Here is a 187,718-nt window from a genome sequence, read left to right as displayed (position 1 = left end):
TTGTTGTTGCTGACCGATGTGGACGCGGTCTACCGCGGTTTCGGCAGCGCGAACGCCGAGCCGATTGCCCAAATGTCCCCGGACGAGGCCCGCGCCTTTGGCGCGCCCGCAGGGTCAATGGGCCCGAAGATCGTCGCTGCCGGTGATTTCGCCGACACCGGCGGCTTCACCGGAATTGGCCGGCTGGAGGATGCCATCGCCATCCTGGACGGTCGCGCCGGCACGCGGATCGACAAGGCCATAGGGGTCAAATTGATTCCACCACTCAGGAGCTCGGTAGGCTCGAGACGGTATGCGCGGGCGAGGCGGCCCTTGACGTTGTCGGCCGAGCAGATCAGCGGCGCCTAACCCATCTTATCGGCTCTGTGACAAAGTACATTCGGCTTTGATCCAAAGTCCCGGAGCGCGAGGTCCAAACTGATAACGGCGTTAGCCGAGCAACGTTTCGCACCTCCTGCGCTTTCATAGAAGAGATTTACGGCCCGCGTGAGTTCCGGTAGATCCTCAGCAAGGACGAACGATGCCGCAGTCGTTACGATCCTGTGACCGTTTCTCTCACACCAATGTTGCGAAACTCCCCCTAGCTTACGACCGTCGATTTGAATATCGAAGCGGCCGGGACAGAAAGCCTCGGCCACTTCGCCGATCGTCGCCACGAGGCCGATCGAAGCCAACGCGTCGCCAATCATCGTCGAGAATTCGCGATAGGCAGCATCGATGGCGAAATCAGCTCCCGCAGTGCGGGCAAGGGCAATCTGAAACGTACCTGGCGAAACGGGACAAGCGGCTCCGCCGCTGCGACGGACAACGACAGGCCAGTTTTCCGCCGCCAGTCGTTGCGTTGCTGCAGCGAAGGTAGGCAGGTGCGTGTCCGAGCGTCCGACAGTGAGAGCCTGCGGCACTTGCCAAAGGAGGGTGCGCAAACGGCAACCGTCATCGATCTCGTCGGAAAGCCGTTCCTGCCTTTCAAGTCCCTCCGCCGCCGTCGTGAAACCTTCCACGCACGGATCGATGGTGAGACCGTGAACCCTGGCAGCGGCGGCAATGGCCGCCGCCAGGGGCCGGGCGAGACGATCAGGCCGCATCAATGGTGCCGATCACCGTTCCCGGCTTCACAGCGCCGTCCTTAGGGACGGCGATGTGCAGGATGCCAGCCGATGGCGCCGCAATGTCGAAGGTGGTTTTTTCCACCATCAACTCTGCGATGGTTGCGCGCGCAGCGACGGTGCTGCCATCCGCATAGAACCAGTTTGCGATGATGCCTTCCGGATTGACGTTGGCATCCCACAGGTCGGGTGCGATCCTGATGTCAGCCAAATCAAGCCCCCTTCTTCATCGTCGTCAGCACGGCCGCGACGATCTTGTCAGCGGATGGCAGGACGTATTGTTCCATCGGCCTGCTATAGGGGATCGGCACATCGGGAACAGCCAGACGCTGGGGTGCCGCCTTTAAAAGCGTGGGATCCTCCTCGGCGACGGTGGCGATAATTTCGCCTGTGAGGCCGAAACTCTTGTAGTCTTCATCGACAACGACAAGCCGGCCGGTCTTGCGAACCGATTCGATCACCTTCTCGCGGTCGAGCGGCACTATGGTGCGAAGGTCGATTACCTCCGCCTCTATGCCCTGCGTCGCCAGTTCCGCCGCAGCATCGAGTGACCTGTGCACCATCATGCTAAGGCTGACGATCGTGACATCCTTGCCCGGCCGCACCACCTTGGCTTCGCCGAACGGAATGGCATAGGCCTCCTCCGGCAGTTCGGAAGCAGCCCCTTCGGGGGAGGCCATCCAGGCCAGCCCCTGTAGCCCCTTATGGAACATGAACATCACAGGGCTGTCATCGCGGATGGCCGAGATCATCAGCCCCTTGGCGTCGTAGGCGTTGGACGGCGCGACCACTTTCAGGCCAGGCAAGTGGGCGAAGGTCGCGTGCAGGGTTTGCGAATGCTGGCCAGCATCGGAATATCCGCCGCCCGTGGCGGTCATGATGACCATAGGCACTTTGCAATTGCCGCCGGAGAAATAGATGTTCTTGGCGGCAAGATTGTATATCGCGTCCATGCAGACGCCGAAGAAATCGACGAACATCAGTTCGACGATCGGTCGCATGCCCGCCATGGCGGCGCCGACGCCAGCGCCGATGAAGCCGGTTTCCGAAATCGGCGTGTCGCGGACGCGCTCCTTGCCAAACTCGGCCAGAAGGCCAGTCGTGGCGCCGAAAATGCCGCCATAGGTGCCAATATCCTCACCCATAATGAAGACGCTGGGATCGGCGCGCATTTCTTGCGCGATCGCTTCGGAGATCGCCCGAGAAACAGTCATGATGCGATTGCTAGACATAGTTTCCTCCTTGGCAGGGAAAGATCAGTCAGGCGAAGACCTGGGTCAGGGCGTCGCTCGGAGCGGGATAGGCTGCCGCCCGGGCAAAGGCGAAGGCCTCATCGACTTCCCTTCTTGCCTTGCTCACTGCCTCGTTGGCTTCCTCCTCAGTCACACCCTGTCCGATGATCTGCCGGCGAAGCCGCGCAATCGGATCCTTGGCTTTCAGCTCCGCCACCTCGCCCTTCGGGCGATAGAGTTCGGGATCGCCCTGGAAGTGGCCGTAATAGCGATAGGTCTCCACTTCGATCAGCGTCGGACCATCGCCCCTCCTGGCGCGATTGACGGCCTGCTCCGCAACGTCGAACAGCATCAGCGTATCGTTGTCGGCGACATGCGAACCCGGAATGCCGTAGGACCCGGCCCTCACGCTGTTGTCCGCAACGGCAGTCGAGGCGGATTTTGGAACAGAGATTCCCCAGCCATTGTCCTCGATTATGAAAATGACCGGCAGTTTCCATAGGGCGGCAAGATTGAGCGATTCATGAACCCCGCCTTGGTTGGCGGCTCCTTCACCAAGATACGATACCGCGATGGCGTCGCTTCCCTTCAGCTTGGCGGCCAGCGCTGCGCCAACTGCTGGCCCCGCTCCTTCGCCGATGATGCCACTGCAGACGAAGTTGACAGCGGGAGCTAGAAGATGCATGTGGCCGCCGCGACCGCCGCCAAGCCCGGCTGCCTTACCGAAAATCTCAGCCGTCATTTTCTTGAGATCGACGCCCTTGGCAATGGCGGCGTGGTGGGGCCGATGGGTTGCCGTCACAGTATCGTCGCTACGCAAATGGACACAAACAGCAGCCGCGCACGGCTCCTGACCAGCAGCGAGATGCATTTCACCAGGCAACGGACCCGCACCTATGTCGAATTTCGGGGATTTCCCTTCCATGTAGGCGGCGGCCATAGTGTCTTCATAGTACCGCGCCTTTTCCATGACCTCGTACATCCATAGAAGCTGGGATTTCGTCGGCATTTCAGACCTCCCTCGATTTGTTGATCTGATGGACAGCCCTTTACCCGGATGAGCCCTCGAGCTTGCCTCTCCCGCCGGCTCGGGGGCAACCAGTCGATTCCATTAAGAGCCGCTAATTTTAATTAATGTACGGTTCTGTTTTCCGAGCATTGATCTGCCTCAAAGGGTGTGCAAAAAAGCGTGCAGAAAGACGGAAGGAGCCATCTTTGGCTTAAAGTGCTAGAACTTGTAGCCGAGCAGAATCCCGCCGCGGGGTGTCGGACTGGCAGGCGGTCAGCGCGAGCGCACCGGAAAGGCTCAGCACGACGAGGACAGGGCGCACGAGCGGGGTTCCAGGCACTTGGTGCGGATGATCTTCGCCAGTTCGCCGCGCGTCACCGGCTGAGCCTAGGTCTTTAGTCCCGGCATTTGATGGTGCGGATTGAGTGTAAACCGTTCTGGCTCTGTTGCCCAGATTTTGCAGATGTATTCGTAGGGTGTCAGGCCCACGCAGCGTCTTCCGTCGGCGACCGTAATTGTAGGCGTCGGCGAAGTCATGGAGGTGGGCGGCTAGCTGGGTATGGCTGTCGTAATGGTAAAGTTTCACAGTCGCTTCTTTGATAGTTCGGTTCATTCGTTCGATCTGACCATTGGTCCAGGGGTGAGATATCCATTAGCTTTCCACACCTGACCAATTGTGCTCCCTGCGATCGGCCGCCGCGGGAAATCCCGGTACGAATCTGGGTCATGTTCAGGATGATACGCATCTTCCCGCGGCCGTATTGGCCGACGATCTCCTGCGTCCTCCATCGACTTCCGGAGCCTAAAATTGCCCTCAACACCATCCCTACGCTTTAGTTGCCCCTCACCTCCACGCTGCGGCTTTGGTTGTCAGCACCTTGGGCGGGATTGGAAATACGACTGGCCTTCCTCCGGGTCGCGGAGGAGTTGAGCGACGGCAACCCCCGAAGAAGCGCCCGAAGGCCGAAACTTCCTGCTCTCACCAGAATGCCAAACACTGACGTTACTCGATTTCGCCAAGATGCGGGATACGACTGCCTACAACTGATTTAAGCGCTTGCGCTGACCCGAGACAGAGGACGACGCTTCCTGCACAAATTGCGGAATGCTTCGGTGCCACACGATCAACCTTATCAATAATTCGTTGCCGTCCGACCATGCCTCGGTCTCCTCTCCTCGCAGGAAACTGTCTGCGATCTTCCCTTCCTCAGTCTGGGCTGGATTCCAGTCCTCCCGGTATCGCCCGAATGCAGCATATAGACCTACTTAGAGACGCCGCGTTCGATACCGCCACGACAGTAGGCATTCCCAGGCCTCCAACCTCTTGAAAGATCTCTCCTCTCCGATTAGATAGTAACTACTCACTATCTTTTGGAGTCCTACGATGATCCCACGGTCAACCCATCTTTCAGCGGAGGAGCGCCGTGAAGTGGCGACGGAAACCGCGCTCGACCTCGCTGCGGAACAAAATCCCACCGACATCAAAGCCCGGGCAATTGGCGCCTGCGTGAGCATGATCCAAAGTGTGATCATGCGCTCTCACCTTGTCGACGACGCGACGCGTATTCGCGGAAGCGAAGCGGAAGTGGCACTGTTTTGCAGACGCAATACTGCGGTGGCGAAATGATTCATCGCTCGCCCCCCAACCCGTCTCCGATGCAATCCCTCGAGGCAATGTTTATGGCTGATATCGCCTATGTCGCGGGGCATCCGCACATCCCGCGCACCCTACTCGGTACGCTCGCAACCAAGGAGCGGTCACCGCTTAAGCTGATGGTCGAAGTCTTTGTTCGACGATACGAAGGGCGCATTTCGGGTCTGATCGAAGAGGCGCAACGATACGGCGAAGTTCGAAATACAGTGGACAAGGAGAGTGCCGCCCGCCTGTTCATCGCAACGATCCAGCATTTGGTCTTCAGGGCGTTAGTCGCAGATGAAATAGCCAATATCCGTGAGGCAGCCCCGGCAGCTTTCACATCCTATCGTCGATGCGTGGAGGCGGCACGATGAGGCTCCCGTCTGTTCAACGCCGCAGCCTGATGCTTCTCGCCGTTGCAGTTCCGATTGTCGCCCTGTTCGGCTATGTCGTCCTTCGATCCGGCCCCCTGGCGCCCGTTTCGGTGAGGACTGCCGTCGTCGAGAACCGATCGATCTCGCCTGCTCTTTTCGGCATCGGCACGGTCGAAGCTCGTTTTTCCTACAAGATCGGCCCGACCATCGCTGCACGTGTCGGCGCGGTACATGTTGACGTCGGCGATACAGTAAGCGCCGGCCAGGCTCTCGCCGAGATGGATCCGGTGGATCTCAACGATCGGATTGCGTCGCTGGATGCGGCAATCAGCCGAGCCGAGGCATCAATAAAGGCTGCGGAAGCGCAGGTCGAAGATGCTCTTGCGCGCAAAGAATATGCGGACATGCAGGCGAAGCGCTATGACGCGCTCTGGGAGAGCCAGACCGTCAGCAAGGCCGCTGTGGAAACCAAGCAGCAGGACAGCCAGGTCGCTCTTGCCGCCCTCTCGGCCGCCCAGTCGAATCTCGCGGCCGCACAGCAGGACTTGCGACGCAACCGCGCCGATCGAGACGGCCTCGTCAAGCAACGCGACACTCTGGTTCTGCTCGCCCCGGTCGACGGCGTGGTCGTCGCCCGCAATTCCGAGTCGGGAACGACCGTGGTCGCCGGCCAGGCAGTCATCGAAATGATCGACCCGAAGAACCTCTGGATCAATGCCCGGTTCGACCAGATCGCGGCCATGGGTCTTCGCAAGGCACTGCCCGCGCAGATTGCTCTTCGCTCCCACGGTGGAACGGCCATCGCCGGACGAGTGTCTCGCGTCGAAGTGCTCGCGGACTCGGTCACCGAGGAAAACCTGGCCAAGGTCGAGTTCGACACGCTTCCCGATCCGATTCCGCCGATCGGCGAGCTGGCCGAGGTGACGATTGCCCTGCCCGAGCTCCCCTCCGGCCCGGCCATCCCCAATGCCGCTCTCCAGAATGTCGACGACAAGACCGGCGTCTGGACGGTAGCGGATGGAAAAATCCGTTTCACGCCCGTCCGGATTGGCGCGATGGATCTCGACGGCACGGTCCAGATCGCAGAAGGCCTTCAGGCGGGTGACGAGATCGTCGTCCACAGCGCTTCGCGACTGACGAGCACGAGCCGCATCCAGATTGCAAACGAGCCGGCGGAGCTTCTCAAATGATCAGTCTTGCAGGCCGTGACATTCTTCATTCGTGGGGCAAGTTCGTCTTCACCGGGATCGGGCTCGGTCTCCTCATCGGCGTGACGTTTACGATGGCCGGCGTCTACCGGGGCATGGTTGAAGACGGCAAAGTGCTGCTCGACAACAGCGGCGCCGACATGTGGGTCGTACAGCAGAACACGCTGGGTCCCTACGCCGAATCCTCGAGCATCAATGACGATATCTATCGGATGATCCTGGCGACGCCCGGCGTCGAACAGGTTGCCAACATCACCTACCTGACGATGCAGGTCCGAAAGGGAAGTACGGACGTTCGCGCGATGGTGGTTGGCATTGCGCCGGGTAATGTCGCGACGCCCGGCTGGCCACCGTTTCTCGTTGCCGGGCGCCAGATCACAAGGGGTCACTATGAAGCGGTGGCGGATGCTGCGAGCGGTTTCACCCTCGGCGATACCATTGTCATCCGGCGAAATCATTACAAGATCGTGGGCCTGACCCGGCGTGCGGTTTCATCCAGCGGTGACCCGATGATCTTCATCCCGCTGAAGGACGCGCAGGAAGCACAATTCGTCAAAGACAACGACTCCATCGTCCGCCAGCGCCGACGCACGAGCGAGAACCCCGAATTCAACAGACCGGGTGTGCCGGGCCTGCTGGATGCCGTCATTGCATCGCAAAACAGCAACCCGTACGTGAACGCCGTTCTGGTGCGCATCAAGCCGGGATACGACGCGGACCAGATCGCTGCAGACATTGCGAGGTGGAAGCGGCTGACGGTCTACACGCGTGCGCAGATGGAAGAGATCCTGATCGGCAAACTGATCGCCACCTCGGCCAAACAGATCGGCATGTTTCTCGCGATCCTGGCCGTTGTCAGCGCGGCCATCGTCGCCTTCATCATCTACACATTGACGATGGACAAGATACGCGAGATCGCCGTCCTAAAACTAATCGGCACGCGCAACCGGACGATCGCCTCGATGATCCTGCAGCAGGCAGTCGTGCTGGGCCTGATTGGCTTCGTCGTCGGCAAGATCACGGCGACCTTCGCGGCACCCTTGTTTCCGAAGTTCGTCCTGCTTCTGTCCAAGGACACGGCGACAGGGCTCGTCGCCGTCGTCGTCATCTGCGCACTCGCCAGTATCGTTGCCATCAGAATGGCCCTGAAGATCGATCCGGCCGAAGCGATAGGAGGCTGAGATGGCAGATGGCGGAATTCTGATCGAAGGACTCCGGAAGCGCTACGGCAGCGGCGACACGGCAGTCGACGCCCTTAAGGACGTCAACATGAAGGTCGCGCCCGGCGAAGTCGTCGGCCTTGTCGGCCCGTCCGGATCGGGCAAGAGCACGCTCCTCAAGGCCCTCGGCGCGGTGATCGACCCGAGCGGCGGGCGCATGACCCTCGGCGAGACGGTGATCTATGACGATGGCTGGAAAATCAGCGACCTGCGCGCGTTGAGACGAGACAAGATCGGCTTCGTCTTTCAGGCGCCATACCTCATCCCGTTTCTCGACGTGACCGACAACGTCGCGCTGCTGCCGATGCTGGCGGGTGTCCCCAACGGCGAGTCACGCCGACGGGCGCGCGAGCTCCTGAAGGCCCTGGACGTAGACCATCGCGCCGCCGCGATGCCGTCCCAGCTTTCGGGCGGGGAGCAGCAACGCGTTGCGATCGCGCGGGGGCTGATCAATCGCCCGCCCATCATTCTTGCCGACGAACCGACCGCGCCGCTCGACAGCGTACGCGCCCTGAGCGTCATACGCATCCTGAACGACATGGCCGTCAGGTTCGGCACCGCCATTATCGTCGTCACCCATGACGAGAAGATCATTCCAACCTTCAAGCGCATCTATCACATCAGGGATGGTGTGACCCATGAAGAAGCCGGTGAGGGACGCGGCTTCGACTGACGCCAGGTCTGCCACCGTCATAAAGACGCGTCGCAGCTTATTGCACAGAGTAGCCAAAGGAGAGACGAATGCAGACGCGAGAACCAACATGCCGCACGGGCACGACCGACGCACAGTCACGATGGCGGGTAGGCCTCCTTGCACTCTTCGTGACATCGTCTGCCTTGATCACGCAAGGCCGGGCGGAGGAGCCGTCTCCTGCCTATAAGATTACGGATGGACGCCCCTGGACGATGACCACCGATAGCCGCGTCGGGAAACTCGTGCTCTATCGCAACGGGACGGGCAAGATGACCGGCGGCCCCCTGGATCTGTCTCCGACCTGGCGGGCGACGCCAGAAGGGATTTGTCTGAAGCCCGGCGGCCTCCTTCCAGAACAGTGCGTGCAACTGGTTCGGACAGAACAGGGTTATGCCGGGCTAGCAGCCGGACGGACGAAATTCACCCTGCAAAGGTGAGCGACAATTGTGATATTGATGAGGAGCGAATGTCATGCCATCTGCACGTATCTCCACCTTCTTTAATCCCACGATCGGCGTATTCGCAGTGTTGTTCGGTGTCGCGACACTCATCTCGGGCGGGAACAATATACTCTTGCTCCAAAGTGACGCAGAGCCGACTGAGCGGATCGTTCCGTTCGTGCTCTATTTCAACTTTGCAGCAGGATTCGCTTACGTGGCCGCGGGGGCGGCATTCATCCTACACCGCCGGTGGGCGTCGACACTCGCAATTGCGATCGCGACGGCAACCCTGCTGGTATTCACAGGACTGGGTGTCTGGATCCTCATGGGTTACCCCTACGAGCTGAAGACAGTTATTGCGATGACCATTCGTACGGTATTCTGGTGGTTTACCGCGATTGCCAATCAGCTCCTGAATAATGCCCGTCCGGCTCCACCTCGCAGCTTGAAGCAATGAGGGCTGACATCGACGAGGTCTGAGTGATTTTTCTCCACCTCAGCTGAAATCAGATGCGCCCGGACACCGGAGATCATGGCCTCAAACCACAATCACCTATTGCAGCGGCTGGCGCTCGTTTGGCTCCTTCTTAGTGTGGCTGCATGTGCATCTCGACCAGGCGACAGCGTTCTGGCGCCGCGGACGGACGCCCCGGCGCGGTATCCAAGCGTCACGATCGTCACGGCAACAGACAGGCAGAAGGATGCCGCCAGCCCCGGCTATTCTTCAAAACGATCGCCGAAGCTGCGGTTCGAACGATTCACCGTCGCCATGGTCGCAGACCGGAACGAATCGCATGGCCAGAGCCAATCGGCCACCTTCACCGCCGGTGAAGAATACCTTGTGAAAGAACGCAAGGGCTTATCCGACATAGATGCCCTCCAGCACCGCAAAACAGTCGTCTACGTGCACGGATACAATTACACATTCCAGGAGTCACTTTTCCAAATCTCAAAAGTTGCAATAGAAGGCAAGCTTCAAGAGACACCCGTTCTTTTCAGCTGGCCGTCCGAAGGGACGGTCACCGGCTATATTGCCGACAAGGACGCCGCACTATACGCCCGCGACGATCTTACGGATCTTCTCGCCCGCCTTGGCAAGAACGGCAACAAGGGCAGTATTACGCTGTTCGGGCATAGCACCGGAGCGTGGCTTGTCGTCGAAGCGCTGCGGCAACTTAAGCTCACGAACAGAGATGATGTACTTGGCCGAATAGGCCAGGTGGTGTTGGCGGCGCCAGATATAGAGATCGATCTCTTCGGACGACAGGTCCGGACGATCGGGCGCCTCGCACAACCGATAATCCTACTCAACGCAAAGGATGATCGTGCGCTGGCTCTATCGAGCCGTCTTGCCGGATCCCTTCCGCGGATCGGCGCCGTCGACAGGCAGAACGCGACGGTGAAAGAGCTGGCGGCAGAAGGGATGATTGAAGTGATCGATCTGTCCAGGTTGCCGGCTCCAGACCAGGCAAGGCATCGTCGGTTTGTGCGGCTCGCGCAGGCGCTGTCGATGCCAGGAGAGCGCACCGATCTTCTGCTCCAAGCAGGGCTTCGACTGACACCGACACCGCCCTGAGCGGAACGACTGGTGCAAGAGCGCCGCCCCTCCGGGGCCACCAAACGACGGCATCTCAGCACCCTTGTCGACCATCTGCGCGTTGCCCGGCCACCCTTCCTTGGGGGCTCGAGGCTACAACGCGGCGCTGGCGCGGACTTACCCTTCCAACGAGGTATGAGAAGGGATCCAGCCGATCAAGCCTCCAGACGTGCCCGGCAGAAAAGCCGGGACGAAGCTCCGCTTCTCTGCCGGAACACGCTTCTCTCCTGCCGCTTTCAGGCCTTGACTCCTTGCGCTGGAAACGAGAATGCTATGATGTCAGACCAATTTGAAGCCGACAACGATGACGACGCCTCGTACCAAGCCGCTGATAGCTCCCCTTCCTCCGATGGACCGCGCCCGACAGGTGACGGAATCGCTCGCCCGCTACATCGATCAGGCGCGCCTTGCCGCCGGTGACCGCCTTCCGGCGGAGCGCGAGCTCATGGCCGCCCTCGGTGTCGGCCGTTCGACGATCCGTGAGGTGATCCGCCATTTCCAGGCGCTCGGCGTCATGGAGACGCGCAAAGGCAGCGGCACCTATCTTCTGAAACCGATCACATCCGCCACCATCCACATGCCGCTCTCCGTCGAAACGGCAAGCGTGCGTGACGCACTCCTGCAGACACTCGAAGTGCGACGCGGCATCGAATGCGAGGCCTGCATGGTGGCGGCCCGGCGCCGCACGGCAGACGATCTTGTCAACATGGAAGCCAAGCTCGATGAAATGGAACGAGTCCATCTCCTGAAGGGAACCGCCGGCGAGGAGGACCTCGCCTTCCATCTCGCGATCTACGACGCCACCCACAATCCGCTGTTCCGCCAGCTGCTCGAACAGATGCGCGAAGCCTTCGAGCGCTTCTGGGAGAAGCCTTTCGACCGTCCGGACTTCGCCCGGAGATCCTTTCCCTATCATCGCACATTGTTCAACGCGATCGTCGCCCAGGACACCGAGGCCGCACGGCGCGAAACACTGAAGATCCTCGACGTCGTCGAGGAAGACATCAAGGAAATGTCCAAATGATCAACGGTCCGGATCCATTCGAGCACGCCTCCCTGGTCGTCGCCCACGACGACGGCAATGCCTTCGAGGCCGTCGTGCCGCCGATCGTCCAGACCTCGCTCTTCACTTTCGAGAGCGTCGACGAGATGGTCGCGACGTATCGCGGCGAAAAGAACCGCCCGGTCTATTCGCGCGGGCTCAATCCGACGGTGCGCCACTTCGAGGAAATGCTGGCGAAGCTCGAAGGCGGCGAGGATGCGCTGGGCTTCGGAAGCGGCATGGCGGCGATCTCCTCCACTGTGCTTACCTTCGTGGAGCCGGGCGACCGCATCGTCGCGGTGAAGCATCTTTACCCGGACGCCTTCCGCCTCTTCGGAACGCTCCTGAAGCGCATGAAGATCGAGGTGACCTATGTCGACGGCACCGACGAGGAAGCCGTCGAAAAGGCACTGCCGGGGGCGAAGCTCTTCTACATGGAGAGCCCGACCAGCTGGATCATGGAGACCCACGACGTCGCCGCGCTCGCGGCGATCGCCAGGAAGCATGGCGTCCTGACTGTCATCGACAACAGCTGGGCGAGCCCGGTCTTCCAGCGCCCGCTCTCGCTCGGCGTCGATCTCGTGCTGCACTCGGCCTCCAAATATCTGGGCGGCCACAGCGACGTCGTCGCCGGCGTCGTCACCGGTCCGAAGGCGCTCGTCGACCGTATCCGCGGCGAGAGCCTCCCCTATCTCGGCGGCAAGATGTCGCCCTTCGACGCGTGGCTGCTGATCCGCGGGCTCCGGACGCTGCCGATCCGCATGAAGGCGCACGAAGCGGCCGGCCTCGAGATCGCACGGCGGTTGCAGGCCCTTCCCGAGGTAGAGCACGTCAATCATCCGGGCCTTGCCAATCAACTGCCGCCGGGGCTCTCCGGCACCTCGGGCCTCTTCTCCTTCGTCTTCCGTGAAGGTGTCGACATCCGCGCCTTCGCCGACAAGCTCGAACTCTTCAAGCTCGGCGTCAGCTGGGGCGGACACGAAAGCCTGATCGTCCCCGGCGAGGTTGTGCTGCAGCAGAAGGCCCAACCGAATTCCGCCCATGCCTTCGGCATGAACCCGCGGTCCGTGCGTCTCCATGTCGGCCTCGAAGGAATGGATGCCCTGTGGAGTGACCTGGAGACGGCGATCAACGCCGCCAAGAGCTGAACTTGCCTATCAACCCAAGAACAAGAGGGGGAATGACCATGAAAACACTTCTGACAGCAGCCCTGATGAGCGCCCTGATGGCAGGTACGGCCCTTGCCGACACCACGCTGAAGCTCGTGGAGGTCATCACCAGTCCGGAACGCACCGAGACCCTGAAATCCGTCGTTTCGAAGTTCGAAGCCGCCAATCCCGGCACCAAGGTGGAAATCATTTCGCTACCCTGGGGCGAATCCTTCCAGAAGTTCGCCACCATGGTTTCGGCCGGCGAAATCCCGGATGTCATGGAAATGCCGGACACCTGGCTGTCACTTTACGCCAACAACGGCATGGTCGAAAGCCTCGAGCCCTATCTGAAGGAATGGGACCAGACCGCCGACCTCTCCGATCGCGCTCTCGAGCTCGGCCGTGATGTCAAGGACACCGCCTACATGCTGCCTTACGGCTTCTATCTGCGTGCTATGTTCTACAACAAGAAGCTGCTCGCAGAGGCCGGCGTGTCTGAGCCGCCGAAGACCATGGACGAGTTCGCCGAAGCCGCGAAGAAGGTCTCTGCCCTTCCAGGCAAATACGGCTACTGCCTTCGCGGCGGACCGGGCGGCCTCAACGGCTGGGTGATGTTCGGCGCGTCCATGGCCGGCGACAACGCGTTCTTCACCGAGGACGGCACCTCCACGTTCAACTCCGAAGGCTGGGTCAAGGGCCTCACCTGGCTCATCGACCTCTACAAGAACGGCTACGCACCGAAGGACAGCGTCAACTGGGGCTTCAACGAGATCGTCGCCGGCTTCTACAGCGGCACCTGCGCCTTCCTCGATCAGGATCCGGACGCCCTCATCGCGATCGGCCAGCACATGAATGCCGACGACTACGGCATCATGACGATGCCGAAGGGACCGGACGGCAAGACCTTCCCGACCATCGGCTATGCCGGCTGGTCGATGATGTCGGCGAGCGAGAACAAGGATCTTGCCTGGAAGCTGATCGCGACGCTCGAAGGCAAGGAAGGCAATGTCGAGTGGAACAAGCGAACCGGCGCGCTGCCGGCGCTCAAGTCCGCCGAGAACGACCCCTTCTACTCGAGCCCGCAGTTCAAGGGATGGTTTGAGGAGCTTTCCGACAAGGACGCAGTCCCGACTGTCATGCCGACACATCTGGAAGAGTTCGCCTTCTTCAAGGACTCGCTGGTGATCAAGACCTCGCAACAGGCGCTTCTCGGCGACATCACCCCGCAGGAACTGGCGGACCAGTGGGCCGACTACCTGACAAAGGCGCAGCAGAAGTATCTCGCCAAGCAGTAACGCAGCATCCTCCGGGCGGAGACCAGTTCTCCGCCCGGAACTGAAGCAAGTTCGTCCAACGGAACGCCGCCGATGACCTCGCCTGCCCGCGCCGATGACCGGAGATCGCTGACCAAGCGAATGGCCGATGCGTCGGAACCCTATCTCTACAGCGCGCCGGCGCTCGTCCTGATCGTCGCCGTCATGCTGGTGCCGCTGGTGCTCGGCATTTCCTACGCCTTCCGCGACATCCAGCTGCTCAACCCCTTTTCGGGCGGCTTCATCGGCCTTGATCATTTCCGCGCGCTCGGCCGCGACCAGGACTTCTACCGGGCACTAAAGAACACACTCTGGTGGACGGGCGCCTCGGTCGCCCTGCAATTCGTATTCGGCCTGATCCTCGCCCTGCTCCTCGACAAACCGTTCTACGGACGCGGGTTGGCGCAGGCGCTGGTTTTCCTGCCATGGGCCGTGCCGAGCTTTCTCGCCGGCCTCAACTGGGCCTGGCTGTTCAACCCCGTGATCGGACCGCTGCCGCACTGGCTTCACGCGCTCGGTCTTCTTGCCGAGCCCAACAACATCCTCGCCGATCCGCAGCTTGCGATGTGGGGACCGATCGCAGCCAATGTATGGTGGGGCATCCCCTTCTTCGCCATCACGCTTCTCGCTGCTCTCCAGGCGATTCCACGCGACCTCTACGAGGCCGCCGCCATCGACGGCGCCGGGCCCGTCCAGCGCTTCCTGTCGATCACCTTGCCGTTCCTCGCGCCGACCATCGCCATCACGGTCCTGCTGCGGACCGTCTGGGTCTCGAACTTCGCTGACCTCATCATCGTCATGACCAATGGCGGCCCGGCCGACCGGACCCAGATCGTCGCCTCCTACATCTTCACGCAGGCCTTCAAGCGGCTCGATTTCGGCTATGCCTCGGCGATTGCCCTGGTGCTGCTGGTCCTGCTGCTCGCCTATTCCATGCTGATCGTGCTGCTTCGCCAGTCACTCCTGAACAAGGGCTGAGACCATGAGGCCATCCCGCATACTCCTCACCGTCTCCCATCGTCTTGCGATCCTCGCCTATGTCGCCGTCGCGCTCTTCCCGCTGTTCTGGCTTCTGAAAGTGTCGGTCACGCCGAACAGGCTGCTCTACAGCGAGGGCGTGCGCATGTGGCCGTCCGAGATGACCCTCGAACATTTCACCTTTGTCATCGCCCACAGCGCCTTTCCGACCTTCTTCAAGAACAGCCTCATCGTCTCCGGCGCCACAGCGGCCGTCGTCACCGTGCTCGCCTCCCTCTCCGGCTACGCGCTTTCGCGTTTCTCCTTCCGGGCGAAGTACTGGATCGTCGCGCTGATGCTGCTCACCCAGATGTTCCCATTGGTCATGCTGGTCGCGCCGATCTTCAAGATGCTCTCGCCGCTCGGGCTAACCAACAGCCTTACCGGTCTCGTCATCGTCTACTCCGCCTTCAACGTCCCCTTCGCGACCTTCCTCATGCAGTCCTTCTTCGACGGCATCCCGAAGGATCTGGAGGAAGCCGCGATGATCGACGGCGCCACCCAGTTCGTCGCTTTCCGGCAGATCATCCTGCCGCTGACGCTGCCCGGTATCGCGGCGACGCTCGGCTTCGTCTTCACAGCCGCCTGGAGTGAACTCCTCTTCGCGCTGATGCTGATCTCCGGCAACGACGCGGCGACGTTCCCGGTCGGCCTCCTGTCCTTCGTTTCCAAGTTTTCCGTCGACTTCGGGCAGATGATGGCGGCGGGCGTGCTGGCCCTCATCCCCGCCTGCCTCTTTTTCCTCCTCATCCAGCGCTACCTCGTGCAGGGCCTGACGGCCGGCGCGGTCAAAGGCTGAAAGGACCACCCATGGCTTCCATCGATATATCCGGCGTCCAGAAGAGCTACGGCCACTTTCCCGTCCTGCACGGCGTGGACCTCTCAATCCGGAATGGCGAGTTCATCGTGCTGGTCGGTCCCTCCGGCTGCGGAAAGTCCACGCTTCTACGGATGATCGCCGGTCTCGAAGAGGTGACCGCAGGCGAAATCCGCATCGCGGAGAAGCGCGTGAACGAACTGGCGCCGAAGGACCGCGACATCGCCATGGTGTTCCAGTCCTATGCGCTCTATCCCCACATGTCGGTGGCCGAGAACATGAGCTACAGCCTGAGGCTACGGAAGACGGCGAAGGAAAAAATTGCACAGGTCGTCGCGGACGCGGCCGCCAAGCTCGGCCTCGATCCTCTGCTCGCACGCCGCCCGAAGGCACTTTCGGGCGGCCAGCGCCAGCGCGTCGCCATGGGCCGGGCGATCGTCCGCCAGCCGAAGGCATTTCTCTTCGATGAGCCGCTCTCCAATCTCGACGCGCGTCTGCGCGAACAGATGCGTGCCGAGATCAAGAAGCTGCACGGAGAACTCGGCGCCACCTCGATCTACGTGACCCACGACCAGATCGAGGCTATGACGCTAGCCGACCGCATCGTCGCCATGCATGGCGGGGTCGTTCAGCAGGTCGGCTCCCCCCTCGATCTCTACGACCGCCCGGCCAATCTTTTCGTTGCAGGGTTCATCGGTTCCCCGGGAATGAACTTCATGAAAGGCCGCTACATGAGCGGCGACAACACCGCCGCCGTGCAGCTTCCCGACGGTTCTCCTGTTGCGGTCGAGCCGAGAGCCGGGCTCGAAACCGGAAGCGAAGTAACCCTCGGCATTCGTCCGGAACACGTCGTCATCTCCACGACAGGTGCCATCGAGGCCGATCTCGACCTCGTGGAGCCGACGGGCTTCGGCATCATCATGCACCTTTCGCTGCATGGCCTGCCCTTCAAGATCTTCACGACCGACCGCTCGGTTCTCGGCAGCGGTTCGAAGGTCCGCGCCGACTTCCCGAAAGACCGCCTGCATATCTTCGACGCCGACGGCAATCGGGTGGATTAGCCGTCATCCTCGGCGCAACCTGATGGAGCGAGAGCAAGGCAGCCGCAACAACTCCGCCTTCGCCTGCATCCGAAGTCCCGAAACCGATCTCCCCGGCCGCTCGAGCGGCCGGGGAGACAGGAATCATGCATTGAGCGTCCTGGCAAAGGGCATGAGACGGATCCGCTTGCCGAGCGCCTTGTAGACGGCATTGGCGACCGCCGGACCGATCGGCGGAACACCCGGCTCGCCGATCCCGGACGGAGGGTTGGCGGAGGCGAGAATATGGACCTCCACCACCGGCATCGCGTCGATCCTGAGCGGCGTATAGACGTCGAAGTTGCCCTGGTCGACCTTGCCGGACGTCAGAGTGATCTCCTCGCCGAGAATGGCGCCCAGACCGAACCCTATCCCGCCCTCGACCTGGGCGCGGACCACATCCGGATTGACCGCAAGACCGCAGTCGACCGCGGCGACGACGCGTTCGACCTTGATGTTGCCGTTGCGGTCGGTGGAGACTTCCGCGATCTGTGCAACGACGGATCCGAAGCTCTCCGCCACTGCGACACCGCGGAAGCGGCCTTCCGCGAGTGGCTTGCTCCACTCGGCCTTTTCCGCCGCGAGCCTGAGGACGACCGCATGACGCGACTGCGGATCGAGCATCGAGAGGCGATACTCGACCGGATCGCGGCCCGCCGCTTCGGCGACTTCATCGAGGAAGGCTTCCGCCGCAAACGCGGTGTGGGTCGAGCCCACGGAACGCCACCAGAGAACCGGCACGCCGACCTCTGTCGTCGTCAGGCCGACCGTCTGGCTGGGAATGGCATAGGGCAGGTTGCTCGCCCCTTCGACCGAGGTCGGATCGACCCCGTTTTGAACCATACCCTCGAACGCGGTCTTGGCCATGATCGATTGTCCGACCACGTGATCGCTCCAGGCGACGAGCTTGCCGTCACCGTCGATCCCGGCCTTCAGCTTGTGCACATAGGCAGGGCGATAACGGCCGGCGCGCATGTCGTCCTCTCGGGTCCACTGGACCTTGACGGGAGCCCGGAAGCCGATCGCCTTGGCGACGTAAACGGACTCGACGACCACGTCGCCGTCGAAGACCGCGCGCCGGCCAAAACTGCCGCCGCTCTTCATCACGTGCAGCTTCACCTTGTCCGGTGTCGTACCGACGATCTGGCTGGCAAGCATCTGATAGACATCGGGGAACTGGTGCCCGCCCCATATCTCCAGCGTTCCGTCCTCGTTCCGGCGCGCCACCGCGTTGAGCGGCTCCATCGCGGCGTGTGCCAGATAGGGAAACTCGAAGGTCGCCTCGATGACCTTGGCCGCACCGGCGAAGCCCGCCTCCGCGTCACCGTCCTTGCGCGCCACGGCCACCGGCGCCTTGTCCGCGAGATCCCTGTACATCGCCATGATGTCGGAGCTGCTGCGCTTTTCGGCCGCCGTGTCGTCCCAGACCACCTTGACGGCTTCCCGGCCCTTTATCGCCGCCCACATGTGTTCGCCGACGACGGCCACACCACGTGGCGTCTCGACGACATCCACGACGCCCTTCACGGAACGCGCTGCGGCAGCATCAAAGGACTTCACCTTGGCCCCGAACATCGGCGGATGGATCATGACGGCCGTCAGCATGCCCGGTAGCTTGACGTCGATCGTATACTGCTCGGTTCCGTTCGCTTTGCGAGCACTGTCGAAGCGCTTCAGCTTGGCATTGCCGATCAGCTTCCAGTCACCCGGCGGCTTGAGCTTGACGTCGGTCGGTATCGGCATGGTTGCCGCCTTGGCGGCAAAGGCGCCGAAGCCGGCGGACTTGCCGGCGGGATGCGCCAGCAAGCCATTTTCGACCGTGATCTCCTCGGGCGGAACACCCCATTCGGACGCTGCGGCCGCCAACAGCATGGCACGCGCCGTCGCGCCTGCCTTCCGGTAGCGTTCCCACGAGGTGACCATGGATGTGGAACCCCCCGTTCCCTGGACCGTGCCGCCGAAGGCGATGTTGCCATAGGCCTTCACATTGCCGGCCACGCCACGAACGTCGATCGACGACCAGTCTGCGTCGAGTTCCTCGGCAACGAGCGTCGCAAGCCCGTTATACGAGCCCTGCCCCATCTCGAACTGGGACGAGAGCACGACGACCTTGCCGTCGCCGTCAATCGTCAGATACGGGGTGAAGGCGGCCGCACCTCCGTCATCCGCGGCAGGCTCGCCGGCAATGGCGGGCGAAGCTGCGACGAACCGATAGCCGACGGCGAGACCGCCGCCCGCTGCCAGCGCACCCAGCATGAACTGCCGGCGCGATGCCTGCATCTTTGCGACGGGAAGAGTGAGCGATTGCATGAGTTTCGGGATCATCGTTCAGGCCTCCAGACGCTTGGCGGCTTCGTGAATGCCGGCACGGATTCGGTGATAGGTGGCGCAGCGACAGAGATTGCCAGTCATGGCAGCGTCGATGTCGTCATCGGTGGGCTTCGGATTGTTGGTCAGAAGATCGGTCGCCGACATGATCTGGCCCGACTGGCAGTAGCCGCATTGCGGGACATCGAGATCGGCCCAGACGGCCTGCACCGTCGTCGCCACCTTGCCCGAGAGCCCTTCGATCGTCGTTATCTTCGCGCTGCCGACATCGCCGATCGGTGTCTGGCAGGAACGCACGGGCGCGCCGTCCATGAGCACCGTGCAGGCGCCGCATTGCGCCATGCCGCAGCCGAATTTTGTTCCCGTCAGTCCGACGAGGTCGCGGATCGCCCACAGAAGCGGCATGTCCGGTTCGGCATCGACATCATGCTCGTTGCCGTTGATCGTCAAAGTCACCATGGTGTTCTCCTCGCGTTCTGACACGGACGCGGAACGCCGGCCACGGCTCGCCGCGCGGACGCTCCTTGACGTTTGTTATCTCTGCAAGCCTATAATGCGATGCTGAACTTCGGTAGGCAGGATCCTGTCCGATTATTGCCTGATCCTGTCGCTGACGCGTGACCATCGCCACGCACCCGCAAAAACCGTACCGCGAACCGCCATAGGCGACATTCCGCCAGAGTTGTACTATCCGACCACACCCCGCCGGGTGGCGCCATCGGAATTGAGGATTGCCTTGACGTCACGCAAGGGAGGATGCCCGAACATGCGGCGATACTCCCGGCTGAACTGCGTCGGGCTCTCGTACCCGACCTTGAGTGCCGCACTCGCCGCGTCGAGCGAACCGGACAGCATGAGTTCGCGCGCATGGTGCAGCCGCAAATGCTTCTGGAACTGCAGCGGACTCATGGCGGTCACCGCGCGGAAATGATGATGCAGCGTGGAAACGCCCATGTTCGCCATCTCCGCCAGCGCCTCGACGCGGAGCGGCATGGCATAATTCTCCTTCAGCCAGGCCACCGCCTTTGCCACGCGGTTGCTGTTCGTTCCCGCCAACGCAAAGCGCCGGAGCCGTCCTCCATGCTCTCCGGTGAGGAGGCGATAGAAAATCTCATTCTGAATATGGTTTGCCATGAACGGTATGTCGTTCGGAGAGTCGACCAGCGAAATCAGTCTCCAGAATGCATCGAAAAGTTCCGGCGTGGCCCTGCCCACCACGATCCCGCGGTCGCGGTCGGAGGTGTTCGTCGGATAGAGGTCGTGGTTGGTGATCAGACGCCGGAGCGCCTCGAGGTCCAGACGCAGCTTGGCGGCGACGTAGGGCTCGGTCTTGCTCACCTCGCAGATCTGGCCGGTCATCGGCAGGCCGATCGTGGTGAGAAAAAAGCATGACTCATCGTATACGAGCCTCTCATCGCCGACGCTGAGGCGTTTGCTCCCCTTGATGATCAGCGAGAGGCTGGGTTCATAGACCGTCGAGAAGGGCCCGGTGGTTTCGACGATCCGATAGAGTGAAAGCCCCGGTATCTCATGCTGGAAGCTCACACCGTCCCACGGCAACCGTGCCAGGACGTCGAGTATCCGCAGGCGCGTTTCAGCCGTCCCGGCCTGAATGGTCTCGCTCTCCAGCAAAATCCCCTCCATCGAACCGCCATTGCCGGCTACCGGCTATATCAAATGGATCGCCTGCATTGTTGGATTAATGCGTTTCCCGGAGTATCAGGCAAGAATTCGGCAGAAACGAGCAACGGAGAGGACGAACCGTCCGCCCCCGGCGGCTGACGCAGGCGAACCTTCATAGACAAGCGCATTCGATCCGAGCGAACAGGGATCGTCCCGACGCGAGCGCGGCCTCCGTCGAAGAGATCAGGCCGCCGTCGCGCGCGTGGGCATCGTGCAATGCGTTCGGAACAGGGGTCTCACCGTCCCCGCCGGCCCACCCGATCGGTGCGGCATCAACACGAATCGTGATAGACGCACCGCAACGGGTTCCGTCCAGCCACGACCTCGCCACAGAGCGCGGGGCATCAAACGGGCGACAACAAGCCGGATGGACAAGCAACACGCCATGCACGCATCGAACCAACGTTCAGCCACGACGACCTTTTTTGACGCCGTCCAGGCTGAAAATCCTGTCGATGTCCTTCGCCGGGTCTGGGGTTATCAAGCGTTTCGTGGGAAGCAGGCGGATGTCATCCGCCATGTCATTGCAGGGAATGACGCACTCGTGCTCTTCCCGACCGGCAAGGGCAAGTCGCTCTGTTTCCAGCTTCCCGGCGTTTGCCTGCCGGGCGTAACCGTCGTCATCTCGCCGCTGGTCGCGTTGATGAGAGATCAGGTCGAAGAATTGAAGGCACTTGGGATCGCAGCCGAGTGCCTCTGGTCTCAGCAGTCCGAAGAGGAATCGCGCGCCGTCAGGGCGAGGCTCCGCGCCGGGCAGATCAAGCTGATCTATGTTACCCCGGAGCGTGTGGTCCTCCCCGGCTTCGCCGGCCTCTTCGGAGACGTCCCGATCTCGCTGATTGCGATCGACGAATGCCACTGCGTCAGCAGCTGGGGCCACAACTTCCGCAAGGACTATCTCGGGCTCGGGAAACTCAAGGAACTCTATCCCGGTGTTCCGCGCATTGCCCTCACGGCCACGGCCGACCCACACACGCGTGACGACATCATCCGCCAACTCCAGCTCGACGACGCCGCGGTCTTCGGTGACAGCTTCGACCGGCCCAACATTACCTATCACATTGCCGAGCGGGACAACGCGAGATCGCAACTCATTCGTTTCCTGCAGCGCCACGAAGGCTCCAGCGGCATCGTCTATTGCCTTTCGCGGCGCAAAGTCGAGGAAACCGCCGCCTGGCTCAACGACCATGGTATCAAGGCGAGGCCGTACCATGCGGGCATGGACCCGGCCGTCAAGGCAGAGAACCAGGACGCCTTCCGGATGGAAGAAGACCTTTGCCTTGTCGCAACCGTCGCATTCGGGATGGGCATCAACAAGCCGAACGTCCGGTACGTCGCCCACCTGGACCTGCCGTCGTCCGTCGAGGGCTATTACCAGGAAACCGGACGCGCTGGTCGTGACGGCCTCCCCTCGGAGGCCTTCATGATCTATGGGATGCAGGACATCGTCCAACGTCAGCGGATGATCGACGAGGGCGACGCGACAGACGAGATAAAGCGCATCGAACGGGCAAAACTGAGCGCGCTCCTCGGAATCTGCGAGACCGCCGGGTGCCGCCGGAAAGCGATCCTTTCTCATTTTGGTGAAGCGGCCCCTGACCGGTGCGGCAACTGCGACACATGTAACAATCCCGTCGAGACCTGGGATGGCAGCGAATCGTCAATCAAGGCGCTGGCGGCCGTCTATCGCACGGGAGAACGCTTCGGGACCGCGCACGTGATCGACGTCCTCCTTGGAAAGGACACGGAGCGGACGAGGAAATTCAGGCATGACCAGCTGGCCGTCTTCGGCGTTGGCAAAGAGCTTCCTGCCCCCGCATGGCAATCGATTTTCAGACAACTCCTCGCTCTCGGCTACATCCGGGTTGCCCACGACGAATATGGCGCACTGAAGCTGGAGGCCGCTGCTCATCGCGTTTTCAAAAAGGAAGTGGCAGTGATCCTTCGCCGGGACGCCATTGACACCGTCCGCAAGAGGGAACGAGGCAAACCCGTCGTTACGGCAACCAGGGCCCGATTGACTGACGAGGACGAAAAGCTGTTCCAGGCGTTGCGCGCCGAGCGGCTGGCGATCTCAAAGTCCCTGGGTGTCGCTCCTTATGTCGTGTTTCCCGATACGACGCTTATTTCCTTCGCGACCGTCCGTCCGAAAACGGAGCAAGAGATGCTCTCGATCTCGGGTGTCGGAGCGACGAAATTCGCTCGGTACGGCGAAAAGTTCATGGCCATCATCGCGAAAGGCTGAGATGGACACCCGAACATGGTGGCGGGCTGGACAGGCCCGCCGCCCGTTTGATCACGCAGCAAGCCGCGCGCCGCACGGGCGCAGTCATCTCGGTGGGTCACGCTTCTTCAGCTCTTGGATGAATTCATCGACCAGTTGAGAGCTCTTTTCGATAAAGTCGTCACTCGCATCCTGTTCTTGCACGGAATAAGTTCGCATCATGGCATCCGTGCGCTCACCGAGCGTACGAAAAAGGGCCCTCTATTTCCGACAGGCGGCCAGGCTCGACCACAACAACAGCAACGCCAATCGAATAGCGGAAGAACCAGTCACCAATCCTCGCCCCTTATCTGAACCAAATCCCGGTCATCCTCGTTCTAATTCTTTGTCAGCGTCGAGGAAGAAAGGGCGAACAATGGATCAGCGAGATCACACAAAGGGGATGGGGTGGGGCCGGTTTGCGGCAATGATCGCGGCTTCGACGATCATCATGTTCTTCCTGATGTACCAGCTCGTCTACAGCTATGACCACGCCCTGTTCAGCCTGAACCGCCTGCTCGCGTCGCTGCTCATGGGCTGCATGATGGTTGTCATCATGCTGGGCTTCATGTGGTCGATGTACAGCGGTAGAGGCGTGAAGCTCGCCATTGTCGTGATCGCGACCATGGCCGCCGTCGTCCTCTTCTATATCAACCGCAACCAGAGCCTGGTGGGTGACACGACCTTCATGAAGGCGATGATCCCCCACCACTCGATCGCAATCAACAATGCGAGCAAGGCGACGATCAGCGATCCCCGGGTACGCCGGCTTGCCGACCAGATCATCGCCTCCCAGATCCAGGAGATCGAGGAAATGAGGCTTCTGATCGACGACATCGAAAGGAACGGAAGCCGCGGTGACAAACCCCTTCCTGCGCGCGCGGCCACGATCACCCCCGACATGGAACCGAAGATTCGCGAAGCGGTCGAATAGGCCTGATGCGTGGCGGGCCGTTCCAGCCCGCCCGCATCATTCGGTACTCGGTCAGGCAGCAAGGCGCGCCGCGTCGAGCGGGATTTCCACCTCGATTTCGAGAATGGAAACGTGCTCGTCGCGGTCCATCTTGACCTGGACCTTGTCGCCGTCCACCTGAACGTGCTTGGCGATCACGGCAAGGATTTCCTCGCGGAGAACGGCGACCAGATCCGACCCCACCGAGGCGCGTTCATGGGCGAGCAGTACCTGCAGTCGCTCGCGCGCCATCGGCGCCGACTTCTGCTTGCGGAACAGACTGAAAATGCTCATGCAGCCCTCCGTGCGAAAATCTTGCCGAGGAGCCCGCGCTTTTCGCCGGGGATTTCGACCGGCAGCGCCTCGCCGGCCAACCGACGGGCCGCGCCGAAATAGGCCTGCGCCGCGCCGCTGCGGGTGTCGGCCAAGGTGACCGGCGCGCCGATGTTGGAAGCCCGCAGCACGTCCATGCTCTCCGGAATGATGCCAAGAAGCGGGATCGACAGGATCTCCAGCACGTCCTCGACCTTCAGCATGTCGCCGCGCTGGGCGCGTGCGCCGTCATAGCGGGTGAGCAAAAGATGCTTTTCGATCCGCTCGCCCCGTTCGGCCTTCGCAGTCTTGGAGTCGAGAAGACCGATGATGCGATCGGAATCGCGCACGGAGGAGACTTCCGGATTTGTTACGACCACCGCCATATCGGCGTGGCGCATGGCAAGCGTCGCGCCGCGCTCGATGCCAGCCGGGCTGTCGCAGATGACCCAGTCGAAATAGCGCTTGAGCTCTCCGATCACCTGTTCCACGCCTTCGGCCGTCAGGTTGTCCTTGTCGCGGGTCTGGGAAGCCGGCAGCAGGTAAAGCGTCTCCAGCCGCTTGTCACGGATGAGGGCCTGCGGCAGCTTGGCGTCGCCCTGGATGACGTTGATGAGATCATAGACGACGCGGCGTTCGGCGCCCATGACGAGATCGAGATTGCGAAGGCCGACGTCGAAATCGACGACCACGACCTTTTCGTTGCGCTGCGCGAGAGCAGCCCCCAGCGCGGCCGTCGAGGTGGTCTTGCCGACCCCGCCCTTGCCTGATGTGACGACGACTACCTTCCCCATCTTGCTCTCCTGTTTTCGGCCGGTTACGGCTCAGCTAAGTTTCTCTGCCATGATCGTGTCGCCTTCCAGCCACCACTGGACGGGTTGTCCGCGGAGGTTGGCCGGCATGTCTTCCGCCATCTTGTAGACGCCGTCGATCGCCACCAGCTCCGCTTCGAGCTTGCGGCAGAAGATGCGGGCGGATGCATTGCCGACGGAGCCCGCGAGCGCTCGTCCGCGCAAGGCGCCGTAGATGTGGATCGAACCGCCGGCGATCACCTCCGCGCCGGAAGCGACCGAACCGATGACCGTCACGTCGCCCTCGGCGAAGATCACCGACTGACCGGAACGCACGGGCTCGCGAATGATGAGCGACTGCAGCGCCTGACGGGTCGCGGCGGGCTCAGACGGCGGGGTTTCCCCGCGCTTCTCCGTCGCCGTCTCACTGACTGCCACCTCGAAATCGGAAGCCGGCCGGCCACCCTTCAGGATCGGCGGCATGCCCGGCTCGACGAGCGAAGGGCGCCCGCCCTCGATGCCCATGATGCTGACATTTCGGTGCCCGAGCTCGGAAAGGAGTTCCTTCAGCTCCGCGCGATTGATGGCAAGCTCGGTGACGTCCAGCACGACCGGTCGCCCGAGGAAGAAGCCCGCCGAGCGCGCGGCGAGGTCGTCCAATCTTTTCAGCCAGTCGTCGAGCGGCAGATCGGGCGAAAGCACGACCGCCAGGAAGGAGCGGCCCTTGATGCGGATCGAGCGGGCGTCTGTTAGCACTTTGGTCATCTGCGTTAATGATTGGTTATCCCTGCCTAGCCTCCGCATGGTTAACAAAGCGTTAATCGCAGAAGGCAATGATCGGCAGGCCGGCAGCGCTGCTGCCAGAGACGGAATGATCCACTCGCCAGAGCAATCGCGGCCCTTCGCCACGCTCTGCCCGCAATCATGGTTAACGATCGGTCAACATTTCGCCGGTTACGATGAAACCGGAATCACTGCTTCGCCGTTTCCGGCGTGACAAACGGGAGGATCGATCATGCTTGCGATTCTGAATGCCATTCGGGAACACCTGGCGGACGCGCCCGAAACCCGGGCCTCTCTTCCCGAGAGCTGCACCCCCGACACCGGTACCTATGCCGACGGCGCCCTGCCCCTGCAGGTTCTCGACCCGAAGGGCAACCGCGGCGAGACCGCCCGCTCCGCCTTCCTCCGCGACTATGGTCAGGGCCGGACCGTCAGGCCGGAGGGCGCCGGCTACGCCTGAGCAGCGACAGACCGGAAAACGCCAACCCGCGATCGCGTGCGGGTTGCCGTTGACGTCCATCAGGTCTCAGATCGCTGCCCGGATATGGGCTATGCTCTCTTTCACGGCCGAGACGGGATCAGCGAGATCGTGGATCTCCGCGGCGAAGGGCTCGAAGCTGTAAGCGCCACTGTACCCGCCGGCGTTCAGCGCCCTGATTTGCGCGATATTCTGCAGACGGTCGGCACCGTCGACCAGGACACGGTGCGCGTCGAGCATGTCGGAGACGGCAACGGCTGGCTCGACCACGCCGGAAATGTGCACAAGCCCGGTCCTGTCAGCGAAGAACTCGGTCTCACCGGCGAGGTGATGGTGGAAGGTGTCATGGACGAGCTTGTAGACGTCTCCACCATCCGCCGTTTCGATCGCGCGCAGAGCCTCCTTTTTCGTGCGCAGCGACGAGACAGGGAAGCCGAGAGGCTCCACGAGACCGGTCAGGTTCCGCTCCGCGAGAATGGGCTTCATTGCCTTCAGCGCCGCCACCAGATCGTCGAAGGCGACCTCAGTGCCATCATTGAGCGGGCACATGACGAGCGCCTTCGCGCCTGAGGCCGCGGCATAATCGGCAAGCGCCACTGCCCGCTTCGGCAGATCGCCGGACCAGACGTTGAAGGGATAGAGCGCGTTGATCGAGATGATCGCAACGCCGGCCTTTTCCGCCGCCGCCTTCACGTCCTCGGGCTGCATGGTGCCGACGACGTCGGGCAGGTCGTTGCGGATCTCGACCTCGGTGAGGCCGAGCGAGCGGGCGGCGGAGAAGAACTGTTCGAGCGACAGCTTCGGCGCGGTGATGTGGTTGATGGCAAAACGCATGGAAAACCTCAGTTGTAGAGCGCCGGACGCGCAGGCAGATTGATCGGTACGATTTCGCCTTCCTTTTCCTGCGCGGCGACGCAGGCATCGGATGTGATCGCTGCGACATAGCCGTCCCAGGAATTCGGGCCGGCGGCCGTGCCCCTGGCTGCAGCATGGATGAAGTCCTGGAGCTCGACATCGTAACTCTCGATGAAGCGGTCTTTCCAGTCGGTCAGGATTCTGCTCTGCAGCCTGGCGTCGAGGCGCATCTGGACGGCCATCGGTTCCGGCAGGCTGGCAGCACCGTCCTCACCGACAACCTCGCACCGGATGTCGTAACCGTAGTGGCAGTTCACGAAGATTTCGACGTCGATGACCGTGCCCTTTGCCGTTTCGAGAATGACGATCTGCGGGTCGCGAAGTTTTGCATGGCTGCGGGCAGCCGAGCGGGGAAAGATGACCCTGGCCGAGACGTAGTCGTCGTCGAGCAACCATCGCAGCACGTCGATTTCGTGAATCATCGTGTCGTGGATCGCCATCGGGGTGACGTACTGTTCCGGGACCGACGGGTTGCGATGGGCCGCATGCACCATGATCGGCGCGCCGACGGAGGCCTCGACGGCCTTCTTCAGCGAAACATAGCCCGCATCGTAGCGCCGCATGAAGCCGACCTGCACGAGGCGCTTGCCGTGGGCCACCTCGGCCTCGACGATCCGCCTTGCTCGCTCCGCCGTCGTGGCGAGCGGCTTCTCGCAGAAACACGGTTTGCCGGCGGCGATTGCCGCCAGCACGTACTGCTCGTGGGTGGCGCCCCAGGAGGTCACGAGGACGGCATCCACGTCGGGCGAGGCGATCAATGCTTCGCCGGTCTCGAAGATCGTCGCTTCTGGAGCGATATCCTTCTTCACGGCTTCCGCCGACGCCTTGTTGACGTCGCTGAGCGCGACGATCTTTGCGCCGCCCAGCACCTGATTGATCCGGCGGGCATGGTCGCGACCGATGGCGCCGGTACCGATGACACCAATTCTGACTGTCATGAAGAAAGCCTCACTTCTTGTATTTGGCGATGTAGTTGTTCATTTCGGTGCACATGAAGCGGCCGGATTCGTCGGCCCTGTCCTCCCAGGCGAAGACGCAGGAGGTCATGATGCCGTCGAAGCCGATCTCGGCGAGCGTGCCGAAGAAGTCGTCCCACGGCACCTCGCCCTGGCCGATGTTCAGGTGCTGGTGCACGCGGGCCTGCGTGCCGGGCGGATTGAGAATGTAGCGCAGCCCGGAACTGGCCTTGTGGTTGAAGGTGTCGCCAACATGGACATGGGCCAGCACGTCCTTCGCCTCGCGCAGCATCGCCTTCGTATCGTCACCGAAATAGAAGGTGTGGGGGGCGCAATAGAGGAACTTCACGTTCTTCGAATTGACCGTGCGGATGATGTCGAGCGCCGGCTGCAGCGTTTCGCACCAGTCTTCCGGATGCGGCTCGACATGCAGGTTGATGCCCTCGCGTTCGAAGATCGGGACGAGTTCTTCCATCGAACGCCACCAGGCATCCTCGCAGGCCTCGATCATGGAGCCGGTATGGCAGCAGTAGCACGAACCCTTGTCGGGGTGCGGACCGCGGCCGAACTCCGAGTTCATCGTATCCACTTCCATCTCGACGGCGATCTCGATCGCTCGCTTCCAGTGCTTCACCGCCGCCTTGCGCTCGGTCTCGTCGTTCGAGGCCCAGCGATACATCGGCAGCAGGGAGGCAATCTTCACGTTCTCGGCGGCAAGCGCCTTCTTGAACGAACGGATGCGCTCCGGAAACACCCGCGGCGCCTTGAACCATTCGAGGAAATCTGCCCGTGGGCTGAGTTCGATCCACTCGTAGCCGAGCTCCCGGACCTTCGCCGGAAGCGCCTCGAGACTGAGATGTCGATGCATGAATGGGTCGAGCGCGATGCGCATGAATGCCTCCTTGTCCTCAGTCCACGTTTCAGGAAGGCGCGCGTATCCGCCGGCGGAGGTCCAAGCCCCCCGTGGCCGACGATCTCAGAATGTCGTTTATCCCGGCAGGACGCCTTCCCGTCTCCACCACCGGAGGGGACAATTTCCCAGTCGCACCCGCCCGTCAACGCGGCAGGGCGGCGGGAATCCATCAACTGTGATAGAAAGAAATCACATCGGAATGATCGATTCTATCATTCCATCAAAGACTCTCAGGAACCCAGAGATGGGCGGGCAGAAAACGTTGCCCCGGCGTCTCCGCCATCCCGTGTTCGATCGTGTGAACCATCGTCGCGATGAGATCGGCGCACAGTTCCGGCAGCGGTGTCTGGAGGACGCCGGAGATGCGCCGCTCCAGAAGCGCCTGCCGCGATTCCGGCGTCAGTTCATTCACCAGGCAGACGATCTTCTCGCTTCTGTTCCCCTCCCGCAATGCTTCGATCACGCCTTCCATGCCGCCGCCGATGCAGTAGATGCCCACGAGATCCTGATGCTTCGAAATGGTATCCATCACCAACTCATAGGTGAGGCGCCTCGTTTCGAGCGTAATCAGGGCGTCCATGACCTCGAAGTCCGGCGCGTACTCCCGCATATAGGCGCGAAAGCCGGTTTCGCGCAGCGAGTGACCGTGGAAGCGGTGTCCTCCGAGAAGCAGCAGCACCTTGCCGGGGGTGTGCGAAAGCCTGGAGATCATCCAGGCCGCGGTGCGGCCGACCTTCATGTTGTTGGCGCCGAGATAGGCTTCCCTCACCCCCTGGGCGAAATCGGAAAGCAGGGAGAAGGTTGGAATTCCGCTTGATCGCAGGAGACTGACGGCCGACGTAACGTCGTGGTGGTCAGGGCCCGTCGCGCCGATGGCATGGACCTTTCCCTTCATGCCGAGCAGCAATTCGGCAAGCTCGGCAGGTTCCCCCGATCTTGCGTACTGTACCTGAACGTTAAGCCGCCGGTCCTTCATGGCAAGGGCCGCGGCCTCCAGCTTTTCCGCGAAGACCTGGTAAAAGGCGTGCCGCTCCTTCCTGAGGATGAAGCCGAGATTATAGATGGGAAGATCCGCCAACATGCGCTGGCGGATGATGTTCGTGGCGTGAAAGCCGATCTTTTCGGCAGCGGCGAAGACACGCCGCGCCGTCTCTTCCCGGACCGGCAGGCGCGCATTGAGGACGCGGTCGACCGTCGCGACGCTCACTCCCGCCGTCTGCGCGACATCCGTGATCGTCGGTCGCTTCATCCATAGCCCTCCGGGAAAGACAGATTTTTATCAGAACCTTGCATAATCCGTCACCAATGACGAGAGAAACCATCGACTAAGGCCGCCCTCCGGAGCCCGGTCCGATGGAAAGCTCGTCTCATGACGGAAGAAGCAGTTCTCCCTCTGCTGTGGCCCCATTGCCCTATCGCGCGAACTGGTCCGTCTGCTAGACGAATGCAGGCATCCCCGGCCTCGCAGCGAGGTTCTCCAGGGGATCGTCGTCCGCCCGGCAGCCGGGACCTTCCCAGGATTCGAAGAAAAGAGGCGCATCACATGGCAGATCTTTCCAGCTTCCCCATCACGCGCAAATGGCCACCCGCCAACCCGGACATCATCCAGCTTTATTCGGTGGCGACTCCGAACGGCGTGAAAATCTCGATTGCTCTCGAAGAGCTCGGCCTCCCTTACGAGGCGCACAAGGTGAGCTTCGCCGCAAATGATCAGAAGAGCCCGGAATTTACGTCACTGAACCCGAACGGGCGCATTCCGGCGATCATCGACCCCAACGGACCGGACGGAAAGCCGATCGGCCTCTTCGAGTCGGGTGCCATCCTCATCTATCTCGCCGAGAAGATGGGCCGGCTCATACCGGCGACGGCGCGCGAGCGCTATGAGACGCTCTGCTGGGTGATGTTCCAGATGGGCGGCGTCGGCCCGATGTTCGGCCAGTTCGGGCATTTCCACAAATTCGCCGCCGACAAGGTCACCAACAACTCATACCCCGTCGAGCGCTATCGCGATGAGAGCAAACGGCTGCTCGGCGTGCTGGAGGGACGCCTTAAGGACCGGCCATATCTGATGGGCGACGATTACACGATCGCCGACATCACCACGTTCCCGTGGATCTGGTGTGCCGATTTCTACTACGGCGGACGTGAGGTGTTGGAGTACGACCGCTTCCCTGCGGTGATGGCGTGGTTCGAGCGCTGCATGGCCAAACCCGCAAGCCAGAAGGGCCTCACCATCCCCGCCTGAAAGAGCGATACCGGAGCGTTCCGCCCGAGGGTATGCGTTGCATGTCCTCGGGCTTTCCCGTTTCAGGGCAGGATCAGGATCGCCCGGAAATCGTTCACATTGGTCAGCGTCGGCCCGGTCACCACCTGGCGGCCGATCGCCCCGAAGAAGCTGTGAGCGTCGTTCTCCGCCAGCGCCTTTTCAGGATCGACACCGAGTGACTGCGCGCGCGCAAGCGTATCGGGACCGATGACGGCGCCCGCCACCTCCGCCGCGCCGTCGACACCATCGGTATCGCAGGCGATCGCGTGGATGTCCTCGGCGCCTTTAAGCGCCAGTGCCAGCGCCAGGCAGAATTCGGCATTCGGGCCGCCGACGCCCTTGCCTCGCCGGGTTACGGTGAGTTCGCCGCCAGAGAGCAGCAAGGCCGGAGGATCGCCGGGCTTCATTCCCGCCTTTATCGCAAGGGCCTGTTCAGCCTGGGCGGCCGCCACCTCGCGCGCCTCGCCTTCGAGGCTATCACCCAGCATATGGACCGCGCATCCGGCCTGTCCGGCAAGCCCCGCCGCCGCATTCAGCGACTGCCGGGGGGCCGCGTAGATGATGTTTTCCACCCTGGAAAGCCTCGGGTCTCCCGGCGGTACGATCCCGCTCGGCCGGTGAAGAGCCTCCCGCACGCTCACCGGAACGTCGATCTTCCATTGCCGCAGAATGTCGAGGGCCTCCTCACGGGTCGAGCGTTCGCCGACCGTCGGCCCCGAGCCGATGAACGCCGGGTCGTCACCGGGGACATCGGAGATCATCAGCGCCAGCATTCGCGCCGGATAGGCGGCGACGGCAAGCTGGCCGCCTTTTACCCGGCTCAAGTGCTTGCGCACGGTGTTCATCCGGTCGATCGGCGCGCCGGAGGCAAGAAGGGCCGCATTGACCGCCTGCTTGTCGGCAAGCGAGACACCCTCGACGGGCTGCACCAGAAGTGCCGACGCGCCGCCGGAAATCAGCGCCAGAACGAATTCGCCCTCCTTTGCCGTCGCAAGCAAGTCCAGCATGCGGCGGGTCGCTACGAGCCCCGCTTCGTCCGGGACGGGATGGGCGGCCTCGACGATTTCGATGCCCCGGCAGGGCCGTGCATAACCGTAGCGCGTGATGACGAGACCCTCGCACGGACCCCACTCCGCCTCGACCGCCTCCGCCATTCGCGCGCTCGCCTTGCCGGCACCGACGACGATCACGCGCCCTTCGGGTTTCGGCGGCAGGAAAGCCTTGAGGGAACGCATCGGGTCTGCGACCTCGACCGCTCGGTCAAAAAGCTGCCGCAGGAAGCGGTCCGGATCATCGATCATGCAGTCAGTCCCCACCCGTTTCTTCGATTCCGTATTAAGCGGCTGAATTTCTCCATCAAAATAAGCATGCGTACAAGTGCTATCGGCCCGCAAGCGAACGGAAATCACAGTTGCAGCGTGCCGAAATCCTGGCGCATCCGTGTCAACGCCATCGAGAGGGAAGCCGAGTGTGAAGAAAGCGGCCCGGCGACCTGCGACCAATCCCCGATGCCGCGCATTCGCCGCCAGTTCTATCGTCCACGAACACCGCCGGCAGAGGTTCTGTTCCGGCGCGTGCCGAAGCGCGATGGCGGTTGGCAGGAATCCGGCGCCTTCTGTCATTTGCGGCTGGCGTCGCCCCCGATACCCTTCTTCGAACCGTTGGGAAGCAGCGAGTTGGATGATGAAGGTTCTGATCGCAGGCGGCGGCATCGGCGGTCTGACAACCGCCCTTTTCCTCCACAAAGCGGGCATCGAGGTCGAAATATTCGAGCGCGCGGAAAACATCCGCGAACTCGGGGTCGGCATCAATATGCTGCCACATGCCGTCAGCGAACTGGCAGGCCTCGACCTTCTGCCGGACCTCGATGCGCAAGGCATCCGCACGCACGAACTGATCTATGCGAACCGCTTCGGCCAGGTCGTATGGCGTGAACTGCGCGGGATCGAGGCAGGTCACGACTATCCTCAGATCAGCATCCATCGCGGAAAGCTGCTGGGCTTGATCTACAAGGCTGTCGTCGAGCGGCTCGGAAAAGAGGCGGTTCACACAGCCTGCCGGGTAACCGGCTTCGCGCAGTCGGGCGGAGGGGTAACCGTCGAGATCTGCGGCCACGACGGTGCTCTTTCGACCGTTTCGGGGGACGTCCTGGTGGGCGCCGACGGCCTTCATTCAGCCGTGCGATCCCAGCTCTACCCGGAGGAGGGCTCGCCGATCTGGAGCGGCATCATGCTCTGGCGCGGCTGCACCTTGTGGCCGGCCTGGGGTGACGGCCAGACCATGGCGATCGCCGGCGGCAACGTCGCCAAGTTCGTCTTCTATCCGATCGCGACGGCTTCCGGCCGGGATCACACGCGCCTGACCAACTGGGCGGTGATGGCCAAGACCGGCGACAGCGGGACTTTGCCGCCGCGGGTCGAGGACTGGAGCCGGCCCGGCGTTCTCACCGAAGTGCTTCCGTTTGTTCGCGACCGGTTTCACCTCGATTTCGTCGATCCGGCAGCGATCATCGCGGCGACCGGCGGTTTCTACGAATACCCGAACTGCGATCGCGAACCGCTGCCGCGGTGGTCGTTCGGACGCGTTACCCTGCTGGGAGACGCCGCCCATCCGATGTATCCGGTGGGTTCGAACGGTGCCAGCCAGGCGATCCTCGACGCACGTAGCTTCTCGGATCGCCTCTCCTCGGCGGCTTCGATAGAAGAGGCTCTCGCGGATTATGATGCGGAACGCAGGCCGAAGACGTCCGAGATCGTTCTTGCCAACCGCAGGGGTGGCCCGGAAGGTGTCATCGACATGGTCGAAGCGCGTGCGCCCGAGGGGTTCGAGAATCTCGACGATATCGCTTCATTCGATGAACGAGAGGCTGTTGTGCGGGGATATGCAAGTCTCGCAGGCTTCGCCAAAACCAGGCGAGGACACGACCAGTGCGGCCGTCCGTGAGCAGTCGAAAAGCAACGCCCCGCCATGCACCGCCGGGCAGAATCTCGCGAATCGTCGATCAGAACTCCTCATGCATGTCGCGGAAAAGTCTCGGCGCGATGCCGAAACGTCGCTCGAAAGCCTCCGTCAGCCGCGCAGGTGGAAACAGACCGACCTGCGCCGCTACCGATTTCAGGGAAAGGCCGCGGGACAGAAGCATGCGCGCCGCGTCGAGCCGCGCAGTCTCGACGAAGCGAGCGGGCGTCTCGCTGGTCGCGGCCACGAACTTGCGATGGAAGGTGCGCTCCGTGAGGCCGGCGCGCGCGGCAAGCGAAGCGACGTCCAGCGGCTCGGCGAGATTTGCCTGAATCCATCCGATCAGGTCGGCGAACGGACTGTCGCCCTTGACCTGCGCCTGCAGCACCGGGCTGAACTGGGACTGGTAGCCGGGCCGGCGAGCGTAGAGAACCAGCCGTTTTGCCACCTCCCCGGCAATCCTCGCATCGAGGTCGCGCGCGATCATCGCCAGCGCCATGTCAATGCCGGTGGTGACCCCAGCCGAGGTCCAGAGGCAGCCATCGACGACATAAAGCGCATCCGCATCAACGACCACATCGGGAAAGACTTCGGCAAACGGCTTGCAGGAGTCCCAATGGGTCGCAACCCTGCGACCGTCGAGAAGACCGAGGGCTGCCAGCACGAAGCCCCCGGTGCAAACCGAACCGAAGCGTTCGGTCCTTTCGACAAGATCGGGAATGGCCGCTCTCAGAACGGGATCTCTCATCGCCTCGAGAAGCGGGTCGCGCTCCGCGCCCGCGATGAGAACCGTCCGGACATCCCCGGGCTGAAGCCTCCCGATCGCGACGGTTTCCATAGCAATACCGCTGCTGCTTTCGACCGGGCCACCCAGAGCCGAGACCAGCACGACCTTGTAGAAGGCCGGTCTGCCCTGCTGCCCAAGAGCGCGATTGGCGCTGTTCAGGGCCGAAGTCGGTCCGGAGACGTCGAGCAGCTCAAAGCCCGGATACACGATGAAAGCCACGTGATGCATTGGCGGAAATTAGCATGATTTTGTCATTTCTGCCACAGCTACACCTCGGTATCGTCAGGAGGTCCGCGAAGCGTCGCGCTTGCCGACGAGGTCGACGCAGTGCATTCTGGTGTTGGAGCAGACCGCCATGTCTAGGACCCTCTTGCTTTGGGGTGGTGTTATTCTTGTCGTTCTGGTCGCGGCGGGTTTCGCAGGATGGATGTTCAGCCTTCCCTCTGCGACAGCGGCGAAGGCTCCCCCTGTGCCGCAGGCGGAAACCGGCGCCGTGGTCGCATCGCTGAGGCCAACCGGGCGCGAGCGCCCGGTCATCGCGGTGATCGGCATCAACGACGCCACCGAAACCACCGACTATCTCATGCCGGCGGGCATATTGCGGCGGGCCGACGTGGCCGACGTCGTCTTGCTGGCGACGGGCCCCGGTCCGGTGCAGCTCTACCCCGCACTCAAGGTCGAACCGGACGCGACCGTCGTCGAATTCGATGCAGCGCATCCCGATGGGGCCGACTACGTCATCGTGCCGGCGATGAGCCGCGACGACGATCCCACGGCAATGAGGTGGATCAGGAGTCAGTCAGAGAAGGGCGCCAAAATCATCGGCGTCTGCGCCGGCGCCAAAGTGGTCGCAGCCGCCGGATTGCTCGACGGCAAGCGGGCCACGACACACTGGTATTACCTGCGCGAAATGCTGAGACGCAGCCCGACGACAGAATACGTTGCGAACCGTCGCGTGGTCACGGATGGAAATGTCGCGACGACAACCGGGATCAGTGCCTCGATGCCGATGACACTGACGCTGATCGAAGCGATCGCCGGACGGCCCAAGGCAGACGCGGTCGCCCGGGATCTTGGGCTGGATCGGTGGGACCTGCGACACGCAAGCGGCGCGTTCAAGGTTACACGTCCCTTCGCGAAAACGGTGCTGACGAACCGGATGGCCTTCTGGAAGAACGAAGAGCTCGGAATCCAACTCAGGCCCGGCATGGACGAGGTTTCGCTTGCGCTCGTAGCAGATGCCTGGTCCCGGACCTATCGGTCGACGGTCGCCACCTTCGCGGCCTCGGCGCAGGCGGCGGTGACGACCAACGGCATTCGCATCGTGCCGGACCGCGTGATGACCAATTGGCCGGACGGGCGTCTCGTCACGACCGTCCCCGACCAGCGGCCTGCCGTCGTGCTGGACCGGACGCTCGAGGCCATCGCTACACGCTACGACGAACCCACCACCGACGTGGTGGCGATGCAGCTCGAATATCCACGACCCCAATGACCTCCACCAGTATTCCCGCAACCAACAAAGGGATCCGATGAGATGACAAAGACAATCGCAATTCTCGTCGCTCGCCTGCTCTTCGGCGGCACCTTCCTGCTCGCAGCCTTCATGAAGTTCGCCGACATGGGCGCGACAGCGGGCTATATCGCCTCGATCAGTTTTCCGCTACCGCTCTTCTTCGCGTGGGTGGCTGCATTCTTCGAACTGGCGCTCGCCCTGGCCTTATTCACCGGCGCTTTCTATTCCGAAGCCGCCACGCTGGCGGTGATCTACGTCCTGTTCCTGACGTTTGCCTTTCATGGGCCGTCGCGCTGGGAGGGCAATCCGATGGAGTTCGGCTTCTTCGTCAACCACTTCACGTTCATCGCCGGCCTGCTGGTTGCCGCCGTTCACGGCCCCGGGACAAGGCTCGTTCTGGGCTGGCGTCTCGACGGCAAGAGTCTTCGCCTCCGGCATTCCTGATCGGCGGGCTTTGCGGTCCGCGATTGTCGCCGGACATGTATCGAGACGCCCCTGCGTACTCGCCCTCAAGCAACCGGGCGAAAAACAAGGGAGAGAAGTCCATGAGAAAACTGAGAATCCTCGAACAGATTTCGATCGACGGGGTCGTTCAGGCCCCCGGCGGACCCGACGAAGACCGGGACGGCGATTTCGAGCATGGCGGTTGGGCGATGCTCTATTCCTCTCCGGAAGTCAGGGAAACCATTTCCGCCCTCCACGACCGGCCCTTCGATCTGCTTCTCGGGCGCCGGACCTATGACATCTGGGCCCCCTTCTGGCCGAAGCAGACAGGACCTTTGGCAGACGGCCTGAACGCTGCGACCAAGTACGTCGCGACCCACAGGCCGGACAGCCTCACATGGGGACCGGTCGAGGATCTCGGAGCGGATATCGCGGAAGGCGTTCGGCGGGCCAAGTCGAAGGCCGGCCCTGACCTGATCCTCTGGGGGAGCTCGACGCTGCCGTCCGTGATGCTGGAGAACGACCTGGTTGACGAGGTCCTGTTGTTCGTCTTTCCGATCCTGCTCGGCCGCGGCAAGCGCATCGTCCCCGACGGAGCGAACCCGCGCTCGCTTGCGCTCATCAGCTCGAAACCCGCTTCCTCAGGCGTGCTCATCAACACCTATCGCCCGGTCGGCGCGCTGCGAGCCTGAGGCGCCCCAAGTGCACTCGCTCGCCGGCCGCGCGCTCGCGAGCCCCGAACCGTCTCCATCCGTTTGACCAGAAAGGAAACGATCATGCCTGCTACCATCAATCTGCACCGAGTCCTCACTGCCCCGCCAAAGAAGGTCTTCAGGGCCTTCGTCGAGCCCGATGCGGTAGCAAGCTGGCTCCCGCCAAACGGATACACCTGCACCGTCCACGAACTCGACGCGAGGGAAGGCGGCAAGCACCGAATGTCGTTCCGTAATTTCACGACCGGCGGCAGCCATTCCTTCGGCGGCACCTACAAGGAGGTCGTGCCCGGCGAACGTCTCGTCTATACGGACAGCTTCGACGATCCCAACCTGCCGGGCGAGATGACCACCACCATCGTCTTCAGGGGCGTTTCCGTCGGAACGGAAATGCGTATCGAGCAACGGGGCATTCCGGATCTGATCCCGCCCGAAGCCTGCTATCTCGGCTGGCAGGAATGCCTGCGCAAGCTCGCCAAACTCGTCGAACCCGAAATCAACCAGTAGCCCGACAGGGCGTCATTCCCTTCCGCTGGTTTCGCGTATGACGAGCTCGACCGCTGTCAGGCGCTCGGGCTGAGGGGGCTGGTCCTCCTCCAGCCAAGCGAGAACCGTTTCGGCGATCTGCCGGCCGAAATCGGCGATGCCGCATCGGACGGTCGACAACGTCGGGTAAACCTGGCTGGATTCCTCGATATCGTCGAAGCCGACGATACGAAACGAACGCCCGACATCCCTGCCGATCTGGGCAAAACCCGACAACATGCCAAGCGCGACGAGGTCGTTGAAGCAGATCGCCGCGTCGACTTCCGGGTGGTCACGCGTCAGCGTGCCGGCGGCTTCGCGCCCGAAGGCACGGCTCGGGCGTCCCGAGACGATGAAGGGTTCCATGCCGGCTTCGTCGAGCGCCTGCAGATAGCCCGCCATGCGCTCCTGTGTCACCGCCCGGTCCGACAGACCGCCGACGAAGGCAATTCGGTGCGAGGCGAAACCGAGCAGATGCCGTGTCGCAAGCAGGCTTCCGTTCCGGTAGTCCGGTGCCGCGAACGGAAAGCGGTCGACCTGCGGATTGACCTTGCGCAGGACCTGCATGGTCGGAACGCCCGCCCGCGCGATCGCCTCGAAGGTCGAAGCGTCATCGTCGTAGGCCGGCGAAACGACGAGGGCCGAGACACCGTGTTCGATCATTGCCGCGACCACCTGCGCCTGGATGCGCGGGTCCTCGTCGGTGTTGGCGAGCACAGTCGCGTAGCCCCGGGCCGACAGCGCCATCTGCAGCGAGGTCGCAAACTCGGTGAAGAACGGGTTGCGGAGATCATTGATGACGAGCCCGATCAGGCCGACATTCGAGGTGCGCAGGTTGGCAGCGGCGCGATTATAGACATAGCCGATCCGGTCCATGGCCTCACGCACCGCGCGGCGCGTCTCCTCCTTGACCAACGGGCTGCTCTGCAGCACGAGGCTGACGGTCGACTTCGACACGCCCGCGACGCGCGCCACATCCACGATTGTCGGCCTACGCTCCATTGCCGCTCATTCGACTCCGTTGATCTCCAGCAGGAGACGCATCCTTCTCACGGCAAGCTCGGGATCGGCAAGCAGGTTTGCCTGATCGGCAAGGCGAAAGACCGCGCTGTAGTGGACAATGTCACGGCTCGACTGGAAGCCGGCCGGCATGATGAAGTGCTTCTGGTAGCCGTTGAGCCAGGCGAGGAACGCGATGCCAGCCTTGTAGAAGCGCGTCGGCGCGCGAAAGATTTCGCGGCTGAGCGGCACCGTCGGCGCCAGCAGGCGGTGGTAGGTTTGAAGATCGCCACCGGCCAGTGCATCGAGGGCCTGCGAAGCCGCCGGCGCGATCGCCGCGAAAATGCCGAGCAGCGCGTGGGAGTAGTGCTTGCCGTCGCCGGCAATCAGATCGGCATAGTTGAAGTCATCGCCGGTATAAAGCCGCACGCCCTCGGGCAGACGGGCGCGGAAGTTCTCCTCGTGGGCCTGGTCGAGTAGGGAGATCTTGATGCCGTCGACCTTGGCGGGGTTCTCGGCGATCAGCGCCAGGACGAAGTCGCTCGCAACCGCGATATCCTCGCTGCCCCAGTATCCCTTAAGTGCCGGGTCGAACATATCGCCCAGCCAATGCAGGATGACCGGTGCGGCCGCCCCGTCGATCAGCTGGCGATAGACCGAGCGGTAGACCTCCGGTCCGGCGCCCATGGCCGGGAAGGCGCGCGACGCCATCAGGATCAGCTGTCCGCCGGCGACCTCGATCGCCTCCGCCTGGTGTTCGTAGGCGGCGAGGATCGCGCCCGCGTCGCGCAGATCCTGTGGCGCCGCGTGATCGGTACCAGCGCCGCAGGCGACCCGCGGCTTCATCGGATGCGACCGCGCCGAGGCCATGGTGCGCTCGATCAGTTCGCGCGCCGTCTGCCAGTCGACACCCATGCCGCGCTGCGCGGTGTCCATCGCCTCGGCAAGCCCGAGCCCCTGGTTCCACAGCCCCTGACGGAAAGCGAGCGTCGCCTCCCAGTCGACCGCAGGCCGCGTGTCCCATGGATTGCGCTCGCGAAGCGGGTCCGAGACGACATGCGCCGCGGCGAAGGCGGTGCGTGTCAACGGGCGGGAGGGCGCGCGTGGCGTGAGCGGCGTACCGGTGAGCGTATAGTCCTCTATCCGGCAATCCTCGGTGGGCAAACTTATCATGGCGATATCCTTCAGTTTTGAACCGGCAGGTCGAAGACGAGGATCCCGTCGAGGCCGCCCTCTGCATGGGCAACCAGCCGGGCGCCGAAGCGCTGGTGATCGGGATGGGTCTGATAGACTTCGAGCGCCGGCCAGTCGGCGAAATCGGCGACGAAGCCGTGCATGTAGCCCCGCTCGATCTTTTCCGGGCTTTCGCTGCGCCCGGAGGTGATGGAGAGCAGGCCGTCGATTTTGCCTTCGATGGCGTGAAGCTCCTCGAAGAGGGCGCGGATCGTCGATTCATCGACATCCGCACGGAACCGGACGAGCACGATATGGCGGATCATCTCACACTCCATGGTCGGCGCGGATCATGTCAGCCGCCTTTTCGGCAATCATGATCGTCGGCGCGTTGGTGTTCGAGGAGACGACCGTCGGCATGATCGAGGCGTCGACGACGCGCAGGCCTCCGATGCCGTTGAACTTGAGGCGCGGATCGACGACGGCGGCCGGATCGGAGCCCATGCGGCAGGTGCCGGCGGGGTGATGGTCGGTCTTGGCGTGGGCACAGGCGTAGTTGAAATAGTCCTCGTCGGTCGAGACATCCGGGCCCGGCAGCCGCTCCGCCTTGACGAACGGCTTCAGGGCATCCTGCCGCATGATCTCGCGCGCGAGCTTCAGGCCACGGATCGACATCTCGCGGTCGTAAGGGTCTTGCCAATAGTTCGGGTCGATAAGCGGCGCGGCGAGCGGATCGGCCGAGGCGAGCCGCACCGTGCCGCGGGAACGCGGCCGCAGATAGGCTGAGTTCAGCGTCACCCCGCCGTTTTCCATTGCCGCGACGCCGGCCTCGATGCCGGAGCCGAGGCCGAGATGGAACTGGATGTCCGGCGAACTTGCCTCCGGGTCGGCATACCAGAAGCCGCCGGTTTCGAAGAGGCTTGAGGCCACCGGCCCGGTCTTCGAGAGGATATACTGAAGCCCGGCCAGCACCGAGAGGTGCGGCTTGGCATAGCGGTCGTAGGTGTGGGGGCCCGTGCATTCGGCAATGACGAAGAGGTCGAGGTGGTCCTGGAGGTTGGACCCGACGCCGGGCTGGTCGAAGACCACAGCTACGCCCGCGGATTTCAGGTGATCGGCGGGCCCGATACCGGACAGCATCAGCAGCCGGGGACTGCCGATCGCACCGGAGGAGAGGATGACCTCGCGCTCCGCGCGAACGACGCCCTCGCCCGCGAGTTCGACGCCGACGGCACGCCCCTTCTCGACGACAATCTTCAGAACCTGCGCGCCCGTCCGGATTGTCAGGTTCTTGCGGCCGCGCGCCGGATTGAGGTAGGCGATCGATGCGGACGATCGGCGGACGTTTCGCTGGGTGAGCTGATAGTAGCCGACGCCATCCTGCTTTTCGCCGGTCATGTCTGGGTTGAAGGGAATGCCGAGTTCGCCGGCCGCCCTGAAATAGGCCTCGCAGATCGGCAACGGCGCTGCCGGTTTACTCACGCCTAAGGGCCCGCCCTTGCCGTGATAGCGGTTGTCGTAGGTGTCATTGTCCTCGGCCTTGCGGAAATAGGGAAGCACGTCCTCGTAGGCCCAGCCCTCGCAGCCCGCCTGCCGCCAGCCGTCATAGTCGAGCGCATTACCGCGGGTGTAGATCTGGGCGTTGATGGTCGAGCCGCCGCCGAGCACCTTCGCCTGAGTATAACGGATCACCATGTCCTTCATGTGCCGTTGCGGCACCGTCTGCCAGCCCCAACTGCCGATACCCTTGGTCATTTTGGCAAAGCCCGCCGGCAGGTGATAGAAGGGATGCCAGTCGCGCCCACCGGCCTCGAGCAAGAGGACGCGCGTATCCGGGTTCTCCGAGAGCCGCGCGGCAAGCACCGAACCGGCCGAGCCTCCCCCGACGACGATGAAATCATAGGACGTCTGCATGCGATGCTCCTAAAGACGCGGGATCGAAAGGCCGCCGTCGACCGGAACGACGGCGCCGCTGGCGAAGGCGAGGTTCCCCTCGGCCATCGGAACCACCACCCGGCCGATGTCTTCCGGCTGTCCCCAGCGCTGCGCGGGCACAAGGCCGCCTTCGATCCGGGCGGTGTATTTGTCCTTCACGCCGGCGGTCATCTCCGTTGCAATGATCCCGGGCCGGAGCTCAAACACGCCGATGCCGTGCGGCGCGAGGCGAACGGCGAAGAGTTCCGCCATCATCGCCGCACCGGCCTTCGAGATGCAGTATTCGGCCCGCTCGATCGACGCCATGGTGGCACTGACCGAGGTGACGAAAATCAGCGAACGGTAGACGGCAGCGGGCCTGCCGACCATGCGGCGGGCCACTTCCTGAGCGAAGAAGAAGGCGCCGCGCAGATTGACGCCAAGCACGAAATCGAAGCTTTCCGGGGAAAGATCGAACATGTCGCCGCGCACCTTCGCCGGCACCCCGGCATTCGAGACAAGTGTCGTCACCGGCCCCATCTCGCTTTCGACCAAGTCGAGCACCGCGCCTACCCTGTCGATTTCCTGCAGGTCGTGGCGGAAATAGCGTGCCTTGTCCCCGAGCCTTTCGAGGGCGGCAGCGACCTGGGGCGCGTCCGTCTCTGCGCGCGATACCAGCGCCACGCGGTAGCCGGCACCGACCAGGGCTTCCGCGATGCCGAGGCCGATACCCTGCTGCCCGCCGGTAATGAGTGCGACCCGTGTCACTGTTGGAACTCCGTTTCGGTGATGTGCCGTGCAGCCCTGAGCGCAAGGGCGGCGATCGTCAGTGCCGGATTCACGGCCGCCGAGGTCGGCAGGACCGATGCGTCGACGACGAAGAGGTTGCCGTGATCGTGGCTGCGGCCGTAGCTGTCGACGACGCTTGTCCGCGGATCGGCTCCCATGCGCGCCGTGCCGCACTGATGGGACGGCGTGCGCCGGTCGAAGGCACGCGACAGCACCACTGGATAGCCGGCCTTGCGCAAGAGCGCCTTGAGACGCGCGACGAGCGCCAGATGCGCCTCCCAGTTGGAGCGCTTCCAGTCGAGCACGATCTGTCCATCCCTCAGCGTCACCCGGCTTTCGGGATTGGGCAGGTCCTCCGACATCGCATAGAGATCGATCGACCGGGCGGCGATCCAGTGCGCGAGCGGCCGCGGCAATGACGAACTGGCCGCAAGAATCGGACCGGTGATCTTGCCGAGCAACTGGATATTGCCGAGCGGCTCGCCCCGCGGTCCGCCCGTCAGATAGAAATCGTTGACCAGCAGGGTCTTCTGGTAGACCGACGGGTTGCGACGGAGCGGATTGAGCGCCAGCACCGCCGAGCAATTGTGGTTCATGAAATTGCGGCCGACCTGATCGGAAGAGTTCGCAAGCCCGTTCGTATGGCGGTCGTCGGCCGATGCCAGGAGAAGAGCCGCCGAGCGGACCGCGCCCGCCGCAAGCACCACGAGCGGTGCCGTGATCGCCCTGTGTTCACCACCCGTCTCGACCTCAATGCCCGTGATGCGGCCATCCGCGGCTGCAAGCAGACGCTTTGCCTCACAGCCCGTCAGCAGCGTGACGTTCGGGTAGGCGAGCGCCTTCGACAGGCAAGCGGTCTCGGCGTCCATCTTGCCGCCGCAGGTGTCCGGGAAGGCGTCCCAGGTCGTGCGGCCGCCGGCGAGCCAGCGCTCGATGTCGACTCCAAGCGGCAGCGAGGCCGGATGCAGGCCGACCCGGCCGAGCCGCCGGCGAAGGTCGGCAATCGCCGGTTCGTCGGGAATCGGCGGATAGGCGTAGTGGCCGGAATGGGTGGGCTCCGTCGGGTCCTCACCGAGCGTGCCCCGCACCTGAAAGAGCGTCTCCGCCTGCTGGTAGAAGGGTTCGAGTTCGTCGTAGCCGATCGGCCAGCCCGGCGTCGTTCCGCCCATGTGGCGTAGCGGCGTGAAATCCTCCCGGCGATAGCGGATGAGGACGGCGCCGTAGAACTTGGAATTACCGCCGACATAGTAATAATTTCCCGGATTGAACGGACGCCCCTCCCCGTCCAGCCATTCTTCCTTCGGCCGGAACCTCGCCTTCCCGAAAATTTCCTGAGGGTCCCGGTCGGCCGCAGACGGTGTCAGTCGTTCCCCCTTCTCGACGATGAGGATCCGCCGGCCGCTCGGCGCCAACGCGGCCGCAAGTGTCGCGCCGCCCATGCCGGAGCCGACGATGACGATATCCGGGGCGATGTCGGGGATGGTGCGGCGAGCGTTCATGGCCGGATGCGTTCTTCGGTCTTCGGGTCGAAGGCGACGGCCTTTTCCATGTTGACGGCGAAGTCGAAGACCTGGCCGGCATGGACGTCGGTATCGGCGCGCATGCGCCCAATCACGTCCTTGGCCCCGAGCGTCATGGTGACGAAGGTGTCGGAGCCGGCCGGCTCGGTGACCACGACCCGGTTCTTCAGGCCGACGATGTTCTTCGACTTGCGGTCTGCCCCATCCGGATCGGTGATTGCTTCCGGCCGGATGCCGAGAAGGATTTCCCTGCCATCCCAAGAGACGAGGTTCTGCTGGCTGAAACGCAAGAACTGCTCGCCGCCCTCGCCGTCCATCACAGCCGCGTGGGGCACGCCGTCACGGACGGTGACGCGGGCCGGAAGCACGTTCATCGCCGGGCTGCCCATGAAGGTCGCGACGAAGACGTTCGCCGGCGTGTCGTAGATCTCCTTCGGCGTTCCGAGCTGCTGGATATAGCCCTTGTTCATCACCGCGATCCGGGTCGAGAGCGTCATCGCTTCGATCTGATCGTGGGTGACGTAGACGATCGTCGTCTTCAGCTTCTCGTGCAGCTTCTTGATCTCGGTGCGCATGTCGACGCGCAGCTTGGCGTCGAGATTGGAAAGCGGCTCGTCGAAAAGGAAGACATCGGGGTCGCGCACCAGCGCACGCCCCATGGCGACGCGCTGCCGCTGACCGCCGGAGAGCTGGCCCGGTTTGCGGTCGACGAGATGGTCGATCTGCAGAAGCTTGGCGACCTCGGCGAGCGCCTTCTCCCGCTCGGGCTTCGGCACGCCGTGCATCTCCAGCCCGAAGGTGATGTTCTGCCCGACCGTCATGTTGGGATAGAGCGCGTAGGACTGGAACACCATCGCGATGTTGCGCTTCGAGGGATGCACGCCGTTGACCACCCGGCCTTTGATCGCGATCTCGCCTGAGGAGATGTTTTCGAGGCCGGCGATCATGCCGAGAAGCGTGGACTTGCCGCAACCGGACGGTCCGACCAGCACGAGAAATTCGCCCTCCTCGACCGAGATGTCGACGCGATGGAGCACCTCGAACTGCCCGTAGGACTTGGTGACGTTGTTGATGTCGAGAAAGCCCATTTTCTTATCCTTTGACTGAGCCCGCCATCAGCCCGCGCACGAAATAGCGGCCGGCGACGATGTAGACGAAGAGGGTGGGAAGAGCGGCGATGATCGCACCGGCGAAGTGGACGTTGTATTCCTTCACCCCGGTCGACGACTGCACCAGGTTGTTGAGGGCTGCCGTCATCGGCTGGCTCGTCCCGCCGAAGGAAACGCCGAACAGGAAGTCGTTCCAGATATTGGTGAACTGCCAGATCACGGAAACGACGGTGATGGGACCGGAAACCGGCAACAGGATGCGCCAGAAGATGCGGAAGAAGCCCGCCCCGTCGATCTGCGCTGCCTTGACGAGTTCCGTCGGGAAGGCGGCGTAGTAGTTTCGGTAGTAGAGCGTCGTGAACCCGATACCGTAGACCACGTGGACGAGGATGAGACCTGGTACAGAGCCGGCGAGCCCCAGCTTGCCGAGAACGAGCGCCATCGGGATCAACACGATCTGAAACGGGATGAAGCAGGAAAACAGCATCAGTCCGAAGACGATCGTGTCGTATCTGAAGCGCCATTTCGTCAGCACGTAGCCGTTTAGCGCACCGACGATGGTGGAGATCGCAACCGCCGGAACAACCATCAGGATGGAGTTCAGGAAATAGGGCCGGAGGCCGGTCGGCGACACCCCGATCTGGGCGGTCGACCAGGCGGATTTCCATGCCTCCAGCGTCCAGGTCTGAGGCAGCGCCATCATGTTGCCGCCGGTGATTTCCGCGAGCGGCTTCAGCGAGTTGATGCCCATGACGTAGAGCGGCAACAGGTAGAAGAGCGCAAAAAGAAGCAGCACGAGGTAGATGAAGGTGCGGGCGACGCGGCCGGTTCTGACCGCAGTGTCCTGGCTGACGGCAGACATCAGTGCTTCTCCTTCAGCTCGGCATAGAGATAGGGAACCATGATCGCGGCGATCGTCATCAGCATGATGACTGCGGAGGCCGCACCGACGCCCATCTGGTTGCGGGTGAACGTGTAGGAATACATGAAGGTCGCGGGCATTTCGGTCGCCCGGCCGGGGCCGCCGCCGGTCAGCGCGATCACGAGGTCGTAGGACTTGATCGCCAGATGGCTCAAAATGACGAAGGCCGAAAGGAAGGCGGGCCTCAGGAGCGGGATGACGATGCGGCGATAGAGCTGCAGGCTGGAAGCGCCGTCGATCTGGGCAGCCTTCAGGATCTCGTTGTCGATTCCGCGAAGCCCGGCGAGAAACATGGCCATGACGAAGCCGCTGGTCTGCCAGACCGCCGCGATCACGATCGTGTAGATCGCCATGTCATTGTCCTTGATCCAGGTGAAGGTGAAGCTCTCCCAGCCCCAGAGCCGCATGATCCGCTCCAGCCCAATGCCGGGATCGAGGAACCATTTCCATGCCGTGCCGGTGACAATGAAGGAGAGCGCCATCGGGTAGAGGTAGATGGGACGCAGGAATCCCTCGCCACGGATCTTCTGGTCGAGGAAGATTGCAAGGCCGAGGCCAAGCGCCGTGCAGATGACGATATAGAGGCTTGCGAAGATCGCGATGTTGACGATCGCAATGTGCCAGTTTTCAAGCGCCCAGAGCCGCGTGTAGTTGCTGAGGCCCACGAAGCTATAGAGTGGCAGCATCTTCGATCCGGTGAAGGAGAGGAAGATGGTGAACAGGATGAAGCCGTAGACGAAGACCAGCGTCACCGCGAAGGAGGGTGCGAGCACGACCTTCGGGAGCCAGTCTTGTAGGCGCGTGCGCATATCGGCCCGCGTTGAGCTTGTCATGGGTCTCCTCCCTGTCCTTGTCGATCATGCCGGGTGCGGTCTGTCTGCCTCGCCGGCGTATGACCGGGCGGCGGTGGTCGCCGCCCGGCATCTGCAGTTACTTGGTCGCCGCAACGGCCTCGGCGAGCGCCTTTGCCGCCTCGGCTCCGTCCTTGAAGCCGCCGTTGAAGGCCTTGGTGACCACGTCGTAGACGGCGTTCTTGACCGCTGCCGGCGCGGCGTGGCCGTGGGCCATCGAGCCGAACAGCGTTCCGCCGGAGCTCGCCTCCGCCAGATCCTTTATGCCCTTCTTGCCGCAATCGTCGAAATCGGTGTCCGGCACGTCGGTACGGGCCGGTACCGACCCCTTGACGACGTTGAAGGCGGACTGGAATTTCGGACTCTCGATCGAGGAGGCCATCGCCATCTGCGCCTTGATCTTGTCGTCACCCGAGACATTGAACATCGCGAACTGGTCGGAATTGAAGGTGACCGCTCCCTGCGTCCCGGGGAAGCGGATGCAGACGAAATCCGCGCCTGGCTTCTTGCCGGCCTTTAGGAATTCGCCCTTTGCCCAGTCGCCCATCATCTGCATGCCGGCCTTGCCGTCGATCACCATGGCGGAGGCGAGGTTCCAGTCGCGGCCGGAGAAGTTGTCGTCGACATAGGTCCGGAGCTTCATCAGCCGGTCGAAGGCGTCCGCCATGTCGGCGCCGCCGAGTGTGCCCTCATCGAGATCGACGAAGGCCTTCTTGTAGAAGTCCGTGCCCTTCGAGAGCACGACGCCGTCGAAGATCGTCGCATCCTGCCAGGGCTGCCCGCCATGGGCGAGCGGGGTGATGCCGTTCGCCTTCATCTTGTCGAGCACGGCGAGCAGCTCGTCCCAGCTTTCCGGAGCCTTGCCGCCGGCAGCGTCGAGTGCTGCCTTGTTGATCCAGACCCAGTTGGTCGAATGGACGTTGACCGGGGCGGCGATCCAGTGCCCGTCATACTTCGAGAATTTCTGCAGCGCTTCCGGGACGACCTTGTCCCAGCCTTCCGCGCTCGCCACTTCGTCGAGATTGCCGAGCGCACCCTGTTCGGCCCAGTCGAGAATGTCGAAGCCGAGCATCTGGACGGCCGTCGGCGGATCGCCGGCGGTAACGCGGGCGCGAAGGGCGGTCATCGCCGCCTCACCGCCGCCGCCGGCCACCGGCATGTCGACCCAGCCGATGCCCTTCGAGCTCAGATCTTCCTTCAGGACGTTGAGAGCGGCCGCTTCGCCACCCGAAGTCCACCAGTGCAGCACCTCGACATCGGTGGCGCGAGCGACACCGGTCATCATCGTCAATGCAATTGCGGTCGTCGTCAGAAACTTGCTCATTCGATCCTCCTCTTTGGCAAGTTGGCGGGTCTCCCTCCCGCACTCCCGGCCCCGTCGAGTCTTGCTCGTGATGCCGGGGTATTCTGGCACCAATCGGTGCGTAGCAATTTGAAACGTTACAAATTCGACGGAGTCAAGAACCCATTCATGTCGTCATCTCAGCTCCTCAAAGCTTTCTTCGCAGAAGCAGCCGCGTGGTGTTCTACAGGGCCGAAGTCCACAGGCAAAAATGCAATCGTTTTAAATTTCGCTCGCGAATTCTTGCCGACGAGGCTTCCGGAGGTTACCCTCGCGCGTCTTTCCTCGTGCGAAGAACTGTCAGAGTGCCCAAAATCAAGACTGAGATCGTCAAAAGCCAGACCCGCAAAACCACGGCCGGCAAAGCCACGCTGAAGACGATCGCCGAAGCGGCGAGCCTTGCGGTCACCACCGTGTCGCGGGCGCTCGCCGACGATCCGCTGATCAGCAGCACGACGCGCGAGCGGGTGCGCGAGATCGCCGACCGCCTGGGCTATATGCCGGACCGCGCCGCGCAGCGACTGAAGACCGGCAAGACCAACGTGATCGGCGTGCTCCTCGACCAGCACGAGGAAATCCTCGGCTTCGGAACGTCCCTGCTCTACGGCGTAACCAAGGCGCTGAAGGGCACGCCCTACCACCTGATCGTGATGCCCAACTTTCTCGAAACCTCGAATGTCGAAGCCGTCGAGAATATCGTGCGCAACAATCTCGCCGACGGCATCATCTTCACCCGGACCGAGGTTCTCGATCCCCGTGTCAGGTTCCTGATCGAGAAGGACTTCCCCTTCGTCAGCCACGGCAGGACGGAATTCAGCACCCCGCATCCGTTCGTCGATTACGACAACTACGCCTTCGCCTACGAGGCCGCCCGCCGCCTGATCGCCAAGGGCCGCCACAAACTGACGATCATCCTGCCGCCGAAGCATCTCACCTTCAGCCAGCACATGTTGCACGGCTTCATGACGGCGGTGCGCGAGGCGGGCATCGCCTTCGAGCTCGCCGAGGGCGTCACGCTCGATTCCACCGCCGGCATGGTTCGGGACTATTTCCGGACGCGGCTGCAGCGGCCCGATCCCCCCGACGCACTGATCTGCCCCGGCGAGGTCTCCGCCATGGCGGCGATCACCGGGCTTTCCGACGGCGGCTGGGCGCTCGGACGTGAATACGACATCGTCGCCAAGCAGACCTCGCGGCTCCTCTCGGACATCCAGCCCGGCGTCGAGGCGATCTACGAGGACCTCACCGCCGCGGGCGAGTATCTCGGGCGCCTGCTTCTGAAGCGCATCGACGGCACGGATGTCGAGAAGCTGCAGGTAATCCTCACCTGACGGCGGGGCTCCGGTTCGAGGGCGATGGCGGGCGATGGGTTCGACGGTCATAGGAGTGTCCTCACATCCTCACCCAGTTCGCCCGGGTGCGACCGACCCGCATGACGACCGATTTGATCTCGAGGAACTCCTCAAGCCCGTAGCGTCCGTTCTCCCGGCCCTGGCCGCTCTGCTTGTACCCGCCGAAGGTAACTTCCGGGAAACCGTCCATCCAGGTATTGGTCCAGACCGTGCCCGCCTCGGCGCGACGCGCGAAGGCAAGGCAGGTGTGGACATTCTCGCTCCACACCCCGGCTGACAGTCCGTAGGATGCATCGTTCACGAGTGCGATCGCCTCCTCCAGCGTGCGGAAGGTGAGTACCGAGAGCACCGGCCCGAAGACTTCCTCGCGCGCGATCGCCATGTCGGCGGTCACGCCGGTGACCACGGTCGGCGCGAAGAAACGGCCCGGCAGACCGGGATGCGAAACGGGCGCGCCCCCGAGTTTGACGCTTGCTCCGGCCGCCAGGGCGTCCGCAACATAGCCGGCAATCTTCTCCTGGTGGGCCTGCGAGATGATCGCGCCAACCTGCGTTTCGGGATTGAGCGGATCACCGAAGGCCACCTTCTTCGAAAGCGCCACGACCTTCTCGACCAGTGTCTCGGCAATATCCTCGTGGACGATGATGCGGCTGCCGGAATTGCAACATTCACCGGCGTTGAAATAGACGCCGAAGGTGATCGCATCGGCGGCGCTTTCGAGGTCGGCATCCGGAAACACGACCTGCGGGTTCTTGCCGCCGAGCTCCAGCGCGACCTTCTTGAGTGTCGCAGAGGCGGCCCCCGCAATCGCCTTGCCGACCGCGGTCGAGCCGGTGAAACTTACCATGTCGACGTCCGGATGCTCCGCCATCAGCGCGCCGACCGGCTGGCCGAAGCCGAGAACGATATTGACGACACCCGCCGGCAGCCCGGCTTGAAGCAGGATTTCGCCGAGGATGACCGTTGTCGACGGCGTCATCTCCGACGGCTTGATGACGCAGGTGCAGCCGGCGGCGAGCGCAAAGGGCAGCTTCTGGCTCAGGATCCAGAAGGGGAAGTTCCACGGCGTGATGATCGAAACGACCCCGATCGGCTCCTTCAGCACGATAGCAAGCATCTCATCGCCGAGCGAATTATGACTGTCGCCGTGCATCGTGCGGGCAAGCGACGCCGCATAGCGCCAGAGATCGGCCGCGCCGGCAATCTCGCCGCGCGCCTGGCTGATCGGCTTTCCACTTTCGAGCGTCTCGAGCAGAGCCATCCGCTCGACATTGGCTTCAATCAGGTCGGCGACTTTCAGGAGGAGCGTCGCGCGCTCCTTGCCGGTAATGCGGCTCCAGCGTCCGTCGTCGAAGGCCTTGCGCGCCGCACCGATCGCGGCTTCCGTCTCCGTCCGACCGGCACGGGCGGAGCGGCTGACGAGAATGCCGTGCGAGGGCGAGGTCCGCTCGAAAGTCTCGCCGTCGAGACTTCCTTTCCAGACGCCGTCGATCAGGTGCCGGCCCTCGAAGGGGGCTTTCGGCAGGACTGCCTCGACGGCGGAGGTCATGGTCATGTCGCTCATGGTCACTCTCCCGAAAAAACCGGTTTACGCTTGTCACGGAAGGCCGCGACACCTTCGTTGCGGTCGGCGCTGGCAGCGATCGCGGCGCTGCCGAGCGCCTCGACCATTGCTGCCTGATCCTCACCGCATCCGGCATGGATCATGAACTTGGCGACCTCGACGGCCCGTGGCGACAGGTCAGTGACCCTTGCAGCAATCTCGATGGCCGCCTGGCGAGGATCATCCGCGATCTCCGCGACGAAACCGAGCTGCAGCGCGCGTTCGGCGCTGATGCGGCGTCCGAAGAGCGCCATCTCCTTGATGACAGGTTCCGGCAGCAGACGGGCAAGCCGCTGCGTGCCCGACCAGCCCGGGACGATGCCGACATGGGCCTCGGGAAGGGCAAGCGTCGCCTTCGGTGCCATGACCCGGATGTCGCAGGCTGCGGCAAGTTCCAGCCCGCCGCCGAAGGCGTGGCCGGATATCACGCCGATCACGGGTTTCGAGAACCGCGCGAGCCGGTCGAAGATGCGGTGGCCGTCGCGAACCCAGTGGCGGGCGAATTCCGCCGGCGAAAGGCCTCCCCAGGCGTTGATGTCCGCCCCGGCGCAAAAGGCACGCTCCCCTTCTGCCGTCACCATCAGGCAGGCGACATCAGTCCGGTGCTCGACGATGTCGAGATGACCGGCGAATTCCTGCAGCATCGCGACAGTGAAGGCGTTGAGCTTGGCGGGATTGTCGAGCCGGATCTCCGCGAGCCGGCCGTGGATCTCGAGATGAACTGTGCTCATGGCGTCCACCCCATCGGCGCCTCGGACAGAAGCCTGCGATCGATGGTTGCCGCGTCCGGCGCGACCTTGACCCTCCCTTGAGAGGCCATGAGGATGTCCCGCTCCGGCTCGATACCGGGCATGATCTCGGTGGCGACGAGCCCATCGTCGGTGAGCCGCATGACGCAGCGCTCCGTGACGTAGAGGACGTCCTGGCCCTCGGTGCGCGCCCGCCGGCCGGAGAAGGTCACGTGCTCGACCTTCTCCACCATCTTGGTGAACTTGCCCGGCTTGGTCACGCGGATGCCCTCCCCAGTCAGTTGCACCTCCGCACCCGCCTCGAACCAGCCGGAGAAGACGATCTTGCGCGCCTGTGCGGTGATATCGACGAAACCGCCGCAACCGGCCGTGAGATAGGGCTTCTTGCCGAGCTTGGAGACGTTGACGTTGCCCTCGACGTCGACCTCGAGGAAGGAGAGGAAGGAGACATCGAAGCCGCCGCCCTGGAAATAGATGAACTGCTGCGGCGAAGGCACGAAACCGTCGGCATTGGAGGCGCAGCCGAAGGCGAAGTCGGTAAGCGGCATTCCGCCGACGGCGCCCTGCTCGATCGCCCAGGTCACCGCATCGGGATGGCCTTCCTCAAGCAGGATACGCGGCACCTGCGCGCTGATGCCGAAGCCGAGATTGGCCGTCATGCCACGTTTCAGCTCGAGTGCGGCCCGGCGCGCGATCACCTTCTCGACACCGTGCTCGGCGAGCTTAAAGCTCGACCACGGCCGCATGATCTGGCCCGATATCGCCGGATCGTAAGGCGTCTCGCAGGTTTGCTTCTGGTCGGGATCGATGACCACGAGGTCGACGAGGTGACCCGGCACCCGCACGTCGTGCGGCCTGAGGCTGCCGGCAGCCGTCATGCGCTGCACCTGCGCGATCACCAGACCGCCATGGTTGCGCACGGCGATTGCCTGTTCCAGGCCGCCGAGATAGGCTCCCTCATGTTCATAGGTGAGGTTGCCACGCTCGTCGGCGGTCGTGGCCCGAAGGATGCAGACGTCCGGTACGATGTTCGGAAAATGCAGCCAGGTCTCGCCGGCGAACTCCACCCGCGTGACGATTGGTCGGGCGGCGGCCTTTGCATTCATGGCGCAACCTTCGCGCCGCGGATCGACGAAGGTGTCGAGACCGATGCGGGTGAGGACACCCGGCCTGCGGGCGGCTGCCTCGCGGTGCATGTCGAACATGATGCCGGAGGGTACGTTATAGGCCTCGATGCGATCTTCGACGATCATCTTCCAGATCTCGGGCATCGGCAGGCTCGACGGGCCGGACGGATAGGAGCCGGCGAGAACGCGGCTGATGAGACCGTCCTTGGCGATGTGGTCGATGCCCTTGACGCCGTACATGTCGCCGGCGGCGATCGGGTGGAGCATGGTCAGGCCGACGGGATGGCCTTCGTCGTCGAAGCGCTTGCCCAGCGCCTCCAGGACAAGGTCGGGACAACCGAGGGCGGAGGAGGATGAGACCGTGACCACCGCACCGTCGGGGATGCGCGCTACGGCTACCGCCGGCGAAACAAGCTTGCTCACTTGGCACCTCCATAGTCGACGTCGACAGCGGCGCCCGTCAGCGCGGCCTCGCGGACGGCAAGCGCGACGGCAAGCGACTTGACACCGTCCCAGCCGGTCGCTGCCGGCTCGCCTTGGCCGGCGGCAGCCGCGTGGAAGCGCCGTACCGCCTCGCCGTAAAGATCGTGGGGATCGTAAGCGACCGGCTCGCGGCCGGCCGCGGTGACGAGTTCGATATCGCCGACCGGGTTCTGCGTCATCACGCCCTTGGCGAAGACGGAGCCTTCAGTGCCATGCACCTCCAAGCCGGTCCCCGCGAAGGGATGGGTGAAGCTCTCATGGCTCATCACCATCACGCCCGACGGCATCGACCACACTGACATGACTGAATCCTCGACCCCCTGCCCGAGCCCCGATGCGGCCATCTGCGCGACCACGGTCTTCGGATCCTCACCCGTGAGAAAGCGGACGACGTCTGCATCATGCACGGTGATGTCGGGGATCACCCCGCCGCCGGCCGCGGGAGAATTGATGCGCCAGCCCTGCAGATTCTCCGGCAGGTGAACGGCGTGATGGAGCCGTAGCGACAGCACCCGGCCGATCCGTCCGTCGCGGATCAGGGCCTGCACGGTGCGATGGCTGCCCGCGCAACGGAGATGATGGTTGGTGGCGAAGACGAGGCCCTGGTCTTCCGCCGCGCTGACCATCGAGACGGCGTCGGCAAGCGACATCGCCAGTGGCTTTTCGCAAAGGACGTGCTTGCCGGCCGCGATCGCCGAGAGCGCCTGCGGCAGATGTTTCTCGTTGGTGGTGGAGATGTAGACGGCATCGACGCCGGGATCGGCGATCGCCTCCTCGACGCTGGTGCCGGAGAGGGGAATCGCATGGGTCGCGGCAAAGGCGGCGCCGCGCTCGGTCGAGGAACTCACGACCCGCACGAGCTCGCCGCCCTCGGCCCGCAAAGCCCGGATCATATACTGCGCGGCGATAGTGCTCGCCCCGATCAACGCCCAGCGCATGGCCGTCCTCTCTGCTAGATTTGGATCGTTCCAACGAACATATGGAACGTTCCAATCTTTGTCAAGCGCGTACGGAGGCGTCTCCAACCTCTCCCATCCCGGGTTGGCCTCGATCCGACGACGGCATATGCAGCGAAAGACCAGACTACAACGACACCGTCGCCGACTGCGTCATCCGTTCCTGAAACGTCTCGTGAAGGTGAGCAATGAAAGCACGCACCGACGGACTGGTCCTGCGGCTTTCGGGCCAAAGGACGGTGATGTTGTCCCGCTCGACCGCGAACTCCGCCAGCACCGGCACGAGTTCTCCGCGCCTCACATACGGCTCCGCCGCGAATGTTGCGGCCATGCCGATACCGCCACCCGCGACCAGCGTTGCGATTAGCGCATCGCTGGCATCGACGACGACGCGCGGTGCGGGCAGGCGCTCGATCGTCAATTCACCGATCCGGAAGGGCCATCGGAACATCTGTCCTGTGCTCTGATAGCGGAGGCTGACCGTCTCGTGACGCTCCAGTTCATCTGGATGTGTCGGGGCGCCGTGAGCGGCGATATAGGCGGGCGACGCGAACGCGCAGAGGCGGTGGGGCGCAAGCCTCCGCGACACCAGGCGTGAATCCGCCAGTTCGCCGATCCGCACCGCAACGTCGATACCTTGTTCTACAATATCGACACGTTCATCGCTGAGCCGCAGATCGATGGACACTTTCGGGTAAAGGCTGCGGAACCCTGGGAGCGCGGGTGCGACCACATGGATGCCGATCGGCAGCGACGCGGCGATCCGCAGAGGCCCCGAGGGCTCGGATTGCGCCGCCAATGCGACCTGCTCGATCGCTTCCGCATCATGGAGCAGTCTGAGTGCGTGCGCGTGCAACTCACGCCCCTCTGGTGTCAGCGTGAGCGAGCGCGTCGTACGGGTGAAGAGCGACACGCCCAGACGCTGCTCGAGCCTCTGTACGCTTTTGCTGACGGCAGAGGGCGATATCCCCAGCGAACGCGCCGCAGCTGTATAGCTTCCCATTGCTCCGGCGCGCGCGAACGCGATCAGGCCCGTCAGCCGTTCCAGTGCCATTTGTTCCTTCATGGCACAATAGAAACGGATCGCAGCCGGATTATCAATGCCTTGTGCAGGTCATATCTCCTCCTTGAACAGACGATGGAGGTTTCAATGGACCAGTTTATGAAGGCAATCCGGTTTCATGAGTTCGGGGGGCCCGAAGTGCTTCGGTACGACGATGCGCCGAAACCTGCGCCGAAAGCCGGCGAAGTTCTTGTTCGCATCCACGCCGTCGGCCTCAACCCGCCCGACTGGTATCTTCGGGAAGGATACAGGATGCTCCCTCTCGAGTGGCAGCCGGAGATCTCGCTTCCTGCCATTCCGGGGACGGACATCTCCGGCGTGGTCGAGGCGGTGGCCAGCGACGTTGAGGGCTTTTCCGTGGGAGACGAGGTCTACTCGATGGTGCGTTTCCCCAGCGGGCTCGCGGGTCAAAGCAGCGCCTATGCGCAGTATGTGAGCGTGCCGGCGCCGGAGCTTGCGCACAAGCCATCGGAGGTCGACCACGTTACTGCCGCCGCGGCTCCGATGTCGTTGCTGACCGCCTGGCAGTTCATGATTGCGCTTGGCCACGACGAGCCAAATCCGCTCCAGCCTCACCAGCATGAACCGAGGCCGCTCGACGGCAAGACCGTCCTCGTGAACGGCGCCGCGGGAGGCGTCGGCCACTTGGCCGTGCAGCTGGGCAAATGGAAGGGCGCAAAGGTTATTGCTGCCGCCTCCGCCAGAAACGAGGCGCTTCTTCACGACCTCGGCGCAGACCAGTTCATCGACTACGCGACAAATGCGCCTGAGGACGTGATCCGTGACGTCGACCTTGTGGTCGACACGGTTGGCGGACCAAAGACGGACCGTTTTCTTCGCACCCTGAAGCACGGAGGTGCGCTCTTCCCGGTCTTCCCGCTTGGCTTCTCCGGCGCCCGAGAGGCAGAAGAGCGTGGCGTGACTGTCTCGACGACCCAGGTCCGCTCGAACGGCCCGCAACTGGAGCAGATTGGCCGCCTGCTTGTCGATGGAACGATCCGGATCCTCATCGACAGTACCTATCCCCTATCTCTGGCCCGTCACGCCCACGAACGTGCGGCGAAGGGCCATTTGCAGGGCAAGATCGTCCTGATTGTCGATTGATACGCAAGGCTTGAGGGCGAGCACCGCGCGACACAGCCGAAAGACGTGGTGCTTTCAACGAAACACGGAGCGGCCGGGAATGAATATGAAAATGAGACAGGGTACCACCGCGTGGTTCGAAATGGCGGAGCAGATGATGCTGGATGCGGCTGCGAACGCCGGTCTCGCGACAGACCTCAATTTCACGCTGATAGAGCGCTATACCGATGGGACGATGACAGCCGACGGCCTCCTGCCAGGTATTCGCTTCGACATCGTCAATGGCCGGTCCTCGTTCAGGACCGGCGTGCATCCAGACGAACGCGGTGACGTTCCAATCGAGATCACGTCCGCGGCCGCCAGAACACTCAACCTGCTGCGCAGCGCCGATCCGGAATACCAAAGAGCGCTCCAGCATATGAGAGGCTCCGGCGAGATGCGGGTGGATGGTGATAGCACGCGCCTCGGACATTGGCTGGAGGCGGTCCACGATCCCATCGTCGATCGGACGGAATAGTTCGCGGCGCGTGCGGCAGTTGAAGCCGGCATACGATCCGGCTTCAACGCGACGATCCGTGTCGAACGGGGTAGAGAGGCGCCTCAGTCCCTCGCCCGATAGGCATCCGGGATGACGAAGACTTCATCTGCTCGCGCATAGCCTCCGTCCAGCACCTCTTCGATCAGAACCATCGTGTGCGGCCGGGCAGCCTCGCTGAAATAGTCGACGAGCATGTTCGTCGTACGATGGACGATTTCTTCCTTCTGAGCTTTCGTCAAGGCGCCTTGGGGAATCTTGAAGTTTGCGAATGGCATGTTCGTGTCCTTTCTCGGGCCACTCAGGAAGCGGCAGCTGAATGACGTGACCGAGTTGCACACGGTCCCTTCACCAGGTCCGCAAAGGGGACGGTCACGGGGCACAACGCTCGCGGATTTGCATTGCTCTGCCCGCTCTCGTGGTTCCCAATCGCAGGTTAACTGTTTGGAACGCTGGCTGTAGCCGCCGCCAAACAACATCAATGTTTCGCTCACACGAACAATCGGCTATACCGCAGCCCATGGACCGTCTCGATGTCATGCGCCTGTTCGTCAGGATCGTGGAGCGCAAGAGCTTCGCTCAGGCATCGCGAGACCTTCGGATTCCAAGGCCGACGGCAACGCATGCGATCCAGCGCCTGGAAGCGGAGCTCGGCGTCCGCCTCCTTGAAAGAACAACGCGCAGTGTAAGACCGACGCCCGACGGTACGCTCTACTACGAACGCTCCGTCCGTCTTCTCGCCGATCTGGAAGAAGTGGAGAACGTCTTCCGCGACGCCGAGCCGAAGGGCCCTCTCCGGATAGACATGCAGGGTACGATTGCGCGCTTCTTTGTGCTGCCCGCCCTGCCCGATTTCATGAGGCGCTACCCGGCGATTTCTCTGAACCTCAGCGAGGCCGACCGTATGGTCGACCTCGTGACGGAAGGCGTCGACTGCGTCATACGGGCAGGAGACCTCGCCGACTCATCACTGACCGGTCGGCGGGTCGCCTCGTTTCCGCAGATCACCGTCGCAAGCCCTGGCTACCTCGACCGGTTCGGAATCCCAGCGACGCCGGACGACCTGGATGGACATCGCATGGTGGCATACGTCGCGTCAGGAACCGGGCAACCCTATCCGCTTGAGTTCGGAAAGAACGGACGGGACTGGTCGGTCCCACTGCCCTTTGACATCGCTGTTCGAGGAGCGGAGATCTACACTGCCTCCGCTGTCGCAGGTCTGGGACTGATCCAGGTCCCACGCTATCGGGTCGAGCAACAGATCGCCTCCGGGCAACTGGTCGCCGTCATGCGGGACTACCCACCACCGCCGATGGACGTGCACCTGCTTTATCCGCAGAGCCGCCACCTCTCCTCGCGCGTCAGGGCGTTCGTCGATTGGGCCACCGAACTGTTCCGCAAGGCTCAGTCGGATGCCTGAGGGGATCACCCCCTCTTCAGACAACCCCGCCATTTGCGCGTACAACCTGTCCGTTGATCCAGCCGCCGTCGGGACCGACGAGCATCGAGACCACGCCTGCAATCTCATCAACCTCGCCAAGTCGCCCGAGCGGGATCATCTTCCTGATGCGGTCGACCGTCGTCTCATCCTTGCCGTTGAGGAAAAGCTCCGTAGCGACCGGCCCTGGTGCCACGGCGTTCACTGTTATGCCGCGGGGCCCGAGTTCTTTGGCCAGGATGTGAGTCAAGGCTTCCACTGCAGCCTTGCTGGCTGCGTAAGCGCCGTAGTTTGGCTGATAGAGGCCAACCACGCTGCTCGAGAAGCTCACGATCCGACCCCCGTCGCGCAAGCGTTTCGCGGCCTCGCGGAGACCATTGAACGTTCCCTTGAGATTGACCGCGATGGTGTCGTCGAAGCTGGCCTCCTCAGTCTCGCCGACGGGTGAGAGCTTCATGACGCCCGCGTTGTTGACGAGAACGTCGACTCCGCCGAATGCGTCTTCGGCCACATCGAACATCCGCTTGACTGCGCGCGGATCGCTGACGTCAGCCTGAACAGCGATGGCCACTCCGCCGGCTCCTTCGATATCGCTCGCGAGCCTGGCGGCGGCATCGGCGGCAGCGCCGTAATTGATCACCACCTGGAACCCGTCCGTTGCCAGGCGTCGTGCTATCCCGGCCCCGATGCCGCGGGAGGAACCTGTTATGATAGCCACGTTTCGCGTTGAGTCCGTCATTTGACTGTCTCCGTGTAAGTTGAGAGTCTGTCGAGTTTGGTTCGATCCTGCGAGCGCAGCGATCGCCCGTCGCTGCCGGCGGTGCATGAAACGGGCGACGAGGCAGAAGGTAACTGTTCTGAAAGCTTGCTGTAGATGCCGGCCGCCAACTTCACTGTTTCCCGGCGAACAACAATCCACCGGAGATGGCGCGTTCCGGTCGCAGCGAGAATGCGGAGCCGGCTGAAGATCGCGGCGAGGATTCAGCCCAACGTGATCCCCTTGGCCGCATCAGGCACCCCGGACAGGATCCGGCAAGTCTATCCGAACGTCTGCGTCCGAATGTAATCGACCAACGCCTTGAGCTTGAGCGGCTGTCTGTGTCTGCGCGGATAGTAAAGGTAGAAGCCCTGGAATGGCGGACAGTACTCTTCCAGCAGGGGGAATAGCTCGCCTTGTTCGACGTCGTGCTCGAAGGTTTCGAAGACGCCGAAAGTGATCCCGACGCCAGCGCGTGCAAGGCGGAGCATGACGCGCATGTCGTTTGTCGTCACGGCTGGGTCGACTGCGACATCAAAATCGCGGCCGTCCTCGGAAAATTCCCACCGGTATGGCGCAAGGTCGGTTCGCGGGCGCCAGCCGATGCAGACGTGGTTCACCAAGTCACGCGGATGAATGGGGGCGCCGTGCCGTTCGAGATAGCTTGCGGCTGCAACTGCACACTGCCTCTGGCGGCCGGACACGGGGACGGCAATCATGTCCTGCTCGATCACCTCTCCCAGGCGCACACCCGCATCCAATCCCGCTTCGACGATGTCGAACTCTTCATCCGTGACTGTGATGTCCAGCGTGATCCCGGGATGCGCCGCGATAAAGCCGCCGAGAAAGCGGCCAGAGAGGAAGCGTTCGGCGATTGACGAAACCGCTATCCGAAGCAGCCCACGCGGCTTTGCCTGCACGTCACGGACCGCCTCGATTGCCTCCCTCACATCGCGCACCGACGGACTTATCGCATCAAAAAGCAGCTGCCCGGCTTCGGTCAGGTGCATGCTGCGCGTCGTACGTTGCACGAGGGTGGCACCTATCCTGTCCTCGAGACGCTGCAAGGCCTGGCTGACCGCCGAACGCGTCACGCCCAGCCGCTCACCGGCGAGGCGAAAGTTTCGCGCTTCGGCGATGGCAAGGAAAACGGAAATTCCTTCGAGCTCATCGGGCATTGTCCAGCCAGACTAACCAGGGCATGTCTCGCTTGGCAACTCGCCAAGGGCCGCAAAGCGATTATATCTCGGGCATACGCTGCGATCTGCAACAGTCAGAGGATATGAAGAATGTTCAGATGAACAGGACGCTGGCTAGGCTGATTGCCTCCGAACACTGGCCCTTTGCGGCACATGATCGTTCAATAATTCCTCTAACGCTTCCGGCAAATCACATGAGAGCGAGATTATGCACGAACATCCTTATACCGGCATGTGGGTAACGGACGACGGTCGCGTGCGCCACGCGCTTCTGCCAAATGGCCGTTATGATGAGGCGCGCGGAACCCGCGAGAGCGCCTATCAGGGGCGGTATGAGATCCGCGGCGACTATATCGAGTACTGGGACGACACCGGCTTCACGGCAGATGGCAGGTTCGTGGACCTGAACACCCTTCACCACGGCGGCATGATTCTTCGGCGCGCACGATAGAGCGTCGTCAGGCGGTCATCGATGAGGGCCAAAACATGCCACGGCAGTCAGCGGCGGCATCGGACCTGGTCGAGGGGGCTCGGTGGGACTGCGGCATCCTGGACAAGCCGCAGCAAGTCTGAAGAAGGAACCAAGAGGACCAGAACAATGCAAGCAAACAAGATCCGCATCGGTCTCTGCACCGACCTTTCCGGCCCGTACGAGAGCGTCGACGGCAATGGTGGCGCGGAGGCCATCCGAATGGCAATCGACGATCTGGGCGGAATGGTTGCCGGCCATCAGCTCGAACTCGTGCTCGGTGATCACCGGAACGACGAGCGGGAAGCCGCAGCGATCGCACAACATTGGTACGAGAACGAAGGCGTCGACGTGATCATCAGCGGTGTCAATTCCGATACGAGCCTGGCGATGACTGCGGTTGCGGCACAGCACTCCAAGCCGATCCTTGTGGTTGGCGCCGGCACCTCCGTGCAAACGCGCGAACGAGCTGCGCCGTCGATCATCCAGTACGCCTACAGCACCGTGGCACTGGCAACGGTTCCGGGGCTGGCACTGACACGCCAGGGTCTGAAGCGCTGGTTTTACGTGACCGCGGACTATCCGTTCGGCCGCGAGCTCCAGGCACACGGCACCGCGGCCGTTGAACAGGCAGGCGGCGTGGTGGTCGGCTCGGTCAAGAACCCGCATGGGGAGAACGATTTCACCCCGTTTCTGGCGGCCGCACGTGACAGCAATGCAGAAGTGCTGGGCCTTGCGAACGGACATGCCGAACTCCTCAAAGCCATGAGCGCAATGGAGAGGATGAACCTGACCGGGCGGATGAAGCTGGTCGGCCTGCTCACCTTCATCGACGACATCCACGAGATGGGCCTTGAGGAAGCACAGGATCTCTATCTTGCCGACAGTTGGTTCTGGACCCGCGACGCGGACAGCCGTCGATGGGCGGAGCGCTTCTTTTCTCGAAAGAACCGCATGCCTTCGTCGCTGCAGGCGGCCGACTATTCGGCCACGCTGCAGTACCTGAAAGCAGTCGAATCAGCCGGCAGCACGGAACCGGATGCCGTCATCGCACGGTTGCGCAGCACCACTTTGAACGACATGTTTGTGAAAGGCGGTCGCATTCGGGAAGACGGGACCATGCTCCACGATATGTACCTGCTGCGCGTGAAGGCGCCGGAGCAGTCCAAGCAAGACTGGGACTTCTATGATCTGGTCGCCACGGTTTCAGGTGAAGAAGCGTTCCCGCAATAGGGTGGCTGAGCGAATGCAGCGGGCGCCAAAGAGCCCCTTCACATCCACCGCCGATCACTGTGTCGACCCTCCGCGACCGACCGCAGGCTCTCTCTTTCGATGTCCGTCAGTCTTCGACGGCGAGCTCCTGAGGCAGCATCTGACGCCGCTTCGGACCGCGCGCCGGGATACTCGGCGCCGTCATGCGGGCTCTGCGCCACGCCAGGGCGGCAACGGTCTCTTGAGCTGAAGCAGCGCGACACCTCGCCTCGGCCAGGCATCAAATCCTCTGGAATCCGCCGATCAGCTGGCGCAATCCGAACAGGGCGCCGAGGACGATGCAAGCCAGCGTGACCGGTCCCGACCACGCCAGCACGGCGACGCCCGAGACGCCCTGCCCGATCGAGCACCCCATGGCAACGACCCCGCCAATGCCCATGAGCGCGGCTCCTCCGACCTGCCGTCCCAGTTCCCGCGGGTCCTCGCAGGCTTCCCAGACGAAGGTGCCCTTGATGCTGGACCCGATGAAGGCGCCGAGAATGACACCGGCCACCGACCCTACGGAGAAGGTGATCCCGCCAGCGGTCGAGGTCATCAGATAGATCAAGGTTCGACCTATCGGCGCGGTAAAGGATGGCCCCTCCGGCGATACGGCACCGAGGCTGATCTCTTCGAGGTAGGAGGTGCCGGCAAAACACCACGTCACGGCGACCCCGGCCGCAACGCCCCAGACGAGCATGCGCCAGTCCTTGCGAAGGCGCTCGTTGGAGAGACCCCAGACCAGGCAGGCTACCGCGGTCGCTACGATCGTCACCGCCGCCGGTATACCGAGAAACGCCTGGAGATCGTGGACAATGCCCTGGGGCGCCGTCGCCTCTGGCTGCGGAAACAGCAATGTGCGCAGCGGCGCGAGCGGGCCGGAAAGAGCGACAAATCCGACTACCCCCATCACGACCACGAGAACAAGCGAACGCACATCCCCTCCGCCGAAACGCGCAAGGGCGCCGAAACCGCAATTGCCCGCAAGCGCCATGCCGTAGCCGAAAAGCAATCCACCGACGATTGAGGCGAAAGGATTCCACACGAAGGCGTGGTAGAGTGTTCCTTGAAGGTTGATCAGCCCCGCCCAGGCACCGAACTGGGTCCCGAGAATTGCGACACCGACGACGACCCCCCACAAACGCAGACGTTTCTGGTCACCGCCATAGACGGCGGACTCCAGTGCAGCCAGCGTGCACAAACCTCCAAGGCGCCAACCCAGCCCCAGGACCAGGCCGCCACCGAGGCCGACGAGCGCCGCCAGAAACCCGACCGGTAGTGTTACCATTGCTCTTCCTCCCCGAAGAGATCAGATGTCTGCCGCTTCCTTGAACAGATCTGCCAGAAAGATGATGGCTTCCCGCGCCTTCGCATCGCGGATCGAATAGAAGATCGCGTTGCCGTCGCGGCGGGCAGCGACGAGTCCTTCCAGCCTGAGGCGCGCAAGCTGCTGACTTACGACAGCCTGCCGGGCGGAGAGCAGATTTTCCAGTTCTGTCACGCTCTTGGGACCATCGACCAGATGACACAGGATAGTCAGCCGGCCGTCGTGCCCCAACGCCTTCAGAAACTTCGACACACTATCGGCGCGATCGATCAGCTTCTCCAACGCGCCCTCCCCTGGCGCTGGCATGGCCACCTTGTTCACGTCCTTCACATCCCTTCGGGTGAACGCGCTTCGAACCGATGCGATTGCGCGCGTCCCCCGTGCCCGAGCGGACGCAACAGATTGCCGCGACAGGCTGTCTTCGGGCACGTGGATACTGTGCCTTAGCCTCGTATACTGCCTCATGGACGATCCGGACAGGGTATTTTTCACTTTGTCACCGCCGCATCGGCGTCGCCGATCAGGCCGTCCAGCAAAGCCCAGAAGAAGTCCTCACCGGGATAACCTTCGATTCGCCCCTTCTCCACGCCGTCGACGACCAGGACGAAGGTGGGCGTGAAGACAGGCGATCTGGCGATCGTCAGGTCCGGCGGCAATTTGCCGTGGAGATCAAGGCGGCGAAGCGGCGCAAGGCGACCCTCGCGCGTCTTGGGATACTCCTGCGACACCTCCTCGTTCCAGCGGGCGCAATAGAGGCAGCCGGGCTGCTCGAACATCAGCAATTCCATAGCGGCGTCCGCCGGCAGAGCCGGCAGAAGGAAAAGGCCGATCACGAACAGGAGGCGTCGCTGGGACATATTGACAGACCACATATAAATATAGAGATATTCTAATTTCAAACTCGCGCGAAAGCAAGTTCGTGATCGCGGAGTCTCGATAGGTCTGGGCGGCGCTTGGGAGGAAGCCATGCTGGAGATCAGTTACGGCGGGGCCGTTGCGGCGGGGCTCCTGTCTTTCCTGTCGCCGTGCATTCTGGCGATGGTGCCCTTCTACCTGTCCTACATGGCGGGGCTATCAATGCAGGAACTGCGAGACGGCGAGCGGATCGCAGCCGGCGCCCAGCGCAGGCTCTTTGTGCAGGCCGTTGCGTTCGCCCTTGGCGTCACCACGATCTTCGTGCTGCTCGGGCTTGGCGCCACAGCCCTTGGTCACCTCTTCCTGCAATGGAAGGAGACGCTTTCCTGGGTCGCCGCGGCAGTATTGATCGTTTTCGGGCTGCATTTCCTCGGCGTCCTCCGCATCGCATTTCTCTACCGGGAAGCGCGGGTGCAATCGACGGCCAACCCGACGACGCTCGGTGGCGCCTATCTCATGGGGCTCGCCTTCGGCTTCGGCTGGACGCCTTGCGTCGGACCCGCTCTGGCGGCGATCCTGATGGTCGCGAGCGGAATGGGAGACCTCTGGCGCGGCGGCATGCTCCTCCTCGCCTACGGTATAGGGATGACGTTGCCGTTCGTCGTCGCGGCTCTGTTTGCACGGCCATTCCTTGCTTTCGTCGGCCGCCACCGCGCACTCATGGGGCATGTCGAAAAACTCATGGGCCTGATGCTGATCATCTTCGGCATCCTGATCGCGACCAATTCGGTCAACCTGATCGCAGACGCCCTGATCCGGAACTTCGACTGGTCGGCGACGCTAAAGTAGTCGAGAGGAGAATGACACATGCACCCGGTACGACTGCTGTTCGCTTCCGCATTGTTGATCCTCGGCGGGTTCGTCTCCGCACCGGCCGCTGCCGCGGAGCTGGGAGACGACGGACTGCACAAGCCGACCTGGTTGCGTGAGACGTTCAAGGACTTGCGCGATGACCTCGCCGAGGCCAACCGCGAGGGCAAGCGGCTCCTCGTCATCGTCGAACAGCGCGGGTGCATCTACTGCACCCGGATGCATGAGGAAGTGTTTCCCGACCCAACGATCGATCAGCTCATCCGCGACAGTTACTTCGTCGTGCAGATGAACCTTTTCGGCGATGTCGAGGTGACCGACTTCGACGGAACCGTCCTGCCGGAGAAGGAAATGGCGGTGCGCTGGGGTGTCATGTTTACACCAACGCTCATCTTCCTGCCGGAAGACGTGAAGCCGAACCAGACCGCGGCGGAGGCCTCGGTCGCCATGATGCCTGGCGCCTTTGGCAAGGGGACCACAAGCGCTCTGCTCACCTGGATTCGCGATCACGGCTATGCTTCCGGAGAGCACTTTCAGAAATTTCTTGCCCGGCAGGTGAACCCGTAATGCCAAAATACCTGATGAATATCAAAGCACTATAAGGTTATTCAAAAATATATATATAGGGCTATTGTTATGGATTGGCAGTCAAGCTAACGTATCCGAGGAGAGAAGAGGGAGGAGAGGATGAAATGGCAGTTCTGTCTGGCAACAGTGGTTTTGGGATCCGCTGCCACGCCGGCCCTTAGCGACACCGCACCATCCGCGACCGTATTTCACGAAGGCGCCATCGAAATGTCGCTGTCCGGAAAGCCGGGAGATCCGGTCGCCGGCGTGAAGGTGATGACCACCAATGCGCTCGGCAATTGCGTGGCCTGCCATCAGATCAGCAAGCTGCCGGAAGTGTCCTTCCAGGGCAACATCGCGCCGCCGCTCGACGGGGTCGCCGACCGTTACTCGGAAGCGCAGCTGCGAGGGATCGTGGCCAACGCGAAGATGACCTTCCAGGGCAGTTTCATGCCGGCGTTCTACAAGACCGACGGCTATGTCCGTCCCGGCAACGGCTACACCGGCAAGGCGCCCGAAGGGCCCCTGCCGCCAATCTTGAATGCCCAACAGATCGAAGACGTGGTGGCGTACCTGCTCACGCTCAAAGAGTGATGCAGGCGACGTTCGAGAGGAGCGAAATATGAACTTTACGAGACGAAACGTTCTTTTGGCCGGCGTCGGCGGGATCGCTGCACTGGCCCTTCCGCTGCCCGCGGCAGCGGCTGCAATCGAGGCCTTGACCAAGGACTTCACCGGCGGCGCTGAAGCCGGCAGTGACGGCATCACCCTGACAGCTCCTGAGATCGCGGAAAACGGCAATACCGTTCCGGTATCCGTCGATGCGCCCGGCGCGGTCGCGATCCTGCTGCTCGCCGAAGGCAACCCCGAGCCGGCCGTTGCGACGTTCAAGTTCGGGCCGGCGGCCGGCAGTCAGTCGGTCGCAACCCGCATCCGCCTCGCCAAGACGCAGAACGTCATTGCCTATGCAAAGATGGCGGACGGCTCGATCAAGAAGGCGCAATCGACCGTGAAGGTCACCATCGGCGGCTGCGGCGGCTGATCGATTTAGGAGGAGAGACAACATGGCATCGGATGCAAAACCGCGCGTGAAAGTGCCGAAGTCGGCCAAGGCTGGCGAGATCGTGACCATCAAGGCGCTGATCAGCCACAAGATGGAGTCCGGACAGCGCAAGGACGCCGACGGCAAGATCATTCCGCGCTCCATCATCAATCGTTTCACCTGCGACTTCAACGGCAACAATGTCGTCGATGTCGCCATCGATCCCGCCGTTTCGACCAATCCGTACTTCGAGTTCGCCGCCAAGGTCGATTCCGCGGGCGAATTCAAGTTCACCTGGTACGACGACGACGGTTCCGTTTACGAAGACAAGAAGCCAATCGGGGTTGCCTGAGCCGCATGTTGATCTAGGGAGGAGACAGACATGCCAAGTTTCAGCAAAGCGACACTCGCCGCCGTTCTCGGCCTTTGCCTTGCCGGCCCGGCCGGTGCGGACCCGGTCGAGGACACGCTGGAGATTGAGACGGACGACGGCCCGGTCACCTTGGTGACCAGCGCCCCGGCGCCTGCCCATCTCGAAGGCGCCTTCGATACGATCTGGTCGGGCTGGCATTTCCGCGAGGACGACACCCGCGCGATGGAAAAGGACGACTTCGACAACCCCGGCATGGTGTTTGCCGACCGCGGTCGCGATCTGTGGAACCAGTCGATGGGGACGAAAGGCGAGTCCTGCGCCAGCTGTCACAACGGACCGGAAAGCATGAAGGGTCTGCGTGCCGTTCTTCCGCGCGTCGATGAGAAATCCGGCAAGTTGATGATCATGGAAGACTACATCAACCAGTGCGTCACGGATCGCATGGGCCTCGAAAAATGGGGCGTCACCTCCGGCAAGATGAAGGACATGCTGGCGCTCATCTCGTTGCAGTCCCGTGGCATCATCCAGAACGTGGCGATCGACGGTCCGGCTGCCTCCTATTGGCAGAAGGGCAAGGACATCTACTACACCCGCTACGGTCAGCTCGAAATGTCCTGCGCAAGCTGCCACGAGAACAACTACGGGAAGCTGATCCGGGCCGACCACCTGAGCCAGGGGCAGACGTCCGGCTTTCCCGTCTATCGCCTGAAGGATGCGGATATCGTTTCGGCGCAGCAACGCTTCGTCGGCTGCGTCCGCGATACGCGAGCCGAAACCTTCAAGGCGGGCTCCGAAGAGTTCAAGGCGCTCGAACTCTATGTCGCCTCCCGTGGCAACGGTCTCGCCATCGAGGGCGTCGGCGTCAGACCCTGACGGAACGGGCCGCCGCGCCTGATCGCGGCGGTCCCGCACAAACATTCGTATTCACCACGGCAAGGCTCCGGCGCGTTGGTTTCCGGGCGGGTTTTGCTGCGCATTTTTCGAGGAACGGACATGATCAACCGGCGCGAGTTTCTGCAGGCATCGGTGGCGGTCTCCGCCATATACGGCCTCTCAGGCTTCGGAAACTGGTCGAAGCTCGCAGCGCAGCAGGCCTTAACGCAGGACAGTCTGCTGGCGTTCGAGGATTACGGCAACGTCACGCTGATCCACATCACCGACATTCATGCGCAGACGAAGCCGATCTGGTTCCGCGAACCTGAAATCAATCTCGGAGTCGGCGAGGCGAAAGGCCGCCCGCCGCACCTGACGGGCAGAGATTTCATCGAGACGTTCAAGCTCAAGCCGGCATCTGCCGAAGCCTACGCCCTGACCTGCGAGGATTTCGAGGCACTCGGCAAGACCTATGGCAAGATGGGCGGCATGGATCGGGTGGCGACCGTCGTCAAGGCGATCCGCGCCGCTCGCCCGGAAGCCATCCTGCTCGACGGGGGCGATACCTGGCACGGCTCGATGACCTCGCTGCTGACCAAGGGCCAGGACATGGTGAACATCATGAACGCGCTCAAGGTCGACGCCATGACCAGCCACTGGGAATGGACCTATGGCACCGAACGGGTGAAGGAGATCGTCGACGCGCTGCCGTTCCCCTTCCTCGGCGCCAATATCTACGATTCCGAGTGGAACGAGCCGGCCTTCGAACCCTACAGCTTCTTCGAGCGTGGAGGTGCCAAGATTGCCGTAATCGGCCAGGCATTCCCCTATATGCCGATAGCAAACCCGGGCTGGATGTTCCCGGAATACTCCTTCGGCATTCGCGAAGAGCGAATGCAGGAGATGGTCGACGAGGTCAAATCCAAAGGCGCCGATCTGGTCGTCTGCCTCTCGCACAACGGCTTCGACGTCGACCGCAAGATGGCGAGCCGGGTCAAGGGGATCGACGTGATCCTCACGGGCCACACGCATGACGCGGTACCCGAGCCGGTGGTCATCGGGCAAACAATCCTCATTGCTTCCGGCTCGAACGGTAAATTCGTCAGCCGCGTCGATCTCGACGTGCGCGACGGTCGCATGATGGGATATCGGCACAAGCTCATTCCGATCTTCGCAGACGTCATCGCGCCGGATCCGGAAATGGCGGCGCTTGTCGACAACGAGCGCGCACCACACAAGGAAAAGCTCGAAGAGAAGATCGGGACCACCGAGAGCCTGCTCTATCGGCGCGGTAACTTCAACGGGACCTGGGACAATCTCATCTGCGATGCGATACGATCCGAGCGGGATGCGGAGATCGCGATGTCGCCCGGCGTTCGCTGGGGCACGACGCTGATGCCCGGCGACGCGATCACCCGTGAGGACATCCACAACGTCACCTCGATGACCTACGGCGCCTGCTACCGGACGGAAATGACCGGCGAGACGCTGAAGACCATTCTCGAAGACGTCGCCGACAATCTGTTCAACACCGACCCCTACTACCAGCAGGGTGGCGACATGGTCCGCGTCGGCGGCATCGGCTTCACCATCGACATCGGCCAGCCGATCGGCAGCCGGATTTCCGACATGGTACTCTCCGACAGCGGAAAGGCCGTCGAGGCCGGCAAGAGCTATACCGTTGCTGGCTGGGCCTCCGTCAACCAGGGCACCGAAGGTCCGCAGATCTGGGACGTTATCGAAAGCCACGTCCGAAAGCTCGGGACCGTGAAGGTCACACCCGGCTCCTCCGTCAAAATTGCTGGAATCTGAGAGAATAAGGAGCGTTCGCCATGTCCGACGAATCTACAAGCGGCACATCACGGCGCGGCTTTCTGCGTAATTCGGCGCTGACTGCTGCCGGACTGGTCGCGGGGGCCGGGACCGCCCGTGCAGCCCAACCTGACCCGCTAATCACCGAAGTCCAGCCTTGGGCTTCCGCTTTCGGCGACCCTGTCGACGCGACGCCATACGGCATGCCGATCCAGTTCGAGAGCCATGTGGTGCGCCGTAACGTCTCGTGGCTGACAGAGAGCCCAGTCTCCTCGATCAACTTCACGCCGATCCACGCCCTCGAAGGCACGATCACACCACAGGGCTGCGCATTCGAACGTCACCATTCCGGCTCAATCGAGATGTCGAAAACCGATTATCGTCTGATGATCGACGGCCTCGTCGAAACGCCCCTCGTCTTCACCTTCGAGGACCTGACGCGTTTTCCACGCGCGACGGCGACGGCCTTCCTGGAATGCGCCGCCAATGGTGGGATGGAATGGGGCGGCGCCCAGCTCGAAGGCTGCCAGTTCACCCAGGGCATGATCCACAACATGGAATATGTCGGCGTGCCGCTGCGCCTCCTCCTCGAAGAGGCGGGTGTAAAGCCTGAGGGCAAGTGGATCTACGCCGAGGGCCATGACGCCTCGTCGAACGGACGGTCGATGCCGCTCGACAAGGCCATGGACGACGTGCTGGTCGCCTTCATCGCGAACGGCGAGGCGCTGCGCAAGGAGCACGGCTATCCCGTTCGTCTCGTCGTTCCCGGCTGGGAAGGCAATATGTGGATCAAATGGCTCCGGCGCATCGGCGTCTACGATCAGGCTGTCGAGAGCCGCGAGGAAACTTCGAAATACACCGACCTGATGCCCGACGGGCGCGCCCGCAAATGGACCTGGGTCATGGACGCGAAGTCCGTCATCACCTCGCCTTCGCCCCAGGCTCCGGTCCGGCACGGCAAGGGCCCGCTGGTGATCACGGGGCTTGCCTGGTCCGGCAACGGAAAGGTCACCCGCGTCGACGTTTCGCTCGATGGCGGCCGCAACTGGCAGGAGGCGCGGCTCACCGGTGATGTCAGGTCGAAGGCGCTCACCCGCTTCCATCTGGACATCGACTGGGACGGCTCGGAAATGTTCCTGCAGTCCCGAGCAACCGATGAGACCGGCTATGTCCAGCCGACCAAGGACGAACTGCGCGCGATCCGCGGGCTGAACAACGTCTATCACAACAATTCCATCCAGACCTGGTGGCTGAGAGCGAACGGAGAGGTCGAGAATGTCGAAATCGCGTAAGTTTGTGCTTTCAGCGCTGCTCCTGCTCTCGGTCAGCGCAACTCCGGTCCTTGCCGAGAAGATCGGACTTGGCCGTCCTGCGCTTCCGGAAGAGATCGATGCCTGGGACGTCACGGTCCTTCCGGACGGCAAGGGACTTCGTCCCGGCTCCGGCGACGTCACCACAGGTGAAGCAGTTTTCGGCGAGAAATGCGCAGCCTGCCACGGCGAGTTCGCCGAGGGACTGGACGCATGGCCGGTTCTGGCAGGTGGACAGGGTTCGCTCAAGGACCGGCGTCCGGTGAAGACCATCGGCAGCTACTGGCCGCATCTGTCGACCGTCTGGGACTATGTGCACCGCTCGATGCCTTTCGGCAGCGCGCAGACGGTCTCGGTCGACGAGACCTACGCGATCGTCGCCTTCCTGCTCTATTCGAACGGGCTGGTAGAAGATGACTTCGTGCTGTCGAAGGACAATTTCAACGAGGTCCAGCTGCCGAACAACCAGGGCTTCTATGCGGACGATCGCTCGGAAGCGGAGTACCCGCTCTTCAGCAAGGAACCCTGCATGAAGGACTGCCGCGGTCCGGTGAAGGTCACCAAGCGGGCCGTGGAATTGAAGGTAACACCGACGGACGCGGACGGTAAGCCGGCCGGAACCTTGCCCGACATCACGGGCCAGGCGCCGGTGCAGCAGAAATCGGAGGCCGCCGAGCCGGCGACAGCAACCGACACGGCCTCTAAGGAAACGCCGGCCGAGGCCGCGAAAACTGTTGAGACCGCATCCGCCGAGGGCATGGATCACGAGCTCGTCGAGGCGGGAAAGACGGTCTTCAAGAAATGTCAGAGCTGTCACAAGATCGGCGACGGCGCCAAGAATGCCACCGGGCCGCATCTCAACGGGGTCGTCGGGCGCGTGCCCGGCACCGTCGACGGCTACAAGTATTCCAAGGCGTTTTCCAAGATGCAGTCGGAAGGAGAGGTCTGGGACGATGCTCGCCTCGCCGCTTTCCTGGAAAATCCGAAGACCTTCGCCGCCGGGACCAAGATGACCTTCGCGGGGCTCAAGAAGGAACACGAACGAGCGGCATTGATCGCATATCTCAAGAGCGCCGGCAAATGATCGGCCCGCGAAGCACCGTCCCTCCCCGGTGCCTCGCATCGCCGCCGCGTGGCAACGCGGCGGCGAAGACCGTTGATGAGCTGAACCCGGAAGTATCATGGAACTTGCCCGCCGCCACTTCATGATCTCCGTCGCCTGCGCAGGTGCTGCCTTGGCGGCACCGGCTGTTCACGGCCGAGCCCGGGCAAAAGTCGTGGTCGTCGGTGGCGGCGCCGGCGGAGCCAGCGTTGCTCGCAGGATTGCCCGCGATGGTGACGATCACATTGACGTTGCCCTCGTCGAACCCAACGCACGTCACACGACGTGCTACTTCTCGAACCTCTATCTCGGCGGCCTCCGCAGCTTCGAGAGCCTCCAGCATGGCTATGATGGGATGACGCGGGCTGGTGTCCAGGTCGTTGCGGATTTCGCCGCAGACGTCGACCGGGAGAAACGCAACGTCCTGCTCGCTGGTGGAGGACAGCTTGCCTATGATCGCCTGGTTATGGCGCCGGGCATCGATTTCTTAGAGGGCTCTGTTGAAGGCTGGACCCTTGAAGCGGCCGACCGAATGCCGCACGCCTACAAGGCCGGCCCGCAGACACTTCTTTTGGCAAAGATGATCGAATCCTTGCCGCAGGGAGGCGTGTTCGCCTTGGTCGCGCCGCCCGAACCGTACCGCTGTCCGCCCGGCCCCTATGAGCGGGTCAGCATGATTGCCCATTACCTGAAGGGGAACAACCCCACCGCCAAGATCATCATCATCGATCCGAAGGAAGAGTTCACGCTGCAGAAGCTCTTCGAGGATGCCTGGTTAAAATACTACGACGGCATGATTGAATGGATCGGCCCCGACTTCGGCAGTCGGAACCTGTCTGTTTCGCCCGACGCGATGGAGATCTCCGTCGACGGCGAGGCGATGAAGGTCGACTGCTGCAATGTCATCCCGGCGCAGAGGGCCGGCAAGATCGCCCAACGCGCGCAACTGACGGACCGGAGTGGCTGGGCTCCCGTCGATCCGTCCTCGATGCGCTCGCGCCTGGACAACAGCATCTTCGTCCTCGGCGACAGTGCACAACAGGGGGACATGCCGAAGTCAGCGACCTCCGCCCGCTCGCAGGCCGAGGTCGCTGCGGCCACGGTCATCGGCGACCTGACCGGCCGGGACATACCGGAGCCGGTCTATTCCAACGCCTGCTGGTCAGCCCTTGCGCCGGGCGATTCCGTAAAGGACGGCGGCACCTACAAGCCTGCCGACGGGAAGATCGCCGGCATCGAGAAATACGTCTCACAGGCCGACGAGGACGCCGCCACACGTGCGGCAACCTACCAGGAAAGCCTGGACTGGTATCACACCATTACGGCTCAGATCTTCGGCTGAGCCGAGCCAATCGGGGAAGGACCTTCAACATGCAAACCCGCCGCCGCTTCATTGCCTCGACTACTGCCCTGGTGGCGAGCGCCATGTGCTTTCCGCGACCGCTCTTCGCCGCCACGACGCTGACGCTCGGCGACCTCCAGATCGACACGCTCTCCGACGGCAACCTCATGCTGCCCGCCGACTTCATCACGGCCGGCCTGCCCCAACCCGAGACGAACGCGATCCTCGCGTCATACGGCGTTACGGGTAGCCAGATGACGCCACCCTGCAACGTCACGCTTCTGCGCGACGGCACCAATACCGTCATCTTCGATGTCGGCGCAGGTCCCGACTTCCAGCCGACGGCAGGCAAGCTGTCCGCAGCCATGGATGCACTCGGCGTGAGCCCCGACGAGGTGACGCATGTGGTCTTTACCCACGGCCATCCCGATCATCTCTGGGGGCTGCTTGATGAATTCGACGAACCGGTCTTCGCCAACGCCGAGCACATGATCGGTGCAACCGAGTTCGACTACTGGATGGACCCGGGCACCGTTGATACGATCGGCGATGCGCGCAAGACCTTCGCAGCCGGCGCCTCCCGCCGGCTCAGTGTCATCGCCGAGACGGTGCGGCGCGTGACCGACGGGGAAGAGGTGCTTCCCGGCGTCGCAGCACGGCTCACGCCCGGCCATACGCCGGGACATCTTTCCTTCGAAATCCGCTCCGGCTCGACAAGCGTCCTGGTGGTCGGTGACGCGATCGGCAACCACCATGTGGCGTTCGAGAAACCGGATTGGGCCACGGGTTCCGACCAGGACCCGGAGATCGCTGCTCGTACGCGCACCAGACTGATGGACGAGATCGCCTCTTCCGCCGTTCCCTTGATCGGCTATCACCTGCCCGGCAGCGGGATCGGCCATGTCGAGAGAAAGGGCAGCGCCTACCGCTTCGTCGCGATGTAGGGCGCGCGATTTCAGACCGGAGAGACCGCCGGACGCGGCCGATCGATCAGCCAGTCGGTCGCTATGGCACCGACCCACATGGAAAACAGGGCAAGCCAGGCCGTCGCGGCAAAGACCGACGTACCGGTGACGCCGGCGCCAATGGCACAACCGCCGGCAAGCATCGCCCCGAAGCCCATGAGCATTGCGCCGCTCAGCGAACGGCGCATCTGGCTCTCCCCGTCGAAACCCTGGAATTTCAACTCGCGAGAGATCGCCGCCGCAAGGAAGGCGCCTCCGAAGGCGCCGGGCACCAAGCCGATGTCGAAATCGAGCACCGGATCGCTCGTCAGGAAGAACATCAGGGTCGAGGCGGACGGACCGGAAAAGGTAATCGAGGTAACGTTGACGGGATCGAAGGCCGCGGTCGAGAGCGACCAGGTCAGCACCCAGCCGACGGCGACGGAAAATCCCACGCCGGAGGCAAAAAGAAGGATCTTCCATCCGATCTTCTCCCTCACGGAAAGATAGAGAGCCAGCGCCGCCGTCGCGAGCCCCAGCAACGGACCGAGCCAGCTCGGAAGATGAAGAAGCGCCAGAAGGTTGACATTCTGGCCTGCGGGTGTCGTCCAAAGCCCCGCCAGCCATTGGCGAAGTGGGGCAAGCCAGCCGCGAAGCGACATCTGCGCACTGACGGCGAACACCAGACCAGATACGACCGAGCGCAAGTTCCCGGTTGCCGCAAGCACGAGGAGGCGCCCGGAACAGCCCCGAGCCATCACCATACCCGCCCCGAACATCAAACCACCAATAACCGCACCCGACCATGAGCCGGTAATCGCCATGACCCGCGCATCGGTCGGGCGGAACAGGCCGGAAAGTTCGGCCAGCCAGACCCAGATCAGCGCAGTGGAGAAGGTCAGCAGCCAAACCGCAACACGGCGTCCGAGCCGTCCGCGCGAAAACTCGACCGTCGCAGCCCTGAGACAGAAGGCGGATTTCTGTGCCGAGAAACCGAAGATCCCACCGGTAACAAGGCCGAAAAGAGCGGCCAATTGCGGCTCGTCGAACTGGTCGAGCAGCGATGTCAAATCCATTCAGCGCCCCTCGAACATCCTGCCGCTGCCTAACTGCGCACAATCATAGCCTCAATTGTCTTCCGGCACATCTGTCCCGTCACTCTGCGGCGGTGAGCCGCAGTCCGCCGCGAGACGTGCGGAGCACACCGTCATCCCATCGCGACGGTTGAAACCGCGTCTGCGAATGCGTCCGTCTGCATCAGTGCGCGACATCGGGCGAAACGACTGTCCGCATAGACGCGAAAATCGTCGACGGGGTTGTCGTTGGCGAGCTGGATGAGCCCCCAAAGCGTCCAGAGGAGATCGCACATCGCCTTGTATATGGTGATGCGGCCGCGCTCGGCGGGCGTGGGTTCCCCGCCGAAATAGGCGCGGATCATCTCCTCTTCCTGCTCGGGTCCAAACCCGCCCTCGATACAGAGATCGCCGAGGTCCCACATTGGATCGTTCATGCCCGAATATTCCCAATCGACGATCCACATGCGCTCGCCGGTATCGAGGAAGTTCTCGCAGAGGGGATCGCAATGGCAAGCGACGGAGGGGAGCGGATGGGCGAAAAGGGCAGCACGCACGCCCTCGGCCCCCTTCAGCACCTCGTGGTAGCCTGCGGGTAACGCCACGTCCTTGGTCGAGAGCACGCCCAGATAGCTGTCGATCATCGAAAACAGTTCGAAGCGCGCGGGAAAGACGGCGCCGCTGTCATGCAGCTTGCGAAAGGCCTTTCCAGCGCGGGCTGGGGCTCCCGCGCTGATAAGGAAGCTTTCGGGCGACATGGTGACGGCGCCCTCGATAAAGCGAGAGACGAAGACGCCGCTTGCAGCGTCGGCAAAGAGGACTTCCGGGCCGACTCCGGCACGAGCGACGGCTTCGGTCGCCATCATCTCGTTCACGCGGTCTATGTACTCCTCGGTCCCCCGGCCGGGAATGCGCAGGCAGTAGTCACCGAGACGGAAAACAAGATTGGTAAGCCCGCCCAGCCGCACGACAGGACCATCATAGTTTGCCAGCAAGGGAATCGCCTTCAACGTGTGGCGGGCAAGCGCGATGTCGGCGTCTTCGGTCATGCCTTCAGCCTCTCCAACTTCGGGTCGTAGAGACTGCGCGGCCCGCGCCGTGCCCTGTAGACCCTGCCGAAAGCCTCGATCTCGAAGTTTTCACTGCCGGCGATCTCGGCCGGCAGGTAGCCGAAGGCGATGGTCTTGCCGAGCGTGTAGCCGTAGCCGGTGCTGGCGGTGGAACCGACGACCTTGCCGTCGAGCAGGACCGCCTCGCCGCCGTGGAAGGGCGCGAAGCCTTCGACGGTGTAGGAGACGAGCTTGCGCTTCACCCCCTCGGCCTTGATCGCCGCCAGTGCCTCGCGACCGACGAAATCACCCTTGTTCAGGGCTACGCAGAAGCCGAGCCCCGCTTCGTACGGGTTGTAATCGGGGGTGATGTCACCCGACCAGTAGAGATAGCCCTTCTCCATGCGGGCCGCATCGATCGCGCGGTAGCCGGCATCGGCGATACCGAACGGTTCTCCGGCCGCCTTCAGCGTGTCGTAGACGTGCGCTGCATATTCCTGGTCGATGTAGAGCTCGTAGCCGAGCTCGCCCACATAGCCGATGCGCACGGCAAGTGCCGTTGCGGCGCCGATTTCGATCCACCGGGCTGCAAGGAAGGGGAAGGCTCCGTTCGAAAGATCGTCATCCGATACGCTTTGCAGAATATCGCGAGCATGGGGGCCGCAGACGTTGAGGGTCGCGAATCTGTTTGTGACATCGCGCAGACTGATACCATCCGGAAGATGCCGGGAGACCCAGTTGCCATCCCGCACGCCGAAGCCGGAACCGGTGATCAGGTAGAGCAGGTCGTCGGAGATATGGACGATGGTGACATCCGCCTCGATCCCGCCCCGCTCGTTGCACAACTGCGTGTAGACGGCCTTGCCCGGAGGGCCGGAAAGATCGTTGGCGGCGATCCTCTGCATCGCCTCCAGTGCGCCGTGGCCACTGATCTCGAACTTGGAGAAAGAGGACTGGTCGATCAGCGCTGCGCGCTCGCGGATCGCCATCACCTCCTCGCCGACGGCGTCGAACCAGTTTGGCCTGCCCTCGAAGGAGGGGATATCCTTGCCCTCGCTCCCCTTCGGCGCAAACCAGTTGGGGCGCTCCCAGCCGAACTTGGACCCGAAGACGGCGCCGTTCTTCGCAAGCGCATCATGCAAGGGCGAGCGCCGCAGTCCGCGCACCACCTGGGCTTCTTCGCCGGGCCAGTGAACCTTGTAATAGGCGCCGTAGGCCTCGATGGCCCGCTCTTCGAGATAGCGCCCCTGGGCATGGACGGCGCCGAAGCGGCGCACGTCGAAGGGCCAGAGGTCCATGCCGGCATCGCCATGCAGGATGAGGTTCGACAGCGCCAGGCCGGCGCCGCCCGAAGCCGCGATCCCGGCAGTGAAGCCGCAGGCGACATAGAAATTGTCGAGTTCAGGGGCGAGGCCCATGATCGGCTCGCCGTCGAAAGAAACCGGGATCGGGCCGTTGATGACCGTCTGGATGCCGATCTCGTTCAAGGCTGGAATGCGGGTTGCAGTCGGCAGCGCGAAGAGTTCCAGCCGCTCCCAGTTGGGCTCGAAGAGTTCGCGGCCGAAATCAATGGGTGGCTTGCCGCGCCAGCAGCCCTTGGTGCCGTCTTCCCAGCCGCCGATGGCGAAGGAACCGGTGTCCGGCTTCAGGTAGAAATTGTTGTCGGGGTCCCGCAGCGTCGTCAGGTCGGGCGGCAACGTCAGCTTCTTTTCGGTGAGAAAATATTGGTGCTCGACCACGCCGGCCGCAAGCGGCACACCGGCCATCTCGCCGACACGCTTGGCCCAGAGCCCGGCGCAGTTGACGAGGATATCGCAGGAAATCGTCCCGCCATTGGTGACGACGCCGACCGCACGGCGGTTCTCGATGACGATCTCCTCGACGGTCACGCCTTCCTCGACCTTCGCCCCGTTCGTGCGCGCGCCACGGGCATAGGCCATGGTCAGCGAATAGGGATCGATATAGCCGTCGCCGGGGATGAAGACGGCTCCCTCGATGCCGTCTTTGACGATGTAGGGGAAGCGGGCTGCCGCTTCGTCGGCGGAGAGGGAGTAGCACTCGACGCCGAAGCTCTTGGCCTGGGTCATCGAGCGGCGGATCTCGCTCCAGCGCTCCGGACTGCCGGCGAGCCGCAATGAGCCGACCTTCTTCCAGGCGATGTGCTGGCCCGTCTCCTCTTCTAATCTGTCGAAGACCGCGACGGAATTCTGCATCAGCCGCGTGAGGTTGCGTTTTCCCCGCAGCTGGCCGACCAACCCGGCGGCATGCCAGGTGCAGCCATGGGTGAGCATCGCCTTCTCGACCAGCAGCACGTCCTGGGCTCCGTCGCGAGCAAGGTGGTAGGCGACGGAGGTGCCGATCGCACCCCCGCCGATGATGAGAATGTGGACGTGACGATCCGCACGGAATGACATTTCGGAAACCTCAAGCCTTGATCTTGTCCATGGACGGGTCGTAAAGCGGGCCGAAGTGAAGGGTCGCCGGCGTCTTCTCCGCCGCGACGACGAGCTCGTAAGTGCCGCTCTTCAGATAGTCGTCGCTGACGCCGTCGGCGTTGCGGACGTAGCCGTAGCCGATGTTCTTTCCGATCGTGTAGCCGTAGCCGCCGCTGGTGAGGTAACCGACCGGTTCGCCGTTTCTCAAGATCGTCTCGCGACCGGCCAGAACGACGCTCGGATCATCGACGGTAAAGCCCATCAGTCGCTTCTTCAGCGGTTTGCCGGCGAGACCTTCGAGTGCGCGTCGGCCGAGGAAATCGATGTTCTTGCGCAGCTTCACCGCCCAGCCGAGACCGGCCTCGAAGGGCGTGTCGTTCGGCGTGATGTCCGAACTCCAGGCGCGGTAGCCCTTTTCGAGCCGCAGCGATTCCAATGCCCGGTAGCCGATCGGGCGGATTCCGTGATCCCCGCCTGCCGCCATCAGAGCGTCGTAGACCTCGCCGAGCGCAGCGATCGGAATATGCAGCTCCCACCCCAGTTCGCCGACATAGGTGACGCGCAGCGCCCGAACGGTCGCGCCGGCGACCGGAATCTCGCGGACATGGCCAAAGGGGAAGGCTGCGTTCGAGACGTCGGCAGACGTGACGGCGGCGAGCACGTCGCGCGCCTTCGGCCCCATCAGCGAGAGCGTGCCCCATTCCTCGGTGATATCGGCGAGCGTGCAGTCGAGGCCATCCGGGATATGGTCCGCAATCCAGCCGAAGTCATGGGTGCGGAAGCCGGTGCCGGTGACGATGTAGAATTTCTCGTCGGCGATGCGGGCAACGGTCAGGTCCGCCTCGATGCCACCGCGGGTGTTGAGAAGCTGGGTGTAGGTCAGGCGGCCGACCGGCTTTGCGACATCGTTGGCGCAGATCCAGTCGAGAGCCTTGAGGGCATCGGGACCGGAAAGCTCGTACTTCGAGAAGGAGGACTGGTCGAAGACGCCGACCGCCTCGCGCACATGCCGGTGTTCATCGCCGGCCGGCTCGAACCAGTTCTGGCGGCCCATCGAATAGACATCCTTCGGCTCCGTGCCGGCCGGGGCGAACCAGTTGGGACGCTCCCAGCCGAGCTTGGAGCCGAACACGGCGCCGGAGGTTTTCAGCCGCTGATAGAGGGGAGAGACGAGGCGCGGGCGACCGCTTTCATATTCCTCATGCGGGAAGGCGATGGTGTAGTGCTTGCCATAGGCCTCGAGCGTGCGGTCGCAGACCCATTGACGATCCCGGTGCATGCCGGCGAAGCGGCGGATGTCGACCACCCAAAGATCGAGCGGCGCCTCGCCGTCGATCACCCATTGCGCCAGAACCCAGCCGGCGCCGCCGCCCGACGCGATGCCGAAGGCGTTGAAGCCCGCGCCGACGAACATGTTCTTGCACTCCGGCGCGACGCCGAGGATGAAGTTGCCGTCGGGCGTAAAGCTCTCCGGGCCGTTGATCATCTGCTTGACGCCGACATTCTCCAGCGCCGGAACGCGTTCCATGGCCTGCATCATGTGCTGCTCGAAATGGTCGAAGTCGTCGTCGAACAGACGGAAGGCCCAGTCGTTCGGCAGATCGCCGGTGAGCCACGGCTGGGGATCAGGCTCATATCCGCCCATGACGAGGCCGCCGACTTCCTCCTTGAAATAGGTTCGGCGATCGGGATCACGGATGGTCGGAGCGTTGGTCGACAGGCCCTCGATCTTCTCGGTGACGATGTACTGGTGCTTCACCGCCTGCAGAGGCACGTTGATGCCGGCCATGTCGCCCACCTGCCGCGCCCACTGGCCGGCGCAGTTGACGACTTTCTCGCAAGCGACGTCTCCCTCGGTCGTCTTCACTGCGACGATGCGGCCGTCCTTCATTTCGAAGCCGGTCACACGCACGGTTTCGACGATCTTCGCCCCGTGCATGCGCGCACCCTTGGCAAGCGACTGGGTGATGTCAGAGGGGCTCGCCTGCCCGTCCGTCGGCAGCCAGCTTGCGCCGACGAGATCGTCGACATTCATCAGCGGCCACATCCGCTTCACCTCTTCCGGTGAGATGAGATGCATGTCCATGCCGAAGCTGCCGGCAGTGGTGGCGAGACGCTTGAACTCCGTCCAGCGATCCTGGTTGGTGGCAAGCCTCAGGCAGCCCGTCATCTTCCAACCGGTCGCAAGCCCGGTTTCCGCTTCCAGCCCCTTGTAGAGCTCCACCGAGTATTTCAACACGCGCGTGATCGAGGCCGAGGATCGAAGCTGCCCGACGAGCCCGGCCGCATGCCAGGTGGAACCGGAGGTGAGCGTCCCCTGCTCCAGCAACAGCACGTCGGCCTTGTGGTCCTTGGCCAGGTGGTAGGCGGTCGAGCAGCCGATGATGCCGCCGCCGATGACGACGATCTGTGCATGGGATGGCAGGGTCATGACGAGTGTTTCCCGTAGACTGATTGATAATGATCGAGCGCTTCTTGAAGGCGCATGAGGTTGTCGGCCGTGTAGCCGACATAGTCGACGCCCGGCGCATCGAGGTAGAGTTCGGAAACCATGCTCCACATCGCTTCGCGCAGCAGCGAGGCGCATTGCATGGCCGCAAGCGAACGGCGGATGTCCGGCAAAGGCTCGCCACCGAAATAGACCCGGAGGAACTCGCCAGACTGTTCCGCCGTCAACCCGGCATTCGAGGTCGCGCCGGCGAGATCGAACATGGCAGTCGAGAAGCCGGCATATTCGTAGTCGATCAGCCAAAGCTTTTCGCCGTCGTCGAGGATGTTCGACGGCAGGAGATCGTTGTGACCGAAGACGATCGGCAGCGGCGCCTGTACGGCTTCCAGATCCTCGGCAAGCGTAAGATAGCGAGCAAGTTCTGGGATCATCCGGCTGCCGCCAGCCCTAAGCTTGCGGGCATAGTCGCGGATGACATGAAAGGGCCAGAACATGAAACCGGCACCAGACACATGGCGCGGCATCTCCTCGTGAAAGCGGCGCAGCAACTGCGCGATACGCTCCCCTTCGGCGGCGACGTCGGCGCCGGAGAATGTCTTTGCGTCGAGGTATCCGGAGACCATCACCCCCGGTTCGGCATATTCGACCGCAGGTGCAAAGCCCGCGGCATGGGCCGCTCTCGCAGACATCAATTCCCGATCACGAAAAACGTGGTGGAACGGGTAGTCGGTGCCGAAGCGCACGACATGCCGACCGGAGGCATCGGCGACGACGAAACTCTCGTTGCTCAGCCCCCCCTTGAGAGGCGATATCTCAAGTGCGCCGTTCCAGCATGGGAGAGCGGCGATGCGGTCCTCGAGCCTTATGTCCGTGACCAGCGGGCTCATGCGATGCGTTCCCGCACCCGCGCCGCGCCCGCCGAAATCAGGCGATCGGCGATGATCGCGATGAAGGCGACCGCAAGCCCCGCCACGAGGCCGCGCCCCGTATCCGCCTTGGTGAGCGCGATATAGACCTCCTGGCCGAGATCACGGGTGCCCACGAGCGCCGTGATGACGAGCATCGAGAGGGCAAACATGATCGTCTGGTTGAGGCCGAGCAAGATTTCCGGAAGCGCAAGCTTCAGCTTGATCTTGGCAAGGATCTGCCAGGGGGTGCAGCCCATCGCCCTTCCCGCCTCGATCACGCGCGGATCGACGCGCTGGAGACCCAGCACCGTGTAGCGGATCGCCGGCGCGACAGCATAGGCGACGATGGCAATCAGCGCCGTGAAGTCGCCGACGCGGAACAGCATGACGGCCGGCATCAGGTAGACAAAGGAGGGCAGCGTCTGGAGCGTGTCGATCAGCACCTGCAACCAACGCCAGAGCCGGTCGCGTTCGGCCGCAAGAATCCCGACGGGAATACCGATCAGGCTCGCGATAGCGACCGAGATACCGCAGAGATAGACGGTGACCATGGCCTTCTCCCACTGCCCCGTTGCGGCGACCAGGAAGGAGAGGAGACCGGTCGTCAGCGCCAGACGCAGACCGCCGAGCTGGTGGCCGGCGAGCGCAAGCAGGACAACGACACCGACCCATGGCAGCTCGCCGAGGAAGCGCTTAGCCGGAACAAGAAGGTTGAGAAGCAGCGCCGTGCGGACGGCCTCAAGAGCATCGAAGAGGTTGACGTTGATCCACTTCACGACGTCGTTCCAGAACCCGCCGGTCGAGAGAACGAGGCCTTCGGGATAGGCTTGGAGAGACGGCGCCAAGACGCTGGCGACGAGGCTTATCGCGAGAATGCCGATGGCGGCCGCCACATAGGGGTGACGCTGAACGACGTTTCCGCCGGTGACGACCGCCGACGGTGCACCTGCCTTTCTCGCATAGGCCTGGCTCAGCCGGTCGAGCGCGACGGCAAGCGCGACAATGGCAAAACCCGCTTCCAAACCCGCGCCGATGTCGAGCCGGCGAAGTGCTGCAAGGACGTCGAAACCGAGGCCGCCGGCGCCAATCATGGAAGCGATGATGACCATGTTCAGCGAGAGCATGATGACCTGGTTGACGCCGACCATCAGCGCGTCAGAGGCAGAAGGCACCATGACTTTCCATGTCATCTGCCGCCGTGAACAACCGACCATGTGCCCGAGATCGCGAATATCGGAGGGGACGGCCCTCAGCCCGTGAATGGTGATCCTCACCATCGGCGGCATCGCGTAGATCAGCGTGCCGACGATCGCCGCCGTCGGTCCGAAGCCGAAGAAATAGAGGATCGGCACAAGATAGGCGAAGATCGGGATCGTCTGCATCAGATCGAGCAGCGGTGTCAGTGCCCGCTCGAACAGTGGCCAGCGGTAGCCGGCAAGGCCGACCAGCAGGCCCAGCACGACGCCGACCGGCACCGCCACGACGATCGAGGCAAGCGTCACCATGGCGCTGCTCCACTGACCGAAGACGGCAAGAAACGCGAAGCAGAAGATGACCAGCGCGGCGAGCTTTCGACCGCCGGCGTAGTAGCCCAGCAGTCCCACGAACACGATGATCCCGAGAAAGGAGACCGGTGGCACGATTTGCACAGCGGCCGACCCCTTGCCCGACAACAAGCCGGTCGACAACAGGCTGAGCGCCAGTGTGTAGGGAATGTCGATCAGCGTCGCTAGGAAGCGGGTGAGATCGGTGAAGGAAAAGAGGCCGAAGCTCGCCTCGTCCACCAGCCACTTCGTCCATCGCCCTATATAACGTGCCGCGGGAATCTGCCATGCGCGCGGATAGTCGAACGCCCACTTGGCAACAGTCGGACCCAGCCACCAAGCCGTTAACGAGACTATCGCGGCAAGCGCGATGAGCAATTCGGAAACGCGGCCGGCGCGGCTATCCGTCCGATCGCGGACGGAGGCCAGCGGCTCTGTCGAGGCGAGCGGCGCGGACATCGGGTCAACCCTGCATCATGATGTCGACGACATCGTCACGATGAATGGAGCCGATAACCTTGCCGTCCCCGCCGGTGACGCCGATCAAACTACCGACACCGGTAAACTTCGGTGCCACCTCGGCAACGGTCGTGCGCACGTCGACGGTTGTTGCGGACGATGCGCGCGGCTCGGGCCGCATGACCGAACCGACCCTGACGACCTTGGCGCGCGCGACGTTGCGAGTAAACTCGGCCACGTACGGCGTCGCCGGATTGAGCACCAGTTCCTCCGGTGTGCCGGACTGCACCACCTCCCCGTCCTTCATGATGGCGATTCGGTCGGCGAGCCTAATCGCCTCGTCGAAGTCATGCGTTATGAAGACGATTGTCTTCTTCAGGACGGACTGCAGGCGCATGAATTCGTCCTGCATCTCGCGGCGGATGAGCGGATCGAGTGCGGAGAACGGCTCGTCGAGAAACCAGAGCTCCGGTTCGACGGCAAGCGAGCGGGCGATCCCCACCCGTTGCTGCTGTCCTCCGGAGAGCTGCCGGGGGAAGACATCTTCCTTGCCGGAGAGCCCGACGAGTTCGATCATTCTGCGGGCTCGCTCCTCGCGCTTCGCCCGTTCGACGCCCTGGACCTCAAGAGGAAACGCCACATTGGCGAGAACCGTCAGATGCGGCAGCAGCGCGAAGTGCTGAAAGACCATGCCCATCTGGTGACGGCGGATCTCGATCATGCGGGCATCGCTCGCCGCAAGCAGGTTCTCCCCGTTGAACAGGATTTCGCCGGAGGTCGGCTCGATCAGTCGCGACAGACATCGCACCAGCGTTGACTTTCCCGAGCCGGAGAGCCCCATGATGACGAAAATCTCGCCACTCTTCACCTCGAGGTTGACGTCGCGGACGGCTCCGACGAGTCCTGCCTCTGCGAGCTCTTCGACGCCCGGCTTTCCGCCCACGCCACGGAGCATCTCCCGCGCGCCTGCGCCGAAGATCTTCCAGACATTGCGACAGACGAGTTTGGCTTCAGAGGACATGAGGGTTCCGCAGGCTCGCATGGACAACTGGCGCCGTCAGACGGTCACGACGAGAATCCGACCGCCTGCCTCGACAGGCGGCCATATGGGCTGGCTCTGGGCGGGCTACTTCTTGATCCAGTCGGACCAGCGCGCCTCGTTTGCGGCCATCCAGGCCGCCACGACGTCTTCGAGCTTCTTGCCGTTGACATCGACGTCGGTGATCATCGCACCCATTTCGTCGTTGTTGACGTTGAAGGCCTTGATTGCCTCGTAAGCGCCCGGCCATTTGTCCTTCACGCCGACCCAACCGGCCTTCCAGATCGGCCCGAAGGGCTTGCCGCAGTCATAGGCCATGTCGGGATTGGAGCCCCAGCTCGCGTCGTTGTAACACTCGAGCGTATAGGTCGGGAACTCAACCCAATCGCCCTTGTATTTGGCGGGTGCCCAATGCGGCGCGTAGATCCACAGCATGATTGGCGCCTGGCGTTGATAGGCGCTTTCGAGTTCCGCGAAAAGGGCCGCGTCCGTGCCGGCATGGACGACTTCAAACGGCAGGTCGAGAGCCTCGACGCGTTCGTCATCGAAGCCACCCCAGGTTACGGGTCCGCCGAGATAGCGACCCTTCGGCGCCGTCTCGGCCGTGGAAAAGGCCTCCGCGCAGGCCGGCTCCTTCAGAGCCTCCCAATTCGGCAGGCCGGGGCATTTTTCCTTCATGTATTCCGGAAACCACCACTCCTCCTTCGCCTGCATCCCGGTCTCGCCGAGATTCTCGACCTTGCCGGTCGCTACCGCGTTATCGAGTGCCTCCTGTCCGGTTGTCGCCCATATCTCCATGGCGACGTCAAGGTCCCCTGTCTCCAGTCCGGCGAACTGCGCGAGGTAATCGGCCTGGACATATTCCACGGAATATCCGGCCTTCTTCAGCACTTCGCCCATGATGTTGGTCGTGATCAACTGACCGGTCCAGTCATGCAGGGTCAGCTTGATCGGATCCGTGGAGTCCTGTGCCATCGACGGCGCGGCCAGGGCCACGCCCGACAAAAGAAGAACGGCAGCGGACAGTCGCGACGCGCGCGCAAGATCGAGCATTCGAGTTCTCCCAGTAGAGCCCGTTGAAAGAGTGATGAACTGGCAAGGCACCCGACCGTCGTTCCCCGTACTTTTCGTATCTTCAGACGGGAGTGCGTGGCAGCAATCTCATGTCAGACACGATCGCTTGTCAACGCCAATTTGTGGCTTTTTGTGCTTTTTTGCCCGTTTTTGTGGCCAAACATTGCCGCCGCGGCTTTGCTGAGCTATGACCACGCTACGGAACGACGGGTTGAGATCATGGCTCCTTCGAAAAGGCACAGGGACATTCTTCGGCTGCTCGAACGCGACGGCACGGTCGCTGTCGCCGAGCTTGCAAGGAAGCTCAACGTCTCGCTGGAGACGATCCGCCGGGACATCAAGCCACTCGCCGGCAACGGCAGCGTGATCAAGCTGCACGGCGCGGTCAGCCTTCCCTCCATCGTCGGTGAGGCTCCATTTGAGAAACGGATGCGCGAAAACAGCGGCGCGAAGCGCGCGATCGCCGCGGCCGTCGCCGCGACGATCCGCGATGGCGACTCCATCATGATGGATACCGGCACGACGACGAGCTTCCTCGCCCGGGAACTGCTGGGGCATCGCCGCCTGACTCTCGTCACCAATTCCTCCGACATCGCCCGCACGCTCGCGACCGTCAACGACAACAAGGTCTATATGGCGGGCGGAGAACTGCGCAGCGACAACGGAGCAGCCTTCGGCACGACCGCCATCGAATTCGTCAGCCGCTTCGCCGTCACCCACGCAGTGATCTCCACCGGGGCGGTGAATGCCGGGGGCATTATGGATTTCGACCTAGAGGAAGCCGAATTCGCCCGCATGGTTCTGACGCGCGGCAAGCGCGCCCTTGTGGTGACCGACCACAGCAAGTTCGGGCGAGATGGGCTGGTCAGGGTGAGCGGCTTTGATGCGATCACGGCGCTTGCGACCGACAAGGCGCCGCCGCCGGACATCGCCGAAGCGCTCTCGGCTGCCGGCGCCGAATTGCTGCTGGCGTGAGCGGCGGGCGACCGAGACAAGCGCGACGCGCGGCCCAGTCGGAAAGATCGTTGATCGAATGGTCCCTGATAGATCTGATGCCCGCGATATTAAACCCATAGTGATGGGTTGATTAATTTAGAAAATTGCATTTATTGATCCATTATGAGGGTCAATTAATGCGTCTAGCGCTCCAAACCCATTTTGATGGCGAGTGGCATAACGCCGCGATTCTAGAATTAAAGGACGTCGCGGCGGGAATCCATGGCGCGTCCATAGTCGATTACGATCTCGGCTATTTCGTCAACGTGGCATCGACGGAATTCGCGACTGGCAAAACCGTCTGCGACCACCGCGCCCTGTCAGCGGGTTATCCCGTTGACCTCGAAAATCGATATAGCCGCAGTTGGCCGCCGTTCCTGTTGGATCTTATGCCCCAGGGACATGCTAGACGAAAGCTTGCCGACCACCTCGGGCTCGCTGAAGGCTCGCGCGCTTCTGATCTGCCACTGCTTTTGCGATCGGCGACGGGGGGCATCGGCAATATCCGAATCGAGGAAGCGACCGAGGCGGAAACGGAACGGCTGCGCGGTGTTGAGCGCCAGGGGGTTACAGAAGCAGAAATCCTTGAGCGCTCGGATCGCTTCATGGAAGTTGTCGACCGCTTCAGAATGCTGGCCTCCGGTTCCAGTGGCCTTCAAGGCGAATGGCCGAAGGTTTCGATGACCCAGGCGGCTGACGGGCTCTATTATCCCGACAGCTTCGTGACCGATGATGAGGCCGAGCGCCACGTCATCGTCAAGCTGGTACGCAGCAACGAGCCTGTGGACCGCCTGATCCTCGAAGGCGAAGCCATCTTTTCGCGGATCGCTCGAGAAATCGGTCTGAATGTCAGCGAGCCGTCAACGTCCGCCGAAGGCGTCCTGATCATTCCCCGTTTCGACCGGAAGAAGAAGGAAGGCGGCGGAACCGTCCGGGTGGGCCAGGAAAGCCTGGTTTCCGCGATCGGCGTTGCCGATTTCGGCCATGTCGGCACGCATGAGGCCTATATCGACGTTCTACGCCAATATTCCGCCAATCCCTTCGCGGACATCGTCGAATACCTGAAGCGCGACATCGCCAATCTGGCGCTCGGCAATCCCGACAATCACGGTCGGAATTCGGCCCTCAGTAAGCATCCGGACGGTACGATCCGTTTATCTCCGCTCTTCGATTTCGCGCCTATGCGGCTTGCCAAGGAAGGGATCGTTCGCTCCACACGATGGGCGATGATGCGTGACGGCGGTCTTGATCATCTTCCCGATTGGGAACGGATTTCCGCCGAACTGGTGCCTGATCCTGCGGAGCAGAGAGCGCTCGCTGCTGCGCTCTACGCGTTTGCCGGACAGCTTCGGCTCGCACCGGGCATGGCGAGGGATATGGGTGCGTCTCCGGAAGTTGTTGAGCGTGCAATGGGACGTTGCATGGAAATCACGGATGGTGTGCTGGCGGCGTGCCAGTGATGCCGGAGTACAGCTGAATGGCTCGTTGGAAGAAGCCCACGAAAGAAGAGGTCCTTGAAAACCGTCGCACGCTGGCCGAGCGTGCTCGAACCGGCGACCTGAGGCTGCCCGGTGCTGTGGCAGAAATCAGAAAGGGGATCGGCATGACGCAGGAGGAATTCGCCAGGATGCTTGGCCTCACCAGACGTCAGGTAGCCGAAATAGAGACGGGCGCTGCCAATCCGACGCTCGAGACACTGGTCAAGATTGGCCGACTGTTCGGGTTTTCGATCGGCTTCGTTCCCAAGGAGAGCTGATGGGAGTGGAGCCTTGTCCGCTTCGACCTCAGTCTTCTCCTTTTTGGCACTGCTGTCCAATGCCAATCAGCCGGCCGCCTCAGGCGCCCTCCTGGCCGTCGATGCCCTTTCCACAAGATGGCAGGCGAGTTCCAGCCGACGTGGCGGGAACGGCATGCCGGACAGGCTGTCACGCAAGAGGTCGAGGGCGGCCGAACCGATCTCCCGCATCGGAATGTGCATGGTCGTCAACGGCGGATTGAGGAAGGCTGCCTGCGGCAGGTCGTCCATGCCCATTACCGACACGTCGCGCGGGACGACATAGCCCATCTGCTGCACGCCGATCATTGCGCCGACGGCGAGGCTGTCGCCGGCCGCCAGGATGGCGGTAAAGTCGAGCCCGCGCTCCCGGATGCGCGAGACGATCGCCTGGGTGGCCAGTTCCGGCAGCCAGTCGTCGACCGGCACGACGAGGTCCGGGTCGGCGACGAGACCGTGGTGGAGAAGCGCGTCGCGCCAACCTTCGTAACGGCGCTCGATGGTGCGGCGCCCCGGCCGCATGAAAAAGAGGATGCGGCGGTGGCCCAGCCCGATCAGGTGATCCGCGGCGAGCCGCGCGCTCGAGCGGTTGCACGGCGTGACGCTCGAAAGCCGCATGAACGGGTCATCGCCGTTCAAGAGTATCACCGGCTTTTCAAAGCCGCGCGTGGCGGCAAGTAGCGCCTCGTCGTCAACCGTCAGGAACAGGAGGCCCAGGATTTCCGGATCATCCCTCGCCTCTTCGAGGAGCGTCAGCTCTTCCGCCTTGTCGGCGATCGGCCGCGTAATGATCTCCAGACCGAGCGCCTGCGCGCGTTCTTTCAATCCGTCCAGCACGTAAAGCGTGAACTGGTTTCTCACATAGTCGATCATCGCGGCGCTGGACGCTGCAAGAATAACCTTCCGCCCCGCGACGGCAGTTGGCACGACGTAATTCGCCGTTCGCGCCGCCTCCAGCACCTGCTGGCGGATCTCCGGCCGCACACCCTTTTCGCCCGCAAGTGCACGCGAGACCGTACTGAGGGAGACGCCGCACCGCTCGGCGATGTCCTCCAGGCGCACCTTCCTGCTCTTCTTTCCGCGTTTGCCGGGCAGTGGCTTCACAGTCATGTCACACCTCCCTTTTGACCAAAATGAGAAAAATTTTCAGATTGCGCAAGAAAAATCATTGGGCATTATCGAGTCAAATCCGTCCATCGGCGACCGCAGGGAGGAGCACCATGGGCCTGACCGGCCATGATATTCGCACAGGGCTCGATCTCCTTGTCGCCGGCATGACCGGCCTCAAGCACAGCGGTCGTTTTCACGAGCCGAACCTCGACGGGTCGGCCGGCGACTACATCAGCTTCGACAGCTGGGAATGGCCGCAAGGCGTCGGCCTCTATGGTCTCGTGCGCCTGTGGCTGCTGACCGGTCGCGAAGATCTGCGCAGACTTGTCGAGGACTGGTACGCCTCCCAGATTGCCGCCGGCCTGCCGGGCCTCAACGTCAACACGACGGCCCCGATGCTCGGCCTCTCGGTCCTCTGGTCGAAAACTCGCGATCCGCGGTGGCAACCCGTGCTCGATACCTGGGCAAACCGTGTGCTTTCCGAAATGGGCCGCACGCCGGAAGGCGGCTTCGAACACCACGTTTCCGATAGAATCAACGACAACGAGCTCTGGGACGACACGCTCTACATGGTGGCGCTCTTCCTCGCCTCCTACGGTGAAGCGAGCGGCCGGCGCGAGCTCGTCGACGAGGCCTCGCTCCAGTTCCTCGTCCATGCACACTATCTCGCAGACACACAGACCGGCCTCTGGTTCCATGGCTGGACCTTCGATGGGCGGCACAATTTTGCCCGTGCCCGCTGGGCGCGTGGCAATGCCTGGATCACCGCCGGCGTGCTCGACCTCTTCGATCTCGCCGAGCTCGACCGGCCGGTGCGGCGCTTCCTCGAAAGCGTGCTCGTGGCACAGGTCGACACCTTGCTCAGACTTCAGGCACCATCCGGCGCCTGGCGAACGCTGCTCGACGATCCGACGTCCTATGAGGAAATCTCCGCGACCGCCGGCATCGGCTACGGTCTCCTGAAAGGCTACCGCCTCGGCCTCGGCACGCCGGCCTGGCGCAACGCCGGGCTTCGGGCGCTCGAAGCGGTGATGCGCAACATTGACGAAAGCGGTACGGTGCTCAACGTCTCCTACGGCACCCGCATGGGCCATGACCTGCAGTTCTACAAGGACATCCCGATCCAGCCGACAGGCTACGGCCAGGCGCTGGCGATCCTGTGCCTCTCCGAGGCGCTCAACCATGTCGGAGCGGAGGGACAGGCCGCATGACGATGAAGGTACTCTACGGCGCCGGGCCGGAGGATGTGAAGGGGTATGACACGCAGCGCCTGCGCGACACCTTTCTGCTGACCGACCTCTTTGCCGACGACCAGGTCAATTTCACTTACACCCATATCGATCGCCTCATCCTCGGCGGGGCCGTGCCGGTGACGGCGAGCCTTGCCTTCGGCTCCGGCGCAGAGATCGGCACGCCCTATCTGCTCTCCGCCCGCGAGATGGGGATCGCCAATCTCGGCGGTACCGGCACGATCGAGGTGGATGGTCAACGCTTCACGCTCGAAAACCGCGACGTGCTCTATGTCGGCCGCGGCGCCCGGCAGATCAACGCCTCCAGCCTCTCGGCGGAGAGCCCTGCCCGTTTCTACATGAACTCCGTGCCCGCCGGCGCCGACATCCCGCACCGGCTGATCACCCGCCAAGAAGCGAAGCCCCTCGATCTCGGCGATGCGCGCCGCTCGAACAGGCGCCGGCTCGCAATGTACATCCACCCGGAGGTGGCGCCGTCCTGCCTGCTGCTCATGGGCATCACCGACCTTGCCGAAGGCAGCGCCTGGAACACCATGCCGCCGCATCTGCACGAGCGGCGGATGGAGGCCTATTGCTATTTCGACCTCTCGTCCGAGGACCGGGTCATCCACGTGATGGGACGGCCGGAGGAGACCCGCCACCTGATCGTTGCGAACGGTGAGGCGGTCCTCTCTCCCGCCTGGTCGATCCATATGGGTGCCGGCACGGGACCTTATGCCTTCGTCTGGGGCATGACCGGCGAGAACCAGGAATACAACGACGTCGCTCCCGTAGCCGTGGCTGATCTCAAATGACGAAAACGACCTTCCATATGAAAAAAGACCTGACCGCCGGCGCGGCCATCCGCTACTGGCAGCTCGGAGCAGTCGCCGAAGAGCGCTTCGACGTGCCCGATCAGCCGATGAAGGGCGAGATGGACCCCTTCTTCTTCCTGACCAAGCACAAGAACTTCATTCCGCACGAATATCCCTGCCGCACCCTCTTCGCAGACCGCTATCGCGGCAAACGTCCCGACGTTCGCGGCGCCTTTGAGGCCGCCCGCTGGTGGCTGCCCTTTGGTTCGCCGCGCCTCGATCTCTCCGGCTTCTGGTTCCGCCCGACACGCCTTGCCACCTGGGCACGGACCTTCATCGAGGCGGACGCAGCCAGAACGGCAAGGGTTCGTCTCGGCACGTGCGGCGGCGCCGTACTCTGGCTGAACGGCGAGGAAGCAGGCTGGATGGCGCCCTATAGCCGCAATCTCGAAGCCAAGGCGCAGTTCGACCTTCCGCTTCAGGAAGGCCTCAACGAAATCACCCTGTTCTTCGACGACCTTGCCGAGCGCGACGCCCGCTACTTCATCCAGCTCGATTATCTTTCGGGCCCGAAGGCCGCAGTCGCCCTGCCCGTTCCCTGCGAACCGTCCGCGGCAGAAGCGGTGGAAACCTCGCTCGACGGCATGCACTTCGACCGGCCGGCTTATTTCGACGGCGACATGACGCTGATCTTCGGCTCACCCCTGCCGATAGACGTCAAGGTCGCAGTCGCGGTCGAAGGCGACTTCATGTCGACCGAACGCTTCGACCACGATTTCCAGCTGAAGGCCGGCGAGACCCGCCTCGTCGTCGGCCCGTCGAGCACCATGCCGGCCGACTTTCGTCATTTCCGCGTGACGCTCGACGCGGAAGGTTTCGTCGCGGCCCGGTCGATCGGCGTCGAAATCTGCCACGCCGCCCGCCAGGGCGAAGCGCCGGAAACGTTGTCCGCTCGCATAGAGGAGGTACTCGACGAGATCTCCGAATATTCCGAGCGCGACACCGTGCGTGCTTTCGCACGCCTCGCCGGCGGCCGTGGCGGTGCAGACACCGATGCGATGATCGAGGAAATCCTGCCCTCGATCGAGGACTGCCACGACTGCGCCGATTTCTCGATCGTGCCGCTCATCTGGTCGCGCACCGCCTGGGCTAGCGATATCGGTGCTGCGACCCGCGCGCGCATCGACCGCGCCATCCTCGGTTTCCGCTACTGGATGGACGAGCCCGGCAACGACGTGCAGTGGTACTTTTCCGAAAACCACGCACTTCTCTTCCATGCCTCGGCCTACCTCGCCGGCAACCTTTTTCCTGAAGAGACCTTCGTGCGCTCCGGACGCAAGGGAGCGGACCAGCGCGCCGTGGGCGCTGCCCGGGTGCGCGCCTGGCTCGACCATTTCGAAGCCTGGGAAATGGCGGAATTCAACTCCGCCCCCTATTTCCCGATCGACCTCAAGGGGCTGACGGCGCTCGCCGCACTCGCGCCCGACGCGGACATCGCGACGCGTGCACGAAGAGGCGTCGTCCGGCTCTGCGAGATCGTTGCGCGTTCGGCCCATCACGGCATGCTGACCGCCGCGCAGGGCCGATCCTACGAGCATACGCTCTGCGCCGGCCGGTCGCTCGAACTCTCCGGTGTCGCCCGCCTTCTCTGGGGCCGGGGCTGGTACGGCCGACGCGTCCATGCCCTGCCGCAGCTTGCCGTCTGCCTGCGCGATCATGGCCTCGTCGTGCCGGAAGCGCTCGCCGACATCGCGAACTTTCGCTCTGAGCAGCATCAGGAATGGACTTTTGCCCAAGGCGAGAACCGCTTCGCAGCACTCTATCACTACAAGAGCCACGCCTTTGCCATGGGCTCGGTTGCCCATTATCGCTGGCATGATTGGGGCTATCAGGAAACCGTGCTGCATCTGAGGCTCGGCGAGCGACCGGAGGCGGCGATCTGGATCAACCATCCCGGGGAGACGATCCAGTTCGGCTATGGCCGCCCATCCTACTGGGGCGGCTGCGGCGCCGTCCCTCGCGTCCATCAGTATCGCGGGCTTGCAGTCCTCGATTTCCAAACGGTCGACGAACAGGTGGATTTCACCCATGCCTGGTTCCCTGTCGCGGAGTTCGACGAGAGCCGCATCGAGGGCAATCTCGCCCTCGCCCGCAGTGGAAGGGGCGCCGTGCTCCTGCGCGGCAGCGTGCCGTTCGAGCGCGTCGTCGAGGGACCGTCCGCTGATGCCGAACTGCGTCAGCGCGGCCGCAACACCCGATGGATCGTCCGCGTCTGCGAAGCCTCCGATCTCGCAAGCGTCGCGGCGCGCTTTGCCGGCCTCACTGTCCGGGAAGAGACGGACGGCACGTTTGTCATCGATGACCCGGAATATGGTCTCGTGCGCTTCCGGTCCGACGGCTCCGCGGAAGCGGAGGGCCGTACCATCGTGCCGGAGACATTCACCGTCGCCGGTATGGCGACGATGCTCCCGGCTCGCTAGCCGGCATGCCCCGCCCGCATGACGCCGGCGGGTTTCGAACATGGCGGGCGGGAGACCCGCTGAGTGAGGAGGAGGAACGACCATGAAGAAGACAAGAACCGTACTGGCGGCACTCGCCGTCGGGCTTCTGACATCCACGTCGGCGCTCGCCGGCGACGTGCGCATCATGTGGTATTCGGACGGCGTCGAAGGCGAGGTCCTGAAGGATTTGCTGGACCGCTTCATGAAGGAAAACCCGGGGATCAACGTCATCCTCGACAACGTCGCCTACAGCGTCGTGCGCGAGCAACTTCCCGTCCAGCTCGAAGCGGGCGCCGGTCCGGACATCGCGCGCGTAACGAACCTGAAGGCGCAGAGCCAGCACTGGCTCGACCTCCGTCCGCTCGTTGCCGATCCGGCTTATTGGGACGAGAATTTCGGCGCACAGGCCGACTGGATGCGGCCGGACGGTTCCAACCAGATCTCCGGCTTCATGACCCAGATCACACTCACCGGCGGCTTTGCCAACAAGACGCTGTTCGATCAGGCGGGCGTTGCCATCCCGGGCAAGGACGCGACCTGGGACGACTGGGCGAAGGCCGCCAAGCAGGTGGCTGAAAACCAGCAGGTGCCGTTCGCCATGGCACTCGACCGTTCCGGCCATCGCCTGACCGGCCCGATCCTTTCCTATGGCGGCAATTATGTCGGCGCCGACGGGAAACCGGCTCCTCTCGACCAGGGTGCCAAGGACTTCCTGACGAAGTTCGTCGGCTGGATCGGGGACGGCACGATGGGCAAGGACGTCTGGGTCTCGGCAGCAGGATCCACCTACCGCGCGGCCGCCGACGACTTCATCAACGGCCAGCTCGTCTATTACTATTCCGGCTCCTGGCAGGTGCCGAATTTCTCGACCAAGATCGGTTCGAACTTCGACTGGGTTGCGACCGGCAGCCCCTGTGGCCCGGCCAATTGCACCGGCATGCCGGGTGGCGCCGGCCTTGTGGCGATCAAGTACACCAAGAACCCGAAGGACGTGGCGAAGGTCATGGACTACCTCGCTCGCGAGGACATCGTGAAGGAATTCTCCGAGCGCACGCTGTTCCTGCCGGCCCATAAGGGGCTGCTCGCCAAGGGTCTCGACTTCAAGACCGACGACGCGCAGGCGAAGGAGGCGCTCAACACCTTCGTCTCGGCGACAGGCTCACTCTCCGAGCTTGCCCAGAAGCTGCCGGGCTGGTTCTGGTCCGACACCTTCTATGGCGCGCTCGTCACGCGCGTCAGCCAGGCAGCCGCCGGTGAGATGTCCGTCGACGAGGCCTTCACCCGCATCGACGCGGATATTGCAGCGAAGGTGAAGGATTCCGGCCTGTAAGGTCGTGGCGCCGTCGGCGCGTCTGCCACGGCCGGTCGACGCCGGTCGCGGCGGGGCTTGCGCCGCTGCACGCCGAAGGGGACATTCGCCCGCGCCGGGCGGATGTCTGCGGCCGGCCTGGGAGGAGAGGCATGAGAACGCACGATACCGGTAGAACCCGCCTGGGCGCGATCGTCGCGGCGCCGGTCCACCTCGTCATGGGCATTCTCGACACGCCGTTGCGCGCGCTGCAACGCGTCGCCGGGACCGGTGGCATGGCAGCCTTCTTCCTGATGCCCAACATGCTGATCTTCGGCATCTTCGTCCTGCTGCCCTTCTTCATCAACTTCGCCTATTCGATGACGGGCGGGACGGCCCTCTTCTTGCCCGACCGCACCTTCGTTGGTTCGGACCAGTATGCGCGCCTCTTCGATTGCGGGAGTTACGTCGATCCGGGCAGCTGCGTCGAAGACACCTTCTGGACGGCGGTCCGGAACACCGCTTCGTTCGTCGTCCTCCAGGTCTCGCTCATGATCCTGGTTTCGCTCGTGACGGCGCTGATCCTCAACCGCGACCTTGCCGCGCGCAGTTTCTGGCGGGCCGTCTTCTTCTTCCCCGTCCTCCTCTCGCCGGTCGTCGTCGGGTTGATCTGGAAATGGATCCTCCAGCGCCAGGGCCTTCTCAACTTCGGCCTCTATGGCCTCGGCTTCGATCCCTATGTCTGGCTCAACGACCGCAACTGGGCCTTCGCGGCCACCATCGGCGTGTCGATCTGGGCGCATATGGGCTTCTACACTCTGATCCTGCTCGCAGGCCTGCAGGCGATCCCGAAAGACCTCTACGAGGCCGCGGAAATGGACGGCACCCGACCGGCACGCGCCTTCAGGCGCATCACCCTGCCGCTCCTCATGCCGAACCTTCTCGTCGTCGTGGTGCTCGTGCTCATTCGCGCGGTACAGATCTTCGACGAGGTCTACGTGCTGACCGGCGGCGGGCCGGGGACGAGCACGCTCTATCTCACGCAATACATCTACGAGACCGGCTTTGCCGCACAACTGCGCAATCCCGGCTTAGCCGCCGCCGCCTCGATCCTGATGGGCGCCGTGCTCGTGGTCCTCACACTCGTCCAGCTCGGGCTCGGTCGCTCCGGCGAGAAGAAGGGAGCTCGGAAATGAGCGGGATCATTGGTTTCCTCACGCGCCGGAGAGGCGGCAAGGGCTGGCACTGGACAGACGTGGTCACCTGGGTCTGGCTCATCGGCGGGCTCATCATCATGTTCGGCCCGGCCGTTTGGCTGGTCGGATCGTCCTTCAAGTCGCCCGCGGCCCTGGCCGAGTTCCCGCCGACCATCCTGCCCTACATCACCCAGAAGGCGACGGTCGAGGGTTACGACAAGCCGCTCGACCTCTACGAGGCGACGCTCGAGGACGGCAGCACGGCGGTGCTCGCCGAAGTGCGGCGCATCGGCATCGTCAGCCAGATGGTCGATCCCGCAAAGCCCGGCGAGATCATCAAGGTCAACATCGCCAAGCGTCGCCCCGTGCGGGAAATGTCGTTTGCCACGACGAACTACACCGAGCCCTTCACCCATTTCGACTTCGTCCGCTATCTCTGGAATTCCGTCTTTGTGACGGTGACGGCGACGCTGATCACGCTCGTGGTCAACTCCATGGCCGCCTTCGCGCTGAGCAAATACGAATTCCGCGGCCGGGCGCTCGCCATGCTTCTCATTCTCGCAACCCTGATGGTCCCGCTATCGGTCATCATGGTGCCGCTCTATTCGATCGTTTCTGCACTCGGCCTGTTCAACAGCCTTTGGGGCGTGATCCTGCCGACCGTCGCCACCCCGACGGGCGTCTTCATCCTGCGCCAGTACATGCTGACCATCCCCGATGAACTGGTCGACGCGGCGCGGATGGACAAGGCGTCGGAATGGCAAATCTACTGGCGCATCATCCTGCCGCTGACAGCACCCGCACTCGCGGTACTTGCGATCTTCTCCGTCGTCTGGCGCTGGAACGACTTCCTGTGGCCGCTGATCGTGCTCTCGCGCAAGGAACTCTACACCCTCCAGGTGGGCCTCAGCATCTATTCGGGCGAGCTGAATGTGCAATGGCACTTCATCCTCGCCATGACCGTCGTGACCATGATCCCGGTCGTGCTGGTCTTCATCTTCCTGCAGCGCTTCATAACCACCGGCATCGCCGGAACCGGACTGAAATAGGGGAGCTCCATGGGGCATATCAGGCTCACCAACGTGAAGAAGTCCTTCGGCGCAGTCGACGTGATCCACGACATCAACCTGGAGATCGAAGACGGCGAGTTCGTCGTCTTCGTCGGTCCCTCGGGCTGCGGGAAGTCGACCCTCCTGCGCATGATCGCCGGTCTCGACCGGCCGTCGAGCGGTGAGATTGCAATCGACGGCAAGGTCGTCACCAAGGTACCCGCCGCCGATCGGGGCCTTGCCATGGTCTTCCAGTCCTATGCGCTCTATCCGCACATGAGCGTGCGGCAAAACCTCGCCTTCGGGCTGGAAAACACCCGCATGCCGAAGGCCGAGGTCGCCGAACGCATAGCCGAAGCGGCGCGGATGCTCGAAATCGAAGCCTATCTGGATCGCCGACCGGGCCAGCTTTCCGGCGGCCAGCGCCAGCGTGTCGCCATCGGCCGCGCGATCGTCCGGCGTCCCGTCGCCTTCCTGCTCGACGAGCCGCTGTCGAACCTCGATGCCGAGCTGCGCGGCTCCACCCGCGCCGAGCTTGCGGCGCTCCACAGGCGTCTTGCGGCAACGATGATCTACGTGACGCATGATCAGGTCGAGGCGATGACGCTCGCGGACCGTATCGTCGTGCTTCGCGCCGGGCGCATCGAGCAGGTCGGCACGCCGCTCGAACTCTACAATCGCCCCGCAAACCGCTTCGTCGCCGGCTTCATCGGTTCACCGCACATGAACTTCCTCGACGGCACCATCGAAGCGGCCGGTCCCGGGCGGACTGTCATTTCCCTCGCCGGCGGTCAGCAACTGGAACTGCCCTCGGCCGGCACGTCCGCGATGCCGGGGGCTCGCGTGACGGTCGGCATGCGACCGCAACACATCACGCTCGGCCGCGGCGAGAGCAATCTCTCCGCAAGACTGACGCTCGTCGAGGCGCTCGGCGCCGAAACGGTGCTGCATGCCGATCTCGCGGGCCAGAAAGTCCTCGTCGTCGCCCCCGGCCAGCACGACCTCGCGCCGGGCGCAACGATCGACCTCTCCTTCGCGGGTGCCCCGATTCATCTGTTCAGTGAAGCGGGGCTACGCCTCGAGAACGCGATCTGATCGGCCCACCAGCCGCACTTCGATGCGGCTGGCCAGTCCCGACTTCGGCCAGATCAGTCGACCACGACCGCAATGACCGAAACGCAATCGCCCGCCTTGACCAGACCGGGGAAATGACGGGCGCACAGGATGCCGCTCATCTTCGCCCGGATCTCCGAGGGCGCGACGCCGGTCCGGCCGACCGGGTAGATCCGCGCGACGAGGTCGCCGGCAGCAACCCGGTCTCCGAGATCGAACATCGGCTCTATGAGCCCCCCGTCCTCGGCGAAGGAAAAGCAGTCACCGTCCGGCATGTCGAGCCAGGTGGTCTCTGCCGGTGCGGCGCTTCCTTTCAGAATGCCGGCCGCCTTGAGCACGTTGGCGACACCGGCCTTGGCGATACCGATGCTCCTCGCCGTTGCCGTGCCGCCGCCCCCGAGCTCTGTGGTGACGAAGACCTTGCCCATTTCCTCGGCGGCGGTGTCGTACATGCCGACCGCATCGATCTCCAGCATCTTCATGGAATAGGGCGCGCCAAACGCCCTGACGTATTCGAAGGCCTTCGCTTCCTGCGCCTTGTCGGTAAGAACATGCGCAGCACAGAAGGGAAGGAAATCCAGCGTCTTTCCGCCCGAATGGAAGTCGAGCACGATGTCCGCGAGCGGCAGAAGCACCCGCTGGAAATAGTCGGCGATCTTCTCGGTGACGGTTCCATCCGGCCTGCCGGGAAAGCTGCGGTTCATGTTCCCCCTGTCGATCGGCGAGGTCCGGGTGCCGCCGAGGAAAGCGGGATAGTTCATCGCCGGAACGATGATCACCCTGCCGCGAACCTCATCCGCCTCGATCCTGCGCGCAAGGTCGAAGAGCGCGGCCGGCCCTTCATATTCGTCGCCGTGGTTGCCGCCGGTCAGAAGGGCCGTCGGCCCTTCCCCGTTCTTGACGACAGTGACCGGGATCATCACCGACCCCCAGGCGGAATCGTCCCGGCTGTAGGGCAGTCGAAGAAAGCCGTGCTGCACCCCTTGCGCGTCGAAATCGACCGTGGCGCTGATCGGCGATGGCCGCAAATTCTGTATGCCCATGAACTCAGTCCTTGACCATTAGCTTGCGCGGCACGGAGGCGAAGCATTCGGCCCCGTTCTCGGTGATCAGAATGCTCTCGGTCGTCTCGAAGCCCATGTCCTCGAGCCACAGGCCCGTCATGAAATGGAAGGTCATGCCGGGTCTCAGTTCGGTCTTGTCGCCGGGACGAAGGCTCATCGTGCGCTCGCCCCAATCCGGCGGATAGGAGAGCCCGATCGGATAGCCGGTGCGGTTGTCCTTCACGATGCCGTACTTCTTCAGAACGGCGAAGAAGGCGTTGGCAATGTCCTCGCAGGTATTGCCGGGTCTGGCGACTGCAAGCCCCGCCTCCATGCCTTCGAGCGTTGCCTTCTCGGCGTCGACAAAAGCTTGCGTCGGCTTCCCGAGGAAGACCGTGCGCGACAGCGGAACATGGTAGCGGTTGTAACATCCCGCGACCTCGAAGAAGGTTCCCTCCCCGCCCTTCATCGGCCTGTCGTCCCAGGTCAGGTGCGGTGCGGAGGCTTCCACGCCGGAAGGCAGAAGCGGAACGATCGCCGGATAGTCACCACCGATGCCGTCGACGCCACGGGTGCCCGCGTCATAGATTTCGGCGACGAGATCACACTTGCGCATGCCGACTTCGATCTTGTCGAAGATACGCTGATGCATCGCCTCGACGATGCGGGCCGCATTGCGCATATATTTGATCTCCGTCTCGCTCTTGACGGCACGCTGCCAGTTGACGAGCGCCGTCGCGTCGACGAAGCGCGCATTCGGCAGATGTTTCTGCAGCGAGGCGAAAGCGGCAGCGGAGAACCAGTAATTGTCCATCTCGACGCCGATCCTGAGCGCACCGAAACCCCGGTCGGAAAGGATTCCGGAGAGATAGTCCATCGGGTGCCGTTCGGTCGACTGCACATAGTGGTCCGGATAGCCGATGATGTTCTCGTGCTTGAGGTAGGCCGTCAGCTTCGCACCGTTGGCATCCTGCCCACGGCCGAACCAGATCGGCTCGCCGGATGGCGGCACGATCACCGCCTGATGGACGTAGAACGACCAGCCGTCATAACCCGTGAGCCAGGCCATGTTGGACGGATCGCTGACGATCAGCAGGTCGACGCCCTTAGCCTCCATGGCCTCCCGTGTCTTGCGCAGCCGCGCCTCGTATTCCGCAAGGGAAAATTTCAGTCTCGCTTGGGTCATGTCTCGTCCCTCTTTTAAGGCGATGCCGTTGTTCAGCTTTCGAATGTCGTCCCCGCACCTGCGGCACTCACCCGTGCGAAGGCGAGCGTGGCGATGGCGGTGTCCTGGATGCCGGTCCCTGTCAGGTCGGCAATTGTGATGTCGTCTGCCGTCGTTCGTCCGGGCTTGAGACCTGCAATCACCTGGCCGAGCTCGGCAAATTCCGCCTCTGGAGCCACGAGACCCGCTGCAATAGCGTAATGCAGTTCGCCGAGCCGGCGGGTCTGTTTCAGGCTGTCTGCAACATAAAGACCCCGGGCGATCGCACGCGGATCCAGTTCGTTCTTGTGTTCCGCGTCGGAGCCCATGGCCGTGACGTGTTGCCCCGGCTGCAGCCATTCTGCTCTTAGAACCGGGATGTCCGACGGCGTGGTGGTGACGATGATGTCGGCACCGTCGACCGCCGTTTCAGGATCGGTCTCCGCGCGCACCGGAATCGCGAGCCTCTCGGTGAGCACGCGTGCGGCAGCTTCGGCCTTCCCCTTGTCACGCGCCCAGAGACGCGCCTCGCGGATCGGACGAACGAGGGTCAGGGCTTCGAGCTGCAGCCCTGCCTGCATCCCGGCGCCGAAGATCGTTGCCACGGCCGCATCCTCCCGGGCGAGGTGCCTTGCAGCGACCGCCCCGGCGGCGGCCGTCCGCACGTCAGTGAGATAGCCGTTGTCGAGCAGCAGCGCTTCGACAAGGCCGGTTCGGCTCGACAGCAGCACCATCATGCCATTGGTGCTCGGCAGGCCGAGCTTTGGATTGTCGAAGAAGCCGGGGCTGATCTTGATCGCGAAACTGTCGAGGCCGGGCACGTAGGCCGTCTTCACGTCGACCTCGCCGCGGTGCTCGGGAATGTCGAGCCTAAGGATCGGCGGCATCGCCACCGCCCTGGTTGCAAGCGCATGGAAAGCGTTTTCGACACAGGCGACAGCGTCGCGGTCGAGCGGTACGATCGTCCGCAACTCGGCCTCCGTCAGAATCCTCATGCGTGTCATACCACTGCCTCCTTGCGGAACGGATTGTCTTGCCCGTTCATCACCCGCAGATGCAGGCCCATGTCGACATTGCGCCCGGAGAGGATGATAGCGATCGGTCCGTCGATCTCGATCTTTCCGGCGAGAATTGCCGCAATGCCCACGGCTCCTGCGCCTTCGACGATTTCACGTTCCTGCGCATAGGCATGCCGCATCCCGGCGGCGATTTCCGCCTCGGTCAGCAGGACGATATCGTCGAGCAGCTCGCTGCACATGCGGAAGGTCACGTGATTGTCGAGCCCGATACCGCCGCCGAGCGAGTCCGCGAGACTTGGATATTCCTCGACGAGAATCGGTTTTCCGGCGTCGAGGCTCACCTTCATCGCCGCACCGCGGTCCATCGTGATCCCGATCACCCGCGCCGTCGGCTTGCGGGCCTTGACCGCAGCCGCCACGCCAGCAGCGAGACCACCGCCTGAGAGCGGCACGAGCACTGTCGCCACGTCCGGCATCTGCTCGACGAGCTCAAGCCCCAATGTACCCTGCCCCGCCACCACGGCCGGGTGGTCGAAGGGCGGAATCATCACGAGACCTCTTTCGGCGACCAGCCGCTCGACCTGCTCCCGGGCCTCGTCCTGAGATTTTCCGACAATCCTGACATCGGCGCCGAGGCGGCGGATTTCCGAGATTTTGTTCTCCGGCACGAGGTGCGACATGCAGATCGTCGCAACCGAGCCTTCCGCCTTCGCCGCATGGGCAAGCGCCCTGCCGTGATTGCCGGTCGAGGCGGCGACCACGCCGCGCGCGCGCTCGTCGTGCGAAAGCGAAAGCACCGCATTGGTCGCGCCGCGCAGCTTGAAGCTGCCGGTCGCCTGGTGGTGCTCGAGCTTCAAACCGACCGGTACGCCGCAGCGCTCGCTGAGCGCCGACGAGAAGACGAGCGGTGTGTGAAGCACGCGTCCGGCAATGCATCGGGCGGCAGCCTCGATTTCCTCGATGCCCACGGGAAGAGCGGCATTCATGTCCAGGCTCCATCGAGCGACAACGCCATCAGCCGGCCGAGTTGAGGGCGAGCTTCGTCGTCGCCACAAAGACGCAGGCATGCCCAGGCGGTTGCATAATTGCTGCTGACGGCAGGCTTGCCGATCGCCGCCTCGATTTCGGCGATCACGCCGGCGGCGCGAACAGCCGTGCACGAGATGAAGAGTGCGTCCGACTCCGGCGCCATCGCCTCCTTCGCGAATGCCACGATCTCGGACGGCGCGATGCGCGCCATCTCCCGGTCGTCGGTGAGGCCGAGACAGGTGAAGCGGTCGATCTCGAAGCCAAGCGCGGAGAAATAGTCCGCCATCGGTCGGCTTGTCTCGATCGTATAAGGGGTCAGCACCGATATCCGTCTGGCACCAAGAGCCTTCAGACCCCGCACCGCCGCTGCGGTCGGCGTGACCACGGCCGTACCCGGCTTGGCCGAATTGACGGCCGCGGCAATCTCGGCGTCGCCGATGACCACGGAAGCCGAGGTGCAGGAATACATGACAACATCGAGCGTCTCGTCGGGCAGGATCAAACCTGCCGCCGCCGTCAGCGAGGGCTGCATGGCCCTGAGGTTCTCCGGCGTCACCGGATTGGCGTAGGGAATGCGGGCAACATAGACGCCGATGCGGTCGGATGCGACCAGGCGCTGGAAATCCACCTCTGTCGTGTGATCCGTCGCCAGGATGATGAGGCCGACGCGCTTGTCGAGCGGTCGCGGATCAAGCCGGGGCGGACGCGTGGCAAGCGAAATTGAAACCGGGCCCGTCATCAACGTTCCTCCACCCGTGCGTAGCGCTCTTCCAGAAAGCGGAGGAAGACGACCGAGATCAGGCTTATGATTAAGAAGAAGACGCCAACGAGAGTCATCGGTTCGATGTAGCGATAGTTGCTGTTGGCTATGCTCTTGGCCTGGTTCATGAGCTCCAGCACCGTGATTGCGGAAAGGAGCGGCGTCTCCTTGAACATGGCGATCAGGTAGTTCGCGAGCGCCGGGATCATTGGCGGTATCGCCTGCGGCAGGATCACGTGGATCCACGTCTGGCGTTCCGTCAGGTTCGTCGCCCTGGCCGCCTCCCACTGGCCGCGCGGAACATTCTCGATGCCCGCCCGATAGACCTCCGCGGCATAAGTACCATAGTGGATGCCAAGGCCGATGACGCCGGCAAGCAACGCCGGCAGGCGTATGCCGATGTCCGGCAGCACATAGAAGATGAAATAGAGCTGCACGAGCAGCGGCGTACCGCGAATGAACTCGACGGCAAAACTGGTGGTGCGCGCAATCGGCACTGGGGCGGCCATCCGGATCACCGCGAAGGCGAGCCCGAGCACCGCAGCCACGGCTGCACCGAGGACGGTCGCAAGGATGGTGATTTTGGCACCCTCGAGAAGCGTCGGCATGATCTGGCGGACGAATTCCCAATCCCATTCCATGGTCAGACCCTCACACCATCGAGACCGCGGCTGGCGCGCCGTTCGAGCCAGCGCATGCCGAACGAAATGACCGAAGCCATGAAGAAGTAGAGCACCAGGATGGTCGCGAACGGGATCAGCGTGCTGCCGGTCTGTGCCCTCACCACCTGAGCCTGGAACGTCATGTCGGTCAGCGAGATCAGCGAGACGACGGCGGTCCCTTTCAACAGTTCGATCGCGTTGTTGCCGAAGGTCGGTAGCATCAGCGGCAAGGCCTGCGGCAGGATCACGTGCCGCATCGCCTGGCGACGCGTGAGATTGAGCGCGATACAGGCCTCCCGCTGCTCGCGTCCGATCGCCTTGACCGCGCCGCGCACGACCTCGGCCCCGTAGGCACCGACATTGAGTCCGAGCGCCAGCACGCCTGCCTGAAGCGGCGTGAGCGTGATGCCGGCGAACGGCAGCACGAAATAGGCCCAGAAGAGCTGGACGAAGATCGAGGTGCCGCGGAAGAACTCGATATAAGTCGTGGCGAGTGCGCGCACGGCCATGAAACGGCTGACTCGCCCAAGCCCGGCCGCAAAGGCCGCCACGAGGGCGAGTGCCGAACCCATGAGGGTCAGTTGCACCGTCACCCATGCGCCTTCGAGGATCAATCCGATGTAACCGGACCAGTCGATCATTGTTCAAACGTTCCCGTGGAATTCGGTTGGCTGTCGGCGGCGTCCAGCGCCTCCCCTCCGGCGGAGCGGAGAGAAGGCTGACGATGCAAGGAAGCGCCGGCCTACTTGGCTGCGCAGAGCTTCTCGCGCGACGTCGACATCGCCGCCTTCGCCGAAAAGCCGTAGGGCTCGATGATCTTCGCGAACTCACCCGATTCCTTGATCTTCGCGAGCTCGACGTCGAAGGCATCCCGCAGGGCCTCGTCGCCCTTCCTGAAGGCTGCGCCATCGCAATAGACCGGCGCACCTTCGACGGGCGCCACGACTTCAAGCGTCGGATCGTTGGCCTTCTCGATCAGGCTATGGATGGAGAGAACCGGCAGCGAATAGACGTCGATGCGGCCATCCTGGAGCATCTTGAGACCACTTTGCCCGTCGGGCACGACGATAACGCGATCACGCGGTACGCCGGCGTCGAGCGCCAGTTTTTCCTCGGTGCCACCGCCAGGTGTGCCGATCTTCGCATCGGGATTGTCGGCAATATCCTTGTAGCTCTTCAAGCCCAGCGGATTACCCTTCTTAAGGGCGAAGGCCTCCGCGTCGCACAGGATCGGCTCGGAATAGGCAACAGCCGAGCAGCGCTCCGGCTTCATGAAGAGCCCGGCGGTGATGGCATCATGACGCCCGGCCTGCAGGCCCGGGATCATTGCACCATATTCGGAGATCGATGCGACGACGTCGGCAACGCCGAGGCGCTTGAAGACTTCACGGGCGACGTCGGGTGCAGCACCGGAAACCTTGCCGTCGGCACCGACGGCCGTGAATGGTGGCTCATTGGCGATCGCAATGCGCGCGAAGCCCTGGGCTTTAAGTTCCTCCAGCTTGTTTTCGTCTGCTGTCGCGGGCATTGCCGCCGCCATTGCCATCAAGGCGGTTGCGCCTGCCGCGACAGAAATCCAGTCTCTCAGTTTCATTGTTCCCGTCTCCTCTGTTGTTGTCTTGGTGGTCATGCGTCAGGCAGGCACTGAGTTGGTGCTCAGACGCGATGCCCGGCCGCGATGATCTTGCGCAGGAAGGCCTGGGTGCGTTCCTGGGTCGGGTGCTGGAAGATGTCCTCGGGCTTGCCCTCCTCGACGATCTTGCCGCGGTCGAAGAAGAGCACCCGATCGGCAAAATCATGGGCAAAGCCCATCTCGTGGGTCACGAGCAACATTGTCATGTCGGTCTCCTCGCCGAGCTTGCGCATGACGTTCAGCACCTCCTCGACGAGCTCGGGATCAAGCGCGGAGGTCACCTCGTCGAACAGCATGATCTTCGGGGAAAGTGCCAATGCGCGGGCGATGGCAACACGCTGCTTCTGTCCGCCGGACAGCTGGGCGGGCATGTTCTTCGCCTTGTCGGCCAGTCCCACCATGTCGAGAAGCTCCATCGCCCGCCTCTCGGCATCCGCTCGCGCGATGCCCTTCGTCAGCATCGGCGCGAGCGTTACGTTGTCGAGCACGCATTTGTGGGGAAAGAGATTGAAGTGCTGGAAGACCATGCCGGTCTTCTCGCGCATCTTATGCAGGTGACGCTCATCAGCGGGAACGAGGTGATCCCCCTTCGCCATGTGATAGAGCTGCTCGCCCTCGACCTGGATGAAGCCGCCGCTGATGCTTTCGAGTGTCATCAGGATGCGCAGGATCGTCGTCTTGCCAGAGCCGGAGGGGCCGATCAGCGCGAGTTTTTCACCGGGCATGACCTCCATCGACAGCCCGTCCAGCACCGTCAGGTGACCGTATCTCTTCACGATATTGTCGATGCGGATGATCGGCTCGGGCATTCGTGTCTCTCTCCCTTTGAGACAGATGATGACCTAACGATGATGCGCCTCTAAAATCATGTCAATTGCAATAATAATCTCATGACAATTATTATGAAGACGCCCAAATCATGGGCGCCAAAGTCAAATCGCGAGCAACAGCGCCTCCGGATCACCCAGCGCCAGTGATGTGATAATGCCGAGACCGGCCCTCAGTTCCTGTTCCGTCGTCGAGCCCAGCGAAATCCGGACGGCGGGATGCCAACCGCTGTCGGCCGTGCGGAAAGACGCACCCGGAGCGATCGCAACGCCGCGCAGTCTCGCCTGGGAGACGAATGCGTCCTCCAGATGTCCCTCCGGAAGCGGCAACCAGACATGCAGGCCCTGCGGATGGCTGCGGTGGGGAAGCCTGCCCAATGTCTCCTCGGCGATCTCGTGGCGAGTGGCCAGCGCCCGGCGCTGCCAGTTCACGAGTTCCATCGCGGTGCCGTCGCTCACCCAGCGTGTCGCGATTTCGGCGATCGACGGCGTCGCCATCCAGTTCGAGACGAGGTGCCGGTTGGCGACGGCGGCAACGTAGCGATCCGGCGCCGCCAGATAGCCAATCCGCAGGCCCGGAACGGTAATCTTCGTGAAACTGGTCACATAAAGGGTGCGTTCCGGCGCGAGTGCCGCGACCGGCGGCAAGCGCTCCTCCACCAGCGGACCGAGGATGTCGTTTTCGATGATGGCCAGGTCGTGCCGTCGCGCGACCTCGGCGAGCGCCGCCCGACGCTCGACACTCATCAGCGTCGCCGTCGGGTTTATGACCGAGGGTTGCAGGAAGATCGCGCGAATGACGCCTTTCCGGCACGCCTCGTCGAGCGCTTCGGGGATCATGCCATCATCGTCGATCGGCAGGCCCTGGAGGTGAATTCCGAGATAACTCGACAGCGGCACCAGCGTATGGTGGCTGATGGCCTCTGTAGCAACCGTCGACCCGGGCGGCGCAACGCTCATCAGCGCCACCGTCATCGCAGACGTCGCACCATTGGTGAGGCTGATATTGAGCGGCGAGACATCGAGTCCACACTGCGACAACCACTGGGCCGCGACGTTGCGATGGCGCGGGAACACCATGTTCGGCCGGAAAGAAAGCGCCGAACTCGCCGGCAGGTTCTCGGCGAGCCAGGCAAAGCCCTGCCGCATCTTTTCGAGATGGATCTGTTCGCAGACCGGCTTGAGGATCGAAAGATCGATCAGTTCGCCCAGCCGCTCCGGGAGATACGGCGGCTCGGGTTCGCGCGAGCGGGTCTGCACGAAGCTCCCGCGGCCGATTTCGCCAGAGATCAGTCCTCGCCGGATGAGTTCGTCATAGGCCCGACTCACCGTCTGAACCGAGAGCTTCAGGTCGTCGGCGAGCTTGCGATGGGTGGGAAGTCGCGCGCCGTTCTGAAGCTTTCCCTCCTGGATGGCGCGAGCAAACTGATCGGCCAGGGACAGGTAGGCAGGGCGGCGCAGGAGTGTTGTGTCAGGTGTCCAATTTGTCATGATTTTAACAGTGATGAAAATCAGCTCAATTGACAACGCAAAAGTGAACACCCAATGTCTTTTCCCTGATTTTGACGTGACCGAAGCGCGATGGAAGGTACTCTCGAATGAAACTCGACGCGATCGATCTGCGCATCCTCGAGGCGATCCAGGCAGACGGGCGGATTACCAAGCTGGCGCTCGCCGAGCGCGTCGGCCTGTCGCCGACCCCCTGCTGGATGCGGCTTCGGAAACTCGAAAAAGCCGGTATCGTCACCGGCTATCACGCACGCGTTGCCGTGCGTCGGGTTGCGCCTGTCGCCAACGTCATGATGGAGGTCACGCTCGCCAATCACCGCCAGACGGATTTCGACCGCTTCGAGCGCGTGGTCGCGACAGTCCCTGAAATCGTCGCCTGCTGGTCGGTCGGCGGTGGCGTCGACTACATCATGAAGTGCATGAGCGCCGATATCGATGCCTATCAGCGGCTCGTCGACGATCTGCTTGCGCGCGAGCTCGGCATCGACCGCTATTTCACATACATCGTCACGAAGACCGTGAAAGACGAGACGATCCTGCCGCTCGCGGCACTCTTGCCGCAAGCCGGTTGAGATCGGCCGGCCGACAGGACCGACCAAGGCGCCACCCGCGTCGGATGCCTCTTGTGCCGAGACAATCTCTCTTCCGATCCCGGCAACTTTGGTCAAAGTCTCTCTGCACGCACAGCTGATTGGACAATCTCTCGCGCCCAACGTGGCAGTCTTCCCGCACCTAGTCGAGGAGATACGAGATGACCGCCGTCTTTGCGCGCACAGCCTTTCACGACGCTCTGAAACATCTGAGCGACCCGCAATTGCTGCGGGAACTCGCCTATGTCGGTGGACGCTGGGTCGCCGGCGAAGGCGGCAGGACGCGGGAAGTCCGCGACCCTTCGACGGGTGCGACGCTCGCTTTCGTCGCAGCACTCGACGGAGTCCAGGTATCGCAGGCCATCGACACTGCCGAGAGGGCTTTCAAGCCCTGGCGCGACATGCTCCCGCAGGCACGCGCCGCAATCCTGCGCCGATGGCACGACCTGATCCATTCCGCCAAGGACGATCTCGCCCTGCTGATGACGCTCGAACAGGGTAAGCCACTCGCTGAATCCCGCGGCGAGATCGACTATGCCGCCTCCTTCCTCGAATGGTATGGCGAGGAGGGCAAGCGGCTCAACGCAGAAAGCGTGACAAGCCATCTCCCCGGAGCCGAAATGATCGTCCGCAGGGAGGCACTCGGCGTCGTCGGGATTGTCACTCCCTGGAACTTCCCGTCCGCGATGATCACCCGTAAGGCGGCCGCAGCGCTTGCCGCCGGCAATACCGTCGTCGCACACCCGTCCTCAGAGACTCCGCTTTCCGCGCTCGCGCTGGCGCAGCTTGGCGAACGGGCGGGCCTTCCGGCCGGGGTCTTCAACGTCCTCACCGGCGATGCCGCCACGATCGTCGGGCAACTGAGCCAGGATGCCCGCGTCCGCGCCATGAGCTTCACGGGATCGACCGAGATCGGCAGACTCATTGCAGGCCAGTGCGCACCTACCATGAAGCGCCTCGTCATGGAACTCGGCGGGCACGCTCCGCTGATCGTCTTCGCCGACGCCGATGTGGAAAAGGCGGCCGACATCGCGATTGCCGCCAAGTTTGCGACCTCCGGACAGGACTGCCTCGCCGCCAACCGCATCTATGTCGAGCGCTCCATTCTCAAGACGTTTGAGGCAGCATTTGCCGCGCGGATCGCCCACCTTAGGACGGGTTCAGGCCTGGAGCCCGACACCGATATCGGACCGCTGATGCATGAACGCGCAATCGCCAAGGTGGAAGAACAGGTCGCCGACGCATTGAAACGAGGCGCGAAGCTTGCCGTCGGCGGCAAGCGTCACCCCGCAGGGCCACTCTTCTTCCAGCCGACGCTGCTGACCAATGTGCCCGACGACGCCCTCATCATGCGGGAAGAGACGTTCGGCCCCGTGGCCGCGGTCACCGCCTTCGATACCGAGGACGAGGTGATCGCCCGGGCCAACAATACCGAATACGGCCTCGTCGCCTACGTCGTCACAGAGAACGGAGCGCGCCAGATGCGCCTCGCCCGCATGCTCGAATACGGCATGGTGGCAATCAACCGGGTGAAGATTACCGGAGGACCTATCCCTTTCGGAGGCTGGAAACAGTCGGGCCTCGGACGCGAGGGATCGCGCCACGGCATGGAGGCCTTCACCGAGCTCAAATACCTCTGCATCGACACCGCCGCTTGAACCGGATTACGAAAGGAAAGACCATGCTCGACAGAAGCAACGAACTCACCGCCTGGGACCGCGATCACTTCTTCCACCCCTCTACCCACATGGGCATGCACGCACGGGGAGAAACCCCGACCCGCGTCATCGGCGGCGGAAACGGCGTCTACATTACCGACACGACCGGCAAGCGGAGCCTCGATGCCTTCGCCGGTCTCTACTGCGTCAATGTCGGCTACGGACGCGAAAAGATCACCGATGCGATCGCCGAGCAGGCGAAACACCTTGCCTACTATCACGCCTATGTCGGGCACGGCACGGAGGCATCGATCCGCCTTGCCAAGATGATCATCGACCGGGCACCGCAGAGCATGAGCCGGGTCTATTTCGGGCTGTCCGGATCGGATGCCAACGAAACCAACATCAAGCTGATCTGGTACTACAACAATATCCTCGGACGCCCCGAGAAGAAAAAGATCATCTCGCGCTGGCGCGGCTATCACGGTTCAGGTGTGATGACCGGTTCGCTGACCGGGCTTCGGCTCTTCCACAACGCCTTCGACCTGCCGCGTGCGCCGATCCTGCACACGGAGGCTCCCTATTACTTCCGCCGTCCCGACCGTTCGATGAGCGAAGAGCAGTTTGCGCAATACTGCGCCGACAGACTGGAAGAGACGATCGTCGCGGAAGGCCCTGACACGATCGCCGCCTTCATCGGTGAGCCGATCCTCGGCACCGGTGGCATCGTGCCGCCACCGAAGGGCTACTGGCAGAAGATCCAGGCGGTTCTTCGTAAATACGACATCCTGCTCGTCGCCGACGAGGTCGTCACCGGCTTCGGTCGCCTCGGCACCATGTTCGGTTCGGATCATTACGGCATCACGCCCGATCTCATCACCATCGCCAAGGGCCTGACCTCGGCCTACGCGCCGCTCTCCGGCACGATCGTGTCGGACAAGGTCTGGCAGGTGCTGGTCAAGGGCTCGGACGAGCTGGGGCCGATCGGCCACGGCTGGACCTATTCGGCGCATCCGATCTGCGCCGCGGCCGGTGTTGCCAATCTCGAACTCATCGATGAGCTCGACCTTGTGGAAAATGCCGGTTCGACCGGCGCCTATTTCCGTGCCGAATTGCAGAAGGCCGTCGGCGACCACCGCAATGTCGGCGAGGTCCGCGGCGACGGCCTGATGGCTGCCGTGGAATTCGTCGAGGACCGCGACGACCGAAAGTTCTTCGACCCGGCAGCGAAGGTCGGCCCGCAAATCGCGGCAGCTCTCCTCGAACGCGGCGTCATCGGTCGCGCCATGCCGGAAGGCGACATTCTTGGCTTTGCCCCGCCGCTCTGCCTGACACGCGAGGAGGCCGATACGGTTGTGAAAGCAACGGCGGACGCGATCGGCAGCGTGCTCGGCCGCTAACGAGATAGCGTGGTGGTGCCCGGCGGTCGTCCGGGCCCATCTGCTCTTCGACGCCCGTCGCGATGTCTCCGCACGCGGCGGGCAACTAGACATTCTCGCCGGCTGTTCCCTGCCGACCGGAACCGGCATCGGCCGCCTGCCGATCATACGGGAAGCTCATCCGGACGACGAATCCCTCGGCCGTCTTCTCGAACGCCATATTGCCGCCCAGTCGGTCAAGTGCCATCTGGACGATCGAGAGCCCGAGACCGCTACCGTGGCCAGCGGCACGTGCCCCCCTGAAGAAGCGTTCCGTCACACGTGCCTCCTCCGAGGCCGATATCCCGCGACCCTGGTCCGTGATTTCGACGACCGCAGCGTCTTCGCTCCCGAAAATTCTGCAGCTAACCTCTCTCCCCCGCGGCGAATGCTGGATCGCATTCTCGAGAACGTTGCGAAGCGCCAGCCGCACCAGCGTGCGATCCGCCTTTACCATAGCTCCCCTACGATCCTGCTCGCCGAACGCGAGCGCGACACGAACCTCGCTTGCAGTCAGGAGAGGCTCGAGATCCGACGCAATCTCGCTGGACAGCGAATGGAGATCGATAGTTTCTTCCGCAGGCGCCGCCACCGCAGAATCGACCGCGGCGAGATCGATAAGCTGGCGAACCATCCGGCTCGTGCGGTCGACGCTCGTCGATATTCGGGAAAGGGCATCGCGCTGGACTTTCGGATCGTCTGTTCGCAACGCGATCTGGGCCTGGGTCTTCAGTCCGGCAAGCGGCGTCTTCAGCTCGTGCGCGGCATAGGCCGTGAAGCTCCGCTCTCGCTCGCGCGCCTCCGCGACCCGCCCGAACAGACTGTTCAGGGCATGAAGGACGGGCCGGATCTCGCTCGGGGCGGCCTTGTCGTCGATCGGATGCAGTTCGGTCGCCGACCGCCCGGACAAGCCCGCGGCGACGCGCATGAGCGGTGCCAGGCCGCGACCGACGCTCAGCCAGATCAGCAAGGCGAGAACGGGCAGAATGACAATCCCCGGCAAGAGGAGCCCCTTCATAACGTCGCCGATCAGGCGTTCGCGGATCTCCAGACTGTCGCCGACAAGCACGCGCACACCGAGTGCCGGGTTCACCACCGCGTATACGCGCCATCGCTGTCCGTCGATTTCGGTCTCCTTGAAGCCGCTGGTGTGATCGGCCAACGAGGTCTCGGGGGCACTTTCGGATCGGCTGACGAGACTACCCTCGAGTGACCAGATTTGGCAGGACAGTTGGCGACTGTAATTGCCACCCGCCTTTTCGAATGGCGCCGGAATCGGCTTTTCCGTGGCAACACCCACAGCTGCGGCGGCATCGACCCTGTGGTCGGAGATGAGCGAACTCACCATCCGGGCCGCCTCCATCAGCCGGGCGTCGAGCACCCGCTCGACCTCGGCCTGGGTGCTGGCATAGATCCAGACCGCGGCAAAGAGCCAGACGGCGCTGGTGGTCGCAAGCAATATGGTGAACAGCCGGATCCGCATCGAGTTCATCAGATCGCCCTCAGTCGATACCCGGCACCCCGGACGGTTTCTATGAAGCCTGCGCCCAGCTTGGACCGTAGCTTGTGCACGTGGACCTCAATCGTGTTGCTCTCCACGTCTTCCTGCCAGCCATAGAGTTTCTGCTCCAGCAGCGACTTCGACTGGATCACACCCGGCGCCTCCATGAGCGCCTGAAGGATGACGAACTCGCGACGGGAGAGCGAGATGCTCGTGCCCTCCCTCGTGGCGATCATTCGTGCCGGATCGAGCGCCACACCGTTCCAGGAAAGGATACTTTCCGCTCTCCCCTGGCCGCGACGAACGATCGCCCGCAGCCTTGCCGCCACCTCATCGAGATCGAACGGCTTGCCGAGATAGTCGTCGGCGCCCGCGTCCAATCCGGCAATCCGATCACTCACCTCGTCTTTTGCGGTCAGGAGAAGGACGGGCGTGCGATCCTTCGCGGCACGCATCGTTGAAAGGACATCCAGCCCCGAGCCGTCCGGAAGCATCAGGTCGAGGATCACCGCATCAAACGTGTCGGCGGCGACGGCGGCGTCGGCATCGGCAACCGTGGTCACCGCATCGACGGTGAAGCCGCACAGATGCAGGCCCACCTTGAGCCCATCCAGCAGGATTTCGTCATCTTCAACGACCAGCAGGCGCATTCGATCCTCGTTCTCGTTCTCCGGCGTCCGTGCACCGCCGACCTTAAGGCTGCCTTAAGGTTCGCGGGGGAGACCGCCTCCGCACATCAGCAACGGAGCAGATTGTTTGCGCGTTCTTCTGTCGGTTTCATGTTTTCTCATCGCATTCGTCACGGCCGCGCTCGCAAGTCCCGTGGGGGCACCCCTGCCCATGGACCGGGCCTTCCAGCTCAGTGCACATCGTGACCGTGGCGACGTCGTACTCAACTGGCAAATCGAGGACGGCTATTATCTCTATCGCGAATACCTGACCGTCACAGCCGACGGCCCGTCGCCTCAGGTGGAAACGCCATCGGGCGTTATCAAGGATGATCCGGGCTTCGGAAGCACCGAGGTCTATTACGGAAAGGCCACCGCAACCATCGTCGAGCCTCCAGCCGGCACGTTGAAGGTGACGTATCAGGGCTGTCAGGACGGAGGTCTCTGCTATCCTCCGACCACCGTCGAGCTGGACCCGTCGGCGCTTCCGGTCTCAGCCTCGACCAGCGAACCGGCTGGAGGATTGGCAACACCGGCACCGCAATCGACGGCTGTTATTCAGCCAGCGCCCGATCTTCCGCCATCCCCACCGACCGGGACAAGTATCCGCGTGGCCGAGGCTCCGGCCGGCGGCATGGTCGGAGCCCTCCTCGACCGGGGTGGCATTCTTCTGCTTCTTGCCGGGTTCCTCGGTTTCGGCGTCCTCCTCGCCTTCACCCCGTGCGTCTTTCCCATGTATCCGATCCTCGCCGCCACGCTCGCGCGCGAGGGTGAGAGGCTCTCAGCCGGCCGCGGTTTTGCACTGTCGTCAAGCTATGTCCTCGCACTTGCCGCGGCCTTCAGTCTCCTCGGCGTGGCGGCGGCATGGTCGGGTCAGAACTTTCAGGCCGCGCTCCAATCGACGAGCGCAACCATTCTGCTGGCCGCCCTCTTCGTGGCGCTCGCATTGTCGAGCTTCGGACTGTTCGAGCTTCAGCTTCCGGCGTCCATAAGAAGCGCATTCGGACAACGGCGCACGGGCAGGAGTTCCCTCCTCTCGTCAGCGGCCCTCGGGTTCTCCTCCGCTCTCGTCATCGGGCCGTGTGTAACCGCACCGCTTGCCGGCGCCCTCCTCTATATCGCCCAGACCGGCAACGTGGCGCTCGGAGCCGCTTCTCTCTTTGCGCTTGGAATCGGAAAGGGAGTTCCGCTGATCCTCATGGGAACTTTCGGCCCGGGCCTGCTGCCACGCGCAGGGCGATGGATGGAGCGCATCCGCCAAATCTTCGGGTTCATCTTTCTTGGGACCTCACTCTGGTTCGTCGACCGCCTGCTGTCGCCCGGGATCGGACTGGCGCTGTGGTCGGCGCTGCTCGTCACCTTCGCGGTCTTCATCGGAACCTTGGACCAACTGGCGCCCGATGCCGGCAGCGGTCCTCGTCTTGCCAAGGCTGCAGGCATTCTCGCCGGGTTCTATGGGCTCCTGCTTACCGTCGGCGCCGCGTCAGGTTCGACGGATCCTCTCAATCCATTGGCGGCGTTTACGACGAGACCAGCCGAAGCCTCGTCCAAACCGAACGAGATCAGCAAGGCTTCCTTTCAGGAGGTCGGTTCTTCCACCGAACTGTCATCGCTCCTCACGCAAACCGCCGATGCTCGTGCGAGGCCGGCGCTCGTCTACTTCACGGCCGAATGGTGCGTCACATGCAGGGCGATCGAGCGATCCGTCCTTCCGACGCCCGCGGTTGCGAACGCCCTGCGCGATGTCCGTCTCGTCTCCGTCGACCTGACGGACCTCACGGACGAGAAGCGATCGCTGATGAACGAGCTGCAGGTCGTCGGGCCACCGACAATGCTGTTCCTTTCGAAAGACCTCCGTGAAATGCCCTCGACGCGTCTCGTCGGCGAAATTCCCTCAGAGGCGGTTGTCGCCTCGGCAGGGGCAATCAGCGAGCGCGCGCCATGAATGCCGTCGCCATCGGACCTCTCGCCTTCGATGCCGAACGGCTCGCCGCCATCGCCGGTCTGGTCGCCTTTCTCGCTTTGACGTCTTTTCTCGCCTGGCGCGTGGACGACAAACTCGCCCGCTGGTCGACATGGACCGCCTTTTCCGGCGTGGCCGGCGCGCGGGCGGTACATGTGCTTCAGCACCTGGACGGTTTCCTCTCCGAACCATGGCGGATCTTCGCCCTTTGGCAGGGCGGCTTTTCCTGGGCCGGAGGAGCCGCGGCCGTTGTCACGATGATGGTTATTCTGTTCGTCCGGGACCGACGGCTCTTTGCCTGGGGGGCGGCAGGTGTCGTTGCAGGGGTGACGATCACGGGGGTGACCGCCTTCCTGACGTTTTCCCGGACGCATGTTCCACCCCTTGATGTCAGCTTGCCGAGCCTCAAGGGAGATCAGGTCGCAATCGGCGGCGGAGGCCGGCCGATCGTTCTCAACCTCTGGGCCACATGGTGCCCGCCATGCCGGCGCGAACTGCCGATGATGGCGGAGATTGCCGACGGGGCGACAGGCGTCGATTTCCTCTTCGCCAATCAGGGGGAGCAGTCGGCGCAGGTGGACAGGTATCTCCGGGGCCAGCGCCCGACGCTCCGCGAGGTCGTTCTAGACCCGCAGATGACGCTCAGCCGCCATTACAGCGCGGTCGGACTGCCCGCCACACTCTTTCTCGCAGAAGACGGAACCGTGATGGCCTCCCATCTCGGCGAAATCTCTCGCGAGGTTCTCATCCAGCAAATTGAACGACTGACAGACCGAGAAGGAAACTTGCAATGACACCTGCCAATGCCACCCTGACACGATCGGGGTTGCGGCTCGGGGCCCTCTTGCTGCTCGCCGCAGGCATATCCGCCTGCTCGCAGACAGATCCGGTGCGCCCGAAAATCGAAACGCCGAAGGTGGCTGGAAGCATCGCCAGCATGTATGCGCCCATGCAGGATGGCGAGGAGACGGTGCCCGGTATCGACGTCTCGAAAATGGATCCGAAGAACGTCCGCCAGGTGGTGGACTACAAGACAGGCTATCCGCCCGGGACCATCGTCGTCGACCCCTACGCACGCTTTCTCTACCTCGTCATGGAGAATGGCAAGGCGATGCGTTATGGCGTCGGCGTCGCGAAGGCCGGCATCGAATTCAAGGGAGAGGCCGATATCGCGCGCAAGGCGCAGTGGCCCGGCTGGGTCCCGACCCAGAGCATGATCAAGCGGGATCCGGAACGCTACGCTCCCCTGGCGGCCGGATTGCCGGGCGGCGTCAAGAACCCTCTCGGTGCCCGCGCCCTCTATCTCTATCAGGACGGCAGAGACACGCTCTACCGCATCCACGGCACCAACGAGCCGTGGTCGATCGGCAAGTCGGTTTCGTCCGGCTGCATCCGCCTACTCAACCACGACATCATCGACCTGCACCGCCGCGTTCCGAAAGGATCGAAGGTCGTGGTGCTTGGCCCGGAAGAATCAGGAAAAGGAGAAATATGAGATGATCACCCGCAGAAACCTGCTCACCGCCGCCGCTGCCGCTGGCGCCTTCGTGACGCTAGCTCCCGGCATTGCCCTCAGCCAGGAAATCACCGAGAGAACCGTCTTCTTCGACCCTGATGCGCCGGCTCTCGGGAACTCCAAAGGCGACGTCACCGTGGTGGAATTCTTCGATTATCAATGCCCGTATTGCAAGAAGATCCACCCCACGGTCGAGAAGGTGATCAAGGAAGACGGCAACGTCCGTCTGGTGATGAAAGATTGGCCGGTCTTCGGCGATGCGTCGATCTTCGCCGCACAGGCCGTTCTGGGCGCTGCACAGATTGGCAAATACGAGGTTGCGATGGAAGCGCTGATGAAGACGGTCGGCAAGCTCACGAATGACGAGGTCGAAAAGGTTCTGACAGGCGCCGGCCTGTCGATGACAGAGATCGCCGCCTCGGTGAACAAGCACACGAGCAAGATCTCCGGCCTGCTCGATCGCAACTACAACCAGGCGCTGGCCTTCAATTTCGTCGGCACGCCGTCATTTGTCATCGGACGCACGACCTTCGGCGGCGTCCTCGACGAAAAGGGCCTGAAGGAGGCGATCGCCGAAGCCCGGGCAGCAAAGGCGGGATGACGCAACCAAGAACGACGCTGGTTTCGAGGCAAAGACCTGAAACCGTATGGCCACGGCATCGATGTTCCCTGCATCCCGTCTGACAGGATGCAGGGGAACCCGGATTGTCAAGCTCGCGCCGCCACCAATTCGGCGACCGCCTGGCCGCGGTCGTTGAGCGCCATCAGCTTACGAGCGCGTTCCAGGCTTTCCGGCTGTTCGGCACGGTAACGGGCGCCGATTTCCATCATGGCGACGGTGCCGGGCAGGAAGTCGAGTTCGCTGAAGATGCTCTCCCACTCGATGTCACCCCAGCCGAGCGGCATGTGCAGGTCGCCGATGCCCATCGCGGTGTTTTCCTGCAGGTGGTAACCCTTGTAGAAGCCCTGCGGGCGGCCAAAGCTGTCATGCAGGTGCAGGTGGCCGGCAACCGGCGCCATGGCGGCAATCTGGTCGCGGAAATTGAGGCCGCGATAGGTGGACTCGATATAGGCGTGGCTGAAGTCGATGAGCGCAACGACATTGGCGTGATTGACCGCCTTGACGGTCTCGGCGACCTCTGCCGGCGTCTGGCGATACTGGCCGGGCTCGGTGGTGAAGATGTTTTCCAGCGCGATGCGAACGCCATAGGGCTTGGCGAATTCGGCGAGTTCGAGCAGGGCCTCGCGCTCGCGCAGATCGGCTGCGGCGCGGTCGAAGATCTGGTCGGCGCGCAGGCAGCCGCCGTGCTGGACGAGGATGCGGGCGTCGATGCGGTCGCAGATCTCGATGAGCGCTTTCGCGGCGTCGATCTGGTAGCGGCAGGTCGCCGGGTCCATGAAGTTGGAAGAAACGAGACCGTGCACCGTGTACCGGAAGTCGAACTGCTTGGTGAGGGCAACGAGACGCTCGGCGCGGTCCTTGATGATGCGGCCACCGGCGATCAGGTCGAGGGTGGTGACGCCCAGTTCGACGGTGTCGACCCCGATGTCGGCAAGCGCCCGAAGGTCCTCCCCGAGGCTTTGAATTTCGCCGTTGTTCGAGGCGGCGTTGAAGCCGGTTCCGATAATATTGCTCATGTTATCACTCCTGGATTGAGTATCGAGTTAAGTTTCAGGCGGCAGCGGAAATCTGGCCGCGCAGGGTCAAGGCGAGGTCAGGGCTGTCGGAGGTCAGGTGGCCGATGCCGCGCTCCAGCCAGGGGGCGATCAGCGCCTCGTCGTTGAGCGTCCAGACACACAGGCGATCAAGCGGCAGGCGGTCGGTGATCAGCGCCCATTCGGCTTCCATCAGCTCGTGATGGATCGCGACGATCTCGACCAGCGCGTCGACCGCGTCGATGAAGCGGCCAAGCCCGCCCTGTTTGTCCGCCCAGGCGGCGTTGACCGAGACGAGGCGCTTGATGCCGGGCGCGATGCGGCGGCAGTCTTCGAGGACGGACACGTCGAACGAGGTGAGATAGCTGCGCTGGTCGAGACCGCGGGCGATAAGCTCGGCGGCGACTTTTTCAACGATGCCCGGATAGGGCTTGCCGGTCTCGTCGCTTTTCAGTTCGACATGCAGCGGCAGGCCTTCTGCTGTGCCGAGCACGTCAAGCACCTCGCCGAGCGTCGGAATGGCCTCGTCGCTGCCCTTGAGCCTGGTGGCGCGGCGGGCGTCAGGCGAAAGCGCGCGCACCGGGCCTTGGCCTTCGGTGGTGCGCTCGAGCGTCGCATCGTGGATGACGACGAGTTCGCCGGCATCGGTCAGATGAACGTCGAACTCGACGGCATCGACACCCAGCGCCAGCACGTTGCGGAAGCCTTGCAGCGAGTTTTCGGGCCAGAGATTGCGGGCGCCGCGATGGCCGGTGATGAAGGTCATGGTTTCGGTCCTCGTGGATCGGGTTATCGGTAAAGGTCAGCGCACGGTCGGATCGAGCTTGTCGCGCAGCCAGTCGCCGACGAGCGAGATCGACAGCGTCGTCAGCATGATGACGACGGCGGGTGCGAGCATGATCCACGGTGCACGGGTGAGATATTCGCGGCCGAAGCCGACCATGTTGCCGAGGCTGGTTTCGGGCGGCTGTACGCCAAGCCCGAGGAAGGAAAGGCCGCTTTCCATGAGAATGATCTCAGGAAAGGTCAGCGTCATTGAGACGATCAGCGTCGAGGCGACATTCGGCAGGATGTGGCGGAAATAGACCCGGAAAGGCGTCGCCCCGAGCTGGACGACGGCCGAGGCATAGCCTTGTGCGCTTGCCGAGATCGCCAGGCCCCGGGCGATGCGGGCATAGCGCTCCCAACCGTAGAAGCCCATGAGGCAAACGATCAGCATCATCGACGAGCCGAAGAAGGCGAGAACGGCGAGCGACATGATCAGGAAGGGAAGTGCTGCCTGGAAGTCGGCGAGCACGAGCACCAGATGTTCGACCCAGCCACGGAACTTGGCCGCGGCAAAGCCGAGCGCCGTGCCGAACACCGCCGAGATGATGGTGGCGCTGAAGGCGATCACCAGCGACACGCGCACCGACTGGATGAGGCGAGCGAGAACGTCGCGGCCGAGCTCGTCGGTGCCGAGCCAGTGCTTGGCATTGCCTGGCGCTGCGAGGCGGTTGGTCAGGTCCATCGCCGTGATGCCATAGGGGCGCAACTGGTCGGCAAAGAGCGCGACCAGCACCATGGCGGCGAGCCATAGGATGCCGAGCCCGATCGACAGCGGCACATTGCGGCGAAGCACGGCGAAGAGGCCTTGCCTGCGGACCTTGCCCGACCGAATTTCAGTAATGTCTGCCGAAGTCATGTCGGGTCCTCCTAGTGCGCCGCCTGGCTGCGCAGGCGCGGGTCGAGCCAGCCGTAGAGCAGGTCGACGACAAGGTTGGAGATCACCATGGTCGCGGCGATCAGGAGAAGGATGCACTGGACGACCGCGAGATCGCGGTTGGCGACCGAGACGACCAGCAGCCGGCCGATGCCCGGCCAGGAGAAGATCGACTCCACGACGACGGCGCCGGCGATCAGCGAGCCGACCATGAAGCCAACGATGGTGACGATCGGCACGGCGGCGTTCGGCAGCGCATGGCTCCACACCACGTCCGGCCATTTCAGGCCCTTGGCCGAGGCGGTGCGGATATAGGGCTGGCCCATCACCTCGATCATGGCGCTGCGCGAGAAGCGCGCGAGGATGCCGATGCCGCCGATGCTCATGGTGATCGTCGGCAGGATGCCGTGCATCCAGGTGTCCTGCCCCCCCGACGGCAGGACGCCGAGAATGACCGAGAAGGTGAGCACCAAAAGCAGTCCCATGACGAAGGAGGGAATGGTGAAGCCGAGGATGGAGAGCATGATCACGCCGCGGTCGATGATGCTCTGGCGGTGAAGCGCCGCATAAACCCCGGCCGGTATGCCGATCAGCAATTTCAGCACGAGCGCTGGAATGGTCAGCTGCAGCGTCGCCGGAATGCGTTCCAACACCAGCTGCAGGGCCGACGCCTTGTCACGCATCGACACGCCGAAATCGCCGGTGAAGATTGACTGGATATAAGCGAGGTACTGGATCCACAGCGGCTGATCGAGACCCCAGGCGCGGCGGAAGGCGTCGACGGCCTCCTGCGGCACGTCGGGGCCGAGCATGACCTGCGCCGGGTCGCCCGACATGCGCAGCACGACGAAGGCGAAGGTGACGACGGCGAGGATGGTGACGAAGGCCCGCAGCAGGCGGATGAGGACAAAGCGGATCATCGTCGTCTCCTCAGGCGGCGATCGGCGCGTCGGCGCCTTCGACGAGATGGCAGGCGGCGGTGCGTCCGGCGCCGATGGTCCGAAGCACCGGCACCGTGGTGCGGCACAGTTCGGTCGCCAGCGGACAGCGGGGATGGAAGGCGCAGCCGGATGGACGATTGGCCGGGTTCGGCGGTTCGCCCTGCAGGATCATGCGCCCCGTGAGCGGCTTGCCCGGAACCGGCACGCTGGAAACCAGCGCCCGGGTATAGGGATGCTGCGGCGAGGCGAAAATCACGTCCGAGGAAGCCTCCTCGACGATCCGGCCGAGATACATGACCGCCACCCGGTCGGCGATGTTGCGCACCACCTTCAGGTCATGGCTGATGAAGACCATGGCGATGCCGTTGTCCTCCTGCAGGTCGCGCAGCATGTTGACCACCTGCGCCTGGATCGACACGTCGAGCGCCGAGACCGGTTCGTCGCAGACGAGGAGCTTCGGCCGGGTGGCGAGCGCGCGGGCAATCACGGCGCGCTGGCGCTGGCCGCCGGAGAGTTCGTGCGGATAGCGATCGGCCTGATCGCGGCGAAGGCCGACGGCGGCCATCAGGGCCTCGACGCGCGCCGGGCGTTCGTCCTTCGGCAGGAGATCGTGGATCTCCAGAGGTTCGCCGATCTGCGTGGCGATGGTGAGACGGCGATCAAGGGCTGCGAGCGGATCCTGATAGACGAGCTGCATCCGGGCGCGCAGGGCCCTCCACTCGGCCGTGCCGAACTCCGGCATCGGCTGGCCGTCGAAGGTGACTTTGCCCGATTGCGCCGGGTCGATGCCGAGCAGCACGCGCCCGAGCGTCGACTTGCCGGAGCCGGACTCGCCGACGATGCCGAGCGCCTCGCCCGGCATGACGCTTAAGGAGACGCCATCGACGGCGCGCACCGGCGTCGGCTTGCCCAACAGGCCGCGCCGCAGCTGGTAGATACGGGTGAGGTTCTCGGCGGTGATGAGGGGAGTAGTCACTTACGCGCCTTCCAGGATCATCGTCTTGACGGAGTGCGAGCGGGCGGCCGGAACGGGGCTGAAGCAGGCGAGCCTGCGGCCGTCGTCCATCGGCGAAAGCGCCGGCCGTTCCTGGCTACAGTCCTTGCAAGCATGGGCGCAGCGCGGTTCGAAGGCACAGCCGAAGGGCATGGTCTTCGGATTGGGCACCGTGCCGGGGATCGGGACCAGCCGGTTGCGCGGGCCGTCGATGCGCGGGATCGCGTCGAACAGGCCGCGGGTATAGGGATGGCGGGGTTCGGAAAACAGCTGTTCGATCGAGCCCTGCTCGACGATCCGTCCGGCATACATGACGCAGACGCGGTCGCAGACCTGGGAGACGGCGCCGAGGTCGTGGCTGATGAAGACGGTGGCCATGCCGGTCTCGGCGCGAAGTTGGATCAGCAGGTCGAGGATCTGCGCCTGGATCGTCGCGTCGAGCGCCGTGGTCGGTTCGTCGGCGATCAAGAGGTCCGGCTGGCCCGCAAGCGCCATGGCGATCATCAGCCGTTGGCACTGGCCGCCGGAGAATTCGTGCGAATAGAGATCGAAACGCCGGCGGGCGTCGGGAATGCCGACCATGTCCATCAGTCTCAGCGCCTCGGCCTTCGCCGCCTCGCCCTTGAGGCCGCGATGGAGCGTCAGCGCCTCGGTGATCTGCCGGCCGATGCGGATGACCGGATTGAGCGAGCTCGACGGGTCCTGGAAGATCATTGCGACGCGGCCGCCGCGCACACTTTCGAGTGCCTGGCGCGGCGCATCGCAGACTTCCCGGCCGTCGATGCGCACCGAGCCGGTGACGCTGGCCTTGCCGGGCAGCAGGCCGAGCGCGGCCAGCCAGGTGACGGACTTACCGCAGCCGGATTCGCCGACCAGACCCAGCGCCTCGCCGGGTTTGACGTCGAGATCGATGCCGTGCAGCACCGGCACGCCGTCGAAGGAGACGGTCAGATTGCGCAGTTCGACAAGATTGGAGCTCATCAGCGTTCACCTTCTTCAGGGCCGGGGCAGCCCGACTTTTTGGGCCTGCCGCAGGCGGTTCAGGGAAGGGAGGGATCCGGCGGCGCGGGTGCCGCCGGATCAGTCGGAGCGATCACATCGTCCAGTTGTTGGAGCGGAAGTCCATGGCGAAGGCGGGCGCTGCCTTCCACTTGAGCGAGGACTTCATGCCGGTGAAGACGGCGTTCTGGTGCAGGACCTGGTAGGCCGGGTCTTCGCGCTCGCAGATTTCCAGCATGCGGGCATAGGCCTTCTTGCGCAGCGCGCGGTCGGTCGAGGTTTCCATCACGACGGAAAGCTCGTTCAACTCGGCGTTCGACCAGTCCTTCTTCTGCTGCATTTCGCCGTTCGGGCCGAACTGGGTGACCATCGGGGTGACCGGGTCGTTGATGTTGGCCGAGGCCGACCAGTCGCGCACGCCCTTGATGCCTTCCGGATCGTGGATTTGCGCCCAGTTTTCCTTCATCTGGATCTCGACGTTGAGACCGACCTGCTTCCACATCTCGACCATGATCTGCCCGTTGGCGGTCTGGTTGGTGTAGTAGTTGTTGAGCAGGCGGTAAGGGATCGCATCGCCCTTGTAGCCGGCCTGCTTCAAGAGGTCCTGCGCGAGCTGCGGATTGTATTCCGGGGCAGCCCAGCCATCGATGAACATGTCGGTGGTCTTGAAGATGTCGAACTGCAGGCCGGGCGGCACCACGGTCTGGCCACCCCACAGGGCGTCAACGATCGCCTGGCGGTCGATGGCGTGGGTCATTGCGCGACGCACCAGCGGGTTGGCGAGGATTTCGTTCTGGGTGTTGAACACCGAGACGCGGTGGTTGAGGATGGTCGAGCCCTGAACCTCGAAGCCCGGAGCGGCCTGGACGGTCGCGATCTGGTCCGGCGGCAGGTCGCAGGCAAAGTCGTACTCGCCCGACAGCAGGCCGTTGACGCGGGAGGCGACTTCCGGAACCTCGACGAAGCGGATTTCCTCTAGCGGCGGACGGCCGCCCCAGTATTCGTCGAAGGCAACCAGCGTCAGCGAGACGTCCGGCTTGTATTCGCCAACCATGTAGGGGCCGGTGGTGATCGGCTTGCGGGCCCAGTCGGTGTAGGAGGCGGCTTCGTCCCAGGCGCGGCGGTTGGTGATCTGCGAACCGAAGGCATAGAGGCGCCCTTCGAGCGTCACGTCCGGCGTCGCGTTGTGGAAGCGCACGGTGTACTTGTCGACGGCTTCGACGCCGGCGAGCGCCGGCCAGAGCCGGCGGCCGATGCCCGGAACGGCGGCCGGCAATTCCTTGACGGTGGTCGGCTTGTTGTCGGATTCATAGATCGTCTTGCCACCCTTCGGCTCGGTATTGCCGAACAGGCGCTCCTTGGAGAAGGAGAAGACGACGTCTTCGGCCGTCAGTTCGTCGCCATTGTGGAACTTGACGCCCTGGCGCAGCTTGAGTTCGAGCGTCTTGTCGTCGATGCGCTTCCATTCAGTGGCAAGGCCGGCGACCGGACCCTGATTGCCCATCCAGTCGCGATTGATCAGGCCTTCCCAGAAGTTCGGGAAGAAGACGCGTTCGCCGACGTTGGACTGTTCGTTCCAGATGTCGAGCGTGTTGTTGTTGGTGATCTTCTGCACGGCGATCGTCACCGAGGGGCGCTTGCCCTGGGCAAAGGTCATGCGCGGCAGGATCAGGCTGCCGGCGGTCGCGCCGATCAGTCCAAGCGCGCCACGTCGATTGATGGAAAGCATTGGAAACCTCCTTGGGATGGGTCACTCGAAAACAGAGGTTCTCCTCTTGCGCGTTCCGAGTGTCGGTTTGTTAATGGCCTGATGAATTTTGCATGACGGACCGCCGCACAGACCGCGGCGGGCATTGCTCAGACAGGTTCGGCAAGGGCCGCGGGCCTTAAGTGGTGCCTGCACATCGGACGCCTCGCCGAGAACGGCCGCGAAGGCGCGGGCAAGCTCGTCCGCGCCGGTGGCGACCAGCATGGCGCCGGCATCGGAGAGCACGGAGCGACGGCCCTCGCGCGGATCGGCCGGATCGACGAAGCCGATCGCCCGCATGCCGGCGGCAACGGCGCCGACGATGCCGTGCGGGCTGTCATCGATGACCACGCAACGGGCCGGATCAACCCGGAGCGTCTCGGCGCAGAGATGGAAGAGGTCGGGCGCGGGCTTCGGCGCTGCGACCATGTCGGCGCTGAAGATATGCGGATCGAAGGCGTTCCACAGATCGAACAGGCCGAGGCTGTTCTGCAGTCGCTCCAGGGCGCTGTTGGAGGCGACGCATTTCAGTTGCGGCAGGGAGCGCACCAGGGCGTCTATGCCGGCCATCGGCTGGAGCGAGTGGCGGAAGGCCGGATAAAGGGCGTCGCGGGTGGCGGCAAAGATGGGGGTGGGGTCGGCAATCCCCAGTTCCTCGACGCAGATCCGGTGAGCATCGCCCTCCGAATAGCCGGTGAAGCGGCGATGAACCTCGGAAAGCGAGATCGCCACGTCGGCGTCGTTCAGCGTCTGCCACAGGACGCGGCTTGCGACTGGTTCGCTGTCGATCAATACGCCGTCGCAATCGAATATGAGCAGTTCCGTCGTCGTCAAGGTGAAGTCCGCTCCCTGGCTCGGCGAGGAATTCGGGAGGCAATGCCCATCCCTCTCCATCGCATGGCTTGCTGGTCGCCCGGCTTTCGGAAACAATTGCCTTTGGACCCGTGATCATCTACGCGGACCTCTACGTTACATATGTTACGCCGATGTGACATTTGATCAGGAGCATGCTTTGGAGAGCCAGGAACTGATGGTGCGGGCCTCGTGGCTCTATCATGTCGAGGGGTTAACCCAGGCGCAGATTGCCGAGCGGATGAATCTCACGCGTCGTCGCGTTAACGAGCTCCTGTCAGAGGCGCTGGCAACCGGACTGGTGCGTGTGACGTTCACCTCTCCGCTTGCCGAAAACGTGCGGCTCGAGGGCGAGCTCTGCAAGAAATTCGCCCTGACCGAGGCAATGATCGTTTCGACACCTGCGGACGAGACCTTGCTGCATGCCGTTCTCGGTCGCGCCGCAGCGGCATTCCTGGACAGGCTCATCGATGTGCACCGACCGCGATCGATCGGCGTCGGCTGGGGCTCCACGCTCCGCGAAACCGTCCACCAGATGACCCGCAGCCATATGCCGGATCTGGAGGTCCGCTCCATGATGGGCGGTCTGACCCGAGGCACCGAGATCAACACATTCGACATCGTTCGCGGCTTTGCCGCGGTCCTGGATGCCAAATGCCATTACTTCGCGGCGCCGATCTATGCCGACGGCGAGGCCTCCCGCGCCCTGATCATCGAACAACCTGTTTTCAAGGAATTCCTCATGAAGGCGGCGTCGGTCGATCTGTCCTTCCTCAGCGTCGGAGACCTGACGAAGAAATCGCTTCAGGTAAGATACGGTCTTCCGGTGAGCGTCGACAGCGGCGAGTTGGCAGCATCAGGCGCCGTCGGCGACCTGCTCGGCCACTATCTGGACGAGCGCGGAGATCCGGTCGACCATCCCCTCAACAGGCAGGTCATATCGCCAGACCTTGAAAGCTACCGCATGATCAAGACCCGCGTCATCGCCTCGGGAGGCGTGCACAAGCGCCGTGTCATCAGCGCGGCACTGCGCGGGAAACTCGCAACCGCACTCGTCACCGATTTAGACACGGCCCGCTGGCTGTTGAGCGCAGAGAACTGACTGCGTATCCCGCGTGCCTTGAGAGGAATCCGCCGCTTGGCTATAGCTGTATCCGCACCGTCATCGCTCGTCGCTGCGAACCCGTCATTGCATTTTCCGCGATAAATATTTACTAAAAGAATGTCGGAGCCTGCACCTCGACGCCGGGCGGCTACCCGAAAGGAACTGAAAGACAGAATGGTAACGATCAAGGAAATCGCCAAGGCGGTGGGCGTATCCTCCGCGACAGTGTCGCGGGTGCTGAATTACGACCCTGCCCTGTCGATCTCCCCCGCCAAACGGCAGGCGATCATCGAAACGGCCGAGGCGCTGAACTACGAGACGCCGCGCAATCGCAACAGGGCGGGCGGCCAGACGGCCCCGAGCCTGCTCACCAGGCTCGTCATCGTACACTTCCTCGAGCCTTCCGACGAAATCGCCGACCCCTATTACATCGGCGTACGCCTCGGGATCGAGACGCGTTGCCGCGATCTGAAGACTGAGATCGTCAAGGTCTTCCACTCCGATGCCCTACCCGAGGCCGGATTGCTCTCGGGCGCCTCCGGCGTCATCGTCATCGGCAAGCATTCCGACCACGAGATTGCCTGGCTGAAGCAGCACGCACGCCACCTCGTCTTTGCCGACTTCGACCCGAAGGACGATGCACTCGACAGCGTCTTTTCCGATGTGGAACTTGCCACGCAAAAGATCCTGGATGCCTTGAAAGCCGCCGGATACCGCCGCATCGGCTTTATCGGCAGCCACGAGAAGCTCAACGACAGTGTACAGCGCTTCGCCGAAAAGCGTTGCGCTGCCTATATCGACTGGCAGCGGAAGGACGGCACTTTCGAACCTGACCTGCTTGCGCTCGCCGACTGTTCCTCGGGGCAGAGCCTGCGGCTCGAAACGGGGTATCGGCTCGCCCACGAACTTCTGGCTCTCGCCGAGCAGCCGGACGTCATCGTGACGTCGAACGACAATATGGCGATCGGCGCCTACCGGGCACTCCAGGAGGCAGGGCTCTCCATTCCGAAGGACATCGCCGTCGTTTCCTTCAACGACATTCCCGTCGCCCAGTTCCTGACACCACCGCTGACAACCGTTCGCATCCATAGCGAACACATCGGCGAGACGGCCGTCGATCTTCTCCTCGAGCGCCTCTCCGGACGCAGTTACGGCAAGCAGGTGCGCATAGCGACCGAGCTGATCTGGCGCGACAGTTGCCGCAAGCCCCGGTAAACGCGGCGATTTTCACAAGTCGCGACTGCAAAAAATATTTACTAAATTTTACTTGCGCACAGCTCCGATTTCGGTAAATTTTGCGCTGACGGCAGAGAGAGGGAACCTGCCGCATGGGTTTCTTGGGAGGAAACAATGGGCAATAGGACGATTCTGTCTCGCTTCGCGGCCGGCGCGCTCGCCGGCGCGAGCCTTCTCGTATCCAGCGCGGCCTTCGCCGGCGAGATCACCATCTGGTGCTGGGACCCGAACTTCAACGTTGCCATCATGAAGGAAGCCGGTGCCCGCTACACGGCAAAGCACCCCGAGACCACCTTCAACGTCGTCGATTTCGCCAAGGCTGACGTGGAGCAGAAGCTCCAGACGGCGCTCTCCTCGGGGACCACCGACGCGCTGCCGGATATCGTCCTGATTGAGGATTACGGCGCGCAGAAATACCTGCAATCCTTCCCCGGCGCCTTTGCCGCGCTTTCGGACAAGGTCGATTACTCCGGCTTCGCCCCCTATAAGGTCGAGTTGATGACGCTCGACGGCGCCGTCTACGGCGTCCCCTTCGATTCCGGCGTCACCGGGCTCTACTACCGCAAGGACTATCTCGAACAGGCAGGCTTCAAGCCGGAGGACATGCAGGATCTCACCTGGGACCGCTATATCGAGATCGGCAAGGCGGTGGAGGAGAAGACCGGCAAGAAGATGCTCGGCCTCGATGTCAATGACGCCGGTTTCGTCCGCATCCTGATGCAGTCGGCCGGTAGCTGGTATTTCGACAAGGACGGCAATCTCTCAATCAAGGACAACGCCGCGCTGAAGGCTGCGCTCGAAACCGAGCAGAAGATCCTCCAGGCCAACATCCACAAGCCGGCCGCCGGCTGGACGGAGTGGGTCTCGACCTTCACCTCAGGCGATGTCGCAACCGTCACCACGGGCGTCTGGATCACCGGCACGGTGAAGGCGCAGGCCGACCAGGCCGGCAAGTGGGGCGTCGCTCCCATTCCGAAGCTGAATGTCGAGGGTGCCTCAAATGCCTCCAACCTCGGCGGTTCGAGCTGGTACGTCATCGACAGCTCGGCCGAGAAGGACGAGGCGATCGATTTCCTCAACGAGGTCTACGCCAAGGATATCGACTTCTATCAGAAGATCCTGACCGAACGCGGCGCCGTCGGCTCTCTGCTCGCCGCCCGCACGGGTCCGGCCTACGGCGAGGCGGACGCCTTCTTCGGCGGCGAAAAGGTCTGGCAGAACTTCGCCGACTGGCTGGCGAAGGTTCCCTCCGTCAACTACGGCATTTTCACCAACGAGGTGGATACCGCCGTGACCGCGCACCTTCCCGATCTCGCCAAGGGCGCCAATGTGGACGAGGTCCTGAAGGCCATCGCCAGCCAGGCCGAAGGCCAGATCCAGTAGTTTCTCCCCCGGCGGGCGGCGGACACCGCCCCACCTTCCGGAGCATCCCTTCCTCGCGAAGGGATGCTCCGGCCCTTGTTCCTGGCAATGAAGATATTCCCATGGCTGCCGGAAAAGCAGGCGGATTGAAACGATATCACGATCTGAACGGCTGGCTGTTCATCGCCCCGTCGATCCTGCTCATCTCGATCTTTCTCGTCTATCCGATCCTGCGCTCGCTTTACCTGTCCTTCTTTTCGGGCAAGGGCATGATGATGAAGTTCGCCGGCTTCGGAAACGTCGCGCGGCTTTCGAACGACCCCGTTTTCCTCCAGGCGCTCACCAACACGATCACCTTCTTCGTGGTGCAGGTGCCGATCATGATCGTGCTGGCGCTGCTGCTCGCCGCGGTACTCAACAACGACCGGCTGAAGTTCATCGGCTTCTTCCGCACCGCAATCTTCCTGCCCTGCGTCGCCTCGCTGGTTGCCTATTCCGTGCTCTTCAAGAGCATGTTTTCCGTCGACGGTGTGGTGAACCAGGCCCTTATGGCACTTCACCTGACCGACGCGCCGATCGGCTGGCTGACCGAGCCCTTCTGGGCAAAGGTGCTCGTGATCCTCGCCATCACCTGGCGCTGGACCGGCTACAACATGATCTTCTATCTCGCGGCGCTGCAGAACATCGACAGGTCGATCTACGAGGCCGCGCGGATCGATGGCGTGCCGGCCTGGGCGCGTTTCATCTACATCACCGTGCCGATGCTGAAGCCGGTGATCCTCTTCACGACGATCATCTCGACGATCGGCACGATCCAGCTCTTCGACGAGGTCTACAACCTGACCGAAGGCCGCGGCAGTCCGGCAAACGCGACGCTGACGCTCTCGCTCTACATCTACAATCTCACCTTCCGCTTCATGCCGAGCTTCGGCTACGCGGCGACGATCTCCTATGTCATCGTCATCATGGTGGCGCTCTTCTCCTTCCTGCAGTTCTATGCTGCGAGGGAGCGCTCATGAACGCCGCGCGTCTCACTGCAGCCACGCTGCAATACGTCTTTCTCGGCGTCGCCGCCTTTCTTTCGCTCTTCCCGTTCTTCTGGATGGTGATCAGCGCGACCAATACGTCGATCGACATCATCAGCGGCAAGACGAGTTTCGGCGGCGCATTCGCGACGAACGTCGCGAACTTCTTCACGCTGGTCGACGTGCCGCTCGTCTTCTGGAACTCGGCCAAGGTGGCGGTCCTCGCCACGCTTTCGACAATCCTCGTCTCGTCGCTTGCCGGTTACGGCTTCGAGATGTTCAAGTCGAAGGCACGCGACCGGATCTATTCGCTCGTGCTGCTGACGCTGATGGTGCCCTTTGCAGCGCTGATGATCCCGCTCTTCATGATGATGGCGAAGACCGGCCTCATCAACACCCATGTCGCGATCGTGCTGCCGACGGTCGCCTCCGCTTTCATCATCTTCTACTTCCGCCAGTCGACCAAGGCCTTCCCGACGGAGCTGCGCGACGCGGCAAAGGTGGACGGCCTCAAGGAATGGCAGATCTTTCTCTACATCTACGTGCCGGTGATGCGCTCCACCTACGCGGCCGCCCTCGTCATCGTCTTCATGACGAACTGGAACAGCTATCTGTGGCCGCTCATCGTGCTGCAGTCGAACGAAACCAAGACGATCACCCTCGTCGTTTCCTCGCTCGCCTCCGCCTATTACCCCGACTACGGCGTGGTCATGATCGGCACGATCCTCGCCACGCTTCCCACCCTGATCATCTTCTTCCTCATGCAGCGCCAGTTCGTGCAGGGCATGCTGGGCTCAGTGAAATAGGAATACCGGTCCATGCGCATCATCGAGAATTTCAACGGCAACTGGCTCTTTCGCCACGGCTTCGAGCCGGCACGCGTCTCCGCCCTGCAGGAGGGCGAGACCGTTCGCCTGCCGCACAGCGCCGTCGAGCTGCCCTATAATTACTTCGATGAGACCGAATACCAGAAGCCGTTCACCTATCAGAAGGTCCTCGCCTGGCGACCGGAATTCGAGGGCCGCGAGGTCTCGCTGGTGTTCGATGCCGCAATGGCCGACAGCGTCGTCTATGTGAACGGGCGCGAGGTCGTCGCCCACAAGGACGGCTATACGCCGTTCGAGGCGCGGCTCACGCCCCATCTCGTACAGGGCGACAACCTCGTCACCGTCAAGGTCGACGGCTCGGAGAACCCGGAAATCCCGCCCTTCGGCGGCCAGATCGACTATCTCTGCTACGCCGGCATCTACCGCGACGTCTGGCTCAAGATCGCAAGCCCTGTCTCGATCGGCAACGTCAAGATCGAGACGCCCGATGCGCTCGCGGACAAGAAGAGCGTCACCGCCCGCGTGTTTGTCGCCAACCCGGAAGAGCGGGCCTTCTCCGGCAAACTGACCGCGACCATCGCCGACAAGAGCGGAACCGAGCTCGCGTCCGCATCTGTAGCGCTCGACGGCAAGGAAGCGCTTCTCACTTTCTCCGATCTCGCCGGCATCACGCTCTGGGACATCGACAATCCGGCGCTCTACACGCTCTCGCTCTCGCTCGAAACGGAGCATGGGAAGGATAAGTTTGCACAGCGTTTCGGCTTCCGCACGGCGCGCTTCACGCCGGACGGTTTCCTGCTGAACGGCAAGCCGCTGAAGCTGCGCGGGCTCAATCGTCACCAGTCCTGGCCACATACGGGCTATGCCATGGGCCGGCGCGCGCAGGAGAGGGACGCCGATATCCTCAAGCACGAGCTCGCCTGCAACATCGTACGCACTTCGCACTATCCGCAGTCGAAGTGGTTCCTCGATCGTTGTGACGAGATCGGCCTGCTGGTCTTCGAGGAAATCCCCGGTTGGCAGCATATCGGCGGCAAGGTCTGGCAGCAGGAGTCGATCGAGAACGTCCGCCGCATGATCGAGCGCGACTGGAACCACCCGTCGATCATCATCTGGGGCGTGCGCATCAACGAGAGCCAGGACAATCACGATTTCTACGCCGAGACGAACCGGCTTGCCCGCGAACTCGACCCAACGCGCCAGACCGGCGGCGTGCGCTTCATCACCGATTCGGAGCTGCTCGAAGACGTCTACACGATGAACGACTTCATCCTCGGCAACGAGGAACTGCCCGGCAACAATCGCGGCCGTGTCGTGTTGCGGGACAGGGTGGAGACGACCGGCATCACCCGGCCGATCCCCTACATGATCACCGAATATAACGGCCACATGTACCCGACCAAGCGCTTCGACCAGGAGCAGCGCCAAGCCGAGCATGTGACCCGTCACCTTCTGGTGCTCAACGCAGCCGCGGGCGACGGCAATATCTCCGGCTCCACCGGCTGGTGCATGTTCGACTACAATACCCACAAGGATTTCGGCTCGGGCGACCGCATCTGCTATCACGGCGTCCTCGACATGTACCGCATCCCGAAGCTGGCGGCCTATGCCTATGCGAGCCAGGGCGATCCGGAAAAGAACGTCGTGCTGCAGCCGGCCACCTTCTGGGCGCGCGGCGAGCGCAATATCGGCGGCGTGCTGCCGCTGATCATCCTCACCAATTGCGACTATGTCGACGTCAAGTTCGGCGAATGGCCGGCAAAGCGGATCTATCCGGACAGGGAAACCTATCCGCACCTTCCGCACCCGCCGGTCGTCCTCGACCTGCGGACCGTCACGCAGGAGGAATTCGGCTCCTGGGGGCGCGTCTGGCGCGAGGGCACCATCACCGGCTATCTCGACGACAAGGTGGTCAAGACGCTGGTCCTGCCCGCCGATGCGGTTCCCGCAACCCTCGACGTCAAGGCCGACGACACCGCGCTGCGCGCCGGGGAAAAGGATGCCGTGCGCGTCGTCGTGCGCGCCCTCGACCAGTGCGGCAACCTGTTGCCCTATTTCGAAGAGCCGGTCTCGCTTTCACTTTCCGGCCCCGGCCGTATCATCGGCCCGACGGACCATACGTTGAAAGGCGGCGCCACCGGGTTCTGGGTGGAAGCCGGCGACGAGCGGGGCAGCATCGAACTTGTCGTCACCAGCCGCCGCTTCGCCTCCCAGTCCGTCACCTTCACCGTCAGCTGAGATCCCGCCATGGCCGATGTTCGCCTCACCGACATACGCAAGCGCTTCGGCGCGCTGGAGATCATCAAGGGCGTCGACCTGACGATCGGCGCGGGCGAGTTCGTCGTCTTCGTCGGTCCGTCGGGCTGCGGCAAGTCGACATTGCTGCGCATGATCGCAGGCCTCGAGGACATCACCTCCGGCGAACTGACGATCGGCGGCACGGTGATGAACGACGTCGATCCGTCGAAGCGCGGCATCGCCATGGTCTTCCAGTCCTACGCGCTCTACCCGCACATGACGGTGCGCGAAAACATGGGCTTTGCCCTGAAATTCGCAGGCATGGACCGGCAGGAGATCGCCCGGCGCGTCGACGATGCGGCGCGCATCCTCGAGCTCGGACCGCTTATGGACCGGAAACCGAAGGCGCTCTCCGGCGGCCAGCGCCAGCGCGTCGCCATCGGTCGCGCCATCGTCCGCCATCCGGACGTCTTCCTCTTCGATGAGCCGCTCTCCAACCTCGACGCGGAGCTGCGCGTGCACATGCGCGTCGAGATCGCCAAGCTGCACAAGGCACTGAAGTCGACCATCGTCTACGTCACCCACGACCAGGTGGAAGCGATGACGCTCGCAGACAAGATCGTCGTCCTGCGGGCGGGCGTCGTCGAACAGGTGGGTCCGCCGCTCGAACTTTATGATAACCCGGCCAACACCTTCGTCGCCGGCTTCATCGGCTCTCCACGGATGAATTTTCTGAAAGGCCGGATCGCCGCGGTCGGCGACGGCCATGCGACCGTTGTGCTTGCAAGCCGGCCCGATGTCCGGCTCGACCTTCCGGTCCGGTCGAGCGCGGTTGCCGCTAGCGATGAGGTGAGCCTCGGCATCCGGCCGGAACATTTCCTTCCCGCCGGCGAAGGCGACGCCGACCTGACCATCGATGTCGATGTGGCCGAGCATCTCGGCAATACGAGCTATATCTATGCCGATCTCTCGGCCGACGAACGCATCATCGTCGAGCAGGAAGGCTTTCGGTTTGAACAGGACTGCAGCCAGTTGACGGTGGGACTCGCCCTCGGCAAGTGCTTCCTCTTTGATGCGGGCGGAGTGCGAATTCGATGAGTCTCACACCCGGCTCTCGACGGAGAAAGCCGGAACCTCGGGCGGCGTGTTGTCCGGGCCTTGCACCGTCGCGCTGCCCTTCTCCGGCAGCCGGTCGGTGAGTTGCCTACCGATAGTCCGGAATTCAAGGTGATGTGGAACGTCAGCGAGATCGGCGGCACGCGTGAAGGCGTCCCCCTGAATATCTCGTAGGGGAAAGGAAACGCAACCGGACGGGCATTTCACGACGAGCCCGCGCTGACCGTCTAAACCCGACCCACGGCGCTTCGCCGGGGCCCGCGCCCGAACTCGCAACGGCAAACCCGGCTGGGTCTCGACGGGGGTGCCGACCCGGGCCGCGCGACCGCAGCAGATTACAGTCCAAGTTTGGGTGCATCGGACGATCGACCTGTCATGCACGGATGACCGCCGGTATAGCCGATTCCGAATGCGCGATCCCCTGGTGCATGATTCGTGTTCCCCAATCGATTTGAGGCGGCTCATTCCTCCGACGTCGCACGGCAAGAATATGGTGAATAATGTATTTCGTCGGCGGTTTGCGGCTTTTGCGTAACTCGTTTGCAGCGGAGCGAGGCCTGGCCAAGGACATTTTTATCCGCCTGGTCAGCCGCTTCAGCCAGCTTTTCCTTGTTCTGTTCGCATTGGCCTTGCTGCCGGCCCAGACGTGGGCTGCATCGGCGGGGTGCACGGCGATCAATGGCGATTGGAACAATCTCTCGAACGTGTCCTTCACGAGGGACTATCCGAGCGGGATGTTTCAAGCCGCGGACCAGGTTTCCTTCACTCTGGCTGATGGCCTCCCCGACCTTTTTGGCAACACGTTCTCTATGAGCGGTCTCAGCACGGGCACTACTTATGTCTACTATGCCGATGGGTATGGTCCCGGCAGTGCATCAACGACAGTGTCTGGAACGGAGCTCACGAGTTCCGGGCTGAAGATTAATATGCAGTACGTCTTGTCCAGTTTCAGCGTTACGGTCACCTGCACATCTGGCCCCTCCATCACCACGCAACCATCGAACGCGACGATTGCCGCCGGGGGCAACACCACCTTCAGCGCCACCGCGTCGGATGCCACGAGCTATCAGTGGCAGGTCGATACCGGCTCCGGCTTTGCGAATGTGGCGAATGGCGGTGTCTATTCCGGCGCGACCACCGCGACGCTTACGATCACCGGCGCGACGGCCGCAATGAGCGGCTATAAATATCAACTTGTGGCGTCGGCATCGGGCAAGCCCGATGCGACGTCGGATTCGGCGACGCTGACGGTCGCCAACCCGCCGGCGATCACCGCGCAGCCGTCGGCATCGACGATCTTTGCTGGCGGCAACACATCCTTCAGCGCCACGGCATCGAACGCCACGAGCTACCGGTGGCAGGTCGATAACGGCTCCGGCTTTGACAATGTGGCGAATGGCGGCGTCTATTCCGGCGCGACCACCGCGACGCTCACCATCACCGGCGCCACCGCCGCAATGAACGGCTATGTCTATCGTGTGGTGGCGTCCGGATTGGTCACTCCTGCCGCGACGTCCAATTCGGCGGCGCTGACGGTCAATTTGTCCAGCCCGACGATCTCGCTCGCCGCCTCCGACACCACGCCAACGCTTGGTGCAACGGTGACCTTTACCGCGACGCTCGCCGGCGGCGCCTCGCCAGGCGGCACCGTCACCTTCAAGGGCGGCAGCACCACGCTGGGATCCGCCACCATTTCCGGCACCACCGCCACGTTTGCCACCACAGCACTCGCCGTCGGTGCGAATTCGATCACGGCGGTCTATGGCGGGGATAGCAACAATGCCACGGCCACTTCGTCGGCGATCAGTGTTACTGTGACGGCCCCGACGATCTCGATCTCGCCGACGTCCGTTCCGGGAGGAACGGTCGGTGCGAGTTACAGTCAGTCTCTCACTGCCTCCGGCGGGACCGGGCCCTATACCTTCGCGGTTACAGCCGGGGCGCTTCCTGTGGGCCTGACCCTGTCATCGGGTAACCTCCTCAGCGGCACGCCCATTGCAGGCGGCACCTTCAACTTCACGGTGACAGCGACAGACAATGGCGGCTACACCGGATCCAGAGCGTACAGCCTGACGGTTGGCGCCCCGACGATCTCGATCTCGCCGACGACCCTTCCGGCGGGAACGGTCGGCACGATTTACAGCCAGTCTCTCACTGCCTCCGGCGGGATCGCGCCCCATACCTTCGCGGTTACAGCCGGGTCGCTTCCTGCTGGCATGAGCCTCTCGGGCGCTGGCATCCTCGGCGGCACGCCGACGGTGGGCGGCACCTTCAACTTCACGGTGACAGCGACAGACGCTAGCGGCTACACCGGATCCACAGCGTACAGCCTGGCGGTCGGCCAGGGCTCTCCGACGATCACGCTTGCGGCCTCCGACACCGCACCGTCGCTCGGCGCCTCGGTGACCTTCACCGCAACGCTCGCCGGCGGCGCCTCGCCAGGCGGCACCGTCACCTTCAAGGACGGCGCCACCACGCTGGGATCCGCCACCATTTCCGGCACCACCGCCACGTTTGCCACCGACGCGCTGACCGTCGGTGCGCATTCGATCACCGCCGTCTATGGTGGTGATACCAACAACGCCACGGCCACCTCGGCCGCCGTTACGGTGACGGTCGGCCAGGTCGCTCCGACGATCGCGGTCTCCGCCTCCGATACGGCACCCGCATACGGCGGATTAGTAACCTTCACCGCGACGCTGACCGGCGGCGCCTCACCGAGCGGCACCGTCACCTTCAAGGACGGCGCCACCACGATCGGAACCGGGACAATCTCGGGCACCACCGCAACCTTCAGCACCGCGGCACTCGCCGTCGGCGCGCATTCGATCACCGCGGTCTATGGCGGCGATACCAACAATGCCGCGGCCACCTCGGCCGCCATTACGGTGACGGTCGGCCAGGTCGCGCCGACGGTCACGCTTGCCGCCTCCGATACGGCACCCGCATTCGGCGGATCAGTAACCTTCACCGCGACGCTGACCGGCGGCGCCTCACCGAGCGGCACAGTCACCTTCAAGGATGGCGCCACCACGATCGGAACCGGGACAATCTCGGGCACCACCGCAACCTTCAGCACCGCGGCACTCGCCGTCGGCGCGCATTCGATCACCGCGGTCTATGGCGGCGATACCAACAATGCCGCGGCCACCTCGGCCGCCATTACGGTGACGGTCGGCCAGGTCGCGCCGACGGTCACGCTTGCCGCCTCCGATACGGCACCCGCATTCGGCGGATCAGTAACCTTCACCGCGACGCTGACCGGCGGCGCCTCACCGAGCGGCACAGTCACCTTCAAGGATGGCGCCACCACGATCGGAACCGGGACAATCTCGGGCACCACCGCAAGTCTCACCACGACCGCACTCACCGCCGGAGCGCATTCGATCACCGCGGTCTATGGCGGCGATACCAACAATGCCACGGCCACCTCGGCCGCAGTCACGGTGACGGTCACGGCGACGGCCTCGTTCACCTTCACGCCCGCAGGCGGCGCGCTGAAAGCGGCGATGGCGGGCGAGGACTACGCCCAGGCAATTTCCGCGACCGGCGGAACGGGCACGCTGACCTACCGGCTCGCCTCGGGCACTCTGCCCGCAGGCCTGGTCCTCAACGTCTCGACGGGCGAACTGACCGGCCCGCTCGATGACGGTGCGACCGTTGCCAATTACAGCTTTGCGATTGAAGTGCGCGACGGCACCGGTGCGACGGGAATAGCAAGCTACACGCTTGAGGTCACAGAGCGCACCGTGTCCGTCGCCGACAGGCTCGTCACCGTTCCGGGCGGCGGCACGCCGCCCAACATCAACCTGCAGAGCGGCGCCACCGGCGGTCCGTTCAGCGGAGCGGCCATCGTTTTCGTTTCGCCCGCCAGTGCCGGAACCGCAAGTATCGTCAGGGGCGAGTTCGCCCAGGCGAGCGCCCTCCTTCCTCTTGGCTGGTATCTGAAGTTCATCCCGAACCCGGCCTTTTCCGGGACGGCACGTGTCGGCTTCAAGCTGACAAGCGCACTGGGCGTCTCCAATACCGGAACGGTGACCTACGCGCTGGGGCATGATCCGGCCAAGGTTGCCGCCGAGATTGACGGCCTCGTGCACGGCTTCGTCCAGACGCGGCAGAACCTGATCGCCTCCACCATCACGGTTCCGGGACTTCTGGAACGGCGCCAGGCGGAAATGGCCACCGATCCCGTGACAATGCGCATGACGCCGTCGGAGGAAGGCATGACCGCCACCTTCTCGACCAGCCTTGCGCAGCTCGAATCGGCACGCGACAACGCCGACGGCCTGTCCGGCACCGCCTCCTCACCGTTCAACATCTGGATCGACGGCACTCTGATGGCCCATAACCGGGAGGAGAATGGCGGCAGGTGGGGTGCCTTCGGCATGCTCAACCTGGGCGCCGACTACCTGCTCTCGGAAAAGGCCCTGGTCGGCCTGTCGTTCCACTATGACCGGATGAACGATCCGACGGAGGAGGACGCGGAACTCACCGGCAATGGCTGGCTTGCCGGTCCATACGCCTCCTTCGAAATCGGCAAGGGCGTGTTCTGGAACACCAGCCTGCTCTATGGCGGCTCGGCGAACGATATCGACACCGGCTCCTGGGACGGCAGCTTCGACACCACGCGCTGGATGATCGACACGGCCATCACGGGCCAGTGGCAAATCGACGAGTCGACGGTGCTGACGCCGAAGGCCCGGGCGGTCTACTTCGATGAAACGGTCGAGAATTATGCGGTACACAACGCCACGGGTGACGAGGTCTCTCTCGAGGGCTTCGACGAGGAACAGTTCCGTGTCAGCCTCGGCGCCGAAATCAGCCGGTCCTTCACGCTGGACAACGGATCGAAACTGACACCCAAACTCGGCGTCACCGGCGGCTTTGCCGGGCTGGATGGGTCAGGCATGTTTGGCTCGCTCTCTGCCGGGATGACGCTGCAGACCGCCGATTTCTGGATGCTTGACGTGAGCCTGCTGTTTGGAATCGAGGGCGACGGCCAGAGATCCGCGGGCGGAAGGGTCGGAGCCACAAGGCAGTTCTGAAGAACGGATCGACAAAAAAACAGCCGCCGTGGGAAGCCACGGCGGCTCATCGGTCAGGTTGACGGCAGACTTTACGAGGCCAGACGCAGCCTCGGGCGCGCGCTATCGGTCTGGAAGCGTGCAGCGATGTCGTTAAGGAGCAGCGCCCGGTCGGCGAGCTGAGACGCGGAAGCCGCAGTCTCTTCAACCATAGCTGCATTCTGCTGCGTACCCCTGTCGATCGCTCCCACTGCCATCTTTATCTCCTGGACGGCCGCTGCCTGCTCACGCGCCGACGAGACGATTGCAGTAACGTGACTGTTGATTTCCCGCACATCGGAGGCGATTGTGCTGAGGACGTCGCCGGTCCTGGCGACCAGTTCCACACCCTTCTTTACCTGGCCGGTCGAAGCACTGATCAGTGTCTTGATCTCCTTCGCGGCTGTGGCGGATCGCTGCGCCAGTTCGCGTACTTCCTGTGCAACCACGGCAAAGCCCTTTCCGGCCTCGCCAGCCCGTGCCGCTTCGACACCGGCGTTAAGTGCCAGGAGATTTGTCTGAAATGCAATCTCGTCGATGACGCTGATGATGTTGTTGATTTCAAGGGACGATTTCTCGATGCCTTCCATCGCCGAAACAGCATCGTGCACGACCTGGCCGGACAGTTCGGCGTTCCTCCGCGTGTGGTCGACTATCCGTCCTGCTTCTTCCGCCCGATTTGCGGCCTGGTCGACTGTCGAGGATATCTCTTCGAGCGCGGCCGCGGTCTCCTCTACAGAGGTCGCCTGCTGTTCCGTACGCTTGGCAAGGTCGTTGGTGGCGGCACTGATTTCCTCGCTGACGGACCTCAGGTTCGAGGCATTGTCGCTCACCTGCCCCATGACGGAGGAGAGCTGGTCCACCATGGAGTTGAAATCAGACCGAAGCCTTTCGTATTCTTCCCCGAAGCGCCCGGTCAGGTGACACCGCAGATCGCCCTGGGCAAGCTCGCGCAGCGAAGCGGCAAGGGCTGCGAAGACCCGCTCCTGCTCTTCCCGCTTTGCCGCGTCCCGCTTCTGCGCCTCTTCCATCCGCTCGCGATAAGCAACAAGCTCCGCGATGTCCTGCCAGAACGACACCATCACCGGCGTGTCATCTATGGTCTTCATCATCATCGTGACCAGCACGTGAAGTGGCTTCCCGTCAAGTGTCTGATGAACCCATTCAAAACGATGAAACCCCTGGCGAGCAACCGTGGCAAAAATCTCGCCGGCGGCATCGCTGGAGCGGCGACCATCCGGCTGAAACTCAGGTGACAGATTGCCTGGCTCGACCCCCAGAACACGTTCCTTCGGTAGGCCCAGCATCTTTTCCATGGCCGGGTTGCAGTTAATGATCCGGCCATCCTGGATGACAAAATAAGCGTCCGGGGAGTTGCTGAAGATGAACTCGCATACCTGCGCGTGCAGTGTCGGTTTCCTATTGAAAAACATAGATCTACTCCTTTAGTCGACGTCCTCTTTGCAGGTCAAACTTAACAGTCGTTAAAGGAGTAATGGTCAAAGTAGAGGAGGCGACCGCGGCTCAGGTGTCGGCCAAAGTGCCCCCTGGATCTGTGAACGCCTTACGAATGCGCTCGACTGCGAGAAACATGGCGGTCGTGAGTACACCTTCTCCCCTACGAAGATTTCGAAATGCAGCCGTCGGCGAGACAGGATGATCAGATGTCTGCTTTCCAGATGCTCTCTTCCTTCCGTGAACCATGAACGGTCACGCCCTCCGTCGTCTCGCGTCGATTAAACGTCTCAGGCGGCGCCACATTGAGGTTGATTTTCGAATGTTCGAAATAATATCATCGCGGATGAGTTGCATTTGCCCATGCTCCGGCGTCAGTTTCGTCCCATGAGGGCCGGTTGGGCTGGCTGGAGGATGGTCTTCCATTGCGCGCCTGTTTCGTCCCGGTGCGGTGGCGTGCCAGGCCCTCGAGAGTGCTGGGTGGGCCATGATGTCGGAATTGGCGTTCTATCTCACGGAAGCCAGCTGGATGGCGCTTCTGTTCGGCGCGCTGATCTTCGATATCCCCCGCTATTCGTTCTCGCTGATTTCCCTTTCGCTGCTGGCGATCATGAGAAGGGCGAAGGTGCCACCGCTGCAGGGCAACAGACGTTCGGTCAGCGTGATCCTGCCGACATTCAATGGTGGCCGCGAGCTTGACCACGCGCTGGCATCGTTCAGGCACCAAAGCCTTCAGCCGTTGGAGATCATCGTTGTCGACGACGGATCCACGGATGATACGCGCGCGGTTGCGCAGCGTGCGCGCAGCGAAGGCATCGTCGATCTTGTCATCTGTCACGGGACCCGTTGCGGTCGAAGTGCCGCAGTGAACGCGGGGGCGAGGTTCGCGCGCGGGGATCTGCTGTTCACCGCGGACGCCGATACAATCTTCGCCCCGACCACGATCGAGCGGTTGGCTGCCGCTTTCGATGGTCCCGATGTAGCGGCCGCAAGCTGCAACATCGGCGTCAAGAATGAAGACGAAACCGTGACCACCGGGCTCCAGGGCATAGAGTATCTGATGTCGATTTCGGCAGGACGATCCTTCCTGGACACGATCGACGCGATAGCCTGCTGCTCGGGTGCCTGTTCGATGTACCGGCGTGACGTTTTCGTGAAGACGGGTGGTCTCGATGTGGGACCTGGTGAAGATCTCGAAGTGACGTTGCGCTTGCGGCGGCTGGGACATGGAGTCCGCTTTGTGCCCGAAGCCTGGGCGGCAACTTCAGTCCCTTCGTCACTGGTCAATCTGTTGCGGCAGCGCGCGCGCTGGGATCGCGACGCTCTCAGGATCCGTCTCTTCATGTATGGGCAGTTCAGGCTGCGCCAACCATCCGAGCGCCTGGCCGAGACACTCCAGCGGCTGGATTTCATCGTCCTTGATCTGCTGCCGACGCTCACATTTCCTTTCTACCTCGTCTACCTGGTGCTCGTTCTCGGTGACGCGGCGATCTATTTGCTGGCAGCCGTCTACGTGTTCATGTCCGTCCTTTCGCTCTTCAACATCCTGCTGGCCCACGTCCTGTTCAGCACCTCCACCAGCTTGTTCAGCCTGTTGCTGGCGCCAATATTTCCATTTTTCCAGGGCTTCATCATGAAGCTTGCTCGCTTTGCGACCTATACGGCCGAAATCCTGTTTTCGTCATCAAGCCATGACGAATACGTGCCGCCGAGGGTCCGCCGTGCGCTTCTGGGTCATCTTTGAGGAGAAGCAGAATGGAGAATGCGCTCACGAGGCTCGACCCGAACCTTCCCGATCCGGTCGAAAGCCGGCGCCGGTCGGCAGGCCGGTTCGTCCGCTTTGTCTACGGCACCCTCGTCTTCGGATTGCTGGCGGCCCTTATCCTCTATTTCGGCACACCCCTCGTTTTCCTGGGCAGCCCGGGTATTGTCTCGGCGCCTCGGCAACTTGTGTCGCTCCCCTATGCCGTCCAGGTCGTCGACAGGGTTGCCGAGCCTGGAGAGGCGGTGTCGGTTGGCGACGAGATCGCCCGGGTGCGTTCTCCACAGCAGGATGAGATCGTCGCCACCTATATGCGAGGACTGTCCGAGCTTGCCGGCCGCGAGGCCGATTTGCGCATCAGGGAGCAGGTCGCCCAGAACTCGCTGCCTGCCGCCCGGGCCTATCTCGAGCTCACGGCAACGGCGGTCAACCGTTTGGCGGCAGCCAAGAATGCCGTAAGCCTTACCTATGAACTAGACGTGCGCAATGCTCATGCCCAGGCGCGCAAGGATGTCGCTTCGCAAGAGGCAGAAGCCGCGGAGGCCTCGGTCCAGATAGCGGCGCTCGCCGCCCTTCGTGAGCGGCTTCAGCAGCAGGTCGATCGGCTGGAACGGGACTTCGCCAATGGCCGTGTTGTCGCCCCGGTCTCGGGCATCGTCTCCCCGCGCATGGCGACGGCGGGGGAGTCACTGGTCGCGGGCACGGCGATCGCTGAGATATACGACACCAGCGACATTTTCATAGACTGGTTTGTTCCGGACTACCGGCTGGTAGAGCCTAAGGTCGGGAAGCCTGTTTTCGTGCTCTTCGGTAACAGACGCATCTCCGGGGAGATAACCAGGATTCTGCCGGTGTCCGACGTGTATGAGGAGGAAAGGACACTCGCCGGAAGCAGGGGGCGCTCAGCCCAGGTCGCACGCATTCGCATGGCGCCGGGATCGGAACCCCCGGCGCTGGGTTCCACCGTCCACGTCCATATGTACTATTCGGGCCGTATCGGCCATGTGGCCGCCGACCTCGTCCATCTACTCGGACTCAACTGACGGAGCGTCCGATGCAGATTGACGAAGGCCAGTCCATTTGTCCTGAATGCGGAGGCAGGCTCGAGACCTTTCCGGTCATTCATCACATGCTGTGCGCCTATATCGGCCCCGAATATGACTTCCCAGGCATATCTGAGGACCGCACCTGCCCGAAATGCCGGCGAAAACTCGTGCGCGGCGAAGCCGAAATCGTTGGCGACAGTGCACGCTGTTTGACCTGCGACAGAGAGCTTGTCGTCTTTCCGGCCGTAGCGAATGAATGACGGCTGCGGTCTGGGCAAGCGAAGAGCGGCAAGAACGCTCTCGACCTTGCCATCTCAATATTGAGAGAACTATCGCAAAATCACAGCCGAGATCCTGAAACGCATGCCGGACGAAGATCGCGATCCCGGGGCGGCTGCGGGTTGCCGTCGAGCCTGGCCAGTCGTTCTGCCGATGCCGCGACCGAGCCGTTCAGTGCGTCTTGGACAAGAGTTTCCTTGGAGTTGGTGAAAAGCGCCATTGTTGTCATCTCGGTTTGGAGACTCGCAAAGCCATATACTCGATCCCGCCGGACGCGGGGAGGTCGCGCCCGGCGAGCAGACATGATGCGGATGGAACGCGGGCTCTTCCTTGTCCCACCTATGCGTCATGTCTCGATTGATCGCGAGGTTTAGCGTGATACGCCCTCAGTTGAGGACGTTCTTGTAGAAATTCGCTTCCACATCCGCCATGTCGATGGCCGCCAGATCCTCGGGCAGAGCGTAGCCATCGGCGTCTGCATGAACCTTGGCCTTGTCGAAGTCATTCGCTTCCTCGATGAAATCGTTGGTGACATATCGGGCGGCGTCAATGTCGATGCTGGATTGGCCGATGGCTTTCAGAATGGCGAAGAAGTTGTCCCAGGCCGGGATCTCATGTTCTCCCCATCCCTTGCGGCTTGCCATATTGCCCTTGAAGGTTCGGTGGATCTGCATCAGGCTTTCCGTACCTGCGCGAGGTCCGTAATTGGCTTTCGTGGTGGGAAGTGCCTTGAAGACGATGTCCGCTGCCGCGCGGGGGTTGCGGTCGGCGAACTCGCTGCCCATGGCCCATCCCTTGAGATATTTCTTGAGGAAGTCGAGGCGCTCCGGGTCGTCGAGATCGGCCCGCCGGACAACCAGGGAATTCGAAGGCAGAGGCGACCCGCGCATACCCAGCCAGTAGTCAAAGTCCAGCCCCTTCGCTCCGAGGTCGGCCCGCAGGCCTTCCCAGGCGAGACATGCATCCCCTTGCCCGCTCGCCAGTGCTGTGGTCCAGGTCGGCCAGCCGGCCTCGACATAGGTGATCAGGCGAGGGTTCACGCCGACGGCGGCGAACATCGGATCGCAGATAGACTGCCACGCTGCGGAACCCAGAAGTATCGTCTTCCCCTCCAGATCCTTCAGGTCCTTCACGCCTTGCCCCTTGCGAAAGGCAATGTTGAAGAGGTCGAGACAGCCGCTACCGAAGACGGAGACGAGGTCCATTCCGGCATTGGCTGCGAAAGACAACACGCCGGGAGACGGAAAGCCTATGTCGGCCTGTCCGACCGAGAGGAACTTGACCACGGCGGTTCCATCCGAAGGACCGGGTTCCATCGCTGTTTCGACGCCGAGATCGCCAAAATAGCCCCGCTCCCTGGCGACCCAGTATGGGTAGTCATCCATCACCTCGATGGTGCCGCGTGGCGAGATCCAGGTGAATGGCGAATTGTATGGCTTGGCTTGTGCCGTGCCGGGGGCCAGCAGACCGCCGCCCAGAACGGTGGTCGTTACGATGCCGCTTGCGCTGACTTGAAGCAGCCGGCGACGTGTTATTCCTTGGTTAGCCATCAGGCGTCCTCCCATGGTGGTTTTGCCGCTGGACTTGCATTGCGCGGGTCGAGCGCGGCGTCTCGCCCGCAGTGATCAGCTTTCCCAGCCCGCCAGCTTTTTCGCGAGCCAGAAGAAGAAGGCGTAGATGGTGATCCCGGTGACGGCCAGGATCAGGATGCAGGCGAAGAACTCGGGCATCCTGAGTGTCGAGGAATAGGTGGTCAGACGGCTTCCGAGGCCGAAACCCCCGCCCGACATTTCCGCCCCCACAGCGGTGATCATTCCGAAGATTGCCCCGATCATGAGGCCAACGATCACCATTGGCATGGCCATCGGAATGCGGATCTTGGTGAAGATTTGCATGGCGGAAGCGCCGCAGGATCGGGCGAGCGCAATCTTCATGGTGTCGACCCGGCGAAAGCCCGTCGCCGCATTGATCATCACCATCGGACCCGACGCCAGGGCGACCGCGATAATTCTCGGCGTGAAGCCGAAGCCGAAATTCAGGATGAGCAGCGGTACGAGCGCCAGCATGGGCGTCGTGACCAGAAGCAGGATGTATGGCGTGATCACCTTTTCCACGAAGGGAAACTGGGTGATGACGGCGGCGAGAAACAATCCGATCGAGGCACCGATCGCGTATCCGGCTACCAGTTCGATCAGTGTATAGGAATAGTGCTGGATGATCATCGCCATTTCCGGCGACGAAAACACCGCTGCAATGGCGGAAGGCGTCGGTAGAATGAACTGCGGGACTTCCATCAGCCGGAGGAACAACTCGCCGCCGCCGATGACGAGCACCGCGACACCGATGATGGCGGCGACCTCGCGCGCGCCTTGCCCGCCCATTCCGCCTGTCAATCCGGCAGGAGTTGCCACTCCCGCGCTGCCTGTCTGAGAGATATCGCTCATCTGCTTCCTCATACCGCTTTGGCAACCGGAGATTTGGCCGCCGGCTGGTGCTGGATGTCGTGCTTGATCATGTTGACGAGGTCGAAGAACTCGCGCGTCTCCATCAGGCCGAGCGATCTCGGCCGGGGAAAGGGTACGTCGACGATCCGCGAGATCTGTCCTGGACGCGCGCTCATGATGTAGACCTTGTCGGCGAGGAACACCGCTTCGGCGATGGAGTGCGTGATCAGGATCACCGTCTTTCGCGACTCAAGCCAGATTTCCTCGACCAGCTTGTTCATTTCGTCGCGCGTGAAGGCATCGAGGGCGCCAAACGGTTCGTCCATAAGGAGGACGGTCGGATCGCTCGCAAGCGCCCGGACGATGGACGCGCGCTGCTGCATGCCGCCCGAAAGCTCGCGGGGCATCTTGTCACCGAAACCGCCCAATCCGACGCGTTGCAGCAGCGTCTCGATTCTATCCGCCTCAGGTCGGATGCCCCGGATCTCGAAGGGCAGGTCAATGTTCTTGCGGATGGTTCGCCACGGCAGGAGGTTGGCCTCCTGGAACATCATCCCGATGCTGGGATGCGGGCCTGTGATCCATTCCTCGCCGAGCGCGATGGCGCCGGAGGTGAGCCTGTGCAGGCCCGCGATCGACCACAACAGGGTGGTCTTGCCGCAGCCCGAAGGTCCGACGATCGAGATAAACTCGCCTTGCCGGACAGTCAGGTCGACATCCTTCAAGGCATGGACCTCGCCTGATTGCGTTCGATAGGTCTTGGTCGCACTTCTTACATTCAGCGCCTTGTCAGCGGATCTTTTCATAACTCTCACCTCCTCCGGCGGGCCATGGCGGCAAAGCTTCCCCGTCCCCGAAGTCGATCTGACCGGGGAGCAATTTCTGGAGTGAACAGCTTCAACTCTCGAGCAGTTCGTTCAGGTAGCGATCGACCTGCTCCATATATCCGGGCTCGAATCCGTTCAGACCCATATGGCCCTCGGGCGACTGGATGGTACGGATGCGCGCGTCCCGCACCAGTGCGCAGTCTGCCTCGCATTCGTGCACGGGAAAGAACTGATCGTGACTGATCGGCATGATCATCGTTCTTGCCGAGATGCACCCGAGCGCCTTTGCAAGATCGCCGGCCGCGTGCCGCGACACGTCGGCCCGCTGCCACTTGTGCATCTCGGCCAGCAGGACATTGGGGTCCATTGGTTCGAAATAGGCCTTCATCACGCCGTTGATGAAGTCGTCGAGCGACGCCATGCCCAGCACGCTGCGCCAGCGTTGCTGCTGATAGAATTGCGGCGACCAGCCGAGCACCGCCACGATCCGCGCCATGCGGTCCATGCCGTTCCGCACGTCCAGACCGGAAGCGTACCAGCCATCGTTCCAGCGCGGATCGGACGTGATCGCCTCCTTGAGGCTCTCGACAAAGACCTGCTGATGCAGGGAAATGCGCGCGGTGGCCGCGATGGGTGCCGCCCGTTCGACCATCTCGGGGTATCGCACCGCCCATTCATAGACCTGCTGACCGCCCATCGAGCCGCCCACCGCGAGCGCGAGCCGCCTGATGCCGAAAAGGTCCGTGACCATCCTGTGCTGCGCCTGCACGTCATCCCCGATGCTCAGCCTGGGGAATTTTGCCATCGCCTGTGGCGCTGGCATATTCTGCGGCGAGGAAGACACGCCGCCTCCAAGCTGGTCGACGATGACGATGAAGTAGCGCTCGGGATCGAGGGCATGTCCCGAACCGACGTAAACATCTTCCATCACCTTGCCGGTGCCGGAGAACCAGGTTGTCACCAGAACAGCGTTTGATTTCTCGGCGTTCAGGGTGCCGAATGTGCGGTAGGCAAGCTTTGCGCCGCGCAACGTCTCGCCGCTTTCGAGAATGAGATTTCCGAGATCGTAAAGCTTGAATGCGCCCTGCGCCGCGGGGCCATAATATGGATTATCAATCATGGCGTCCCTCACTTGAGGCTGGCTGCGATGGCGTCGAGACCCGCCTTCGTGCAACTCTCATCCTGGTCTTCACTTGCGCCGCTGACGCCGATCGCACCGATCACATCGCCGCCTGCAGTCTTGACGGGAAGGCCGCCGGCGAAGGCCACGAGGCCCGGAACGAAGGCCGCACCGGGAAGGCTTGCATTGACCCCGTCACGCTTTGCGCCAAAAGACATGTTGGCCATGGCGCGGGTCGGCGCCGCATAAAGCGCGGACCTGATGGCCTTGTTCTGAGCGAGTTCAGTGCAGGCCTTGCAGGCGCCGTCCTGGCGCGCAGCCGCAATCAGCCGCCCGCCATCTTCAACGACCACCACGTTGACATTGGCATGGCCGGCTGAAACCTGCGCCGCAAAGCACGCGGAAATCATCGTTTCGGCCGTCGCATAGGTCAGGATCGGCTTGCTGGGTATGTCCCCGGCCCACGAGGTAGCCGGTGCGAACGCCGCCAGCATAGCCGCCGCAAAAAGTCGTCTTGTCATTTCATCTCCCCCGTCGTCATCGCGCTCGCACAACGCTCAGTCGCACGACGCCGTGCTCACCGGGGATTTATCAAAGGCCGTGGGAGGTCATCTATCGCGAAGGTTCGCGATGCCGATATGGAGCCACCTGGGTCTCCGCTTCGCGGAAAGAAGCCGGCGCAGCAGTTGCGGCGCGAAGCAGGCGGCTCGAGGAAGACATTCAATCTCGGCTTGCCGCGAGATCCATCTTCGCGAGCAGGCTGACGAGAGCCGACGTGCTCGGGGCACCGATTTTCTGCCTGATGCTCCGGAGTTGATGATCGATCGTCGAGAAGGACCGCCCACGTATCAAGGCGATCTGCTTGTAGCTCAGGCCCTTGGAGACTAGTTTTGCCACCTCGATCTCCGAGCGCGTCAGCGTCACGGCGCCCACGGTCTGGACATCGTCGGCGTCGATGGCCTGATCGCGTTCGGCGATCGCTTTCGAGACGGCGATGATCGGGTCGAGAACGTCCGTGACCGTCTGCTCGAACCGGTCATATATGTTGGAATCGCTCGGCGCGAAATGCTCGGTCCAGTCGGCGCAGATCAGCCCGTAGGTCCTGCCACCGGCGCGAAGCGCACCCCCGATCTTGGTCTTCGTCCTTGCCTTGGACAGCCGCTGGCGCAGCCTCATTTGCAGGCGCCGATCCTGCTTCATGTCAGCGAACACCACCGGTCGCGGCGAGAGCCACATTGCCTGCATTACAGGGTCGTCATTATCGACGGCGGAACCACCAAGTGTGGGGACCGCATAGTTTTCGTCTTTGGCCTCTGCAAAGCTGGGGAAATATTTCTTCGAATATGGTGTGCCGAACCCGGCGTCGACACGATGACAACTTAGTTCGAGGCGTAGCCAGTTAGTGGCAAGGGACCAGCAAGTAGTTAAATCATCAAGCCGGAGTAGCATGTGAGCAGCGAGGTCGCGAGCCGGCGCATATCGGATAGAAGCGCCGTCAATTAGTTGAGATCTCAATCGCCTTTGCGCAGAAAAGATGTCACCTCAGAAACCGTCCGATAAGACCAGAGTTGTCAACCACTGCGGATCTTTCGACTCCAAGGCTCTGATCCTTCCACTTACTCCTAATCCAGCGAAGCGCGTCTTAGGAGCGGGCTCGCCGCGGGAAATGAAAGATACGCCGCTTCAAGATGAAATTCAATTGACGCCTCTTTGCCAGATCACCCTTGTGCGACGAAGGCTTTTTGGGGCAGGTGGGACGTAGGTCCGTTGTTTCGTATTACCCGCCTTCGTGTATCGTTGGTTATTACTAGCTGCCTAACTCGGCATTTACAGAACTCGAACCGCGAGTATGAACTCATTTAGTACTTGCAGCAACCGGAGGCAATGAACTCGCTGTGACTTTGACCGCTTTGCGCCCTCACTCCGGCAAGCGGAGAGCCCGTGCACGGCCTGCGTTCGATCGACACTGACGAGGCGGCAACCATCCTCTGGATCTTTGAGCAGTACGCGGACGGCATGAGCCCGGTCAGGATTGCTAAGGAACTCAATGCACGCGGTGTACCCGGTCCGCGCGGCCGATCTTGGCAGGGGACCGCAATTCGCGGTTATCGAAATCGTCGCAGCGGCATTCTGAACAATCAGGCCTATATCGGGCTGATCGTCTTCGACCGCCTCGCCTATCGGAAAAGTCCCGCGACAGAACGTCGGGTTTTGCGGAGCTTCGCCGCCACCGTTCGGCCGGATGGCTTTACTCCGCGCACGCACCAAGGATCGGCGTCATCAGCCTTATATGCCTATCGATCCGCTCGAGAACCTTCGCCGGAGCAACACTACGTTCCGGTAGCGACCACCAAACCTCGTTGACGCGCTCGACCGTATCGACCACCGCTTTGAGGACTGCCGCTTCCGGCAGCCGCGCACGATTGGCGAAGGCTTTCCATCGCTGCACGTTCAGCGCCTTGAAGGGCCGCTCGCCGGCGAGCGACAGAGCCATGGCATCCGCGGGGATGTAAGGGATCGTCGAGAGCACGTCATAGACGGGCGCGAACTGCGGTTTGTCACCTGCCCCGCTATAGATCAACGACCAGTTCTTCAAGTGCATGTCGCCATTGCCGGTAATGGCTGCCAGAGCCAGTCGGCGGACGAACTCAAGAGCAGCGGTGGACGATACGGCAACGTTCAAGGCTGCGGCGATATCATGATAGGCGGCACCTTCGTATTTCCGCGAAGGATAAACGCCGAACACCTGCGCGAAATCCTCGATGTGGATCCGCTCCCCGCTTGCGCCGCGATCGAAGCGTTTAACAAGCAGAACTTTTCCATCCGACAGCGTCTCGAACTCCTTCGGTATACCTTCAAACTCCGACTGCTCGACCAGTTCACGTTCCGGCACTTCCATCCCGATCGCTTCAGCTAATGCGAGATTGGCATATTCGTTTTCCGACACCCCGGGAAACGAGGTCGATGGAAACTTGGCGATGAAGGATCCCTGGTCGTCGCCGAGCGGCAGTGTTAGTCCACCGCCCTTCCCCGTATTCTTGACGACCGAGAGCTTCATCTGGACGCCGGCAAGCGAGAACCGGGCCTTCGGCTTGGGAGCGGGCAGGTTGTCGAAACGCACAACCGTTCCGTCACTCGGCACGACGCGGACTGCGCCAGGCAGATCAGACCCAAGCGCGACAAGCAGGTCGAAATCGTTTCCCGCGCGAACACTCCCCGCGTGGTGTTTTTCCATCGCCTCGCGCAGCTTGTCTTCGGGAAGCAGATTGGCAAAGAACGCCGGCAATGCTCTGGCGACGGGTTTCGGATCCTTACGCAAGCCGCCAGTGGCCGCGCGAAAAGACAAACTAAGCACTGGAAAGCCGCCGGTTGCGCGATAGCTGTCCTCGAAGCTGAAGGCGTTGAAGTCGCCAGGCGTCCGAACGATTGTACCGACCTTCACATCGTTCAGCAGCACGTCGAGCGACGAGATGGATCTCGGATCGGAAGCAACCTCAGACATTCTCACCTTCATTTGGATGAGCCATGAATGCCGGAAGATCATCCAGATCGTCGTGCGGCCGCAGCAGGGCATCAACAGCCGGAACCATCGCTTGCGGGATGAGCATCAATTCAAGCCCGAGCGCGCGGGCGATGTTGATGAGGGTCGTCGTGCGCGCAGCACTGCTTCCGGTTTCTATCTCACGATAGCGGGGACGCGATATGCCTGCCATCTCCGCAACCTGTTCCTGTGTCAGTTGTCGCGCTTTACGGGCAGCTTTCAGCAATTGCCCGATTTCCAGCAGGGCATCTGATTCAGACCATGTCATATCGCCTACCAACCATTCTCCTTGGTACAGGACGAAATATCTTAAACTCAAGGCGCCGGTCAACAAAAAAGATATTTTTTAGGATCATTTTCGAACATATGATCTGTTTAGATGTCTTTCGCGTTGTTTTCTTAATGGCTGCGCCACCGGGGCTGAGATGCACTCCCCATACATGTTTTGTTTACCGCACGACCCAATTTCCGCTCGCCCTCGGCACTGGTGCCAGAGAGAAACGGAATGAGCATGCCCAAACACGATCTTTCATCACGTCATTTTCAGCGAAAAATTTCGGAATTTTGTGAGGTGTCACGCCCTTCATTGCCCGGCACCTCTACCGGCAACGGGTCAGTTCGATCGGCAGGCCCTCTTACGGCAAAGCGGGCGCGAACCTGGCTGACCTGCTCGATGCGCATCCGGTGATCCTGCCGACGCTCGAGAGCGGCGTGCGCTCGCACTTCGAAGCGCTCATGGCAAGGCTCGGCATTACGCCACAGATCGCCGCCGAAGTGGATGATGTGGCGATGATGCGTCTTCTGGCGCGCGAAGGTGCGGGGCTGGCTGTCCTGCCGGCGATCTTCGTCAAGGGCGAACTTGAGGCCGGGACGCTGGTGGAGTTCGGTGCGCTGCCGAAAATGGTCGAATCCTTTTATGCGGTGACCGTCAAGCGTCGCTTCCCCAATCCTCTCATCCGGCCACTGATACGGGAGAACTCGCAGGAGTGAACACCACGCCCCGCGGGGCCCATCCGATTGCCCCCCTATACCAGCGGCAGAGACCATCTTGTCCGGCACGACCTGCATTCCCGTCCGGGCATCGTGGAGGCCCGCCGTTTGCGCAAAAAGGCCGCGGCAACCGCAGGCCAGCGGTTGCCGCAGTGGGGTTATTCGGCCACGTCCAGTTCACCTTCGTCGGTGGCAAGCGACTCGCGGATCTGATCGATCTTTCCGACTTCGGGCCCCACACCGAGGATGGATTTCGCCTCATCGAGCGTCGCATCCGTCACAATCCCGTCCTTGGTAAAACCGGCAAGCGCTTCGCGCAGGGCTTCATCACTCAGTTCGGGATCGGTCGGGATTGCGTCGACCCCATAGGTCGCCTCGAACTCAGCATAGGCCAGTGCATAGGCGGCAACCGCCGTCATGCGCGGATCGCTCGAGTTGAGGTAGGCGTGATAGTTGCGGTTGAGAGAACGCAGCCCGGGCGTTTTCGCGGCGTTGTTGGTGACGGACACCTTGGAGGTGCGCTGCGCCTTCTGCGTGGACTTGCCATGTTCGCCCGAGTGGCCGGACGCGGATTTTCCGCTTCCGCCGCCATGACCCCCGCCATTGCCACCACCATTGCCTCCGCCATTGCCACCACCGTTGCCGCCGCCGTTGCCACCACCATTGCCGCCCTTTGCAAAGGCAGTGGTCGCAAAGCCCGTCATGCCGGCAGCCGCAGGGGCCACTGCCAGGCCGAGTGCAAGAACAGTCCGGACGATCGTGTTGTTGATAGCCATAGGGTATCTCCTCGAGTTGATCACATAGTTCGGTTCCTCTTGAGGAGGCGCGAACCGGTCCGGAAAGACTAATCGCCGCCGTGCCGGCGCGGTACCGTCCCCCGTCCAATACCACCTTGGCTCGGACCTAAGTCCGGGGCCCTACCCGTTCAAAGGTCCGGAAGCGCCGATATGAGGGACGGAAAAGAGGGAGAGCTCTTGCCAGTCGGAGCCGCCTCCCCTAACCTCGAACGACCATCTTGCCGCATTTTTCGGCAATCGACTCGAGCACCCGGTGCGCATCAGCAATCTCATCTCCCGTTGGAATTCCCAGTCGCTTGCCATGCAGTTCCTCAGCATGGGCGGAGCTGTTTCGGTATGCGCCATGGCGCTGATCGGCGCCTTCGTTTCGGACAGGGTCGAGGATACCGTCACCAGCAATGCGGCGGCGACCACGGCACTTTATGTCGACAGCGTGATTGCACCGCTTCTTCCGGACATGCAGAGCAACGAAACGCTCGACGATACGACAGCACGCGCCCTGGATGAGACTCTCGGGCAAGGCGCGCTCGGCAGCCGTCTTCTTCTGTTCCGCCTCTGGCGGTCGGATGGAACGGTATTGTATGCCAGCGATCCGGCCGCGACCGGAACCAAGCCTGCCCTCGACGAGATGCTGAAGACAGCCTTTTCTGGCCAAATGGTCGCGCGGTTCGTCGCCACGGGTGAAGAAAATGCCCGGAGCGGGCCGGCGTTGCCTGTCCTGAAGATCTATAATCCGGTCCTGCAGCCGTGGTCGGGACAGGTCGTGGCCGTCTCCGAATTCCACGAAGCGGCGGGTGAATTCCAGCAGAGCCTTCTCCGGACGAGGTTGCACACCTGGTTCGCCGTTGCCGCCTTTACGCTCGTTTTCTTCGTTCTTTTGTCGGCGATCGTTCTTCGCGGAAGCAGGACGATCGAGCGCCAGCGTCATGCCTTGAAGCAACGCGTCGAGGAGCTTTCAGAGTCGCTGTCGCAGAACGAAGCCTTGCGGGAGCGCGTGCAGCGCGCCACACAACGGGCAACGACGCTTAACGAAGGGTATCTTCGCCGCATCGGGGCAGATCTGCATGACGGCCCAGCCCAGCTTCTTGCCTATGCCGCCCTGCGCCTCGACGGTGAGGCCCTGCGAAGATCGACCAGATCAGATGAGACGAGCAGGAACGAAATCGCCGCGATCAAGGCCAGCCTCGATGAGGCCATGCAGGAGATACGGACGATTTGCAGCGGTCTCGTCCTGCCGCGGATCGAAGGTGCAAGCCTGCCCGACATTTTGCAGGAAGCCATCCGCGCCCATCGGATGCGGACCGGCACGTCGGTCAACTTGTCGGTGTCGGCACCGCCTGAGCACCTTTCCCCTGCCGCCAAGATCTGCATCTATCGCTTCGTGCAGGAGGGGCTCAACAACGCCTATCGCCACGCCGGCGGCATCGGGCAGGCTGTATCCCAACGCACCGAGGGCGGCCTCGTCATCGTCGAAGTTGCCGATCGCGGATCCGGCTTCGACTTGAACCAGGTCCGTCCGACCAGTCTCGGTCTTGCGGGCTTGCGCGAGCGGGTCGAAAGTCTCGGCGGAACATTCGAAATCACCTCGTCTAAGGCCGGAACCGTCCTGCGGATGACGACGAACATTGAGGAAACGAAGTAGCCATGGACACGAGGATACGGGTCGCGGTCGTGGACGACCATCCACTCTTCCGCGAGGGAGTGACACGCAGCCTGTCGGAGATCGACGGCTTCGAGATCGTTGCCGAAGGAAGTTCCGGCGCCGATGCGGTCCGCATAGCCGGGACCCTGCAGCCGGACGTCCTGCTGATGGACATATCCATGCCGGGCGGCGGCCTTGACGCAATCCCGGCCGTTCTGGACGTCGCACCCTCGCAGAGGATCGTCATGCTCACCGTTTCGGAGACGAGTGAAGATGTCACCACGGCACTTGCCCGCGGCGCGGTGGGCTACGTCCTGAAGGGCGTGGGGGCACTGACGCTTGCCGACGCTATCCGCACGGTGGCAGCGGGAGACGGCTATGTCGCACCGACGCTGTCAGCCCGGCTGATTTCCGCCCGCACCGAGATGCCCGGCAAGTCCGCGCTCGTCGCGAGCCTGACGCCGCGGGAAATGGAGGTTCTGGAACTGGTCGCCGTCGGCATGAGCAACAAGCACGTGGCCATCGAACTCGATCTGCAGGAAAAGACCGTCAAGCACCACATGACGCAAATCCTGACCAAGCTCGGTGTCACGAACCGCACCGAAGCGGCAATGGCGCTGCGTGACGCGCGCCAGACCTAGAAGACTACTGGAGGAGCGCTTCGATCCGGCGTAGATCCGAGGCAGTTGCCAGCCGGTTCACGATCGTTCGGCCGCGTGCGTCCTTCATGATGTATCGTCCGTTTACGACCACTTCGGTTATGCCGCGCTTGTGACGGATGCCGATGGCAGGAAGTGAGGGGTCGACCGCGTCTGCCCCCTGCGCCTGTCCCGTTGCCGCCTCGGAGCGATCGGCCTTGCCGGAAGATCGGGATTCGCTTCCGTGTCCATTGCCTCCACCGTTCCCACCTCCGTTTCCGCCACCGTTGCCCCCGCCATTACCGCCACCATTACCGCCGCCGTTTCCGCCCCCGTTCTTGGCGCCTGCCTCAGCCGGCGCCAGGGCGACGCCGGACGAGGAAAAATCAAGCGTGATGGGAGCGGCAACTGCGGCAAACACGAGAGCCAGTCGAACGAAGGCAACAACAGACATTCGGCGCATGACGACGCGGGTATCCTTCAAGGGCAGATGTTCGGGGTTCGACATCGGCTAATCCTAGCTTTTGGAGCCTTGGGCGATATTTTTATACGAGAGACCACCCCGTGTCTTCCCGAATGCCGATCGCAGGACGTTTCCTCGCGGTCGTCCGGACGTTGGTCCCGGCCATCCCCGGACCTAAGTCTGGCGGCCGGCGTCCAGATTGCTCTTTCAGGACGCGCAGCAGTGCCCGAACGGCGGGTTCGCCGGCTCACTCCCTTAGGGGATCATCTTCTCCTTGGCTTCTCGAAGCTTGAGCGGCCCATGAAACAGACCGCTCAAGGCCGTACGACCGGCTCCGCGCCTTGTCAGCTCGCCCTTGCCTGCCGCACCGGAGACTGTGTCCAGCCGGGCAGCCAATCCCGGTGGGCGAGGAGGAGATCGTCGACGAGCGACCAGATCTGGTCGAGGTCGAGTTCGGCGGCCGTGTGCGGGTCCATCATCGCGGCATGGAAGATGTGCTCGCGGTTTTCCGTCATCAGCGCGGCGACCGTCAGTTCCTGGACATTGATGTTCGTGCGCATCAGGGCAGCCAGCTGCGGCGGCAGCGCACCGACCGACGTCGGCTGGATGCCGCTGCGGTCGACGAGACACGGCACCTCCACCGCGCAATTGTCCGGCAGCGAGGAGATGCAGCCATTGTTGCGCAGATTGCCGTAGATGACCGAAGGTTCGCCGGTCCAGACCGAGTTGATGATCGAGGAAGCATATTCCTTCGACGAGGTGACCTCGATCGTCTCGGCGGACCGGTAGGCCTGCGCCTGCCCTTTCCAGCGCTCGATCTGCTCGACGCAGCGCTTTGGATATTCGTCGAGCGGAATACCGAATCTCTCGATCAGGTCCTCGCGCCCTTCCTTGATGAAATAGGGCGTGTATTCGGCAAAATGTTCCGAGCTTTCGGTCACGAAATAGCCGAGCCGCGTCAGCATCTCGTAACGCACCTTGTTCGGGCAGCGCGGGTTCCAGCCGGGTTTCGGCGCCCGCCCCTCGCGATATGCGCGCACGAGCTCCGGATAGAGGTTGCGGTAGCTGCCGTCCTGCTCACGGTGCTCGAATTCCAGGAAGAACGCCATATGGTTGATCCCGGCCGAGCGGTAGCGGATCTCCTCATAGGGGATATCCAGATCGTGGGCGAGCTCCATCGCCGTGCCCTGAACCGAATGGCACAGTCCCACCTGGCGGATCGCCGGATATCTCTCGGCGATCGCCCAGGTGTTGATCGCCATCGGGTTCACATATTGCAACATGATCGCGTCGGGGCAGACGGCAAGCATGTCCTCGCAGATCTTCCAGAGATGCGGCACGGTCCTCAGGCCCCGCATGATGCCGCCGACGCCCAGCGTATCGGCGATCGTCTGGCGCAGCCCATATTTCTTCGGCACCTCGAAATCCGTGACGGTGCAGGGCTCGTAGCCGCCGATCTGGAAGGCGACGACGACGAAATCGGCGCCGGCGAGTGCCTTGCGCTGGTCGCTGTAGGTCTCCGCCTTCGCCTTCACGCCTAATGTGGCGATGAGCTTGTTGACAACGACCGCGCTCTCTTCGAGCCGTTGCGGATCGATATCCATCAGCGCGATCGTCGCGCCGGCGAGCGCCGGGCGCTGCAGCACGTCGCCGATGATGTTCTTCATGAACACCGTCGAGCCCGCACCGATGAATGTGATCCTGGGATGTCCTGCCATGTCTTACCTCCGGCAATGGAAAATCATGCGATATCAAACGCGGCCCTGACGAGCCGCCGTGTGTATTCTGTCTTCGGGTTCGAGAGCACGTCCTCGACCGGCCCCTCCTCCACGATCCGACCGTGCTGCATGACGATCACACGGTGGCAGAGTGCACGCACCACCTTGAGATCATGCGAGATGAAGAGGTAGCTGAGCCCTCTTTGCGCCTGGAGCTTGCGCAGGAGCTCGATGATCTGCGCCTGCACCGAGAGATCGAGCGCCGACGTCGGCTCGTCGAGCAGGATGAATTCGGGCTCCAGCGCCACAGCCCTCGCGATCGCGATGCGCTGGCGCTGACCGCCGGAGAACTCGTGCGGAAACCGCGACAGGATGTCCGTGGGCATACCGGCCGCGTCGAGCGCCTCCTTGACTCTCTCGAGCCGATCGGCGCGCGTTTGACCGAGCGCGTTGACGATCAGTCCTTCCTCGATGATCTGACCGATCGTCATGCGCGGATTGAGCGAGGCGAACGGGTCCTGGAAGACGACCTGCATGCGCGACCTGAGCGGCCGCATCTCCTTACGCGAACGCCCGTCGATACGCTCGCCGTCGAAACGGATTTCGCCGGCGCTCGGCTCGTTCAGTCGCAGCAGCGACTGTCCGAAGGTCGTCTTGCCGGAACCGGATTCCCCGACGATGCCGAGTGTCTCGTGCCGTCGGAGGGTCAGGCCGAGACTGTCGACGGCAACCAGTTCCCGAAGGTCGGGCCTGAAGATGCCGCCATGGCGCATCATGAAGCTGACCCGCACATCACTCGCGGTCAGCAGCGGCTCGGCGTTCGCCGGAAGTGGCATGGCCGCCCCTTGCGGTTCGGAGGCGAGCAGCCGCCGCGTATAGGGATGGCGGGGTGCCTCGAACAAGCGCTTCGTGGTGTTGTGCTCACGCATCTCGCCATGCTGCATCACATAGACATAGTCGGAGAACTTGCGGACGATCGTGAGATCATGGGTGATCAACACCACAGCCATGCCGCGCTGCTGCTGCAACGAGCGGATGAGATTGAGGATCTGGGCCTGGACAGTGACATCGAGCGCCGTCGTCGGCTCGTCGGCGATCAGCACGTCCGGATCGTTGGCAAGCGCGATCGCAATCATGACCCGCTGCCGCTGCCCACCCGAAAGCTGGTGCGGATACTGCTTCAGCCGCGCTTCCGGCTCGGGGATCTGTACCTGCTTCAGGAGTTCGAGCGCCCGGGCGTCCGCCTGCCTGCGGCTCACTCTCGCATGCACACGGATAGCCTCGACGATCTGGCTGCCGATGGTGTGAAGCGGGTTGAGAGAGCTCATCGGCTCCTGGAAGATCATCGATATCCGGTCGCCACGCAGCGCCCGGCGGGCGCGTGGCGAGAATGTCAGGATATTGGCACCTTCAAAGGCGACCGTTGCTTCCGGCGACACCACGGCACGCCTGGAAAGGAGGCCCATCACGGTGCGGGCGGTGACCGATTTGCCCGACCCGGATTCGCCGACGATTGCGACGGTCTCGCCACGGTAGAGCTGGAAGGAGATGTCCTTCACCGCCTCGACCGTCCCGTGCTCGACCCTGAAGGTCACGCCGATATTGCGCGCATCGATGATCGGGGCGTCGGCGCGTTCCGCACTGTCGAAGCGCGTCGCAGGGGCGTGGTTTTCGATTGCCGCAAGTGCCATGACCATTCTCCCTTCACTTCAATATGGATCGACGGCATCGCGCAGCCCGTCGCCGAGCGCGTTGAAGGCAAAGACCGTCACGAGCACGAAGCCGACCGGTGCGAGGATCCACGGATAGGAGCCGATGACCGAATAGGTCGCCGTGTCCTGCAGCATCAGGCCCCAGGAAATGAGCGGCGGCTTGACGGCAAATCCGAGGAAGCCGAGGAAGGACTCGAGCAGCACCACGCTCGGAATGTTGAGCGTGACGGCCACGATCACATGGCTCATCACGTTCGGAAGAATATGCTGGAAGATGATCCGGCGATCCGTCGCGCCGACCGCCATTGCCGCGCGCACGTAGTCGATGCGGGCAAGCGCCAGCGTCTTGCCGCGAACCTCCCGCGACATCTGGGCCCAGCCGAGCGCCGACATGACGACCACCACGAAGGTGAGGAAGACATGGGTCGGCGCCGTGACTGGGATGAGCGAGGTGAGTGCGAGATAGAGCGGCAATTGGGGGAAGGCGAGCACGATCTCGACGAAGCGCTGGATCCAGGCATCCGCGACCCCGCCGAAATAGCCCGACGCCAACCCGATGGTTGTGCCGACGACCGTCACGATCAGCACGACGCTGAGCGCGATGGCGAGCGAGACTCGCGAGCCGTGGATCGCCCTCGAGAGCACGTCGCGACCGAACTTGTCGGTTCCGAGGAAATGCACGGGTTCACCGTCGATCGACCCTAAGAAGTGCCGGTCCGTGGGCACGAGGCCGAGGAGCCGGTATTCGCTCCCCCTGACGAAGAAGCCGAGATAGCGCGGGTTGTCGTAATCCGGTCCGACGATCGGCTGGAAGGTGACGGGGTCCAGTTCCTCGGTCTCCGCGTTCGCATATACCCGCGGGACGAGGCTGAGCCGCCTGTCCTTGTCCCGGAAACTGATGGTCTGGGGCGGCGAAAAGCTCGCATCCGTCGCCATCGGGTCCATCGGCGAGAAGAATTCGGCAAACAGCGCCGTGACCACCAGCAACATGACGAGCACAAGGCCGATCATACCGGTCAGCGAACGTCTGAAACGGCGCCAGACCAGAGCCGAATAGCTCTCGTTGCCGCCCGTTCTTGTGACCGTCTCCTCGGTGACCGGATCGGGCCGGATTTCCTCGAGCGCCGCCATCTCACCCCCTCCCCAGTTCGCGCACACGGGGGTCGAGCAGCGCCAGCAGCATGTCGGCGATAATGTTGCCGACGATCAGGGTCGCGGCGAGCACCATCATGAAGGTTGCAGTGACGTAGACGTCGCCGACCGCCATCGAGCCGACGATTGCCGGCCCCACCGTCGGCAGCGAGAAGATGATCGCCGTCTCGATTTCGCCCGTCAGCATGTAGGGCAGGACGACGCCCTGGTACATCACCAGCGGATGGAGCGCGTTCGGAACGGCATGCCGCAGGATGACGGCACCTTCCGAGAGCCCCTTTGCCCGCGCCGTCTCGATATACTGCGCGTTCAGCGTATCGAGCAAATTGCCGCGCATGACGCGCATGTTATAGGCGAGCCCGCCGAAAACGGCGATTGCGACCACCGGCCAGACATGGCTGACGAGATCGGCGAGCTTTGCCCAGGACCTGGGTGCCCCGCCATATTGCGGTGAAAAGAAGCTGCCGATTTCCGAGACGTCGTAGTGGAAGACCATCAGGTAGACGAGCACCAGCGCCATCAGGAAGCGCGGGACCGTCATGCCGAGGAAGGAGACCGTCGACAGGAGATTGTCGACCCAGGAGTACTGCCGCGTCGCAGCCCAGATCCCGAAACCGATGCCGAAGAGCGAGGCAAGGATATGGCAGACGAGCGCCAGTGCCAGCGTTCGCGGCAGTCTTTCGCCGACGACCTCGGCGACGGGCTTGTTGTAGTAGAAACTGTAGCCGAAATCGCTGCGGGTAATAATGCCCGAGATCCAGTTGACGTACTGGACGGCCATCGGCTTGTCGAGGCCGTGTTCCACCCGGTAGGCCTGGGCCTGCGCCTCCGCCTGCTCATAGGATGCGCCCCCCTGGTTCATCAGCTGCGAGCGGATGTAATCGGCATAATCGCCGGGCGGGGCCTGGATGATCGCAAAGGTCACGACGCTCAGGATCAGGAGCACCGGCACGGCCGAACCAATCCGTGTCAGAAGAAATCTCAGCATTGCCACTCTCTCCATTGCAGCGGCGACCCTCCGGCTCGACCCCTCGTCCTGCCCGGCCGCGCTTCACGCGCGGCCGGTTAAGGCGTCAGGGAGGAAAGTCAGTTCATCGGGCCACCGTCGCCCGGCTTGCCGGGCAACTGCTCCGGATGGAGCTCGTACTTGCCCTGCCGGTCGGCCGCGACCCACATGCGCTCGCGCATGATCGAATCTTCGGCCCAGTTGAACATGTAGATCGGCGTGCCGGCGGGGACGTTCGAGAACCGCTTGTTGATGATGAGCGCACCGGGATATTCCGTCAGCCCGATCGTGTAGAGGTTCTCGGTATAGACCTGCTGGTATTTCTTCATCAGTTCCGCCCGCTCGGCATTGTCCTGCGAGGTGATGAAGCGATTGACCAGCTCGGCCATCTCGGCCTCGAACGGCATGATGTCGAGATCCTTGCCCTCGGGAGCACGGTGGTTCCAGCTGGTACGCGGTCCCACGGGTGCGAGTTGTTCGGTATTCTGTACCACCGAGGAAAGCTCGGTTGTGTTGCGGCGCACCGCCCAGTCGAAACGGCCGGAATAGTGGGCCGCGTCGCGCTGGTTGGAATCGAGCGCGTTGATCACCACGCGAATCCCGAGCTTCGCCATCTGTCCGACGAGACCCTCCGCGAGGCTCTTGTCCGTCGTGTAACCGTTGTTGACCAGAACCACGATCTCGACGTTCCCGCCGCCGGCGGTGCCGGCAGGAAAATTAACGATGCCGTCAGAGTCAGTGTCGACAAGGCCGATCTTCTCAAGCGCTGCCTTCGCCGCCTCGAGGTCGTAGGGATAGTAGACTGTGGAATTGCGGTCGTAGAAGCTCGTCCCGGACGATAGTCCGCCCGGATAGATCGCCGTGAACGGTCCCTTCACAAGACTGTCGCCGATAGCCTTGCGGTCGAGCGCCGAGGTCACCGCCTTGCGGAATTCGGGATTGCGATTGAGCTCCCGGACAGCCTGCTCGCGCTCGTCGGGATTGCCCCAGCCGTTCGCCGAGAAGTTCATGAGGAGATTATAGCCGATCAGGCGCGGTCCGAAGGCCAGCCGCGCCGGTGCGTCGGGCTCCGCAGCCCGCTTCAGTGCCGCCACGAAGTTTTCCGGCTGCTCGAGATTGGAGATGTCTCCCGAACCGGCCACCGCCTGCACGTCACGATCGGCCCAGGTCGAGAGCTTGTAGTGCACTTCGTCGAGATAGGGCAGCTGCTGACCCTTCTCGTCCACTTTCCAGTAATAGGGATTGCGGCGCATGACGATGATGTCGTCCGGGCGGTATTCGACCGGCACCCAGGCGCCCATCACCGGCATGTTCATGTATTCCGGCGGGAAGGCGTTCTTGAACTGATCGTAGCTGTTATCGGAGTATTTCGGGTGCTTGGGCTTCAGCACATGCGCCGGACCCGGGCAGAAGCTCGGATAGGCCATCGTATAAAGATATTGCTTCGGGAAGGCCTCCTTGAAGGTCCACTCGACGGTGTAATCGTCGATCTGGACGAGCGTCGTGCCCTCGCCGAAGGCCTCCGGAGAGGCACCGCCGCCAAGCGGGGAAACGTTCGGATCGAGGACCGCATCCTCCCAGTAAAACATCACGTCTTCGGCGGTGAACGGATGGCCGTCCGACCATTTCGCACCCTTGACCAGATGCATCGTGAGCTTGTGGCCGTCCTTCGACCACTCCCAGCTTTTTGCGAGATTCGGCAACGGCTCGGTGTCCTCGGCATTGACCTGGAAGAGCGGCGCGGTGCGCGTCAGGCACTCGGACAGCCCGATGTCGATGCCGCCCCATCCCTGGCTCTGCCCCGCCGTGTAATTCCAGCCCTCCGGCCGGCCGCCGATCACGTGTCTCAGCGTATCGCCGTAGACGCCGATCCCGTCCGGCATGTTGGCCGCCTTGTAGACCAGCGGCTCTTCCGGCAGGCGGTCTTTCAGCGGTGGCAGCTTGCCGGCCTTCTCGAACTTCTCAGAAACCCAGCCCGGCTCAGAGTAGGCGGGCAGCGCCTTGAACTCGAGGATCGAGCCGCGCGCCACATAGGTGACCTTGGCTTCCGCCGGAAACGCCGGCGGCTCCGGCGGCGTCGTGGTCTCGAAGGCATGCGCCGTCAGCGCGAACATCGACACGCCGACGCTCAGCAAGGCAATTCGTCCGAACTTCTTTCGATAGTGCATCGTCCCATTCCTCCCTCTTTGGCAAGTGCGGCAAGCACCTGACCGACCTCGCTGAGGCAAAGGCGCCGACTCCCCTCGCCGCCCTGTCTTTCTGGCCTCAGCCTGCTCTCTTCATCGCAGCCTTTTCCGCCCGGATCTCGTCGAGCGAGCGAACATCGCGCCGTGCCGCCCCCGTCCACTCACGCGTCTTCACCTTTGCGTTCGCCAGCCGCTCCCGCGCCGCCGGAACTGCATGGGCGTATTGCGGCAGCCAGCGCGCCCCGGCGACGACCATCTCGTCGACCATCTGCCAGACTTCCTCCGGGGTCGCGACGGCACCAACCAGCGGATCATGCAGCACGGCGAGCTTCAGGAGATCGATATCCCCCGAGATCGCCGCATGGACCGCCATGCGCTGGACGTTGATCGAGGCCATGCAGGTGGCCGCGCAGGCCTCCGGCAATGTGATCCCCGAAACCATGTTGATGCCGAAACGGTCGACGAAACCGGGCGACTCGATGATGGCATCCGCCGGCAGATTGGTGATGACACCGTTGTTCCTGACGTTGAAGTGACCGCGATAGACCCGTCCGGTCTCCAGCGCCTCCAGGATGTGGCTGGCATGCTCGTTCGAGCGCCTCGTCGGGTCGATCGGCTTGCCGGCCGCTTCCAGGAATTGCGGGAAGTCGGTCTCGAACCAGTTGCGGGTCTCGATCGAGTACCGCAGATAACCGCCCGTCTCGCCATGGATCCAGTCGGACATGTCGATCCACCGGGCGATCTCCTCCGGCCGCTTGCGATACCACGGCAGGTACTCCGAAAGATGGCCGTTGCTTTCCGTCGAATAGACGCCGAACCGCTTCAGCACGTCGATGCGAAGCTTCTCCTGCTGCGAATAGACGGGATGTGCCTCGAAGGCAGCCACCAATTCGTCCTTGCCGATCTTGCGGCCGTTCAGCCGCAGCTCGATGAACCAGGTCTGGTGATTGATGCCGGAACAGACATAATCGAGTTCGCGGACCGAGCCTGCGCCGAGCACTTCGGCGATCTGCTCGGCGCCGTGCTGCACGCCATGGCAAAGCCCGACGGTATCGACCTTGCCGTATTCGATCGCTGCCCAGGTGTTCATGGCCATCGGGTTGGCGTAGTTCAGGAACTTCGAGTCGCTCGCGGCGACCTCGCGGATGTCCTTGCAGAAATCCAGGATGACCGGAATATTGCGCTGGCCGTAGAGAATGCCGCCGGCACAGATGGTGTCTCCGACGCACTGGTCGATCCCGTATTTGAGCGGGATCGCGATGTCGTCGGCATAGGCTTCCAGCCCGCCCACACGCACGCAGCTGATGACGTAGCGCGCGCCTTCGAGGGCGCGGCGCCGGTCGGTGGTCACGGTCACGCGCGCCGGCAGCCGGTTCGCCTCGATCATCCTTTGCAGGATGTCCCGGATCATGCCGAGATTGTGCTCGCTGATGTCGGTCAGGGCGAATTCGACGTCGTGGAACTCGGGAACGCAAAGGATGTCAGTTGCGAGCTTCTTGGTGAAGCCGATGCTGCCTGCCCCGATGATAGCGATTTTGAAACCCATTCGTCAGACCCTTCTTGCGGAGATCGCATCACAACCGACGGCGACAATTGCAGGATGGAATTATATTGGCGGCGTACCGCAGACGGCCCGGAAAACAGGATTTTTTCGCGCTGTTCCTACCCGGAAACCCACTCTCCGACTTCTCCCGTGGCGGCGATTATGCGTATATTGCCGGGCGGGGCCAGAGAAGGATTGTGCTATCATGGGTGATTTTGTGCTGCAGAATCTTCTCGACTTCGGACCGGCAAGCCGCACCGTGTCGCTGCCCAGGGGGCGCCAGAGCCTGCATACCATGCCGACCAGCAGCGGGTACGAGATCAGGCGCGGGGGAGATTATGACTGGGACGGGCGCAAGCGCGGCCTCGCCCCCTTCACCGTGCTGCAACACACCATCGGCGGGCGGGGAAACCTGCGCTACGAGAACCGGACGATGCAGGTTCGACCGGGCGAAACGCTGCTCCTGCTCGTTCCGCACAACCACCGCTACTGGCTGGAAAGGAACGAGACCTGGGCGTTCTTCTGGATTTCAATGAATGGAGAAGAGGCGCTGCGCATCCACCGCTCGATCCTCGCAATGACCGGTCCCGTCCTGCGCCTGCAGCCCGAAACGATCGACCAGCTGGCCCACTGCTGCCACCGGCTGGTCACCGGCGCGGAGACGCCGGGGGCGGCGTCTGCGGTCGCTTACGAGGCTGCGATGGCGCTCTACGACGACGTCTTCGGCTCCCACCCGACCTTCGCCCAGGAATACCGCGCCCTGCAGCATGTCCTCAGCCATATCGAGAGCCACCTCGACCAGCGTCTGGCGGTCGGCGAGCTCGCGGCCGTCGCGGGCTTGAGCCGCGCACATTTCTCGCGCATCTTCACCGCCAGCGAGGGCCTGCCGCCGGCGGAGTTCGTCCTGCAGAAACGCCTTCGGCGCGCGGCGAAGCTGCTGACGAAGGCGGCTGAAATGCCGATCAAGGAAGTCTCCGCCCTCTGCGGTTTTGAGGATCCGAACTACTTCTCCAAGGTCTTCCGCCGGCTCTACGGCACGAGCCCGAGCGATTTCAGAACCAGCGGAATGTATGCGAGCGTTGCAAGCCCGGGGGCGGCCAAGAGGCGGCAAGTCGCCCCGGCCGGCTGATCTGGCGAGCCGGCCAGGGCGACCGAGAGGACGGCCGCCGGCACGGTCAGAAGCGTCGGGAGAAGGTTAGGTCCAGTCTCTGGCTTGCGAGGCCGCTACCGTCCACCGTCGCGCGATATCGGCCGGCAACGCTCCCTTGCCCGGACGACACGAGCGTCATGCCAAGGCCGACCGACAACCGATTGCGGCTCTCGTCCGAACCGGGGATCCCGTAGTCGGTCGGCCAACCGCCATCGGCGTAGCCGACGACGGTGTCTCCCGTTTCAGTGAAGTCGTGCGAGAAGTCCAGAGAGAGTTCCGGCGTCAGCACTGCGTCCTCAAGGTCGATGTCGTAGCCGAGCGAGAGCCCGACCGTGCCAGTCAGGCTGTCGATCTCCTGGCGTCCTATCGAGGCATTTTCCCAACCCGCTCCGCTCTCCTCGGTGCTGTCGAGAACCGAACGTGACGCGGCGAGACGACCATAGGACGAGATGCTCACATCGCCGACGGACATATCGTAGCCGCCACTGACGGCGGCGTAGAATTGCCGACCCGTGCGACTGGCCACCGCCTCCGAACCGCTCACCGAGGTCACGCGCAGGGAATCGAATTCCAGCCGTCCAGCCCCGACGAGCCCGTCCAGGAAAAATCCGCCGCCGGGCTGATAGAGACCGTAAAGCGTGACGCTCATCGCCTTGTTCAGGCTTGTCGTGCCCATGTCGCCGATATCGCTACGGTCACGCGAATACCCGACAGCAAGGCCGCCGATGATTGTCTCCGACAGGCGATAATCGAGGCCGGCGGTCAGCGCGGCCGTCAGATAGTCGATGCCCCTTGCACCGGTCCCGTCATCCTCGAGTGAAACCGATCCGTTGGTCCAAAAGGCGAGATTGCCGCCGGCAAGCGGTGTACATCCGGCACCTGCCGAGACGGGCGCACGCCCGCCGGCGCCATCGGTCAATCCGAGGTCTACACTGCTTTCGAGGCAGGATTTCCCGCGCAAGGACCTGAGATGATCGCTCACGTTGTCGATCTGGGTGTCGGCAAGGCGTTTCGCAGCCTTCGCCTGGGCTTCCACCAGCCCTACGAGATCGGCATCGGCGGAGAGATCGTCCCTGGGGCTGACGCTGAACGTCACTGTCGCAGGTGAGGACGTACCCGCGGCACTGGTCAGTGTGTAGGTCGCGACCGCGGTACCGGTGAAACCCGAACCGGGGGTGAAGCGCAAACGGTAACGCCCTTCCCTGATCGCCGACGCAAAGGCGGCCTTTCCATCGGACGCCGCACTGTCGCTGAGAATGATCACTGCCTCACCCGCCGACGGCGGCCAGAGCGAGACGAGTGCTGCGCCGGTGAAGGGCCCGCCGGTCGCGCCGGTCGTCAGGTCAACCGTCGTCGAGCCGCCGGAAACCAATCCCGTGGAGATGGTCGGGGCGACAGGCAGTGCCGGATCGATGACAAGCGTGATCGTTGCCGAAGCGCCGGCGCCATAGCTGTCGGTGACAGCCAGCGTCAGCGGGAATTCTCCCTTAACGGTCGGCGTGCCTGACAGAGTGGCCGTCGACGCATCGAAACCGATGCCGTCCGGCAGGCTGCCCGAGAGAACGAAAACGTAAGGAGCCCCGCCATTGCCGGCGGCGAAGGTTTGCGTGAACGGCTCGGCCTGACGGAGAGAAAGACGCCCGACCGGCGAAATGGAAAGCACCGGCGGCGTCACCGTGACCGTGACCGTCGCGGGAGACGAGCTGCCGGTGGCGTTCGTGGCGGTGTAGGTGAAGCTGTCGGTTCCGGAATAACCGGCCGTCGGCGTGTAGCTGATCGCCGTACCGCTGGCGCTTGCTGTCCCATGGGAGGGCGAACCGGCAACCGCGACGCTTGCCGCCGCACCTCCGGAGAGGTTGAGCGCGATCGGATTGCCGCTGCTGTTGGCGGCGACGGTCGCGCTGGCATTACCCACGACCGGCGCCGCAATCGCGATCGCGAGCGTATACGCCTGGCTGCCCGTCGCGCCGTAGGTGTCGGTCGCGGTGACGGTAAAGGCGTAGGAACCTTGCGTCGTCGGCGTGCCGGAAAGCGCACCGGCGGGGTAAAGCGACAGGCCAGGCGGCAATGAGCCGGCGGTGACTGCAAAGCTGTAGGGCGTCGTGCCTTCGCTCGCAGACAGCGTCTGGCTGTAGGCCACGGCACCGGTTCCGCTCGGGAGTGTCGTGGGCGACAATGTGAGCGAGGGCGGCGTCACCGTGACCGAAACGGTTGCTGTGCTGGATAGCCCGGAAACGGCGTCCGTCACGGTATAGCTGAAACTGTCTGCACCGGAATAGCCGACCGTCGGGGTATAGCTCACCGACGACGTCGAGTAGGTCGCGGTCCCGTGACTTGGCGCTGACACACCTGTTACGCTTTCGCTGCCGGAGACCGGAATGGAAAGAGAAGTACTGCCGCTGTTTGCAGCCACCGTAAGGGACTTCGCATCAGCAGCTGGCGCGACCTTGAGCGTCATCGCCTGGCTGGCGGTGTAGCCGTCGCCGTTGACGGCCTTATAGGTTAAATCCCAGGAACCGGACGCGGTCGGCGTCCCGGAAATCGCTCCGGTGCTGCCATCCAGGCTCAAACCTGTCGGAAGAGAGCCGCTCGCCAAAGAATAGGTCACCACACCGGAGCCGGCATTGTAGCTCGCCGTGACCGATTGGCTATACGCTTCACCTCTTTTGCCGTTCGGCAATGAACTCGTCGAAAACGTAATTTTCGGTTTGACCGTAATGTAGGCGTTGTCCGTATACGTGCCGCTGCCCGTGTCCACGGTGTACATGACCCTGTCTACGCCGAGATATCCGTTGGCCGGCGTATAGATGAGCGAAAAAGCAGCGGTTGGAGCCGTGTCCAGAGTGCCGTGGAAGCCGTCGGGATAATAGAAATACACCGTGTACGCGCCATCGGCGATCGGAATGGTGATGCTGTCACCGTAAGCCGTCTCGTAATAGTGGTCGGCAGCCGTCACCACACCGGGACTACAAAAGAGGGCCAGAAGGATCAGGATAGCCCGGACGAGAAGTTTCCGGGCAGAAACGGGGGCTGGTACGAGCATGACGACCTTCGAGGAATACCGACGCGTGCCGGCGCCCGGAGACGCGGCAAATTCCGTTCGAAGCTAATATCTGCAGAATGCGTGTCGCGGGCGTCCAATAATGGGCCCAAAAAAGACCAGTGGAGTCCGGATCGGCCTGCCTGACGAACGCGGGGCGGAGTGGATCGGAGCCGTCCCGATGGGCCGGCCGGCACGCCTGTCGAGGTCGGAGCGCTCGTCGCACTTCTAACCTTGGATGTCGCCGCCTACGTCACGGGCCGAACCGGGAGAAAACTACCGCACACTTGCCGGCACTCCGCCGTCACTCTCGCCCGGCACAAGCGTCATCGGCCAGAGCAGACGCGCCGGGCGATCGGCATAGGGCTCCGCATAGGCGGGCATCGCGGCGAGCAGCGTCTCGGCAAGCGCTATGCCGAGGTCGCGCAGCGACAGGGTGAAGGCCGTCAGCCGCGGCGACAGGAAATGCGAATGCGGGCTCTGCCGGCCAATCACGGCGATGTCGCGCCCCGGCACCAGTCCGGCCTCGTTGAGCCCACGATAAAGACCGGTCGAACTCACCTCATTGACAAGCAGGATGGCGGTCGGGCGCTCATTGCAGGCCAGCAGATCACGGGCGATCTGGTAGCCACCGGCCTCGTTCGGCGTCGAACGGAAGATGTGTTCGTCGGCGAGCGCAAGTCCGTGACGCACAAGCACCTCCCGACAGCGGTCGACGAAGACATAACCGAGGTTCGCGTCGTCATGGGGCCGGCTCACGGCGATACGGCGATGTCCTTTCGCGACCAGCCGCTCCACCGCCGTCTCCGCCATGCCTTCGAAATCGAGGTCAATCCACGGCTGGCCGACATCGGTCAGGCTTCGCCCGAGCGTGATGAAGGGGATCTTGCACTTGGCAAGCAGTTCGAACCTCGCATCGTGGCGTCGGGTCGCCGAAAGAATGATGCCGTCGGCGAAGCCGCGAGCAACAATCCGCTTCAGGTAGTCGTGCGGATCTTCCTCCGAGGAACAGAGTAACGCAACGAGATCGAGCCCATGGCGGGCAAAGACCGCCTGCACGCCGTCGAACACGCTCATGAAGAAGGTATCGCCCTGCCCGGTGATCTCCGGTCCGGTCTGCATCATGAAGCCGATGACCCCGGTCGATCCCTTGCGCAAGGCCCGGCCCGATTGATTGGCGACGTAACCCAGCGCTTCGGCCGCCTCAAGCACGCGCCTGCGAGTTTCTTCCGCGACATCCGGCTTGCCGTTGAGGGCGCGCGACACCGTGCCGATCGAGATACCGAGCTGCTCGGCAAGCTGGCGAATTCCCTTCATTTCTCCGGATCCTCCCCCGTCGGCCCGGGGGCCGCACCCCTTTCCCTATTGACATAAAACAATTCCTCCGCATAGTATCGTAAACGTTTACGGAAGCCAACCGAGGAGTTTCCGGCTTTCGACTTCGGGAGGAACCTGTGACGTACAAGGCCGTCTTGTGCGGGTGCGGAAGCATGGCCAAAGGTTGGCTGAGAGCGCTTCGCGACACCCCAAGCCTGAGCGAAAGCGTAACGGTCGTCGGCCTGGTCGACATCGACCGTGCGGCCGCCGAGGCGCTCGCCTCCGAGTTCGGTCTTGTCGGCGTCGCCGTCGGCACCGATCTCGAGATCATGCTTCGCCGCACCACCCCAGACCTGCTCTTCGATGTCGTCGTCCCCTCGGCACGCCGTGCCGTCGTCACCGCTGGCCTCGCCCATGGCTGCCATGTGCTGAGCGAAAAGCCGATGGCGACATCGATCGAAGAAGCCCACGAGCTTTGCGCACTTGCCGATCGGGCCGGACGTCTCCACGCCGTCGTGCAGAACCGGCGCTTCATCGCCGGCGTGCGCCGCATTCGCCGGATGATCGAGGAAGACCTGCTCGGCCGTCTGACCGGCCTTCATTGCGATTTCTTCCTCGGGCCCCATTTCGGCGGCTTCCGCGAGGAGATGGACCACGTCCTGCTCCTCGACATGGCGATCCACACCTTCGACGCCGCGCGCTTCATGTCTGGAAAGGAGCCGCTCGCCGTCTATTGCCACGAAAGCAATCCACCCGGTTCCTGGTATCGCCACGGCGCTGCGGCAAATGCCATCTTCGAATTCTCCGATGAGGTGGTCTTCACCTATCGCGGCTCGTGGTGTGCCGAGGGCGGGCCGACGAGCTGGGAAAGCGCATGGCGGATTGTCGGCACCAGAGGCACCCTTCTCTGGGATGGTGCCGACAAGTTCGAAGCGAACGTCGTGGCTGGCACGGACGGGTTCCTGCGCGCCCTCGAGCCGGTGAGCGTGCCGCCACCCGAGAGCAAGGCGGACACCTGCGGCCATGCCAGCGTCCTTCAGAGTTTCGTGGCGGCGGTCCGCAGCGGCAGCCGTCCCGAAACGGACGGCAGCGACAACATCAAGAGCCTCGCCATGGCCTTCGGGGCGATCGACAGCGCCCGTGACCGGCGACGCGTCACTATCGCAGCATAGGGAACAAGCATGACGAACCCGGCAAAATCCATCCGCATCGGGACCATGGTCAGCGCGACCAAGGGCGACGCCGCAAGCCGCATCGGCCAGATCGCCGACCTGGGCTTCGAAAGCTTCGAGCCCTTCTTCTGGCAGACGACCAACGGCCAGGACCTCGCAGAACTTGGCAAGCGTTGCCGCGAGGCGATCGGCGACCGGGACATCACAATTTCGACGCTCGGCATGTTCGGCAATCCGCTCGAGCAAACCGACATCGATCGCCACACCCTGCAGGGCTGGAAGGACTGCATCGACAATGCCCATCATTTCGGGGCCACCTGCATCGCCGGCTTCACCGGCCGCCTGCGCGGCAAGCCGATCCCCGAGAGCCTTCCCCGTTACCGCGAAGTCTGGAGCGAGCTTGCCCGCCGCGCCGCCGACAAGGGTGTCAAGATCGCCTTCGAAAACTGCGCCATGGACGGCAACTGGCAGACCGGCGACTGGAACATTGCGCACAACCCGGACGCCTGGGAACTCATCTTCAACGAGACACCGGATGACCATGTCGGGCTTGAATGGGAACCCTGTCACCAGATGGTCTACCTGATCGAGCCGATCCCGCAGATCCGCAAGTGGGCGTCGAAGATCTTCCACGTCCACGGCAAGGACGCGACGATTCGCTGGGACGTCATCCGCGAGCACGGCATCTTCGGCAAGGAGAAGTTCGTCTTCATGCGCACGCCGGGCTTCGGCGACACCAACTGGACGGACGTGGTTTCCGAACTCCGGCTCGCCGGCTGGTCGGGCGCAATCGACATCGAGGGCTGGCACGATCCGGTCTACCGCGATGCGCTCGAGATGACCGGTCAGGTCCACGCACTCAAATACCTGAAGACCTGTCGGGGCGGCGATTTCGTGTCCGACCCGGCATGAAAGAAGCATGCCGCCCCGCATGGAGGATGAGGGGCGGACTGGATAACCAAGGGAGGAGATCATGGGTATCCGCAGATATGCAATGCTCGCCGCAGTCGCACTCGCTTCCGTGTCGGTGTCGGGCGTGCCCGCTTCAGCCGAAGACGTCACCATCAGCGTCTGGTCGCTCGACCGCGACATCCAGCCGGCGCCGAACCTCATCAAGGACTTCAACGCGCTCAACACCGGCATCAAGGTCGAGTACCGGCAGATCCAGTTCGATGACGTGGTGAGTGAGGCGATGCGCGCCTTTTCAACGGGCCAGGCGCCCGACATCATCGCCGTCGACAATCCGGAGCACGCCCTCTTCGCCTCGCGCGGCGCCTTCCTCGACCTGACCGACATGATCGCGAAGTCGGACGTGGTGAAGGTCGAGAACTATTTCCCCGGGCCACTCGCCTCGACCATGTGGGACGGCAAGAACTACGGCATTCCCAAAGCCACCAACACGATCGCGCTCTATTACAACAAGGACATGTTCCGGGCGAAGGGTCTCGATCCCGACAAGCCGCCGCGGACCTGGGACGATCTCGTTGGGGCGGCACGCAAGCTTACCGACCCTTCAGCAAACGTCTATGGCCTCGCCTTCTCGGCAAAGGCCAATGAAGAGGGCACCTTCCAGTTCCTGCCCTGGGCGCAGATGGCAGGCGCCAGCTACGAGAACATCAATGCCGACGGCGCCGTGAAGGCGCTCGACACCTGGAAGACGATCATCGACGAGAAGCTCGCCTCGCCCGACACACTGACGCGCAGCCAGTGGGATTCGACCGGCACCTTCAATTCGGGCAATGCCGCCATGGCGATCTCCGGCCCCTGGGAACTCGACCGCATGATCGCGGAAGCGAAATTCGACTGGGGCGTTGCCCTGCTGCCGGTCCCACAAGAAGGCGCCGAGCGCTCGTCCGCCATGGGCGACTTCAACTGGGCGATCTTTGCCAGCACGCAGCACCCGCAGGAAGCCTTCAAGGTGCTCGAATATTTCGTCTCGCAGGATAACCGGATGTTCAAGGACTTCGGCCAGTTGCCCGCACGCTCGGACATCGCGATCCCCGAAACCGGCGAGCCGAAGAAGGATGCCGCCCTCAAGGTCTTCATCGAACAGCTCAAATACGCAAAGCCCCGCGGTCCGCATCCGGAATGGCCGAAGATCTCGAAGGCGATCCAGGACGCGATCCAGGCGGCGCTGACCGGGCAGGTCTCGTCGAAGGAGGCGCTCGACCAGGCTGCGGAGAAGATCAAGGCCGTTCTCGGCTGAGCCCGCGCAGTCCGCGCTCCGGTTCTTCACGATCCGGGAACCGGAGAGCTTCTGACATCAATCTTTGCAATGCGTTCCTCCCGGAGGGTCGTCCCGCGCGAATGCGGGGTGCTCCCGGCGGAGGCGGAGAAGGAAATGAAGAGACTTCTTTCCAGCACCATCGACGGCCGGGGCTTCGACATCGCACTCGTTGCGCTGCCGCTCGCCTTCCTCCTTGCACTCTCCGGCATCCCGCTTCTCTACAATGTGCTGATGAGCTTCCAGGAGGTCGACATGTTCAGCCTCGGTACACTCTGGCGCCCCTTCGTCGGCTTGAGGAACTATCGCGAACTCTTCGCGCAGCCTGAGACCTGGCCGATCCTCGCCAATACCGCCGTCTTCGTCACCGCCTCGATCGCCGGCCAGTTCGTCATCGGTTTCGGGCTGGCACTCTTCTTCTGGACGAATTTTCCGGGCGCCTCCTGGCTGCGCGGGCTCTTCCTCGTCTCCTGGGTCATGCCCGGGCTCGTCGTCGGCGCGATATGGAACTGGATCCTTTCGGGCGACTTCGGCGTCCTGAACTTCCTTCTGCGCGAATGCGGGATCATCTCCGGCAACATCTTCTGGCGCTCGGACCCCAACTATTCGCTCTGGGCGGTGATCCTCGCCAACATCTGGCTCGGGACCTCCTTCAATATGATCCTGCTCTCGGTCGGGTTGTCATCAATTCCGGGCGACCTCTACGAGGCCGCTGAACTCGATGGCGCAAATGCCTGGCAGCGGTTCTGGACGATCACGCTGCCGATGATGCGCTCGACGATCGGCGCAATCATCGCGCTCGGTCTCATCTTCACGCTGCAGCAGTTCGATCTCTTTGCGGCGATCACCTCCGGCGGGCCGAACAATTCCTCGAACGTCACCCAGTACTGGGCCTGGGACATGTCGTTCCGCCAATACGACTTCGCCAAGGGTGCGACGATCTCGGTGATCATGATCGTCTTCGTAATGATCGCCTCCGTCGTCTATGTCCGATCGACACGCCACGAGGTGCGGGGATGAGCGACACCCTCCGCGAAAGACTGGTGCTGGGCGCGGCGGTCGTGCTCGCCGCGATCTATCTCTTCCCGCTCTACTGGATGTATGTCACCGCGCTCAAATCCGGCTCGGCGATGTTCGCCAGTCCACCGGATTTCTGGCCGCATGACCCGCAATGGCAGATCTACGGCGAGGTCTGGGAAAGCCGGTCCATGGGACGCTACATCTGGAACTCGCTGGTGATCGCCTGCGGCGCGGTTTCCGTCATTGCGCTGCTCGGCACCGGTTGTGCCTATGTGCTCGCACGCTACCGCAATGTCTGGATCGACGTCGGCCTCCTTCTCATTCTGATGCTGCAGGTACTGCCCGCGTCCTTGATGATCACGCCGATCTTCGTCGGCTTCTCGCAGATCGGGCTTCTCTCTTATCCACGGCTTGCCGTGGTTCTGGCGATCGCCGCCAAAAGCATGCCCTTCTTCATCATCCTCGTGCGCGCCACGTTCATGAGCGTGCCGCAGGAACTGGAGGAGGCAGCACTCGTCGACGGCAATTCCCGCATCGGCGCCTTCTTCAACATCGTCCTGCCGCTTGCGAAAAACGGCATCCTGGTCAGCGCCATTCTCATCTTCATGCAGGCCTTCGGGGAGTTCGTCTATTCGAAGTCGATGATCCAGGCGGTGGAACTCCAGCCGGCCAGCGTCGGCCTTAACAGCTTCATGGGCCCGAACACCAACGAGTGGAACAAGATAATGGCCTACGCAACCATCTATGTGACGCCGATCCTTGCCGTCTTCGTTCTCATGCAACGCCGCATCGTCTCCGGCCTGACTTCGGGAGCCCTGAAATGACCGCCCAGATCGAACTCTCCGGCGTTAACAAGCATTACGGCGCCTATCACGCCCTCAAGAACATCGACCTTTCCATCCACAAGGGAAGCTTCACCGCGCTTGTCGGCCCCTCCGGCTGCGGCAAGTCCACGCTCCTGCGCTCGCTTGCGGGTCTCGAGAGCATCTCGACCGGAACATTGAGGATAGCCGGCGAGGTCATGAACAGAGTGCCGCCGCGCAAGCGCGACGTTGCGATGGTCTTCCAGTCCTACGCGCTCTACCCGCACATGACCGTCGAGCAGAACCTCACCTACAGCCTGCGCATCCGCGGCACGCCGAAGGCGCAAGCGAAGAAGGCAGCCGAGGAGGTCGCTCAGACGACCGGTCTTTCCCACCTGCTCGCGCGGTACACGCGCGAGCTCTCAGGCGGCCAGCGCCAGCGCGTCGCCATGAGCCGCGCGATCATCCGCCATCCGAGGGCTTTCCTCTTCGACGAGCCGCTTTCGAACCTCGACGCGGCGCTACGCGTGCACATGCGCAAGGAAATCCGCGCGCTCCACGATCGCCTCGGTGCAACGTCCGTCTATGTGACCCACGACCAGATCGAGGCGATGACCATGGCAGACCACGTGGTCGTCATGCGCGCCGGCGTCATCGAACAGCAGGGCCGCCCACTCGACCTCTATGACAGGCCCGTCAACAAGTTCGTCGCCGGTTTCATCGGCTCGCCGGCAATGAACTTCATACCCGCAACCGGCGGCGTCGATGGGCACTCGCTCGTTCTTGAACTCAACGGACGACAGCATGTGGCAACCGACGTTCGAACCGCACCCGGAAAGAAGCTGACATTGGGTCTCCGGCCGGAACACGTGACGATCGTGCCGCGCGGCGAAGGCATCCTCGAGGTGCCAGTCGCGATCGTCGAATCCACAGGATCGGCAACCTACCTCACCACGGCCACGTCACCGGAGCTCGTGGTCGTCGTTAACGGACGGGCAGATATCGCCTCCGGCGACGTCGTCGGCCTCGATTTCGCGTCTTCGCAACTTCACATCTTCGATGCGGAGACGGATCAGCGGCTCTGACTGGACCCTTTGGCTGAACCACGGAGCCGGCGTCTCAGCAGGTCCTAATTGCACGCGCACAGGCCTGAAGCTGTTCGAAGGCCCGGAAGCGCCTTTCGTGTGTCTCGGCGATCGTGCTCGCGGCCGGTTCGTAAGTTCCGGAGACGCCGCTCAGCGCCTGCATCGCAGCCGGCATGTCGCCGAACGCCCCGGAAGCGACCGCGCCGAGGATTGCCGAACCGAGGAGCACGGGCTCCTCGGCGCGCGGCGCCACGACCGGCTTGCCGCAAGCATCGGCGAGAAGCTGGCGCACGAGTTCGCTCTGGCCCGCTCCGCCGCTGATCACCACGCGCTCGACATGAGCGCCGGCTCGCGCCTGGGTCTCGATGATCTGACGCAGCCCGTAACCAATCCCGCAGAGACCGGCAACATAGAGCGCGATGAGGTTGTCGAAATCCCGTTCCATCCCAAGCCCTGCGATCACCGCACGGGCATGCGGATCGGCAAACGGCGCCCGGTTGCCGAGGAATTCCGGCACGACGTGGATTTCGCCGGCGAGATCGACCGCATCGGAGAGCCGCGTGGCCTTGCCCGCCGCCGCTTCGGCCATCAGAACGGGAAGGGCAATGCCACGCTCTCGCGCTTCAGCATTCGCCTCCGCAGCGGCCGGATGGAAGGAAAGCAACTGATCGATTGCCGCACCGGCGGCACTCTGCCCGCCCTCGTTCAGCCACATGCCGGGCACCATCGCCGAAAAATAGGGGCCCCAGACACCGGGCACGAAGACCGGCGCCTCGGTCGATGTCATGGTGCACGAGGAGGTGCCGAAGACATAGGCGAGGTTTTCGGTGGGACGCCCGCCGATACCGACCGTGCCGATGCCGCCGGCATGGGCGTCGATCATGCCCGCCGCGACCGCGGTTCCCGGCTTCAGTCCCATCGCGCGGGCGGCGTCTTCCGTCAGCCCTTCGCCAAGTCGCGTGCCGGGTTCGACGATCCGCGTTCCGACGCGGCCGAAGCCTTCGGCGGCGAGTTCAGGAAGGCCGATCCGTTCGAAATAGCTCGCGTCCCAACGCCGCTCGTGTGCGAGATATGTCCATTTACAGGTGACAGTACAGGTCGAGCGCGCAAGTTCACCCGTCGCCTTCCAGGAAAGGAAGTCGGCGAGGTCGAAGAACTGCCAGGCTCGTGTGAAGGTCTCGGGCCTGTTCTCCTTGAGCCACAGGATCTTCGGCGTTTCCATTTCCGGCGAGATGCGTCCGCCGACATAGCGGAGGACCTCGTGGCCGAGAGCATTGATCCGCTCCGCCTGCTCGACCGCCCGGTGATCCATCCACACGATGATGTCGCGGTCCGCATGCCCGGAAGGACCGACTGCGAGCGGAACACCACCTTCCCCGAGCACGACCAGCGAGCAGGTCGCGTCAAAACCGATGCCGATGACCGTAGCGGGATCGACCTTGGCAGAGGCGACGACCTCGCGAACGATGGCACAGACCGCGTTCCAGATCTCGGTGCTCGACTGCTCGACGATCGCGCCTGCCTCGCGGAAAAGCGAAATGTCGCGTTTGGCGACGGCGAGCATGTTGCCGGAAAGATCGAAGAGCCCGGCACGCGCACTGCCGGTGCCCACATCGATGCCGATGACGTGGCGCGCCTCTCCTGTCGCTGACATGGTTTCCTCCTCGGTCATCGTCATGGCTCGAAACATCGAATGATCATGGGGCGCTCAGGCTGCTGCCGGTCACAGGTCGACGCTGTTGGGCAGGATCACCAGGTCGCGGATCGTCACGTTCCGCGGGCGCGTCAGCATGAAGAGGACGGCATCCGCCACCTCCGTCGGCTGCATCAGGCTGCCGTTCGCGAGCGCCTCCTCCATCTTGGCCTTCGGCCAGTCATCGAGGAGCGCCGTGACGACGGGACCCGGCAGCACGGCACCGACGCGCACGCCATGCTGCGCGACCTGACGGCGGGTCGAATGGACGAAGGCCTGCACCGCGAACTTGGAGGCCGTATAGATCGGCTCCCAGACGACCGGCACCACCCCGGCGATCGAACTCGTAAAGAGGATATCGCCGGACTTCTGCGCGATCATGTGTGGCAGTACCGCATGGACCGAGCGGAAGGCCGCATTGATATTGAGGTTCAGCATCCGGTCCCAGGCGTCCGGATCGCCCTCTGCAACCGGCCCGCCGATATAGGCACCCGCATTGGCGTGGAAGACGTCCAGGCCGCCGGCGACATCGAGGATCCGCGGCAGCATGCCGGAGACTTCCGCGCCGTTCAGAAGGTCGACGACCAGCGGCTGGGCCCTTTCGCCGAGCTCGTCGCACAGCGCGTCGAGCTTCTCCCTGGCGCGGTCGATCAGCACCACCGTCGCACCTTCCGCGATGAGCGTGCGCGCGCATGCGAGCCCGATGCCCGACGCCGCCCCGGTGATCGCGGCAATCTTGCCCTTCATGAGATCGGTCATGATTCTTCTCCAGTCTTTCTGTTCAGGCGCGACCGTGGCTGACACGCGAGCGGCGGGCAAGCGAGTCGACGATGACGGCAATGGCGAGCACGGCGCCGGTGATCATGTAACGCAGCGATGAGCTGAGGTTCAGAAGCGTCAGGCCGTTCGAAATGGCCTGGATGACGATGATACCGAGGAGCGCCGAATAGGCGCTGCCGCGACCGCCAAACAGGCTCGTTCCCCCGATGACCGCCGCGGCAATCGCGTTCAGGTTGACGTCGCCCGTTCCGGCCTGCTGGCTGGACGAGGCAAGCCTCGAGGCCGAGAGGATTCCGCCGAGCGTGGCGAGCGTCGAACACAGCATGAAAGCGCTGAGATAGATCCGCCGCACATTGATGCCCGAGCGTCGCGCGGCTTCCCGGTTTCCGCCGACGGCGAACATCGAGCGACCCCACTTGGTCTTGGTGAGCGCATAGTTCAGGACGACGACCAGTAGGACGAAGAGGCCGAACATCCACGGCACGCCGCGACCGACGTTGAGATAATAGATGGCGCCTTCGAGTGCGAGCGTCAGAGCTGCCGCCTTGAAAACGAGCGCGCTCAACGGCCGGGAGGAAAGATTGACGATCTGCCGGCGCCGGCGGACGGCAAGCCCCGCGACGATAATAACCGCTCCGGGCACCAGCGCCAGCAAGTGCGATAGCCATGCCGGCATTACCAGGATCTGGCCGAAGCGGACGAGCGGCGAGGCATAAGGCAGGTTGATGCTGCCCGTCGGTCCGAGAATGTAGAGCTGCATCCCGAGCAGAGCGAGTAGACCGGCGAGCGTGGCAACGAAACTCGGCATGCCGAGCCGGGTGTAGAGAAGCGCATAGAGAGCGCCGACGGCAGCGCCGGTCAGGAGTGCAACGAAAATCGCGAGCGGCAGCGGCACACCCGAATTCACCCAGAGCACACCGATGATGGCCGATGCCAGTCCGCTCATCGATCCGACGGAGAGGTCGATTTCGCCAAGCAGAAGAACGCAGACGATGCCGAGCGAAATGATGCCGACAGTCGCGCAGTCGAAGAGCAGGTTGACGAGGTTGTTCGGTGCCAGGAAGATCGGATTGAGGATGCTGAAGACCGTCGAGATGACAATCAGGCCGACCGCGACGGGCAACATTCCGAGGTCTCCGGAACGCACCCGCCCGACGAAGGCGCGGACCATGCCGGAGATTCCCTCGGCATGCGTCACGCGCTCGTCGCTGCGATCGAGTGCCTTTGAAGACGGACGGCTTTGATTGGACATGTCGGTACTCATGCTGGGTTTCCACCGAGGTCGGCGCGCTCGCCGGACTTGCGGTCGATCCGGCGCGAGACTGCATTCTCCGTGGCGCCGGTGATGGCCGCCACGAGTTCGTGGTTCGAGGCATCCGGGCTGAAAACGCCGTTGTTGCGCCCGAGCCGGAGAACGACGATGCGGTCTGCCACCGCGCGAACATCCTCCATATTGTGGCTGATTATGATGACCCCGAGACCGCGCTCACGCACCCGCTCGATGAGGTTCAGCACCTCGGCCGTCTGGGCAACGCCGAGTGCGGCCGTCGGCTCGTCGAGCATGATGATCTTGGGGTCGAGCAGCAGAGAACGGGCAATGGCGACCGTCTGTCGCTGGCCACCGGAGAGAGAAGCAATCGGCTCGCGCACGGACGGGATGCGCGCTGCGAGTTCCCTGAGCAAGGTCCAGGCGCGCACTTCCATCGCCACCTCGTCGAGGTTCCACGGAGACATCTCGTGGCCGAGGAAAAGGTTGGCGACGACGTCCAGGTTTTCGCATAGCGCAAGGTCCTGGAACACGGTCGCAATGCCGAGTTCGAGCGCGCGGCTCGGACTGTCGAGGGCAACTTCCTTGCCGCAGAATTCGATCCGCCCGGAGCTCGGTTGATGAACACCGGCGAGGATCTTGATCAGCGTAGACTTGCCCGCGCCGTTGTCACCGACGAGCGCCACGACCTCGCCGGCCTTGACCTCGAGCTCGATGTCGGTGAGGGCGGAGACCGCGCCGAAATTCTTCGAGACATTGCTCAGTTTCAGGATGATCTCACCCTTTGTGGACAGGCCACTGTCGTTTCGCACCATGACAAGACGCTCTTTTCGGATACTGGGCGCACCCGGCCGGAGCGAACCCCGACCGGGCACCTTGGGAGGTTACATTACTGGGTAATACCCAGCTTCTTGCAACCCTCGGCATATTCGCCGGTGCAGACTTCCTCGGGCTTCTGGATGCCCTTGTCGAAGATTTCTGCCTTGATGTTCTCCGCCGTGACGACCGCGGGCACGAAGAGCTCGGAAGCGGTATTGTAAAGGGTGGTCTTGGCTTCCGGCGTCTCGCCCTTCAGCAGCTTGACCGCGACGTTGGCCGCAGCAGCCGCGACGATTTCGGACGGCTTCGAAATCGTGTTGTACTGGTCGCCCGAGATGATCAGCTGCAGCGCCGCAATCGTCGCATCATTGCCGGTGACCGGTGGAACCGGATTGACGCCGGCTGCCTTGAACGCAGCGATCGCGCCACCGCCGGTACCGTCATTGGCGGCGACCACGCCCTTGATGTCGGCGCCGAAGCGGGTGATCTGGCCGGCCGCCCATTCCTGGGCCTTCGGCGGCGCCCATTCCGGCGTGTCGAACTCGGCAAGCGTCTTGTAGCCGGAGTCCTTCAGACCACGATGGATACCGTCGCGGATGAGGCCGGCCGCAGCGTCGGTCGGCGAGCCGTTGATCTGCAGTACGCCCGAGCCCTCCGGGACGCTGGAGGCCTTCAAGTGATCGACGAGCGACTTGGCGATCGCGTAGCCGATGCCTTCGTTGTCGAATGAAACGTAGAAGTCGGCGGGTTTGTCCGGGATCGGGCGGTCATAGGCGACAACCTTGACGTCCTGGGAATGGGCGATCTCGACGAGAGCCGCGGCCGCCGCGGAGTCGACCGGATCGAGGACGATGACCTTGGCGCCCTGGGCGATCACCGAGTTGAACTGCTGCTGCTGCAGCGCCGCGTCGGCGTTGGCGTTCTGGTAGATCACGGTGCAACTCGCGCAAAGCTTCTCCATCTCCGCTTTGAAGCCCGGATAGTCGTGCTCCTCGTAACGGGTTGATGCCTGATCGGGCATCAGAAAGGCGACCGTCGCAGCTTCCTGCGCCGACGCGGAACCGGCGAACATCGCGGCAGCGCCGACCGTTGCCATGAGCATCGAACGAATTTTCATCTTACTCTCCTCCTTGAATGGGCGAACCCGTTTCGAGAGACACAATCCAGGTATTTGCCCCTGCCTTCGTCATCCCGGACCGGACGGTGCCGGACGGCCGCAGTTCTGCGTCCGTCGCCGATCCTCTCGACGCCGTTCTCGGTGACGGTTTCTTGCGGGACAACTCCCGGTCGACCCTCCTTAGCCAACCAACTTCATCGATTGCGCAACATTGCTCAATCGATGAAGCAACAATTGCCACCATCACTCTTTGCTGTCAAGGTGGCTTTCACAGGAGGACTTCGTGAATCAGAGACGACCAGCAAAGAAGAAGACGATCTACGACCTCGCCGAGCTCGCCGGGACCTCGGCGAGCGCCGTCAGCGCGGTGCTCAATGGCACCTGGAAGAAGCGCCGGATCAGCAGCCAGCTCGCCGAGAAGATCAGCCGGATTGCCGAGGAACAGGGCTATGCCGTCAACATGCAGGCGAGCCTGCTGAGGCGGGAGAAATCGAAGATCATCGGAATGATCGTGCCGAAATACGACAACCGCTACTTCGGGTCGATCGTCGAAACTTTCGAAGCGATGGCACGCGAGCGCGGACTGTTCCCGATCGTCACGTGCACGCGGCGCGATCCGGACCTGGAAGTGGAAGCGGCGCGCACCATGCTCTCCTACCAGGTCGAATGGCTGATCGCGACCGGCGCGACAAATCCGGACCGCATCACGGACATCTGCCTCGCGTCCGGCGCCCACAGCATCAATCTCGACCTGCCCGGCTCGAAAGCACCGTCGGTCATCTCGGACAACTTCGCCGGCGCGCGCGAACTGACCCGGCGAACCCTCGTCAATTGCCGCAACAAGCTCGGTGAAGCATCACCGCTGCTCTTCATCGGCGGCCGCGGTAGCGATCACAATACGGCCGAGCGCGTCCGCGGCTTTCGCGCGGCGCACCAGGACATGGGCATTCCGATCGATGAGCGTCACATCCTCACCTGCGGCTACGCCCCGGAGAAAGCGGAGAGTTCGCTGGCAGCCCTGGCCGCCGCGGAGGGGCCCCTGCCCCGCGGCATGTTCGTCAATTCGACGATCTCGCTCGAAGGCGTGATGCGCTGGATCAAGACCTCCCACCATTTCGAGGGCCGGTCACCGATCATCGGCTGCTTTGACTGGGATCCCTTCGTCACACTTCTCGGCCATGACGTCGAAATGGTCCGGCAGGACGTGAAGGGCATGCTCGAGGCGGTCTTCACGATCATCGACAAGGGCGGTTCGGAAACGGCGCTGATCGAGGTTCCACCGACGTTCGCCTGAGGCCCGCGCCGGGCCGGGTGAAACGAGTTTCGC

Annotated in this window: 170 protein-coding genes and 5 pseudogenes; 81 read left to right on the top strand and 94 right to left on the bottom strand. The window is 62.9% G+C overall.

From position 1 onward, the window contains the following. A pseudogene (locus tag ACM6UT_RS11865) lies at positions 1–348 on the top strand (hypothetical protein); the annotation flags it as partial. Here the strand turns inward: ACM6UT_RS11865 and ACM6UT_RS11860 are convergent. The 5 genes and pseudogenes from ACM6UT_RS11860 to ACM6UT_RS11840 form a co-directional block, all read right to left on the bottom strand. Then, positions 345–1,085 carry a lipoate--protein ligase family protein gene (locus tag ACM6UT_RS11860; protein ID WP_416797541.1) on the bottom strand — a complete coding sequence of 247 codons (741 nt, stop codon included), beginning with the start codon at positions 1,083–1,085 and terminating at the stop codon, positions 345–347. The pseudogene ACM6UT_RS11865 and the gene ACM6UT_RS11860 sit on opposite strands and share 4 nt — an antisense overlap. Next, positions 1,075–1,317: a biotin/lipoyl-containing protein gene (locus tag ACM6UT_RS11855; protein ID WP_416797540.1), complete on the bottom strand. Its 243-nt coding sequence runs from the start codon at positions 1,315–1,317 to the stop codon at positions 1,075–1,077. The genes ACM6UT_RS11860 and ACM6UT_RS11855 overlap by 11 nt, the downstream gene beginning before the upstream one ends. Before the next feature lies 1 nt (position 1,318). Beyond that, positions 1,319–2,338 (bottom strand): alpha-ketoacid dehydrogenase subunit beta, encoded by a 1,020-nt coding sequence (locus ACM6UT_RS11850; protein WP_416797539.1) that lies wholly within the window; start codon positions 2,336–2,338, stop codon positions 1,319–1,321. A gap of 28 nt (positions 2,339–2,366) precedes the next feature. Continuing rightward, the gene (locus ACM6UT_RS11845) at positions 2,367–3,308 is read right to left on the bottom strand and encodes a thiamine pyrophosphate-dependent dehydrogenase E1 component subunit alpha (RefSeq protein ID WP_416797538.1); all 942 of its coding nucleotides are present in this window, start codon (positions 3,306–3,308) and stop codon (positions 2,367–2,369) included. Positions 3,309–3,734: 426 nt separating this feature from the next. Beyond that, positions 3,735–3,996 (bottom strand): annotated as a pseudogene (locus ACM6UT_RS11840) (integrase core domain-containing protein); the annotation flags it as partial. A 780-nt stretch (positions 3,997–4,776) separates the two neighbouring features. On the opposite strand from ACM6UT_RS11840, the gene ACM6UT_RS11835 reads away from it, so the two are divergent. From ACM6UT_RS11835 to ACM6UT_RS11770, 14 genes are all read left to right on the top strand, one after another. Then, the gene (locus tag ACM6UT_RS11835) at positions 4,777–4,974 is read left to right on the top strand and encodes a hypothetical protein (protein WP_416797537.1); all 198 of its coding nucleotides are present in this window, start codon (positions 4,777–4,779) and stop codon (positions 4,972–4,974) included. 53 nt (positions 4,975–5,027) lie between these two features. Continuing rightward, positions 5,028–5,357: a TetR family transcriptional regulator C-terminal domain-containing protein gene (locus ACM6UT_RS11830; protein WP_416797536.1), complete on the top strand. Its 330-nt coding sequence runs from the start codon at positions 5,028–5,030 to the stop codon at positions 5,355–5,357. Next, complete coding sequence (locus ACM6UT_RS11825) at positions 5,354–6,547, top strand: efflux RND transporter periplasmic adaptor subunit (RefSeq protein WP_416797535.1); 1,194 nt, start codon at positions 5,354–5,356, stop codon at positions 6,545–6,547. Before ACM6UT_RS11830 ends, ACM6UT_RS11825 begins: the two co-directional genes overlap by 4 nt. Then, positions 6,544–7,746, top strand: a complete 1,203-nt coding sequence (locus tag ACM6UT_RS11820) for an ABC transporter permease (protein WP_416797534.1) — start codon at positions 6,544–6,546, stop codon at positions 7,744–7,746. Before ACM6UT_RS11825 ends, ACM6UT_RS11820 begins: the two co-directional genes overlap by 4 nt. A 1-nt stretch (position 7,747) precedes the next feature. Further along, a complete protein-coding gene (locus tag ACM6UT_RS11815; protein ID WP_416797533.1) occupies positions 7,748–8,458 on the top strand; it encodes an ABC transporter ATP-binding protein in 711 nt (236 codons plus the stop codon). 233 nt (positions 8,459–8,691) lie between these two features. Then, a complete protein-coding gene (locus ACM6UT_RS11810) occupies positions 8,692–8,916 on the top strand; it encodes a hypothetical protein (RefSeq protein ID WP_416797532.1) in 225 nt (74 codons plus the stop codon). A 34-nt stretch (positions 8,917–8,950) separates the two neighbouring features. Next, positions 8,951–9,376 (top strand): hypothetical protein, encoded by a 426-nt coding sequence (locus ACM6UT_RS11805; protein WP_416797531.1) that lies wholly within the window; start codon positions 8,951–8,953, stop codon positions 9,374–9,376. Between the two features lie 75 nt (positions 9,377–9,451). Then, a complete protein-coding gene (locus ACM6UT_RS11800) occupies positions 9,452–10,495 on the top strand; it encodes an alpha/beta hydrolase (RefSeq protein ID WP_416797530.1) in 1,044 nt (347 codons plus the stop codon). A 325-nt stretch (positions 10,496–10,820) separates the two neighbouring features. Continuing rightward, positions 10,821–11,540 carry a FadR/GntR family transcriptional regulator gene (locus tag ACM6UT_RS11795; RefSeq protein WP_416797529.1) on the top strand — a complete coding sequence of 240 codons (720 nt, stop codon included), beginning with the start codon at positions 10,821–10,823 and terminating at the stop codon, positions 11,538–11,540. After that, complete coding sequence (locus tag ACM6UT_RS11790; protein WP_416797528.1) at positions 11,537–12,706, top strand: PLP-dependent transferase; 1,170 nt, start codon at positions 11,537–11,539, stop codon at positions 12,704–12,706. The genes ACM6UT_RS11795 and ACM6UT_RS11790 overlap by 4 nt, the downstream gene beginning before the upstream one ends. 38 nt (positions 12,707–12,744) lie before the next feature. After that, a complete protein-coding gene (locus ACM6UT_RS11785) occupies positions 12,745–14,004 on the top strand; it encodes an ABC transporter substrate-binding protein (protein ID WP_416797553.1) in 1,260 nt (419 codons plus the stop codon). Positions 14,005–14,076: 72 nt separating this feature from the next. Further along, a complete protein-coding gene (locus tag ACM6UT_RS11780; RefSeq protein WP_416797527.1) occupies positions 14,077–15,000 on the top strand; it encodes a carbohydrate ABC transporter permease in 924 nt (307 codons plus the stop codon). Between the two features lie 4 nt (positions 15,001–15,004). Beyond that, positions 15,005–15,838: a carbohydrate ABC transporter permease gene (locus tag ACM6UT_RS11775; RefSeq protein WP_416797526.1), complete on the top strand. Its 834-nt coding sequence runs from the start codon at positions 15,005–15,007 to the stop codon at positions 15,836–15,838. 11 nt (positions 15,839–15,849) lie between these two features. Continuing rightward, positions 15,850–16,917, top strand: a complete 1,068-nt coding sequence (locus ACM6UT_RS11770) for an ABC transporter ATP-binding protein (protein WP_416797525.1) — start codon at positions 15,850–15,852, stop codon at positions 16,915–16,917. 123 nt (positions 16,918–17,040) lie between these two features. Here ACM6UT_RS11770 and ACM6UT_RS11765 read toward each other — a convergent pair whose 3' ends face one another. The 3 genes from ACM6UT_RS11765 to ACM6UT_RS11755 form a co-directional block, all read right to left on the bottom strand. After that, positions 17,041–19,260 carry a xanthine dehydrogenase family protein molybdopterin-binding subunit gene (locus ACM6UT_RS11765; RefSeq protein ID WP_416797524.1) on the bottom strand — a complete coding sequence of 740 codons (2,220 nt, stop codon included), beginning with the start codon at positions 19,258–19,260 and terminating at the stop codon, positions 17,041–17,043. A 3-nt stretch (positions 19,261–19,263) separates the two neighbouring features. Then, positions 19,264–19,722, bottom strand: coding sequence for a (2Fe-2S)-binding protein (locus ACM6UT_RS11760; protein WP_416797523.1), 459 nt, complete (start codon positions 19,720–19,722; stop codon positions 19,264–19,266). A gap of 228 nt (positions 19,723–19,950) precedes the next feature. Next, positions 19,951–20,907, bottom strand: a complete 957-nt coding sequence (locus ACM6UT_RS11755) for an AraC family transcriptional regulator (protein ID WP_416797522.1) — start codon at positions 20,905–20,907, stop codon at positions 19,951–19,953. A 406-nt stretch (positions 20,908–21,313) separates the two neighbouring features. On the opposite strand from ACM6UT_RS11755, the gene recQ reads away from it, so the two are divergent. Then, positions 21,314–23,191, top strand: coding sequence for a DNA helicase RecQ (gene recQ, locus ACM6UT_RS11750; RefSeq protein WP_416797521.1), 1,878 nt, complete (start codon positions 21,314–21,316; stop codon positions 23,189–23,191). A 394-nt stretch (positions 23,192–23,585) separates the two neighbouring features. Continuing rightward, positions 23,586–24,143 carry a DUF305 domain-containing protein gene (locus ACM6UT_RS11745; RefSeq protein ID WP_416797520.1) on the top strand — a complete coding sequence of 186 codons (558 nt, stop codon included), beginning with the start codon at positions 23,586–23,588 and terminating at the stop codon, positions 24,141–24,143. A 51-nt stretch (positions 24,144–24,194) separates the two neighbouring features. Here ACM6UT_RS11745 and minE read toward each other — a convergent pair whose 3' ends face one another. Genes minE through minC form a run of 3 tightly spaced genes read right to left on the bottom strand, consistent with a single transcriptional unit; the run spans position 24,195 to position 26,029 of the window. Next, entirely contained in the window at positions 24,195–24,455 is a 261-nt protein-coding gene (gene minE / locus ACM6UT_RS11740) for a cell division topological specificity factor MinE (protein ID WP_416797519.1), read from the bottom strand. Continuing rightward, entirely contained in the window at positions 24,452–25,267 is an 816-nt protein-coding gene (minD, locus tag ACM6UT_RS11735; RefSeq protein ID WP_416797518.1) for a septum site-determining protein MinD, read from the bottom strand. Before minD ends, minE begins: the two co-directional genes overlap by 4 nt. A 30-nt stretch (positions 25,268–25,297) precedes the next feature. Next, the gene (gene minC, locus ACM6UT_RS11730; protein WP_416797517.1) at positions 25,298–26,029 is read right to left on the bottom strand and encodes a septum site-determining protein MinC; all 732 of its coding nucleotides are present in this window, start codon (positions 26,027–26,029) and stop codon (positions 25,298–25,300) included. Between the two features lie 250 nt (positions 26,030–26,279). On the opposite strand from minC, the gene ACM6UT_RS11725 reads away from it, so the two are divergent. After that, entirely contained in the window at positions 26,280–26,507 is a 228-nt protein-coding gene (locus tag ACM6UT_RS11725) for a hypothetical protein (protein WP_416797516.1), read from the top strand. Between the two features lie 66 nt (positions 26,508–26,573). Here the strand turns inward: ACM6UT_RS11725 and ACM6UT_RS11720 are convergent, their stop codons facing one another. The 4 genes from ACM6UT_RS11720 to ACM6UT_RS11705 all read right to left on the bottom strand — a co-directional run bounded on the left by ACM6UT_RS11720 (position 26,574) and on the right by ACM6UT_RS11705 (position 30,558). Beyond that, a complete protein-coding gene (locus tag ACM6UT_RS11720) occupies positions 26,574–27,359 on the bottom strand; it encodes a TIM barrel protein (RefSeq protein ID WP_416797515.1) in 786 nt (261 codons plus the stop codon). An 8-nt stretch (positions 27,360–27,367) separates the two neighbouring features. Then, entirely contained in the window at positions 27,368–28,378 is a 1,011-nt protein-coding gene (locus ACM6UT_RS11715) for a Gfo/Idh/MocA family protein (RefSeq protein ID WP_416797514.1), read from the bottom strand. A 10-nt stretch (positions 28,379–28,388) separates the two neighbouring features. Then, positions 28,389–29,288 carry a sugar phosphate isomerase/epimerase family protein gene (locus ACM6UT_RS11710; protein WP_129330497.1) on the bottom strand — a complete coding sequence of 300 codons (900 nt, stop codon included), beginning with the start codon at positions 29,286–29,288 and terminating at the stop codon, positions 28,389–28,391. Positions 29,289–29,529: 241 nt separating this feature from the next. Then, the gene (locus ACM6UT_RS11705; protein WP_416797513.1) at positions 29,530–30,558 is read right to left on the bottom strand and encodes a LacI family DNA-binding transcriptional regulator; all 1,029 of its coding nucleotides are present in this window, start codon (positions 30,556–30,558) and stop codon (positions 29,530–29,532) included. 294 nt (positions 30,559–30,852) lie between these two features. Between ACM6UT_RS11705 and ACM6UT_RS11700 the strand changes: the two genes are divergently transcribed. Then, a complete protein-coding gene (locus ACM6UT_RS11700) occupies positions 30,853–31,554 on the top strand; it encodes a glutathione S-transferase family protein (RefSeq protein WP_416797512.1) in 702 nt (233 codons plus the stop codon). Between the two features lie 62 nt (positions 31,555–31,616). Here the strand turns inward: ACM6UT_RS11700 and ACM6UT_RS11695 are convergent, their stop codons facing one another. Beyond that, the gene (locus ACM6UT_RS11695) at positions 31,617–32,876 is read right to left on the bottom strand and encodes a glycerate kinase type-2 family protein (protein WP_416797511.1); all 1,260 of its coding nucleotides are present in this window, start codon (positions 32,874–32,876) and stop codon (positions 31,617–31,619) included. A gap of 382 nt (positions 32,877–33,258) precedes the next feature. On the opposite strand from ACM6UT_RS11695, the gene ACM6UT_RS11690 reads away from it, so the two are divergent. Beyond that, the gene (locus ACM6UT_RS11690) at positions 33,259–34,518 is read left to right on the top strand and encodes a flavin-dependent oxidoreductase (RefSeq protein WP_416797552.1); all 1,260 of its coding nucleotides are present in this window, start codon (positions 33,259–33,261) and stop codon (positions 34,516–34,518) included. 58 nt (positions 34,519–34,576) lie between these two features. On the opposite strand, the gene ACM6UT_RS11685 is transcribed toward ACM6UT_RS11690, so the two are convergent. Further along, positions 34,577–35,548 carry a GlxA family transcriptional regulator gene (locus ACM6UT_RS11685; protein WP_416797510.1) on the bottom strand — a complete coding sequence of 324 codons (972 nt, stop codon included), beginning with the start codon at positions 35,546–35,548 and terminating at the stop codon, positions 34,577–34,579. Between the two features lie 127 nt (positions 35,549–35,675). Between ACM6UT_RS11685 and ACM6UT_RS11680 the strand changes: the two genes are divergently transcribed. The 4 genes from ACM6UT_RS11680 (at position 35,676) to ACM6UT_RS11665 (ending at position 38,500) form a co-directional block, all read left to right on the top strand. Then, positions 35,676–36,815 carry a DJ-1/PfpI family protein gene (locus ACM6UT_RS11680; protein ID WP_416797509.1) on the top strand — a complete coding sequence of 380 codons (1,140 nt, stop codon included), beginning with the start codon at positions 35,676–35,678 and terminating at the stop codon, positions 36,813–36,815. A 42-nt stretch (positions 36,816–36,857) separates the two neighbouring features. Then, a complete protein-coding gene (locus ACM6UT_RS11675) occupies positions 36,858–37,280 on the top strand; it encodes a DoxX family protein (RefSeq protein WP_416797508.1) in 423 nt (140 codons plus the stop codon). Positions 37,281–37,381: 101 nt separating this feature from the next. Further along, positions 37,382–37,972: a dihydrofolate reductase family protein gene (locus tag ACM6UT_RS11670; protein WP_416797507.1), complete on the top strand. Its 591-nt coding sequence runs from the start codon at positions 37,382–37,384 to the stop codon at positions 37,970–37,972. A gap of 84 nt (positions 37,973–38,056) precedes the next feature. Beyond that, on the top strand, positions 38,057–38,500 hold the full coding sequence (locus tag ACM6UT_RS11665) for an SRPBCC family protein (RefSeq protein WP_416797506.1): 444 nt from the start codon (positions 38,057–38,059) through the stop codon (positions 38,498–38,500). Positions 38,501–38,512: 12 nt separating this feature from the next. Here ACM6UT_RS11665 and ACM6UT_RS11660 read toward each other — a convergent pair whose 3' ends face one another. The 10 genes from ACM6UT_RS11660 to ACM6UT_RS11615 all read right to left on the bottom strand — a co-directional run bounded on the left by ACM6UT_RS11660 (position 38,513) and on the right by ACM6UT_RS11615 (position 49,119). Continuing rightward, complete coding sequence (locus ACM6UT_RS11660) at positions 38,513–39,520, bottom strand: LacI family DNA-binding transcriptional regulator (protein ID WP_416797505.1); 1,008 nt, start codon at positions 39,518–39,520, stop codon at positions 38,513–38,515. Between the two features lie 6 nt (positions 39,521–39,526). Continuing rightward, the gene (locus ACM6UT_RS11655) at positions 39,527–40,696 is read right to left on the bottom strand and encodes a dihydrodipicolinate synthase family protein (RefSeq protein WP_416797551.1); all 1,170 of its coding nucleotides are present in this window, start codon (positions 40,694–40,696) and stop codon (positions 39,527–39,529) included. Positions 40,697–40,701: 5 nt separating this feature from the next. Beyond that, the gene (locus tag ACM6UT_RS11650; protein WP_416797504.1) at positions 40,702–41,016 is read right to left on the bottom strand and encodes a Dabb family protein; all 315 of its coding nucleotides are present in this window, start codon (positions 41,014–41,016) and stop codon (positions 40,702–40,704) included. 1 nt (position 41,017) lies between these two features. Beyond that, on the bottom strand, positions 41,018–42,604 hold the full coding sequence (locus ACM6UT_RS11645; protein WP_416797503.1) for a GMC family oxidoreductase: 1,587 nt from the start codon (positions 42,602–42,604) through the stop codon (positions 41,018–41,020). A gap of 9 nt (positions 42,605–42,613) precedes the next feature. Further along, the gene (locus tag ACM6UT_RS11640; protein ID WP_416797502.1) at positions 42,614–43,372 is read right to left on the bottom strand and encodes a 3-ketoacyl-ACP reductase; all 759 of its coding nucleotides are present in this window, start codon (positions 43,370–43,372) and stop codon (positions 42,614–42,616) included. After that, complete coding sequence (locus tag ACM6UT_RS11635; protein WP_416797501.1) at positions 43,369–44,892, bottom strand: FAD-dependent oxidoreductase; 1,524 nt, start codon at positions 44,890–44,892, stop codon at positions 43,369–43,371. Before ACM6UT_RS11635 ends, ACM6UT_RS11640 begins: the two co-directional genes overlap by 4 nt. Beyond that, the gene (locus ACM6UT_RS11630; RefSeq protein ID WP_416797500.1) at positions 44,889–46,001 is read right to left on the bottom strand and encodes an ABC transporter ATP-binding protein; all 1,113 of its coding nucleotides are present in this window, start codon (positions 45,999–46,001) and stop codon (positions 44,889–44,891) included. The genes ACM6UT_RS11635 and ACM6UT_RS11630 overlap by 4 nt, the downstream gene beginning before the upstream one ends. A 4-nt stretch (positions 46,002–46,005) precedes the next feature. Further along, positions 46,006–46,884, bottom strand: a complete 879-nt coding sequence (locus ACM6UT_RS11625; RefSeq protein ID WP_416797499.1) for a carbohydrate ABC transporter permease — start codon at positions 46,882–46,884, stop codon at positions 46,006–46,008. Continuing rightward, a complete protein-coding gene (locus tag ACM6UT_RS11620) occupies positions 46,884–47,777 on the bottom strand; it encodes a carbohydrate ABC transporter permease (protein WP_416797498.1) in 894 nt (297 codons plus the stop codon). The genes ACM6UT_RS11625 and ACM6UT_RS11620 overlap by 1 nt, the downstream gene beginning before the upstream one ends. Before the next feature lie 97 nt (positions 47,778–47,874). After that, a complete protein-coding gene (locus ACM6UT_RS11615; RefSeq protein WP_416797497.1) occupies positions 47,875–49,119 on the bottom strand; it encodes an ABC transporter substrate-binding protein in 1,245 nt (414 codons plus the stop codon). 323 nt (positions 49,120–49,442) lie between these two features. Here ACM6UT_RS11615 and ACM6UT_RS11610 point away from each other — a divergent pair, with 323 nt between their 5' ends. Further along, entirely contained in the window at positions 49,443–50,468 is a 1,026-nt protein-coding gene (locus ACM6UT_RS11610; protein ID WP_416797496.1) for a LacI family transcriptional regulator, read from the top strand. A 61-nt stretch (positions 50,469–50,529) separates the two neighbouring features. On the opposite strand, the gene ACM6UT_RS11605 is transcribed toward ACM6UT_RS11610, so the two are convergent. The 5 genes from ACM6UT_RS11605 to ACM6UT_RS11585 all read right to left on the bottom strand — a co-directional run bounded on the left by ACM6UT_RS11605 (position 50,530) and on the right by ACM6UT_RS11585 (position 56,473). Continuing rightward, positions 50,530–52,044, bottom strand: a complete 1,515-nt coding sequence (locus ACM6UT_RS11605) for an aldehyde dehydrogenase family protein (RefSeq protein WP_416797550.1) — start codon at positions 52,042–52,044, stop codon at positions 50,530–50,532. Positions 52,045–52,055: 11 nt separating this feature from the next. Continuing rightward, positions 52,056–52,823 carry an enoyl-CoA hydratase/isomerase family protein gene (locus ACM6UT_RS11600; protein WP_416797495.1) on the bottom strand — a complete coding sequence of 256 codons (768 nt, stop codon included), beginning with the start codon at positions 52,821–52,823 and terminating at the stop codon, positions 52,056–52,058. Then, on the bottom strand, positions 52,820–54,391 hold the full coding sequence (locus ACM6UT_RS11595; RefSeq protein ID WP_416797494.1) for an acyl CoA:acetate/3-ketoacid CoA transferase: 1,572 nt from the start codon (positions 54,389–54,391) through the stop codon (positions 52,820–52,822). The genes ACM6UT_RS11600 and ACM6UT_RS11595 overlap by 4 nt, the downstream gene beginning before the upstream one ends. Further along, positions 54,388–55,389 (bottom strand): Gfo/Idh/MocA family protein, encoded by a 1,002-nt coding sequence (locus ACM6UT_RS11590; protein WP_416797493.1) that lies wholly within the window; start codon positions 55,387–55,389, stop codon positions 54,388–54,390. Before ACM6UT_RS11590 ends, ACM6UT_RS11595 begins: the two co-directional genes overlap by 4 nt. A 145-nt stretch (positions 55,390–55,534) precedes the next feature. After that, positions 55,535–56,473 (bottom strand): LysR family transcriptional regulator, encoded by a 939-nt coding sequence (locus tag ACM6UT_RS11585; RefSeq protein ID WP_416797492.1) that lies wholly within the window; start codon positions 56,471–56,473, stop codon positions 55,535–55,537. 84 nt (positions 56,474–56,557) lie between these two features. Between ACM6UT_RS11585 and ACM6UT_RS11580 the strand changes: the two genes are divergently transcribed. Then, positions 56,558–57,574 (top strand): NADP-dependent oxidoreductase, encoded by a 1,017-nt coding sequence (locus ACM6UT_RS11580; RefSeq protein ID WP_416797491.1) that lies wholly within the window; start codon positions 56,558–56,560, stop codon positions 57,572–57,574. Between the two features lie 85 nt (positions 57,575–57,659). Next, positions 57,660–58,070, top strand: coding sequence for a hypothetical protein (locus ACM6UT_RS11575; protein WP_416797490.1), 411 nt, complete (start codon positions 57,660–57,662; stop codon positions 58,068–58,070). An 83-nt stretch (positions 58,071–58,153) separates the two neighbouring features. Here the strand turns inward: ACM6UT_RS11575 and ACM6UT_RS11570 are convergent, their stop codons facing one another. Beyond that, on the bottom strand, positions 58,154–58,366 hold the full coding sequence (locus tag ACM6UT_RS11570) for a tautomerase family protein (RefSeq protein WP_416797489.1): 213 nt from the start codon (positions 58,364–58,366) through the stop codon (positions 58,154–58,156). Positions 58,367–58,608: 242 nt separating this feature from the next. On the opposite strand from ACM6UT_RS11570, the gene ACM6UT_RS11565 reads away from it, so the two are divergent. Then, on the top strand, positions 58,609–59,508 hold the full coding sequence (locus tag ACM6UT_RS11565; RefSeq protein ID WP_416797488.1) for a LysR family transcriptional regulator: 900 nt from the start codon (positions 58,609–58,611) through the stop codon (positions 59,506–59,508). A gap of 16 nt (positions 59,509–59,524) precedes the next feature. On the opposite strand, the gene ACM6UT_RS11560 is transcribed toward ACM6UT_RS11565, so the two are convergent. Further along, on the bottom strand, positions 59,525–60,265 hold the full coding sequence (locus ACM6UT_RS11560; protein ID WP_416797487.1) for an SDR family oxidoreductase: 741 nt from the start codon (positions 60,263–60,265) through the stop codon (positions 59,525–59,527). 299 nt (positions 60,266–60,564) lie between these two features. Continuing rightward, positions 60,565–61,461: a LysR family transcriptional regulator gene (locus tag ACM6UT_RS11555; RefSeq protein WP_416797486.1), complete on the bottom strand. Its 897-nt coding sequence runs from the start codon at positions 61,459–61,461 to the stop codon at positions 60,565–60,567. Positions 61,462–61,690: 229 nt separating this feature from the next. Here ACM6UT_RS11555 and ACM6UT_RS11550 point away from each other — a divergent pair. Both ACM6UT_RS11550 and ACM6UT_RS11545 read left to right on the top strand, forming a co-directional pair. Beyond that, positions 61,691–61,933: pseudogene (locus ACM6UT_RS11550) on the top strand (Atu4866 domain-containing protein); the annotation flags it as partial. A 21-nt stretch (positions 61,934–61,954) separates the two neighbouring features. After that, positions 61,955–63,184 carry an ABC transporter substrate-binding protein gene (locus ACM6UT_RS11545; protein ID WP_416797485.1) on the top strand — a complete coding sequence of 410 codons (1,230 nt, stop codon included), beginning with the start codon at positions 61,955–61,957 and terminating at the stop codon, positions 63,182–63,184. 259 nt (positions 63,185–63,443) lie between these two features. Here ACM6UT_RS11545 and ACM6UT_RS11540 read toward each other — a convergent pair whose 3' ends face one another. From ACM6UT_RS11540 to ACM6UT_RS11530, 3 genes are all read right to left on the bottom strand, one after another. Further along, entirely contained in the window at positions 63,444–64,490 is a 1,047-nt protein-coding gene (locus tag ACM6UT_RS11540) for a YeeE/YedE family protein (RefSeq protein ID WP_416797484.1), read from the bottom strand. A 21-nt stretch (positions 64,491–64,511) separates the two neighbouring features. Then, positions 64,512–64,811, bottom strand: coding sequence for an ArsR/SmtB family transcription factor (locus ACM6UT_RS11535; protein WP_416797483.1), 300 nt, complete (start codon positions 64,809–64,811; stop codon positions 64,512–64,514). Between the two features lie 206 nt (positions 64,812–65,017). Further along, positions 65,018–65,386, bottom strand: coding sequence for a transcriptional regulator (locus tag ACM6UT_RS11530; RefSeq protein ID WP_416797482.1), 369 nt, complete (start codon positions 65,384–65,386; stop codon positions 65,018–65,020). Positions 65,387–65,495: 109 nt separating this feature from the next. Here ACM6UT_RS11530 and ACM6UT_RS11525 point away from each other — a divergent pair, with 109 nt between their 5' ends. The 11 genes from ACM6UT_RS11525 to ACM6UT_RS11475 all read left to right on the top strand — a co-directional run bounded on the left by ACM6UT_RS11525 (position 65,496) and on the right by ACM6UT_RS11475 (position 75,619). Continuing rightward, positions 65,496–66,233 carry a cytochrome c biogenesis CcdA family protein gene (locus tag ACM6UT_RS11525; RefSeq protein WP_416797481.1) on the top strand — a complete coding sequence of 246 codons (738 nt, stop codon included), beginning with the start codon at positions 65,496–65,498 and terminating at the stop codon, positions 66,231–66,233. 18 nt (positions 66,234–66,251) lie between these two features. Beyond that, positions 66,252–66,821, top strand: a complete 570-nt coding sequence (locus ACM6UT_RS11520; RefSeq protein ID WP_416797480.1) for a thioredoxin family protein — start codon at positions 66,252–66,254, stop codon at positions 66,819–66,821. A gap of 120 nt (positions 66,822–66,941) precedes the next feature. After that, complete coding sequence (gene soxX / locus ACM6UT_RS11515) at positions 66,942–67,415, top strand: sulfur oxidation c-type cytochrome SoxX (RefSeq protein ID WP_416797479.1); 474 nt, start codon at positions 66,942–66,944, stop codon at positions 67,413–67,415. 28 nt (positions 67,416–67,443) lie between these two features. Further along, positions 67,444–67,863 carry a thiosulfate oxidation carrier protein SoxY gene (gene soxY, locus ACM6UT_RS11510; protein ID WP_416797478.1) on the top strand — a complete coding sequence of 140 codons (420 nt, stop codon included), beginning with the start codon at positions 67,444–67,446 and terminating at the stop codon, positions 67,861–67,863. A gap of 22 nt (positions 67,864–67,885) precedes the next feature. Further along, complete coding sequence (gene soxZ, locus ACM6UT_RS11505; protein WP_416797477.1) at positions 67,886–68,215, top strand: thiosulfate oxidation carrier complex protein SoxZ; 330 nt, start codon at positions 67,886–67,888, stop codon at positions 68,213–68,215. A gap of 30 nt (positions 68,216–68,245) precedes the next feature. After that, on the top strand, positions 68,246–69,109 hold the full coding sequence (soxA, locus tag ACM6UT_RS11500) for a sulfur oxidation c-type cytochrome SoxA (RefSeq protein ID WP_416797476.1): 864 nt from the start codon (positions 68,246–68,248) through the stop codon (positions 69,107–69,109). 120 nt (positions 69,110–69,229) lie between these two features. After that, complete coding sequence (soxB, locus tag ACM6UT_RS11495; RefSeq protein WP_416797475.1) at positions 69,230–70,921, top strand: thiosulfohydrolase SoxB; 1,692 nt, start codon at positions 69,230–69,232, stop codon at positions 70,919–70,921. Positions 70,922–70,941: 20 nt separating this feature from the next. Continuing rightward, positions 70,942–72,213 (top strand): sulfite dehydrogenase, encoded by a 1,272-nt coding sequence (soxC, locus tag ACM6UT_RS11490; RefSeq protein ID WP_416797474.1) that lies wholly within the window; start codon positions 70,942–70,944, stop codon positions 72,211–72,213. Beyond that, positions 72,197–73,315: a c-type cytochrome gene (locus ACM6UT_RS11485; protein ID WP_416797473.1), complete on the top strand. Its 1,119-nt coding sequence runs from the start codon at positions 72,197–72,199 to the stop codon at positions 73,313–73,315. Before soxC ends, ACM6UT_RS11485 begins: the two co-directional genes overlap by 17 nt. Positions 73,316–73,412: 97 nt before the next feature. Then, the gene (locus ACM6UT_RS11480) at positions 73,413–74,675 is read left to right on the top strand and encodes an NAD(P)/FAD-dependent oxidoreductase (protein ID WP_416797472.1); all 1,263 of its coding nucleotides are present in this window, start codon (positions 73,413–73,415) and stop codon (positions 74,673–74,675) included. 29 nt (positions 74,676–74,704) lie between these two features. Then, positions 74,705–75,619: an MBL fold metallo-hydrolase gene (locus tag ACM6UT_RS11475; RefSeq protein ID WP_416797471.1), complete on the top strand. Its 915-nt coding sequence runs from the start codon at positions 74,705–74,707 to the stop codon at positions 75,617–75,619. 11 nt (positions 75,620–75,630) lie between these two features. On the opposite strand, the gene ACM6UT_RS11470 is transcribed toward ACM6UT_RS11475, so the two are convergent. The 8 genes from ACM6UT_RS11470 to ACM6UT_RS11435 form a co-directional block, all read right to left on the bottom strand. Then, positions 75,631–76,695, bottom strand: coding sequence for a YeeE/YedE family protein (locus ACM6UT_RS11470; RefSeq protein WP_416797470.1), 1,065 nt, complete (start codon positions 76,693–76,695; stop codon positions 75,631–75,633). Between the two features lie 131 nt (positions 76,696–76,826). Next, on the bottom strand, positions 76,827–77,741 hold the full coding sequence (locus ACM6UT_RS11465) for a phosphotransferase (RefSeq protein WP_416797469.1): 915 nt from the start codon (positions 77,739–77,741) through the stop codon (positions 76,827–76,829). Beyond that, positions 77,738–80,155, bottom strand: coding sequence for a GcvT family protein (locus tag ACM6UT_RS11460; protein ID WP_416797468.1), 2,418 nt, complete (start codon positions 80,153–80,155; stop codon positions 77,738–77,740). The genes ACM6UT_RS11465 and ACM6UT_RS11460 overlap by 4 nt, the downstream gene beginning before the upstream one ends. Positions 80,156–80,165: 10 nt before the next feature. Next, positions 80,166–82,607, bottom strand: a complete 2,442-nt coding sequence (locus ACM6UT_RS11455) for a GcvT family protein (protein WP_416797467.1) — start codon at positions 82,605–82,607, stop codon at positions 80,166–80,168. Next, complete coding sequence (locus ACM6UT_RS11450; RefSeq protein WP_416797466.1) at positions 82,604–83,512, bottom strand: phosphotransferase; 909 nt, start codon at positions 83,510–83,512, stop codon at positions 82,604–82,606. Before ACM6UT_RS11450 ends, ACM6UT_RS11455 begins: the two co-directional genes overlap by 4 nt. Beyond that, on the bottom strand, positions 83,509–85,536 hold the full coding sequence (locus ACM6UT_RS11445; RefSeq protein ID WP_416797465.1) for an ABC transporter permease: 2,028 nt from the start codon (positions 85,534–85,536) through the stop codon (positions 83,509–83,511). Before ACM6UT_RS11445 ends, ACM6UT_RS11450 begins: the two co-directional genes overlap by 4 nt. A gap of 4 nt (positions 85,537–85,540) precedes the next feature. Continuing rightward, on the bottom strand, positions 85,541–86,557 hold the full coding sequence (locus ACM6UT_RS11440) for a quaternary amine ABC transporter ATP-binding protein (RefSeq protein ID WP_416797464.1): 1,017 nt from the start codon (positions 86,555–86,557) through the stop codon (positions 85,541–85,543). Between the two features lie 105 nt (positions 86,558–86,662). Next, the gene (locus ACM6UT_RS11435; protein WP_416797463.1) at positions 86,663–87,628 is read right to left on the bottom strand and encodes an ABC transporter substrate-binding protein; all 966 of its coding nucleotides are present in this window, start codon (positions 87,626–87,628) and stop codon (positions 86,663–86,665) included. A gap of 240 nt (positions 87,629–87,868) precedes the next feature. On the opposite strand from ACM6UT_RS11435, the gene ACM6UT_RS11430 reads away from it, so the two are divergent. The 3 genes from ACM6UT_RS11430 (at position 87,869) to ACM6UT_RS11420 (ending at position 90,401) form a co-directional block, all read left to right on the top strand. After that, positions 87,869–88,624 carry a DeoR/GlpR family DNA-binding transcription regulator gene (locus tag ACM6UT_RS11430; protein ID WP_416797462.1) on the top strand — a complete coding sequence of 252 codons (756 nt, stop codon included), beginning with the start codon at positions 87,869–87,871 and terminating at the stop codon, positions 88,622–88,624. A gap of 158 nt (positions 88,625–88,782) precedes the next feature. Continuing rightward, positions 88,783–90,105 carry a type II toxin-antitoxin system HipA family toxin gene (locus tag ACM6UT_RS11425; RefSeq protein WP_416797461.1) on the top strand — a complete coding sequence of 441 codons (1,323 nt, stop codon included), beginning with the start codon at positions 88,783–88,785 and terminating at the stop codon, positions 90,103–90,105. Between the two features lie 17 nt (positions 90,106–90,122). Further along, positions 90,123–90,401 carry a helix-turn-helix transcriptional regulator gene (locus tag ACM6UT_RS11420; protein ID WP_416797460.1) on the top strand — a complete coding sequence of 93 codons (279 nt, stop codon included), beginning with the start codon at positions 90,123–90,125 and terminating at the stop codon, positions 90,399–90,401. 66 nt (positions 90,402–90,467) lie between these two features. Here the strand turns inward: ACM6UT_RS11420 and ACM6UT_RS11415 are convergent, their stop codons facing one another. Then, positions 90,468–91,529, bottom strand: coding sequence for a LacI family DNA-binding transcriptional regulator (locus ACM6UT_RS11415; RefSeq protein ID WP_416797459.1), 1,062 nt, complete (start codon positions 91,527–91,529; stop codon positions 90,468–90,470). Positions 91,530–91,639: 110 nt separating this feature from the next. Here ACM6UT_RS11415 and bglB point away from each other — a divergent pair, with 110 nt between their 5' ends. The 7 genes from bglB (at position 91,640) to ACM6UT_RS11380 (ending at position 100,702) form a co-directional block, all read left to right on the top strand. Next, positions 91,640–92,740: a beta-galactosidase BglB gene (bglB, locus tag ACM6UT_RS11410; protein ID WP_416797458.1), complete on the top strand. Its 1,101-nt coding sequence runs from the start codon at positions 91,640–91,642 to the stop codon at positions 92,738–92,740. Continuing rightward, positions 92,737–93,573, top strand: coding sequence for a 5-dehydro-4-deoxy-D-glucuronate isomerase (gene kduI / locus ACM6UT_RS11405; RefSeq protein WP_416797457.1), 837 nt, complete (start codon positions 92,737–92,739; stop codon positions 93,571–93,573). The genes bglB and kduI overlap by 4 nt, the downstream gene beginning before the upstream one ends. Continuing rightward, positions 93,570–96,053, top strand: a complete 2,484-nt coding sequence (locus tag ACM6UT_RS11400) for a hypothetical protein (RefSeq protein WP_416797456.1) — start codon at positions 93,570–93,572, stop codon at positions 96,051–96,053. Before kduI ends, ACM6UT_RS11400 begins: the two co-directional genes overlap by 4 nt. Positions 96,054–96,135: 82 nt before the next feature. Then, entirely contained in the window at positions 96,136–97,404 is a 1,269-nt protein-coding gene (locus tag ACM6UT_RS11395) for an ABC transporter substrate-binding protein (RefSeq protein ID WP_416797455.1), read from the top strand. Between the two features lie 131 nt (positions 97,405–97,535). Next, a complete protein-coding gene (locus ACM6UT_RS11390; RefSeq protein WP_416797454.1) occupies positions 97,536–98,558 on the top strand; it encodes a carbohydrate ABC transporter permease in 1,023 nt (340 codons plus the stop codon). Continuing rightward, complete coding sequence (locus tag ACM6UT_RS11385) at positions 98,555–99,607, top strand: carbohydrate ABC transporter permease (RefSeq protein WP_416797453.1); 1,053 nt, start codon at positions 98,555–98,557, stop codon at positions 99,605–99,607. Before ACM6UT_RS11390 ends, ACM6UT_RS11385 begins: the two co-directional genes overlap by 4 nt. Before the next feature lie 9 nt (positions 99,608–99,616). Continuing rightward, positions 99,617–100,702: an ABC transporter ATP-binding protein gene (locus ACM6UT_RS11380; RefSeq protein ID WP_416797452.1), complete on the top strand. Its 1,086-nt coding sequence runs from the start codon at positions 99,617–99,619 to the stop codon at positions 100,700–100,702. 53 nt (positions 100,703–100,755) lie between these two features. On the opposite strand, the gene doeB is transcribed toward ACM6UT_RS11380, so the two are convergent. The 10 genes from doeB to ehuR form a co-directional block, all read right to left on the bottom strand. Beyond that, entirely contained in the window at positions 100,756–101,763 is a 1,008-nt protein-coding gene (gene doeB, locus ACM6UT_RS11375; RefSeq protein ID WP_416797451.1) for a N(2)-acetyl-L-2,4-diaminobutanoate deacetylase DoeB, read from the bottom strand. Positions 101,764–101,767: 4 nt separating this feature from the next. Then, the gene (gene doeA, locus ACM6UT_RS11370) at positions 101,768–102,949 is read right to left on the bottom strand and encodes an ectoine hydrolase DoeA (protein ID WP_416797450.1); all 1,182 of its coding nucleotides are present in this window, start codon (positions 102,947–102,949) and stop codon (positions 101,768–101,770) included. A gap of 32 nt (positions 102,950–102,981) precedes the next feature. Continuing rightward, a complete protein-coding gene (eutC, locus tag ACM6UT_RS11365; protein WP_416797449.1) occupies positions 102,982–103,971 on the bottom strand; it encodes an ectoine utilization protein EutC in 990 nt (329 codons plus the stop codon). Further along, positions 103,968–104,972: a hydroxyectoine utilization dehydratase EutB gene (gene eutB, locus ACM6UT_RS11360; RefSeq protein ID WP_416797448.1), complete on the bottom strand. Its 1,005-nt coding sequence runs from the start codon at positions 104,970–104,972 to the stop codon at positions 103,968–103,970. Before eutB ends, eutC begins: the two co-directional genes overlap by 4 nt. Beyond that, positions 104,969–105,754 (bottom strand): ectoine utilization protein EutA, encoded by a 786-nt coding sequence (gene eutA / locus ACM6UT_RS11355; RefSeq protein WP_416797447.1) that lies wholly within the window; start codon positions 105,752–105,754, stop codon positions 104,969–104,971. The genes eutB and eutA overlap by 4 nt, the downstream gene beginning before the upstream one ends. Beyond that, a complete protein-coding gene (gene ehuD, locus ACM6UT_RS11350; protein ID WP_416797446.1) occupies positions 105,754–106,416 on the bottom strand; it encodes an ectoine/hydroxyectoine ABC transporter permease subunit EhuD in 663 nt (220 codons plus the stop codon). Before ehuD ends, eutA begins: the two co-directional genes overlap by 1 nt. A 2-nt stretch (positions 106,417–106,418) precedes the next feature. After that, positions 106,419–107,078: an ectoine/hydroxyectoine ABC transporter permease subunit EhuC gene (gene ehuC, locus ACM6UT_RS11345; RefSeq protein WP_416797445.1), complete on the bottom strand. Its 660-nt coding sequence runs from the start codon at positions 107,076–107,078 to the stop codon at positions 106,419–106,421. A gap of 101 nt (positions 107,079–107,179) precedes the next feature. Next, complete coding sequence (gene ehuB / locus ACM6UT_RS11340) at positions 107,180–108,031, bottom strand: ectoine/hydroxyectoine ABC transporter substrate-binding protein EhuB (RefSeq protein ID WP_416797444.1); 852 nt, start codon at positions 108,029–108,031, stop codon at positions 107,180–107,182. Positions 108,032–108,093: 62 nt separating this feature from the next. Continuing rightward, positions 108,094–108,879 (bottom strand): ectoine/hydroxyectoine ABC transporter ATP-binding protein EhuA, encoded by a 786-nt coding sequence (gene ehuA, locus ACM6UT_RS11335; RefSeq protein ID WP_416797443.1) that lies wholly within the window; start codon positions 108,877–108,879, stop codon positions 108,094–108,096. Between the two features lie 123 nt (positions 108,880–109,002). Further along, entirely contained in the window at positions 109,003–110,388 is a 1,386-nt protein-coding gene (gene ehuR / locus ACM6UT_RS11330; protein ID WP_416797442.1) for a MocR-like ectoine utilization transcription factor EhuR, read from the bottom strand. Between the two features lie 107 nt (positions 110,389–110,495). Between ehuR and ACM6UT_RS11325 the strand changes: the two genes are divergently transcribed. From ACM6UT_RS11325 to ACM6UT_RS11315, 3 genes are all read left to right on the top strand, one after another. After that, positions 110,496–110,978 carry an Lrp/AsnC family transcriptional regulator gene (locus ACM6UT_RS11325; protein WP_416797441.1) on the top strand — a complete coding sequence of 161 codons (483 nt, stop codon included), beginning with the start codon at positions 110,496–110,498 and terminating at the stop codon, positions 110,976–110,978. Positions 110,979–111,157: 179 nt separating this feature from the next. Then, the gene (locus ACM6UT_RS11320) at positions 111,158–112,654 is read left to right on the top strand and encodes an NAD-dependent succinate-semialdehyde dehydrogenase (RefSeq protein WP_416797440.1); all 1,497 of its coding nucleotides are present in this window, start codon (positions 111,158–111,160) and stop codon (positions 112,652–112,654) included. A gap of 23 nt (positions 112,655–112,677) precedes the next feature. Continuing rightward, positions 112,678–114,054, top strand: coding sequence for an aspartate aminotransferase family protein (locus tag ACM6UT_RS11315; protein WP_416797439.1), 1,377 nt, complete (start codon positions 112,678–112,680; stop codon positions 114,052–114,054). A gap of 85 nt (positions 114,055–114,139) precedes the next feature. Here ACM6UT_RS11315 and ACM6UT_RS11310 read toward each other — a convergent pair whose 3' ends face one another. Continuing rightward, on the bottom strand, positions 114,140–115,564 hold the full coding sequence (locus tag ACM6UT_RS11310; RefSeq protein ID WP_416797438.1) for an ATP-binding protein: 1,425 nt from the start codon (positions 115,562–115,564) through the stop codon (positions 114,140–114,142). Further along, positions 115,564–116,223 carry a response regulator gene (locus tag ACM6UT_RS11305; RefSeq protein ID WP_416797437.1) on the bottom strand — a complete coding sequence of 220 codons (660 nt, stop codon included), beginning with the start codon at positions 116,221–116,223 and terminating at the stop codon, positions 115,564–115,566. The genes ACM6UT_RS11310 and ACM6UT_RS11305 overlap by 1 nt, the downstream gene beginning before the upstream one ends. Positions 116,224–116,329: 106 nt before the next feature. Here ACM6UT_RS11305 and dsbD point away from each other — a divergent pair, with 106 nt between their 5' ends. From dsbD to ACM6UT_RS11285, 4 genes are read left to right on the top strand one after another with little or no spacing between them, the layout of a single operon-like run. Next, the gene (gene dsbD / locus ACM6UT_RS11300) at positions 116,330–118,186 is read left to right on the top strand and encodes a protein-disulfide reductase DsbD (RefSeq protein ID WP_416797436.1); all 1,857 of its coding nucleotides are present in this window, start codon (positions 116,330–116,332) and stop codon (positions 118,184–118,186) included. Further along, entirely contained in the window at positions 118,183–118,998 is an 816-nt protein-coding gene (locus tag ACM6UT_RS11295; protein ID WP_416797435.1) for a prolipoprotein diacylglyceryl transferase family protein, read from the top strand. Before dsbD ends, ACM6UT_RS11295 begins: the two co-directional genes overlap by 4 nt. Continuing rightward, positions 118,995–119,699, top strand: a complete 705-nt coding sequence (locus ACM6UT_RS11290) for a L,D-transpeptidase (RefSeq protein WP_416797434.1) — start codon at positions 118,995–118,997, stop codon at positions 119,697–119,699. Before ACM6UT_RS11295 ends, ACM6UT_RS11290 begins: the two co-directional genes overlap by 4 nt. 1 nt (position 119,700) lies before the next feature. Further along, entirely contained in the window at positions 119,701–120,321 is a 621-nt protein-coding gene (locus ACM6UT_RS11285; RefSeq protein ID WP_416797433.1) for a DsbA family protein, read from the top strand. Positions 120,322–120,428: 107 nt separating this feature from the next. Here the strand turns inward: ACM6UT_RS11285 and ACM6UT_RS11280 are convergent, their stop codons facing one another. The 8 genes from ACM6UT_RS11280 to ACM6UT_RS11245 form a co-directional block, all read right to left on the bottom strand. After that, positions 120,429–121,358, bottom strand: coding sequence for a TIM barrel protein (locus tag ACM6UT_RS11280; protein ID WP_416797432.1), 930 nt, complete (start codon positions 121,356–121,358; stop codon positions 120,429–120,431). 34 nt (positions 121,359–121,392) lie between these two features. Beyond that, positions 121,393–122,142: a glycerophosphodiester phosphodiesterase family protein gene (locus ACM6UT_RS11275; RefSeq protein WP_416797431.1), complete on the bottom strand. Its 750-nt coding sequence runs from the start codon at positions 122,140–122,142 to the stop codon at positions 121,393–121,395. Positions 122,143–122,178: 36 nt separating this feature from the next. Beyond that, positions 122,179–123,060 carry an ABC transporter permease gene (locus ACM6UT_RS11270; RefSeq protein ID WP_416797430.1) on the bottom strand — a complete coding sequence of 294 codons (882 nt, stop codon included), beginning with the start codon at positions 123,058–123,060 and terminating at the stop codon, positions 122,179–122,181. A gap of 11 nt (positions 123,061–123,071) precedes the next feature. Next, positions 123,072–123,998: an ABC transporter permease gene (locus tag ACM6UT_RS11265; RefSeq protein ID WP_416797429.1), complete on the bottom strand. Its 927-nt coding sequence runs from the start codon at positions 123,996–123,998 to the stop codon at positions 123,072–123,074. A 10-nt stretch (positions 123,999–124,008) separates the two neighbouring features. Beyond that, the gene (locus ACM6UT_RS11260; protein WP_416797428.1) at positions 124,009–124,995 is read right to left on the bottom strand and encodes an ABC transporter ATP-binding protein; all 987 of its coding nucleotides are present in this window, start codon (positions 124,993–124,995) and stop codon (positions 124,009–124,011) included. Continuing rightward, entirely contained in the window at positions 124,996–125,994 is a 999-nt protein-coding gene (locus ACM6UT_RS11255) for an ABC transporter ATP-binding protein (RefSeq protein ID WP_416797427.1), read from the bottom strand. Between the two features lie 112 nt (positions 125,995–126,106). Then, the gene (locus ACM6UT_RS11250) at positions 126,107–127,741 is read right to left on the bottom strand and encodes an ABC transporter substrate-binding protein (protein WP_416797426.1); all 1,635 of its coding nucleotides are present in this window, start codon (positions 127,739–127,741) and stop codon (positions 126,107–126,109) included. A gap of 21 nt (positions 127,742–127,762) precedes the next feature. Next, the gene (locus ACM6UT_RS11245) at positions 127,763–128,593 is read right to left on the bottom strand and encodes an HAD family hydrolase (RefSeq protein WP_416797425.1); all 831 of its coding nucleotides are present in this window, start codon (positions 128,591–128,593) and stop codon (positions 127,763–127,765) included. 178 nt (positions 128,594–128,771) lie between these two features. On the opposite strand from ACM6UT_RS11245, the gene ACM6UT_RS11240 reads away from it, so the two are divergent. The 7 genes from ACM6UT_RS11240 to ACM6UT_RS11210 all read left to right on the top strand — a co-directional run bounded on the left by ACM6UT_RS11240 (position 128,772) and on the right by ACM6UT_RS11210 (position 137,502). Beyond that, positions 128,772–129,713, top strand: a complete 942-nt coding sequence (locus ACM6UT_RS11240) for a sugar-binding transcriptional regulator (RefSeq protein ID WP_416797424.1) — start codon at positions 128,772–128,774, stop codon at positions 129,711–129,713. Between the two features lie 177 nt (positions 129,714–129,890). Continuing rightward, positions 129,891–130,931: a LacI family DNA-binding transcriptional regulator gene (locus ACM6UT_RS11235; protein WP_416797423.1), complete on the top strand. Its 1,041-nt coding sequence runs from the start codon at positions 129,891–129,893 to the stop codon at positions 130,929–130,931. A gap of 135 nt (positions 130,932–131,066) precedes the next feature. Continuing rightward, positions 131,067–132,335: an extracellular solute-binding protein gene (locus ACM6UT_RS11230; RefSeq protein ID WP_416797422.1), complete on the top strand. Its 1,269-nt coding sequence runs from the start codon at positions 131,067–131,069 to the stop codon at positions 132,333–132,335. A 101-nt stretch (positions 132,336–132,436) separates the two neighbouring features. Then, complete coding sequence (locus tag ACM6UT_RS11225; RefSeq protein ID WP_416797421.1) at positions 132,437–133,333, top strand: carbohydrate ABC transporter permease; 897 nt, start codon at positions 132,437–132,439, stop codon at positions 133,331–133,333. Then, positions 133,330–134,145, top strand: a complete 816-nt coding sequence (locus tag ACM6UT_RS11220) for a carbohydrate ABC transporter permease (RefSeq protein WP_416797420.1) — start codon at positions 133,330–133,332, stop codon at positions 134,143–134,145. Before ACM6UT_RS11225 ends, ACM6UT_RS11220 begins: the two co-directional genes overlap by 4 nt. A 12-nt stretch (positions 134,146–134,157) precedes the next feature. Further along, entirely contained in the window at positions 134,158–136,404 is a 2,247-nt protein-coding gene (locus ACM6UT_RS11215; protein ID WP_416797419.1) for a glycoside hydrolase family 2 protein, read from the top strand. 9 nt (positions 136,405–136,413) lie between these two features. Beyond that, positions 136,414–137,502: an ABC transporter ATP-binding protein gene (locus tag ACM6UT_RS11210; RefSeq protein WP_416797418.1), complete on the top strand. Its 1,089-nt coding sequence runs from the start codon at positions 136,414–136,416 to the stop codon at positions 137,500–137,502. Between the two features lie 391 nt (positions 137,503–137,893). Here the strand turns inward: ACM6UT_RS11210 and ACM6UT_RS11205 are convergent, their stop codons facing one another. After that, a complete protein-coding gene (locus tag ACM6UT_RS11205) occupies positions 137,894–138,235 on the bottom strand; it encodes a hypothetical protein (protein ID WP_416797417.1) in 342 nt (113 codons plus the stop codon). A gap of 211 nt (positions 138,236–138,446) precedes the next feature. Between ACM6UT_RS11205 and ACM6UT_RS11200 the strand changes: the two genes are divergently transcribed. Beyond that, positions 138,447–142,565: an Ig-like domain repeat protein gene (locus tag ACM6UT_RS11200; RefSeq protein ID WP_416797416.1), complete on the top strand. Its 4,119-nt coding sequence runs from the start codon at positions 138,447–138,449 to the stop codon at positions 142,563–142,565. 71 nt (positions 142,566–142,636) lie between these two features. Here the strand turns inward: ACM6UT_RS11200 and ACM6UT_RS11195 are convergent. Together ACM6UT_RS11195 and ACM6UT_RS11190 are read right to left on the bottom strand one after the other, a co-directional pair. Then, a pseudogene (locus ACM6UT_RS11195) lies at positions 142,637–143,551 on the bottom strand (methyl-accepting chemotaxis protein); the annotation flags it as partial. Positions 143,552–143,626: 75 nt separating this feature from the next. Continuing rightward, positions 143,627–144,016 (bottom strand): annotated as a pseudogene (locus tag ACM6UT_RS11190) (PAS domain-containing protein); the annotation flags it as partial. A gap of 512 nt (positions 144,017–144,528) precedes the next feature. Here ACM6UT_RS11190 and ACM6UT_RS11185 point away from each other — a divergent pair. The 3 genes from ACM6UT_RS11185 to ACM6UT_RS11175 are packed head-to-tail and all read left to right on the top strand — an operon-like array spanning position 144,529 to position 147,106. Continuing rightward, complete coding sequence (locus ACM6UT_RS11185; RefSeq protein ID WP_416797415.1) at positions 144,529–145,782, top strand: glycosyltransferase family 2 protein; 1,254 nt, start codon at positions 144,529–144,531, stop codon at positions 145,780–145,782. Between the two features lie 11 nt (positions 145,783–145,793). Next, complete coding sequence (locus ACM6UT_RS11180; protein WP_416797414.1) at positions 145,794–146,843, top strand: HlyD family secretion protein; 1,050 nt, start codon at positions 145,794–145,796, stop codon at positions 146,841–146,843. An 11-nt stretch (positions 146,844–146,854) separates the two neighbouring features. Further along, a complete protein-coding gene (locus ACM6UT_RS11175) occupies positions 146,855–147,106 on the top strand; it encodes a TackOD1 domain-containing metal-binding protein (protein ID WP_416797413.1) in 252 nt (83 codons plus the stop codon). 405 nt (positions 147,107–147,511) lie between these two features. On the opposite strand, the gene ACM6UT_RS11170 is transcribed toward ACM6UT_RS11175, so the two are convergent. The 6 genes from ACM6UT_RS11170 to ACM6UT_RS11145 form a co-directional block, all read right to left on the bottom strand. Further along, positions 147,512–148,675, bottom strand: a complete 1,164-nt coding sequence (locus ACM6UT_RS11170) for an ABC transporter substrate-binding protein (protein ID WP_416797412.1) — start codon at positions 148,673–148,675, stop codon at positions 147,512–147,514. A gap of 75 nt (positions 148,676–148,750) precedes the next feature. Next, entirely contained in the window at positions 148,751–149,569 is an 819-nt protein-coding gene (locus tag ACM6UT_RS11165) for an ABC transporter permease (protein WP_416797411.1), read from the bottom strand. Positions 149,570–149,577: 8 nt separating this feature from the next. Beyond that, positions 149,578–150,375: an ABC transporter ATP-binding protein gene (locus tag ACM6UT_RS11160; protein ID WP_416797410.1), complete on the bottom strand. Its 798-nt coding sequence runs from the start codon at positions 150,373–150,375 to the stop codon at positions 149,578–149,580. A gap of 91 nt (positions 150,376–150,466) precedes the next feature. Continuing rightward, positions 150,467–151,570, bottom strand: a complete 1,104-nt coding sequence (locus ACM6UT_RS11155) for an alpha/beta fold hydrolase (RefSeq protein ID WP_416797409.1) — start codon at positions 151,568–151,570, stop codon at positions 150,467–150,469. After that, positions 151,525–152,037, bottom strand: coding sequence for a GlcG/HbpS family heme-binding protein (locus ACM6UT_RS11150; RefSeq protein ID WP_416797408.1), 513 nt, complete (start codon positions 152,035–152,037; stop codon positions 151,525–151,527). Before ACM6UT_RS11150 ends, ACM6UT_RS11155 begins: the two co-directional genes overlap by 46 nt. Positions 152,038–152,236: 199 nt before the next feature. Then, complete coding sequence (locus ACM6UT_RS11145; protein WP_416797407.1) at positions 152,237–152,716, bottom strand: helix-turn-helix transcriptional regulator; 480 nt, start codon at positions 152,714–152,716, stop codon at positions 152,237–152,239. 816 nt (positions 152,717–153,532) lie between these two features. On the opposite strand from ACM6UT_RS11145, the gene ACM6UT_RS11140 reads away from it, so the two are divergent. Then, complete coding sequence (locus tag ACM6UT_RS11140) at positions 153,533–153,880, top strand: recombinase family protein (protein ID WP_416797549.1); 348 nt, start codon at positions 153,533–153,535, stop codon at positions 153,878–153,880. On the opposite strand, the gene ACM6UT_RS11135 is transcribed toward ACM6UT_RS11140, so the two are convergent. The 3 genes from ACM6UT_RS11135 to ACM6UT_RS11125 form a co-directional block, all read right to left on the bottom strand. Then, positions 153,765–155,018, bottom strand: a complete 1,254-nt coding sequence (locus tag ACM6UT_RS11135) for a type II toxin-antitoxin system HipA family toxin (RefSeq protein ID WP_416797406.1) — start codon at positions 155,016–155,018, stop codon at positions 153,765–153,767. The genes ACM6UT_RS11140 and ACM6UT_RS11135 overlap by 116 nt on opposite strands. Beyond that, positions 155,011–155,325, bottom strand: a complete 315-nt coding sequence (locus ACM6UT_RS11130) for a helix-turn-helix domain-containing protein (RefSeq protein ID WP_416797548.1) — start codon at positions 155,323–155,325, stop codon at positions 155,011–155,013. Before ACM6UT_RS11130 ends, ACM6UT_RS11135 begins: the two co-directional genes overlap by 8 nt. 275 nt (positions 155,326–155,600) lie before the next feature. Further along, a complete protein-coding gene (locus tag ACM6UT_RS11125; protein WP_416797405.1) occupies positions 155,601–155,738 on the bottom strand; it encodes a hypothetical protein in 138 nt (45 codons plus the stop codon). On the opposite strand from ACM6UT_RS11125, the gene ACM6UT_RS11120 reads away from it, so the two are divergent. Further along, entirely contained in the window at positions 155,679–156,047 is a 369-nt protein-coding gene (locus ACM6UT_RS11120; RefSeq protein WP_416797547.1) for a substrate-binding domain-containing protein, read from the top strand. The two genes, ACM6UT_RS11125 and ACM6UT_RS11120, sit on opposite strands and share 60 nt — an antisense overlap. Positions 156,048–156,205: 158 nt before the next feature. Here ACM6UT_RS11120 and ACM6UT_RS11115 read toward each other — a convergent pair whose 3' ends face one another. Continuing rightward, a complete protein-coding gene (locus ACM6UT_RS11115; RefSeq protein ID WP_416797404.1) occupies positions 156,206–156,823 on the bottom strand; it encodes a hypothetical protein in 618 nt (205 codons plus the stop codon). A gap of 322 nt (positions 156,824–157,145) precedes the next feature. Here ACM6UT_RS11115 and ACM6UT_RS11110 point away from each other — a divergent pair, with 322 nt between their 5' ends. Then, positions 157,146–158,486 (top strand): sensor histidine kinase, encoded by a 1,341-nt coding sequence (locus ACM6UT_RS11110; protein ID WP_416797546.1) that lies wholly within the window; start codon positions 157,146–157,148, stop codon positions 158,484–158,486. A 2-nt stretch (positions 158,487–158,488) separates the two neighbouring features. Continuing rightward, complete coding sequence (locus ACM6UT_RS11105; RefSeq protein ID WP_416797403.1) at positions 158,489–159,127, top strand: response regulator; 639 nt, start codon at positions 158,489–158,491, stop codon at positions 159,125–159,127. Positions 159,128–159,131: 4 nt separating this feature from the next. Here the strand turns inward: ACM6UT_RS11105 and ACM6UT_RS11100 are convergent, their stop codons facing one another. From ACM6UT_RS11100 to melA (ACM6UT_RS11070), 7 genes are all read right to left on the bottom strand, one after another. Further along, entirely contained in the window at positions 159,132–159,632 is a 501-nt protein-coding gene (locus ACM6UT_RS11100; protein ID WP_416797402.1) for a hypothetical protein, read from the bottom strand. Between the two features lie 299 nt (positions 159,633–159,931). Next, complete coding sequence (melA, locus tag ACM6UT_RS11095) at positions 159,932–161,305, bottom strand: alpha-glucosidase/alpha-galactosidase (protein WP_416797401.1); 1,374 nt, start codon at positions 161,303–161,305, stop codon at positions 159,932–159,934. Positions 161,306–161,328: 23 nt separating this feature from the next. After that, positions 161,329–163,002, bottom strand: coding sequence for an ABC transporter ATP-binding protein (locus ACM6UT_RS11090; protein ID WP_416797400.1), 1,674 nt, complete (start codon positions 163,000–163,002; stop codon positions 161,329–161,331). A 12-nt stretch (positions 163,003–163,014) separates the two neighbouring features. Continuing rightward, a complete protein-coding gene (locus ACM6UT_RS11085; protein WP_416797399.1) occupies positions 163,015–164,148 on the bottom strand; it encodes an ABC transporter permease in 1,134 nt (377 codons plus the stop codon). Between the two features lies 1 nt (position 164,149). Next, entirely contained in the window at positions 164,150–165,157 is a 1,008-nt protein-coding gene (locus tag ACM6UT_RS11080; RefSeq protein ID WP_416797398.1) for an ABC transporter permease, read from the bottom strand. A 98-nt stretch (positions 165,158–165,255) separates the two neighbouring features. Beyond that, positions 165,256–167,343: an ABC transporter substrate-binding protein gene (locus ACM6UT_RS11075; RefSeq protein WP_416797397.1), complete on the bottom strand. Its 2,088-nt coding sequence runs from the start codon at positions 167,341–167,343 to the stop codon at positions 165,256–165,258. A gap of 97 nt (positions 167,344–167,440) precedes the next feature. Next, positions 167,441–168,907: an alpha-glucosidase/alpha-galactosidase gene (gene melA, locus ACM6UT_RS11070; RefSeq protein ID WP_416797396.1), complete on the bottom strand. Its 1,467-nt coding sequence runs from the start codon at positions 168,905–168,907 to the stop codon at positions 167,441–167,443. A 202-nt stretch (positions 168,908–169,109) separates the two neighbouring features. On the opposite strand from melA (ACM6UT_RS11070), the gene ACM6UT_RS11065 reads away from it, so the two are divergent. Then, positions 169,110–170,033: an AraC family transcriptional regulator gene (locus tag ACM6UT_RS11065; protein ID WP_416797395.1), complete on the top strand. Its 924-nt coding sequence runs from the start codon at positions 169,110–169,112 to the stop codon at positions 170,031–170,033. A 46-nt stretch (positions 170,034–170,079) separates the two neighbouring features. Here ACM6UT_RS11065 and ACM6UT_RS11060 read toward each other — a convergent pair whose 3' ends face one another. Together ACM6UT_RS11060 and ACM6UT_RS11055 are read right to left on the bottom strand one after the other, a co-directional pair. Continuing rightward, positions 170,080–173,097 (bottom strand): autotransporter domain-containing protein, encoded by a 3,018-nt coding sequence (locus ACM6UT_RS11060; protein ID WP_416797394.1) that lies wholly within the window; start codon positions 173,095–173,097, stop codon positions 170,080–170,082. Between the two features lie 273 nt (positions 173,098–173,370). After that, complete coding sequence (locus ACM6UT_RS11055; protein WP_416797393.1) at positions 173,371–174,411, bottom strand: LacI family DNA-binding transcriptional regulator; 1,041 nt, start codon at positions 174,409–174,411, stop codon at positions 173,371–173,373. Positions 174,412–174,548: 137 nt separating this feature from the next. Here ACM6UT_RS11055 and ACM6UT_RS11050 point away from each other — a divergent pair, with 137 nt between their 5' ends. The 6 genes from ACM6UT_RS11050 to ACM6UT_RS11025 all read left to right on the top strand — a co-directional run bounded on the left by ACM6UT_RS11050 (position 174,549) and on the right by ACM6UT_RS11025 (position 180,715). After that, a complete protein-coding gene (locus ACM6UT_RS11050; RefSeq protein WP_416797392.1) occupies positions 174,549–175,583 on the top strand; it encodes a Gfo/Idh/MocA family protein in 1,035 nt (344 codons plus the stop codon). Positions 175,584–175,592: 9 nt separating this feature from the next. Next, positions 175,593–176,495, top strand: a complete 903-nt coding sequence (locus ACM6UT_RS11045) for a sugar phosphate isomerase/epimerase family protein (RefSeq protein WP_416797391.1) — start codon at positions 175,593–175,595, stop codon at positions 176,493–176,495. Positions 176,496–176,556: 61 nt separating this feature from the next. Next, complete coding sequence (locus tag ACM6UT_RS11040; protein ID WP_416797390.1) at positions 176,557–177,789, top strand: ABC transporter substrate-binding protein; 1,233 nt, start codon at positions 176,557–176,559, stop codon at positions 177,787–177,789. 135 nt (positions 177,790–177,924) lie between these two features. Then, on the top strand, positions 177,925–178,827 hold the full coding sequence (locus ACM6UT_RS11035) for a carbohydrate ABC transporter permease (RefSeq protein WP_416797389.1): 903 nt from the start codon (positions 177,925–177,927) through the stop codon (positions 178,825–178,827). Further along, entirely contained in the window at positions 178,824–179,651 is an 828-nt protein-coding gene (locus ACM6UT_RS11030) for a carbohydrate ABC transporter permease (RefSeq protein ID WP_416797388.1), read from the top strand. The genes ACM6UT_RS11035 and ACM6UT_RS11030 overlap by 4 nt, the downstream gene beginning before the upstream one ends. Next, positions 179,648–180,715 (top strand): ABC transporter ATP-binding protein, encoded by a 1,068-nt coding sequence (locus ACM6UT_RS11025; RefSeq protein WP_416797387.1) that lies wholly within the window; start codon positions 179,648–179,650, stop codon positions 180,713–180,715. The genes ACM6UT_RS11030 and ACM6UT_RS11025 overlap by 4 nt, the downstream gene beginning before the upstream one ends. Positions 180,716–180,749: 34 nt before the next feature. On the opposite strand, the gene ACM6UT_RS11020 is transcribed toward ACM6UT_RS11025, so the two are convergent. The 5 genes from ACM6UT_RS11020 to ACM6UT_RS11000 all read right to left on the bottom strand — a co-directional run bounded on the left by ACM6UT_RS11020 (position 180,750) and on the right by ACM6UT_RS11000 (position 186,391). Beyond that, entirely contained in the window at positions 180,750–182,369 is a 1,620-nt protein-coding gene (locus ACM6UT_RS11020; protein WP_416797386.1) for an FGGY-family carbohydrate kinase, read from the bottom strand. Positions 182,370–182,438: 69 nt separating this feature from the next. Beyond that, the gene (locus ACM6UT_RS11015; RefSeq protein ID WP_416797385.1) at positions 182,439–183,167 is read right to left on the bottom strand and encodes an SDR family oxidoreductase; all 729 of its coding nucleotides are present in this window, start codon (positions 183,165–183,167) and stop codon (positions 182,439–182,441) included. Positions 183,168–183,189: 22 nt separating this feature from the next. Next, positions 183,190–184,452 (bottom strand): sugar ABC transporter permease, encoded by a 1,263-nt coding sequence (locus tag ACM6UT_RS11010; RefSeq protein WP_416797384.1) that lies wholly within the window; start codon positions 184,450–184,452, stop codon positions 183,190–183,192. Beyond that, positions 184,449–185,270 (bottom strand): ATP-binding cassette domain-containing protein, encoded by an 822-nt coding sequence (locus tag ACM6UT_RS11005; protein ID WP_416797383.1) that lies wholly within the window; start codon positions 185,268–185,270, stop codon positions 184,449–184,451. Before ACM6UT_RS11005 ends, ACM6UT_RS11010 begins: the two co-directional genes overlap by 4 nt. Before the next feature lie 74 nt (positions 185,271–185,344). Further along, a complete protein-coding gene (locus ACM6UT_RS11000; protein WP_416797382.1) occupies positions 185,345–186,391 on the bottom strand; it encodes an ABC transporter substrate-binding protein in 1,047 nt (348 codons plus the stop codon). A 283-nt stretch (positions 186,392–186,674) separates the two neighbouring features. Here ACM6UT_RS11000 and ACM6UT_RS10995 point away from each other — a divergent pair, with 283 nt between their 5' ends. Further along, on the top strand, positions 186,675–187,685 hold the full coding sequence (locus ACM6UT_RS10995) for a LacI family DNA-binding transcriptional regulator (RefSeq protein WP_416797381.1): 1,011 nt from the start codon (positions 186,675–186,677) through the stop codon (positions 187,683–187,685). Positions 187,686–187,718: the final 33 nt, after the last annotated feature.

Origin of the sequence: Ciceribacter azotifigens, from assembly GCF_048159625.1 — a bacterium.
In the GTDB taxonomy this organism is placed as follows: Bacteria; Pseudomonadota; Alphaproteobacteria; order Rhizobiales; family Rhizobiaceae; genus Allorhizobium; species Allorhizobium azotifigens.
This window is presented reverse-complemented; position numbering and strand designations above follow the sequence as displayed.

What these genes read in the sequence shown, in the direction of transcription:
- ACM6UT_RS11455 (WP_416797467.1), bottom strand. Translation starts at nt 82,607, where the DNA reads ATGACCCTGCCATCCCATGCACAGATCGTCGTCATCGGCGGCGGCATC.
- ACM6UT_RS11755 (WP_416797522.1), bottom strand. Translation starts at nt 20,907, where the DNA reads ATGGAGGGGATTTTGCTGGAGAGCGAGACCATTCAGGCCGGGACGGCT.
- ACM6UT_RS11055 (WP_416797393.1), bottom strand. Translation starts at nt 174,411, where the DNA reads ATGAAGGGAATTCGCCAGCTTGCCGAGCAGCTCGGTATCTCGATCGGC.
- soxC (WP_416797474.1), top strand. Translation starts at nt 70,942, where the DNA reads ATGTCCGACGAATCTACAAGCGGCACATCACGGCGCGGCTTTCTGCGT.
- ACM6UT_RS11030 (WP_416797388.1), top strand. Translation starts at nt 178,824, where the DNA reads ATGAGCGACACCCTCCGCGAAAGACTGGTGCTGGGCGCGGCGGTCGTG.
- ACM6UT_RS11040 (WP_416797390.1), top strand. Translation starts at nt 176,557, where the DNA reads ATGGGTATCCGCAGATATGCAATGCTCGCCGCAGTCGCACTCGCTTCC.
- ACM6UT_RS11555 (WP_416797486.1), bottom strand. Translation starts at nt 61,461, where the DNA reads ATGCCCGATGAGCTCGAAGGAATTTCCGTTTTCCTTGCCATCGCCGAA.
- ACM6UT_RS11605 (WP_416797550.1), bottom strand. Translation starts at nt 52,044, where the DNA reads ATGACCATGACCTCCGCCGTCGAGGCAGTCCTGCCGAAAGCCCCCTTC.
- ACM6UT_RS11720 (WP_416797515.1), bottom strand. Translation starts at nt 27,359, where the DNA reads ATGCGTTTTGCCATCAACCACATCACCGCGCCGAAGCTGTCGCTCGAA.
- ACM6UT_RS11305 (WP_416797437.1), bottom strand. Translation starts at nt 116,223, where the DNA reads ATGCGCCTGCTGGTCGTTGAAGATGACGAAATCCTGCTGGATGGGCTC.
- ACM6UT_RS11790 (WP_416797528.1), top strand. Translation starts at nt 11,537, where the DNA reads ATGATCAACGGTCCGGATCCATTCGAGCACGCCTCCCTGGTCGTCGCC.
- recQ (WP_416797521.1), top strand. Translation starts at nt 21,314, where the DNA reads ATGGACAAGCAACACGCCATGCACGCATCGAACCAACGTTCAGCCACG.
- ACM6UT_RS11705 (WP_416797513.1), bottom strand. Translation starts at nt 30,558, where the DNA reads ATGAAGCGACCGACGATCACGGATGTCGCGCAGACGGCGGGAGTGAGC.
- ACM6UT_RS11315 (WP_416797439.1), top strand. Translation starts at nt 112,678, where the DNA reads ATGCTCGACAGAAGCAACGAACTCACCGCCTGGGACCGCGATCACTTC.
- ACM6UT_RS11175 (WP_416797413.1), top strand. Translation starts at nt 146,855, where the DNA reads ATGCAGATTGACGAAGGCCAGTCCATTTGTCCTGAATGCGGAGGCAGG.
- ACM6UT_RS11785 (WP_416797553.1), top strand. Translation starts at nt 12,745, where the DNA reads ATGAAAACACTTCTGACAGCAGCCCTGATGAGCGCCCTGATGGCAGGT.
- ACM6UT_RS11085 (WP_416797399.1), bottom strand. Translation starts at nt 164,148, where the DNA reads ATGGCGGCGCTCGAGGAAATCCGGCCCGATCCGGTCACCGAGGAGACG.
- ACM6UT_RS11585 (WP_416797492.1), bottom strand. Translation starts at nt 56,473, where the DNA reads ATGAAGGAACAAATGGCACTGGAACGGCTGACGGGCCTGATCGCGTTC.
- ACM6UT_RS11395 (WP_416797455.1), top strand. Translation starts at nt 96,136, where the DNA reads ATGAAGAAGACAAGAACCGTACTGGCGGCACTCGCCGTCGGGCTTCTG.
- ACM6UT_RS11230 (WP_416797422.1), top strand. Translation starts at nt 131,067, where the DNA reads ATGGGCAATAGGACGATTCTGTCTCGCTTCGCGGCCGGCGCGCTCGCC.
- ACM6UT_RS11810 (WP_416797532.1), top strand. Translation starts at nt 8,692, where the DNA reads ATGACCACCGATAGCCGCGTCGGGAAACTCGTGCTCTATCGCAACGGG.
- ACM6UT_RS11250 (WP_416797426.1), bottom strand. Translation starts at nt 127,741, where the DNA reads ATGCTTTCCATCAATCGACGTGGCGCGCTTGGACTGATCGGCGCGACC.
- ACM6UT_RS11580 (WP_416797491.1), top strand. Translation starts at nt 56,558, where the DNA reads ATGGACCAGTTTATGAAGGCAATCCGGTTTCATGAGTTCGGGGGGCCC.
- ACM6UT_RS11255 (WP_416797427.1), bottom strand. Translation starts at nt 125,994, where the DNA reads ATGAGCTCCAATCTTGTCGAACTGCGCAATCTGACCGTCTCCTTCGAC.
- ACM6UT_RS11435 (WP_416797463.1), bottom strand. Translation starts at nt 87,628, where the DNA reads ATGCTCGATCTTGCGCGCGCGTCGCGACTGTCCGCTGCCGTTCTTCTT.
- ACM6UT_RS11765 (WP_416797524.1), bottom strand. Translation starts at nt 19,260, where the DNA reads ATGATCCCGAAACTCATGCAATCGCTCACTCTTCCCGTCGCAAAGATG.
- eutA (WP_416797447.1), bottom strand. Translation starts at nt 105,754, where the DNA reads ATGACGGGCCCGGTTTCAATTTCGCTTGCCACGCGTCCGCCCCGGCTT.
- ACM6UT_RS11830 (WP_416797536.1), top strand. Translation starts at nt 5,028, where the DNA reads ATGGCTGATATCGCCTATGTCGCGGGGCATCCGCACATCCCGCGCACC.
- ACM6UT_RS11690 (WP_416797552.1), top strand. Translation starts at nt 33,259, where the DNA reads ATGAAGGTTCTGATCGCAGGCGGCGGCATCGGCGGTCTGACAACCGCC.
- ACM6UT_RS11680 (WP_416797509.1), top strand. Translation starts at nt 35,676, where the DNA reads ATGTCTAGGACCCTCTTGCTTTGGGGTGGTGTTATTCTTGTCGTTCTG.
- ACM6UT_RS11295 (WP_416797435.1), top strand. Translation starts at nt 118,183, where the DNA reads ATGAATGCCGTCGCCATCGGACCTCTCGCCTTCGATGCCGAACGGCTC.
- ACM6UT_RS11140 (WP_416797549.1), top strand. Translation starts at nt 153,533, where the DNA reads ATGAGCCCGGTCAGGATTGCTAAGGAACTCAATGCACGCGGTGTACCC.
- ACM6UT_RS11075 (WP_416797397.1), bottom strand. Translation starts at nt 167,343, where the DNA reads ATGCACTATCGAAAGAAGTTCGGACGAATTGCCTTGCTGAGCGTCGGC.
- ACM6UT_RS11045 (WP_416797391.1), top strand. Translation starts at nt 175,593, where the DNA reads ATGACGAACCCGGCAAAATCCATCCGCATCGGGACCATGGTCAGCGCG.
- ACM6UT_RS11445 (WP_416797465.1), bottom strand. Translation starts at nt 85,536, where the DNA reads ATGTCCGCGCCGCTCGCCTCGACAGAGCCGCTGGCCTCCGTCCGCGAT.
- ACM6UT_RS11860 (WP_416797541.1), bottom strand. Translation starts at nt 1,085, where the DNA reads ATGCGGCCTGATCGTCTCGCCCGGCCCCTGGCGGCGGCCATTGCCGCC.
- ACM6UT_RS11530 (WP_416797482.1), bottom strand. Translation starts at nt 65,386, where the DNA reads ATGTCCCAGCGACGCCTCCTGTTCGTGATCGGCCTTTTCCTTCTGCCG.
- ACM6UT_RS11465 (WP_416797469.1), bottom strand. Translation starts at nt 77,741, where the DNA reads ATGACCGAAGACGCCGACATCGCGCTTGCCCGCCACACGTTGAAGGCG.
- ehuD (WP_416797446.1), bottom strand. Translation starts at nt 106,416, where the DNA reads ATGGAATGGGATTGGGAATTCGTCCGCCAGATCATGCCGACGCTTCTC.
- ACM6UT_RS11170 (WP_416797412.1), bottom strand. Translation starts at nt 148,675, where the DNA reads ATGGCTAACCAAGGAATAACACGTCGCCGGCTGCTTCAAGTCAGCGCA.
- ACM6UT_RS11745 (WP_416797520.1), top strand. Translation starts at nt 23,586, where the DNA reads ATGGATCAGCGAGATCACACAAAGGGGATGGGGTGGGGCCGGTTTGCG.
- ACM6UT_RS11650 (WP_416797504.1), bottom strand. Translation starts at nt 41,016, where the DNA reads ATGATCCGCCATATCGTGCTCGTCCGGTTCCGTGCGGATGTCGATGAA.
- ACM6UT_RS11235 (WP_416797423.1), top strand. Translation starts at nt 129,891, where the DNA reads ATGGTAACGATCAAGGAAATCGCCAAGGCGGTGGGCGTATCCTCCGCG.
- ACM6UT_RS11815 (WP_416797533.1), top strand. Translation starts at nt 7,748, where the DNA reads ATGGCAGATGGCGGAATTCTGATCGAAGGACTCCGGAAGCGCTACGGC.
- ACM6UT_RS11820 (WP_416797534.1), top strand. Translation starts at nt 6,544, where the DNA reads ATGATCAGTCTTGCAGGCCGTGACATTCTTCATTCGTGGGGCAAGTTC.
- ACM6UT_RS11570 (WP_416797489.1), bottom strand. Translation starts at nt 58,366, where the DNA reads ATGCCATTCGCAAACTTCAAGATTCCCCAAGGCGCCTTGACGAAAGCT.
- ACM6UT_RS11710 (WP_129330497.1), bottom strand. Translation starts at nt 29,288, where the DNA reads ATGCGCATCGCGCTCGACCCATTCATGCATCGACATCTCAGTCTCGAG.
- ACM6UT_RS11845 (WP_416797538.1), bottom strand. Translation starts at nt 3,308, where the DNA reads ATGGAAAAGGCGCGGTACTATGAAGACACTATGGCCGCCGCCTACATG.
- ACM6UT_RS11615 (WP_416797497.1), bottom strand. Translation starts at nt 49,119, where the DNA reads ATGAGCAAGTTTCTGACGACGACCGCAATTGCATTGACGATGATGACC.
- ACM6UT_RS11220 (WP_416797420.1), top strand. Translation starts at nt 133,330, where the DNA reads ATGAACGCCGCGCGTCTCACTGCAGCCACGCTGCAATACGTCTTTCTC.
- ACM6UT_RS11130 (WP_416797548.1), bottom strand. Translation starts at nt 155,325, where the DNA reads ATGACATGGTCTGAATCAGATGCCCTGCTGGAAATCGGGCAATTGCTG.
- ACM6UT_RS11400 (WP_416797456.1), top strand. Translation starts at nt 93,570, where the DNA reads ATGACGAAAACGACCTTCCATATGAAAAAAGACCTGACCGCCGGCGCG.
- ACM6UT_RS11010 (WP_416797384.1), bottom strand. Translation starts at nt 184,452, where the DNA reads ATGAGTACCGACATGTCCAATCAAAGCCGTCCGTCTTCAAAGGCACTC.
- ACM6UT_RS11090 (WP_416797400.1), bottom strand. Translation starts at nt 163,002, where the DNA reads ATGGTCATGGCACTTGCGGCAATCGAAAACCACGCCCCTGCGACGCGC.
- ACM6UT_RS11620 (WP_416797498.1), bottom strand. Translation starts at nt 47,777, where the DNA reads ATGACAAGCTCAACGCGGGCCGATATGCGCACGCGCCTACAAGACTGG.
- ACM6UT_RS11325 (WP_416797441.1), top strand. Translation starts at nt 110,496, where the DNA reads ATGAAACTCGACGCGATCGATCTGCGCATCCTCGAGGCGATCCAGGCA.
- ACM6UT_RS11005 (WP_416797383.1), bottom strand. Translation starts at nt 185,270, where the DNA reads ATGGTGCGAAACGACAGTGGCCTGTCCACAAAGGGTGAGATCATCCTG.
- ACM6UT_RS11160 (WP_416797410.1), bottom strand. Translation starts at nt 150,375, where the DNA reads ATGAAAAGATCCGCTGACAAGGCGCTGAATGTAAGAAGTGCGACCAAG.
- ACM6UT_RS11485 (WP_416797473.1), top strand. Translation starts at nt 72,197, where the DNA reads ATGTCGAAATCGCGTAAGTTTGTGCTTTCAGCGCTGCTCCTGCTCTCG.
- ACM6UT_RS11115 (WP_416797404.1), bottom strand. Translation starts at nt 156,823, where the DNA reads ATGGCTATCAACAACACGATCGTCCGGACTGTTCTTGCACTCGGCCTG.
- ACM6UT_RS11270 (WP_416797430.1), bottom strand. Translation starts at nt 123,060, where the DNA reads ATGACTTCGGCAGACATTACTGAAATTCGGTCGGGCAAGGTCCGCAGG.
- melA (WP_416797401.1), bottom strand. Translation starts at nt 161,305, where the DNA reads ATGGCAGGACATCCCAGGATCACATTCATCGGTGCGGGCTCGACGGTG.
- eutC (WP_416797449.1), bottom strand. Translation starts at nt 103,971, where the DNA reads ATGACACGCATGAGGATTCTGACGGAGGCCGAGTTGCGGACGATCGTA.
- ACM6UT_RS11420 (WP_416797460.1), top strand. Translation starts at nt 90,123, where the DNA reads ATGGCTCGTTGGAAGAAGCCCACGAAAGAAGAGGTCCTTGAAAACCGT.
- ACM6UT_RS11825 (WP_416797535.1), top strand. Translation starts at nt 5,354, where the DNA reads ATGAGGCTCCCGTCTGTTCAACGCCGCAGCCTGATGCTTCTCGCCGTT.
- ACM6UT_RS11385 (WP_416797453.1), top strand. Translation starts at nt 98,555, where the DNA reads ATGAGCGGGATCATTGGTTTCCTCACGCGCCGGAGAGGCGGCAAGGGC.
- ACM6UT_RS11630 (WP_416797500.1), bottom strand. Translation starts at nt 46,001, where the DNA reads ATGGGCTTTCTCGACATCAACAACGTCACCAAGTCCTACGGGCAGTTC.
- ACM6UT_RS11805 (WP_416797531.1), top strand. Translation starts at nt 8,951, where the DNA reads ATGCCATCTGCACGTATCTCCACCTTCTTTAATCCCACGATCGGCGTA.
- ACM6UT_RS11795 (WP_416797529.1), top strand. Translation starts at nt 10,821, where the DNA reads ATGACGACGCCTCGTACCAAGCCGCTGATAGCTCCCCTTCCTCCGATG.
- ACM6UT_RS11660 (WP_416797505.1), bottom strand. Translation starts at nt 39,520, where the DNA reads ATGGAGCGTAGGCCGACAATCGTGGATGTGGCGCGCGTCGCGGGCGTG.
- ACM6UT_RS11635 (WP_416797501.1), bottom strand. Translation starts at nt 44,892, where the DNA reads ATGAACGCTCGCCGCACCATCCCCGACATCGCCCCGGATATCGTCATC.
- ACM6UT_RS11015 (WP_416797385.1), bottom strand. Translation starts at nt 183,167, where the DNA reads ATGACCGATCTCATGAAGGGCAAGATTGCCGCGATCACCGGGGCGGCG.
- ACM6UT_RS11525 (WP_416797481.1), top strand. Translation starts at nt 65,496, where the DNA reads ATGCTGGAGATCAGTTACGGCGGGGCCGTTGCGGCGGGGCTCCTGTCT.
- ACM6UT_RS11265 (WP_416797429.1), bottom strand. Translation starts at nt 123,998, where the DNA reads ATGATCCGCTTTGTCCTCATCCGCCTGCTGCGGGCCTTCGTCACCATC.
- ACM6UT_RS11280 (WP_416797432.1), bottom strand. Translation starts at nt 121,358, where the DNA reads ATGAGCAATATTATCGGAACCGGCTTCAACGCCGCCTCGAACAACGGC.
- soxZ (WP_416797477.1), top strand. Translation starts at nt 67,886, where the DNA reads ATGGCATCGGATGCAAAACCGCGCGTGAAAGTGCCGAAGTCGGCCAAG.
- ACM6UT_RS11100 (WP_416797402.1), bottom strand. Translation starts at nt 159,632, where the DNA reads ATGTCGAACCCCGAACATCTGCCCTTGAAGGATACCCGCGTCGTCATG.
- ACM6UT_RS11725 (WP_416797516.1), top strand. Translation starts at nt 26,280, where the DNA reads ATGCTTGCGATTCTGAATGCCATTCGGGAACACCTGGCGGACGCGCCC.
- ACM6UT_RS11415 (WP_416797459.1), bottom strand. Translation starts at nt 91,529, where the DNA reads ATGACTGTGAAGCCACTGCCCGGCAAACGCGGAAAGAAGAGCAGGAAG.
- ACM6UT_RS11450 (WP_416797466.1), bottom strand. Translation starts at nt 83,512, where the DNA reads ATGAGCCCGCTGGTCACGGACATAAGGCTCGAGGACCGCATCGCCGCT.
- soxX (WP_416797479.1), top strand. Translation starts at nt 66,942, where the DNA reads ATGAAATGGCAGTTCTGTCTGGCAACAGTGGTTTTGGGATCCGCTGCC.
- ACM6UT_RS11645 (WP_416797503.1), bottom strand. Translation starts at nt 42,604, where the DNA reads ATGCAGACGTCCTATGATTTCATCGTCGTCGGGGGAGGCTCGGCCGGT.
- ACM6UT_RS11800 (WP_416797530.1), top strand. Translation starts at nt 9,452, where the DNA reads ATGGCCTCAAACCACAATCACCTATTGCAGCGGCTGGCGCTCGTTTGG.
- ehuR (WP_416797442.1), bottom strand. Translation starts at nt 110,388, where the DNA reads ATGACAAATTGGACACCTGACACAACACTCCTGCGCCGCCCTGCCTAC.
- eutB (WP_416797448.1), bottom strand. Translation starts at nt 104,972, where the DNA reads ATGAATGCCGCTCTTCCCGTGGGCATCGAGGAAATCGAGGCTGCCGCC.
- ACM6UT_RS11135 (WP_416797406.1), bottom strand. Translation starts at nt 155,018, where the DNA reads ATGTCTGAGGTTGCTTCCGATCCGAGATCCATCTCGTCGCTCGACGTG.
- doeA (WP_416797450.1), bottom strand. Translation starts at nt 102,949, where the DNA reads ATGACCCAAGCGAGACTGAAATTTTCCCTTGCGGAATACGAGGCGCGG.
- ACM6UT_RS11285 (WP_416797433.1), top strand. Translation starts at nt 119,701, where the DNA reads ATGATCACCCGCAGAAACCTGCTCACCGCCGCCGCTGCCGCTGGCGCC.
- ACM6UT_RS11180 (WP_416797414.1), top strand. Translation starts at nt 145,794, where the DNA reads ATGGAGAATGCGCTCACGAGGCTCGACCCGAACCTTCCCGATCCGGTC.
- ACM6UT_RS11165 (WP_416797411.1), bottom strand. Translation starts at nt 149,569, where the DNA reads ATGAGCGATATCTCTCAGACAGGCAGCGCGGGAGTGGCAACTCCTGCC.
- ACM6UT_RS11080 (WP_416797398.1), bottom strand. Translation starts at nt 165,157, where the DNA reads ATGCTGAGATTTCTTCTGACACGGATTGGTTCGGCCGTGCCGGTGCTC.
- ehuC (WP_416797445.1), bottom strand. Translation starts at nt 107,078, where the DNA reads ATGATCGACTGGTCCGGTTACATCGGATTGATCCTCGAAGGCGCATGG.
- ACM6UT_RS11310 (WP_416797438.1), bottom strand. Translation starts at nt 115,564, where the DNA reads ATGAACTCGATGCGGATCCGGCTGTTCACCATATTGCTTGCGACCACC.
- ACM6UT_RS11675 (WP_416797508.1), top strand. Translation starts at nt 36,858, where the DNA reads ATGACAAAGACAATCGCAATTCTCGTCGCTCGCCTGCTCTTCGGCGGC.
- ACM6UT_RS11215 (WP_416797419.1), top strand. Translation starts at nt 134,158, where the DNA reads ATGCGCATCATCGAGAATTTCAACGGCAACTGGCTCTTTCGCCACGGC.
- ACM6UT_RS11565 (WP_416797488.1), top strand. Translation starts at nt 58,609, where the DNA reads ATGGACCGTCTCGATGTCATGCGCCTGTTCGTCAGGATCGTGGAGCGC.
- ACM6UT_RS11125 (WP_416797405.1), bottom strand. Translation starts at nt 155,738, where the DNA reads ATGCGCATCGAGCAGGTCAGCCAGGTTCGCGCCCGCTTTGCCGTAAGA.
- ACM6UT_RS11025 (WP_416797387.1), top strand. Translation starts at nt 179,648, where the DNA reads ATGACCGCCCAGATCGAACTCTCCGGCGTTAACAAGCATTACGGCGCC.
- minD (WP_416797518.1), bottom strand. Translation starts at nt 25,267, where the DNA reads ATGGGGAAGGTAGTCGTCGTCACATCAGGCAAGGGCGGGGTCGGCAAG.
- ACM6UT_RS11540 (WP_416797484.1), bottom strand. Translation starts at nt 64,490, where the DNA reads ATGGTAACACTACCGGTCGGGTTTCTGGCGGCGCTCGTCGGCCTCGGT.
- ACM6UT_RS11150 (WP_416797408.1), bottom strand. Translation starts at nt 152,037, where the DNA reads ATGACAAGACGACTTTTTGCGGCGGCTATGCTGGCGGCGTTCGCACCG.
- ACM6UT_RS11685 (WP_416797510.1), bottom strand. Translation starts at nt 35,548, where the DNA reads ATGCATCACGTGGCTTTCATCGTGTATCCGGGCTTTGAGCTGCTCGAC.
- minC (WP_416797517.1), bottom strand. Translation starts at nt 26,029, where the DNA reads ATGACCAAAGTGCTAACAGACGCCCGCTCGATCCGCATCAAGGGCCGC.
- ACM6UT_RS11575 (WP_416797490.1), top strand. Translation starts at nt 57,660, where the DNA reads ATGAAAATGAGACAGGGTACCACCGCGTGGTTCGAAATGGCGGAGCAG.
- ACM6UT_RS11770 (WP_416797525.1), top strand. Translation starts at nt 15,850, where the DNA reads ATGGCTTCCATCGATATATCCGGCGTCCAGAAGAGCTACGGCCACTTT.
- ACM6UT_RS11185 (WP_416797415.1), top strand. Translation starts at nt 144,529, where the DNA reads ATGTCGGAATTGGCGTTCTATCTCACGGAAGCCAGCTGGATGGCGCTT.
- ACM6UT_RS11560 (WP_416797487.1), bottom strand. Translation starts at nt 60,265, where the DNA reads ATGACGGACTCAACGCGAAACGTGGCTATCATAACAGGTTCCTCCCGC.
- ACM6UT_RS11460 (WP_416797468.1), bottom strand. Translation starts at nt 80,155, where the DNA reads ATGTCATTCCGTGCGGATCGTCACGTCCACATTCTCATCATCGGCGGG.
- ACM6UT_RS11695 (WP_416797511.1), bottom strand. Translation starts at nt 32,876, where the DNA reads ATGATCGATGATCCGGACCGCTTCCTGCGGCAGCTTTTTGACCGAGCG.
- ACM6UT_RS11380 (WP_416797452.1), top strand. Translation starts at nt 99,617, where the DNA reads ATGGGGCATATCAGGCTCACCAACGTGAAGAAGTCCTTCGGCGCAGTC.
- ACM6UT_RS11065 (WP_416797395.1), top strand. Translation starts at nt 169,110, where the DNA reads ATGGGTGATTTTGTGCTGCAGAATCTTCTCGACTTCGGACCGGCAAGC.
- ACM6UT_RS11440 (WP_416797464.1), bottom strand. Translation starts at nt 86,557, where the DNA reads ATGTCCTCTGAAGCCAAACTCGTCTGTCGCAATGTCTGGAAGATCTTC.
- minE (WP_416797519.1), bottom strand. Translation starts at nt 24,455, where the DNA reads ATGAGCATTTTCAGTCTGTTCCGCAAGCAGAAGTCGGCGCCGATGGCG.
- ACM6UT_RS11775 (WP_416797526.1), top strand. Translation starts at nt 15,005, where the DNA reads ATGAGGCCATCCCGCATACTCCTCACCGTCTCCCATCGTCTTGCGATC.
- melA (WP_416797396.1), bottom strand. Translation starts at nt 168,907, where the DNA reads ATGGGTTTCAAAATCGCTATCATCGGGGCAGGCAGCATCGGCTTCACC.
- ACM6UT_RS11390 (WP_416797454.1), top strand. Translation starts at nt 97,536, where the DNA reads ATGAGAACGCACGATACCGGTAGAACCCGCCTGGGCGCGATCGTCGCG.
- ACM6UT_RS11000 (WP_416797382.1), bottom strand. Translation starts at nt 186,391, where the DNA reads ATGAAAATTCGTTCGATGCTCATGGCAACGGTCGGCGCTGCCGCGATG.
- ACM6UT_RS11035 (WP_416797389.1), top strand. Translation starts at nt 177,925, where the DNA reads ATGAAGAGACTTCTTTCCAGCACCATCGACGGCCGGGGCTTCGACATC.
- ACM6UT_RS11200 (WP_416797416.1), top strand. Translation starts at nt 138,447, where the DNA reads ATGCAGTACGTCTTGTCCAGTTTCAGCGTTACGGTCACCTGCACATCT.
- ACM6UT_RS11780 (WP_416797527.1), top strand. Translation starts at nt 14,077, where the DNA reads ATGACCTCGCCTGCCCGCGCCGATGACCGGAGATCGCTGACCAAGCGA.
- ACM6UT_RS11665 (WP_416797506.1), top strand. Translation starts at nt 38,057, where the DNA reads ATGCCTGCTACCATCAATCTGCACCGAGTCCTCACTGCCCCGCCAAAG.
- ACM6UT_RS11290 (WP_416797434.1), top strand. Translation starts at nt 118,995, where the DNA reads ATGACACCTGCCAATGCCACCCTGACACGATCGGGGTTGCGGCTCGGG.
- ACM6UT_RS11210 (WP_416797418.1), top strand. Translation starts at nt 136,414, where the DNA reads ATGGCCGATGTTCGCCTCACCGACATACGCAAGCGCTTCGGCGCGCTG.
- ACM6UT_RS11700 (WP_416797512.1), top strand. Translation starts at nt 30,853, where the DNA reads ATGGCAGATCTTTCCAGCTTCCCCATCACGCGCAAATGGCCACCCGCC.
- ACM6UT_RS11480 (WP_416797472.1), top strand. Translation starts at nt 73,413, where the DNA reads ATGGAACTTGCCCGCCGCCACTTCATGATCTCCGTCGCCTGCGCAGGT.
- ACM6UT_RS11225 (WP_416797421.1), top strand. Translation starts at nt 132,437, where the DNA reads ATGGCTGCCGGAAAAGCAGGCGGATTGAAACGATATCACGATCTGAAC.
- ACM6UT_RS11020 (WP_416797386.1), bottom strand. Translation starts at nt 182,369, where the DNA reads ATGTCAGCGACAGGAGAGGCGCGCCACGTCATCGGCATCGATGTGGGC.
- ACM6UT_RS11520 (WP_416797480.1), top strand. Translation starts at nt 66,252, where the DNA reads ATGCACCCGGTACGACTGCTGTTCGCTTCCGCATTGTTGATCCTCGGC.
- ACM6UT_RS11760 (WP_416797523.1), bottom strand. Translation starts at nt 19,722, where the DNA reads ATGGTGACTTTGACGATCAACGGCAACGAGCATGATGTCGATGCCGAA.
- ACM6UT_RS11670 (WP_416797507.1), top strand. Translation starts at nt 37,382, where the DNA reads ATGAGAAAACTGAGAATCCTCGAACAGATTTCGATCGACGGGGTCGTT.
- doeB (WP_416797451.1), bottom strand. Translation starts at nt 101,763, where the DNA reads ATGGGCATACAGAATTTGCGGCCATCGCCGATCAGCGCCACGGTCGAT.
- ACM6UT_RS11110 (WP_416797546.1), top strand. Translation starts at nt 157,146, where the DNA reads ATGCAGTTCCTCAGCATGGGCGGAGCTGTTTCGGTATGCGCCATGGCG.
- ACM6UT_RS11105 (WP_416797403.1), top strand. Translation starts at nt 158,489, where the DNA reads ATGGACACGAGGATACGGGTCGCGGTCGTGGACGACCATCCACTCTTC.
- ehuA (WP_416797443.1), bottom strand. Translation starts at nt 108,879, where the DNA reads ATGCCCGAGCCGATCATCCGCATCGACAATATCGTGAAGAGATACGGT.
- bglB (WP_416797458.1), top strand. Translation starts at nt 91,640, where the DNA reads ATGGGCCTGACCGGCCATGATATTCGCACAGGGCTCGATCTCCTTGTC.
- ACM6UT_RS11715 (WP_416797514.1), bottom strand. Translation starts at nt 28,378, where the DNA reads ATGACAGTCAGAATTGGTGTCATCGGTACCGGCGCCATCGGTCGCGAC.
- ACM6UT_RS11470 (WP_416797470.1), bottom strand. Translation starts at nt 76,695, where the DNA reads ATGGATTTGACATCGCTGCTCGACCAGTTCGACGAGCCGCAATTGGCC.
- ACM6UT_RS11625 (WP_416797499.1), bottom strand. Translation starts at nt 46,884, where the DNA reads ATGTCTGCCGTCAGCCAGGACACTGCGGTCAGAACCGGCCGCGTCGCC.
- ACM6UT_RS11850 (WP_416797539.1), bottom strand. Translation starts at nt 2,338, where the DNA reads ATGTCTAGCAATCGCATCATGACTGTTTCTCGGGCGATCTCCGAAGCG.
- ACM6UT_RS11275 (WP_416797431.1), bottom strand. Translation starts at nt 122,142, where the DNA reads ATGACCTTCATCACCGGCCATCGCGGCGCCCGCAATCTCTGGCCCGAA.
- ACM6UT_RS11600 (WP_416797495.1), bottom strand. Translation starts at nt 52,823, where the DNA reads ATGAGCACAGTTCATCTCGAGATCCACGGCCGGCTCGCGGAGATCCGG.
- ACM6UT_RS11320 (WP_416797440.1), top strand. Translation starts at nt 111,158, where the DNA reads ATGACCGCCGTCTTTGCGCGCACAGCCTTTCACGACGCTCTGAAACAT.
- ACM6UT_RS11475 (WP_416797471.1), top strand. Translation starts at nt 74,705, where the DNA reads ATGCAAACCCGCCGCCGCTTCATTGCCTCGACTACTGCCCTGGTGGCG.
- ehuB (WP_416797444.1), bottom strand. Translation starts at nt 108,031, where the DNA reads ATGAAACTGAGAGACTGGATTTCTGTCGCGGCAGGCGCAACCGCCTTG.
- soxB (WP_416797475.1), top strand. Translation starts at nt 69,230, where the DNA reads ATGATCAACCGGCGCGAGTTTCTGCAGGCATCGGTGGCGGTCTCCGCC.
- ACM6UT_RS11545 (WP_416797485.1), top strand. Translation starts at nt 61,955, where the DNA reads ATGAGGGCCAAAACATGCCACGGCAGTCAGCGGCGGCATCGGACCTGG.
- soxY (WP_416797478.1), top strand. Translation starts at nt 67,444, where the DNA reads ATGAACTTTACGAGACGAAACGTTCTTTTGGCCGGCGTCGGCGGGATC.
- ACM6UT_RS11060 (WP_416797394.1), bottom strand. Translation starts at nt 173,097, where the DNA reads ATGCTCGTACCAGCCCCCGTTTCTGCCCGGAAACTTCTCGTCCGGGCT.
- ACM6UT_RS11590 (WP_416797493.1), bottom strand. Translation starts at nt 55,389, where the DNA reads ATGCGCTGGGCGTTGATCGGGGCGAGCACTATCGCCGCGCAGTATATG.
- ACM6UT_RS11145 (WP_416797407.1), bottom strand. Translation starts at nt 152,716, where the DNA reads ATGAAGCAGGATCGGCGCCTGCAAATGAGGCTGCGCCAGCGGCTGTCC.
- kduI (WP_416797457.1), top strand. Translation starts at nt 92,737, where the DNA reads ATGACGATGAAGGTACTCTACGGCGCCGGGCCGGAGGATGTGAAGGGG.
- soxA (WP_416797476.1), top strand. Translation starts at nt 68,246, where the DNA reads ATGCCAAGTTTCAGCAAAGCGACACTCGCCGCCGTTCTCGGCCTTTGC.
- ACM6UT_RS11430 (WP_416797462.1), top strand. Translation starts at nt 87,869, where the DNA reads ATGGCTCCTTCGAAAAGGCACAGGGACATTCTTCGGCTGCTCGAACGC.
- ACM6UT_RS11425 (WP_416797461.1), top strand. Translation starts at nt 88,783, where the DNA reads ATGCGTCTAGCGCTCCAAACCCATTTTGATGGCGAGTGGCATAACGCC.